The 227376-nt window shown below is 63.2% G+C and carries 208 protein-coding genes and 2 pseudogenes (1 of these 210 running past the window's edge); 103 read left to right on the top strand and 107 right to left on the bottom strand.

What is annotated here, in order from left to right; translation table 11 throughout:
- The 4 genes from R5R73_RS19050 to glmU all read left to right on the top strand — a co-directional run.
- Window positions 1–107: the 3' end of a LysR substrate-binding domain-containing protein gene (locus tag R5R73_RS19050; RefSeq protein WP_322528396.1), read on the top strand. Its footprint begins 784 nt before the window's first position; 107 of the gene's 891 nt are visible here — the last part of the coding sequence; its start codon lies off the left edge, out of view; it ends in the stop codon at window positions 105–107.
- Between the two features lie 209 nt (window positions 108–316).
- Window positions 317–1246: a hydroxyacid dehydrogenase gene (locus R5R73_RS19045; RefSeq protein ID WP_322528395.1), complete on the top strand. Its 930-nt coding sequence runs from the start codon at window positions 317–319 to the stop codon at window positions 1244–1246.
- On the top strand, window positions 1243–2244 hold the full coding sequence (locus tag R5R73_RS19040) for an Ldh family oxidoreductase (protein ID WP_322528394.1): 1002 nt from the start codon (window positions 1243–1245) through the stop codon (window positions 2242–2244). Before R5R73_RS19045 ends, R5R73_RS19040 begins: the two co-directional genes overlap by 4 nt.
- 603 nt (window positions 2245–2847) lie before the next feature.
- A complete protein-coding gene (gene glmU, locus R5R73_RS19035; RefSeq protein WP_322528393.1) occupies window positions 2848–4236 on the top strand; it encodes a bifunctional UDP-N-acetylglucosamine diphosphorylase/glucosamine-1-phosphate N-acetyltransferase GlmU in 1389 nt (462 codons plus the stop codon).
- A 315-nt stretch (window positions 4237–4551) separates the two neighbouring features.
- On the opposite strand, the gene R5R73_RS19030 is transcribed toward glmU, so the two are convergent.
- Both R5R73_RS19030 and argE read right to left on the bottom strand, forming a co-directional pair.
- Entirely contained in the window at window positions 4552–5661 is a 1110-nt protein-coding gene (locus R5R73_RS19030; RefSeq protein WP_322528392.1) for a DUF1615 domain-containing protein, read from the bottom strand.
- Window positions 5658–6806 carry an acetylornithine deacetylase gene (argE, locus tag R5R73_RS19025; protein ID WP_322528391.1) on the bottom strand — a complete coding sequence of 383 codons (1149 nt, stop codon included), beginning with the start codon at window positions 6804–6806 and terminating at the stop codon, window positions 5658–5660. Before argE ends, R5R73_RS19030 begins: the two co-directional genes overlap by 4 nt.
- A gap of 177 nt (window positions 6807–6983) precedes the next feature.
- On the opposite strand from argE, the gene R5R73_RS19020 reads away from it, so the two are divergent.
- Both R5R73_RS19020 and glmS read left to right on the top strand, forming a co-directional pair.
- Window positions 6984–7760, top strand: a complete 777-nt coding sequence (locus tag R5R73_RS19020; protein ID WP_071232483.1) for a DeoR/GlpR family DNA-binding transcription regulator — start codon at window positions 6984–6986, stop codon at window positions 7758–7760.
- 29 nt (window positions 7761–7789) lie between these two features.
- Window positions 7790–9667 carry a glutamine--fructose-6-phosphate transaminase (isomerizing) gene (gene glmS, locus R5R73_RS19015; RefSeq protein ID WP_322528390.1) on the top strand — a complete coding sequence of 626 codons (1878 nt, stop codon included), beginning with the start codon at window positions 7790–7792 and terminating at the stop codon, window positions 9665–9667.
- Between the two features lie 261 nt (window positions 9668–9928).
- Here glmS and R5R73_RS19010 read toward each other — a convergent pair whose 3' ends face one another.
- The 3 genes from R5R73_RS19010 to R5R73_RS19000 form a co-directional block, all read right to left on the bottom strand.
- Window positions 9929–10765, bottom strand: a complete 837-nt coding sequence (locus R5R73_RS19010; protein ID WP_322528389.1) for an MBL fold metallo-hydrolase — start codon at window positions 10763–10765, stop codon at window positions 9929–9931.
- Window positions 10766–10937: 172 nt separating this feature from the next.
- On the bottom strand, window positions 10938–12014 hold the full coding sequence (locus R5R73_RS19005) for a GTP-binding protein (RefSeq protein ID WP_322528388.1): 1077 nt from the start codon (window positions 12012–12014) through the stop codon (window positions 10938–10940).
- Window positions 12015–12124: 110 nt separating this feature from the next.
- Window positions 12125–13063 (bottom strand): oxidoreductase, encoded by a 939-nt coding sequence (locus R5R73_RS19000; RefSeq protein WP_110636381.1) that lies wholly within the window; start codon window positions 13061–13063, stop codon window positions 12125–12127.
- A 422-nt stretch (window positions 13064–13485) separates the two neighbouring features.
- On the opposite strand from R5R73_RS19000, the gene R5R73_RS18995 reads away from it, so the two are divergent.
- From R5R73_RS18995 to R5R73_RS18985, 3 genes are all read left to right on the top strand, one after another.
- Window positions 13486–14061 (top strand): hypothetical protein, encoded by a 576-nt coding sequence (locus R5R73_RS18995; RefSeq protein WP_322528387.1) that lies wholly within the window; start codon window positions 13486–13488, stop codon window positions 14059–14061.
- 261 nt (window positions 14062–14322) lie between these two features.
- Window positions 14323–14751, top strand: a complete 429-nt coding sequence (locus tag R5R73_RS18990; protein WP_322528386.1) for a phage holin family protein — start codon at window positions 14323–14325, stop codon at window positions 14749–14751.
- Complete coding sequence (locus R5R73_RS18985; RefSeq protein WP_322528385.1) at window positions 14748–15887, top strand: DUF3618 domain-containing protein; 1140 nt, start codon at window positions 14748–14750, stop codon at window positions 15885–15887. The genes R5R73_RS18990 and R5R73_RS18985 overlap by 4 nt, the downstream gene beginning before the upstream one ends.
- A gap of 145 nt (window positions 15888–16032) precedes the next feature.
- Here the strand turns inward: R5R73_RS18985 and R5R73_RS18980 are convergent, their stop codons facing one another.
- Entirely contained in the window at window positions 16033–17163 is a 1131-nt protein-coding gene (locus R5R73_RS18980) for a murein transglycosylase A (RefSeq protein WP_322528384.1), read from the bottom strand.
- A 181-nt stretch (window positions 17164–17344) separates the two neighbouring features.
- Here R5R73_RS18980 and pdxY point away from each other — a divergent pair, with 181 nt between their 5' ends.
- The 3 genes from pdxY (at window position 17345) to R5R73_RS18965 (ending at window position 19659) form a co-directional block, all read left to right on the top strand.
- Window positions 17345–18217: a pyridoxal kinase PdxY gene (gene pdxY, locus R5R73_RS18975; protein WP_110636366.1), complete on the top strand. Its 873-nt coding sequence runs from the start codon at window positions 17345–17347 to the stop codon at window positions 18215–18217.
- A gap of 43 nt (window positions 18218–18260) precedes the next feature.
- Window positions 18261–19085: a DUF72 domain-containing protein gene (locus R5R73_RS18970; protein ID WP_322528383.1), complete on the top strand. Its 825-nt coding sequence runs from the start codon at window positions 18261–18263 to the stop codon at window positions 19083–19085.
- Between the two features lie 172 nt (window positions 19086–19257).
- On the top strand, window positions 19258–19659 hold the full coding sequence (locus R5R73_RS18965; protein WP_322528382.1) for a MerR family DNA-binding transcriptional regulator: 402 nt from the start codon (window positions 19258–19260) through the stop codon (window positions 19657–19659).
- A gap of 27 nt (window positions 19660–19686) precedes the next feature.
- On the opposite strand, the gene R5R73_RS18960 is transcribed toward R5R73_RS18965, so the two are convergent.
- Both R5R73_RS18960 and R5R73_RS18955 read right to left on the bottom strand, forming a co-directional pair.
- The gene (locus R5R73_RS18960) at window positions 19687–19959 is read right to left on the bottom strand and encodes a BrnA antitoxin family protein (protein ID WP_322528381.1); all 273 of its coding nucleotides are present in this window, start codon (window positions 19957–19959) and stop codon (window positions 19687–19689) included.
- Window positions 19934–20245 carry a BrnT family toxin gene (locus R5R73_RS18955; protein WP_322528380.1) on the bottom strand — a complete coding sequence of 104 codons (312 nt, stop codon included), beginning with the start codon at window positions 20243–20245 and terminating at the stop codon, window positions 19934–19936. The genes R5R73_RS18960 and R5R73_RS18955 overlap by 26 nt, the downstream gene beginning before the upstream one ends.
- Window positions 20246–20345: 100 nt before the next feature.
- On the opposite strand from R5R73_RS18955, the pseudogene R5R73_RS18950 reads away from it, so the two are divergent.
- The 9 genes and pseudogenes from R5R73_RS18950 to R5R73_RS18910 all read left to right on the top strand — a co-directional run.
- Window positions 20346–20552: pseudogene (locus R5R73_RS18950) on the top strand (MerR family DNA-binding protein); the annotation flags it as partial.
- Between the two features lie 640 nt (window positions 20553–21192).
- Entirely contained in the window at window positions 21193–21870 is a 678-nt protein-coding gene (locus R5R73_RS18945; protein WP_322528379.1) for a hypothetical protein, read from the top strand.
- A gap of 20 nt (window positions 21871–21890) precedes the next feature.
- Window positions 21891–22754 (top strand): serine protease, encoded by an 864-nt coding sequence (locus R5R73_RS18940; protein ID WP_322528378.1) that lies wholly within the window; start codon window positions 21891–21893, stop codon window positions 22752–22754.
- Between the two features lie 40 nt (window positions 22755–22794).
- Window positions 22795–24261, top strand: a complete 1467-nt coding sequence (locus tag R5R73_RS18935) for a hypothetical protein (RefSeq protein ID WP_322528377.1) — start codon at window positions 22795–22797, stop codon at window positions 24259–24261.
- Complete coding sequence (locus R5R73_RS18930) at window positions 24245–24751, top strand: hypothetical protein (protein ID WP_322528376.1); 507 nt, start codon at window positions 24245–24247, stop codon at window positions 24749–24751. The genes R5R73_RS18935 and R5R73_RS18930 overlap by 17 nt, the downstream gene beginning before the upstream one ends.
- 498 nt (window positions 24752–25249) lie before the next feature.
- Complete coding sequence (locus R5R73_RS18925) at window positions 25250–25492, top strand: type II toxin-antitoxin system Phd/YefM family antitoxin (RefSeq protein ID WP_322528375.1); 243 nt, start codon at window positions 25250–25252, stop codon at window positions 25490–25492.
- On the top strand, window positions 25489–25752 hold the full coding sequence (locus R5R73_RS18920; protein WP_322528374.1) for a Txe/YoeB family addiction module toxin: 264 nt from the start codon (window positions 25489–25491) through the stop codon (window positions 25750–25752). Before R5R73_RS18925 ends, R5R73_RS18920 begins: the two co-directional genes overlap by 4 nt.
- 94 nt (window positions 25753–25846) lie before the next feature.
- Window positions 25847–26149 (top strand): type II toxin-antitoxin system RelE/ParE family toxin, encoded by a 303-nt coding sequence (locus R5R73_RS18915; protein ID WP_322528373.1) that lies wholly within the window; start codon window positions 25847–25849, stop codon window positions 26147–26149.
- 13 nt (window positions 26150–26162) lie between these two features.
- A complete protein-coding gene (locus tag R5R73_RS18910; protein WP_322528372.1) occupies window positions 26163–26477 on the top strand; it encodes a HigA family addiction module antitoxin in 315 nt (104 codons plus the stop codon).
- Between the two features lie 156 nt (window positions 26478–26633).
- Here R5R73_RS18910 and R5R73_RS18905 read toward each other — a convergent pair whose 3' ends face one another.
- From R5R73_RS18905 to R5R73_RS18885, 5 genes are all read right to left on the bottom strand, one after another.
- Window positions 26634–27533 carry a hydroxymethylglutaryl-CoA lyase gene (locus R5R73_RS18905; protein WP_322528371.1) on the bottom strand — a complete coding sequence of 300 codons (900 nt, stop codon included), beginning with the start codon at window positions 27531–27533 and terminating at the stop codon, window positions 26634–26636.
- A 1-nt stretch (window position 27534) separates the two neighbouring features.
- Window positions 27535–29625, bottom strand: a complete 2091-nt coding sequence (locus tag R5R73_RS18900; RefSeq protein ID WP_322528370.1) for an acetyl/propionyl/methylcrotonyl-CoA carboxylase subunit alpha — start codon at window positions 29623–29625, stop codon at window positions 27535–27537.
- On the bottom strand, window positions 29622–30497 hold the full coding sequence (locus R5R73_RS18895; RefSeq protein WP_322528369.1) for an enoyl-CoA hydratase-related protein: 876 nt from the start codon (window positions 30495–30497) through the stop codon (window positions 29622–29624). Before R5R73_RS18895 ends, R5R73_RS18900 begins: the two co-directional genes overlap by 4 nt.
- A 140-nt stretch (window positions 30498–30637) precedes the next feature.
- Entirely contained in the window at window positions 30638–32245 is a 1608-nt protein-coding gene (locus tag R5R73_RS18890; RefSeq protein ID WP_322528368.1) for a carboxyl transferase domain-containing protein, read from the bottom strand.
- Window positions 32246–32370: 125 nt separating this feature from the next.
- On the bottom strand, window positions 32371–33540 hold the full coding sequence (locus tag R5R73_RS18885) for an isovaleryl-CoA dehydrogenase (protein ID WP_322528367.1): 1170 nt from the start codon (window positions 33538–33540) through the stop codon (window positions 32371–32373).
- A 225-nt stretch (window positions 33541–33765) separates the two neighbouring features.
- On the opposite strand from R5R73_RS18885, the gene R5R73_RS18880 reads away from it, so the two are divergent.
- The gene (locus R5R73_RS18880) at window positions 33766–34191 is read left to right on the top strand and encodes a hotdog fold thioesterase (RefSeq protein WP_322528366.1); all 426 of its coding nucleotides are present in this window, start codon (window positions 33766–33768) and stop codon (window positions 34189–34191) included.
- On the opposite strand, the gene R5R73_RS18875 is transcribed toward R5R73_RS18880, so the two are convergent.
- The 6 genes from R5R73_RS18875 to R5R73_RS18850 form a co-directional block, all read right to left on the bottom strand.
- On the bottom strand, window positions 34192–35922 hold the full coding sequence (locus R5R73_RS18875) for an AMP-binding protein (protein WP_322528365.1): 1731 nt from the start codon (window positions 35920–35922) through the stop codon (window positions 34192–34194). It abuts the gene before it with no gap.
- Between the two features lie 83 nt (window positions 35923–36005).
- A complete protein-coding gene (locus R5R73_RS18870; protein ID WP_322528364.1) occupies window positions 36006–37247 on the bottom strand; it encodes an acetyl-CoA C-acyltransferase in 1242 nt (413 codons plus the stop codon).
- A 41-nt stretch (window positions 37248–37288) separates the two neighbouring features.
- On the bottom strand, window positions 37289–38077 hold the full coding sequence (locus R5R73_RS18865; RefSeq protein ID WP_322528363.1) for an SDR family NAD(P)-dependent oxidoreductase: 789 nt from the start codon (window positions 38075–38077) through the stop codon (window positions 37289–37291).
- Window positions 38064–39242 (bottom strand): enoyl-CoA hydratase/isomerase family protein, encoded by a 1179-nt coding sequence (locus R5R73_RS18860; RefSeq protein ID WP_322528362.1) that lies wholly within the window; start codon window positions 39240–39242, stop codon window positions 38064–38066. The genes R5R73_RS18865 and R5R73_RS18860 overlap by 14 nt, the downstream gene beginning before the upstream one ends.
- Complete coding sequence (locus R5R73_RS18855) at window positions 39239–40078, bottom strand: enoyl-CoA hydratase (RefSeq protein ID WP_322528361.1); 840 nt, start codon at window positions 40076–40078, stop codon at window positions 39239–39241. Before R5R73_RS18855 ends, R5R73_RS18860 begins: the two co-directional genes overlap by 4 nt.
- Window positions 40075–41253 (bottom strand): acyl-CoA dehydrogenase family protein, encoded by a 1179-nt coding sequence (locus tag R5R73_RS18850; RefSeq protein WP_322528360.1) that lies wholly within the window; start codon window positions 41251–41253, stop codon window positions 40075–40077. Before R5R73_RS18850 ends, R5R73_RS18855 begins: the two co-directional genes overlap by 4 nt.
- A gap of 318 nt (window positions 41254–41571) precedes the next feature.
- Here R5R73_RS18850 and R5R73_RS18845 point away from each other — a divergent pair, with 318 nt between their 5' ends.
- The 5 genes from R5R73_RS18845 to R5R73_RS18825 all read left to right on the top strand — a co-directional run bounded on the left by R5R73_RS18845 (window position 41572) and on the right by R5R73_RS18825 (window position 48818).
- Window positions 41572–42780, top strand: a complete 1209-nt coding sequence (locus R5R73_RS18845; RefSeq protein WP_322528359.1) for a thiamine pyrophosphate-dependent dehydrogenase E1 component subunit alpha — start codon at window positions 41572–41574, stop codon at window positions 42778–42780.
- Entirely contained in the window at window positions 42777–43754 is a 978-nt protein-coding gene (locus tag R5R73_RS18840; RefSeq protein WP_071230494.1) for an alpha-ketoacid dehydrogenase subunit beta, read from the top strand. Before R5R73_RS18845 ends, R5R73_RS18840 begins: the two co-directional genes overlap by 4 nt.
- A gap of 9 nt (window positions 43755–43763) precedes the next feature.
- On the top strand, window positions 43764–45410 hold the full coding sequence (locus tag R5R73_RS18835; protein ID WP_322528358.1) for a dihydrolipoyllysine-residue acetyltransferase: 1647 nt from the start codon (window positions 43764–43766) through the stop codon (window positions 45408–45410).
- Between the two features lie 16 nt (window positions 45411–45426).
- Window positions 45427–47256 (top strand): protein kinase domain-containing protein, encoded by a 1830-nt coding sequence (locus tag R5R73_RS18830; protein ID WP_322528357.1) that lies wholly within the window; start codon window positions 45427–45429, stop codon window positions 47254–47256.
- Between the two features lie 215 nt (window positions 47257–47471).
- Window positions 47472–48818: a sodium-dependent transporter gene (locus tag R5R73_RS18825; RefSeq protein WP_322528356.1), complete on the top strand. Its 1347-nt coding sequence runs from the start codon at window positions 47472–47474 to the stop codon at window positions 48816–48818.
- A 187-nt stretch (window positions 48819–49005) separates the two neighbouring features.
- On the opposite strand, the gene R5R73_RS18820 is transcribed toward R5R73_RS18825, so the two are convergent.
- Window positions 49006–49194 carry a PA3496 family putative envelope integrity protein gene (locus R5R73_RS18820; protein ID WP_071230490.1) on the bottom strand — a complete coding sequence of 63 codons (189 nt, stop codon included), beginning with the start codon at window positions 49192–49194 and terminating at the stop codon, window positions 49006–49008.
- A gap of 200 nt (window positions 49195–49394) precedes the next feature.
- On the opposite strand from R5R73_RS18820, the gene hexR reads away from it, so the two are divergent.
- The 10 genes from hexR (at window position 49395) to R5R73_RS18770 (ending at window position 62735) form a co-directional block, all read left to right on the top strand.
- Window positions 49395–50252 carry a transcriptional regulator HexR gene (gene hexR, locus R5R73_RS18815; protein WP_071230489.1) on the top strand — a complete coding sequence of 286 codons (858 nt, stop codon included), beginning with the start codon at window positions 49395–49397 and terminating at the stop codon, window positions 50250–50252.
- Window positions 50253–50347: 95 nt separating this feature from the next.
- Window positions 50348–51058 (top strand): translesion DNA synthesis-associated protein ImuA, encoded by a 711-nt coding sequence (imuA, locus tag R5R73_RS18810; protein WP_322528355.1) that lies wholly within the window; start codon window positions 50348–50350, stop codon window positions 51056–51058.
- Complete coding sequence (locus tag R5R73_RS18805) at window positions 51009–52577, top strand: DNA polymerase Y family protein (RefSeq protein ID WP_322528354.1); 1569 nt, start codon at window positions 51009–51011, stop codon at window positions 52575–52577. The genes imuA and R5R73_RS18805 overlap by 50 nt, the downstream gene beginning before the upstream one ends.
- Entirely contained in the window at window positions 52574–55738 is a 3165-nt protein-coding gene (locus R5R73_RS18800) for an error-prone DNA polymerase (protein WP_322528353.1), read from the top strand. The genes R5R73_RS18805 and R5R73_RS18800 overlap by 4 nt, the downstream gene beginning before the upstream one ends.
- Window positions 55739–55921: 183 nt before the next feature.
- Window positions 55922–56542 carry a ZapG family protein gene (locus tag R5R73_RS18795; protein WP_071230486.1) on the top strand — a complete coding sequence of 207 codons (621 nt, stop codon included), beginning with the start codon at window positions 55922–55924 and terminating at the stop codon, window positions 56540–56542.
- Window positions 56543–56620: 78 nt separating this feature from the next.
- On the top strand, window positions 56621–58861 hold the full coding sequence (gene uvrD, locus R5R73_RS18790; RefSeq protein ID WP_071230485.1) for a DNA helicase II: 2241 nt from the start codon (window positions 56621–56623) through the stop codon (window positions 58859–58861).
- Between the two features lie 130 nt (window positions 58862–58991).
- Entirely contained in the window at window positions 58992–59720 is a 729-nt protein-coding gene (gene phoU / locus R5R73_RS18785) for a phosphate signaling complex protein PhoU (protein WP_071230484.1), read from the top strand.
- Between the two features lie 104 nt (window positions 59721–59824).
- On the top strand, window positions 59825–60556 hold the full coding sequence (gene cysZ / locus R5R73_RS18780; RefSeq protein WP_322528352.1) for a sulfate transporter CysZ: 732 nt from the start codon (window positions 59825–59827) through the stop codon (window positions 60554–60556).
- A gap of 297 nt (window positions 60557–60853) precedes the next feature.
- Window positions 60854–61465: a superoxide dismutase gene (locus R5R73_RS18775; RefSeq protein ID WP_071230482.1), complete on the top strand. Its 612-nt coding sequence runs from the start codon at window positions 60854–60856 to the stop codon at window positions 61463–61465.
- Between the two features lie 211 nt (window positions 61466–61676).
- Window positions 61677–62735, top strand: a complete 1059-nt coding sequence (locus tag R5R73_RS18770) for a siderophore-interacting protein (RefSeq protein WP_322528351.1) — start codon at window positions 61677–61679, stop codon at window positions 62733–62735.
- An 11-nt stretch (window positions 62736–62746) separates the two neighbouring features.
- On the opposite strand, the gene R5R73_RS18765 is transcribed toward R5R73_RS18770, so the two are convergent.
- The 6 genes from R5R73_RS18765 to R5R73_RS18740 form a co-directional block, all read right to left on the bottom strand.
- Entirely contained in the window at window positions 62747–63613 is an 867-nt protein-coding gene (locus R5R73_RS18765) for a M23 family metallopeptidase (RefSeq protein ID WP_322528350.1), read from the bottom strand.
- An 87-nt stretch (window positions 63614–63700) separates the two neighbouring features.
- Complete coding sequence (locus tag R5R73_RS18760; protein WP_322528349.1) at window positions 63701–65371, bottom strand: methyl-accepting chemotaxis protein; 1671 nt, start codon at window positions 65369–65371, stop codon at window positions 63701–63703.
- Window positions 65372–65491: 120 nt separating this feature from the next.
- Window positions 65492–66844: a phosphate regulon sensor histidine kinase PhoR gene (phoR, locus tag R5R73_RS18755; RefSeq protein ID WP_322528348.1), complete on the bottom strand. Its 1353-nt coding sequence runs from the start codon at window positions 66842–66844 to the stop codon at window positions 65492–65494.
- 8 nt (window positions 66845–66852) lie between these two features.
- Window positions 66853–67542, bottom strand: a complete 690-nt coding sequence (gene phoB / locus R5R73_RS18750) for a phosphate regulon transcriptional regulator PhoB (RefSeq protein ID WP_087720160.1) — start codon at window positions 67540–67542, stop codon at window positions 66853–66855.
- Window positions 67543–67693: 151 nt separating this feature from the next.
- A complete protein-coding gene (ubiA, locus tag R5R73_RS18745; protein ID WP_322528347.1) occupies window positions 67694–68617 on the bottom strand; it encodes a 4-hydroxybenzoate octaprenyltransferase in 924 nt (307 codons plus the stop codon).
- Window positions 68618–68754: 137 nt separating this feature from the next.
- Window positions 68755–69339 carry a chorismate--pyruvate lyase family protein gene (locus R5R73_RS18740; RefSeq protein WP_322528346.1) on the bottom strand — a complete coding sequence of 195 codons (585 nt, stop codon included), beginning with the start codon at window positions 69337–69339 and terminating at the stop codon, window positions 68755–68757.
- Window positions 69340–69454: 115 nt separating this feature from the next.
- On the opposite strand from R5R73_RS18740, the gene R5R73_RS18735 reads away from it, so the two are divergent.
- The 3 genes from R5R73_RS18735 (at window position 69455) to R5R73_RS18725 (ending at window position 71587) form a co-directional block, all read left to right on the top strand.
- On the top strand, window positions 69455–70657 hold the full coding sequence (locus R5R73_RS18735; RefSeq protein ID WP_322528345.1) for an NAD(P)/FAD-dependent oxidoreductase: 1203 nt from the start codon (window positions 69455–69457) through the stop codon (window positions 70655–70657).
- A gap of 168 nt (window positions 70658–70825) precedes the next feature.
- The gene (locus R5R73_RS18730; protein WP_071230476.1) at window positions 70826–71101 is read left to right on the top strand and encodes an HU family DNA-binding protein; all 276 of its coding nucleotides are present in this window, start codon (window positions 70826–70828) and stop codon (window positions 71099–71101) included.
- A gap of 129 nt (window positions 71102–71230) precedes the next feature.
- Window positions 71231–71587, top strand: a complete 357-nt coding sequence (locus R5R73_RS18725; protein WP_071230475.1) for a hypothetical protein — start codon at window positions 71231–71233, stop codon at window positions 71585–71587.
- A gap of 120 nt (window positions 71588–71707) precedes the next feature.
- Here the strand turns inward: R5R73_RS18725 and R5R73_RS18720 are convergent, their stop codons facing one another.
- The 3 genes from R5R73_RS18720 to trpB form a co-directional block, all read right to left on the bottom strand.
- Window positions 71708–72421, bottom strand: coding sequence for a pirin family protein (locus tag R5R73_RS18720; protein ID WP_322528344.1), 714 nt, complete (start codon window positions 72419–72421; stop codon window positions 71708–71710).
- A 131-nt stretch (window positions 72422–72552) separates the two neighbouring features.
- Window positions 72553–73428: a tryptophan synthase subunit alpha gene (trpA, locus tag R5R73_RS18715; protein ID WP_322528343.1), complete on the bottom strand. Its 876-nt coding sequence runs from the start codon at window positions 73426–73428 to the stop codon at window positions 72553–72555.
- Window positions 73425–74669: a tryptophan synthase subunit beta gene (gene trpB / locus R5R73_RS18710; RefSeq protein ID WP_322528342.1), complete on the bottom strand. Its 1245-nt coding sequence runs from the start codon at window positions 74667–74669 to the stop codon at window positions 73425–73427. The genes trpA and trpB overlap by 4 nt, the downstream gene beginning before the upstream one ends.
- Window positions 74670–74784: 115 nt before the next feature.
- On the opposite strand from trpB, the gene R5R73_RS18705 reads away from it, so the two are divergent.
- A complete protein-coding gene (locus R5R73_RS18705) occupies window positions 74785–75687 on the top strand; it encodes a LysR family transcriptional regulator (RefSeq protein WP_322528341.1) in 903 nt (300 codons plus the stop codon).
- On the opposite strand, the gene R5R73_RS18700 is transcribed toward R5R73_RS18705, so the two are convergent.
- Together R5R73_RS18700 and R5R73_RS18695 are read right to left on the bottom strand one after the other, a co-directional pair.
- A complete protein-coding gene (locus tag R5R73_RS18700) occupies window positions 75678–76562 on the bottom strand; it encodes an oxygenase MpaB family protein (protein WP_322528340.1) in 885 nt (294 codons plus the stop codon). The two genes, R5R73_RS18705 and R5R73_RS18700, sit on opposite strands and share 10 nt — an antisense overlap.
- Window positions 76563–76587: 25 nt before the next feature.
- Window positions 76588–77640, bottom strand: coding sequence for a DUF4105 domain-containing protein (locus R5R73_RS18695; protein WP_322528339.1), 1053 nt, complete (start codon window positions 77638–77640; stop codon window positions 76588–76590).
- A 330-nt stretch (window positions 77641–77970) separates the two neighbouring features.
- Between R5R73_RS18695 and yccS the strand changes: the two genes are divergently transcribed.
- On the top strand, window positions 77971–80205 hold the full coding sequence (gene yccS, locus R5R73_RS18690; RefSeq protein ID WP_416221203.1) for a YccS family putative transporter: 2235 nt from the start codon (window positions 77971–77973) through the stop codon (window positions 80203–80205).
- 33 nt (window positions 80206–80238) lie between these two features.
- Here yccS and recG read toward each other — a convergent pair whose 3' ends face one another.
- Window positions 80239–82317, bottom strand: coding sequence for an ATP-dependent DNA helicase RecG (gene recG, locus R5R73_RS18685; RefSeq protein WP_322528338.1), 2079 nt, complete (start codon window positions 82315–82317; stop codon window positions 80239–80241).
- On the bottom strand, window positions 82314–83234 hold the full coding sequence (locus tag R5R73_RS18680; RefSeq protein ID WP_071230469.1) for a hydrogen peroxide-inducible genes activator: 921 nt from the start codon (window positions 83232–83234) through the stop codon (window positions 82314–82316). Before R5R73_RS18680 ends, recG begins: the two co-directional genes overlap by 4 nt.
- A 112-nt stretch (window positions 83235–83346) precedes the next feature.
- Here R5R73_RS18680 and R5R73_RS18675 point away from each other — a divergent pair, with 112 nt between their 5' ends.
- The 15 genes from R5R73_RS18675 to R5R73_RS18605 all read left to right on the top strand — a co-directional run bounded on the left by R5R73_RS18675 (window position 83347) and on the right by R5R73_RS18605 (window position 96359).
- Window positions 83347–84225 carry an NAD-dependent epimerase/dehydratase family protein gene (locus tag R5R73_RS18675; RefSeq protein ID WP_322528337.1) on the top strand — a complete coding sequence of 293 codons (879 nt, stop codon included), beginning with the start codon at window positions 83347–83349 and terminating at the stop codon, window positions 84223–84225.
- Between the two features lie 252 nt (window positions 84226–84477).
- The gene (phnC, locus tag R5R73_RS18670) at window positions 84478–85302 is read left to right on the top strand and encodes a phosphonate ABC transporter ATP-binding protein (protein ID WP_322528336.1); all 825 of its coding nucleotides are present in this window, start codon (window positions 84478–84480) and stop codon (window positions 85300–85302) included.
- Between the two features lie 87 nt (window positions 85303–85389).
- A complete protein-coding gene (gene phnD, locus R5R73_RS18665) occupies window positions 85390–86433 on the top strand; it encodes a phosphonate ABC transporter substrate-binding protein (protein WP_322528335.1) in 1044 nt (347 codons plus the stop codon).
- A 94-nt stretch (window positions 86434–86527) separates the two neighbouring features.
- Window positions 86528–87322: a phosphonate ABC transporter, permease protein PhnE gene (gene phnE, locus R5R73_RS18660; RefSeq protein WP_322528334.1), complete on the top strand. Its 795-nt coding sequence runs from the start codon at window positions 86528–86530 to the stop codon at window positions 87320–87322.
- Window positions 87323–87356: 34 nt separating this feature from the next.
- Complete coding sequence (gene phnF / locus R5R73_RS18655; protein WP_276231870.1) at window positions 87357–88112, top strand: phosphonate metabolism transcriptional regulator PhnF; 756 nt, start codon at window positions 87357–87359, stop codon at window positions 88110–88112.
- Window positions 88109–88549 carry a phosphonate C-P lyase system protein PhnG gene (gene phnG, locus R5R73_RS18650; protein WP_322528333.1) on the top strand — a complete coding sequence of 147 codons (441 nt, stop codon included), beginning with the start codon at window positions 88109–88111 and terminating at the stop codon, window positions 88547–88549. Before phnF ends, phnG begins: the two co-directional genes overlap by 4 nt.
- A gap of 73 nt (window positions 88550–88622) precedes the next feature.
- Window positions 88623–89294: a phosphonate C-P lyase system protein PhnH gene (gene phnH, locus R5R73_RS18645; protein WP_322528332.1), complete on the top strand. Its 672-nt coding sequence runs from the start codon at window positions 88623–88625 to the stop codon at window positions 89292–89294.
- Window positions 89294–90418: a carbon-phosphorus lyase complex subunit PhnI gene (locus R5R73_RS18640; protein WP_276231867.1), complete on the top strand. Its 1125-nt coding sequence runs from the start codon at window positions 89294–89296 to the stop codon at window positions 90416–90418. Before phnH ends, R5R73_RS18640 begins: the two co-directional genes overlap by 1 nt.
- 1 nt (window position 90419) lies before the next feature.
- Window positions 90420–91253: an alpha-D-ribose 1-methylphosphonate 5-phosphate C-P-lyase PhnJ gene (locus R5R73_RS18635; protein WP_322528331.1), complete on the top strand. Its 834-nt coding sequence runs from the start codon at window positions 90420–90422 to the stop codon at window positions 91251–91253.
- Window positions 91250–92110 (top strand): phosphonate C-P lyase system protein PhnK, encoded by an 861-nt coding sequence (locus tag R5R73_RS18630; RefSeq protein ID WP_416221202.1) that lies wholly within the window; start codon window positions 91250–91252, stop codon window positions 92108–92110. Before R5R73_RS18635 ends, R5R73_RS18630 begins: the two co-directional genes overlap by 4 nt.
- A gap of 166 nt (window positions 92111–92276) precedes the next feature.
- A complete protein-coding gene (gene phnL / locus R5R73_RS18625) occupies window positions 92277–93029 on the top strand; it encodes a phosphonate C-P lyase system protein PhnL (RefSeq protein ID WP_322528330.1) in 753 nt (250 codons plus the stop codon).
- Window positions 93026–94174, top strand: coding sequence for an alpha-D-ribose 1-methylphosphonate 5-triphosphate diphosphatase (locus tag R5R73_RS18620; protein WP_322528329.1), 1149 nt, complete (start codon window positions 93026–93028; stop codon window positions 94172–94174). The genes phnL and R5R73_RS18620 overlap by 4 nt, the downstream gene beginning before the upstream one ends.
- 182 nt (window positions 94175–94356) lie before the next feature.
- Window positions 94357–94914: a ribose 1,5-bisphosphokinase gene (phnN, locus tag R5R73_RS18615; protein WP_322528328.1), complete on the top strand. Its 558-nt coding sequence runs from the start codon at window positions 94357–94359 to the stop codon at window positions 94912–94914.
- A complete protein-coding gene (gene phnP / locus R5R73_RS18610) occupies window positions 94911–95690 on the top strand; it encodes a phosphonate metabolism protein PhnP (RefSeq protein ID WP_322528327.1) in 780 nt (259 codons plus the stop codon). Before phnN ends, phnP begins: the two co-directional genes overlap by 4 nt.
- 9 nt (window positions 95691–95699) lie before the next feature.
- Window positions 95700–96359 carry a DapH/DapD/GlmU-related protein gene (locus R5R73_RS18605; protein WP_322528326.1) on the top strand — a complete coding sequence of 220 codons (660 nt, stop codon included), beginning with the start codon at window positions 95700–95702 and terminating at the stop codon, window positions 96357–96359.
- A gap of 2 nt (window positions 96360–96361) precedes the next feature.
- Here R5R73_RS18605 and thpR read toward each other — a convergent pair whose 3' ends face one another.
- The 5 genes from thpR to gmk form a co-directional block, all read right to left on the bottom strand.
- Window positions 96362–96877: an RNA 2',3'-cyclic phosphodiesterase gene (gene thpR, locus R5R73_RS18600; RefSeq protein WP_322528325.1), complete on the bottom strand. Its 516-nt coding sequence runs from the start codon at window positions 96875–96877 to the stop codon at window positions 96362–96364.
- A 37-nt stretch (window positions 96878–96914) separates the two neighbouring features.
- Complete coding sequence (locus tag R5R73_RS18595; RefSeq protein ID WP_322528324.1) at window positions 96915–97304, bottom strand: RidA family protein; 390 nt, start codon at window positions 97302–97304, stop codon at window positions 96915–96917.
- A gap of 116 nt (window positions 97305–97420) precedes the next feature.
- Window positions 97421–99580: a RelA/SpoT family protein gene (locus R5R73_RS18590; RefSeq protein ID WP_322528323.1), complete on the bottom strand. Its 2160-nt coding sequence runs from the start codon at window positions 99578–99580 to the stop codon at window positions 97421–97423.
- Between the two features lie 137 nt (window positions 99581–99717).
- A complete protein-coding gene (gene rpoZ / locus R5R73_RS18585) occupies window positions 99718–99975 on the bottom strand; it encodes a DNA-directed RNA polymerase subunit omega (RefSeq protein WP_087720644.1) in 258 nt (85 codons plus the stop codon).
- A 159-nt stretch (window positions 99976–100134) separates the two neighbouring features.
- Window positions 100135–100809 carry a guanylate kinase gene (gene gmk / locus R5R73_RS18580; RefSeq protein ID WP_110630917.1) on the bottom strand — a complete coding sequence of 225 codons (675 nt, stop codon included), beginning with the start codon at window positions 100807–100809 and terminating at the stop codon, window positions 100135–100137.
- A 212-nt stretch (window positions 100810–101021) separates the two neighbouring features.
- Here gmk and R5R73_RS18575 point away from each other — a divergent pair, with 212 nt between their 5' ends.
- From R5R73_RS18575 to R5R73_RS18565, 3 genes are all read left to right on the top strand, one after another.
- Window positions 101022–102224: an MFS transporter gene (locus tag R5R73_RS18575; RefSeq protein WP_322528322.1), complete on the top strand. Its 1203-nt coding sequence runs from the start codon at window positions 101022–101024 to the stop codon at window positions 102222–102224.
- Window positions 102225–102306: 82 nt separating this feature from the next.
- A complete protein-coding gene (gene pyrC / locus R5R73_RS18570; protein ID WP_322528321.1) occupies window positions 102307–103359 on the top strand; it encodes a dihydroorotase in 1053 nt (350 codons plus the stop codon).
- The gene (locus tag R5R73_RS18565; protein ID WP_322528320.1) at window positions 103356–104102 is read left to right on the top strand and encodes a carbon-nitrogen hydrolase family protein; all 747 of its coding nucleotides are present in this window, start codon (window positions 103356–103358) and stop codon (window positions 104100–104102) included. Before pyrC ends, R5R73_RS18565 begins: the two co-directional genes overlap by 4 nt.
- An 80-nt stretch (window positions 104103–104182) precedes the next feature.
- Here R5R73_RS18565 and R5R73_RS18560 read toward each other — a convergent pair whose 3' ends face one another.
- Window positions 104183–104761 carry a histidine phosphatase family protein gene (locus R5R73_RS18560; RefSeq protein WP_322528319.1) on the bottom strand — a complete coding sequence of 193 codons (579 nt, stop codon included), beginning with the start codon at window positions 104759–104761 and terminating at the stop codon, window positions 104183–104185.
- Between the two features lie 283 nt (window positions 104762–105044).
- Between R5R73_RS18560 and R5R73_RS18555 the strand changes: the two genes are divergently transcribed.
- Complete coding sequence (locus R5R73_RS18555) at window positions 105045–106034, top strand: D-2-hydroxyacid dehydrogenase (RefSeq protein ID WP_322528318.1); 990 nt, start codon at window positions 105045–105047, stop codon at window positions 106032–106034.
- 18 nt (window positions 106035–106052) lie between these two features.
- Here R5R73_RS18555 and R5R73_RS18550 read toward each other — a convergent pair whose 3' ends face one another.
- Entirely contained in the window at window positions 106053–107450 is a 1398-nt protein-coding gene (locus tag R5R73_RS18550; RefSeq protein ID WP_322528317.1) for a PLP-dependent aminotransferase family protein, read from the bottom strand.
- A 126-nt stretch (window positions 107451–107576) separates the two neighbouring features.
- On the opposite strand from R5R73_RS18550, the gene R5R73_RS18545 reads away from it, so the two are divergent.
- On the top strand, window positions 107577–108329 hold the full coding sequence (locus tag R5R73_RS18545) for an alanyl-tRNA editing protein (RefSeq protein ID WP_087720659.1): 753 nt from the start codon (window positions 107577–107579) through the stop codon (window positions 108327–108329).
- Window positions 108326–108928, top strand: a complete 603-nt coding sequence (locus R5R73_RS18540) for a LysE family translocator (protein WP_322528316.1) — start codon at window positions 108326–108328, stop codon at window positions 108926–108928. The genes R5R73_RS18545 and R5R73_RS18540 overlap by 4 nt, the downstream gene beginning before the upstream one ends.
- Window positions 108929–108961: 33 nt before the next feature.
- On the opposite strand, the gene R5R73_RS18535 is transcribed toward R5R73_RS18540, so the two are convergent.
- The 16 genes and pseudogenes from R5R73_RS18535 to R5R73_RS18460 form a co-directional block, all read right to left on the bottom strand.
- The gene (locus tag R5R73_RS18535) at window positions 108962–109510 is read right to left on the bottom strand and encodes a DUF924 family protein (protein WP_087720662.1); all 549 of its coding nucleotides are present in this window, start codon (window positions 109508–109510) and stop codon (window positions 108962–108964) included.
- Between the two features lie 123 nt (window positions 109511–109633).
- A complete protein-coding gene (locus R5R73_RS18530) occupies window positions 109634–110857 on the bottom strand; it encodes an MFS transporter (RefSeq protein WP_322528315.1) in 1224 nt (407 codons plus the stop codon).
- 160 nt (window positions 110858–111017) lie between these two features.
- Window positions 111018–111446, bottom strand: coding sequence for an organic hydroperoxide resistance protein (locus tag R5R73_RS18525; RefSeq protein ID WP_087720665.1), 429 nt, complete (start codon window positions 111444–111446; stop codon window positions 111018–111020).
- Window positions 111447–111538: 92 nt separating this feature from the next.
- Window positions 111539–111988 carry a MarR family transcriptional regulator gene (locus R5R73_RS18520; RefSeq protein ID WP_322528314.1) on the bottom strand — a complete coding sequence of 150 codons (450 nt, stop codon included), beginning with the start codon at window positions 111986–111988 and terminating at the stop codon, window positions 111539–111541.
- Between the two features lie 58 nt (window positions 111989–112046).
- Complete coding sequence (locus R5R73_RS18515; RefSeq protein ID WP_087720669.1) at window positions 112047–112355, bottom strand: transcriptional regulator; 309 nt, start codon at window positions 112353–112355, stop codon at window positions 112047–112049.
- Window positions 112352–113698, bottom strand: coding sequence for a type II toxin-antitoxin system HipA family toxin (locus tag R5R73_RS18510; protein ID WP_322528313.1), 1347 nt, complete (start codon window positions 113696–113698; stop codon window positions 112352–112354). Before R5R73_RS18510 ends, R5R73_RS18515 begins: the two co-directional genes overlap by 4 nt.
- Before the next feature lie 221 nt (window positions 113699–113919).
- The gene (locus R5R73_RS18505; RefSeq protein WP_322528312.1) at window positions 113920–114195 is read right to left on the bottom strand and encodes a hypothetical protein; all 276 of its coding nucleotides are present in this window, start codon (window positions 114193–114195) and stop codon (window positions 113920–113922) included.
- 214 nt (window positions 114196–114409) lie between these two features.
- Window positions 114410–115249, bottom strand: a complete 840-nt coding sequence (locus R5R73_RS18500; RefSeq protein WP_322528311.1) for an inositol monophosphatase — start codon at window positions 115247–115249, stop codon at window positions 114410–114412.
- An 87-nt stretch (window positions 115250–115336) separates the two neighbouring features.
- The gene (locus R5R73_RS18495) at window positions 115337–116584 is read right to left on the bottom strand and encodes an MFS transporter (protein ID WP_322528310.1); all 1248 of its coding nucleotides are present in this window, start codon (window positions 116582–116584) and stop codon (window positions 115337–115339) included.
- A gap of 328 nt (window positions 116585–116912) precedes the next feature.
- Complete coding sequence (locus R5R73_RS18490) at window positions 116913–117704, bottom strand: DUF3883 domain-containing protein (protein ID WP_322528309.1); 792 nt, start codon at window positions 117702–117704, stop codon at window positions 116913–116915.
- 142 nt (window positions 117705–117846) lie between these two features.
- Entirely contained in the window at window positions 117847–118239 is a 393-nt protein-coding gene (locus R5R73_RS18485) for a type II toxin-antitoxin system VapC family toxin (RefSeq protein WP_322528308.1), read from the bottom strand.
- A 1-nt stretch (window position 118240) separates the two neighbouring features.
- Window positions 118241–118480, bottom strand: coding sequence for a type II toxin-antitoxin system prevent-host-death family antitoxin (locus R5R73_RS18480; protein WP_322528307.1), 240 nt, complete (start codon window positions 118478–118480; stop codon window positions 118241–118243).
- Window positions 118481–118558: 78 nt separating this feature from the next.
- Window positions 118559–118660 (bottom strand): annotated as a pseudogene (locus R5R73_RS18475) (endoribonuclease YicC domain-containing protein); the annotation flags it as partial.
- A gap of 73 nt (window positions 118661–118733) precedes the next feature.
- Window positions 118734–119567 (bottom strand): DUF3037 domain-containing protein, encoded by an 834-nt coding sequence (locus R5R73_RS18470; RefSeq protein WP_322528306.1) that lies wholly within the window; start codon window positions 119565–119567, stop codon window positions 118734–118736.
- Entirely contained in the window at window positions 119564–120310 is a 747-nt protein-coding gene (locus R5R73_RS18465) for a HipA family kinase (RefSeq protein WP_322528305.1), read from the bottom strand. The genes R5R73_RS18470 and R5R73_RS18465 overlap by 4 nt, the downstream gene beginning before the upstream one ends.
- Before the next feature lie 94 nt (window positions 120311–120404).
- Window positions 120405–121268, bottom strand: coding sequence for a YicC/YloC family endoribonuclease (locus tag R5R73_RS18460; protein ID WP_322528304.1), 864 nt, complete (start codon window positions 121266–121268; stop codon window positions 120405–120407).
- 171 nt (window positions 121269–121439) lie between these two features.
- On the opposite strand from R5R73_RS18460, the gene rph reads away from it, so the two are divergent.
- Entirely contained in the window at window positions 121440–122162 is a 723-nt protein-coding gene (gene rph, locus R5R73_RS18455; RefSeq protein WP_071231142.1) for a ribonuclease PH, read from the top strand.
- A gap of 300 nt (window positions 122163–122462) precedes the next feature.
- On the opposite strand, the gene R5R73_RS18450 is transcribed toward rph, so the two are convergent.
- The 3 genes from R5R73_RS18450 to R5R73_RS18440 all read right to left on the bottom strand — a co-directional run bounded on the left by R5R73_RS18450 (window position 122463) and on the right by R5R73_RS18440 (window position 126029).
- Window positions 122463–123596 carry an alkene reductase gene (locus R5R73_RS18450; protein ID WP_322528303.1) on the bottom strand — a complete coding sequence of 378 codons (1134 nt, stop codon included), beginning with the start codon at window positions 123594–123596 and terminating at the stop codon, window positions 122463–122465.
- 241 nt (window positions 123597–123837) lie between these two features.
- On the bottom strand, window positions 123838–124605 hold the full coding sequence (locus R5R73_RS18445; protein WP_322528302.1) for an SDR family oxidoreductase: 768 nt from the start codon (window positions 124603–124605) through the stop codon (window positions 123838–123840).
- A 44-nt stretch (window positions 124606–124649) separates the two neighbouring features.
- Window positions 124650–126029 (bottom strand): GntP family permease, encoded by a 1380-nt coding sequence (locus R5R73_RS18440; RefSeq protein WP_071231139.1) that lies wholly within the window; start codon window positions 126027–126029, stop codon window positions 124650–124652.
- 367 nt (window positions 126030–126396) lie between these two features.
- Here R5R73_RS18440 and R5R73_RS18435 point away from each other — a divergent pair, with 367 nt between their 5' ends.
- The 5 genes from R5R73_RS18435 (at window position 126397) to R5R73_RS18415 (ending at window position 131459) form a co-directional block, all read left to right on the top strand.
- Window positions 126397–128646: a prolyl oligopeptidase family serine peptidase gene (locus tag R5R73_RS18435; protein ID WP_322528301.1), complete on the top strand. Its 2250-nt coding sequence runs from the start codon at window positions 126397–126399 to the stop codon at window positions 128644–128646.
- Between the two features lie 108 nt (window positions 128647–128754).
- A complete protein-coding gene (gene gshB, locus R5R73_RS18430; protein WP_322528300.1) occupies window positions 128755–129720 on the top strand; it encodes a glutathione synthase in 966 nt (321 codons plus the stop codon).
- Window positions 129721–129856: 136 nt separating this feature from the next.
- Entirely contained in the window at window positions 129857–130414 is a 558-nt protein-coding gene (locus tag R5R73_RS18425) for a YqgE/AlgH family protein (RefSeq protein WP_303855288.1), read from the top strand.
- 11 nt (window positions 130415–130425) lie between these two features.
- Entirely contained in the window at window positions 130426–130884 is a 459-nt protein-coding gene (ruvX, locus tag R5R73_RS18420; protein ID WP_303855262.1) for a Holliday junction resolvase RuvX, read from the top strand.
- 23 nt (window positions 130885–130907) lie between these two features.
- Window positions 130908–131459 carry a cupin domain-containing protein gene (locus R5R73_RS18415; RefSeq protein ID WP_087720990.1) on the top strand — a complete coding sequence of 184 codons (552 nt, stop codon included), beginning with the start codon at window positions 130908–130910 and terminating at the stop codon, window positions 131457–131459.
- A 90-nt stretch (window positions 131460–131549) separates the two neighbouring features.
- Here the strand turns inward: R5R73_RS18415 and R5R73_RS18410 are convergent, their stop codons facing one another.
- The 3 genes from R5R73_RS18410 to R5R73_RS18400 form a co-directional block, all read right to left on the bottom strand.
- Window positions 131550–133049 (bottom strand): aldehyde dehydrogenase, encoded by a 1500-nt coding sequence (locus R5R73_RS18410; RefSeq protein ID WP_322528299.1) that lies wholly within the window; start codon window positions 133047–133049, stop codon window positions 131550–131552.
- A complete protein-coding gene (locus tag R5R73_RS18405; RefSeq protein WP_322528298.1) occupies window positions 133046–134449 on the bottom strand; it encodes an aspartate aminotransferase family protein in 1404 nt (467 codons plus the stop codon). Before R5R73_RS18405 ends, R5R73_RS18410 begins: the two co-directional genes overlap by 4 nt.
- Before the next feature lie 100 nt (window positions 134450–134549).
- The gene (locus R5R73_RS18400) at window positions 134550–135926 is read right to left on the bottom strand and encodes a glutamine synthetase family protein (protein WP_322528297.1); all 1377 of its coding nucleotides are present in this window, start codon (window positions 135924–135926) and stop codon (window positions 134550–134552) included.
- 244 nt (window positions 135927–136170) lie between these two features.
- Here R5R73_RS18400 and R5R73_RS18395 point away from each other — a divergent pair, with 244 nt between their 5' ends.
- Window positions 136171–136920, top strand: coding sequence for a gamma-glutamyl-gamma-aminobutyrate hydrolase family protein (locus R5R73_RS18395; RefSeq protein ID WP_322528296.1), 750 nt, complete (start codon window positions 136171–136173; stop codon window positions 136918–136920).
- Window positions 136921–137028: 108 nt separating this feature from the next.
- Here R5R73_RS18395 and R5R73_RS18390 read toward each other — a convergent pair whose 3' ends face one another.
- The 10 genes from R5R73_RS18390 to R5R73_RS18345 all read right to left on the bottom strand — a co-directional run bounded on the left by R5R73_RS18390 (window position 137029) and on the right by R5R73_RS18345 (window position 149099).
- Entirely contained in the window at window positions 137029–138342 is a 1314-nt protein-coding gene (locus tag R5R73_RS18390; protein ID WP_322528295.1) for an FAD-binding oxidoreductase, read from the bottom strand.
- 46 nt (window positions 138343–138388) lie between these two features.
- Entirely contained in the window at window positions 138389–139459 is a 1071-nt protein-coding gene (locus R5R73_RS18385) for a spermidine/putrescine ABC transporter substrate-binding protein (RefSeq protein WP_322528294.1), read from the bottom strand.
- Between the two features lie 126 nt (window positions 139460–139585).
- Window positions 139586–140950 carry a glutamine synthetase family protein gene (locus tag R5R73_RS18380; RefSeq protein WP_322528293.1) on the bottom strand — a complete coding sequence of 455 codons (1365 nt, stop codon included), beginning with the start codon at window positions 140948–140950 and terminating at the stop codon, window positions 139586–139588.
- Between the two features lie 66 nt (window positions 140951–141016).
- Complete coding sequence (locus R5R73_RS18375; protein ID WP_322528292.1) at window positions 141017–142084, bottom strand: spermidine/putrescine ABC transporter substrate-binding protein; 1068 nt, start codon at window positions 142082–142084, stop codon at window positions 141017–141019.
- 53 nt (window positions 142085–142137) lie between these two features.
- Entirely contained in the window at window positions 142138–142953 is an 816-nt protein-coding gene (locus R5R73_RS18370) for an ABC transporter permease (protein ID WP_303855276.1), read from the bottom strand.
- Window positions 142950–143873 carry an ABC transporter permease gene (locus tag R5R73_RS18365; RefSeq protein ID WP_322528291.1) on the bottom strand — a complete coding sequence of 308 codons (924 nt, stop codon included), beginning with the start codon at window positions 143871–143873 and terminating at the stop codon, window positions 142950–142952. Before R5R73_RS18365 ends, R5R73_RS18370 begins: the two co-directional genes overlap by 4 nt.
- Window positions 143874–143881: 8 nt before the next feature.
- The gene (locus R5R73_RS18360) at window positions 143882–145021 is read right to left on the bottom strand and encodes an ABC transporter ATP-binding protein (RefSeq protein WP_322528290.1); all 1140 of its coding nucleotides are present in this window, start codon (window positions 145019–145021) and stop codon (window positions 143882–143884) included.
- 29 nt (window positions 145022–145050) lie between these two features.
- On the bottom strand, window positions 145051–146343 hold the full coding sequence (locus R5R73_RS18355; protein WP_322528289.1) for an FAD-binding oxidoreductase: 1293 nt from the start codon (window positions 146341–146343) through the stop codon (window positions 145051–145053).
- Between the two features lie 516 nt (window positions 146344–146859).
- Window positions 146860–148179, bottom strand: a complete 1320-nt coding sequence (locus R5R73_RS18350; protein WP_322528288.1) for an APC family permease — start codon at window positions 148177–148179, stop codon at window positions 146860–146862.
- Window positions 148180–148286: 107 nt separating this feature from the next.
- Complete coding sequence (locus R5R73_RS18345; RefSeq protein ID WP_322528287.1) at window positions 148287–149099, bottom strand: carbon-nitrogen hydrolase family protein; 813 nt, start codon at window positions 149097–149099, stop codon at window positions 148287–148289.
- A gap of 132 nt (window positions 149100–149231) precedes the next feature.
- Here R5R73_RS18345 and R5R73_RS18340 point away from each other — a divergent pair, with 132 nt between their 5' ends.
- Entirely contained in the window at window positions 149232–150053 is an 822-nt protein-coding gene (locus R5R73_RS18340) for a helix-turn-helix transcriptional regulator (RefSeq protein ID WP_322528286.1), read from the top strand.
- Between the two features lies 1 nt (window position 150054).
- On the opposite strand, the gene R5R73_RS18335 is transcribed toward R5R73_RS18340, so the two are convergent.
- The 9 genes from R5R73_RS18335 to R5R73_RS18295 all read right to left on the bottom strand — a co-directional run bounded on the left by R5R73_RS18335 (window position 150055) and on the right by R5R73_RS18295 (window position 160882).
- Window positions 150055–151086: an aspartate carbamoyltransferase gene (locus R5R73_RS18335; RefSeq protein ID WP_322528285.1), complete on the bottom strand. Its 1032-nt coding sequence runs from the start codon at window positions 151084–151086 to the stop codon at window positions 150055–150057.
- 230 nt (window positions 151087–151316) lie between these two features.
- Window positions 151317–152033 carry a SprT family zinc-dependent metalloprotease gene (locus tag R5R73_RS18330; RefSeq protein WP_322528284.1) on the bottom strand — a complete coding sequence of 239 codons (717 nt, stop codon included), beginning with the start codon at window positions 152031–152033 and terminating at the stop codon, window positions 151317–151319.
- Entirely contained in the window at window positions 152030–155335 is a 3306-nt protein-coding gene (locus tag R5R73_RS18325; RefSeq protein ID WP_322528283.1) for an HsdR family type I site-specific deoxyribonuclease, read from the bottom strand. The genes R5R73_RS18330 and R5R73_RS18325 overlap by 4 nt, the downstream gene beginning before the upstream one ends.
- Window positions 155332–156168, bottom strand: a complete 837-nt coding sequence (locus tag R5R73_RS18320; protein ID WP_322528282.1) for an HAD family hydrolase — start codon at window positions 156166–156168, stop codon at window positions 155332–155334. The genes R5R73_RS18325 and R5R73_RS18320 overlap by 4 nt, the downstream gene beginning before the upstream one ends.
- A 53-nt stretch (window positions 156169–156221) precedes the next feature.
- Window positions 156222–156452, bottom strand: a complete 231-nt coding sequence (locus tag R5R73_RS18315) for a DUF2188 domain-containing protein (protein ID WP_322528281.1) — start codon at window positions 156450–156452, stop codon at window positions 156222–156224.
- Window positions 156442–157752, bottom strand: a complete 1311-nt coding sequence (locus R5R73_RS18310; protein ID WP_322529622.1) for a restriction endonuclease subunit S — start codon at window positions 157750–157752, stop codon at window positions 156442–156444. The genes R5R73_RS18315 and R5R73_RS18310 overlap by 11 nt, the downstream gene beginning before the upstream one ends.
- Window positions 157742–158782: a virulence RhuM family protein gene (locus tag R5R73_RS18305; protein WP_322528280.1), complete on the bottom strand. Its 1041-nt coding sequence runs from the start codon at window positions 158780–158782 to the stop codon at window positions 157742–157744. The genes R5R73_RS18310 and R5R73_RS18305 overlap by 11 nt, the downstream gene beginning before the upstream one ends.
- A complete protein-coding gene (locus R5R73_RS18300) occupies window positions 158775–160292 on the bottom strand; it encodes a type I restriction-modification system subunit M (protein WP_322528279.1) in 1518 nt (505 codons plus the stop codon). The genes R5R73_RS18305 and R5R73_RS18300 overlap by 8 nt, the downstream gene beginning before the upstream one ends.
- Complete coding sequence (locus R5R73_RS18295; protein WP_322528278.1) at window positions 160289–160882, bottom strand: hypothetical protein; 594 nt, start codon at window positions 160880–160882, stop codon at window positions 160289–160291. Before R5R73_RS18295 ends, R5R73_RS18300 begins: the two co-directional genes overlap by 4 nt.
- A gap of 452 nt (window positions 160883–161334) precedes the next feature.
- Between R5R73_RS18295 and R5R73_RS18290 the strand changes: the two genes are divergently transcribed.
- Entirely contained in the window at window positions 161335–162189 is an 855-nt protein-coding gene (locus tag R5R73_RS18290; RefSeq protein WP_322528277.1) for an SDR family oxidoreductase, read from the top strand.
- 50 nt (window positions 162190–162239) lie between these two features.
- Here the strand turns inward: R5R73_RS18290 and R5R73_RS18285 are convergent, their stop codons facing one another.
- Both R5R73_RS18285 and uraD read right to left on the bottom strand, forming a co-directional pair.
- Window positions 162240–163175, bottom strand: a complete 936-nt coding sequence (locus R5R73_RS18285; protein ID WP_322528276.1) for an IclR family transcriptional regulator — start codon at window positions 163173–163175, stop codon at window positions 162240–162242.
- A 71-nt stretch (window positions 163176–163246) separates the two neighbouring features.
- Entirely contained in the window at window positions 163247–163786 is a 540-nt protein-coding gene (gene uraD / locus R5R73_RS18280; protein WP_322528275.1) for a 2-oxo-4-hydroxy-4-carboxy-5-ureidoimidazoline decarboxylase, read from the bottom strand.
- Window positions 163787–163900: 114 nt separating this feature from the next.
- Between uraD and uraH the strand changes: the two genes are divergently transcribed.
- From uraH to brxL, 12 genes are all read left to right on the top strand, one after another.
- A complete protein-coding gene (gene uraH, locus R5R73_RS18275; RefSeq protein WP_322528274.1) occupies window positions 163901–164287 on the top strand; it encodes a hydroxyisourate hydrolase in 387 nt (128 codons plus the stop codon).
- Complete coding sequence (locus R5R73_RS18270) at window positions 164287–165639, top strand: 8-oxoguanine deaminase (protein WP_322528273.1); 1353 nt, start codon at window positions 164287–164289, stop codon at window positions 165637–165639. Before uraH ends, R5R73_RS18270 begins: the two co-directional genes overlap by 1 nt.
- A 71-nt stretch (window positions 165640–165710) precedes the next feature.
- Window positions 165711–166469, top strand: coding sequence for a GntR family transcriptional regulator (locus R5R73_RS18265; RefSeq protein ID WP_110649040.1), 759 nt, complete (start codon window positions 165711–165713; stop codon window positions 166467–166469).
- Between the two features lie 348 nt (window positions 166470–166817).
- On the top strand, window positions 166818–167030 hold the full coding sequence (locus tag R5R73_RS18260) for a helix-turn-helix domain-containing protein (RefSeq protein WP_063140232.1): 213 nt from the start codon (window positions 166818–166820) through the stop codon (window positions 167028–167030).
- A gap of 61 nt (window positions 167031–167091) precedes the next feature.
- Entirely contained in the window at window positions 167092–167805 is a 714-nt protein-coding gene (locus R5R73_RS18255; protein WP_322528272.1) for a hypothetical protein, read from the top strand.
- The gene (locus R5R73_RS18250; RefSeq protein WP_322528271.1) at window positions 167792–168343 is read left to right on the top strand and encodes a BREX protein BrxB domain-containing protein; all 552 of its coding nucleotides are present in this window, start codon (window positions 167792–167794) and stop codon (window positions 168341–168343) included. The genes R5R73_RS18255 and R5R73_RS18250 overlap by 14 nt, the downstream gene beginning before the upstream one ends.
- Before the next feature lie 14 nt (window positions 168344–168357).
- Window positions 168358–171819, top strand: a complete 3462-nt coding sequence (gene brxC / locus R5R73_RS18245; RefSeq protein WP_322528270.1) for a BREX system P-loop protein BrxC — start codon at window positions 168358–168360, stop codon at window positions 171817–171819.
- Window positions 171820–171868: 49 nt separating this feature from the next.
- The gene (locus R5R73_RS18240) at window positions 171869–173590 is read left to right on the top strand and encodes an RNA-binding domain-containing protein (protein WP_322528269.1); all 1722 of its coding nucleotides are present in this window, start codon (window positions 171869–171871) and stop codon (window positions 173588–173590) included.
- 151 nt (window positions 173591–173741) lie between these two features.
- Window positions 173742–177239: an Eco57I restriction-modification methylase domain-containing protein gene (locus R5R73_RS18235; protein WP_322528268.1), complete on the top strand. Its 3498-nt coding sequence runs from the start codon at window positions 173742–173744 to the stop codon at window positions 177237–177239.
- A gap of 1 nt (window position 177240) precedes the next feature.
- Window positions 177241–178935, top strand: a complete 1695-nt coding sequence (locus tag R5R73_RS18230) for a DUF262 domain-containing HNH endonuclease family protein (RefSeq protein WP_322528267.1) — start codon at window positions 177241–177243, stop codon at window positions 178933–178935.
- Window positions 178936–178978: 43 nt separating this feature from the next.
- Complete coding sequence (gene pglZ / locus R5R73_RS18225) at window positions 178979–181321, top strand: BREX-1 system phosphatase PglZ type B (protein WP_322528266.1); 2343 nt, start codon at window positions 178979–178981, stop codon at window positions 181319–181321.
- 12 nt (window positions 181322–181333) lie between these two features.
- Entirely contained in the window at window positions 181334–183376 is a 2043-nt protein-coding gene (gene brxL, locus R5R73_RS18220) for a BREX system Lon protease-like protein BrxL (protein ID WP_087719609.1), read from the top strand.
- A 40-nt stretch (window positions 183377–183416) separates the two neighbouring features.
- Here the strand turns inward: brxL and R5R73_RS18215 are convergent, their stop codons facing one another.
- Entirely contained in the window at window positions 183417–184148 is a 732-nt protein-coding gene (locus tag R5R73_RS18215) for an aspartate/glutamate racemase family protein (RefSeq protein WP_322528265.1), read from the bottom strand.
- Between the two features lie 144 nt (window positions 184149–184292).
- Here R5R73_RS18215 and puuE point away from each other — a divergent pair, with 144 nt between their 5' ends.
- Both puuE and R5R73_RS18205 read left to right on the top strand, forming a co-directional pair.
- Window positions 184293–185213, top strand: coding sequence for an allantoinase PuuE (gene puuE / locus R5R73_RS18210; protein WP_322528264.1), 921 nt, complete (start codon window positions 184293–184295; stop codon window positions 185211–185213).
- A 17-nt stretch (window positions 185214–185230) separates the two neighbouring features.
- Complete coding sequence (locus tag R5R73_RS18205; RefSeq protein WP_322528263.1) at window positions 185231–186085, top strand: bifunctional allantoicase/(S)-ureidoglycine aminohydrolase; 855 nt, start codon at window positions 185231–185233, stop codon at window positions 186083–186085.
- A 143-nt stretch (window positions 186086–186228) separates the two neighbouring features.
- Here the strand turns inward: R5R73_RS18205 and R5R73_RS18200 are convergent, their stop codons facing one another.
- The 5 genes from R5R73_RS18200 to R5R73_RS18180 all read right to left on the bottom strand — a co-directional run bounded on the left by R5R73_RS18200 (window position 186229) and on the right by R5R73_RS18180 (window position 192069).
- The gene (locus tag R5R73_RS18200) at window positions 186229–187530 is read right to left on the bottom strand and encodes an FAD-dependent oxidoreductase (protein WP_322528262.1); all 1302 of its coding nucleotides are present in this window, start codon (window positions 187528–187530) and stop codon (window positions 186229–186231) included.
- A gap of 49 nt (window positions 187531–187579) precedes the next feature.
- A complete protein-coding gene (locus tag R5R73_RS18195; protein WP_322528261.1) occupies window positions 187580–188242 on the bottom strand; it encodes a GntR family transcriptional regulator in 663 nt (220 codons plus the stop codon).
- Between the two features lie 138 nt (window positions 188243–188380).
- The gene (locus tag R5R73_RS18190) at window positions 188381–189331 is read right to left on the bottom strand and encodes a dihydrodipicolinate synthase family protein (RefSeq protein ID WP_322528260.1); all 951 of its coding nucleotides are present in this window, start codon (window positions 189329–189331) and stop codon (window positions 188381–188383) included.
- A gap of 93 nt (window positions 189332–189424) precedes the next feature.
- Window positions 189425–190375, bottom strand: coding sequence for a 4-hydroxyproline epimerase (locus R5R73_RS18185; protein ID WP_322528259.1), 951 nt, complete (start codon window positions 190373–190375; stop codon window positions 189425–189427).
- 254 nt (window positions 190376–190629) lie between these two features.
- Window positions 190630–192069 carry an NCS1 family nucleobase:cation symporter-1 gene (locus R5R73_RS18180; protein WP_322528258.1) on the bottom strand — a complete coding sequence of 480 codons (1440 nt, stop codon included), beginning with the start codon at window positions 192067–192069 and terminating at the stop codon, window positions 190630–190632.
- 418 nt (window positions 192070–192487) lie between these two features.
- Between R5R73_RS18180 and R5R73_RS18175 the strand changes: the two genes are divergently transcribed.
- Window positions 192488–192970: an ureidoglycolate lyase gene (locus R5R73_RS18175; protein WP_322528257.1), complete on the top strand. Its 483-nt coding sequence runs from the start codon at window positions 192488–192490 to the stop codon at window positions 192968–192970.
- A 77-nt stretch (window positions 192971–193047) separates the two neighbouring features.
- Here R5R73_RS18175 and R5R73_RS18170 read toward each other — a convergent pair whose 3' ends face one another.
- The 4 genes from R5R73_RS18170 to R5R73_RS18155 form a co-directional block, all read right to left on the bottom strand.
- Window positions 193048–194538 carry a sodium:solute symporter family protein gene (locus R5R73_RS18170; protein ID WP_322528256.1) on the bottom strand — a complete coding sequence of 497 codons (1491 nt, stop codon included), beginning with the start codon at window positions 194536–194538 and terminating at the stop codon, window positions 193048–193050.
- 189 nt (window positions 194539–194727) lie between these two features.
- Window positions 194728–195120 carry a RidA family protein gene (locus R5R73_RS18165; RefSeq protein WP_071231068.1) on the bottom strand — a complete coding sequence of 131 codons (393 nt, stop codon included), beginning with the start codon at window positions 195118–195120 and terminating at the stop codon, window positions 194728–194730.
- Between the two features lie 64 nt (window positions 195121–195184).
- The gene (locus tag R5R73_RS18160) at window positions 195185–196654 is read right to left on the bottom strand and encodes a D-aminoacylase (protein ID WP_322528255.1); all 1470 of its coding nucleotides are present in this window, start codon (window positions 196652–196654) and stop codon (window positions 195185–195187) included.
- Between the two features lie 28 nt (window positions 196655–196682).
- The gene (locus R5R73_RS18155; RefSeq protein WP_087719620.1) at window positions 196683–197546 is read right to left on the bottom strand and encodes a MurR/RpiR family transcriptional regulator; all 864 of its coding nucleotides are present in this window, start codon (window positions 197544–197546) and stop codon (window positions 196683–196685) included.
- Between the two features lie 221 nt (window positions 197547–197767).
- Between R5R73_RS18155 and R5R73_RS18150 the strand changes: the two genes are divergently transcribed.
- A complete protein-coding gene (locus R5R73_RS18150; protein ID WP_322528254.1) occupies window positions 197768–199000 on the top strand; it encodes an amino acid deaminase in 1233 nt (410 codons plus the stop codon).
- Window positions 199001–199448: 448 nt separating this feature from the next.
- Here R5R73_RS18150 and R5R73_RS18145 read toward each other — a convergent pair whose 3' ends face one another.
- On the bottom strand, window positions 199449–200246 hold the full coding sequence (locus tag R5R73_RS18145; protein ID WP_322528253.1) for an SDR family NAD(P)-dependent oxidoreductase: 798 nt from the start codon (window positions 200244–200246) through the stop codon (window positions 199449–199451).
- A 243-nt stretch (window positions 200247–200489) separates the two neighbouring features.
- Here R5R73_RS18145 and R5R73_RS18140 point away from each other — a divergent pair, with 243 nt between their 5' ends.
- Together R5R73_RS18140 and R5R73_RS18135 are read left to right on the top strand one after the other, a co-directional pair.
- Window positions 200490–202598 (top strand): TonB-dependent receptor, encoded by a 2109-nt coding sequence (locus R5R73_RS18140; protein WP_322528252.1) that lies wholly within the window; start codon window positions 200490–200492, stop codon window positions 202596–202598.
- A 156-nt stretch (window positions 202599–202754) separates the two neighbouring features.
- Window positions 202755–202934 carry a hypothetical protein gene (locus R5R73_RS18135; protein ID WP_087719624.1) on the top strand — a complete coding sequence of 60 codons (180 nt, stop codon included), beginning with the start codon at window positions 202755–202757 and terminating at the stop codon, window positions 202932–202934.
- A 97-nt stretch (window positions 202935–203031) separates the two neighbouring features.
- Here the strand turns inward: R5R73_RS18135 and serA are convergent, their stop codons facing one another.
- Together serA and R5R73_RS18125 are read right to left on the bottom strand one after the other, a co-directional pair.
- On the bottom strand, window positions 203032–204282 hold the full coding sequence (gene serA / locus R5R73_RS18130) for a phosphoglycerate dehydrogenase (RefSeq protein WP_322528251.1): 1251 nt from the start codon (window positions 204280–204282) through the stop codon (window positions 203032–203034).
- A gap of 356 nt (window positions 204283–204638) precedes the next feature.
- Window positions 204639–205805: a zinc-dependent alcohol dehydrogenase gene (locus R5R73_RS18125; RefSeq protein WP_322528250.1), complete on the bottom strand. Its 1167-nt coding sequence runs from the start codon at window positions 205803–205805 to the stop codon at window positions 204639–204641.
- A 393-nt stretch (window positions 205806–206198) separates the two neighbouring features.
- Between R5R73_RS18125 and R5R73_RS18120 the strand changes: the two genes are divergently transcribed.
- The 5 genes from R5R73_RS18120 (at window position 206199) to R5R73_RS18100 (ending at window position 210864) form a co-directional block, all read left to right on the top strand.
- The gene (locus tag R5R73_RS18120; protein ID WP_322529621.1) at window positions 206199–206504 is read left to right on the top strand and encodes an exodeoxyribonuclease VII small subunit; all 306 of its coding nucleotides are present in this window, start codon (window positions 206199–206201) and stop codon (window positions 206502–206504) included.
- Window positions 206494–207384, top strand: coding sequence for a farnesyl diphosphate synthase (locus R5R73_RS18115; protein ID WP_322528249.1), 891 nt, complete (start codon window positions 206494–206496; stop codon window positions 207382–207384). Before R5R73_RS18120 ends, R5R73_RS18115 begins: the two co-directional genes overlap by 11 nt.
- Before the next feature lie 17 nt (window positions 207385–207401).
- Complete coding sequence (gene dxs, locus R5R73_RS18110) at window positions 207402–209378, top strand: 1-deoxy-D-xylulose-5-phosphate synthase (RefSeq protein ID WP_322529620.1); 1977 nt, start codon at window positions 207402–207404, stop codon at window positions 209376–209378.
- 10 nt (window positions 209379–209388) lie between these two features.
- Window positions 209389–210165: a co-chaperone DjlA gene (gene djlA, locus R5R73_RS18105; protein WP_110631052.1), complete on the top strand. Its 777-nt coding sequence runs from the start codon at window positions 209389–209391 to the stop codon at window positions 210163–210165.
- 99 nt (window positions 210166–210264) lie between these two features.
- Window positions 210265–210864, top strand: coding sequence for a class I SAM-dependent methyltransferase (locus R5R73_RS18100; RefSeq protein ID WP_322528248.1), 600 nt, complete (start codon window positions 210265–210267; stop codon window positions 210862–210864).
- On the opposite strand, the gene R5R73_RS18095 is transcribed toward R5R73_RS18100, so the two are convergent.
- A complete protein-coding gene (locus R5R73_RS18095) occupies window positions 210865–211449 on the bottom strand; it encodes a TetR/AcrR family transcriptional regulator (RefSeq protein WP_322528247.1) in 585 nt (194 codons plus the stop codon).
- A 102-nt stretch (window positions 211450–211551) separates the two neighbouring features.
- Between R5R73_RS18095 and R5R73_RS18090 the strand changes: the two genes are divergently transcribed.
- Window positions 211552–211869 (top strand): DMT family transporter, encoded by a 318-nt coding sequence (locus R5R73_RS18090; RefSeq protein ID WP_322528246.1) that lies wholly within the window; start codon window positions 211552–211554, stop codon window positions 211867–211869.
- Window positions 211869–212198, top strand: a complete 330-nt coding sequence (locus R5R73_RS18085) for a multidrug efflux SMR transporter (protein WP_322528245.1) — start codon at window positions 211869–211871, stop codon at window positions 212196–212198. The genes R5R73_RS18090 and R5R73_RS18085 overlap by 1 nt, the downstream gene beginning before the upstream one ends.
- Before the next feature lie 63 nt (window positions 212199–212261).
- Here R5R73_RS18085 and R5R73_RS18080 read toward each other — a convergent pair whose 3' ends face one another.
- The 7 genes from R5R73_RS18080 to R5R73_RS18050 all read right to left on the bottom strand — a co-directional run bounded on the left by R5R73_RS18080 (window position 212262) and on the right by R5R73_RS18050 (window position 218601).
- Window positions 212262–213218, bottom strand: coding sequence for an isoaspartyl peptidase/L-asparaginase family protein (locus R5R73_RS18080; protein ID WP_071231054.1), 957 nt, complete (start codon window positions 213216–213218; stop codon window positions 212262–212264).
- On the bottom strand, window positions 213215–213991 hold the full coding sequence (locus R5R73_RS18075) for an amino acid ABC transporter ATP-binding protein (RefSeq protein WP_071231053.1): 777 nt from the start codon (window positions 213989–213991) through the stop codon (window positions 213215–213217). The genes R5R73_RS18080 and R5R73_RS18075 overlap by 4 nt, the downstream gene beginning before the upstream one ends.
- A complete protein-coding gene (locus tag R5R73_RS18070; protein ID WP_322528244.1) occupies window positions 213988–214818 on the bottom strand; it encodes an amino acid ABC transporter permease in 831 nt (276 codons plus the stop codon). Before R5R73_RS18070 ends, R5R73_RS18075 begins: the two co-directional genes overlap by 4 nt.
- 53 nt (window positions 214819–214871) lie before the next feature.
- A protein-coding gene (locus tag R5R73_RS18065; protein WP_416221201.1) for an IS3 family transposase occupies window positions 214872–216007 on the bottom strand; the annotation gives its coding sequence in 2 pieces (ribosomal slippage) (window positions 214872–215752 and window positions 215752–216007; 1137 coding nt in all).
- A 62-nt stretch (window positions 216008–216069) separates the two neighbouring features.
- Window positions 216070–216351 (bottom strand): hypothetical protein, encoded by a 282-nt coding sequence (locus tag R5R73_RS18060; RefSeq protein ID WP_322528242.1) that lies wholly within the window; start codon window positions 216349–216351, stop codon window positions 216070–216072.
- Between the two features lie 10 nt (window positions 216352–216361).
- On the bottom strand, window positions 216362–217519 hold the full coding sequence (locus R5R73_RS18055) for an amino acid ABC transporter permease (protein WP_071231052.1): 1158 nt from the start codon (window positions 217517–217519) through the stop codon (window positions 216362–216364).
- A gap of 41 nt (window positions 217520–217560) precedes the next feature.
- Window positions 217561–218601: an amino acid ABC transporter substrate-binding protein gene (locus R5R73_RS18050; protein WP_071231051.1), complete on the bottom strand. Its 1041-nt coding sequence runs from the start codon at window positions 218599–218601 to the stop codon at window positions 217561–217563.
- A 165-nt stretch (window positions 218602–218766) separates the two neighbouring features.
- On the opposite strand from R5R73_RS18050, the gene R5R73_RS18045 reads away from it, so the two are divergent.
- Together R5R73_RS18045 and R5R73_RS18040 are read left to right on the top strand one after the other, a co-directional pair.
- The gene (locus tag R5R73_RS18045) at window positions 218767–219669 is read left to right on the top strand and encodes a LysR family transcriptional regulator (protein ID WP_071231050.1); all 903 of its coding nucleotides are present in this window, start codon (window positions 218767–218769) and stop codon (window positions 219667–219669) included.
- 108 nt (window positions 219670–219777) lie between these two features.
- Complete coding sequence (locus R5R73_RS18040; RefSeq protein ID WP_071231049.1) at window positions 219778–220284, top strand: DUF421 domain-containing protein; 507 nt, start codon at window positions 219778–219780, stop codon at window positions 220282–220284.
- Between the two features lie 18 nt (window positions 220285–220302).
- On the opposite strand, the gene R5R73_RS18035 is transcribed toward R5R73_RS18040, so the two are convergent.
- From R5R73_RS18035 to ribA, 3 genes are all read right to left on the bottom strand, one after another.
- Complete coding sequence (locus R5R73_RS18035) at window positions 220303–222162, bottom strand: ABC transporter ATP-binding protein (protein ID WP_322528241.1); 1860 nt, start codon at window positions 222160–222162, stop codon at window positions 220303–220305.
- Between the two features lie 130 nt (window positions 222163–222292).
- Window positions 222293–223015, bottom strand: a complete 723-nt coding sequence (gene trhA, locus R5R73_RS18030; protein ID WP_322528240.1) for a PAQR family membrane homeostasis protein TrhA — start codon at window positions 223013–223015, stop codon at window positions 222293–222295.
- A 150-nt stretch (window positions 223016–223165) separates the two neighbouring features.
- Window positions 223166–223801, bottom strand: coding sequence for a GTP cyclohydrolase II (gene ribA, locus R5R73_RS18025; protein ID WP_322528239.1), 636 nt, complete (start codon window positions 223799–223801; stop codon window positions 223166–223168).
- A 228-nt stretch (window positions 223802–224029) separates the two neighbouring features.
- Between ribA and hemE the strand changes: the two genes are divergently transcribed.
- The 4 genes from hemE (at window position 224030) to R5R73_RS18005 (ending at window position 227367) form a co-directional block, all read left to right on the top strand.
- On the top strand, window positions 224030–225118 hold the full coding sequence (gene hemE, locus R5R73_RS18020) for a uroporphyrinogen decarboxylase (RefSeq protein WP_322528238.1): 1089 nt from the start codon (window positions 224030–224032) through the stop codon (window positions 225116–225118).
- The gene (locus R5R73_RS18015; protein WP_322528237.1) at window positions 225090–225599 is read left to right on the top strand and encodes a DUF393 domain-containing protein; all 510 of its coding nucleotides are present in this window, start codon (window positions 225090–225092) and stop codon (window positions 225597–225599) included. The genes hemE and R5R73_RS18015 overlap by 29 nt, the downstream gene beginning before the upstream one ends.
- Window positions 225600–225660: 61 nt before the next feature.
- Window positions 225661–226035 carry a VanZ family protein gene (locus R5R73_RS18010; RefSeq protein ID WP_322528236.1) on the top strand — a complete coding sequence of 125 codons (375 nt, stop codon included), beginning with the start codon at window positions 225661–225663 and terminating at the stop codon, window positions 226033–226035.
- 303 nt (window positions 226036–226338) lie between these two features.
- Window positions 226339–227367: an amino acid ABC transporter substrate-binding protein gene (locus R5R73_RS18005; protein ID WP_322528235.1), complete on the top strand. Its 1029-nt coding sequence runs from the start codon at window positions 226339–226341 to the stop codon at window positions 227365–227367.
- The last annotated feature ends 9 nt before the right edge of the window (window positions 227368–227376 follow it).

Below are 227376 nucleotides of genomic sequence, written 5' to 3'. Positions count from 1 at the left end.
AAACTCCGCTGAGTCTGACCCGGGCCTTTTCGCTGGTCTGGCATCCCGAGCGCTACCGTAGCCCGCTGTGGCAGGCCTTCAAGGTCTTTCTGCTCGAACCCGAATAAGCCATCCATCGTTTATCGAGCCAATTTTACGGTGACTAGTTTTCGAATCTTGATCAAGAAAGGGCTACCCAAGGACAGATCTTTGCGGAGGCGCTGTGAACCCTTCCTTGGGTGCTACATTCGCCGTCCTGGCGAATGATCTCCGCGACGATCTGCCCCCGGCGCCCCTTCATCATCGAGGCGCACAAGCGCACTCATGAGGACCAATGATGACCGACGTACTTATCAGTGAATTCATGGACGAGGCGGCCGTCGCCGATCTCGAAAAGGACTGTTCGGTGACCTTCGATGTCTCGCTGGTCGACGATCGTGAACGGCTGCTGTTGGCGGGCGCCGACGTGCGTGCGCTGATCGTGCGCAACCGTACCCGCGTCGACCGCGAGCTGCTGGCGCACTTTCCCGACCTGATCGCCGTGGGACGGCTGGGCGTGGGTCTCGACAACATCGATCTCGAGGCCTGCCGCGAGTCCGATATCGCGGTCCTGCCGGCGACCGGCGGCAACACCGTGTCGGTAGCCGAATACGTGCTGACCGGTATCTTCATGCTGCGCCGCGTGGCCTATCTGTCGACACCGCGCGTGCTGGCGGGCGAGTGGCCGCGTCAGGCCCTGATGGGGCACGAGACGCAGGGGGCGACCCTGGGCCTGGTGGGGTTCGGCGGGATCGCTCGCGACCTGGCCCGGCGCGCGCAGTGTCTGGGCATGCAGGTGATGGCCCATGATCCCTTCGTGTCCGAGAATGACGCCGCCTGGCAGACGGTCGAGCGCGTCGAGCGCCTAGAGGCGCTACTGGCCGCGGCGGATGCGGTCAGCCTACATGTCCCGCTGACCGAAGGCACGCGACATCTGATCGATGGCGAGGCCCTGATGGCGATGAAACCGGGAAGCCTGCTGATCAACACTGCGCGCGGCGGCATCGTCGATGAAGCAGCGCTGGCGGCCAGCCTTCGCGAAGGCCACCTGGGAGGTGCGATGCTGGACGTCTTTGAGGACGAGCCGCTTACCGATGGTTCGGTGCTGGCCGGCGTCGAGGGGCTGATCGCCACGCCGCATATCGCCGGCGTGACCCATGAGTCCAATACGCGAATCAGTTGGATCACCGTCGATAACGTGCGCCGGGCGCTGGGGGTGACCGCATGACCAAGCTGTCGATCGACAAGGCTCATGAGTTGGCGAACGCCGCGCTGAGTGCGGTCGGTGTACCCGCCTGGGAAGCCGAGGTTACGGCCGGCGCTTTGGTGATGGCCGATCGCGACGGCCTGGCCTCGCATGGGCTGTCGCGTCTGCCGTTCTACCTGGACCAGGCACGCAGTGGCAAGATTGTTGCCGGGGCGCGAGCCGAAGTCACCATCGAAGGCTCGGTGATCCGGATCGACGCCCAGCATGGGCTGGCCTTCCCGGCGATCGCCCGGGGTGTGGACAGCTCCATCCCGTTGGCGCGTGAGCTAGGCATGGTCGCCGTGGCAATCGGTCGGTCGCACCACTTCGGCGTGGCCGGCTATCCGGTGGAACGGCTGGCCCGCGAGGGGTTGATGGCGATGGCCTTCAGCAATGCGCCCTCGGCTATGGCGCCTTGGGGCGGCAATCGCCCGCTCTATGGCACTAATCCCATCGCCTTCGGCGCACCGCGCGTCGATGGAGAGCCACTAGTCATCGATCTGTCGCTGTCGAAGGTGGCACGCGGCAAGGTGATGCTGGCCAAGAAAGCCGGCGAGCCGATTCCCAAGGGCTGGGCGCTGGACCCGCAGGGCAAGCCGACCACCGATGCCGATGCCGCCATCGCCGGCAGCATGGTGCCGGCGGGCGATGCCAAGGGCGCTTCGCTGGCGCTGATGGTGGAGCTGCTGACCGCCGGGCTGACCGGAAGTCACTTCGGCTTTCAGGCCGGCTCGTTCTTCGAGGCCGAGGGCGAGCCGCCCAGCGTGGCCCATCTAATGCTGGTGTTCGACCCGCAACGGTTCACCTCGGGCTACCTTGCGCATGCCGAAGCGCTGTTCAGCGAGATGCTGACCCAGCCGGGCGTGCGGTTGCCGGGGACACGGCGTTTCGCCACTCGGGCCGCCGCATCCGAGGAATTGGAGCTGCCCGATGGGCTGGTCAAGGAATTGGAGGCCTATCGGACGCCCGGGCGCGCCTGAATCTGCTGCAGCAATGCTAGCAAATAAGAGGCGCCAGTGGGCGGGAACTGTGAATGGATTCACTCCCACTGGGGCGGGCTGCTTTAGTCGAGTGCTTCGTTTTATTTCACACGGACTCAGAATGGGCCTGTTGATGAAGGCCCACGTCACCGCCGGCCACCGCTGGATGGTCGACCTCGGCCTTCTGCGGTCGGGTAAACCACGACCTGCTGATGGCGCTGCGTAATCTGGCGGCAGTGGAAGCGCCCACGAACCCGAAGCCGGAACCTCCTAGCGCTGGTCTGGATGACCAGCGTGCCTGGAAGTCAGCGAGAAATGGGCGAGGCGCCCGGTAGAATGCCAGTGCTTCGCACATGAATCAGGCCCTGCCACGGCAGTGGTTCGACCCGAGGGGCTTGATCTCGGTACTCGAAACGATAAGTGGGCTCAGCCGTTCTTCATGAACCGCCGTATACCGAACGGTATGTACGGTGGTGTGAGAGGATGGGAGGCAATTCCCCCTCCTACTCGATGCCGCCCGGCTGTCTCCGGATCCTCTGTCAGAACGCGTCTTAAACGCTAGAATGACGCCCAGTTTCCATTGAACAGAGAAGGACTAACGCCATGACCCTCGACGTCGTGATTCTGGCCGCCGGCCAAGGTACCCGCATGCGCTCGAAGACACCGAAGGTGCTGCACGAGCTGGCGGGCCGCTCCTTGGTTCGGCACGTCGTCGATACCGCCGCGGGACTGGAGAGCGCCAGGCTGCATGTGGTGGTCGGCCACGGTGGCGAGGCGGTGCGCGACGCGCTGTCGAACGCCGGTTCGACGCCCGACGGTCGCCAACTCGCCTTCTGCGAGCAGACCGAGCAGAAGGGCACCGGACATGCGGTAGCCCAGGCGCTGGATGGCCTCGGCGACGGCAAGGTGCTGGTGCTCTACGGTGACGTGCCGCTGATCCAGGCCAGAACCCTCGAAAGCCTGCTCGAAGGCGTCGACGAGCAGCACATGGCGCTGTTGACGGTGACGCTCGACGATCCCGCCGGCTATGGCCGCATCGTGCGCAACGACAAGGGCGCGGTTGTCGCCATCGTCGAACACAAGGACGCCGATGCCAGGCAGCGCGCCATCCGTGAATGCAACACCGGCATCATGGCGATGACGGCCGAGCAGTTGCGTCGCTGGCTGCCCGAGCTCTCCGCCGAAAACGCCCAGGGCGAGTACTACCTGACCGACGTGATCGCCATGGCCGCCGCGGATGGCGTCGAGATCAAGGCGACCCAGCCGAGCTCGCCGGTCGAAGTCGAGGGCGTCAACGATCGCCGCCAGCTGGCCGCACTGGAACGCGCCTATCAGCGTCGCCAGGCGGATCGCCTGATGGCGGCAGGGGTCAGTCTCGCGGATCCCCAGCGTTTCGATCTGCGGGGAGAGGTCACCCTCGGCCGGGACATCCGGATCGACGTCAACGTGATTCTGGAAGGGCGGGTGACGCTGGAAGACGACGTGGTCATCGGCCCCAACTGCGTGATCAAGGACAGCATCCTGCGGCGCGGCGCGGTGGTGAAGGCCAACAGCCATCTGGAAGGCGCCGAGATGGGCGAAGGCAGCGACTGCGGCCCGTTCGCCCGCCTGCGTCCCGGCACTCGTCTGGGCGCCAAGGCGCATGTGGGCAACTTCGTCGAGACCAAGAACGCCACCCTGGGCGACGGCGTCAAGGCCGGGCACCTGAGCTACCTGGGCGACGCCGAGATCGGCCGCGACACCAACATCGGCGCCGGGACGATCACCTGCAACTACGACGGCGCCAACAAGCATCGAACCGAGATCGGCGAAGCGGTCTTCGTCGGCTCCAACAGCTCGCTGGTCGCGCCGGTCACCATCGGTAATGGCGCGACCATCGCCGCGGGCTCCACGATCACTCGGGAGGTGAAAGACGATGAGCTGGCCATCGCGCGGAGCCGTCAGGTTGCCAAGCAGGGCTGGCAGCGGCCAGTGAAGACGCCGAAGAGCTGATCGACTGCCTTAACAACTTCTCATGCGCCGGCATTGCCACCCAATAGCGCCTATCGAGCGCACACTGCGAATCACTCGCCAAGCTGGGTCTTGCGACATGGATGTCGCAAGAGGCGCGTTGGGACAGGGACGTCCTTACGCGCCGACCCAAAGCGCAGGCGAGTGAGATGCAGGGTTTTGTGCGCTCGTGGCGCGAAAAAGGGGAGCGCGAGGGGCTTGCCCCTCGCATTCACGAGCAGAAGGATGGTCAATGAGCCCGCAGTGGTAAGCGCTCGGCATTGAATTTGGCTTGGTACCCAAATCAGAAGAATGGCCTCAACGCCTCATGCACTGCTGCCAGCGATCATCGACCCGCTTGGCGAACCACGCGGTGGTCAGGTTGCGGGTGATCTTGGGACTTTCCAGCTTGATACCCGGTAGCCGTGCGTAGGGGATCGGCTGGTTTTCCTGTCGGGCCGCCAGCGAATAGACCTTTTCATAGAGCTCGGTCTGCTCGAATTCGAGGGAATTCTCCTGTTCGAGTGCGTCCCGGATCTCGCCGTCGTCCATCTCCAGCTGGCGTTTCAGCGTGCGAACCGCCAGTTCGGTCTGCCCGGCCTGGCGGGAGCCGGGAATGACCAGGTCGCCATCGAGTGCCAGCGGAATGCCGGAAAGCTGGCTCACCGCGGCCTGGAATGCGGCGTTGCGGCTGGCGTACCAGCCGGCGTTGAAGTCGGCGAAACGATAGATCGGCTCGTCGTAATTCGCGGGATAGTCGAGCAGATGGGCAATCCCGAAATAGAGCCCGCCGCGCCGCGTGAACACCTCGTGACGAATCGAGCCGTCGATCGGGTATGGGTAGTTTTCGGCGTCGTTTTTGAGATAGTTCTCGGCGAAATCGACGCTGACCTGCATCGGGCCGCCGGTATGCACCGGGTTGAGGCTACCGAAGAGCTGGCGGCCCAGCGGCGCCATGCCGATGAAATCCTCGAAGATCTCGCTCATCTCCCGCTCGGTGGTGATGTGGTCGAGCCGCTCGCTGTAGGTTTCGCCGGTGGGCGACTCGAGATTCAGGCCCGCCTCGACCAGAAAGCCGGGAATATGCAGCGCGCTGGCGCGACGCTCGATCTCCTCCCGGGCGATGGTCGAAAGATTAGGCACGCTGGGGTCGGCCGTATAGGTCGACTCCTGCTCGATCACCGCCAGCACCGAGCAGAGATTGTCCCGGGTCGCGGGCAGATTCTGGGCCGAGAACGCGGCGGTAATGTCCGTCGCCCAGCCGTCGCGGTCTTCCGTGCTGGCGGGGATCAGTGAAACGAGTTCGCTTTTCACGTTCGCCGGGCGCTGCTCGAAGCCGGGCTGGGGCGCCTGGGTGCTGCAGCCGGCCAGCAGGGTGACGACGAACGCTGAGAGCCAGCGGTAGTTCGAAATCGTGATTTTTCTCATGCGCTCAGGTGCTCCACCAGCCGCTGCATCATCGCATCGCAGCGCTCGAGCTGGTCGATGGCGATGAACTCGTCCGGCTTGTGGCCCTGATCCATGCAGCCGGGGCCGCAGACCACGGTGGGAATGCCGGCTTCGTGGAACAGCCCGCCCTCGGTGCCGTAGGCGACGGTGCCGAAGTCATCGCGGCCCGACAGGGTGGCGATCAAGCGCGCCACCTCGCTTCCGGCCTCGGTGGTCAGCCCCGGGTAGGCCTGCAGCGGCTCGAACACGATATCGGTGTTCGCTTCGACGGCACGCATGCGGGGGAGCAGCTCGGTGTCGGCATAGTCGCGCATCTCGCGCTCCACCTCGCCGGCATCGAAGCCCGGCAGCGAGCGCACTTCCCAGTCGAAGCGGCACTCCGACGGTACGATGTTGAGCGCGCGGCCGCCTTCGATCACGCCGGTCTGGACGGTTGAGAAAGGCGGATAGAAGCGCTCGTCGTGATGGGCAGGATCGGCCAGCCGCTCGCCGATCTGGTTGAGCCGGACGATCATCTTCGCTGCGGTCTCGATGGCGTTGACGCCCTCCGGTGCATAGGCGGAGTGGCAGGGCGCGCCATGCACGCGACAGCGCACGCCGAGCTTGCCCTTGTGGCCCAGCACCGGCTTGAGTTCGGTGGGCTCGCCGATGATGCAGGCCAGCGGCTTGTGTGGTCTGCCTTCCAGCATCGAAATGATCGAGCGCACGCCGAGACAGCCCACTTCTTCGTCATACGAGAACGCCAGATGGATCGGCGTCTTCAGCTCCGCAGCGATGAAGCTCGGCACCGCCGCCAGCACGCAGGCGAGATAGCCTTTCATGTCGGTCGTCCCGCGTCCGTAGAGCTTGCCGTCGCGCTCGGTGATCTCGAACGCCGGAACCGTCCACGGCTGGCCGTCCACCGGCACCACGTCGGTATGGCCGGAAAGTACCACGCCGCCGCGATCGGTCGGGCCGATCGTCGCCCACAGGTTGGCCTTGCTGCCGTCTTCGTTGTGAATCAGCTCGCTGTCGACGCCGTTCTGGGCGAGATAATCATGCACGAATTCGATCAGCGCTAGGTTGGATTCGCGACTGACGGTATCGAAGCTAATGAGTTTTCCGAGGAGTTCCTGACTGGTCATGCCTGGAGACCTTTTATGGTTGTTCCCGATGGTGACCATGATGCCGAGCCTGCCCAATGGTGGCTACCTCGCCACCCCGAGTATCGCAGGACTTGACGAGTTTGCCTCAATAAGCTTTGATTCGAATCTGTTAAATTTCGAATCGAAAGATAAAGGCCGAATCTCGAAACCCGAATCATGCCCAAACGCGATACTGCCCAGCGCCGCCATGCCATTCTTGCCTACGTCAACGAACACGGGGAAACCCCGGTCGAGACGTTGGCGAGCCGCTTCGCGATCTCCGAAGTCACCGTTCGCAAGGATCTCAACACGCTGGAGCGCAGCGGCCTGCTGCTGCGCCGCTACGGCGGCGCCGCGCCGTTGCCCCAGGAGATGCTGAGCGAGCCGCTGCAGACCCTGTCACCGTACAAGCAGGCCATTGCCCAGGCGGCACGAGCACGCATTCGCGAGCACAACCGGATCATCGTCGACAGCGGCACCACCACCGCCGCGCTAATCGGCGAGCTGGGCGGCCTGCGCGGATTGGTAGTGATGACCAACTCGCTCGCCGTGGCCGGCGCGCTGCGCGAGCTGGAGTCGGAACCGGCGCTGCTGATGACCGGCGGGACCTGGGACCCGCATTCGGAATCCTTCCAGGGCCAGGTTGCCGAGCAGGTACTGCGAGCCTACGACTTCGATCAACTCTTCGTCGGCGCCGACGGCATCGACCTCGAACGCGGCACCACCACCTACAACGAACTGTTCGGCCTGACCCGCGTCATGGCCGAGGTCGCCCGCGAGGTGGTGGTGATGGTAGAGGCCGACAAGATCGGCCGCCGTATCCCCAATCTGGAACTGCCCTGGGCGCGCATCGACACGCTGGTCACCGACTGGCGAATCGACGATGACGCGGCGGTGGCCATCGAACGCCAGGACGTGACGCTGGTGGTCGCCGAATCGCCCGCCGAGCGGTAAGACAAAACGGACTCAGAAAGGAATCGACTATGTGTGGAATCGTCGCCGCGCTGGCTGCGCGCAACGTGCAGGGCATCCTGCTGGAAGGGCTCAAGCGGCTCGAATATCGCGGCTACGACAGCGCCGGCATGGCGGTGTTGAACGCCGGCGGCGAACTGGCCCGCCAGCGTGCCAAGGGCAAGGTCGCCGCGCTCGAGAAGAAGCTCGAACAGGAGGCACTGACGGGCAGGGTCGGCATCGCGCACACCCGTTGGGCGACCCACGGCAAACCGTCCGAAGTGAACGCTCACCCACATTTGGCGCGCGAGCGGCTGGCGATCGTCCACAACGGCATCATCGAGAACTTCGAGCCGCTCAAGCGCGAACTGGAAGCCGACGGCGTGGTGTTCGAATCGGAGACCGATACCGAAGTCGTCGCCCACCTGATCGACCGCGCCTTTCGACATCAGGACAGCGCCAATCAGGACGGTGGCGAAACCGGCGGTCTACTGGCGGCGGTTCAGGCGACGCTCGACAGAATCGACGGCGCCTACGCGCTGGCGGTGATGCACGCCGATGCGCCGCGGGAGATCGTCGGCGCTCGCAAGGGCAGCCCGCTGGTGGTCGGCGTGGGCATCGACGAAAACTTTCTCGCCTCCGATGCGCTGGCGCTTTTGCAGGTTACCGACCGCTTCATCTATCTGCAGGAAGGCGACGTGGTGCGCCTGTCTGATGCCCACGGCATCGAGATTTTCGCCGCCGACGGTCAGCCTGCCGAGCGTGACGTGCACACCTTCGAGCACGGCGATGCCGCTGCCAGCCGTGGCGAGTATCGTCACTTCATGCTCAAGGAAATTCACGAGCAGCCCGCCGTGATTGCCGCCACGCTGGAGGGTCGATTGAGCGGTTCCCACGTGCTCGAGAGCAGCTTCGGTGTTGGCGCCAGGGCGCTGTTCGAGCGGGTCCAGCAGGTGCATATCGTCGCCTGCGGCACCAGCTACCACGCCGGCATGGTGGCACGCTACTGGCTGGAGAAGCTGGCGGGCCTGCCGACCACGGTCGAGGTGGCGTCCGAGTATCGTTACCGCGAAGTGGTGGTGCCCGAAAACACCCTGTTCGTCACCCTTTCCCAGTCCGGCGAGACCGCAGACACGCTGGCGGCGCTGCGCTATGCCAAGAGCCACCATGAGAATGGAGGGCAGGGTTATCTCGGCTCACTGGCGATCTGCAACGTGCCCGGCAGCTCTCTGACCCGGGAATCCGATCTGTCGCTGATGACCCAGGCCGGCCCCGAGATCGGCGTCGCCTCCACCAAGGCCTTCACCACCCAGCTCATCGCCCTGATGCTACTGACGCTCTCGCTGCGCAGGCAGCGCGGCGATGAACGGGAAACGGCGCTGGTTCAGGCACTGCGCGGCCTGCCGGCGATCCTCGACAGCGCGCTCGCCATGGACGGGCCGATTGCCGACCTGTCGGAAGCCTTCGCCGAGAAGCATCACGCGCTGTTCCTGGGTCGTGGCACCCAGTTCCCGATCGCGCTGGAAGGCGCGCTCAAGCTCAAGGAAATCTCCTACATCCACGCCGAAGCGTATCCGGCCGGCGAGCTCAAGCACGGCCCGCTGGCGCTGGTCGACGCCGACATGCCGGTGGTCGCCGTCGCGCCCAACGATGAACTGCTGGAGAAGCTCAAGTCCAATCTGCAGGAAGTCCGCGCCCGGGGCGGCGAGCTGTTCGTGTTCGCCGACGAAGGTGTCGCGCTGACCGCCGCCGACAACCTGCGCGTGCTCCACGTACCGGCTGTGGATGAATTGCTCGCCCCCATCGTCTACACCATTCCGCTGCAACTGCTCTCCTACCACGTCGCCGTGCTCAAGGGCACCGACGTCGACCAGCCGCGCAATCTGGCCAAGAGCGTCACGGTGGAATAGCAAGTCACGGGGAATAGCACATCACGACGGGGCGAGGGAAATCCGTGTATGGCTGTCACAGGATGACAACCAAGATTCGTTCAGCAGGCTTGATGCCGTCGGTAATGTGATTGGCATCCCCAGGCAAGCTCATGGAGAGCGCCATGGGTAAAGTCGAGATGAATTCAATCGCTTCTGGATCAGGACGGCTCCTGACATTCCCGAGGAGCCGTCTTTTAACACCCTATGAATCATTCTCGGGATGGATCGATATCGGGCACTTCAGTGTCGATTGTCGGTATCCGTCGGCACCAGTTCATAAGCGATCTCGCCTCGGCGAACCAGTCCGGCACCATACGTATGTGAACCCGCAACCCTCGTATCTTCCTCGACCAGGCGCTCGAGAAGTTCCAATCGCGTGGCAACCGCACGCTCGGGGTCCATGTCAGGACGTACACTCCAATGGGGGTAGTGGAATTGGAGTATCGAAGAATGCATGAGATCCGCCCACATCAGCATCCGCTGACCACCATCCTCGATCATCACGCCGTTATGGCCGGGGGAATGCCCATATAAAGGCACGAATCTCAGCCCCGGTGCGATGACGGCATTATCAGGAACGACCTCTATCCGCCCTTCGTACTGCTCGAGCACCGCTTTCGTTACTTCATGGTCTCCCGCGTTGCCTTCGGGAACGTCCGATCCGGTCCAGAACTCCATTTCACTTTCACCAATATAAAGTCGCGTATTTGGATAACGGGCTTTACCTTCCGAGGTTAGAAGTCCTCCCGTATGATCCTTATGGAGATGCGTGATGATGATTCCCTCGACGTCTTCAGGCGAGTATCCCATCGATCGTAACTGTTCGGGGGCTTTTCCCCGTTCCGGGCCAGCTTCCTGGCCGCACCCTGTATCGATCAGCCACAGATGGTCTTTCCATTCGATAGCGAAGGCATGAAAGGGCTCTTTCGAGGGCCCTTCTGGCGGAAGGCCAGCTTTCTTGTAGAGGTTTCTGCCTTCTTCTGATCGCGCTCCCGGTACAAAATCTGGTGTACATGGATAATAACCATCGAGCAACCAGGTCATTTTGAATTTTCCGATCCGGGTGAACTCCGTCACTTTTGACTCCTTTGATTGATGGATATCGATATCGGTTTTTATCTGCGCTCCAATACTGAATTCGGCGTATGAACGTGAGTAAAAAGTATCGGCACGGCACAGTCCAAGCATATCGATCTGTAGCGTAGTTCAGTCGTCGAGCGATCCAATCCAGCCCAGCTCGCCGTCATCGTCAGCGAGATGCCGCCACCATAACGCTCTCCAGCGATTCTCGTGGAATATCGCGGGTGATGAAGACCAGTCGCGAGCGGCGATCTTCATCCGGCCAGGCCTCGAGCTCCACCGGTGGGTGGAAGATGTGCTGCACGCCGTGGATGACCGTAGGTCGGTCGCGGCCAGCGATATTCAGAATGCCCTTGATTCGCAGCATGTTCTCGCCCATCAGCGAGAGCATAAGATCCAGCCACGCCTCGAAGCGGGCGAAAACGATGGGTGTCTCAAGGATGAAACAATGAGCACGAATGCGGTCGTCGTGGCGATTGGGATCGGCCACGTCTGCATGTTTCGCCAGCAACGATCCGCCATCGGCCGAGCCGGCAGTGAACGAGAGCCGGGCCATCGCCGGCGGCGAAGACGATGCCAGCCAGCGTTCCAGATCGGGGCGATTGCCATCTGCGGTCGTCAACCCTAGCCCGATCATCGATTCGGCGTCGACTTCACCATGAGTAACCACTTGCTGACGTGCACCGGGGTTGATCTCGGCCAGCCTTGATTGCAACGAATCGAGCGCGATTTTCGCCGCCAGATCCGGTTTGGTAATCAGTAGCCGATCGGCAACCGCAGCCTGTTTTACCGCTTCCGGATGATGATCGAGCGTTGCCGCGCCATGAGTGGCATCGACAATGGTGACGATCCCGTCCAGCCGATACTGGCGCGCGATTTTCGGGTCGGTCATCAAGGTGTGAAGGATCGGTGCGGGATCGGCCAGCCCGGTGGTCTCGATCACAAGCCGGTCGAACTGGCGCTTGCCTTCGCGCGCATAGCGCCAGGGCGCATCGCGCAGCGTGCGGGCCAGATCGCCGCGAATCGTGCAGCAGAGGCAGCCGCTGTCCAGAGCCACGACTTCGGTCTCGTCGGTGGCGCTGAATAGTTGGTGATCGAGTCCGATCTCACCGAACTCGTTGATGATGACCAGCGTGCGATCCATCGCCGGCTGGCGGACAAGTCGATTGAGCAGCGTCGTCTTGCCGCTACCGAGAAAGCCTGTCAGCAGGGTAACGGGGATTAGCGATCTGGGCGTGGCGGGCATGGAATCTCTTCCGAGCAAAATTTGTTATAAGATAACAAAATTGCCGCCCATAAACGATGACCGCGCACGCGCGAAGCGGCAATACCGACACGTCAAAGGCGAGCCGGTGTCTAGATTTTGCCTGCCGTCGACCACACCGCTCCGGTCAGTTCACACGAAACTGTCCACAGCCGATCTTCCACTGCCTGATCCCTGGCTGCCTTGCTGCGGAAGGCGCGTTTGGGTGCGCCGCGGGTTTCGCTGAAGCCGTCCGGGCCGAAGTAGTCACCGGGGCGCACATCGCCTCCGAGCGCGGCGTGAAGTGTGGGCTTGGCACCTTCGGTGGCGGATTGGCTGAGCAGCGGCATTACCAGCTTGAAGACCTGGCCGGCCAGGGCGCGGCTCTTCACGCCAGCATCGAACAGCGCGGTGCGCGAAAGCCCGGGATGCGCGGCGACGCTGAGAATGCCCCAACCATGGCGGTCGCTCTGCTTCTGCAGCGCCTGGGCGAACAGCAGCATGGCGAGCTTGGATTGCCGATAGGCGCGCCACGGGTCGTAGTGCGTGTCGGTTTTGGCGTCAGAACCGAGATCGTCGAAATCGATCCTGCCGCTGCGATGAGCGAGGCTGGAAAGCTGGACGACGCGTGGCGCTCGGCCGTGGCGGGAAGAGGCCACCAGCAGCGGCAGCAACAGGCTTGTCAGCAGAAAGTGGCCGAGATAGTTGACGCCGAACTGGCGCTCGAAGCCGTCTTCGGTACGCTCCAGCTTCGGCGGCGCCATGATGCCGGCATTGTTGATCAGCCGTTCCAGCGTGGTTTCGCTTTCCCGCAGTCGAGCCGCGAACTGACGCACGGACTCGAGACTATCGAGATCGAGCAGCTCGAAGCGAACGGCGGCACCGGACCGATGCTGGCGAACCGCGTGACAGGCGAGCTTGCCCTTGTCGGGGTGGCGGCCGGCGATGACGACCCGATATCCCGCGCTTGCCAGACCCTTGGCGGTTTCCAGGCCGAGGCCGGCGGTGGCGCCAGTGACAATGGCCAGCGGCGGCGATTCAGCGTCACTCATGGAACCTCTCATCAACGTTTGCTCACCAAGCCTTTTATCAAGCTTGTCATCAAGCTCTTCACCCAGGCCTCTCATCGGTCTTCTCATGACTCTTATTCCCGCCCCCCGTCTGCCTCGGCTGGCCAGGGCAACTGCCGGCGGCGGATCGCGATGAAGAGAAGCTGTTCATCGAAGCGGTCCACCCAGGATAGCGGATAAAGACAAAACAGCCAGATTATTAATTGAAATTAAATATTATCACCAATCGTGGTTTTTACTTTTATATATATAGTCTATGCGGCTTTATCTTCAATCGGGTTACATTCGACATTAATAATTTAATTGACGTCGAGTCGGTGGGGGCTACTTTGAGAATACGCGTTTCCAATGCGTCAAAGGTTAAAATGTTATTTAACTTTGATCAAATCAGGGAGTCACCTGTCATGGCCAATTCAGAAGAGCAGACGAACCCTCGCACGGCATCCGGTGTTTCCTTGTCGGGCAGCGAGCCGGGTGCCACGACGGGTTCCGCCGATCGTTCGCCGCAGGGTGACATGCGCGACAAAGGTCGCGAAACGGCTGACGAGATCCGGCAGACGGCGCAGCACAAGGCCGAGGGCGTCTTCGACCAGCAGAAGGGTGTCGCCGCCGATCAGGCGAAGAGCCTGTCTTCAGCCTTCCGCAAGATGGCGCAGGAGCTGGACGATCAGAATCAGGGCTATCTGTCCGGTTACGCCAAGCGCATGGCCGACTGTACCGATACCGCCTCCGAGCGCTTGCGGGACCAGGACATGAACGGGCTGATGGGGCAGGTGCGGGACTACAGCCGCCAGCAGCCGGCACTCTTCATGGGGGGCGCGGTCGCGGCGGGGTTCGTGCTGGCGCGGTTTCTGAACAGCTCCCAGAAGCGTGACGAGACGCCATCGCCGCAAGGCAGCGGAAACACCACGTCGGCGAGCATGTCCTCCACGACCGACTCGAGACATTCGAGCGATCGTGCCGACAAAGGGCTTTATTGATTATCGAATGGATACTTCGACTCATTGCAGCGTCTTTTAACGCAACCGAAAGTAATCCTGAAGTTGGCGGGCAGCCGATATTTCTCGCCAGCGGTTTTCACTGATGGATAACCATTGAGCGTGATTCGCAGGAAGCGGCTGTTGGAAGTGCTTCATTTGGAAGCACTCATTGAAAGTGATCCATTGGATGCGCTCCTTGAATGAGCGCACGCAGATCAATTCGACACGCCTTGATTCCTTCAAAAGCCAGGGAGGCTAAGTATGGATACTGATAATCGTAATTCGGGAGAAAGCGGCTCGTTCGGCTCGCTGATTTCCAGCCTGACGCACGAAGTGACGGCGCTCGTCCGCGATGAGGTCGAACTCGCCAAGGCGGAAATGCGGGAGAAGATGTCGCAGGTAACGACGAGCGTCACCTCGATGGCGGTAGCGGGCGGCGTATTGTTGAGCGGCTTTCTCGTCCTGCTGGCCGCGGCCGTGTTCGGGCTGGATACCTTCCTGCAACGGCCCTGGCTTTCCGCGCTGATCGTCGGTGCCATCGTGGTCGTCATCGGCTTCATCATGCTGCAGAGCGCCAAGAAGAAGTTGAAGAGCGCCAATCTGGCACCCAACCGCACCATGGCCAGTTTCAGGAAGGATCAGGACATGGCGAAGAAGCATGAAGGTCAGGTCAAGGAGGAGTTGAAATGAGCGACCAACACGAACAGCGCAAACCCGAAGAGATCGAATCCGACATCAAGCAGCATCGCGAACGTCTCGACGACACGCTGGGACAGATGGAAGAGCGTTTCTCTCCCGAGAAGCTGGTCAACAGCGCCTTCGACTATGTTCGCCACGGAGGCGCCAACGAGTTCGTTTCCAACCTGAGCGGCACGATCAAGAGCAACCCGACGCCGTTTCTCGTCACGAGCATCGGGCTCGGCTGGCTCTTCTGGTCCCAGCGCAACGGCGGCCAGCACGCCTCGTCATCGAACATCCCCAACCGGCGTTACGATCCCTACGCGACATCGACGGCCGGCGAAGCGATGGCGGCCGACGACCTGACATCCGGCATGCCGAACGGCACCCAGGGCACCGATCAGTCTTACGCCCATACCCAGCCCCACACCTCGGGGCACACCGCTGGTGCTGGCGGAAAGGCGCGCCATATGTCGGATAGCGTGAAGGATCGAACCCACGCCATGTCCCACGGGCTGCACGACCAGGCCTCGCGCTTCGGTCATGGCTCCCGTGACGCCATGCATGGCGCTTCCGACCGCGCGCAGAGCTTCAGTCACCAGACTGCGGAGTTCGTCAGGGATCATCCGGTGATGGCCGGTGCGATCGGCATCGCCATTGGTGCCGCGCTGGGCGGGATTCTGCCGTCGACCCGTACCGAGGATCAGCGCCTCGGCGGGCTGCGCGACAAGGCCATCGACCGCGCCTCGCGAGAGGGCGAGCGTTACGCCGACGAAGCGCGTGGCAAGATCCACGAGAAGACCGAGCACCAGAGCGGCGCCGGCCAGGATTCGCGCCAGGGTGGCACGGGCTCACACGAGACGGGCTCGCACAAGACGGCCTCGCACGGAGCGGGTTCGCCCGGATCGAACTCTCATGAAGCGGGCTCGTACGAGACGTCCGGATCCCGCGGCACCCTGGGTTCGGCGGCGACCGGCATGCCCGGCGTCACCGCGGAGGAGATCGACAAGGGGCAGACCGCCGTGCCGCCCACGGCCACGACGCCCGGCTCCGCGAAAGAAGCCACCGATTCGAATCCTCGCCCCACGCCCCTCAAGGGCGGCGGAATGCACAGCGACGATCCGCGTTCGGACGGCAACGACCGTTGATGCACGAGTTCGACACGTCTCGATAGGGTGGGCCTTCGCGCCCGAATCGAAGCGATGAAGCGCGAATTCGCCGGTAGAACCAGAACCGGGAGCCCATTGGCTCCCGGTTTTTCGCGATCTCGAGGCCGGCAAATCCGCGCCGGGCTCAGTCCGTTTTCGGCATCAATACCCACATCTCGCCGCGCTGCTTCATCCGGCTGGCGGCTTCCCCGGCGGCATCGCCGTGGCCCCAGTAGAAGTCCGCCCTGACCGCTCCTTTCACCGCGCTGCCGGTGTCCTGCGCCACCATCAGCCGCTGCAGCGGCTGGTTGGAGAGTGGCTGCGTGGTGGAAAGAAACACCGGCGCGCCCAGCGGGATCTCGTCGGGGTCGACCGCGATGCTGCGCTCGGAAGTCAGCGGCACGCCCAGCGCCCCCACCGGGCCGCTGGTATCGGCCAGCGCCTCGCCGCCCTTGAGCTCGCGGAAGAACACCATGCGCGGGTTGACGTTGAGCATCTCCTCGACCTCGCCCGGATGGCGGCGCGCCCAGTCCCGCACACCGGGCAGCGTGGCCTGGGCCGGGGTAATCTCGCCCCGGTCGATCAGGCGTTTGGCGAACGATTTGAACGGCTGGTTGTTGGTGCCCGCATAGGCCACGCGCATGGTGGTGCCATCGGTCAGCTCCACCCGGCCGGAGCCCTGAATCTGCAGGTAGGCCGCTTCCACCGGATCATCGACCCACACCAGCTCCGTGCCGTCGAGATCGCCGCTGCGCATCAGCTCGGCGCGGGTGGGGCCAACGTGGGTGTGCTTCTTCCAGTACTTCGGATACTGATAGAGCGGCGTCTGGTACGGCCCGCCACGCGCGCGGGAACCGCGCAGGATCGGCTCGTAGTAGCCGGTGATCAGCCCGGTGGCGCTGCCGTCGCTGTTGGTGACGCGATAGGGCACGAAGCGGGACTCGAAGAAGTTCTGGATCGCCTTGGCATTGAGCGGGTCGACCGATCTGGCGTCTTCACAGACCCCTTTCCATAGCGGTTTGCGTTTCAGCCGCGAACAGCTTTCCTGGAATGCGCTCCACGCCGCCATCGGCTGGTCACGGCTCCAGCCCGGCAGGTTGTGCCAGTTGGTCTTGCGCGCCGGCTGCTCCACCCGCGCCTCCGGACTGCCGCTCGGGGCGGTGGTCACCACCGGGCCGCTGGAGCAGCCGGCCACGAGCACGGCGAAAAAGAGACAAGCCAGCAGCGAAGGGAAGTGGCGTGATGACGCGAACGGGCGCGGAACGCTGGAGAGCATGCAGATTCGATCCTTGAACACGATGCAGTCGGAAAGGTGGACAAACCGTCGATAAAAACTGAAGCGAGCATATCTCCGCCGCTCGATGGCGTCGAGTCGGCGGTTCGATCCGCCAAATCCCTGCAAGTTCGCTCGCCGGCGCATTACACTGTGCCCTTTGCCTTCGCCGCAGGATCGTCTCATGACCCATGTCATCTCCATTCAGAGCCACGTCGCCTATGGCTACGTCGGCAATCGTGCGGCGGTGTTCCCGCTGCAGCGGCTGGGGCTGGAAGTCACCGCCATCAACACCGTCCAGTTCTCCAACCACACAGGCTACGGCGCCTTCACCGGCGATGTCTTCAGCCCCGATCACCTCAGGAACGTGCTGGACGGCGTCGAATCGCTGGTCGGGCTCGACGGCGTCGATGCCGTGCTTTCCGGCTACATGGGCGACGAAGGTATCGGCCGCGCCGTGCTGGATAGCGTCGACCGCGTCAAGCAGGCCAACCCGGAAGCGCTCTACTGCTGCGACCCGGTGATGGGCGATATCGGCCGCGGTTTCTTCGTCCGCGAAGGCATTCCCGAATGGATGCGCGACCACGCCATCGCTCGTGCCGATATCGTCACCCCCAACCAGTTCGAGCTCGCCTTCCTCGCCGGGCGCCAGATCGACACGCTGGAAGACGCGCTCGATGCCGCCGCCGCCCTGCGCGCCAAGGGCCCCAAGGTCGTATTGATCACCTCGCTGGAAGTCGCCGGGGACGACGAGGGCCATATCGGCATGCTGGTCGATGCCGAAAGCGGCAGCTGGCGGATCGCCACGCCCAAGGTGGATTTCGCGATTCCGCCCAACGGCGCTGGCGATTTCACTGCCGCCATGTTTCTCGCCCACAGCCTGCGCGCCGGCCTCACCGAAGAAGGCCCCGCCCGCGCCCTGGAACAGACTGCCGCCGCCGTGCAGATGCTGTTCGAACACACCCGCCGCGCCGGCACCCGCGAACTGGCCGTGATCGCCGCGCAGCAGGATATTGTTTCGCCGACGGTGACCTTGCATGCCGAACGCCTTAGATAGCCTCGCCACGGCCCCTCAGCCGCCGCTCTACCTGGGCATGGCAATGTGGGCCAACGCCGACTGGCAAGGCTCCCTGCTGCCCGCTCATGGCGATGTGGACCTGCGCGACTACGCCAGCGTGTTCAACGCCGTGGAGGGCAACACCACCTTCTACAGCGGCATTCCCAAGGCGGAAACCGTCGCCGCCTGGGCCGAACAGGCTCCCGAGACCTTCCGCTTCTGCTTCAAGCTGCCCAGCCAGCTGACCCATGCCAAACGCCTGCGCGATATCATTGAGGAGTTCGAACGCTTCATCGAGCGGCTCTCGCCACTGAAGGATCGGCTCGGCCCGATCATGGTTCAGCTACCGCGGGATTTCGGCCAGGCAGAGCTGCCCGCGCTGGAGCGATTGCTCACTCACTGGCCGCGGGAGATACCCCGCGCGGTCGAGGTCCGGCATAGTGATTTTTTCCACAAAGGGGCCGCGGAACAGGCATTCAACCGCTTGTTGATAAGTCAAGACGCCAATCGTGTAATGCTCGACGTGCGTGCGCTCTTTGCCACACCCCCAGGACTTGACAACCGGCTCGCCAAGGCGCAAGGCGAAAAGCCCAAAGTCCCATTACACGTGCTCTGCACGGCGGTCAATCCCGTTATTCGCTTTATCGGGCACTTCGACGAATCCATTAATCACGCCCGTTTCGAACCGTGGATAGAACGCCTCATCCTGTGGATAAAACAGGGGAAAACCCCTTTTCTCTTTGTGCATACACCGGATAACCGACAGGCGCCGGAACTGGCACGAAACTTCTACAACCGGATCGCCGAACGGATCGAATTGCCGCCGTTGGCGGAGTTTCCCGGTGAGCGACAGGAATCGCTGTTTTAGCCAAATCTGAAACAGGCTGTTGATAAACCGTCCGGTATGTTTCGCTCCCAACCGGATCTCGATACGCGCCGTCGCCAACCTTCACGACCGCCAAAAACCGCGAATAAAGTTGATCTTCACGTAAAGGTCAAATAGCGCTAGGGTGGGGAAAATCAGAAAAGAGAATAATGCCGTGTCCGGCCAGACTTACGCCATTGGCGAACTTGCGCAACACTTCGATGTGACCACCCGCACCATCCGTTTCTACGAGCAGGAAGGCCTGCTCTCCCCCGAGCGGCGCGGCAAGACCCGCGTCTACCACGAGAAGGACCGCGTCCGCCTCAAGCTCGCCCTGCGCGGCAAGCGTCTCGGCTTCTCGCTGATCGAAATCCGTGAAGTGCTCGATCTCTATGACACCCGCCACGACGGCAGTGTTCGCCAACTCGAGCGCCTGCTCGAGATCCTCGCCGACAAACGCGCCAACCTCGAGCGCCAGCTCGAAGACATCCGCGTCATGCAGCGCGAACTCGACCAGGTCGAAGAGCGATGCAAGGGTGCGTTAGGGGAATTGAGGGCGGCTGAAAAGCGCTCCTGAACATGGCTTACCCTTGGAAGCTCACCATCAGGAATGGCGATTTTCTTCCACATCGTCAGCCAACCAGGCCTTGATCAGCGACTGATACGGCATGTCTCGCTTGTTGGCCTCGATCTTGATGCGATCCAGCAACGATTCCGGCAACCTCAGCGAGATCGTCTTGGTCGATGGCTTCAGGTTGGGGAGCGCGGCACGCTTGGCCTGGTTCCAGTCCACATAGTCCGTGGAGTCATGGCTTTCCCAGAACGCGCGCTCTTCCGTTTCACTCTTGAACTCAGGCGTCGTCTTGGTTTTGCTCATAAATCCTCCGCTCCTTACGGTGCATGTCTCGGGCCGAGATAACTCGGATCAACGTACCGGCCGCGCGTAAGGTGAACGTGATGTGTAGCTGCCGATGATCGTCCGTGATGCCGAGGGCATGATATCGAGGTTCATCCTGGCTGTGCTTAATGTCTTCGATCAGCAGCAGTGGCTGATTAAAAAACACCTGTTCCGCCTCGGATTGGCGCACGCCGTGCTTATCCGCACTTTTGCGGGCATTGCCCTTGTCCCAGTCGAAACCGGTTATCTGCGCCAAATCGATCATATTTTGTATATTGCCACAATATACATAGCATGCAAGTGGAGCCCCCGAGCGGCGCGGCAAGACCCGCGTCTACCAAGAGAAGGACCGCGTCCGCCTCAAGCTCGCCCTGCGCGGCAAGCGCCTCGGTTTCTCGCTGGTCGAGATCCGCGAAGTGCTGGATCTCTACGACACCCGCCACGACGGCAGCGTCCGCCAACTCGAGCGCCAGCTCGAAGATATCCGCGTCATGCAACGCGAACTCGACCAGGTCGAAGAGCGGTGTAAAGGCGCGTTGGGGGAGTTGAGGGCGGCGGAAAAGCGCTCTTGAGCCCAGTTGCTCGATACGGCTCGCAGCATCAGGCGGCGCACATTCTTCCTTACGGATACTTCTAAGAGGCAAGGAAGCAGCGTCTTGGATGGGGCGCAGTTAATGCGTTCGTAGCGTTGTTTATAATGTAACGCTTTGTTAATGTAAACAGGGGAACGCCAAAGATGGTTTACATAGACAAAAGCTCATAGGGACAGCCGCGCTTGAATGATGGGGACCATCATCATCATCCTGCATGGCGGGCGGTAGCGTGGCTGTACTGCCAAATGGCAACTAGACCTACTAGCAGACGGTATTCACGGTCGAGGGCTTAATCGTTTTAACCCGGCGGATGAAATTTCTAAGTGCAACACGTCAGTGTAGCGAATCCGATACGTCATGATGCTTCGCCATCATTTTTGGTGGTCGGCTGTACTTGTCCCTCCACACCCCCATGATATTTTTGTATAAATGTGCAGTATTATCGGATCCAGCAAAACGCGCAGGCGCGCGAATTCCGCATAGCTTGCCGAATTATTTTTGGTATTATTGGGAATCAATACGTTAGGCGAGAAAGAGCGGGCTAGATAAGATTATTGAACGCGCGTGCTCGTTCAAGTGGCAAAACGAGCGCGCTATCTAATACCTGTTAGGCTCTATCATGGAACTTGTACAAGCATCTACACATATACTTGATAGCAGTCCTCTAAAAGGAATTTCTAGGGGGCTCATTTATTACGTTCATACAGGAAGGAATGCTTGGCATAGTACATGGGTAACTCAGTATGCAAATGGTTGCATGCACACTACTTTCGAATCCGCTAAAGAATACGCAGAGAAGAGAAGAACTAGAGGGACTGTATTTTATATCAAGCAATTACCCTGCTTAATATTTCGTAGTCAAAAAACCTGTGTATTGGTAACTGAAATCAACAACAGAAATCCTCTATCCGGTTATTCTCCTGATGCAACAACCGACGACGTAGCTTATGGCCTCAATAAAATAGAAGGAGCGCTTAATAACTATTTGGAGATTGGTGCCCCAATCAATGGTGTAGCAATGTCGTTTCTTCCAAATAGTCGGTTTTGGAATGTGAGGCCAGGCCCAAGAGATTCAGTAATTATTCTAGCGTCCAAGAACCCAGCTATGTCGGTAGAAAAAGTCTCCAGTGATAGCTTATTGGCATATAAATCATACTCAAGTGGCGGCAATTACTATCTTGGCTGGTCTGGTATAGAATCAGAAATAAAGAGGCTGGCGGTATTGCAGCTATATCGAAAAGCTAAGCCTAACAAATCAAGCAAGAAGGACGCGCAAAAAGCGCGCGCCTCTTCTTGAGGCGTTAGAAGGAAAATATCGTGCATCCACTTGATCAATTGATGATGTCAGTAGTTCGTATTGAAGCTACTTTAGGCAACGGATCTAAGGCAACAGGTTCAGGCTTTGCTTATAGTTTTGCGCAGCGAGAAGATGGAATGTATGTGCCAGCAATAGTCACAAATAAGCACGTCGTTGAGGGTGCGGTTTCTGTTTCACTACCTATTAGTACAGCGGATAGCAGCGGTAATCCTACAGGCACGTTCGAAGTTATAACTTACGCGCTGAAAAATAATGTCATCAACCATCCCGATTCTGAAGTCGATCTTTGTGCAATATTAGCGGGTCCCATTTACCAATATTTTCAAAGCAAAAATACGCAGCCACTATTGTTTCGTCTTGATAAAAATATTGCAGCTACTGATGCTACTTTTTCGGAGTTACTCCCCCTAGAGGAAGTAACAATGATTGGCTATCCAAATGGAATTTGGGACTCAACTAATAACGGATCCATTGCACGTCGCGGAATTATCGCAACTAGACCGGAAGACAATTACTTGGGTAAAAAGCAATTTGTTGTAGATATGGCCTGTTTCCCTAGATCTAGCGGAAGCCCAGTATACCTTGCAAACTTTGGTAGCTTTGCGGACAGAAACGGTAATTTGAATATGGGCACCCGTATAAAATTGCTGGGTGTTTTATATGCAGGCCCTCAACATACTGCTAGTGGGGAAATCGTACTTAAACCGGTACCTACAAGCAATGTCCCCGTGAGCTTAACCTCAATGCCAAATAATCTTGGTTACGTAATTAAAGCAACTGAATTGGCTGCCATTGAGTCCATTGCCGCATCCCTTCTAACAAATCAAGCAAGTGGGACGCCGCAAAGCGGCGCCCCTTCTTGAGGCGTTAGCTGCCCCGCAGGCATAAGGATTTAATCTCCACATGAAAAAATCTAGCCAAATGATTGAGTGGCTTAAGGAATCAAAGTTTGCGATTAAAACACCAGTTAATCGCATGTTTTGGGTTCGCCCTGCTGATGTCTGTAAAAGGAATAATGGGGTGCAAACGATTGGTGACTTGTGCTTCGAAATCGAACAGCAGTTAAATAGTGAACGTAGTAATAATGATGATGATATTCAAGATTGGTATGTTTGGGATTATTATCCCTCTCAGGGGGATAGACGTTGTGTATTTACCCAGATGCCTCCTCTAGATAACGGCATATTTTATAGTCAGCCCTGTAGCTCAGAGCGTCTAGCCAAGATCAAAAAACTCCTTGGCCAGTACGAAAGCGTTAGAAATCACCATCATTCTGAAAGAATTCTTGCCACAGATGGTGTTTTGTCTTGGTTGCACCTTGGTACAGGACTTCAATGGGCCACATTTAGCTATCTCCAATCGACCCGAAATGACTATGCTGAGGTCCTGAATGATTTACGTTACGCAGGGTATACAGATTGGCGTATTCCTACAATTCACGAAATTCGTGCAATGTTCTCGGCTGACAAAGAGATGTTCGAGGTGGGGACGCATCCTCTAGAAGATTCCTTGCCTACAGCATTGCCTCTGCCGGTCGAGCAAACACCAGACATTCATCCGTCCGCTGATAGTCTAAAGGGATATTACGTATTCAAGAAAGAATCTACGGCTAGGACAGGAACTCGGTATAACCGAAGTGACGAACGAATTGACGATGGAGGTCATTACACCGGCAAGTTTATTGCAGTCCGAGGAGAGCGAAAGCTACAGAGAAATTTTCAAACTGCATGGGCCGGCACCTTGCTTCAATGGACTGAAAAGAATATGAATTTGGTAGAGCAAGGTCAGCTACCAGGGTCTTCTAGAGGTTGGAAAAATCTCGAACGTTTAATGTTACGTGGCGAACACTTTAAGAATGAGGATTACACGGCTGCCTGTGCTGCCATGACATTCTTAGAGAAATTAAAAGAAGTATGGCTAACGGTCGATGAGTTCTTTCATGAGATTCCTTGCCCACTCTATAATTTGTCTCAAATTAAGAAACTGCATGTATGGAATAAAAACACGGGTGTCACGGACGTCGACAAGTGGTCAATTACCCACATTTCTTCTGATATTCAAAAAATGAGAAGCCTAGAAGACATTACATTGGATTGGCAGATTGACTTGACGAAAGTTCCTGATGAGATATTTGATTTGCCTAATTTAACTTTCCTAAGACTAGGTGGTTGTTGGAACTTGATTCTCTCTGAAAAGCAGGTTGTTAAAATTTGCGAGCTTGCTAGGGCAGGAGTCTACATCTATATACCGCCGTTAAAACTCCATACGGAAAGCTGTCGAATTATGCTTATAAAGGCAGCAAAAGATAATGGGGGAGAAATAGATTGGAATACCATGAAGAGTGTATTTGAGAATGGCACCGAAAAGTAAACAAGAGACTGACGGTACGAATAACTACCAGTTTCTATCAATGGCTATTGCATATTTAGAAATAGGAAAGGTGGCAGCGCAGGCTGAAACTGAGTTGAGAAATGATGCTGCCTATCAGAATGCTATAGCTTATCAGCTATTTCATGCTGTCGAGCTATTCTACAAGCAGATGATAAAAAATAAAACTGGAAAAGTTTCTCACATTCATGATTTAAAGGTGCTTGAAGATAAATATGCCAGCCTTTATCCCGATCCCAGTTATAAGCTTAATCACCCTTTCGACTTTTCAGATTATAGTACTTGCGCATTAAATCCAGGAGAAGGCGATCTGTATTCAGCGCATGTGTCAAAGTTTAAGCCAAAATTTATGGATCAACATTTGCGATATCCGGCTGACGAAAGAACAGGTGGATATTCATTTAATATCGATGGTTCAGAATTCGAAAAAATCAAAGCTAAGATGACTGATATCTATGCAACTGGCAGCTAACAAGGCGCTGCACACGGACGATTTTTATGCTGCGCCCCAAAATCGCCGGTGAGCGCGGCGTTATGTGGAATAGTTTGGGGCATAGTCAGGAGGATTCGTCATGATTATTGAGCATCAGGGCCGATGTCTGTCAAGCTTGTTGACGTTGCTTTAGGGCCAGAGGAAGAGGCGCGAAAATATTATGATGGCGAAGCGTCATGACGTATCGGATTCGCTACACTGACGTGTTGCACTCAGAAATTGCATCCGCCCTTTGCCGTCAGCGCCACGTCCACCTTCGACCAATTCGGCTGTTGATCGTTTGTGTTATCCACATCGCTATTGGCGACAACCCGTCCCGGCTCTCGCTGCGTTCTATCACCGAGACCATTGCCAATGAATCTGCCGGGCCAATATCGCTTGTGCCACTGTCAGCGGTCGATCATGCGTATCGTTCGTCTTGACGTACGTACCTAAAGGCGTACATTGATGACCAGTTGAACACGCAGGAGGTGCGTCATGACCGGAATTACAGCCACTGAGGCGCGCAGCAATCTCTATCGGTTGATCGATGAAACCGCAGAATCCCATCAACCCATCGTCATCATGGGTAAGCGGAACAAGGCTGTCCTGGTCTCCGAAGAAGACTGGTCGGCCATTCAGGAAACGCTTTATCTGCTCTCCGTGCCTGGTATGCGGGAGTCGATTCGAGAGGGGATGGATACCTTCGTGGATGAATGCGATGAGGAGCTGGACTGGTGATATGGCGGTTGGTTTACACCAAGCAAGCCCAGAAAGACGCGAAGAAACTGGCCTCCAGCGGTCTCAAGCCAAAAGCCCAGGAATTGCTGGCGCTGGTTGCGGAAGACCCTTACCGCAAGCCGCCTCCGTTTGAGAAGCTCATCGGTGATCTCACCGGGGCCTATTCACGCCGCATCAATATTCAACATCGTCTGGTCTATCAAGTGATCGAAGACGAGCGAGTAGTGAAAATTCTCAGGCTCTGGAGCCATTACGAGTAATGCACAGCTAGTCGCTATTGTCGGACGGTTTTTCCACCACTTCGCGGCTCCATAAGGCGGTGCAGAAGCCTTTATTCGTGTTGACGCGTGTCACGTGACAGATTACATTCTGCTCATGATCAAATCCTTCGCTGACAAACTCACTCAAGAGCTATATTCCAAGGGCAAGGCCAAGAAATTCCCCTCGGATGTCGCTTCGAGAGCAGCCAGAAAGCTTGAATATGTACATCTGGCTGAGCAACTGGAGGATTTGAAAGTGCCGCCCGGTAATCGTCTTCACGCACTTCATGGAAACAGGCAAGGGCAGCACGCGATTTCAATCAATGATCAGTGGCGTATTTGCTTTCGTTTTGAAGATGGCGATGCGTACGACGTCGAAGTGTGTGACTATCACTGACAGAGGCAATGATATGGCTATTCCTAACACTGCCAGTATGCAGCGCAAGCCGACCCATCCTGGTGAAATGCTGAGAGAAGATTTCTTGCCGGACTATGGCCTGACGGTGGCGGGGCTGGCTAATTCTTTGGGCGTTTCTCGCCAATCAGTTAACGAACTATTGCGTGAACGCCGTGCTCTCAGTCCTGAAATGGCACTTCGGCTCGCTCGTTTGTTTGGCAATTCACCCGAGTTTTGGCTGAATGCACAGCGTGCTCTCGATCTGTGGACGGCGGCTCAGTCTGTGAAAGAAGAGATTGATCGGATTAAACCGCTACACGCCGCATAACAATGCCATGTATTAGATAAACCTTTTGCGTCGCTGCGGCTTTGTCAACGGCAAGACCAGGCGTTGGAGCCCTTGTGGGCAGATAATCGTAAGTTTCGAGTCAGTTAGTTGGCCCGGGATTTTTTGCATTTTGGGGAGTCGCTATTGGTCTGATGATCACTTCGCCGCCAACGCCACACCCACCTTCGACCGATTCGGCTTGCCGATGGTCTGTGTTATCCACACCCCCGTTTCCGCCAACTTATCCAGGTCCACGCCGCTTTTGATACCCAAGCCGTTGAGCAGGTAGATCACGTCTTCGGTGGCGACGTTGCCGGTGGCGCCTTTGGCGTAGGGGCAGCCGCCGAGGCCGGCGACGGCGCTGTCGATCACGCCGATGCCCTCTTCGAGCACGGCGTAGAGATTGGCGAGCGCCTGGCCGTAGGTGTCATGGAAGTGGGCGGCGAGCTTGTTCATCGGAATGTCGTGAGCCACGGCTTCGAGCAGGCGCTTGGCCTTGAGCGGGGTGCCGACGCCGATGGTGTCGCCCAGCGAGATTTCATAGCAGCCCATCTCATGGAGCGCCTTCGAGACATCTGCGACCCTTGCCGGGGCGATCTCGCCTTCATACGGGCAGCCGAGCACACAGGAAACATAGCCGCGCACGCGCACGTTCGCCTCACGGGCGCGTTCGATCACCGGGGCGAAGCGCGTTAGCGATTCGGCAATCGAGCAGTTGATGTTCTTGTGCGAGAAGGCTTCGCTCGCCGCCGCGAAGACGGCGACTTCCTCGACGCCGCACTCCAGCGCGGCTTCCAGCCCTTTCAGATTGGGCGTCAGCGCGGAGTAGATCACGCCCGGCCGGCGTCGAAGGCCGGTCATCACCTCGCGGTGATCCGCCATCTGCGGCACCCATTTGGGCGAGACGAAACTCGCCGCTTCAATCCGCTTGAGGCCCGCCGCGCCGAGCCGGTCGATCAGTTCCAGCTTGGCGGCGGTGGCGATGGGTTCGGCTTCGTTCTGCAGCCCGTCCCGCGGGCCGACTTCGACGATACTTACCCGTTTCGGCATTCCCATCTCACATGGCCTCGTTCGTTTCGGTGCTGGCAAACGCCAATAGCTCATCCCCCTGCGCCACGGCGTCGCCCACCTTGAAGTGAAACGCTTCCACTGCGCCGGCGGCGGGGGCGCTCAGGGTGTGCTCCATCTTCATCGCTTCCACCACCACCAGCGGTGTGCCTTTTTCGACGGGCTGGCCGGATTCGACCAGCAGCGCCACCACGGTGCCGTGCATGGGGGCGGTCAGTTTGGCCTCGACCTCATGCGGAAGATGATCGGCCCGGTCCGAGCGCCGCCAGATCAGGCGGGACTCGAAGCCGGCGGCGGTAAGAATGATCGACTCGCCCTCGAGAGCAGGATCGATACGTGCCAGCAGACGACGGCGATGGCCATCCAGCGTGATCGCCACGGCGTCGCCGTCGAGCCGCTGCAACTTCCCCTCGTAGTGATCCGACTCTTCTCCATTCCGATTCACGCTCAGATGCCAGGAGTCGTGCGGTGTGGATCGCGTGGCGATCACAGAGATCGGCGGCGCGCCTTCGGCCTCGGCAATCGCCAGTCGAACATGCTGCGGGGCGTTGAGCCGCCAGCCGTCGCGGCGCTCCCACGGTGAACGTTCATCGCTGGCTCGATCCAGTTGGTCGAGTGCCACCAGCGCGGCGCGGGCGATGTCCGCGTCGGCGACCGGTTCACTCGCGAACAGGTCGTCGTGGTGATGTTCGATAAAGCGGGTGTCGAGCCGGGCGGCGATGAAATCCGGATGCATGATCAGGCGCTGCAGAAAGCGACGGTTGGTGGTCACGCCGGAGACGTCCAATGCCGCCAGCGCACGATCCATCTCCACCAGGGCCTGGCCGCGATCCTCGCCGTGGACGATCAGCTTGGCCAGCATCGGGTCGTAGTGCATCGAGACGGCGTCGCCGGCTTCGACGCCGCTATCCAGACGCACGCGTTCGGGCTCGAGACTGCCAGCGTTCGGGTCGAGCCCGAAGCGTCCGAGCGTGCCGGTGGCGGGCAGAAAGTCGTTGTCCGGGTCTTCGGCGTAGAGCCGCGCTTCGATGGCGTGGCCGGTCAGCGTCAGCTCATCCTGGGCTTTGGGTAGCGGCAGCCCGGCGGCCACGCGCAGCTGCCATTCGACCAGATCCTCGCCGGTGATCATCTCGGTCACCGGATGCTCGACCTGCAGGCGAGTGTTCATCTCCATGAAGTAGAAATGCGCCGCTTCGCTCGAAGAGGTTTCAGAGGCGGCATCCAGCAGAAACTCCACCGTCCCGGCGCCGACGTAGCCGATCTCCTGGGCGGCGCGCACGGCGGCCTCGCCCATCGCCTGACGCAGCGCGGGGGATAGATTCGGCGCCGGGGCTTCTTCCAGCACTTTCTGATGGCGGCGCTGCACGGAGCAGTCGCGCTCGAACAGGTAGACGCCGTTGCCTTGGCTATCGCAGAACACCTGCACTTCGACGTGGCGCGGCTGGGTCAGGTACTTCTCGATCAGCATGCGTTCGTCACCGAACGCGGCGCGGGACTCCCGGCGGCAGCCGTCGAGCGCGGCCTGGAACTCGCGGTCGGATTCGACCACGCGCATGCCCTTGCCACCGCCGCCAGCGCTGGCTTTCAGCAGCACCGGGTAGCCGATCTTCCCGGCTTCCTCCCTCAACAGGGCATCGTCCTGGGCCTCGCCGTGGTAGCCGGGCACCAGCGGCACGCCAGCATTAAACATGCGCGCCTTGGCCGATGCCTTGTCGCCCATGGCGGCGATGGCGCTGGCCGGCGGGCCGACGAAGACGATGCCGGCGTCCTCGCAGGCGGCGACGAACTCGGCGTTTTCGGAGAGAAACCCGTAACCCGGATGAATGGCGTCGGCACCGCTACGCCGGGCGGCGGCGATGACCTTGTCGATATCGAGATAGCTCTCCCGCGCGGGCGCCGGGCCGAGACGCACGGCCTCGTCGGCCTCGCGCACGTGAAGCGCGTTGGCGTCGGCATCGGAATAGACGGCGATGGTGCGAAGTCCCAGGCGGCGGGCGGAGCGCATCACGCGGCAGGCGATCTCGCCGCGATTGGCGATCAGCACCGAACGTAGCGGGCGAGGTGCGTTGGTCAGGCTCATGAGCGCGGTTCCTTGTTATTCATATCGCCGTCTTTATTCCCGTTGGTGCCACCCGCGCTTTGCCAGGCGGGTGGGCGCTTGTCGAAGAAGGCGGCGAGCCCTTCCTGACCTTCGGCGCTGACGCGCAGTTCGCTGATCACCCGGCAGGTGGTCTCACGGGTGGCTTCGCTGTCGGGCTCGCGGGCCACCTTGGCGAGCAGGGCCTTGGTGGCGCGCTGGGCCTGGGGCGAGGCGGCGAGCAGTTGGTCGATCATCTGGTCGATGCGGCCATCCAGTGCGTCGGGATTCGCGTCGGCACCGACGACCTCGTGAACCAGCCCCAACGCCTGCGCGGTGGTGACGTCGATCACCTCGGCGGTCAGCGCGTAGCGGCGCATCTGGCGGGGGCCGATGGCGCGTTGCACGTAGGAGCTGATCACTGCCGGCGAGAGGCCGATACGCACTTCGGAGAGGCAGAATTTGGCCCTGTCGGCGGCGATCACCACATCGCAGCAGGCGGCGAGCCCCACCGCGCCGCCGTAAGCCGCACCCTGCACGCGGCACAGGGTCGGGCAGGGCAGCTCGTCCAGCTGCTGCATCAGCCGCGCCAGCTCGCGGGAATCGGCCAGATTGTCGTCGAAGCCGTAGTCGACCATGCGCTTCATCCAGTTCAGGTCGGCGCCGGCGGAGAAGTGCTTGCCGTTCGAAGCCAGCACCACCAGCCGCACCTCGCCGCGTTCCGCCAGCACGTGCAGCTTTGCCAGATGGGCGTTGAGCTCGCCGATCAACGCATCGTCGAAGGCGTTGTGAACCTCGGGCCGATCCAGCGTCAGCCGCGCGACGCCGCGGGCATCGATGGTCAAACGAGTGAAGCTATCGGATATGGCTGCCATGGCGGCCTCTCATGATCATGTTGGCTTCGAGCTTCGAGCTTCGAGCTTCGAGCTTCGAGCTTCGAGCTTCGAGCTTCGAGCTTCGAGCTTCGAGCTTCTCGTGGCTCGCTGCCCGTCGCTCGTAGCTGGGCGCGAAGCGCCTACATCCTAAACACGCCGAAGCGCGTCTCTTCGATCTCCGCATTCATCGCGGCGGAGAGCGCCAGGCCGATCACGTCGCGGGTCTGCAGCGGGTCGATCACGCCGTCGTCCCACAGCCGGGCGCTGGCGTAATAGGGGTGGCCCTGGCGTTCGTACTGTTCGCGAATCGGCGCCTTGAACGCGGCTTCCTCGTCTTCCGGCCAGTCGCTGCCGTCCCGTTCGAGCTGCTCGCGCTTGACCTGGGCCAGCACGTTGGCGGCCTGCTCGCCGCCCATCACCGAGATGCGCGCGTTGGGCCACATGAACAAGAGATTCGGGTCATAGGCGCGGCCGCACATGCCGTAGTTGCCGGCACCGAAGCTGCCACCGATCAGCACGGTGAACTTGGGCACTTTCGCGCAGGCCACGGCGGTGACCAGCTTGGCGCCGTGCTTGGCGATGCCTTCCTGCTCGTACTTGGAGCCGACCATGAAGCCGGTGATGTTCTGCAGAAAGATCAGCGGAATCTGGCGCTGGGCGCAGAGCTCGATGAAGTGCGCGCCTTTCTGGGCGGATTCCGAGAACAGCACGCCGTTGTTGGCGACGATGCCCACCGGATGGCCGCACCAGTGGGCGAAGCCGGTGACCAGGGTGTCGCCGTAGTAGCGCTTGAATTCGTCGAAATCGGAATCGTCCACCAGCCGTGCGATCACCTCGCGCACGTCGTACGGCTTGCGCAGGTCGGTACCGACGATGCCGTAGAGCTCCGAGGGATCGAGCCGCGGCGGGCGAGGCTCGCGCATCGCCAACCGGCCGCGCTTGTGCCAGTTGAGCCGGGAGACAGCGCGGCGGGCGAGCTGCAGCGCGTGGGCGTCGTTCTCGGCATAGTGGTCGACCACGCCGCTGATCTTGGCGTGAACGTCGGCGCCGCCCAGATCCTCGGCGCTGATGGTCTCGCCGGTGGCGGCCTTCACCAGCGGCGGCCCGCCGAGAAAGATGGTGCCCTGGCCGCGCACGATGATCGATTCGTCGGCCATCGCCGGCACATAGGCACCGCCGGCGGTGCAGGAGCCCATCACCACGGCGATCTGCGGGATGCCGGCGGCGGAAAGCGTGGCCTGGTTGTAGAAGATGCGGCCGAAGTCGTCATGGTCGGGAAAGACCTCGTCCTGCTCGGGCAGATAGGCGCCGCCGGAGTCGACCAGGTAGACGCAGGGCAGCCGGTGCTTGCGGGCGATCTCCTGGGCGCGCAGGTGTTTCTTCACCGTCAGCGGGAAGTAGGTGCCGCCCTTGACCGTGGCGTCGTTGGCGACGATCACGCACTCCACGCCGCTGATGCGGCCGATCCCCGCCACCACGCCGGCGGCGGGCACGGGGGAATCGTAGACCTCGTGCGCCGCCAGCGCGCCGATCTCCAGAAACGGCGAGCCCTCGTCGAGCAGGTGGTCGATCCGGTCGCGCACGAACAGCTTGCCGCGAGATTCATGCCGCGCACGGGCCTTGTCGCCACCGCCCCGGGCGACGCTGGCGGTCAGCGTGTGAAGCTTGTCGACCTCCGCCCTCAGCGCCGCCTCGTTGGTCTGAAAGGTGTCCGTGCGGGGGTTGATCTGTGTCGTTAGCACTGCCATGGAATATCCTCTGACGAGCTTCGAGCTTCGAGCTTCGAGCTTCGAGCTTCGAGCTTCGAGCTTCGAGCTTCGAGCTTCGAGCTTCGAGCCGTTCGTGGCCCGGAACCCGTGGCTCGTGGCTGGGGTCAAGCCGATTCGTTGAAGAGTTCGCGCCCGATCAACATCCGCCGAATCTCGCTGGTTCCGGCGCCGATCTCGTAGAGCTTGGCGTCGCGCAGCAGGCGGCCGGTGGGGTATTCGTTGATATAGCCGTTGCCGCCGAGCAGCTGGATCGCGTCGAGCGCCATCTGGGTGGCTTTTTCGGCACAGTAGAGAATCACGCCGGCGGCGTCCTTGCGGCTGACCCGGCCCCGGTCGCAGGCACCAGCGACGGCATACAGATAGGCGCGACAGGCGTTGAGGGTGGTGTACATGTCGGCGAGCTTGCCCTGCACCAGCTGGAACTCGCCGATCGACTGGCCGAACTGCTTGCGCTCGTGAACGTAGGGCACCACCACGTCCAGGCACGCCTGCATGATGCCTACCGGGCCGGCGGCGAGCACGGTGCGCTCGTAATCGAGCCCGCTCATCAGCACGCGTACGCCGCGGTTCTCCTCGCCCAGCACGTTTTCCGCCGGCACTTCGCAGTCGGTGAACACCAGCTCGCAGGTGTTGGAGCCACGCATGCCCAGCTTGTCGAGCTTCTGCGCGGTGGAAAAACCGGCGAAATCCTTCTCGATCAGAAAGGCGGTGATGCCCTTGGCGCCGGCATCCGGGTCGGTCTTGGCGTAGACCACCAGCACGTCGGCATCCGGGCCGTTGGTGATCCACATCTTGTTGCCGTTGAGCACGTATCTGTCGCCGCGCTTGTCGGCGCGCAGCGTCATCGAGACCACGTCCGACCCCGCGCCGGGCTCGGACATCGCCAGCGCGCCGACATGCTCGCCGCTGATCAGCCGGGGCAGGTACTTCGCCTTCTGTTCCGCATTGCCGTTGAGCTTGATCTGGTTGACGCAGAGATTGGCGTGAGCGCCGTAGGAGAGCCCCACCGAGGCGCTGGCCCGCGAGATTTCCTCCATGGCGATGCAGTGCGCCAGATAGCCCATGCCGCTGCCGCCGTCTTCCTCGCCGACGGTGATGCCGAGCAGGCCCATGTCGCCGAACTTGCGCCACAGCTCGTTGGGGAAGGCGTTGTCGTGGTCGATCTGGGCCGCGCGCGGGGCGATCTCGTCCCGGGCAAAGGCGTTGATCTGCTCGCGCAGCATGTTGAGCGTGTCGTCGAGGCCGAAATCGAGCTCGGTATAGGGGGCGTACATGGTGGAATCCTCGCGAACGAAGTCGAGCAATATTGATTGATACGTTAACGTTAACGTCAAATCGCGGGCGCGACCATAGCCCCTCGACCATGGTCTAGGGCGGAATGGGCGAACCGGATTCGCTCATTCTGGAGGCCAACAATCCGAGTGGACTGACGTTAGCGTCAATGTGGTAAGACAGGCGTCTGGAAACGTTCATTTCTACTTGGGAAAACCGGGGCCCCTATGTCGATCTGGAAACGCGAGTCATCGCTGGAAGCGCTCGAAGCCGAGTGCCGTAACACGCTGGTCAGCCATGTCGGTATCGAGTTCACCGAGCTGGGCGAAGACTGCCTGCGCGGCCGCATGCCGGTGGATGACCGAACCCGCCAACCGTACGGACTGCTCCACGGCGGCGGCTCGGTGGTGCTGGCGGAAACGCTGGGCAGCATCGCCGCCAATCTGTGTCTCGCCGATCCGAACAGGATGGCAGTCGGGCTCGATATCAACGCCAACCACGTCCGCGCGATGCGCGAAGGCTGGGTCGAAGGCTGCGCCCGGCCACTGCATATCGGTGCCACGACGCAGCTGTGGGAGATCCGCATCGAGGACGAACGCGGCCGGCTGGTATGCATGTCGCGGTTGACCATGGCGGTGGTCAATCGGGGGTGATCACTCCAACCCCAGCTCCTGGCTGGTGGACTGCCGCATGCGGAATTTCTGGATCTTGCCACTGACGGTCATGGGGAATTCATCCACGAAGCGCACATAGCGCGGGATCTTGTGATGATCGATGCGATTGCGGCAGTAATCGCGGATGGCCTCCTCGTCGAGCTCCACGCCTTCCACCAGCCGGATCCAGACCGCTACCGCTTCGCCGTACTTCGGGTCCGGCACGCCGAAGACCTGAGCATCGGAAATCGCCGGGTGGGTGTAGAGAAACTCCTCGATCTCGCGCGGATAGAGGTTCTCGCCGCCGCGAATGATCATGTCCTTGATGCGCCCGGTGATCGCCACGAAGCCGTCGTCGTCCATCATCGCCAAGTCGCCGCTGTGCATCCAGCGCTGCGGGTCGATCGCCTGATGCGTGGCGTCGTCGTCGTTCCAGTAGCCGAGCATGACGCTGTAGCCGCGGGTGCAGAGTTCGCCGCTGACCCCGCGCGGCACGATCCGGCCGCTGGCGGGGTCGACGATCTTCACTTCCAGGTGCGGATGGATGGTGCCGACGGTGGAAACCCGCTTGGCCAGCGGGGCGTCGGTGCGGGTCTGCAGGCTGACCGGGCTGGTCTCGGTCATGCCGTAGCAGATGGTGACGTCTTTCATGTGCATGCGCTCGATCACCCGCTTCATCACTTCGATGGGGCAGTTGGAACCGGCCATGATCCCGGTGCGCAGGCTGGAAAGATCGAACTCGGCGAAGCGTGAATGTTCCAGCTCGGCGATGAACATCGTCGGCACGCCATAGAGCGCCTGGGCCCGTTCGGCTTCCACGGCGCGCAGCGTGGCCTCGGGATCGAAACCGTCGTTGGGATAGATCGCGGTAGCGCGATGGGAAAGACACGCCAGGTTGCCCATCACCATGCCGAAGCAGTGATACAGCGGAACCGGAATCACCACCCGCTCGCCCGGTTGCAGGTTCATCCCGCCACCGACGAAGTAGCCGTTGTTGAGAATGTTGTGATGGGTCAGCGTCACGCCCTTGGGCGCGCCGGTGGTGCCGGAGGTGTACTGGATATTGATCGGGTCGTCGAACTGCAGCGCCGCCTGACGTTCGGCGAGGCGTTCGACCGGCGTGCTGGCGGCGAGGGTATGCAGCTCGGGCCAGCACCACATGCCGGGCGTGGCGAATGTCTCGTCGAGGCAGATCACATGCTTCAGCCGGGGCAGGGCTGCGCATGCCTGCAGCCGATCTCCAGCGCTTGGCGGATCGCGCAGTTCCGGCGCGATTTCACAGAGAATGTCGACGTAATGCGACTTGATCGTGCCGCTGACCCGATACGCGCCTTGCAACACCAGGGTGGAAAGGCCGGATTGGGTCAGCGCGTGTTTGAGCTCATGGGCGCGATAGCTGGGGTTGAGATTGACCAGGATCGCACCGAGCTTGGCCGCGGCAAGCTGGGTGATGGCCCACTCGGCGCAATTGAGCGACCAGATGCCGACCCGGTCGCCGCGCTCGACCCCCAGCGCCATCAGCCCTCGGGCGATTCGGTCGGCCTCTGCACGCAATTCGGCGTAGGTATAGCGCAGGTTCTGATGGCAACTGACCAGCGCTTCGCGCTCGGGGCATTCGCTGGCGGCGGCATCCAGACAGTCGCCGATAGTCATGCCGATCAGGGGCATATCGCTGGTACCGCTGACATAACTGGTACGGCGTCCGTGTGCAGGGGCATCGCTTGCAGACATGCTGGCTTCTCCGGTAGGGGCGCCGCCATTCGGGGCGTGCTGCCGAGTGGGTCGTTTCGAGTGATGGCTTCAAAGGGATGGCTTCAAGTCAGCCGTTCGATGCCGATGGCCGTGGCCTCGCCACCGCCGATGCAGATCGCCGCCACGCCCCGCGTCATGCCGTGATGCGCCAGCGCGTTGAGCAGCGTGACCACGATCCGCGCGCCAGAGGCGCCGATGGGATGGCCCAATGCGCAGGCGCCGCCGTGAACGTTGACCCGTGCGTGATCGAGGCCGAGTTCACGCATCGCTGCCATTGCCACCACCGCGAAGGCTTCGTTGATCTCGTAGAGATCGACGTTCTCCCGCGACCAGCCGAGTCGTTCGTGTAGCTTGCGGATGGCGTGGATCGGTGCGACCGGGAAGTCGCCGGGGCGCATGGCATGGCTGACATGGCCGTGGAGCCGGGCCAGCGGCGTCAGCCCCAGCCGCTCGGCCTCGCGCTGGCGCATCAGTACCAGCGCCGCGGCGCCGTCGGAGATCGAGCTGGCATTGGCGGCGGTCACCGTGCCGCCGTCGCGGAAGGCCGGTTTCAACTGCGCGATGCGGTCGATATTGGCCTTGTACGGCGCCTCGTCGTGCTCGACGCGGTCCGTACCGCGCCCGGCCGGCGCTTCCAGCGCCACGATCTCGCTGGCGAACACGCCGGATTCGATCGCCCGTCTGGCCCGGGTCAGCGAGGCGATGGCGTAGTCGTCCTGGGCTTCTCGGGTGAAGCCGAACGCTTCGGCGCATTCTTCGGCGTAGGTGCCCATCAGCCGGCCCGGCTCGTAGGCGTCCTCGAGCCCATCGAGAAACATGTGATCGAGCACCTGGGCATGCCCCATGCGCAGCCCGGCACGGGCCTTGGGCAGCAGGTAGGGGGCGTTGCTCATGCTCTCCATGCCGCCGGCGATGGCATGTTCGGCGCTACCCAGGCGCAGCGCATCGAATGCCTGCATGATCGCCTTCATGCCGGAGCCGCACATCTTGTTGACGGTGGTGCAGGGCGTCGACTCGGCGAGCCCTGCGCCGAGTGCCGCCTGGCGGGCCGGCGCCTGGCCGAGGCCCGCCGGCAGCACGCAGCCCATGAGCACGTCATTGATGACTAGCTCGTCGATGGCGTCCGGCGCCAGTCCGGGCTGTTCGAGAGCGCCACGGATCGCCGCCGCGCCCAGCTGCGGACAGCTCAGGCCGCCGAGCGCGCCCTGGAAAGCCCCCATCGGCGTGCGTTTGGCGCCGACGATCACGATCGGGTCTTCGTATTTCATGGTCGACTCTCCGGTGTTGCCTGCATGGTCACTCATCGATGCTTCCTGGCGTCATATGATCGAACGCAGCCACTTTTCTACTGAGCGGACATGCGAATGCCGCCGTCGAGCCTGATTACCTCTCCGTTGAGGTAGCGATTTTCGAGAATCTGGCGCACCAGCGCGGCATATTCCTCGGCGTGGCCCATGCGCCTGGGGAACGGCACCTTGGCGTTGAGGCCGTCGCGGACCTCGGCGGGCATGCCCTGCATCATCGCGGTGTCGAAGATGCCGGGGGCGATTGCCATGACGCGGATGCCGGACGAGGCCAGCTCGCGGGCGGCGGGCAGCGTCATCCCGACCACGCCGGCCTTGGAGGCCGCATAGGCGGCCTGGCCGATCTGGCCCTCGAACGCGGCCACCGAGGCGGTATTGATCACCACGCCGCGCTCACCGTCGTCCTCTCTTGGCAGGGTGTCGCCTTCGGCGAGGTTTTTCTGCATCGCCGCTACCGCCAGCCGCAGCATGTTGAAGGTGCCGATCAGGTTGATGTCGATCGTGCGGCGGAAGCTGTCGAGACCGTGCACGCCGCGCTTGCCGTGGATCTTCTCCGCCGGCGCGACACCGGCGCAGTTGATCAAACCATGCAGCGCACCGAAGCGTTCGAGCGTCTCGGCCAGCGCGCGCTCGCCATCGGCTTCCTGCGTCACGTCGGCCTGAATGGCCAGCGCCGTGTCGCCGAGGGTGCGGGCATGATGGCGGGCGGTATCGAGGTCTCGGTCGACCAGCGCGACGTTGGCGCCGGCATCGACGAGCATCCGCGCCGTGGCGGCGCCCAGCCCGGAGCCGCCGCCAGTGACGATGAAGGTGCGTTCAGCCAGTTGCATGAGCCGGTTCCTCCTCGGCTGACCGATCGACGAGATCGCGCAGGGGATGACGATCGCGATCCCACGGGGAAATGAAGCAGGTCGCGATATCGGTTTCCGGCACCTCGCCGTGGCGATGGCGCCAGGCCGGGGTCTTGTCCTTGTCGATCAGCAGCGCGCGCACCCCTTCGGCGAGATCGCCACGGGCGGCGCAGGCCAGCGAAAGGCCGAGCTCTTCGCGCAGCACCTCGGAAAGCGACAGCCGTCGGCAGCGAGACAACTGACGCAGGATCAGCCGGGCCGAAAGCGGCGACCCGGCGGCCAGATTCTTCGCCGCGCGAGCGATCCACGGGTCGCCGTCGCTGGCGGCGGCGATGACCCGGCGAATCAGCGTCGCGTCGTCATCGGCATCGGTGAGTGCGGCAATGGCATCCAGGCGCGGCGCCACTTCGCCGTTTGGGGCGAGCGTGCGGCTGGCGCCGGCGTGTTCGCGCAGCACCTGGCCTACGGCGCTAGCGGGCTCGCGCCAGTCGGCCCGGAGCAGACCGTCGATCACCGCCTCGCGCCGCGACTCGTCGATCAGACGGTCGGCCAGGCCGACGAACAGTGCGTCGCTGGCGTTGAGTCGCGCGCCGGTCAGCCCCAGGAACAGGCCGCTGCGCCCCGGCATGCGATTCAGAAACCAGCTGGCGCCGACGTCGGGGTAGAGGCCGATGGTGATTTCCGGCATCGCCAGCTGAGCGCGCGGCGTGACCACGCGATGGGAGGCGCCGGCCATCAACCCGATACCACCGCCCATGACGATACCGTCACCCCAGGCGATGACGGGTTTGGGATAGCCGTGGATGGCGTGATCGAGCCGGTATTCATGGCTGAAGTAGCGGGCCACGAAACTCTCGTCGTTGCGGTGCGCGACGGCCTCGGGATCGGCGTTCGTCCTGCCTTCGACGATGGCGCGATACAACGCGACCACATCGCCGCCGGCGCAGAAGGCCTTGTCGCCGGCACCTTCCAGCCACACCGCCACGATGGCCTCGTCCGCCGCCCAGGCATCGAGCTGTTTCTGCATGGCATCGATCATCCCGAGCGAGAGCGCGTTGAGGCTCCTGGGCGCGTCGAGCGTTACCCGGCCGATGCGATGACCGTCGGCAGTGGGTAGCGTATCGAACCGGACCTGATCGCTCATGAGCCTTCCCCGCGCTGCGTCGAGTCAGGATCGCAGCGCCAGCGCGGCTCGCGCTTGTCGAGGAAGGCGCCGATGCCCTCGGTGGGCGAGTCGGTGTCGAACAATTCCAGGAACAGCTCGCGCTCCATCCGATAACCGCTGGGCAGATCCTGATGGCGGGCGTTCATGATCAGGCGCTTGCAGCGGGTCAACGCCTCCGGGCTCTGCCGGGTGCTGCGCTCGGCCAGTTCGAGCGCGGTGTCCAGCGCCGCGCCGGTATCGACGACCTCTTCCACCAGCCCGATGGCGAGCGCGCGCGCGGCGTCGATGCGCTCGCCGCACAAGATCATGCGCTTGGCCCAGCCTTCGCCGACCAGCCACGGCAAATGCTGGGTGCCGCCGGCGCAGGGCAGCAGGCCGACCTTGGCTTCGGGCAGCGCCAGTTGCGCCTGACGCTCGGCGATACGGATGTCGCAGGCCAGCGCGCACTCGAGCCCGCCGCCCATGGCGTAGCCGTTGATCGCGGCGATACTGACGCCGCGATAGGCGCCCAGCGTCTCGAACGCCTGGCCGAAGCGCGTCGCCATTTCCAGCGCGGCGGGTTTGCCGCCGTCGATGAAGCGCTTGAGATCGGCGCCGGCGGAGAAGAACTTCTCGCCCGCACCGACGATCACCAGTGCCTGGTTCCCGGCATCGGCATTGAGCGTCTCGATGTGACGCTCCAGCGCCGCCAGCGATGCCTCGTGCCAGGTGTTGGCCGGCGGATTGTCGATGGTGATCAGCGCCACGGCACCGCGCCGCTCCAGGCGCAGACCGGTATGCTCGTCATCGTGCGAAGATTCGTGATCGATCGTCATGACAGATTCTCCAGATCGTCCTTGGCGAGCAGCCGGCGCGCCACCACCAGGCGCATGATCTCGTTGGTGCCTTCGAGAATCTGATGGACCCGGCAGTCGCGAACATGGCGCTCCAGCGGATAGTCGCGCAGATAGCCGTAGCCGCCATGCAGCTGCAGCGCGTCGTTGCAGATCGTGAAGCCCTCGTCGGTGGCGAAGCGCTTGGCCATGGCGCAGTAGAGCGCGGCGTCGGGATCGTCACGATCCAGTTTGCTCGCCGCCAGCCGCACCATCTGGCGTGCCGCGACCAGCTGCGTGGCCATGTCGGCGAGCTTGAACTGCAGTGCCTGAAAATCGGCCAGCGGCCTGCCGAACTGCTCTCGCGTTTCGAGATAGCGGTGGGCGGTTTCCAGCGCGGCCTGTGCCGTGCCGACGGAGCAGGTGGCGATATTGATGCGACCGCCATCCAGCGCTCGCATGGCGATCCGAAAGCCTTCGCCTTCCTCGCCCAGCCGGTGGTCTGCCGGCACGCGCACGCCGTCGAAGCTGATCGCCCGGGTCGGCTGGCTGCGCCAGCCCATCTTCTCTTCGGACTTGCCGTATTCGATGCCCGCGCTGTCCGCCGGCACGGCGAAGGCAGAGATGCCGTCGGCGCCGCTGCCCGGCTCGCCGGTGCGTGCCATTACCACCAGCAGCTGGGTGCTGCCGGCGCCGGAGATGAACATCTTGCTGCCATCGATGACGTAACTGGCTTGATCGCCGTCGCCTTCACGGCGGGCGCGGGTTCGCAGCGCTGCCGCGTCGGAGCCGGCACCGGGTTCGGTCAGACAGTAGGAGCCCAGCTTGTCGCCGGCGATCATGGCCGGCAGCCAGGCCTCGCGCACGGCATCCGTGGCGTAGCGGGACAGAATCCCGTTGACCATGTTGTGGATGGTCAGGAAGGCGGTGGTGGCGGTACAACCTCTGGCCAGTTCCTCGATGATCAGGGTGGCATCGAGCCGGCTCAGGCCCAGGCCACCGTGAGCCTCGGGGATGCAGAGCCCGCAGAAGCCCATGTCGCCGGCGCGGCGTAGCGTTTCCACGGGAAAGACGCCGTTGGCGTCCCATTCGGCGGCGTTGGGGGCCAATTCCTGCCGGGAAAACCGACGCGCCGCCTCCCGATAGGCCTGCTGGTCGTTGTCGAGTTCGAAATTCATGGCGCAGGGGTTTCCATCGCTGAAGGCGCTTTGACGTGCCATGCCTTGTGGGCCTGCGGCACGCACCGTCGTCCAGTTCTAGCGATGGCATCGACGCCACGACAATTGGACCTAGGGCTGAAAGACCAAGGTCGGATGGCGGCAAGTTGACATTAACGTCAAGGTCACATGTTGAGGCGGCTGTCGAAACCGGTCGTTTCCCGATTTGTCGGTTCATGGACCCGATTTGTCGATTCATGGGCCTGATTTGTCGATTCATGGAAAAAGGGCGGCTCACGAGGCGGCTCGGACCTCGGTCATCGATCCCAGGACAGTCAGATGAAAAAGACCCAATCCACGGCAAAACCCGTTCACAAGCCGGTTTTTGCCAATGGCGACGACATCCAGATCCCTGTCTTTGCCCTGCTCAAGCCCGATGGCACCGTCTACGCGGATGCCGGGTCGACCTCTCTCGACGAAACCACCGCGCGGCGCATCTATCGCGCCATGCTTTATACCCGGGTGCTCGACGAGCGCATGATGGCGGCCCAGCGTCAGGGGCGGCTGAGCTTCTACATGCAGTGCACCGGCGAGGAGGCGGCGGTGATCGGCAGCACGGCGGCGCTGGACGACGCCGACATGATCATGGCCCAGTACCGCGAGCAGGGGGCGCTGGCCTATCGCGGCTTCACCACCGACGAGTTCATGAACCAGCTGTTCGGCAACGAGCGCGACACCGCCCACGGCCGCCAGATGCCGATCCACTACGGCTCGCGGGATCTTCACTACCTGACGATCTCCTCGCCGCTGGCGACCCAGATTCCCCAGGCCACCGGTTACGCCTACGGCCAGAAGCTGGCCGGCAAGGGCCACTGCACGCTGACGATCTTCGGCGAAGGCGCGGCCTCGGAAGGAGACTTCCACGCCGCGCTCAACATGGCGTCGGTGCACAAGGTGCCGGTGATCTTCCTGTGCCGGAACAACGGCTACGCCATCTCCACGCCGGTCACCGAGCAGTTCGCCGGCGACGGCGTCGCCGCCCGCGCCTTCGGCTATCGCATGCAGTCGATCCGCGTCGATGGCAACGACATCCTCGCAGTGTACGAGGCGACCCGCGAGGCGCGACGGCTGGCGGTGGAGGAGAACGAGCCGGTGCTGATCGAGGCGATGACCTATCGCCTGGCCGCCCACTCCTCCTCCGACGATCCGTCCGGCTACCGCAGCAAGAAGGAAGAGGAGGCGTGGCACAAGAAAGACCCGCTGCGGCGGATGCAGCGCTGGCTGCTCGATCGCGGCTGGTGGAACGAAGACGAAGAACGCGAACTGACCGAGTCGCTGCGTCGCGAAGTGCTGGAAACCATGAAACAGGCGGAAAAACGTCGCCCGCCGGCACTCGAGACGCTGGTCAGCGATGTCTATGCCGAGACACCCCCGCTGCTGCGCGAGCAGCTCGAAACGCTGGAAGCGCATATTCGGCGTCATCCCGAGGCCTATCCCAGAAGCGCGCCGTGGCTTAATGGCAGCACCGAGACGGAGGGCCAGCCATGAGCCGGATGAATCTGCTCCAGGCCGTCAACAACGCGCTGGATACCGCCATGGCAGTCGACGAGCGCGTGCTCTGCTTCGGCGAGGATGTCGGCGTTTTCGGTGGCGTGTTCCGCGCCACCAGCCATCTGCAGGAAAAGTACGGCCGCGAGCGCTGCTTCAATACGCCGCTGGTGGAGCAGGGCATCGTCGGCTTCGCCAACGGCCTGGCGGCCCAGGGTTCGGTGCCGGTGGCCGAGATCCAGTTCGCCGACTATATCTTTCCCGCTTTCGATCAGCTGGTGAACGAGACCGCCAAGTTCCGCTATCGCTCCGGCAGCCTGTTCGATGTCGGTGGCCTGACCGTGCGGGCGCCCTACGGCGGCGGGATCGCCGGCGGCCATTATCACTCCCAGTCGCCGGAGGCGTATTTCGCCCACACGCCGGGGCTGACGGTGGTGGTGCCGCGCAATCCGCACCAGGCCAAGGGATTGCTGCTGGCCTCGATCCGCTCGCCGGATCCGGTGATCTTCTTCGAACCCAAGCGGCTCTATCGCGCCTCGGTAGGCGAGGTGCCGGACGACGACTACGAGTTGCCGCTGCGTCAGGCGGAAGTCGTCAAGGAGGGCAGCGACATCACGCTGCTGGCCTGGGGCGCGCAGATGGAAGTGATCGAACAGGCCGCCGAAATGGCCGAGGAGGCAGGCGTCTCCTGCGAGCTGATCGACCTGCGAACCATCGTGCCGTGGGATATCGAGACGGTGGCGGCGTCGGTGTTCAAGACCGGGCGCCTGATCGTCAGCCACGAGGCGCCGCTGACCGGGGGATTTGCCGCCGAGATCGCCGCTACCATTCAGCAACGCTGCTTTCTCTATCTGGAGTCGCCGATCGAGCGCGTCACCGGGCTCGACACGCCGTTCCCGCTGACGCTCGAGAAGGAGTACATGCCGGGGCCGCTGAAGGTGCTCGATGCCATCCACCGCACGATGGACTTCTGAGGAGCGATGATGAGCGATTTCCTGCTGCCCGATATCGGCGAGGGCATCGTCGAGTGCGAAGTGGTGAAGTGGCTGGTCAGCGAGGGCGATATCATCGCCGAGGATCAGCCCGTCGCCGAGGTGACCACCGACAAGGCGCTGGTGGAGATCCCCGCCCCCGAGGCCGGGCGCGTCACGCGGCTCTACGTTCGCGAAGGCGAAACGGCCCGGGTTCACGCGCCGTTGTTTGCCATCGAGCGCGTCAGCGAGGGTACTCAATCCGACTCGGGCGTTCGATCCGACCATGACGCCCGATCCGACCCCGGCACTCTATCCAGTCACGACGCTCGGCCACCCGAGCCGATCGCCGCCACGCCCGAAGACGAAGCGCCGCAGCCGCCCGCACCGAATGCGGACAAGACAGAATCGGCGGCGTCGAAGGATTTCATTCTGCCCGATCTGGGCGAAGGGATCGTCGAGTGCGAGGTGGTGGCCTGGCGTGTCGAGGAGGGCGACGAGATCGCCGAAGACCAGCCGGTGGTCGAGGTCAGCACCGACAAGGCGGTGATGGAGATCACCGCGCCGGAAGCGGGCCGGCTGGTGCGCCGGTATTGCCAGCTCGACGAGGTCGCCAGAGTCCACGCGCCGCTGTTCGCGTACGTGCCTCGGGCCGTCGACGGCGACGCGGGGCATGATTCGGCCGATGCCGGTGCGGCAGCGGAGAGCAGGGCCGGCGCCGGCCAGCGACGCATTCCCGCCAGCCCGGCGGTACGTCGTCGGGTGCGCGAGCTTGGCGTGCGTCTCGAGGAGATTCCCGGCAGCGGCAAGGATGGCCGGGTGCTCAAGGAGGACGTGCTGGCATTTCAGCAGCAACAGGAAATGCGCCAGGAACAGCACCGTGCGAAGCCGCAGGATTCACAGCCGGAAGCCGCAACGCCGGGACGTGGAACGCCAGTGTCGGACGCTGCCTCCGACGAGCGGACCGAGCCGCTGCGCGGTGTGCGTGCGGTGATGGCGCGGCGAATGAGCGAAGCGGCGTCCACGATTCCGCATTTTGCTTACGGCGACGAGTTCGACGTTACCGAGCTGCTGGCGCTGCGGGACCGTCTCAAGGGCGATTTCGAGGCGCGCGGCGAACGGCTGACGCTGATGCCGCTGCTGATGAAGGCGCTGGCCCTGGTGGTGGCGGAATTTCCGCTGCTCAACTGCCGGCTCAATACGGCAGCCGATACCATTCACTATCAGACCCCGTGCCATATCGGCATGGCGGTGGACAGCGCCAGCGGCCTGCTGGTGCCCAACGTCAAGCACGTCGAGCGGCTGAGCCTGCGCGAAGTGGCGAGCGAGGTGGAACGTCTGACCCGTGCGGCCCGCGACGGGCGGGTCGAACCCGGCGATCTCAAGGGCGGCACCATCAGCATCTCCAACATCGGCGTGTTGGGCGGCACCTACGCCATGCCGATCATCAACGCGCCGGAGGTGGCGATTGTCGCGCTCGGCCGGGTTCAGCGGTTGCCGCGCTTCGATGCCGACGGCAACGTAGTGGCGCGGTCGATCATGACCGTCACCTGGTCCGGCGATCATCGGGTGCTGGATGGCGGCACCATGGCGCGTTTCTGCAATCGCTGGAAGGGGTATCTGGAAGGTCCGGAGACGATGCTGGCAGATTTGCGCTGAGTCGGAGCGGATATTCATGACCGAGCCGACGGAGCTGCAGCAGTTCTACATTCCCGAGGAGCAGTCGGTCTATCTGCTCAGCCAGAGCCAGGCAAGACAGCTGCGGGAGTGGATCGAGCGCTGTCGGCATCAGCTCGCCCAGGTCGGCTATCGGGAGGTCGAACTGATCGGCAAGGGCGCCTACGGCTTCGTCTTCGCGGGCATCGACGGTGCCGGCGCCAGCCACGTGTTCAAGTTCACGCGCCAGAACCTGCCGCAGTCGTTTCATGAGCGCCTCGAGGAGGAGGCGTTCATGCTCGAACAGGTGAATCACCCCCGCGTTCCCAGGCTGATCGCCTATCGCACCCTGCGCCATCAGGCGATGCTGGTGATGGCGCGCGCGCCGGGCATCAACCTGGAGGAGTTCTCGCTGCGCGAGGGACGGCTGGCGCCACGTCTGTTGATCAGGATCGCGGCACAGCTGGCGGACATCCTGCGCACGCTGCGCCGCGAGTCCGCCGAGGGGCGACTCGTGGTGCACGGGGATATCAAGCCCTCGAATCTGATGTTCGATGCGCGGACCGAGCAGATCGCGCTGATCGACTGGGGCTCCTCGGTCTTCGCCCAGCTCGATGCCGAAGGCCAGTTCCTGTCGCGTAACGTGATGGAACTGATGTCCGCCGATCTCCAGCACACCAACGCTCGCATGGGCGATGTCTACTATATCGGCGACGAACAGTTGAACGGGGCGTTGTCGTCACCACGTTTCGATGAGCAGGGCGCCGCCGCGACCCTCTATGCGCTGGCGACCGCGCAGTCCAGCCGCTTCGGCCACGGGACGATCCCGGCAACCTCGCTGGGCCTGCCGGTCGAGTTCGCCCGGATGCTGGATGCCATGCTCAGCGAAGACGCCGCGCTGCGCCGCCGGGCCGGGGACTACTTTCTCCAGCATATGCCGCGCATCGCCCGCACCATCATCCGTGAACCACAGGCGGCGCCGGAAATCCCGCTGGTGCCGGTGTGGGTGCGCTCGCTGGAGCAGGAGATCGAGACGGTGGTCTACAGCTCGCGCAAGGCGTTTCTGCGCGAGGATGTCCTGCATGACACGTCACTGCGCGGACGGGACCGCGACGACACCTTGAGCGCGATCAATGACGTCCAGTTCGATCGCTACTACAAGCATTTCATGCAGGGCATGGGCGATCTCGAAAAGGCCTTTCTGGTCGCGGTCGGGCGGCTGGGGAAGTATCCGGTGGTGGGCGGCCTGGCGGTGCGCTGGAGCGAGGCGGGGGTCGAATTCGACACCACGCTGAGCCTCAACGAACCGTCGCTCCGAACGGCCTTCGTCGCGGCGGTGAACAACATGGTCACCCTGGCCCGGGCGATCCGCCGCCGCGATGGCGTGTTCAAGGCGTGCCTGTTCAACGCCCGACGCACCCTGCACATCGATCGCGACGACGCTTCCCGACCGTTCGTGCCCGATCCCGACTGCGCGATTCCCTACGAGGTCAGCCCGACGCCGGAGTTGGAGGATGCCAGCCGCGAGCACTCCTACTTCGAGGATGGCCCGGATCCCGAGGAGTTCCTGCGCCTGCCGCCGGTGATGATCGAGGCGCTGTCGCGCCTCAACGCCATCCACCACACCGGCATGATCATCTTCGAGGCGTTGCCGACCCACCTGAAGATCCACAGCTACTACCGCCTGCTCGATCCGGCCCGGGAGGAGGAATTCCGCGACTGCCTGGAGACGCTGCTGGCGGCGGTGCCGCAGATCGACGGGCTCGGCGTGTCCGGCTACATGAAGATGCCCTACAAGAACACACGACATTTCGCGCATCGTTCACGGCCGGCCGATACCGGTGCGTGAGGTTTCCGAAGTCTCGCTCGTCGCAGTGGCGCGTGCGTCATCGTTGCATTATGGGGGACGATTTTTACCCTTTTGGTCGATTTCATGGGTCAAACGGGGATGAAACGGACCTGAATCGTTATAATCCGCGCCGACATGAGAACCCCCTCGCGTGACCGACGCCCGTCATGGAGCGCTGCGGGTTTCCGACAACAGCAATACTCGATGGTGAATTCATGGCCAAGCAATCCCATACCCATGCGCAGTGGTCCTCGCGAACGGCCTTCGTTCTGGCGGCGACCGGTTCTGCCGTGGGTCTCGGCAATATCTGGAAGTTTCCCTACATGGTGGGCGACAGCGGCGGCGCCGTGTTCGTGCTCGTCTACCTGGTGTGTATCGCGCTGATCGGCCTGCCGATCCTGGTGTCCGAATGGCTGCTGGGCCGGCGTGGGCAGTCCAACCCGATCAATACCATGCAGAAGCTCAGCCGCGATTCGAAGCTCTCGCCGGACTGGGTGCTGGTGGGTATCGCCGGGGTGCTGGGGTCGTTTCTGATCCTCTCGTTCTACAGCGTCGTCGGCGGCTGGTCGCTCAACTACACCTGGAGCACGCTGATCGGCGATCTGGGCCAGTCGAGCGGGGTCGATGTGGGTGACTACTTCACCACGCTGCTGGGCCAGCCGGGCACGCTGCTGTTCTGGCACACGATCTTCATGCTGCTGACGTTCGGCATCGTCGCCGGCGGCGTCAAGGGCGGCCTGGAGCGGGCGGCCAAGTGGCTGATGCCGCTGCTGATCGTGGCGCTGGTCCTGCTGATCGGCTTCGGCGCGACCACCGCCGGCTTCGGCGAGGCGGCCGCGTTCATGTTCTCGCCCGACTGGAGCAAGCTCAACGGCGGCGTCGTGCTCGCCGCGCTGGGGCATGCGTTCTTCACGCTGTCGCTGGGGATGGGGATCATGATGGCCTACGGCTCCTACCTGGGTCAGGAGGTCAACCTGATCAAGACGGCGCGCACCGTGGTGATCCTGGATACGGTGATTGCGCTGGGTGCCGGCATGGCGATCTTCCCGGTGGTGTTCGCCAACGGCCTCGATCCGAGCGCCGGCCCGGGGCTGCTGTTCGTCACCCTGCCGCTGGCCTTCATCGACATGCCATGGGGGCTGGCGTTCGGCACGATCTTCTTCGCGCTGCTGACGGTGGCCGCGCTGACTTCGGCGATCTCGCTGCTGGAGCCGGTGACGGAGTTCCTGGAAGAGCGCACGCCGCTGTCGCGCGTCGCTTCGGCCTTCGTCGCCGCGCTGGCGACCTGGTCGCTGGGCATCGCCGCGCTGCTGGCGTTCAACGTCTGGTCCGGTTTCCAGCCGTTCGGTTTCAACGTCTTCGATCTGCTCGATGCGCTCACCAGCAAGCTGATGCTGCCGCTGACGGGGCTGGCCGCCATCGTCTTCACGGCGTGGTTCCTGGATAGCGAAGGCGTGAAGCAGGAGCTGGGCCTGGGGCCGAAGGGCCGGGTGCTGTGGCACTACGTGTCGCGCTATGTGGCGCCGATCGGGGTGATCGTGGTGTTCTTCAACAGCTTGTAATAATCGCTAGCAACAGTAGTTCGCAACGGATCCTGTCACGTCTCGAAGCGTGACAGGAATCTGCCGTCGGGGAGGGTGCCGACGGGGCAGGCAGCGGTCGCGTTCCTTGATGGGGCGCGGCCGCTGGTCGTTGTGGCCGACGAACGGCGGGTGGCGGTGGCCGCTCGGGCTATTCAAGCTATTCGAGCTATTCGGGTAGTTCGGCGATCTCTTCCGCCAGCTGGCGCTTTTCCTGGCGCTGTTCGATGCCGCGCCGGGCCTTGAGATAGCGAATGGCGGCCTTGCGCTTGCGTTGTTCATGTTCGCTGACTTCCAGCGTCATGAAAATCTCGAGAATGTCGCTCTTGAGGGCATGAAGGTGTTCGACGCTCTTCATGATCGAATCTCCTGGCATCCTAAGATCTGTCGGTTCGCGCCCGACATGCATACTATAACCAAGATGACAAGATCGTGACGGCTAGCTTTTTTCATGCTTTCAACGCGCCGTGACGGCGTGTTCCCGCCCGCGTGACTCGGGCATACTGGGCGCCTGATTCCCGACCGAGAAGATCCGATGTCGTCATCCGAGGGCCAGCCATGAGCCGTTCGCTGTTCGATGAATTGCGTGTGCACATGGATCGCCTGCGCCGCTCCGAGCAGAAGGTGGCGCGCTTCGTGCTGCGCAATCCGGAAGAGGTGATCCTGATGCGAATCACCGACCTGGCCAGCGAGGCGCAGGTCAGCGAGCCGACGGTGGTGCGCTTCTGCCGTGCCATGGGAATGGCCGGCTTCCAGGAGTTCAAGCTCAAGCTGGCGCAGATGATGGCGCGGGGAAGCCAGTACGCCCAGTTCACCATGAACGACGGCGACAGCGTGGCCGAGTTCTCCCACGGAATCTTCGACAGCACCATCGAGACGCTCGAGCAGGTGCGCGATCAACTGGACAACGAGGCGCTGGGCAAGGCGATCGCGGCGCTGGCGGTGGCCAACCGGGTCGAGTTCTACGGCTACGGCGCTTCGGGGATCGTCGCCGCCGATGCCCAGCACAAGTTCTTCCGCCTGCAGATCCAGACGTCGGCCTACTCCGACCCGCACCTGCAGGCGATGTCCGCCGCCACCCTCAAAGCGGGCGACGTGGTGGTAGCGATCTCCCAGACCGGACGCACCCGGGCGCTGCTCGCCAGCGCCAAGACGGCGGTCAAGGCCGGCGCGACCGTGATCGGCCTGTGTCCCAGCGATTCGCCGCTGGCCCGCGAGGTGACCCTGACGCTGCCGATCGACGTGCAGGAAGACACCGAGGTCTACATCCCCATGACCTCGCGTATCGCCCACCTGCTGACCATCGACGTGCTCGCCGTCGGCGTGGCCAAGAACCGCGGGCCGCAGATCACCGATCAGCTCAAGGCGATCAAGCGCAGCCTGGGGTCGCTGCGGGTGTCCAACAACGTGTCGTGACGGCTTCATGACTAGGGAAACGCCGACTTCGCTCGGCGTTTTTTGTGTCTCTAATACTGTATATATAGACAGTAATCGTGTTCTGAGTGACACTGGTGACAACGTTTCAACCGTCCCGGCCACCGTCATGTCGTCACTCGCTTCTCGCTGTTTCCGATGGATATCGCTGCCATTGCCCGATACGGGGGCGGTCGATGAGTAGCCTGGAATCCCTGCTCGATAGCCGTCAGGTCTGGCGCGCCCAGTCCGGTGCCGATAGCCAGGGCGGCGAGGCGATCGCCAGCGGGCATGCGGCGCTCGATGCGATCCTGCCGGGGGGTGGCTGGCCGTCGGCCGCGGTCAGCGAGCTGCTGTCGGCGGGCGCCGGCAACGGGGAACTGGCCCTGCTGTGGCCAGTGATCTCGCGGATGACCCGGGAAGGCCGGCCGGTGGTGCTGGTTTCGCCACCGGGCGTGCCGTATCCGGCGGCGTGGCGGCAGGCGGGCGTGGCGCTGGAGCAGTGTCACTGGCTCGACGTGCAGGGCCGCGAGGCGTTGTGGGCGACGGAGCAGTGCCTGCGCGCCGGCTGCTGCGCGGCCGTCGTCGCCTGGCTGCCGCAGGCCGATAGCCGCCTCATGCGGCGGTTGCAGGTGGCGGCGGCGAGCGGCAACACGCTGGCTTTCGTCCACCGGCCGCTGGCGAAGGTGTCCGAGGCGTCGCCGGCGCCGCTCCGGTTACGGCTGCACCGGCATGCCGAGCTGGAAATCCTCAAGTGCCGTGGCGGCTTTCCGCCCGCGCGGCGAATCGCCTTCGGCACCGGGGCGTGACGCCATGCGCTGGGTCTGCCTGCTGTTTCCGCGTCTGGCGCTGGAGGGGGCGCTGCGTCGTCGTGCCGACCCCGAGGCGCCCTTCGCGCTGGTCGATGGCCCGGCGCAGCGCCAATGCATTCGCGCTGCCAATCGCGCCGCCCGCGAGCAGGGCGTCAAACCCGGTCAGGCGCTGGGCTTCGCCGAAGCGCTGTTTAACGCGCCGCTTTTTAAGGCGCCCGGAGCCGCGCCGCTTTCCAAGGCGCCCAACTCCGCGCCAGAAAACGGTTCTGAACCTGCCTCGGGCGAGCGGCTCGAGACGGCGCCGTTCGATGCCGAATCCGTCGAGCGCTGGCGGCGGCGTCTGGCGAGCTGGGCCTACGGCTTCAGCGCTCAGGTCAGCCTGCACTATCCGCACGCGCTGGTGTTCGAGGTCGCCAGCAGCCTCGATCTGCTGGGCCCTTGGCCGCGGCTGGAGGCGCGGCTGCGGTCGGAGCTCGCCGAACTCGGCTTTTCGCATCGGCTGGTGATCGCCCCCAATCCGGCGGCGGCGCGGGTGCTGGTCAATGTCCACGACGGGCTGGCGGTGGACGACGCCGGGCTGGAGCCGGCGCTGGCCGCGTTGCGCCTCGACCGTGCCGGGCTGGCGAACATCGATGCCGGCCAGGACATCGTGCAGACCCTCAAGCGTAGCGGTTTCCAGCGCCTGGGCGAGCTGTTCGCCCTGCCGCGCAGCGCCCTGGCCCGACGTTTCGGTGGCGGTTTGCTGCGTCATCTGAGCGAGCTGCGCGGGGAGTGGCCGCTGGCGCTGGATTACCATCGTCCCACGCCGCGTTTTTCCCGTACCTTCGAATTCGACCAGCCGGTGCATGCCCTGGCGGGGCTGGCCTTTCCGCTCAAGCGCCTGTTGCAGGAGCTGGCCGCGTTTCTGATGGGCCAGGACGCGGGCGTCGAGCGGTTCCGCCTGACGTTCGAACTGGAGGACGGGCCGGCGCAGGCCGTCGAGATCGGCCTGCTGGCGGTACAGCGCGACCCCGATACCCTGCTCGAGCTGACCCGTGCGCATCTGGAGCGCGTGCGCCTCGCCGGCCCGGTGATGAGCTTGACGCTCTCCGCGCCGCGCCTGTCGGCCTACGCGCCGGTCCGGCGGGAGCTGCTGGAAGGGCCGGCCCGCCAGGCCCAGGCCTGGGCGATGCTGCATCAGCGGCTGGTCGCGCGGCTGGGCGAGCCGGTACTCAAGCCGCTGATCGAGTACCGCGAGCATCGCCCGGAAATGGCGGTGATCGACGGCGCCGGCCCACGGGCGCGTGACGCCAGCGCCGGCCCGACGCGCCCCGGCTGGCTGACCCCCACGCCCCAGCGCTGCGATGGCGACGTGCTGCAGCTGCTGGCGGGGCCGGAGCGGATCGAAAGCGGCTGGTGGGACGGCGGCGACATCCGGCGCGACTACTATCTGGCCCAGTGGGTCGACGGCCGCCACGCCTGGGTCTGGTGCGAGCCGGGGCGGCAGGGCTGGTATCTGCACGGGTGGTTCGGATGAGCGATGCGATCGCCTATGCCGAGTTGCACTGCCTCTCCGCCTTCAGCTTTCAGCGCGGCGCGTCGACCGCGGACGAGCTTTTCGAGCGCGCCGCACGGCTCGGTTACCGTGCTCTGGCGATCACCGACGAGGCCACGCTGGCCGGCATCGTACGCGGCTGGCAGGCGGCACGGGAGCATGGCGTCGACCTGATCGTCGGCGCCGAGTTTCGTACCCAGTGCGGCATCAAGCTGGTGCTGCTGGTGGAGAACCGGCGTGGCTACGAGGCGCTCTGCGGATTGATCACCCGCGTTCGCGGACGCGCGCCCAAGGGCGAATACCGGCTGCTCGCCTCGGATCTCGACGAACTCGACGGCGGTGACGGCCTGTTCGCGCTGTGGATTCCGGAGGCAGTGCCGGATCGTGAGATGGGTGATCGTGGGGTAGGTGATAATGAGGTGGGCGAGCGGCTGGTTGGCGCCTTTCCCGGCCGGCTGTGGCTGGCGGTGGAGCTTCACTACGGCTTCGAGAACGGCTACGACAACGCGGCGCGTCTGGCCCAACTGCAGGCGCTGGCCGACGCGCTGGGCATACCGGCACTGGCGGCGGGAGACGTTCACATGCATGCCCGGGGCCGGCGGGCGCTGCAGGACTGCCTCACCGCGATTCGTCACCACCTGAGCGTGTTCGAGGCGGGAGACACGCTGTTCCCCAACGGCGAGCGCCATCTGCGCAGCCGGGATGCGCTATCCGCGATCTATCCCGTTGAGCTGATGGCCGAGAGCGTGGCGTTGGCGGCGCGCTGTGACTTCGATCTCGGCGAGCTGCACTACACCTATCCCCACGAGGTGGTGCCGGCCGGCAAGACGCCGGCCGAGTGGCTGCGCGAGTTGACGGCTCAAGGCTGCGCGCGACGCTGGCTGAATGGTGTGCCCGAGAAGACGGACGCGCAGATCGACTACGAGCTCACGCTGATCGAAGAGTTGGGCTACGAGCACTACTTTCTCACCGTACACGACATCGTCGACTTCGCGCGGCAGCAGCACATCCTGTGCCAGGGGCGCGGCTCGGCGGCCAACTCGGCGGTCTGCTACGCGCTGGGAATCACCGAGATCGATCCGTCGCGCACGGCGCTGCTGTTCGAGCGCTTCATCTCCCGCGAACGCGACGAGCCGCCGGATATCGATGTCGATTTCGAGCATGAGCGCCGCGAGGAGGTGATCCAGTACGTCTTCAGCCGCTACGGCCGCCATCGCGCGGCGCTGACCGCCGTGGTCAGCCATTACCACGCCGCTGGAGCGATCCGCGATATCGGCCGGGCACTGGGCTTCGCGCCGGAGCGTATCGACCGGCTCGCCCGCTGTGCCGGGCGCTGGACCGATCATATTCCCGACGAAGCACGGCTCAGAGAGCAGGGTTTCGAGCCGGAAGAGCCCATGCTCCAGCGTCTGCTGGTGCTGGCCGGTACGCTGGTCGGTTTTCCGCGCCATCTCTCCCAGCATCCGGGCGGGTTCGTGATCTCGGATGCGCCGCTGCAGACGCTGGTGCCGGTGGAAAACGCCGCCATGGCGGAGCGCACGGTGATCCAGTGGGACAAGGACGATCTCGATCTGGTCGGGCTGCTCAAGGTCGACGTGCTGTCGCTGGGCATGTTGACGGTGCTGCGACGCAGTCTGGATCTGGTGCGCCTTCACCGCGGTATCGACTACGCGTTGGCGACGATTCCCAAGGAGTGCGCCGATACCTACGCCATGATCCAGCGCGCCGATACCCTCGGCGTGTTCCAGATCGAATCCCGTGCCCAGATGGCGATGCTGCCCCGGCTCAAGCCGGCCAAGTTCTACGACCTGGTGATCGAAGTGGCGATCGTGCGCCCCGGGCCGATCCAGGGCGACATGGTGCACCCCTATCTCAAGCGGCGTAATGGCGAGGAGCCGATCACCTATCCGTCACAGGCATTCAAAGATGCCTTCGAACGCACTCTCGGCGTGCCGCTTTTCCAGGAACAGGTAATGGCGCTGGCAGTGGAGGCGGCGGGTTACAGCCCCGGCGAGGCGGACCAGCTGCGGCGCTCGATGGCGGCCTGGAAGCGCCACGGCGGGCTCGAGCATCACCGCCAGCGAATCGTCGAGGGCATGCTCGAGCGCGGCTACGAGCTGAGCTTCGCCGAACGCATCTTCGAGCAGATCAAGGGCTTCGGCAGCTACGGCTTTCCCGAATCCCACGCCGCCAGCTTTGCCTTGCTGACCTACGCCAGCTGCTGGCTCAAGTGCCACGAACAGGCGATCTTCGCCTGCGCGCTGATCAACAGCTGGCCGATGGGCTTCTATTCGCCGGATCAGGTACTGCAGGATGCCCGCCGCCACGGCGTCGAGGTGCGCCCGGTCGATATCCGCGTCAGCCAGTGGGAGAGCACGCTGGAGGTTGCCTCTACCAGTACCGGCGACTTGGCGATCCGGCTCGGGCTGCACATGATCAAGGGGCTCGCCGAGAGCGACGGCCAACGACTGCTGGCGGCGCGCGACACGCCGGGCTGCGATAGCGTCGAACGCCTGGCGGCGCGGGCCGGCGTCAAGCGGGCGGTATTGTCACGGCTCGCCGATGCCGGGGCGCTGGAGGGGCTGGCCGGAGATCGCCATCGGGCGCGCTGGGCCACGGCCGGTGTCGAGGCGTCGCTGCCGCTGTTTGCCCAAAATGGTATCGAGGTCGATAGCGAAGAGGAGTCGCTCGCGCTGCCGGCTGTCGAGATCGGCGAAGCGATCAAGGCGGATTACGCCACGCTCGGCACCACGCTGGGGCCGCATCCGATGTCGCTGCTGCGCCAGCGCTGCCGGTCGGATGGCATTCGCGGTCTGGGCGGCGTGGTGGATTCCAGGCGCCTCGCCGAGCTGCCGGGGGATGTCGGCGTGGCGATCGCCGGACTGGTGGTCGGACGCCAGCGTCCCGGCTCCGCCAAGGGGGTGACTTTTCTGACCCTCGAGGACGAATTCGGCATGGTCAATGTCGTGGTCTGGCCGCATCTCGCCGTACGCTATCGCCGGGTCCTGCTCGAGTCTCGGCTGCTGCGGGTAGTGGGCAAGCTGGAAAGCCAGGCGGGCGTGCGCCACGTGATTGCCAGAGGGCTGATCGATCTCACCGGCCTGCTGGAGGGGCTGAGCACGCGCAGTCGGGATTTTCATTAGTCCGGCTCCCGTCGCACGCGCTGTGGGGCGGTGCGGACGACTAGGAGCGCGATAGCGCGGGCTGGCAAAACGGCGTGATCCTGTGATTAGGTAAGGAACCATTGTGCTGCGCTGCCGGTCTTTATTGTGGCGTATTTCGCAGCAACGATTTTTCCTTCAAACAACTCAAGAGGCGGCTGATTTATGGAGAGCATTGGCGTAGGGCCCTGGATTGCCATCGCGGTGGCCGTGGGGGCCATCGGGGTACTGGTCGGCTACTGGCTGGGAACCAGGATGGGCGGCCACAACACCGAACCGATGCGCGAGCTCAATCGCGAGCACAATGCCTACAAGGAAGACGTTCGCGAGCACTTCGAGCAGGTTTCCGCGACCATGACGCGGATGGTCGAGGACTATCGCGAGATGTATCACCATGTCGCGAAGGGAGCCGAGAAGCTCGCCGACATGCACCACGAAACGGTGATCGAGCCGCCGCCCAAGCCGGAAGCGATCACCCAGGATCTGCACGAGCCGGACACGGCCTCCCGTTCGGCCGCTACCGAGGTCCAGACCACCAAGACCCGGGCCACCGAGACGGAAGCGACCGAGCCCCAGACAGCGCACAAGGCGCCGGCCACCGGCAAGCCTGACAGCGCCGCCATGAGCGCCACGAAGACGCGCGAGACGAAGACCGATGCTCCGGCTTCTGCCGGCACGTCCGGGTCGTCGACCGGGCGTCCGCAGGATGCGGCGATTCACGCCGCCGCCGAAGATGCCGCCAGCAAGCGCGGAGGCGCCCCGAGCAGGGCATCAGGCAGCGCCTGACGCCAGGCGGGGCTGGCCGGCTGTGTTAAGCTGGCGCGCTCTTCCCCTTTCCAGCAGCAAGGCCCCGCACGGTTTCCAATGGATGATGTCTCGGCACTAATCGACTCCCTCAACGCCAATCAGCGCGAGGCCGTCGCCGCGCCGCCCGGCAATATGCTGGTGCTGGCCGGTGCCGGTTCGGGCAAGACCCGAGTGCTGGTGCATCGCATCGCCTGGCTGATGCAGGTCGAAGGCGTTTCCCCCTATGCCATTCTGGCGGTGACCTTTACCAACAAGGCCGCCCGCGAGATGCGCACACGTCTCGAGGCGCTGCAGGGGGCGTCGCTGCGCAACATGTGGGTCGGCACCTTCCACTCCATCGCGCATCGCCTGCTGCGTACCCACTGGCACGACGCGCGTCTGCCCCAGCATTTCCAGATCATCGACAGCGACGACCAGTTGCGGCTGGTCAAGCGTCTGCTGCGGGACCACAACGTCGACGATGAGCGCTATCCGCCCAAGCAGGTGCAGTATTTCATCGGTGGCTGCAAGGAGGAGGGACTGCGCCCGCAGCAGGTGGCGACCCACGGCGACGCCTACATGGCCAGGATGGTCGAGCTCTACGAACTCTATCAGCTGACCTGCGAGCGCGGCGGGCTGGTCGACTTCGGCGAGCTGCTGCTGCGCAGCCTGGAGCTTTTGCGGGATACGCCGGCGCTGCTCAAGCATTACCGCGAGCGCTTCGGCCATATCCTGGTCGACGAATTCCAGGACACCAACACCCTGCAGTACGCCTGGCTGAAATTGCTGGCCGGCGCTGATGGCAATGGGAAGGGCGATGACGACAGTGCGGCCATGATCGTGGTCGGCGACGACGATCAGTCGATCTACGGCTGGCGCGGGGCCAAGGTCGAGAACATCCGCCGCTTCGAAACCGAATTCACCAACACCCGGACCGTGCGCCTGGAGCAGAACTATCGCTCCACCAGCGCCATTCTGGATGCCGCCAACGCGCTGATCAGCCACAACAGCGGGCGCATGGGCAAGGAGCTGTGGACCGACGGCGATGCTGGCGACAAGATCTCCGTCTATGCCGGCTTCAACGATCTCGACGAGGCGCGCTTCATCGTCGATACCATCGGCGAACAGTCTCGCAACGGCGTCGCCCGGCGCGAGATGGCGATCCTCTACCGCTCCAACGCCCAGTCCCGGGTGATCGAGGAGGCGCTGATCCGCAGCGGCGTGCCGTATCGCATCTACGGCGGTCAGCGCTTCTACGAACGCCTGGAGATCAAGAACGCGCTGGCCTACCTGCGCCTGCTGCTCAATCGCGAGGATGACGCCTCGCTGGAGCGGGTAATCAACGTGCCGGCCCGCGGGATCGGCACGCGCACGGTGGAGATCCTGCGTGGCCGCGCCCGCGATACCAACGTATCGCTGTGGCAGTCGCTGCACGACAGCCTGAGCGACGGCACGCTCAAGGGCCGCGCCGGCAATGCGGTCAACGCCTTCGCCGAGCTGATCGAGCGCCTCGACAACGACACCGCCGGCATGGCGCTCTACGAGATCATCGAGCACGTGATCCAGATCTCCGGCCTGATCGAGCACCACCGCAGCGAGAAGGGCGAAAAAGGCCAGGCGCGGGTGGAGAACCTCGAGGAGCTGATCAATGCGGCGCGGGCGTTCTCGCAGAATGCCCAGGCCAACCCGATCGACCTGCAGGAGGTGGGCGAAGGTGCCGCGGCGCTGGAACCGTTCCTGGCGGAAGCGGCGCTCAACGCGGGCGATCACGAGGCCGACGAATTCGAGGACTGCGTGCAGATGATGACGTTGCACTCGGCCAAGGGGCTGGAATTTCCGGTGGTGTTCGTGGCCGGCATCGAAGAGGGCCTGTTCCCGCACAAAATGTCGCTGGAAGAGCCGGGACGCCTCGAGGAGGAGCGCCGGCTCTGCTATGTCGGCATGACCCGCGCCATGCGCAAGCTCTATCTCACCTATGCCGAGATCCGCCGCCTGCACGGCCGCGAGACCATGGCGCGGCCGTCGCGGTTTTTACGGGAAGTCCCCGAGGAACTGCTCGAGGAAGTGCGCCTGCGCGGGCAGGTATCGCGCCCGGTGACGTCCCGGCCCAACGTGGGCTCGTTGCGCCAGCAGGGTGTCGAGGCCAGCGGCGATCTCCCTTCGCTGTCGCTCGGCCAGCGCGTCAGCCATCCGCTGTTCGGCGAGGGCGTGATTCTCGATGCCGAGGGGGAAGGCGCCCGCGCCCGGGTGCATGTCAGCTTCGAGGGCGAGGGCGACAAGTGGCTGGTGCTGGGCTTCGCCAAGCTGACCCCGCTGTAACGGCAGTCGGCAGCGTCATCTGTTTGCAATACTCTTGTGCCAGAATGGCGAGATAAGTCGTAAAACGTTCACCGCGTTGCTGTTTCTCGTCGCGCCCCGGTTTCTCGTCGCGCCTCATTTGGAGTCACACATGGATATCACCAGCGATACCCACAGTCAGCACATCTCGCAGCAGTACAACCAGGACCTGGAAACCATCAAGACCCAGCTGATGGCGATGGGCGGACTGGTCGAGAAGCAGCTCCAGGAAGCCCTGACGGCGCTGCTGGAGGGCGATAGCCAGTTGGCGATTCGCGTGCGCGACAACGACGCCAGCGTCAACGGGATGCAGCTCAAGATCGACGAGGAGTGCGTGCGGATCCTGGCCCGGCGTCAGCCGGCCGCTTCCGACCTGCGCCTGGTCATCGCGGTCATCCGGGCCACCAACGATCTCGAGCGGATGGGCGACGAAGCCAACAAGATCGCGCGCAATGCGCTCGATCTGATCGAAGCCGGTCGGATTCCCCAGGGTAGCGTCGAGATTCGCCACATCAGCGAACACGTCGGCAACATGCTGCGCGATTCGCTGACTGCCTTCGCCCGCTTCGACACCGAGCTGGCGCTGAAAGTGGTAGCGGAAGATGCCTCGGTGGACAGCGAATACACCACTGCCATGCGTTCGCTGGCGACCCTGATGATGGAAGATTCGCGCTCCATCGGCGGCGTGCTGAACGTGATGACGGTGCTGCGCGCGCTGGAGCGGATCGGCGATCACGCCGACAACCTGGCCGAGCACGTCATCTATCTGGTCAAGGGCCGCGACATCCGCCACACCTCGGTCAGCGATCTCGATCACGAGCTCCTGGGCAAGGGCCGCTAACGCTGAACCCCTCGGGCGTCGACTCGCTCGGGGCTAGCGCTCCGCCGTTCGGACTGTGTTAGCGTGTCGACCTCGCAACGGTTTGTCTGTTCGGCGGATTTGGCATGATCTACTCCCTGCAAGTGATTCTCAGTGGCACGCGCCTGGTGTTCGAGCCCGGCCTGCGTCGTTTCGTGATTGGCCCCGTGCTGGTCAATCTGCTGCTCTACGGCGGCACGATCTTCTATCTCTTCGAGAACTTCGGCGGCTGGCTCGACTACGGCATGCGCCAGATACCCGGCTGGCTGACCTGGCTGGAGTGGTTGATCTGGCCGCTGCTGGTCATTGCTCTGGCGCTGATCGTCTTTTTCACCTTCACCCTGGTCTCCAACCTGATCGCGGCACCGTTCTACGGCTTTCTGGCCGAGAAGGTGGAGACTCGCGTCACCGGCCGGCCGCCAAGCGACGAACGCGGGCTGATGAAGGCCGGCGTCGATGCGCTGGGGCGGGAACTGGTCAAGCTGGGCTATATCCTGCCGCGCATGGCGGTTCTGTTCCTGATGGGATTCGTGCCCGGCCTCAACCTGATCACGCCCTTTTTGTGGGCGGCGTTCTCAGCCTGGATGATGGCCGTCCAGTATCTCGACTACCCGATGGACAACAACCAGGTCGGGTTTACCGACATGCGTCGTCGCCTGCGTGCCCGCTGGTGGCCGACGCTGACCTACGGCGCCTGCATGTCCATGGCCACCTGGGTGCCGGTGCTCAACCTGATCCTGCTGCCCGGTGGCGTTGCCGGTGGCGTCATGCTATGGGACCGCTATTACCGCTCCATGGTGCCGGCAGTGAGCCGCTGAACGCGGGGGCGCGAGCGCGGGCGGCTGCCCGGCCGGCGAGAAAAACCGCCGGCCGGGGTTGAAAGCGGCACCGTTGCACGCCATGTAGGAAGGTACGGCACGAGGGTTTGTCGAAGTTCCGGAGCCAGGCGCATCGGGGCTTCTACAAATCCTAGTGAAATCAAAGCGATAGTTTTTCCGAGCAGCGCCGTATCGAGGTCGGGTTCGCTTGACACTGTCATGCGTTGCTCACTATTTTGATTCACCCGAGAGGCGCCCGCGTCGGGCAATGCCTCCTCACGAAAGGGAGTTTTGATCATGGCTCATAGCTTACCGTCGCTACCCTATGCGTATGACGCGCTGGAACCCAAGATCGACGCGATGACGATGGAGATTCACCACACTCGTCACCATCAGACTTACGTCAACAACCTCAACGCCGCGCTGGAAGGCACGGGGCTCGAAGACGTGCCGGTCGACAAGCTGATGGCCGATATCGAGAAGGTTCCGCAGGACAAGCGCCAGGCAGTCATCAATAACGGTGGCGGTCACGCCAACCACTCGCTGTTCTGGACCGTGATGTCCAAGGATGGCGGTGGCGAGCCGACCGGCAAGGTCGGTGAAGCGATCAGCAGTGAACTCGGCGGCTACGACGCCTTCAAGGAAGAGTTCAAGAAAGCTGCAGCCGGTCGTTTCGGCAGTGGCTGGGCCTGGCTGGTCGTGACCCCGGATAAGAAGCTCAAGGTCATCAATACCCTGAACCAGGACAGCCCGCTGATGGAAGGCCTGACGCCGATCCTCGGCCTGGATGTCTGGGAACACGCTTACTACCTGAAGTATCAGAACAAGCGTCCGGATTACATCGCCGCGTTCTTCGACGTCATCAACTGGGACGAAGTCAATCGTCGCTATGCCGAAGCCACCGCCTGATCCTTGGCGCTGACTGTCTAGTACTATCCAGTACTGACTGTCTCGGCATAAGCCAGTTCGAGATGCCCCTGCTTCGGTTTCATCCCGGAGCGGGGGCATCTTGCATCGATTCCCACCGCCAGCGCTTTTCTGATAGGCTGACGACATCGGCCTCCCGCCGATTCCAAGCTCCGCACGCCACCGCACCACTGCTGCAAGACGATCCCACAACATGACTGCACTTCGCTGCGACGCCACTTTGACGCTCACCGATGTAAATAATTTTCAATTGCGCCTGAGAGCGTTTCTGGACGAGTACGACGTCGCCTATCGAGCCGACGACATTCTAACGGTGATCGAGCTGCCCGGGGGCGAGGCGCATTTCGCCGCGATCCGCGTGGGATTGCGCATGGAAGCCCGTGCCGAGGCGCGGGATGGCCTGGAGACGCTGCGGGGCATCATCGAGCACTACGTGTCGCTCTTCGCGGGCGAGAACGCGCTGCCGCTGCACTGGCACGGCGATGTCGTCGCGGCTCCGACCTTCGCCAATTTCCGCGAGATGCGGGTGACACGGATCGAGGATCTGAGCCCCAGTATCCGGCGGCTGACGCTGAGTGGCGAGAACCTGGCGCGCTTCGATCATCCGGAAGAGTGGCACGTGCGCCTGCACTTTCCGCCGGCCGGCATCGAACGGCCGCAGTGGCCGCGGCCTACCGCGGAAGGCGGGACCCAGTGGCCGCCGGAAAAGGAGCGCGCCGAGATTCGCTACTACACCATTCGTCGCCTGGATGTCGCTCGCGGCGAGGTCGAGATCGATTTTCTGCTGCACGAGGCTCCGGGGCCGGGAGGCGATTTTGCGCGGCGTGCCAGGCCGGGGGATCTCTGTGGCATGGCAGGTCCGTACGGGCGAGGCGTCGCCGAGGCCTCGCACTACCTGCTGGCCGGCGACGAAACCGCCATTCCGGCGATTTCACGTCTGCTGGAGACACTGCCGGGGCACGCCCGTGTCGAGGCCTGGCTGGAGGTCGAATCGCCGGTCGATGCCCTCGAGCTGCCGGTACCCGATCACTGCGACGTGCAGTGGCGCTATCGCTGTCGCGGCTTTGGGCCCAGCGAGCAGCTTGCCGCGGCGGTCGCCGAGGCCATCCCCGCGACCCGCGACGATCTGTTCGTCTGGTTCGCCGGCGAGGCGGATGTCAGCCAGCGCCTGCGCAAGCGGCTCAAGCAGGAGTTCGGGCTGCAGAAGGGGCAGCATCTGGTCACCGGCTACTGGAAGCGGGAAAGTGCCTAGCTTTGCCGAAATTAACGACCACGTTCCAGAACCAGCAGCGGGTCGATCCGCGTATCGAACCAGTTCATGCCCCAGTGCAGATGCGGCCCGGTGGCGCGGCCGGTCGCCCCTACCGCGCCGATCACGTCCCCCTGTTCGACGCTGTCGCCGACTTCCACGTCGATTCGCGAGAGATGAAGGAAGTTGGAGCTGATGCCGTAACCGTGATCGAGCAGTACGGTGCCGCCGGTCAGGTAGAGATCGTCGGCGAAGGTGATCACGCCGCTGGCCGGCGCCTTGACCGGCGTGCCCTCGGTGGCGGCGATATCCATCCCCGAGTGGGCCGACCCCGGCGTGCCGTTGTAGACGCGCTGGTTGCCGAAGCGCCCGCTGATGCGGCCCTCGACCGGCCAGACAAAGGTCTGGGCGAAACCCGCCCGGTCGTCGTTGCGGGTACGCTGGGCGCTGACGGCGGCCTGCTCGCGCTGGATGCGCCGGGCGATCTCCGGCGGTGGCGAGACGGTCTTGGGCGGCACGCCATCGATGCGCTCGATCGGCCAGTCCCGGGGCGTGATCGCCACCGATACCTGATGCTCCCGGCCGTCCGGGGTCATGACATCGACGCGCTCGGCACCGCTGGCATCGCGACCCACGCCGAACACCACGGTGCCGTAGCCGGTGACGCGAAGCTTTCGTCCCGCTGTCGTCACCTGGCTGCCCGGCGGCACGCGACCGATCACCATCGACCCCTGCTGGACGCTATCGGGAAAGGTGATCGGGATGGTATCGATACGAGCGGTGTCGGCGCGGACGCTGGCGGTAACGCATGACAGCAGCAGGGCAAAGATGGTGGTGCCGAGCAGTCGGCGCCACGAGGAAAGGGAGAGAATGATCGGCACCTGGTCGAACTCCGTATCGCTGGATGCCGCCACCATAACCCGATGCGGTGGCGGGGGAAACGATGATGGCAACCAGCCGAGATCCGGTTAGAAGGACTTCCAGTCGTCGTTATCGTCTCGCGTCGAGCGTGAAGTCGATGTCGTGCTCGGCGCGGGCGTCGGTGGCAGTTTCGGTGTCGTGGTCGACGCCATCGGCTGACGGTAACCCGACATCAGGTCGTCGTATTCGACGCTCGCGACCCTGAACCCGGCCAGCGCCTGTTCCAGCGTCGCGACCTGCGCGTTGAGCGTGGAGGCGGCAGCGGATGCCTGCTGTACCAGCGCGGCATTCTGCTGGGTCACCTGATCCATCTGCACCACGGCTTCGTTGACCTGGTCGATCCCGTTGGACTGCTCGCCGGAAGCGACCGAAATCTCCTCGATCAGATCGGTCATGCGGGCAACGGCAGTGACCACGCGGCGAATGGTGTCGCCGGCCTGGCCGACGATCTCGGAACCGGCGTTGATCTTGCGATTGGAGGCATCGATCAGCTCGCGGATCTCGCGGGAGGCATCAGCGCTGCGGCTGGCCAGCGTGCGCACCTCGTTGGCGACCACGGCGAAGCCGCGGCCTTGCTCGCCGGCTCGCGCCGCCTCGACGGAGGCGTTGAGCGCCAGGATGTTGGTCTGGAAGGCGATCGAATCGATCACGCCGATGATCTCGGTGACCTGACGCGAGCTGTCGGTGATGCCCTGCATGTTGGTCACGACCTGATCCATCATCTCGCCGCCTTCCGTCGCGGTAGTACGCGCCTCGCCGGCCAGATTGCTGGCCTGGCGGGCGTTGTCGGCGTTCTGGCGTACGGTCTGGGTCAGCTCTTCCATGCTGGAAGCCGTCTCCCCGATGGACGCGGCCTGCTGCTCGGTTCGCGCTGCCAGGTCCTGGTTGCCGTCATGGATCTGACCCACGCCGACAGTGATTGTCATCGAGGCGTGGCGAATGTTGCTCATCGATTCGGCCAGATGCCGTCGCATGCCTTCGATGGCCGCGAGCAGGCTGCGCTCGTCGCCCGGCTTCACGTTCAACGAGGTGGTGAGATCGCCCTCTGCCATGCCCTTGATCGCCTCGCGGGCCTGATGCGGGTCGCCACCGATATCGTCCAGCACGTTGCGGATGATCCAGCCCATGATCAGCGTGATGATCACGCCGATGACGCCGGCGATCAGGCTCATCTTGAGAACGCCGGCCCAGAAGGCGTGCTGGATGTCGCTGATGTAGACGTTGGCGGCGAGATACCAGTCCCACTCGGGGACGTAGCGCACGTAGTTGATGCGTGACACGTCTTCGCCGTCGGCATTGGTGGAGGTGTACTCCAGCGTGCCGTCGTCGGGCGAGTCCGCCAGCGCCTTGAGCTCGCGATAGAAGTAGACCCCGTTGTCGTCGCGGAACCCGCTCATGTCGCTGCCGATCTCGCGCTTGGGGTGGTAGACCAGGTGGATATCGCTGTCGAAGGCGTAGACATAGCTGCCTTCGAGATCCAGCGCCGAGAGGTTGCTGCGGGCGAACTTCTGGGCCGCTTCTGCGGTGAACTCGCCATTATCGGCGCGTTCGACGTATCGTTCGACCATCGTCTGGGCGCTGCCCACGAAGCTTTTGAGACTGTTCACGCGTTCGGCCATCAGCGTCTCGCGTTTCTCCAGGGCCATCCAGCCCACCAGAATCAGCATGCCCAGCCACATCAGGCCAACCGTGATCCAGAGTTTTTGTCGCATCGTCATCGTAGGGCCATCCTTGTTGATCGTGGGAGCGCAATTCATATAAACAAATAGTGAATTGCTTCCACTATCGGCCGCGAACGATGAAGGTTGAGAAAAAACTGAAAAACCAGGCAGAGCGCGTCAGACCGGCGTTTCGGGCAGATCCGGAGCGGGTCGGGAGGGGGCTGGCGCCAGGCGCGAGGCCGGAAACACGCAGCGGAAACGGGCGCCGAGACCGGGGCGGCTGACGATCTCCAGATTGGCATCATGGCGAAGCAGCACGTGCTTGACGATCGCCAGCCCCAGACCCGTACCGCCGGTCGCGGCGCTGCGCCCTTTGTCGACGCGATAGAAGCGCTCGGTCAGGCGGGGGATATGGATCGGGTCGAAGCCGTCGCCGTTGTCCTCGACTTCGATGGCGGCGCCGTCGTGCCAGGGCTTCCAGCGCAGGGTGATGGTACTGCCCTCGGGCGTGTAGCGGACGGCGTTGAACGCGAGATTGGAGATGGCGCTGCGGATCTCCTTGGTGTTCGCCAGCAGCCGTCCCGACGCCTCGGCCTCCACCGCCACCTGATGCCGGCCGGCGCTGAGATCGCGGGCATCGCCGGCGATCTCCTCGAGTAGCGCGACCACGTCGAGCAAGTCGCGATCGTCGTCGGGGCTGTCGATCTCCAGACGAGACAGCAGCAGCAGATCCTCCACCAGATTCTGCATCCGGGTGGTCTGGGCCTGCATCTGCGCGAATCCGCGCTGCCAGCGCTCGGGGAGCTGGTCGGCATGGTCGAGATAGGTCTCGAGGTAACCGGCCAGCACCGTCAGCGGCGTGCGCAGTTCGTGGGAGACATTGGCCACGAAGTCGCGGCGCATCATCTCCAGCTGATGCAGGCGGCTGACGTCGCGGGCCATCAGCAGGCGCTCGTTGTCGCCGAACAGGGTGAGATGGAACTGCAGGGTGCGGTTGGCCTGGATCGGCGAGGGAATCAGCAGGGGCTCGCTGTAGTCGCCGTTCTCGAAATAGGCAATGAAGCGCGGATCGCGCAGGAAGTTGGTGATCGGCTGGCCGCGATCGTGATCGGGTTGCAGGCCGAGCATGTCGCAGGCGGCACTGTTCCACCACTCGAGATCGCCGTTGGGATCGAGCATCACCACGCTGTCGCGCATCGCCTCGCAGGAGTCCTGGATACGGCGCAGGATGTCGCGCAGGCGCTGCTGCAGCTGCGTCTGGGCCTTCTGATAGTTGTAGAGCCGGTCGAACAGGTCGCCCCAGACGCCGGTGCCGGGTGGCGGCGCTTCGCGGGGATTCTTCAGCAGCCAGACGTAGAGCATGCGCACGTGGCACAGATGCAGGAAGACATAGAGCCCGAGGCCGGCCGCCAAGCCCCATCCCAGCCCGGCGAACAGCTCGCCGCCCAGCTCACCGAGCAACAAGCCTATCGCGCCGAGCCCGAACAGCATGTAGCCGAGGCGCCACAGTTCGTTGATCCAGTAGCGCACGTCCTATCTCACTCCCGGGTCGAGAAACGGTAACCGGTGCCGCGCACGGTCTGGACCAGATGCTGGTGCGCCTCGCCCAGGCATTTGCGCAGCCGGCGGATATGGACATCGACGGTACGCTCTTCCACGTACACGTTGCCGCCCCAGACCTGATCCAGCAGCTGGCTGCGGGTGTAGGCGCGCTCCTGGTGGGTCATGAAGAACTGCAGCAGCCGATATTCGGTGGGGCCGATCTCCAGCGCGCCGCCGTGGGAGGTGACGCGGTGGCTGGAAGGGTCCAGACGCAGGCCGGCGACCTCGACGGCTTCCTCGATGCCCGGCGGCGTCGCCCGGCGCAGCACCGCCTTGAGCCTGGCCACCAGCTCACGGGGCGAGAACGGCTTGGTGATGTAGTCGTCGGCACCGGCTTCCAGCCCCTGCACCTTGTTGTCCTCCTCGCCCTTGGCGGTGAGCAGGATGATCGGCAATTCGGCGGTGGCTTCCTCGCGCTTCAGGCGTCGGGCCAGTTCGATGCCGCTGGTGCCGGGCATCATCCAGTCGAGCAGGATCAGATCGGGCTTCTTGTCCAGCGCCATGGCGTGGCCGGTCTGGGCGTTTTCCGCCTCCAGCACGTGATAATCGGCCATCTCCAGCGCCACGGCGATCATTTCGCGAATGGGTGCTTCGTCGTCAACGATGAGTACGGTCTTGGAGCTCATGCGCATGCCTCGGGTGAGCCGCCGGGGAGCTTTCCCTCATGCGCGATTGGCGCACCGGGATCCCTTCCGGCCGTGACAGAACGGTGACGATTACATCGTGAAAATATGACAGCGATATGACAACCGCGCCAGCCGCTCAGTCTCGGCTTGGTCAGACCAGCGGCCACAGGGCGAGAACCAGCCCCGCGAACAGCAGCAGGCCGGACCAGAAATTGTTGAGAAAGGCACGGAAGCAGGCATCACGCTCGCGTTCGCGGATCAGCCACTGCTGGTAGACGAAGGTGCTCGCCATCGCCACCAGCCCCAGCCAGAAGAATCCGCCCAGCTGGGTCCGGGTGCCGACCCAGGCCAGCAGTGCCAGCGTCAGCAGCTGCAGCAGGCCGATGATCCGCTTGTCCCACCGGCCGAACAGCCGGGCAGTGGACTTGATCCCGATCTTGATGTCGTCGTCGCGATCGACCATCGCGTACTGGGTATCGTAGGCCACGGTCCAGGCGACGTTGGCGATCAGCAGCAGCCAGGCGTCCAGCGGCACCTCGCGACTCACCGCCATGAACGCCATCGGAATGCTCCAGGAGAACGCCATGCCCAACACCACCTGGGGCAGATGGGTGTAGCGCTTCATGAAAGGGTAGATCGCGGCCAGCGCGACGCCGACGAAGGAGAGCAGCACGGTGGCGAGATTGGTCAGGCAGACCAGCACGAACGACAGCGCCACCAGGCCCGCGAACAGGATCTTGGCCTCCTTCTCGCTGATTCGCCCGGTCGCCAGCGGGCGCTCTCGGGTGCGTTTGACGTGGCCGTCGAGATGGCGATCGGCATAGTCGTTGACGACGCAGCCGGCCGCGCGCATCAGATAGACCCCGAGCACGAAGATGATCAGCGTGGCGCGATCCGGCAGGCCGTCGGCGGCCAGCCACAGCGCCCACAGCGTCGGCCACATCAGCAGCCAGGTACCGATCGGCTTGTCCAGCCGCGTCAGGCGCAGGAAGTCGGGCAGGCGGGCGAGGCCGCGGGGGAGAGCGGGGGGACCATCGCCGCGGGGTCGGGCGGCTGAATCGTTGGCGCTGGACATACGAATCTCCGAAACGGCAAGGCCTGAAAATCGCCAACGACTTTACTGCAACTGCGGCCTCGCTTCGAGGCTGGATGGGCAATCGGGCCGGATCGTCGTCCGGGTCGTGGACCGCCGTTCAGGTCGTGGATCGTCGCTCAGATCGAAGAAAGGCCCAGGTCCTCGGCCATTTCCCGCTGGAAGCACTCCTGGACCAGCAACTGGATGGTACCGTGGCGAAAGCGCGAGCGGCGCAGCCAGAGGCCAGCGCCAGCGGGCGAGACCCGCGCTACCTCGATCGGATCGCGCTGGAGATCGTGCTGGGCGAACAGCCAACTGCCCAGCGAGCGTTCCCCCAGCGTTCGCAGGCGGCGGCAACCGATGCGATCCAGCGGCGCGATCGAGCGCGCCGCGACCCAGGGCCGTTCGCCGCTCATCAGCAGCACCTCGCGCACCCAGGCCACCTCGGTGGGAGCCAGGCCCAAGGCCTGGGCTTCGTCGCGGCGCGGCCGCTCGACGCCCTGGTGTACCAGCTTGACCCGGAACGGGCGCGCGGACGCCGCGATCAGCCGTGCGGTAAGGGAGTCGGTGGAGGCCACCCACTGCCACCAGGCGGAGCTCATGCGAGGGCGCTGAGCGGCGGCCGGCGTCCAGCGGACCCAGCGCCAGGATCGTTCGGCGGGTGACAAGGCATGGCAGTGACAGGCTGGGGGCACGCGAAACGACTCCATGAGCAGCACCATGGTAAGCACCATGGTAAGCGCCGTAAAAAATGCCGGGAACCGCAGGGTGACGCGGCTCGAAGGCAGCGTAGTGTACCATGAGGCCTCGAGACGACCGACCGAACGAGCCCCCGTAATGAGTCAATCCGATCACTCCTCCGCGCCATTGACGATTATCGGCACCGGCATGGCCGGCCTGGGCCTGGCCCGGGCGGTGCGAAGCCACGATGCCGAGCGGCCGATCACCCTGATCAGCGCCGACAGCGGCGCGGACTACACCAAGCCGCTGCTCTCCAGCGCCTTCACCAAGCGGCAGACGGCGGAAAGGCTGGCGATACGCGATGCGGTGGGCGTGGCCGAATCGTTGCAGGCCCGGGTTCGCATCCATACCACGGTGGACGCCATCGACACCGCCAATCGCCAGCTACGAATCGGCACCGAAATCCTGCCCTACGGCCAGTTGGTACTGGCCACCGGCGCGGCGCCCCGGCAGCCGTTCGACGTGTCTCCCGCGCTGTACGATCGGGTCTTCCAGATCAACGATCTCGACGACTACCGGCGGCTGCGTGGCGTGCTGGATCGCCACCCCGGGCGACAGGCTCGCATCGCGATCATCGGCGCGGGCCTGGTGGGCTGCGAATTCGCCAGCGATCTGCATGCCGGCGGCCACCGGGTGGCGCTGATCTCTCCCGAGGCGACGCCGCTGGCCCGCCTGCTGCCGCCGCCGCTGGGGCGGGCGCTGGGCGAGGCGTTCGAGGAGACCGGCATCCGCAGCATTTTCGAACGCCGGGTGACGGCGCTCCATGACGACGGCGAAGGCGTGACGCTGGCGCTGGAGGATGGCGAAAGCCTCGAAGCGGATCTGGTGCTGATCGCAACCGGACTGACGCCCCGGACGGCGCTCGCCGAGGCCGCGGGGCTGGCGGTGTCTTCGGCGGGCATTCTCACCGATCGCCGGCTCGCCACCAGCGACCCGAACGTCTTCGCGCTGGGAGACGTGGCCTGCGTCGATGGCCTCGGCGCCCCGGGTAACGGCCTGAACGCGATGTACGTCCAGCCGCTGCAGGCCAGCGCCAAGGCACTGGCGGCGACGCTGACCGGCACGCCGACCGAGGTCAGCTACGGAAGCTGGCCGATCGTGGTCAAGACGCCGCTGTTGCCTGTGGTCGCGCTGCCGCCGCGAAAGGCGCCCCGCCGATGGCGGATCGAGGGAGAAGGCGGTGATTTCACTGCGCTGGCCGAGGACGACAACGGTGCCCTGCTGGGCTTTGCGCTGACCGGGCGCTGCGTTCGTCGTAAAGTCGAACTGGCGCGAGCGACCCCCCCATTGCTAGGCTAGCCCCGGTGGCTGCGGATCTATAAGCCACGAATCGTCACCTGATGCTGGACAAACCGCGCATCAAGCGGCCTATTATGCGATCGGAGGGCGTTGTTCCTCATCGAGAACAACAACTCGTCTCAACGCGAGGCGTTTCAGGTGACGCCATTGCCAAACTAGGAGGGCTCTATGCGTAAGCCAGAACTCGCTGCGGCGATTGCCGAGCGTGCGGATCTGTCGAAGGACAAGGCCAGTCAGGTGTTGAACGTCATCCTCGACGAGATCACCGGTACGGTTTCCAAAGGTAGCGATGTCACTTTGATCGGTTTCGGTTCGTTCACGGTTCGCGAGCGCGCCGCACGGACGGGCAAGAACCCGCAGACTGGCAAGCCGTTGGATATTCCGGCCAGCAAGACCGTGGCCTTCAAGCCCGGCAAGGCTCTCAAGGACGCCGTCAGCAAGTAAGCTCGGATCTTGGATTCTTGAGTCGCTCATTTGCCATGAGCGAAACGATAGCCGATCCCCCGCAGGAGGGTGGGTCGGCATTCTTCCCCGCCATATTCCCATGATGATGGCCGATGCGTGCGAGGTGGCATGAAGCTCAAGTTGATGCTCTGGTGGCTGGGCGTGATGCTCAAGCGCGCGCGTTCCCGCAAGGCGGCGTTTCGCGATGCCCTGGAAAAGCTCCAGCGATTCGATTGGGGCGTTGCTACCGAAGACCTCACGATCGCCCGTCACTATCGCATGACGCCGCAGGCGATCCGAAGCGATGTCGGCCTGCCGACCGATCTGACGCTGGAACTGCGTTTCCGCGACGCGGAAAGCGCCACGCGATTTCTGCGCAAGCCTTCGCAGCGCGCCTTCCGCGAAGGGCTGTTCAACGGCCAGCTGCGGCTGGTGGGAGACTCCCGCGATCTGGAGCGACTGCAGGGGCTGCTGAAGTATCTTTGATGACGGGCTACGGGCTACGGGCTACGGGCTACGGGCTACGGGCTACGGGCTATGAGCCCTAGACCATGAACGACGAAACCGGCAACGTCCCTGTCGCCGGTCGCCGATACCAAATCGATCTCAAGACAGCTGCACGGCCGGCAGATCGAAGACCAGTACTTCCGCATCCTCGCCGCCTTCCAGCGTCACGCCTGGCTCATCCACGAGCATCAGCGCATCGCCGCCTTCGAGCGCCTGGCCGTTGACCGTGATACTGCCCCTGATCACGTGCACGTAGCTCTGGCGATCCGTTGCCAGCGGCAGTTCGGCGCGTTCGTCGCCGTCCAGTAGCGACGCGTAGATGAAGGCGTCCTGCTGCAGCGTGAGCGAACCGTCGCGGCCATCCGGTGACAGGATCAGGCACAGCCGGCCGCGCTTGTCGGCTTCAGTGAAATCCTTTTCGGCATAGCGCGGCGTCAGCCCTCGCGCCCGCGGGAACAGCCAGATCTGCAGGAAATGCACCGGCTCGCTGGCGGAGTGGTTGAACTCGCTGTGCTCGACGCCGGTGCCGGTGGTCATGATCTGCACCCGGCCAGGGCCGATCGAGGAACCGTTGCCCAGCGTGTCGCGGTGGGCCAGCTCGCCTCTCAGCACGTAGGAGAATATCTCCATGTCCTGATGGCCGTGCTGGCCGAAACCCTGACCCGGGGCAACGCGGTCTTCGTTGATGACCCGCAGCACGCTGAAGTGCACGTGTTTCGGGTCGTGATAGCCGGCGAACGAGAACGAGTGGTAGCTCTTGAGCCAACCGTGATCGGCATAACCGCGTTCGTTACCGCGTCGAATCGTCAACATGGTCTGTCTCCTGTTTTTCGGGCGCCGAGCGTCAGCGACGGCGCAATGAAGACAGTGTATTACCTAAATAATCGAACAAAAGCGCGTTTTTGCGCACGTACTCGTGCGCAAAATCGAACGATTTGACGCGTTCAGGATTCGCTTTTCCGGGCGCCGTGAATCGACTCGGCCAGTTCCCGTGTCAGTGCCAACGCGCCCTCCACGCCTGTCTCGGCGAGCCGCTCGACCAGCGCGCTACCGACGACGACGGCATCGGCAACCCGGGCAACGGCAGCGGCCGTGTCGCCATCGCGCACGCCAAAGCCGACGGCGACCGGCAGGGGCGACTGTCGCTTGAGTTCGCTGAGCGATTCGCCCAGCGACGCCGCGATATCGGGTCGCCGAGTGCCGGTCACGCCATTGAAGGCGATGCGGTAGACGAAGCCATTACCCTGGGCGAGCAGCTTTGGTAACCGCTCCGGCGGCGTGGTCGGTGCCACCAGCGGAATCCGCGCCAGGCCCAGATCGCGAGCCCGGGCGGTCAGCGCGGCGCCGTGTTCCGGCGGCAGGTCGACCAGGATCAGGCCATCGGCGCCGGCCTCGGCCGCCGCCTGCAGGAAGCGGTCCTCGCCGAAGCGCCGGATCGGATTGAGATAGCCCATCAGCACGATCGGGGTGTCATCGTCGTGACGGCGGAAGTCGCGTACTCTCTCCAGCGTGCGCGCCAGCGTCTGGCCGCCCGCCAGCGCGCGTTGCCCGGCGCGCTGGATCGCCACGCCGTCGGCCATCGGGTCGCTGAACGGCATGCCCAGCTCGATGATGTCGGCGCCCGCTGCCGGCAGGCGCTCGAGCAGGTCGCGGCTGGTCTCGGGGTCGGGGTCGCCGGCCATGACGTAGGTCACCAGCGCGGCGCGATTCTCGGTACGCAGTGCCGCGAAGCGACGCGCCAGGCGCGAATCGGCGATCAAGGCTCGGGGGTTCGAGCCAGCCGTATCCAGGACATCCGTATTCAAAGACGAAACGCTCATGAGTCGGCCTCCTCGGGCATCAGGTGACGGGTGATGGTATCCATGTCCTTGTCGCCGCGGCCGCTCAGGCAGACCATGATGGCCTGGTCCGGACCCTGTGTCGCCGCTAGACGCCCGGCGTGATAAAGCGCATGGGCCGACTCCAGCGCCGGCAGAATGCCTTCCAGCCGGCAGCAGAGCGCGACGGCCTCAAGCGCCTCGTCGTCGGTCACCGCCACGTAGCTCGCCCGGCCGCTGTCATGTAGATACGCATGTTCGGGGCCGATGCCGGGGTAGTCGAGCCCGGCGGAGATCGAGTGGGCGTCCTGAATCTGGCCGTCGTCGTCCTGCAGCAGGTAGGTGCGATTGCCGTGCAGGATGCCGGGCGTGCCGCCATTGAGACTGGCGGCATGGCGGCCGCTCTCCAGCCCTTCGCCGGCCGCTTCGACGCCGATCATGGCCACGTCCGTATCGTCGAGAAAGGCGTGGAACAGTCCCATGGCGTTGGAACCGCCGCCGACGCAGGCGACGAGCGTGTCCGGCAGGCGTTGCTGCGTCGCCTGCAGCTGCTCGCGGGTCTCGCGACCGATCACCGACTGGAAATCCCGCACCATGCGCGGATAGGGCGCCGGCCCGGCCACGGTGCCGATGATGTAGAAGGTGTCGTCGACATTGGCAACCCAGTCGCGCAGGGCCTCGTTCATGGCGTCCTTGAGCGTCGCCGTGCCGGCGTGGACGGGCACGATCTCGGCGCCGAGCAGGCGCATGCGCTGCACGTTGGGCTGCTGGCGCTCGATATCGGTGGCACCCATGTAGATCACGCAGGTCATGTCGAGACGCGCCGCCACCGTGGCGACGGCGACGCCGTGCATGCCGGCGCCGGTCTCGGCGATCAGCCGTCGGCGGCCCATGCGTTGCGCCAGCAGCGCCTGCCCCAGGGCGTTGTTGATCTTGTGCGCGCCGGTGTGATTAAGATCTTCGCGCTTCAGATAGAGCTTCGCGCCGCCGAAATGCTCCGTCAGGCGCTCGGCGAAGTAGAGCGGCGTGGCGCGACCGATATAGTCACGGCGCAGCTCGTCCAGCCGTGCCTGAAAGGCGGGATCGGCCCGCGCCTCGTCATAGGCGGCCTCGATCTCGCCGATCAGCGGCATCAGCGTTTCCGCGACATAGCGCCCGCCATAGCCGCGACCTGCCTGGCCCCGATCGTCCGAGCCGCCGAAAAAGCCATGCTCGTCGGGGAGATCAACCCTCTTTTCACTCATCAGTCGTTCCCGGTCAGTCGATTCGATGGGCTCAGACTAGGCTGGTAGCGCGGCGGAGAAAATCGATAAACTCTCCGTATCCAGTGAGGAAAACTCACCAATCGACGGAGGCGGGATGGCCACGCTACCTTCGCTCAATGCGCTGCGCGCGTTCGAAGCCACGGTTCGTCTGGGCAGCGTCAGCGACGCCGCGCGGGAGCTGAACGTCACGCACGGCGCGGTGAGCCGTCAACTGCGAGCCCTGGAGCACCATTTCGGCACGGCGCTGTTCGACAAGGCGGGGCGCGGGCTCGAACCGACGGCCCACGGCCGGGAGCTGTATCCGGCGGTGCATGAGGCTTTCTCACGCTTGAGCGAGGGTTGCGCCAGACTTGCGCGGCGCCTCGACGAAGCGCCGTTCACGCTGGCCTGCCCGGGTAGCCTGCTGGCGCGCTGGCTGATCCCGCGGCTCGACCGGCTCAACGCCGACCTGCCCGAGCTGCGGCTGCGGGTGGTTTCCAGCGAGAACGAACTCGACCCGCGCCGGGAGGGCGTCGATGCCACGCTGCGCTTCGCCGCGCCGCCGTGGCCCGCCGACATGACGGTATTCCCGCTGATGCCGGAGCGAATCGTCGCCGTGGCGACACCGGCAGTCTGGGCGGTGGCATCGCAGGCGTCGGCCAGGGCGATGCTGGAGCGGCTCACGCTGCTGGACACGGCCTCGCGGCCGCAAGCCTGGCCCGAGTGGGCGGCGGCCATGGGCGTGGACGACGAGACGCTGGCAGCGGCGCGGGGCCGGGGGCGCAGTTTCGAACATCTCTATTATCTGCTGGAAGCCGCACTGGCGGGACTCGGGGTCGCCATCGCACCGCAGCTGCTGGTGACGGCCGAGCTGCGTCAGGAGTGCCTGATGGCGCCGTGGCCGGCGGTCGAGACCGGCGCCTCGCTGGGGCTGTGGCTGGCGCCCGGCGTCGACGCCCGACGCGGCGAGCGCCTTGCCGAATGGCTGCGTCGCGAGCTGGCCGGCGATCAGTCCTGAGCCTGCTCCCGGGCCTGCATCCGCTCCATGGCGCGACGGTAGGAGCCGTTGCGCACGGCCCAGCGCACCACCGGCGCGATGGTACGAATGCCGCTTCGCACGGCGCGACGCTCGAGCGTCGACATCTCGAGGCTCAGCAGCGTCGCCGCCCACGGCGGCAGCAGGTCGATGCCGGCGCGCATGAACAGCGCGCCGACGGGGCGGATGACCGGGCTCGGCGGCAGCGCGTGCAGCAGCACGTCGATGACGTCGCGGGTGCGGGCGTCGCAGACCAGATAGCGTCGCTGACGCTCGAGATAGTCATCGATGGCCGCCCGACTTTTGGGCACGTGGCGCGCGCCCAGCGCTTCGGCCACGCGGGCGGTTTCGGCGAAGTAGCGATCCTGATCCTCGAGGCTCAGTCCGGGATCGCGATAGCGCCGATGCGAGGCGAGAAAACGGCTCATCTCGGCAACATGGACCCACACCAGCAGATCCGGATCGTTGGCCGCGTAGGGCGTACCGTCGGCGGCATGCCCGCTGACGCTGTCGTGCACTCGGCGTACCCGCTCGAGAATGCGCTCGGCGTCGTCGCGGGAGCCGAAGGTGGTGACGGCGATGAACTGGCTGGTGCGGCGCAGCCGGCCGATCATGTCGCGGCGGAAGTTGGAGTGATCCCACACGCCGGCCAGCGCCAGCGGGTGCAGCATCTGCAGCAGCAGCGCGCTGATGCCGCCGCACATCATCGAGGTGAAGTCCCCATGCACCCGCCACGCCATGGTCTCCGGCCCGAACAGGCCCGGATCGCCCTTGGGCTGGGTATAGTCGACCCCGCCCAGCGTGCGGCCGGTCAGATGGCTGATACGGTTTTCGATGGCGTCGCGCAGGGAGGTCATGGCATCAAGGTCGGGTCAGGGCACGTCAGGGTGACGAAGCGTGAAGGATCTCGCCGTCGGCGGCGGGAACCCCGTCGCGAATGGCACGGGAAAAGGCCTCGCTCCCGGCATTGTACGGAATCTGCTGGGCGCGCGGGTTGATATAGCCGCGGTTACGCAGGAACGTGAGCGGATGGCTCGTATCCAGCCCGCCGTTCTCGTAGACGTATTCCGGCAGATAGCCGGAGAGAATCAGCCGGATGTCCCGGGGCAGCCCGGCGACGATTTTGTCGACCATGTCGAACACGATGGTGGTGCAGTTGCTGGTCAGGGTGTTGTAGAACTCAGGCGTTCGGCGCAGCCGCTCGGCTTCGTCGAGATAGGCGACGAACAGCTCGCGGCGTGCCTGCGGCGAGAGCCCGACCCGGTAGAGATAGACGTCCTCGCCTCTGACGTTGCTGCGCAGGCGCAGGATGTCGTTCTCGTCGGCGGCGATCAGGTTGAGCTCGAACTGCTTGAAGAAGCCGCCGCTGATCGAGAATGCCTCGTCCCGCTCGCGCCGGATCTCCACCGAAAACGTCAGATGCCGGCCGTCGGCAAAGCCGAACGTGACTAGCGTGTGGGCGATTGCCGGGCCCATCCAGTAGGAGACCACCATGTCCACCGAGTCGAGCTGCGAGAGATCGTACTCGCGGGTCTCCCAGCGCGTCGTCGCGGTGTTCGGCGTCTGCCATTCGAAGTCGCGCACGTTGTGAAGCCGGACCCGGTCGCCCTCGCGCTCGACCGAGAGCTGGCGCGCCACGTCCGGTGCCCAGTCGCGATCGTTGCTGGGCTCGAGGCTCTGCCACCAGCTCACGACGGCGATCAGTGTCAGCGCGAACAGGACGCGCAGCGCCGATGACGCCCGGCGATGGCGGTGCTTCCATAAAGGCGCCAGCAGCGCGGCCAGGCCGACCAGCACCCATACTGCGATCACCGAGTCGACGACGAGCATCGATCCTGGCAGCTCGAAGTGCAGCGCCAGCGCGCCCCACGCGATCACGGCCAGCAACACCAGCGCCCGCAATGCCTGGCCCATGATGGCGAGTGCTCGCCACACGCCGTTTCGATGCGAATGCCTGGTCGGTCGCACGCTCTGCCTCAATCTTCCAGTAAACCCCGATCATGCCGAACTCCGGGACAGGGATGAAGTGGGGGCGTGGATAAAGCGCAAAGCCGTTGCTGCCGATAGGTGTAACGACGTTATACTAAAGTCTAATTCCTGGTGGGGTTCTCTATTCGCTCATGGTCGGTGGCGTCTGTTCCCGGTATCGCGGGCGCGCTATCTTGACGGCACGACCACAACCCTGGAGAGACCGAGATTTCCGATTCGTTTTCCCACTCCCTGCGCCAGCTGTGGACGCTGGACAAGTTCGCCTACAGCTTCCGCGTGTTCCTGGCGTTCAGCGGCGCCATTGCGCTGAGCTGGTCCCAGGATCAGATCGCGCTCGCCATTCCGCTGTTTCTCGGCATCATCGCCAGCGCGCTCTCCGAGACCGATGACAACTGGGAAGGCCGCGTTCGGGCGCTGCTGGTCACGCTGGTCTGTTTCCTGGTCGCCTCGTGCTCGGTGGAGCTGCTGTTCCCCTGGCCCTGGCTGTTCGCGCCCGGTCTGGCGCTGTCCGCGTTCACCTTCATCATGCTCGGGGCCGTCGAGCAGCGCTACGCCACCATCGCCTCGGCGACGCTGATCCTGTCGGTCTATTCGATGATCAACATCGAGCAGCACGGCGGCACCACCGGCGGCAACTTCTGGCATCAACCGCTGCTGCTGGTCGGCGGTGCGGCCTGGTACGGGGCGATCTCGGTCGTCTGGTGCGCGCTGTTCTCGCGCCAGCCGGTCAAGCAGAGCATGGCGCAGCTCTACCGGGAGCTGGGCGAGTATCTGATCATCAAGGCGACGCTGTTCGAGCCGCTGCGCGGGGTCGATGTCGAAAGCCGTCGCGTCGCGCTGGCGCGCCAGAACGGCCGCGTGGTGACCGCGCTCAACCAGGCCAAGGAGATGATCTTCCGGCGTCTGGAAGGCCAGCGCGGCAGTCGCAAGCTCAACCGTTATCTGCGGCTCTATTTCATCGCGCAGGACATCCACGAGCGGGTCAGCGCCTCCCATTATCCCTATTCGGCACTGACCGAGACCTTCTTCCATCACGATGTGCTGTTCCGCTGCCAGCGGCTGCTCGACCAGCAGGGTCGCGCCTGCAAGCGGCTGGCCAAGGCGCTATTGCTGCGTCAGCCCTTCGAGCACGGCCAGAGCGAGCAGGCGCTGGAGGATCTGCGCGCCTCGATCGTCTACCTGCGGGCCCAGCGCAACCCGGAATGGACTCCGCTGCTGCGCTCGCTGCAGGCGCTTGGCCGTAACCTGGCGACGCTGGAGGACCAGCTCTCCAGCGCCCACAACCCGGATGCGGTGGTCGATCAGAAGGACGCCAGCCTTCTCGACCGCTCGCCGCGCAGCTTCCGCGACGCCTGGGAGCGCATCCGCCTCAACCTGACGCCGGGCTCGCCGACCTTTCGTCACGCGCTGCGTCTATCGACGGCGCTACTGGTGGGCTATGGCGTGCTGCATCTGGTTCATCCGACCCAAGGCTACTGGATCCTGCTGACCACGCTGTTCGTGTGCCGGCCCAACTTCGGCGCCACGCGCCGTTTCCTGCGCCAGCGCATCGTCGGCACGGTGTTCGGGCTGGTAGTGGGCTGGGCGCTGATCAGCCTGTTCCCGAATCCGCTGATCCAGTCGCTGATTTCCGTGGTGGCCGGCGTCATCTTCTTCGCCAATCGCGAGAAGCATTACGTCATCGCCACCGCCGCCATCACCACGCTGGTGCTGAGCAGCTTCAACCAGGTCGGCGACGGCTTCGACCTGATCCTGCCGCGGCTGATCGATACCCTGATCGGCGCGCTGATATCCGGCCTGGCGGTGTTCTTCATCCTGCCGGACTGGCAGGGGCGGCGACTGCACAAGGTGGCCGCGACGGCGCTGACCAACAGCACGCTCTATTTGCGCGAGATCATCCACCAGTACGAAGCCGGCAAGCAGGACGACCTCGCCTACCGGCTGGCGCGGCGTAACGCCCACAATGCCGATGCCGCGCTCTCCACGGTGCTCTCCAACATGCTGCAGGAGCCGGGGCACTACCGGAAGAAGGACGCCGACGAAGGCTTCCGCTTCCTGGTCGTTTCACACACGCTGCTGGGCTATCTCTCCGCACTGGGGGCGCATCGAGGGGCATTGGCAGCCAACGAGTCGAATGCCGAAAGCGATGCCGAGATCTATGCCGCCGCGCGGCGGATCGCGGATCGCTTCGACGCCATTGCTGCCAACCTGCAATCGCGCCAGCCCATCGACGATCCCCGGGCCGAGCAGAACGCGCTGGTGGCGATCTTCGAGCAGGAGCCCACCGCCGCCCAGGACGACGCCGACGACGAGCGCCGCGTGATCCAGACCCAGCTGCTCCATATCAGTCGCCAACTGGGGCCGATGAGCGAAGCGGCAGCCCGGCTGATCGCGCGTCCGGTGGAGACGCCAGGCGAGGGCAACGGTGGCGACGAAAAAGGTGACGATGGAAAAGGTGGACAAGAGAACAGCGGCGAGAAGACTGGCGGCAAAGCCGCCGAGAATGCTTGAAATTCCTGAGCGCGCGGTGGCTACGGGCAGGCTTCATACCTGCCCGTAGCGCCCGGCTTCGTCGCCCAGCCAGCGCCGGATCAGCGGCGTCACGGCATCGGGGGCTTCCTCGAGCAGCGCCTGGGCCAGGGCGGTGACGGTATCGAGCAAATCCCGATCGCGCTCCAGATCGGCGATCTTCATCTGCGCCAGTCCGGTCTGGCGGGTGCCGAGCACTTCGCCGGGGCCACGCAGTTCGAGATCCTTTTCTGCCACCTTGAAGCCGTCGGTGGTGTCGCGCAGGATACCGAGCCGCTGGCGGGAGTGGTTCGACAGCGGCGGGTGATAGAGCAGCACGCAGTAGCTGTCGACGCTGCCGCGACCGACCCGGCCGCGTAGCTGATGCAACTGGGAGAGCCCCAGCCGCTCCGGGTTCTCGATGATCATCAGGCTGGCGTTGGGCACGTCGACGCCGACCTCGATCACCGTGGTCGCCACCAGCAGATCCAGCTCGCCCTGCTTGAAGGCATCCATCACGTCGGCCTTTTCCTGCGCCTTCATGCGGCCGTGAACCAGCCCCACGTTGAGCTCTGGCAGTGCTTCCACCAGCGTATCGCGGGTCACCTCGGCCGCCTGGCAGGTCAGCGCTTCCGACTCTTCGATCAGCGTGCAGACCCAGTAGGCCTGGCGGCCGTCGGCGCAGGCGTTGCGGATGCGCTGGATCACTTCCGGGCGACGCTCGTCGGGTACCGCCACGGTCTGTACCGGCGTGCGTCCCGGCGGCAGCTCGTCGATCACCGACAGATCCAGATCGGCGTAGGCGCTCATCGCCAGCGTCCGCGGGATCGGGGTGGCGGTCATGATCAGCTGATGCGGGGTCAGACCGCCGGATTCGCCCTTCTGGCGCAGCGCGAGGCGCTGGTGAACGCCGAAGCGATGCTGCTCGTCGATCACCGCCAGCCCCAGGCGATGAAAGGCCACGTCATCCTGGAACAGCGCGTGGGTGCCGACCGCGACCTGCACGCGGCCGTCGGCGATGGCGGCCTTGGTGTCCAGCCGGGCCTTGCCCTTGAGCTTGCCGGCCAGCCAGCCGACTTCGATCCCCAGCGGTTCGAGCCAGGCACGGAACTGGCGGAAGTGCTGCTCGGCGAGAATCTCGGTAGGGGCCATCACCGCCGCCTGGCAGCTGCCGGCGATGGCGTTCAGCACCGCCATGGCGGCGACCACGGTCTTGCCCGAGCCGACATCGCCCTGCACCAGCCGCAGCATCGGCACTTCCCGCTCCAGGTCCCGCCCGATTTCTTCCAGCACCCGGCGCTGCGCCTGGGTCAGCGAGAACGGCAGCTGGGTCAGAAAGCGTGCCTGCAGGTTGCTGCTCGCCGCGAGCCGGGGCGCGCCATCGGTCTGAATGCGCAGGCGGACCTGGCGCAAACTCAACTGGTGAGCCAGCAGCTCTTCCAGCGCCAGCCGTCGCTGTGCCGGGTGGCGGCCATCGGCCAGGCGTTCCTGCGGGGCGTCCGGCGGCGGCTCGTGCAGATAGCGCAGCGATTCGATCAGCCCCGGCAGCCGAAAACGGCCGCGCAGCGGTTCGGGAATCCACTCCGGCAGGCTCTCGGGCGCCTGTTCGAGCCGCTTCAGCGCCTGCTGGATCAGAGCACGCAGGCGTGGCTGCGCCAGCCCTTCGGTGGCGGGATAGATCGGGGTCAGGTGTTCGTCCACCGGCGTCGCCTCGCTCTGGACCAGACGATATTCCGGGTGATAGATCTCGAGCCCAGTGCTGCCGGCGCGGGCCTCGCCGAAGCAGCGCACCTGGGCGCCCTTGACGAACTGCTGCTGCTGGGCCGGCGAGAAGTGGAAGAAGCGCAGGCTGAGAATGCCGGAGCCGTCCTTGAGCCGGACCAGCAGGCTTCGCCGACGGCCGCGGACGACCTCTGCCGCGCTGACTTCGCCCTCGACCACGGCCTCGGTGCCGGCACGCAAGGTGCCGATAGGCGTGATCCGTGTCCGATCCTGATAGCGCAGCGGCAGATGAAACAGCAGGTCGACGACTTGCTCGATGCGCAGCCGGGCCAGCTTGCCGGCCAGCGCCTCGCCGACGCCGGAGAGGTCGGTTACCGGCACATCAAGGCTCATGCGGCCTCGACGTCGCTACTCTGGATTTTATCGATCGCCTGAATCAGCGCATCGATCGCCTTGGGCCGCGGGAAACTGGCGCGCCATGCCAGCGCGACGCTGCGCGTGGGCGCGCTGCCCTTGAAGGGCCGGCTCTCCAGCAGGCCACCTTCATAGTGGTTGGTACCGATCGCCAGTCTGGGCAGGACCGTGATGCCCAGCCCCGACGCGACCATGTGGCGGATGGTTTCCAGCGAGCCGCCCTCGGCGATCAATGTGTTGGCGGGATTGTTGAGCTGCGCGCTGATCGCCGGGCAGGCTTCCAGGATCTGATCGCGGAAGCAGTGACCCTCGCCGAGCAGCAACAGCCGTTCGGTGAGCAGGTCCTCCTTGGCGATCGCTGCCTTCTCCGTCCACGGATGGCCGGCCGGCAGCAGCACCTCGAACGGCTCTTCGTAGAGCGTCTTGGTGACTACGTCGGACTCGTTGAACGGCAGCGCCACGAAGATCGCATCGAGTTCGCCGCCACGCAGCTTGCGCCGCAGCTCGCCGGTGAAGCTCTCCTCGATATAGAGCGGCATCTGCGGCGCGATGCGCGACAGCGCCGGAACCAGATGCGGAAACAGATAGGGGCCGATGGTATAGATCGCGCCGATCCGCAGCGGGCTGATCAACTGGTCCTTGCCTTCGGTGGCCATCTCCCGGATTAGCGTGGCCTGCTCCAGCACGCGATGCGCCTGCTCGACGATCCGCTCGCCCAGCGGCGTTACCTGGACGGTGGACTTGGAGCGTTCGAACAGGGCGATGCCGAGTTCGTCCTCGAGTTTCTTGACGGCCACCGAGAGCGTCGGCTGTGAAACGAAGCAGCGTTCGGCAGCGCGGCCGAAATGGCGCTCCTGGGCCAAGGTTACGATGTAGCGGAGTTCTGTTAGAGTCATTGGCTGGGACCGGAAGGCTCCCTGTCGCACGAAGTCAGTGTGTGGTTCTCGAGGTCATTCGCGTCCTCAGGGACGAGTCATCAAGGACGTTTTACCAAGAGGCTAGGGAAAGGTGAAGAAAACTACGCTAATTCTCGGCTGCGGCGATATCGGCACCCAGCTCGGGAAACAATTGATCGAGGCCGGTCATCGCGTGATCGGCGCGCGCCGCAATGTCGAGGCGCTCGCCGGCACCGGCATCGAAGCGGTGGCGCTCGATATTACCGATGAAGCCGCGCTGGCGGCACTGCCGGATGCAGACATCGTGATCTACACGGTGACGGCAGACCGGTTCGAGGAGTCGGCCTACGAGGCGGCATATCCGATGGGCCTGAAGTCGGTTCTACAGACATTCGGTGCCCGTGAAAAGAAACCCGAGCGGGTGTTTTTCGTCTCCTCGACCAGCGTCTATGCCCAGCAGGGCGGCGAAGAGGTGGACGAGACCTCGGTGACCGAACCCCACGGTTTCTCCGGGATACTGATGCGCGAGGCCGAGCAGGCGCTGCTCGCACACGATCTGCCCGGCACGGCCATCCGCTTCTCGGGAATCTACGGCCCGGGTCGCGACCGGCTGATCCGCCAGGTGAGCGAAGGTCGTATCGCCGCCGCCAATCCACCGATGTACTCCAACCGCATTCACCGCGACGACTGCGCGGGCGTGATCGCCCACCTGATCCAGCTGGCGCTGGATGGCAAGCCGCTGGAGCCGGTCTATCTCGCCAGTGACTGCGATTCGGCACCACTGCACGAGGTGATGGCCTGGATCGCCGGGCGGCTCAAGGTCGAGACGCCGGAGGTCATCCAGTCGCCGCTGCGCCGCCGCTCCAGCAAGCGCTGCAACAACCGGCTGCTGCTCGAATCCGGTTACACGTTTCGTTATCCCACCTTCCGCGAAGGTTACGAGGACGTGCTCAGGCAGGGCGGTTTTATCCCCGCCGCGGAAAGCGTCTGACGTCCGGCAGGCCGCCGACATCGTCCCCCCGTCGGATGTGACGATTCGACGACGAATTCGTGTCAGCGCGATGACGGCCGCCGCCAACCTGCTGATACTCCTCATAAAGCGCCTACGGGCGCTTTTTTCGTGGCGTTTTTTGCCCCTGTCCTTGTCACCGTTTCTTAATTGTCTAGATAAATAACCGTCACACGACGTCGCCAGACTGTGTCCAACCTTTTCGGGTTCCAAACACTTTCCGGGACGAATCGTATGACCGCCATCATTAGCGTCGAACGGCTCGACAAATCCTTCGGCAACCACGCCGCGCTGCGCGAGGTGGGTTTCGAGATCGCCAGCGGCGAAATGGTCACCCTGATCGGGCCGTCGGGCTCCGGCAAGTCGACCCTGCTGCGCCACCTCATCGGTCTGACCCGTGCCGACCGCCAGTCGCACGGTCACGTCAGAGTGCTGGATCGCGACGTGCAGCGCCAGGGGCGACTGGTCGGCGCGCGTCGCGAGCAGCGCCGTCGTGCCGGCTACATCTTCCAGCAGTTCAATCTCGTCGGCCGCCTGAGCGTGCTGACCAACGTGCTGATCGGCCACCTCGGGGCGATGCCGCGATGGCGGGCATTGATGGGCCGCTTCACCCAGTACGAACGGGACCTGGCGCTGCGCGCACTCGAGCGGGTCGGCATCGTCGGTCTCGCCCACCAGCGCGCCAACACCCTTTCCGGCGGCCAGATGCAGCGCGTCGCCATTGCCCGGGCGCTGGTCCAGGAGGCCGAAGTGATCTTCGCCGACGAGCCGATCGCCTCCCTCGATCCGCGCAGCGCCCGCGAGGTGATGGAAATCCTCCAGCGCATCAACCGCGAGGACGGCCGCACCATCGTCGTCACCCTGCACCAGGTCGAGGTCGCGCGCCGCTACTGCCGCCGCGCCATCGCCCTCAAGCAGGGGCGGCTCTACTACGACGGGCCGATCGAAGGCCTCACCGATAGCCGCCTGCAGGCGCTCTACGAGAACGCCGGTCTCGACGAGCTCGAATCCCGCCAGCCCGATCACCGGATGGCGACGCCGCTGCATGCGGTGGGCTGAGCCGAGCGAGCGCTGCAGGACCACCGCCATACCCACGACCGATCCCTGACTATCGATCACCAACCCCCGACGCTTCGAGGAAACGACATGATCTCATCCCGTCTACGCCGTGCGGCCCTGCCGCTGATCGCCGGACTCGGCCTGTTCGGCAGCACGCTGGCCGTCAGTTCGGCCCAGGCCGCCGACGAGCCGCTGCGCTTCGGCATCATCTCTACCGAATCGAGCTCCAACCAGTCGACCCAGTGGCAGCCGTTTTTGGACGACATGTCCGAGGCGCTGGGCGTCGAGGTCCAGCCGTTCTTCGCCACCGACTACGCCGCGGTGATCCAGGCGATGCGCTTCGACAAGGTCGATCTCGCCTGGTACGGCAACAAGTCGGCGATGGAAGCCGTGGATCGCGCTGGCGGCGAAATTTTCGCCCAGACCGTCGCCGCCAACGGCGCACCGGGCTACTGGAGCCTGATGATCGTCAACAAGGAAAGCCCCTACGACTCGGTCGACGAAGTGCTGGATCACGCCAGCGAGCTGACCTTCGGCAACGGCGATCCCAACTCCACCTCGGGCTATCTGGTACCGGGCTACTACGTCTTCGCCAAGAACCACGTCGATCCCGCCACCGCGTTCAAGCGCACGCTCAATTCCAATCACGAGACCAATGCGCTAACCGTGGCCAACGGCCAGGTCGATGTCGCGACGTTCAACACCGAAAGCATGGAGCGCCTGGAGATCACCCATCCCGACAAGGCCGACCAGCTCAAGGTGATCTGGAAGTCGCCGCTGATCCCCTCCGATCCGCTGGTCTGGCGTACCGATCTACCGCAGGAAACCAAGGACGAGCTGCGCCAGTTCTTCCTGAGCTACGGCGATACCGACAAGCAGAAGCAGATTCTCGAACCGCTGCAGTGGTCCGGCTTTGCCGCTTCCGACAACAACCAACTGCTGCCGATCCGTCAGCTCGAACTGTTCAAGCAGCGCGCCCAGCTCGCCGCCGACGATTCGATCGATGCCGAGGAGAAGCAGCAGCAACTCGCGGATATCGACGCTCGCCTCGAATCGCTGAACCAGCGCATGGATGCCCGCGAAGCCGCGCAGGCCGAGCAGGCCGACAACACCACGGCAATGGCCAACTGAGGTTCCGCTCCCGGCCGGCGGCAGATCGACTCTTCGACCTGCCGCCGACGATCGAGCTCCGATCCTCATCGATCTCTTCGTCAGGACAACGCACATGCAAAGCGCCTCTTCCCTCGACATGCAAGCCCGCGCCGGCAAGCGCAGCTGGACCACGCTGCTGGGCTGGGCGGTTGCCGCAGGCGTGCTCGGCTGGGCCTGGCAGGGCGCCGAAATGGCCCCGGGCCTGCTGGTCAGCAACGCCGGCAACATGGCCACGCTCGCCGCCGACTTCGTGCCGCCGACCTTCGGCAGTCTCGATCACTACATCGACCAGATGCTGGTGACCATCCAGATCGCGATCTGGGGCACGCTGCTGGCGGTGCTGTTCGCCATCCCGTTCGGCCTGCTCTCCTCGGACAACCTAGCGCCGTGGTGGATCAACCAGCCGGTACGACGCCTGATGGATGCGTGCCGCGCGATCAACGAAATGGTGTTCGCGATGCTGTTCGTGGTCGCCGTCGGCCTGGGGCCGTTCGCCGGCACCATGGCGCTGTTCGTCCACACCACCGGCGTGCTCGCCAAGCTGTTCTCGGAAGCGGTGGAAGCCACCGATGCCGGGCCGATGGAAGGCGTTCGCGTCACCGGCGCCGGGCGACTGGAAGAGATTATCTTCGGCCTGATCCCCCAGGTTCTGCCGCTGTGGATTTCGGTCAGCCTGTACCGCTTCGAGTCCAACATTCGCTCCGCCACGGTGCTCGGCATGGTCGGCGGCGGCGGAATCGGCGTCTCGCTGTGGGAAACCATGCGCGGATTCCAGTACACCGAGACCGCCACGATCATGCTGGTGATCATCGTTGCCGTCACTTTGCTCGATATGGCGTCGCAGCGTGTTCGCAAACGCTTCATCTGATGCCGGGGCTTCCCCCGGTTTTTTGGGTCCGATGATGTCTAGACAAATTTTGACGATGCCGCGCTACCGCGAACTGGCCGAGGAGCTGGTGCGCGAAGTGCGCGCCGACTATGCCCCCGGCGATCTGCTGCCGACCGAGGCCCAGCTCGCCAGGCGCTTCGCGGTCAATCGCCACACGGTACGCCGGGCGCTGGACGAGCTGGTCGCCGCCGGCCTGGTGACGCGCCACCAGGGACGCGGCACACAGGTGGTGGATCGACGTCTCGACTACGCCGTCAGCGCCGGCAGCAAGGTGACCCAGAATCTGGCCGGCCTCGGCCTGCCTTCGAATACCTGCTGTCTCGAACAGGGGCTCGAGATGCCCCCCGAGGCGATCGCGCTGCGTTTCGGACGGCCCGCCGACGAGCCGCTGCTGCGGGTCGATACCGTGCGCTACGTCGATGATGCCCCGCTGATGCGGCTGCGCCACTGGTTCGATCCCGAGCGCGTGCCGGGCTGGCTGGAGCGCTATCGCGGCGGTTCCACCCGCGCCCTGCTGGGTCAGCACTATGGCCTGCGGCTTCACCGACGCCGGGTGCGCATCGATGCCGCAACCGCCACCCGCGACGACGCCCGCTGGCTGCAGTGTCCGCTCAATGCACCGTTACTGCTGATGACCAGCGACAACACCGATGCCGACGGCGCGCTGGTGGAAATCTCGATGGGCCGGGCGCGTGCCGACCGGCTCTCCTATCACGTTGATTTCGACATCGACCCCATGGATTTCGACACCGACGAGGTTGCGTCATGAACGACATATCACGAGGCGCGCGTCAGCGGCTGCTGGCGCTCTCCACCCGCGAGCGAATGGAGGCGTGCTGGACGGCGCTCGATGCAGTGCCCGCACATCGCTGCGTACGCGGTCCGGAAACCGGCATGGCGATGCTCAAGGGCCGCACCGGCGGTACCGGCAACGCCTTCCATCTCGGCGAGATGACCCTGACCCGCGCCAGCGTCGTCCTCGATGACGGCACCCTCGGCCACGGCTGGGTGCGGGGCCGTGACCACCGCCACGCCGAGCTGATCGCACTGGCCGATGCCATCGCCCAGCACGCCGAATGGCAGCAGAAGCTCGAGACGCACGTGCTCGCGCCGTTGGCCGAGGAACTGGCCGAGCGCCAGCGCCGCGATGCCGCCACCGCCGCCGCCACCCGCGTCGACTTCTTCACCCTCGTACGTGGTGAATAGGTACGTGGCGAGTGAATACGTGGCGAGTGAGCACGGGCGAATGACGATGGAGAAAGTGACGATGGACAAAGCAATGACGGTAAAGACGGAAACGACGAGGGATCTCGTCTGGCCTGGGCTGGCCGACCCCGCCCACGACAGTCAGCGTCTGTTTCGCCAGATTCTCGGCGCGATGTCCGAGCCGGGCACGCTGACCACGCTGGCCGTGCCGGCACCGCCGAGTGACGCGCTGGGCGCCGCACTGTGGGGCGTGGTGCTGACGCTCTGCGACCTCGAGACACGCGTCTGGATCGCCGCCGACCTCGACTTGTCGGCCCTGCGCGAGGCTCTGGCCTTCCACACCGGCGCGCGAATCACCGACGACCCGGCGAGTGCCGATTTCGCGCTGCTGACCCACGAGTCCTTCGATCCGCAGACGCCCTTCGCGGTGGGCAGCGACACCTATCCCGATCGCGGTACCACGCTGCTGATCGCCGTCGAGCGGCTGGAAAACGATACGAACGGTGCCGACGAGGCAGATCACGGCTGGCGGCTCAGCGGCCCCGGCATCGCCGAGTCGCGGGTGCTCGATATCGGTGACGGCGCCGGCTGCCGGGTACTGATGACCCGCCTGGCCGGCAACCGTGCCAGCTTTCCGCAGGGGCTGGACGTCATCTTCGGCTGCGGTGCGCAGCTGGCGGCGATTCCCCGCAGCACCCGAATTTCGAGTGTCGAGGCTCGCGCCGATTCTCAGGAGACGAACTGATGTACGTAGCCGTCAAGGGAGGCGAGCAGGCGATTGCCAACGCCCACCGCTGGCTGGCCGACCGCCGCCGCGGCGATCGCGATCGCCCGGAACTGGAGGTCGCCCAGGTCGGTGACCAGCTGCGGCTGGCCGTCGACCGGGTGATGAGCGAAGCCTCGCTCTACGATCCCGAACTCGCCGCGCTCGCATTCAAGCAGGCCAGCGGCGATCTCACCGAAGCCGTGTTCCTGCTGCGCGCCTATCGCACCACGCTGCCGCGACTGGCGGTCAGCGAGCCGCTCGAAACCGCCAACATGCGCATCGAGCGCCGCATCAGCGCCACCTACAAGGACATCCCGGGCGGCCAGATTCTGGGGCCGACCTACGACTACACCCACCGCCTGCTCGACTTCCTGCAGTTGGCCGGGGCCGAGGTGCCGGCCGCCGAGATTCGCGACGACATGACCGACGCCGAGCCATGCCCGCAGATTCTCGGACTGCTGAACGACGAAGGGCTGGTGGAGCAGGAGATCGACGACGGCGCCGAGCCCATCGATATCACCCGCGATCCGCCCGATTATCCGATGGACCGCGCCGCCCGACTGCAGATGCTGGCCCGCGGCGACGAGGGCTACCTGTTGGCGCTGGGGTACTCCACCCAGCGCGGCTACGGCCGCAACCACCCGTTTGCCGGCGAGATTCGCCTGGGCCAGGTGGAGGTCGAGATCCACGTCGACGAGTGGGACGAGACGATCTGCGTCGGCGAGATCGCGCTGAGCGAGTGCCAGATGATCAACCAGTTCGGCGGCTCGCGCGAGGCCGCACCGCAGTTCACGCGCGGTTACGGCCTCGCCTTCGGCCACAACGAGCGCAAGACCATGGCCATGGCGCTGGTCGACCGCGCCCTGCGCGCCGAGGAGCTGGGCGAGCCGATCATCGGCCCCGCCCAGCAGGCGGAGTTCGTGCTGGCCCACGCCGACAGCGTCGACGCCTCCGGCTTCGTCTCGCACCTGAAACTGCCGCACTACGTCGACTTCCAGTCCGAGCTCGATCTGCTGCGCCGTCTGCGACGCGAGCACGCCGCCCGCCAGGCTGAACTCGAAGGTGCCCGTGATGCGGGCAGGCCCCAACAGGAGGAGCGTTAACGTGGAGGGATACAACTTCGGCTATCTCGACGAACAGACGAAAAGGATGATCCGTCGCGCGCTGCTCAAGGCGGTGGCGATCCCCGGCTATCAGGTGCCGTTCGGCGGCCGCGAGATGCCGATGCCCTACGGCTGGGGCACCGGCGGCGTGCAGCTCACCGCGAGCATTCTCGGCGCCGACGACATTCTCAAGGTGATCGACCAGGGCGCCGACGACACCACCAATGCGGTCAGCATCCGCCACTTCTTCCAGCGCGTGGCCGGCGTCGAGACCACTACCGCCACCACCGCGGCGGACGTCATCCAGACTCGCCACCGGATTCCCGAGACCCCGCTGCGGGCCGGCCAGATCCTGGTGTTCCAGGTGCCGATCCCCGAGCCGCTGCGCTTCATCGAGCCCAGCGAGCAGGAGACGCGGCTGATGCACGCGCTGGAGGAGTACGGCGTGATGCACGTCAAGCTCTACGAGGACATCGCCCGCTACGGTCATATCGCCACCACCTACGCCTACCCGGTCAAGGTGGACGGGCGCTACGTGATGGACCCGTCGCCGATTCCCAAGTTCGACAACCCCAAGCTCGACGGCAACCCGGCGCTGATGCTGTTCGGCGCCGGTCGCGAGAAGCGGCTTTACGCGATCCCGCCCTACACCCGGGTCGAGAGCCTCGACTTCGAGGACCACCCGTTCGAGGTCCAGACCTGGGACCACACCTGCGCGCTGTGCGGCAGCGATCACAGCTATCTCGACGAAGTGATCACCGATGACAAGGGTGGGCGGATGTTCGTCTGCTCCGATACCGACTACTGCCAGACGCGACGGGGAGAGGTGGCATGAAGAAGCCGGCACTGGAGCGTCCGGTCCTGCTGGACGTTCAGGATATCACCCGTCTCTACGGCCCCGGCAAGGGCTGCGAGGCGATCGATTTTCAATTGCATGCCGGCGAGGTGCTGGGCATCGTCGGCGAATCCGGCTCCGGCAAGTCGACGCTGTTGCGCGTGCTCGCCGGGATGGAAGCGCCCGATGCGGGACGCGTGTTCTATCGAAGGGCTATTCACGAGCCCGAAGCCGCTCGAGCCGGCGCCGGAGAAGACGTGCTGGATAAGGGAGAGTTGGAGAGGGATGAGGCCGAGCTCGATCTCTACGCCATCGGCGAGGCACGGCGTCGAGCACTGCTGCGCCTCGAGTGGGGGCTGGTGCACCAGAACCCCCGCGATGGCCTGCGGATGGGCGTTTCCGCCGGGGCCAATATCGGCGAACGGCTGATGGCCCAGGGCCAGCGTCACTACGGTCAGTTGCGTGCCACCGGCCAGGATTGGATGCGCCAGGTCGAGCTCGATCCCGGTCGTATCGACGACGCCCCGCGCACCTTCTCCGGCGGCATGCAGCAGCGCCTGCAGATCGCCCGCACCCTGGTCACCCGGCCGCGTCTTGTGTTCATGGACGAGCCCACCGGCGGGCTCGACGTCTCGGTGCAGGCGCGCCTGCTCGACATGCTGCGCACGCTGGTGCGTCAGCTGGGCCTTTCGGTGGTGCTGGTCACCCACGATCTCGCCGTGGCGCGCCTGCTCGCTCACCGCCTGATGGTGATGCGCCGCGGCCAGGTGGTCGAGACCGGCCTCACCGACCAGATCCTCGACGATCCGCAGCACGAGTATACGCAGTTGCTGGTGTCATCCGTGCTTACACCGTGAGGAGCATCGAATCCATGACTGCGCACATTCATCACTGCGTTACGCGGTGCTCGTTTGCTTGCCTAACACCCAGTTATGTCTCGCACCCTGCGCTCCGGGCGCCTTGTGCTGAAGACTGCTCGTCGATGCCTTCGACACTCCTCAAACTCATTGAAGGGGCTTTTTGATGCATTCCATGACGAACGCCCGACCTCGCCTCACGGTGGATGGGCTGCACAAACGGTTCCTGCTGCACGGCCAGGGCGGGCTCGAGATCGACGTGATGCGCGATCTCTCGCTGACCCTCGACGCCGGCGAATGCCTGGTGCTGGCCGGCCGCAGCGGTATCGGCAAGAGCACGCTGCTGAAGATGCTCCACGGCGACTATCGCATCGGCCGGGGTCACATCCGGCTGCATTTCGAGGATGGCGAACTCGACCTCGAGACGTTGCCGGCCTACGCCTGGCATGGCCTGCGCCGGGACGTGATCGGCTACGTCAGCCAGTTTCTGCGCGTGGTGCCGCGGGTCGCCGCCGTCGACGTGGTGATGGAGCCGCTGCTGGCGCGTGGTGCCGACGAAAACGAGGCCCGCCAGCGCGCCGAGACGCTGCTGGCCCGGCTCAACCTGCCCGAGCGACTGTGGCAGCTGCCGCCCGGCACCTTCTCCGGCGGCGAGCAGCAGCGCGTCAACATCGCCCGCGGCTTCATCGGCGAGCATCCGCTGCTGCTGCTCGACGAACCCACCGCGTCGCTGGACGCCACCAATCGCGACGTGGTGATCGCCCTGATCGGCGAGGCCAAGGCCCGCGGCGCGGCGATGCTCGGCATTTTCCACGACGAGGACGTCCGCGATCGCGTCGCCGATCGCCTGCTGCCGCTGGACGACAGTCTCGGCGCCCGCGCTTCCGTCACCCAGAACACTCAGGAGACGCTGTCATGAGTGCGCAGGAACAGGTACTGACCAACGCCAGGCTGGTGCTCGATGATGAGGTGATCGACGGCACGCTGGTGATCCGCGACGGCCGGATCGCCGCCATCGACCGCGGCGCGAGCCAGGCTACGGGCGCCGTCGATTGCGAAGGCGACACGCTGCTGCCAGGGCTGGTCGAGCTGCATACCGACAACATGGAAAAGTATTTCCAGCCGCGGCCCAAGGTCGAATGGCCGGGGCGTCAGGCGGCGCTGGCTCACGATGCCCAGATGGCGGCCAGCGGCATCACCACCGTGTTCGATGCGGTCTCGATCGGTGACGTCGACGAGCAGAGCATGCGCCACCGGGCGCTGGACGAGATGTGCCACGCTCTCTCGCAGATCGTTCACGACGGTCTGGCGCGGGTCGATCATCGTCTGCACCTGCGCTGCGAGGTCAGTCACCCGAACACGCTGGTACGGTTCAACGAGCTGTCGTCATCACCATTGCTGGGCTTGGTCTCGCTGATGGATCACGCCCCCGGCCAACGCCAGTTCGCCAGCCTCGAGGCGTATCGCGTCTACTATCAGGGCAAGTACCAGCTCGATGACGCGGCGATGAATGCCTTCATGGCGACCCAGATCGACAACAGCCAGCGCTACAGCGCCGAGCATCGACGCGCCATCGCGGCCAGCTGTCGCGAACGCGGCCTGGCGATCGCCAGCCACGACGACGCCACCGTCGAGCACGTCGTCGAAAGCCATGAATACGGCACCCGGGTCGCGGAGTTCCCCACCACCCGCGAAGCGGCGGAGGCCTCCCACCGCGCTGGCATGGCGGTGATGATGGGCGCACCCAACGTGGTTCGCGGCGGTTCCCATTCCGGCAACATCGCCGCCGCCGAACTCGTCGAGCTGGGCGTGCTGGATATCCTGTCGTCGGACTACTATCCGGCGGCGCTGCTCGATGCCGTATTCCGGGTGGCGGCGATGGAGAACGGCTACGCACTGCCCCGGGCGGTCGCCACCGCGACACGCATACCGGCCGAAGCGGTAGGCCTGACCGATCGTGGGCGCCTGGCGCCGGGGCTGCGTGCCGATCTGCTGCGGGTGCGATTGATCGACGATCATCCGGTGGTGCAACGGGTGTGGTCCGCGGGTAGGCAGGTTCACTAGATAAATGCCTGCGCGAGCGAATCACTTTGTTGCCCGAGGCTCAAAATCCTCGCCTAACACCCGTTATGTCTTGGCTTTAGAGCCTCGGGCGCCTCGTGCTTCATCCCGCTCGGCTATTTATCTCAGGGCCGATTATCTCAGGACCGAGAAATCCGAGAACGCTTATACATAAAGGCAGCGATATGGATGAAGGTCGTTTGATCTACGTTATGGGCGCCAGCGGCGTCGGCAAGGACAGCCTGCTGCGCGAGCTGGCACGACGGCGCCCGGCCGCGCTGGTGGCGCATCGCTACATCACGCGCGCCAGCGGCGGGGCGGAGAACTGTATCGAACTCTCCCGCGAGGCATTCCACTGGCGGCGGGAGCAGGGGCTGTTCTGCCTTTCATGGAGCGCACATGGGCTCGACTACGGCGTCGGCATCGAGATCGAAGCGTGGCTGGCGGCGGGGCATACGGTGGTGTTCAACGGCAGCCGGCGAGCGCTGGAGCGTGCCCGTCAACGCTTCGGCGCGGCCCTGATGCCGGTTCTGGTCGTGGCGGATGCCGAGGCGCTGCGCCGGCGTCTGATCGCTCGCGGGCGCGAGACGCTGGCCGAGATCGAGGCGCGACTGGCGCGAAGCGGCGAGGAGGAGACGCTTTCCGGGGTCGCACGAATCGATAACGGCGGCGAGCTGGCGGAGGGCGTGAAGACGCTCGAAGCCTGGCTCGACGACGCACCCGTATCGGACGATCCGGCGTGAAGCTGCGCTTCGCCGGCACCGGTGACAGCGCCCAGGTGCCTTGTTTCGGCTGCGACTGCCTGGCCTGCCAGCGCGCGCGGCTGCTGAGCTGCCACCGCCGCGAGCCCTGTTGCGGCGAGATCGAACTCGATGGCGCCCTGATTCTGATCGACGCCGGCCGCATGGATCTGGCCGCCCGCTGCGAGCGCCAGCGCCCGGCCGCCATCCTGTTGACCCACTATCACGCCGATCATGTGCAGGGGCTGTTGCATCTGCGCTGGGGCCGGGGCGAACCGATTCCGGCCTACGGTCCCAAAGACCCTCAAGGCTGTGCCGACTTGCACAAGAACCCCGGCATTCTCGACTTCCAGCCCGGCCTGAAGCCGTTTCGGCCCTTGCAGCTGGGCCGGCTCGAGGTCACGCCGCTGCCGCTGAATCACAGCAAGCCGACGCTGGGCTACGCGATCTCCGACGGCGTCAATCGGCTGGCCTGGTTGTGCGATACCGTGGGCTTGCCCGGCGCCACCGAACGCTTCCTGACCGAATGGCGGCCGCATGGTGTGGTGATCGATGCCACCCATCCGGATTCTTATAACTCCCCGCACCCGGAGTCTCACGCCGCGCCCCGCAACCACAACAACGTCAGCATGGCGCTGGAGATCATCGAGCGACTGTCGCCAGCGCGGGCCTGGCTGACGCACATCAGTCACGAACTGGACGCCGACTTCCTGGCAACGTCGCGAACCCTGCCGGAAGGCGTGGAGTTGGCCGTCGATGGCAGCGACATTCTTTTCTGAGAGGGATTCATGTCTTCACAGCCCGCTTCCCGACGCTTGAGCGCCGCCCCCACCGGCGCGCCCACGGCGAAACTCCACGAGAGTCGCCTGGGCGCCTGGACCGAGGTGGGCGATCGCTGCGTCTTCAACCACGTCACGCTCGACGACTACAGCTATGTCGAGCGCGATTGCGACCTGATGTTCACCGAGATTGGCAGATTCACGTCGATCGCCTCCAGCGTGCGTATCAATCCCAGCAATCACCCCTGGTGGCGGCCGACGCTGCACCATTTCAGCTACCGCCCCGGCAAGTTCGGCTTCGCCGGCAGCGACCAGGGCGTCGACGACCGGATCTTCGACTGGCGCGCCGAGGATCGTGTCGTGATCGGTCACGATGTCTGGATCGGCCACGGTGCCATCGTGCTGCCCGGCATCACCATCGGCAATGGCGCCATCGTCGGTGCTGGCAGTGTGGTGACCAAGAACGTTGACGCCTACACCATCGTTGTCGGCAACCCCGCTCGTCCGCTGCGGCCCCGCTTCGAGGATCCGGAAATCTCGGCACGCCTGGAAGCGCTGGCCTGGTGGGATTGGCCCCATGCGCGTCTGGCCCGCATGCTGCCGCTGTTCCAGGGCGATACCGGGGCGTTTCTCGAAGCCGCCGAGGGCGAGTCGCGCCCATCGCCATGATCTCAGCTGATGTTGTCAGCCAGCGTCCGATAGCGCGAGCCGCCGTTGCCGAGCTGCGACTCCACCAGGGCGAGATGGTCGAAGCGCCAGCGGATCGACGTGGGCAGCCGTGACTGGGGTGCCGCACGTTCGGCCTGGCGTACCAGGCTGACGTGAGGGGTGAATTCACGTTGCGGCGCGGTGAAGCCGTGGCGGGACAGCGCCTGCCAGAGCTCGGCATCGAGCGTCAGTAGCGCGTCGCTCGGCATCTGGCTGCCGGCCCAGACGATGCGAGGCTGGGGGAAATGCCCTAGCCGATCCAGCGTCCACTCGCCCTGCAGCGCCGGCCAGCCCTGGGCGAGGGCCACGAGGGGAGCGATCCGGGCTTCGTCGACATTGCCGAGAAACGCCAGCGTGATGTGCATGTTCTCTGCGGGCAGCGGGTAGCCGCCGCAGAGTGGCGCCAGGCGTTCGGCCTCGGCGGCCAGTGCCTGGCGAGTGGTGTCGTCGGGCCAGAGGGCGAAGAAGAGTCTTCTCATCGACGATCCGGTCGGTCACCAGGGGCGCAAGGCCGGCTCAGTCGCCGATGACCATGACCGCTTCGGCTTCCACCTGGCTATCCTTGGGCAGCTGCTTGACGCCGACGGCGGCACGGGCCGGGAAGGGCGGCTGGAAGAACTCTTCCATCACCTTGTTGACCACGGCGAAGTTGTCGAGATCGGTCAGGTAGAGGTTGAGCTTGACGATGTCCTGCAGCGAGCCGGCGGCTTCCTGGCACACGGCGGCCAGGTTGGTGAAGACTTGGCGGGCCTGGGCTTCGAAGTCGTCGGAGACCATTTCCATGGTGGTGGGGTCGAGTGGAATCTGGCCCGAAAGATAGACGGTGTTACCCGACTTGATGGCCTGTGAATAAGGGCCGATGGCGGCCGGGGCGTTGTCGGTGTTGATCACGGCTTTGTTGCTCATGGCGTACCCTCCAGTTTCTTATCCAATGCCTTTTCATAAATATTTTTCTAATGGCATGGCCATTTCGAAAAAACGCTGCCCCGCCGCGCATGACGCGGCGGGGCAGCCGTCACGGATCAGTTTCGGGCGCGAACGATGCGGCCGATGTGATTCAGGTTGCGCAGGCGCTTGATGATTCGCGCCAGATGAATGCGGCCCTTGACCAGGATGGTCAGGTTGACGATCGAGAGCCGGGCGTCGCGTTCTTCGATGCCGATGCGCTCGATATTGGCCTCGGCATCGGTGATCAGGCTGGCCAGTTCGGCGATCAGGCCGCGCCGGGTCTCGACTTCGATCCGTAGCGGGACCGGGAAATCCTGATCGATCTGCTTCGACCAGGTCAACGAGACCAGCTTGTCGGGATCGTCGCGCAACTCGTCGAGGTTACCACACTCGTGACGGTGGACGACGATCCCCTTGCCGATCGACAGGTGGCCGATCACCGGGTCTCCCGGCAGCGGGTGGCAGCAGCGGGCAAAGCTGATCGCCATGCTCTCGGAGCCGTTGATGACGATCGGGCCGTTGTGCGGCGAATCGGCCAGCAACCGGTCCAGATCCCGCTCGCCGCCGGCGATGGTTTCGACCGGAAGATCGTTCGTGACCAGCCGCCGCGCGGTGGTATGCGCCAGGCGGGTGCCGAGGCCGATGGTCTCGAGCAGGTCGTCTTCGGTCTTGAGCTCCAGCTCGTCCAGCAGCGCCGAGAGCCGTTCCGAAGGCAGCTTTTCCAGGCTGGTCTCGAAGCTGCCCAGGGCGCGGTTGAGCAGGCGGCGGCCGAGCTGGATCGCCTCGCTGCGTTGCTGGCTCTTCAGGGCGTGACGAATCGCCGAGCGGGCCTTGGCGGTAATCACGAAATTGAGCCAGGCCAGGTTGGGGCGCGCGCCGGGGGCGGTGATGATCTCCAGCGTCTGACCGCTTTCCAGCGGGGTCGACAGCGGCGCCAGATGGCGGTCGATACGGCAGGCGATGCAGCTGTTGCCGATATCGGTGTGAACGCTGTAGGCGAAGTCGACCGCCGTCGCCCCCTGAGGCAACTCCATGATGTCGCCCTTGGGGGTGAAGATGTAGACGTCGTCCGGGAACAGGTCGTTCTTGACGTGCTCGATGAACTCCAGCGAGTCGCCGGCGTGGCGCTGCATCTCGAGCAGACCGCGAACCCATTCGCGGGCGCGGGCATGGCTGCCGGCGGCGATGGGCCGTTCGGTCTGGCCGGCCTTGTAGAGCCAGTGGGCGGCGATGCCGTTGTTGGCCATCGCTTCCATCTCGCGGGTGCGGATCTGCACCTCGATCGGCATGCCGCTGGGGCCGAACAGCGTGGTGTGCAGACTCTGGTAGCCGTTGGCCTTGGGGATCGCGATGTAGTCCTTGAAGCGCCCCGGCACCGGCTTGTAGAGATTGTGCACCGCACCCAGCACGCGATAGCAGTTGTCGACGCTGTCGGTGATGATGCGAAAGCCGAACACGTCCATGATCTCGGCGAACGGTTTGCGCTGGTCGTGCATCTTGCGATAGATCGACAGCAGATGCTTCTGCCGCCCGACCACGCTGCCGGTGAGATCGTCCTCGTCGAGCCGGCGCTGCAGGCTGGTCTGGATCTGGCGCATGGTCGAACGGCGGTTGCCTCGGGCGCTCGCCACCGCGCGCTTGATGCGCTCGGACCGCATCGGGTGGATCGCCTGGAACGAGAGATCCTCGAGCTCGACGCGGATGGTGTTGATACCCAGCCGCCCGGCGATGCGGGCGTAGATCTCGAGCGTTTCGCGGGCGATCCGGCGCTTCTTGTCCGGACGCAGCGCGCCGAGCGTGCGCATGTTGTGCAGGCGGTCGGCGAGCTTGACGATGATCACGCGGATGTCGCGGGACATCGCCATGACCATCTTCTGGAAATTCTCGGCCTGGGCGACCGCCTTGTCCTCGAAGGTGATCTGGGTCAGCTTCGAGACGCCGTCGACCAGCTCCGCCACGGCCTCGCCGAACTGCGCTTCGAGGGCTTCCCGGGAGACGCTGGTGTCCTCGATGACGTCGTGCAGCATGGCGGCCATCAGGCTCTGATGGTCCATGTGCATGTTGGCGAGGATATTGGCGACGGCGAGCGGGTGGGTGACGTAAGGCTCGCCGGAGCGGCGCTGCTGGCCATCGTGGGCCTGCTCGGCATAGTAGAAGGCGCGCTTGACCTGCTGAATCTCGTCGTCCGGGAGATAGCCGCCGAGGCGATCGGCCAGGTCATCGATGGTGAACATGCGGCGCGCCTGCCCTATATGATTAACGGTCCGATTGACAGCCCGATTGACAACCCGTTATCGACATTCCGTTCGGCAACCGGTCCGCGGCGGTCGTGACGACGACACGGAAGCACAGGTCACGCCGGAAGCCTGGTTCAGATATCGTATTCCTGGGTCGGCTCGGGGCGCGGACGCGGCGGTGCGGCTTCGACCGGTTCGTCGAGAATGCTGTCGTCGATCTGGCCGGTGGCGATCTCGCGCAGTGCCATGACAGTCGGCTTGTCGTTTTCCCACGGCAGCAGCGCATCGCGGGAGCCGCGCGCGAGCTGACGGGCGCGCTGGGACGAGATCATTACCAGCTTGAAACGGTTCTCGATATGTTCCAGACAATCTTCGACGGTCACTCGTGCCATGATGGTAGCCCTGCTGCCAAAAAATGGGTAGACGCGCCCCGGAATACGGGGTCTGCGGGACCGAGCAGTCTACTGGAGTTGCGTTATCTCTGACAAGAGCGCGCCATCTCCGGCCAGCAAGCCCCGCCGCGACCACCGGGGTCAGGGCGGCTGCGGCACTCAGTCGACATCGTTGAGCAGCGACTCGAGCAGGGCGGCGTGGCGTGCCTGCATCTTGTCGAGCCGTGAACGGCGCGCATGGACGATGCACTCGAGCTCGTTCAGCGCGTGCTCGAAGTCGTCGTTGATAATGACGTGCTCGTACTCGTCGTAATGGGACATTTCGCTGACCGCGTCGCGCATGCGCCGCGCGATGATCGCCTCGTCGTCGGTGCCGCGTCCGGAAAGCCGCTCCTGGAGCGCGGCTCGCGAGGGCGGCAGGATGAAGATCGATTCGGCATCGGGAGCCTGTGCGCGCACCTGCTGGGCGCCCTGCCAGTCGATCTCGAGGATCACGTCCTCGCCCACGGCAAGGCGCTTTTCGACCTCCACCCGCGAGGTGCCGTAGTGGCGATCGAAGACCCAGGCATGTTCGAAGAACTCGCCGCGTTCGACCATCGTCTCGAACTCGGGCTGGCTGACGAAGTGATAGTTGACGCCATCCTGCTCGCCAGGGCGCATCGCCCGCGTGGTATGAGACACCGAGACGCCGATATCCGCGTTGCGCTGGAGCAGGGCGCGCACCAGGCTGGTCTTGCCGGCGCCGGAGGGCGCGGAAACGATGTAGAGCGTGCCCAGGGCACCGGCGCCGAATTCGGCGACAGGAGTATGAGGCGTCGGAGAAGCGTGCGACATGACAGAACGACCGTCCGGGAATGCATGAAGCGGCCTATTATGCCACGGAAACGCCATACCCCCGATAGCCCGCCATGCCGGGCGACGCTGCCGGAAGACGGGGCGAGATCGTCGGCACCGGCGCGGATTGGCCGAGCCCTATCGGCTACACTGCTTCCCCATTCGTGACATTCGGTCCCGCCAGCGACCGCGCCGAACCGACAAGGACGTCCATGAACGCCTCGAACGCTACCGAAACCCGCCGCGCCGGCCCATTTCTGGGGGTTGCCCTGGCTTTCGCAGCGACGATGATCGGCACCACACTGCCGACGCCGCTCTATCCCATCTACCAGCAACAGCTGGGTTTCTCGCAGTTGATGATCACGATCATCTTCGCCGTCTACGCTGCCGGCGTGATCGCGGCGCTGCTGATTACCGGGCGCTGGTCCGATCAGCTCGGCCGCCGCCCGCTGCTGTTTGCCGGCCTGGCGGCGTCGATCGTCAGCGACCTGGTGTTCTGGCACGCGGACGGATTGGGGATGATCCTGGCGGGGCGGGTGCTGTCGGGCGTCTCCGCCGGCATCTTCACCGGCACGGCGACCGTCGCCGTGATGGAACTGGTGCCGGCCTCTTGGCAGCGCGTCGGCACTCTCGTCGCCACTGCGGCCAACATGGGTGGCCTGGGCCTCGGGCCGATGCTCGCCGGCGTGCTGGCGGTACTCTTTCCCATGCCGCTGGCGCTGCCCTATATCGTCCACCTGGTGCTCGCCCTGGTGGCGGTGGTCTGCATCTGGCGTGCGCCGGAAACCGTGAAGCGCCCCGAGCGGATTCGCCTGCGGGTGCAGAAACTCAAGGTGCCCGCCGAGGTGCGGGGCGTGTTCGTCCCGGCGGCCATCGCCGCCTTTGCCGGCTTCATGGTGTGCGGTTTCTTTACCGCCGTGACGCCTGCCTTTCTGGGCAAGGTGCTGGGCTATACCAATCACGCGCTGATCGGCTTCGTGGCCGGGCTTCTGTTCATCGCGTCCACGGTCGGCCAGATGCTGCAGGGGCGTCTGGCCGAGGCGCGCCGCCTGCCGATCGGCTGCGGGGTGCTGTTCGTCGGCGTGCTTTTCGTCGCCTGGGGGATCGGCGCGGCGCAGCTGGCGGGCTTCATCATCGGCGCGATCGTCGCCGGCATCGGCCAGGGCATCGCTTTCCGTGCCGGAATGGGCGCGGTGACGGCGGCCAGCCCCGACGAGCACAAGGCGGCCGTCGTCTCCACCTTCTTCTTCGTGGCCTATATCGCCATCTCGCTGCCGGTCGTGGGCATCGGCCTCGTCGGCAGCGTTCTCAGCCTCAAGATGACCGGGCTGCTGTTCGACCTGCTCGTCGCGGTGCTGTGCAGCGTGGCGCTGTGGCTGCTGCTACGCCGGAACCGCCGCCAGGCGTCCGCCTAGGCGTGATGCGAGGCGAATGCCGGCGAGGCGGTCTCTGGTATCATGAGTGCCGATTCGCTCAACCGACTGCCAGGAGTTCCCGATGACCGCTTCGCCCGACACGCTTCGCATCCGCCGCCCCGACGACTGGCACCTGCACCTGCGTGACGGCGAGGTGCTCGAGACGGTGCTCCCCTACACCAGCCAGACCTTCGCCCGCGCCATCGTCATGCCCAACCTGGTGCCGCCGGTGACCACGATCGAGGCGGCCAGCGCCTACCGCGAGCGGATTCTGGCGGCAACTCCCGCCGGCCATGACTTCACCCCGCTGATGACCTGCTATCTCAACGAGAGCGTTTCCCGCGAGACGCTGGAACAGGGCCACGGCGATGGCCTGTTCACCGCGGCCAAGCTCTACCCGGCCAACGCCACCACCAACTCCCAGCACGGCGTCAAGCGGATCACCGACGTCTATCCGCTGCTGGAAGTGATGCAGCGCATCGGCATGCCGCTGCTGATCCATGGCGAGGTCACCCGGGGCGAGATCGACATCTTCGATCGCGAGAAGCATTTCATCGACGAGGTGATGACCGACATCCGCCGCCAGTTCCCCGAGCTGAAGGTGGTCTTCGAGCACATCACCACCAAGGAAGCGGCCCAGTTCGTACTGGATGGCGACGAGTTCCTGGGCGCCACGCTGACGCCACAGCACTTGGCCCAGAACCGCAACGACATGCTGGTCGGCGGCATCCGCCCGCACCTCTACTGCCTGCCGATCCTCAAGCGGCAGGAGCACCAGCAGGCGCTGCGAAAGGCCGTCGCCAGCGGCCACCCGCGCTTCTTCCTCGGCACCGACTCCGCGCCCCACGTCACCGCCGCCAAGGAGACATCCTGCGGCTGTGCCGGCGTGTTCAACGCCGAAGCCGCGCTCTCGATCTATGCCGACGTGTTCGAGCAGGAAGGCGCGCTCCAGCACTTCGAAGCCTTCTGTTCCGAGAACGGCCCACGCTTCTACGGCCTGCCGTTGAATGAAGGCAGCGTGACGCTGAGGCGCCGACCCACACCCGTTGCCGAGTCGATCGGCCAAGGCGACAACACTTTCGTGCCCTATAAGGCGGGAGAGTCGCTGAGCTGGTCGGTGGCGGTGGAGGCATGACCAGAGACCCTCTGAGCATTGGCCTGGCGCAGATCGGCTCGGTCGCCGGCGATTTTGAGGCCAACTTGGCGCGTCATCTGGTCGTAATTGAGCAGGCTGCTGCGGCTGGCGTGGGACTACTGATTTTTCCTGAACTCTCGTTGACGGGATATGAGCCAGCTCTCGCTGCGGAACTGGCGCTGCCACCGAACGATCCTTGTTTAGCGCCTCTTATCGAAGCAGCAAAGCGCCATGAGCTCTGTGTCGTCGCCGGCCTACCTCTGATGGGCAGCGAACGCCCTCGAGTAGGTGCTCTGACCATCTCCTCGACCGGAGAAGCATCTACCTACGCCAAGCGGCATCTCCATCCGGGGGAAGAGGCGGTCTTCGAGCCCGGTACGAAGCACTGCTTGTTGGATTTCAACAATGAGCGAGTCGCCATCGCCATCTGTGCCGACACCAATGCATCCGAACATGCCGAGCAGTACGCCAAGCTCGGGGCCACGGTCTATCTTGCTGGCGTGTTGATCACCGAAGGCGGATATGCCGCCGACACTGATCAACTTGCGCGAACGGCGGCGCGCCACAACCTACTGGTGGGCATGGCCAATCATAACGCGGCCACTGGCGGCATGATGGCAATCGGCAAAAGCGGATTCTGGACTCCGGAAGGAGAGCTGATGGTTGCCGACAATAGCGATATGCTGGTAGTAGCCACTCGTCAGGACGAAGGCTGGTCGGGTCGGCTCCACGCACTCAAATAGCGATCAATTGTGGAATTGTCTGGCCACGGATGACCGACGATAGTCAAGAAAACGCGTCTCGAACAGGAGCGCCCGAGGTTTCAGCAGCCGACTGAGCCGTTGGCCCGGGCGAGCGTTGTATCGAAGGGGATGATCGACCATGCGTGGCGTCCCTCCGGCGCAATCCACAGCGGGATCGCATTGGCCGAGCGCGGGCCGGCAGGCGTGCCATGAGCCAGCCAGCGTACGGCGCGTACCAGCCCGGAGTGGCCGACGATCAGCGGGGTGTCGGCTTCCTCGAGCAGCGCGTTGAGCGTGTCGGCGATGCGTTCGACGAACGCCTCCCAGGATTCGCCGCCTGCCGGCGTGCTCATGTAGGGAATGGTTTCCGGAATCGCCTGGCCTTCCAGCTCGCCCCAGTGGCGCTCCATCAGCCCGTCGACGACACGATCCGGCGCTCGGCCCAGCGCCAGTTCGGCGGTACGATAGGCGCGTTGCAGCGGGCTCGCGGCCACCAGCGACCAGTCGATATCGCCCAGCAGCGCCCGCGCGCGCCGGGCTTCTTCCTCTCCCTGCGGCGTCAGCGCCACGTCATGCTGGCCGCCGATCCGGCGTTCGAGATTGCGGGTGCTCTGGCCGTGGCGGAGGAAGACGAAGGGGCGGCGGATCAGGGCAGGCATGGCGGTTCCTTTGGCATGACGGTTGTTTTGGCGCGGGCGGTACGGCATGACATCGAACGGGGAACGCGATTCTCGCCGTTTCGCCGGGCGATGATTTGCCGGCTATGAGGTTTTACGGTAACACTGCGGGTTCGCCAATCGTCATACAACACGATCTTCATATAACACGATCTGCACACGACAACCGTCGGATCGGATGACGGCCGGATTTCATCACGCCCAGGTCAGCTGGCGATCCGGCCCTCCATGATCCCATCACCGCGAACCGCGCGCGAGGAGCCTCATGTCCACCGCTCTCGATATCCATATCTATACCGACCCTGATTTCCGGCAGTCGAAGGACTTCGCCGACGAGCGCGTCTTCGGCATTCTGAACGAGTTCGCGGGGCTGTCGTCGCGTATCGCGCTGAGCTTCAGCCACGACGAGGCCGCCCTCGATGCCGCGCTGGCGACGGCGGAGGTGCTGATTCTGGTCGGCGCGCTGGATATCGCCGACGTCGCCGCACGGGCGCCCGCCCTGCGATGGATCCATATCACCAGCGCGGGGGTGGACCGAGTGCCGCTGGACCGGCTGCCGGCCCATGTGCTGGTCACCAACGCCAAGGGCAACCACGAGGCGCGGGCCCGCGAGTTCTCGATGACCGCGCTGCTGATGCTCAACAACCGGTTGCCGGATTTCGTCACCCAACAGCGCGAGAAGCACTGGGAGCAGACCGCGATCGAACCCATCGACGGCAAGACGGTGGTGATCCTGGGCATGGGCGCGCTGGGCAGCGCGGCGGCCGAGGCGGCCAAGCGGCTCGATCTGAAAGTGATCGGCGTCAGCCGTTCGGGCAAGCCGCATCCGCTCGCCGATGTCAGCTTGCCGCAGAGCCGGTTGAAGGACGCGCTGGCCGATGCCGACTTCCTGCTGATCACGCTGCCGCTGACGCCGGAGACCCGCAACGTGGTCGGTGAGGCGGAGCTGGCGGCAATGCCCGCGCGTGGCGGCGTGATCAACATCGGCCGCGGCCCGGTGCTGGATGTCGCGGCGTTGGCGAAGCGGCTGGAAGCCGGGCAGCTGCGCGGCGCCGTGCTGGATGTCTTCCCCCAGGAGCCGCTGGCCGCGGATTCGCCCTACTGGACCACGCGCAACCTGATCGTCACGCCGCACAGCGGGCTCTACGACGCCGACTACGTGCCGCGCTGCCTGCGTTTCTTCTTCGCCAATGTCGAGCGCTATCTGGACGACCGGCCACTGGAGAATCGGGTCGATACGGCGCTGGGCTACTGATCGAAATCGAAGCTTCGCTCACACTGTCTGCCACAGCATCGGGTCCGGGTTGCCCAGCGTCTCGGCGATGATGTCCAGCGCGCGATCCAGCGCTTCCCGGCTCTCGGCGGCGCTGATGCAGATGCGGATCGCCTGCGGCGCCGCGACATTGCCGAGACAGAAGCTTTCCGCACTGCTGACGCTGACCCGACGCGCCTTCAACTGTTCGACCACATGGCTGGTGCGCAGCTCGCCGGGCAACGGCAGCCATAGATAGAAGCCGCCGCGCTGCCCGCGCGGCTTGAACCTTCCCAGCTTCTGCATGGCGTGATCGAAACGCCATGCCAGCTCCTCGCGCTGCCATGCCAGCAGGGCGGCGGCATCGCCACTGGCGATCCAGTGGCAGACCAGCGAGGTCATCAACGGCGGCGGCATCCAGCTCTGGGCGCGCAGCGCTGCCGTCAAACGGCCGTGCAACGCTTTGGGCGCACGCAGGGCGCCGACGCGCAGGCCGCCACCCAGCAGCTTGGCGACCGAGAACAGCGTCACGGTGCGCTCCGGCGCCAGCTGGTAGAGCGGCGTCGCGGGTTCGATATGCGGGTGCTGGTAGACCTCGTCCTCGATCAGCCAGAACTGCCGCTCCCGCGCCAATGTCACGAGATCCCGACGGCGCGATTCGCCGAGCCGCGCGGTGGTCGGATTATGGCAGTCCGGCATCACATAGAGCGCGCGAAACGGCTGCTGGTCGAAGGCTCTGGCCAGGGCGTCGATATCGATGCCTTCCTCGTCATGGGGAATCGCCACACTCTTGAGCGAGAGCTGCTGCAGCGCGCTGATCAGACCAGGGTAGGTCAGGCGTTCGGCGGCCAGCCGTTCGCCCGGCGCCAGCAGCGCGCTAAGGCTGAGATAGATGCCGTGCATTCCGCCCTGATCGATCAGCAGCTCGTCCGCCGAGACCGGCCGGCCAGACTGGGTGAGCCAGTCGGCGAAGATCTCCCGCTGGCCCGTCTGGCCCTGCTCCGGCTGGTAGTCGATCGCCGCACGCAGGCTGGCAGGATCGTGCTGGATCGCCTGCATTGCCCGCCCCAGTGCGGCCTCGCGCTCGGGATGCGCAGGCGGCAGCGACAGGCTGAGATCGATCATGTCGCTCTCGGGCGGGGTCTGTCGGACATGATTGAAGGGCTCGGTCCGCGGCTGACTGTCGCGCACGTAGGTGCCGCTGCCGACTCTTGCGCTGACGATACCTCGCTGTTCGGCAAGCGCGTAGGCGCGTGTGATCGTACCGACGGTGACGCCGAGCGCGTCCGCCAGCCGGCGCTGGGGCGGTAGCTTGGCGCCCGCCGGCAGTTCGCCGCTGGCCGTGGCGGCGGCGATGGCATCGGCCAGTTCGCGATAGCGCGGACCCTGGCCGGGGAGTGTGGGTATCCAGATTGTCATGGTGACAAAAATCGAGTTGACCGAAGAAACGGTGGGTTTATGCTCGGATTGTTCGGAAGATTAATCGCTGTGTCAATAAATTGAACCCATACAATTTTGGAAAACGACTTCCTGGAGAGGTATCCGATGTCTACCGTGCTGACGTTCCGCGAACTGCCCTACGCCCGTGAAAACCTGGCGACCGTGTTGTCAACGACAGGGGCAATCGGCGAAGACGGTGTGGTGGTCACGGATGCCACGCTGTTCTATCCCCACGGTGGCGGCCAGCCAGGCGATCAGGGCGTGTTCATCACCGCCGACGGGCGTACCCTGGCGGTGCGCGATACGCGCAAAGGCGACAATGGCGAGGTGCATCATCTGCTCGATCCGGCGGATGCACGGGAATACCGGCTGGAAGTCGGCCAGAGCGTCACCCAGCAGATCGACTGGGCGCGGCGCCATGCCCATATGCGCATGCATACCGCGCTACACCTGCTCTCCGTGGTCGTGCCCCACGGCGTGACCGGCGGCAGCATCGGCGCCGAGCGTGGCCGGCTCGACTTCGATCTGGGCGAGGCCAGCTTCGACAAGGACGAACTGACCGAGCGCCTCAACGCCCTGATCGCTGCCGACTATCCGGTCACCAGCGAGTGGATCAGCGAAGCGGAGCTCGATGCCCGTCCCGAGCTGGTGAAGACGATGTCGGTGACGCCGCCGCGTGGCGCCGGCGAGATCCGCATGGTTCGCATCGGTGATGTCGACTACCAGCCCTGCGGCGGCACGCACGTGAATTCGACCGCCGAGGTCGGCGCGATCCAGGTCGCCAGCATCAAGAATCGCGGCGCGCGCAATCGCCGCTTCACGCTGACCTGGGCGGAAACGCCAGGGGGTGGCAAATGACCTCGCTGGCCTGGTGGTTCTCGGTGGCGCTGTTCTCGATCTCGATGACCGGCACGCCCGGCCCCAACAACGTGATGCTGACCGCTTCCGGCGCGCTCTACGGCTATCGCCGCACGCTGCCGCACATCTTCGGCATCATGGCGGGCTGTTTCGTGCTGTTCATGGCCGTGGCGCTGGGTCTCGGCGTGCTGTTCGAGCGCTTTCCGGTCGTGCAGCAGGCGCTCAGGATCGTCGGCGCCATCTATCTGCTCTATCTCGCATGGAAGATCGCCACCGCGCCGCCGCCGGACCTGGCAGCCAGAGAAGGGGCACGACCACTGACCGCCTGGCAGGCGGCGGTGTTCCAGTTCGTCAATCCCAAAGCGTGGGTGATGGGCATCGCGCTGATCGCCGGTTTCATGCCGAACGATGGTTCCCTGCTGGTCAATGCCGCAATCCTGTCGCTGTTCATGGAGCTGGTCGCCTTCCCCTGCATTTCGCTCTGGGCCGGCTTCGGCATGGCGATCGGCAGGCTGCTGAAGACGCCGCGCGCCTGGCGCGTCTTCAACGGCGTGATGGGGCTGGCGACCGCCGCCTGCGTGGGATTCATCCTGAGCTGAAAGCCGAAGCCGCGATACAGCCAAGATTCACGACTAGAACGACGAGCCTGGCTGGCGCAGAAACTCGATCTCTTCAGGCGTCGATTCGCGCCCCAGAATCGCGTTGCGATGCGGGTAGCGGCCGAAACGCTCGACGATCGCACGATGGCGGTGCTCGTAATCCAGCTGCTCCTCCATGCCGGGCTGGTCGAACAGCTTGACCGCCTGATCGTGAATCGCCAGCGACTCGCTGTGCATGAATGGCATGTAGGCGAAGATGCGCCGGGTCAGCGGCAGTGCGTCATCCTCGCCTCGCGAGATCAGTTCCTGGGCGAGTGCCAGCGCCAGCGGGTCCTGGGCGAAGGCACTCGGCGTATCGCGATGGATATTGCGCGAGAACTGGTCGAGCACCACGATCTCCGCCACCCGGCCCGCGGGCGTCTCGCGCCACTGCCAGCACTCGCAGCGGGCCGCGGCGGCCAGCGTCTCGCCGAAGCGTTCGGTGATGGTGCGGTCGAGGTCGTCGCTCTTGATAAACCACTGTTTCGGTGTCAGCTCCTCGAACCAGAAGTCGAGTACCTGCTGCGAGGTGGCGAGGGTCATGAGTCGGTCTCCCGGTTGGCGATCGGTTTCATCGAGTCTGGCAGCATCCTGGCGCGCGGTCTCGCTTCGGCGTTGCCGGCCGCCCTGAACCCTCGACAAAGGGAAGATTCGAAGACGGCACCGCTACGCTGGCACCAGCGCCCGGTCACGGCGGCGGATCTGCCAGGCGAAGCCGAAGCCGACCGGCAGCACGGCGACGGTGGCCAGCGCCAGGGTCGGTGTCGTACCCGAGAAGGCGATGATGGCGCCGCCAATGCCGGTGCCGAGAGACTGGCCGGTGAAAAACGCGGTCGAGAACAGCGAGACGGCGGCGCCGCGTCGCTCCGGTGCCATCTGCGTCGCGGTGGTCTGCAGCGTGTTGTGGAGCATGTAGAACCCCAGCCCGAACAGATAGCAGCCAACGACGGCGACACCGGGCGTCGGCCAGCGGCAGATGGCGGCCAGCGCGATCGCGATCAGCACGCAGCCCAGCTGGCACAGGCCGGTTTCGCCCAGTTTGGGAACCAACCGCCGCGCCAGCAGCGCGAAACTCAATCCGCCGACGGCGAACACCGCCAGGATCAGCCCGGCCTCGGTCAGCGGCAGCCCGCCGGCGACGTGCAGATGGCTGGCTACGAACGCGAACCCGCAGAAGACCGCCGCGCCCTCGAAGAACACACTGATCAGCACCACGCGCGGCCACGGCTTCTGCAGCACGTGGCGCAGGCTCACGCCGAGCGATTCCGGCTTCCGGCCCTGGGGCCGTTCATGCCGCCCGACGCGATACCACAGCAGCCCGCTGGCGGCGGCGAACAGCACGGTGTAGACCAGAAACGGCCACTGCCACCAATCCTGTTCCGCAGCCAGGCCGCCGAAGGTCTGGCCGCAGGCGAGCCCGCAGATCTGCCCGATCAGAAAGCGCGCCAGCACGGCCTGGCGCTGCTCGTAAGGCACATTGTCGCCGATCCAGGCCATCGATAGCGGGATCACCGCTGCGCAGCCGACGCCTGCCAGCATGCGCGCGGCAATCAGCGTCGCCAGGCTTCCCGAGAGCGCGCAGAGCAGGCTGGCGACAGCGGCGACGACCGCGAACAGCGAGATGACGCGCAGTTTACCGTAGCGGTCGCCGCTTGGGCCCAATACCAGTTGCAGGCAACCATAGACGATCGCGAAGGCGGTGATTGCCCAGGAAGCGCCGCTCAATGTCGTGGTATAGACCTCGGCGATCCGCGGCAGCATGGGATCGAGAATGCGCTGCGTAGCGGCCGCGCAGAAGGCAGTCAGGGCCAGCAGAATAATGGTCGGCCAAGGCGTGGGCGTATCGGTGTGTGGCGTGGATTTGTCGGTGCGAGAGTCGATGGCGGGCACGGGCAGTCGGTTCCGGATGGCGGATAGCAAGGGATATTAGCACGCTAACGCCTCCCGTTACCCAAGGCGATCAGGAGCGTGGCCATCACGACTTCCCTGGACATAACGATCCAAGGCCGCAAAAGAGGCCTCGGATCTTCACTTGGGTTGCGATGCGAGATCACACTTCGACGTTCAGGGTCACATCGATATTGCCACGAGTGGCGTTGGAGTAGGGGCAGACCTGATGGGCCTTCTCGACCAGCGCTTCGGCCTGTTCCCGATCCATGCCCGGGAGCTTCACCGTCAGCGTCGCTTCGATGCCGAAACCCTCGCCCTTGGGGCCGATGCCGACTTCGCCCTGGATCCGGGTGTCGTCGGGCAGCTTGGCCTTCTCTTTCGAGGCGACCAGTTTCAGTGCGCCGATGAAGCAGGCGGAATAGCCGGCCGCGAACAGCTGCTCCGGGTTGGTGCCATCGCCGCCGGCGCCACCCAGTTCCTTGGGCGTCGACAGTTTGAGATCGATGGCACCGTCGGCGGCGGTGGCACGGCCGTCGCGGCCGCCAGTAACAGTCGCTTCGGCACGATAGAGGACGTTATCGAGTGACATGATGAATCTCCTTCCGGGTTTGTGATCGCGGTCTATTGAATCGTGTGCGATCTAGTTGGTAAAGATAATCTTCCGCCAAGCATGCTAACGCTTCACTGTATGTCGAGTCGCCGACGCAGTCCATGCAGCGCATCGCGCAGTTCGGCAGCCTCCTCGGGCGTGCACTGCCCCGCACAGCCGGCGGCATGGGGGATCGCCTTGGCCTGCTCGCGCAGCGAACGGCCCTTCTCGGTCAACGCGATCTCGACCTGGCGTTCATCCTGGCGCGAGCGCTGCCGGGTGATGAGCGCTGCCACTTCCAGCCGTTTCAGCAGCGGCGTCAGCGTGGCCGAATCCAGGTACAGCTGTTCGCCGATCTCCGACACCGTCTGCCGGTCCCGCTGCCACAGCACCAGCATGGTCAGGTACTGGGGATAGGTCAGATCGAGCTCGCGCAGCAGGCCGCGGTAGAGCTTGTTCATCGCCAGCTGGGTCGAATAGAGCGCGAAGCAGAGCTGCGATTCCAGGGCCAGCGTGTCGTCGGTATCGTTGGGTATCGTCATGCATTCAATCTATATCGCGCACGATTCAATCGCTAATTAGGTTTTGCTATGAAGGTGATCACGAGGAGGATCGCGTCAGCAGGCGTTGACGGGTCGAGCGATCACGCGGGAGCAGACCCACGCTAAGCCCGAAAGGGCGAAAGGCGCGATTGAGAGAACCCAGTGATTGGGTCCCGCTGTCGTTCTCGATGGCCGAAAGCGTTCGTCGGCTCACCGACGCCAGTGCGGCATAGCGGGTCTGGTTCATCTCCAGAACCTCCCGGCGCAGTCGTTTCAGAAGCACTCCCGTGGTGATTTTTTCCTCGAACAGTTGGTCGAGCAGATCGAACAGTAGCGCTTCACGTTCCTGAGGAGAAAGACGGCTCATGTCAGCCCCCAAGCATCGAGTTTTTCGTCGAGATAGTCGAATCCCAACGCGGGCAGATCGAGAATCGAATTCGGAACGCCTCGCTGCCGCAGGCGAGCTTTCAGGCCTTTCAATCGTCTTCCCAGCTGGCGGAGCTCGGCGAGCAGGTCGTCGGCGGGAACCAGCGGATCGAGCCGTTGAGCGATCCCTTGCCAGTCGAAACGGCCGCCTTCTTCGTAGGGCGCGCCCCATTGTGTGGTGCGTATGATGCCTTCGGGGTCCGCCTTCATGGGCGCGAAATCATAGACCGGCGCCAGCCCCAGGCCATCGGGCCGCTTGATCATCGCGGTATTGCGGCCATGATTGTCCGAGTTGCCGAAAGCGACGTTGAGAAGATCCCGCTTGACCCACTCCACGACGAAACGGGAAACGTCGAAGGTCTCGCCCATTTCTCTGACGCGATATTGCTGCTGACACTTGGCAACCAGCGTGTCGATCGCTTCAAAATGATTGAGGAAAGTGCCCGGAGGCTTCTCCAGCAGCGAATAAAGCGACTCCAGACCGAAGAGTGTGCGTTCTCCTTCGATGAAATCGACATCGAATCGAGGCAGCCAGAGGCTGGGGTAGCGGGTTCCTTCGATGAGTTCCATACCGCGGATATCGATGGTGTCGACGCCCAGTGCCTGCAGCTCGTGATAGAAGTGGTACTCCGCGCGCAGAATGTCGCAATCCATGTCCGAGCGGTGGCCGCGGGGGAATTTCACCAGATAATGTGCATCGGTATTACGGGGATCGTCCTGCCAGGTATCGATCCAGATTTCATCCTGCGCGCCGCGACGCAGCAGCAGTTTGGGTGCTTCGCCGCCCGCGCCGGTCGCACCACCACCGGCGGCGCCCACCTGCTGGGCATATTCCAGAAAGTCGGTATGGCGTTCCACGACATCGTCCAGCGTGAATCGATGGTGTTTCAGCTGACTGCCCGTCGGCAGTTGGGGCAGCGCCTGCTTGATGCGCAGATTGCCGACGGGCGCTATCGTGCCCTGGGCCAGCAAGGCGTGGTCCTGTTCGTGTGGGGGCAGTGACTGAAGTCCCAGTCGATTGACCCAGTAACGTCGGCTGGCCCCCGACGGCATGATGTCGTCGAGCATGGCGAACCAATTCGTCCGGCGATACAGGAGCATCAGCTCGACCGGCAGGTTCAGACTGCAGGCGTGCTCGTCATCCCGGCCCATCCAGTCGATGGCGTAATCGGTCGAGTACCCAAGCGCGATGGTGCCGCGCCGGCCTGCCTTCGGGTCATCGATCTGAAGTTCTGCGGCATCGTGCCATTGGCCATGATGGAACAACTGTATCGTCAGTGACATATCGATCGCACTGGGTAAATTGTTGCTCAAATTTATCATGCCTGGCTCAATTTGAGTCATTTCTTGCTCATTAAAATGTTCTCCCGACATTTATGAGTCATAAATTGCTCAAATAGGATGCTCTCATCCCGACCGGTCCCACAGCGGGGTGGGCAATATCGCTTCGGAGACATAATCGAGAAACGCGCGCACCTTGCGCGTTCGCAGGCGGTGCTCGGCGATCAGCACGTGGATGTCGCGGCGGCCGGGCATGACCTCGCCGCGCCAGGCGGCCAAGAGAGGAACCAGATCCCCTTCGACAGCGCATCGCCGATCAGCCAAGTGGGAAACAGCACCAGCCCCTGGCCCAGCAGCGCCGCGGCGACCACGTAATTCATCGGCACCAGTCGACGTGCCACCAGCGAGGAGTCGGCCAGATTGCCGACGCGAAAGGTGATGTCCTGGCCTTCTCGGCGCCGGTTTTCGTCGTCATGGAGTGTTAATGGCGGCCAGGTCACTATGCTCTGCTTGAAAAGTCGATGAGCGAAGGCAAGGCCGGGGCGCGTAGCTAAGGTAAAAATTGGCGAAAACGGACCGGACTGGCGCCCCAGTTTACGGGATGTAAATGAGCATGTGACTCGCTCCGCTCACCCTTCGGGTCGTCCTTCGGACGTTCTGAACGTCGTTCAGTGAGCCAATTTTTAACGCCGCCTGGGCGAGCGCAGGCACTTTTCAGACCAGGAACGCAAAATTGTCACGCAGCCGCTCCCAGTGCGCCCGCGAACTGGCCGCCAGCACGCTGCCCTGATGAATCGTCGGCTGATAGGGCGTGCCGTCTAGCAGCGCCGAATAGCCGCCGGCTTCCCGGTGGATCATCAGCCCCGCGGCGTGGTCCCATGGCATCAGCTTGCCGGTGAGCATGAAATCGACGAAGCCGAACGCCATGGTGCGGTACTCATGGCAGGCGCAGCCGAAGGCCATCATGCGCTGGAAGTCGGGGAAGGTCGCGGAGAGCTGATACTGCTGCGCCTTGGGGAACAGCCGGATCGAGGTGGAACCAACCATCTCGTCGAACCTGTCGGTATCCGAGACCTGCAGCCGGCGCTCGTTGCCATCGGGGCGGCCGAACCAGGCGCCTTCGCCGTGACGGGCAACGATCCAGTCGTCCGCCAGCGGATCGTAGAGCAAGCCGAAAATCGTCTCGCCGAAGCTGGTTGCCGCCAGAATCACCCCGAACTGATTCAGCCCGCGGGCGAAGTTCCAGGTGCCGTCGACCGGGTCGATGATCAGCGCCAGCTCCGCGCCGGCGATATCGTCGAGATTGGCGCTGGCGTCGGCCACCGCTTCCTCGCCGATCACCGTCGCCTCCGGCAACAGCTCGCGGATCGCCGCCGTCATCCTCCGCTCCGCGCCCTGATCGGCATCGGTCACCAGATCGTCCGGCGCGCTCTTCGAGCGGATGGCGTCCTCGGAGAGATTACGAAAGCGCGGCAGGATTTCGGTTTTGGCGGCATCGCGCACGATCTCGATCAGGCGCTGCTGTTGCTCGAGGCTGATGGCTCTGGCTGGCATGCGAGTCTCCGGGGTCGTTGGGTCTCACTCTTAGAGTAACCGATTCTGGCGCCCGGGTTCGTCGGCCCGAAACTTCAATCCGCGCCGTCAATCCACACCCGAGGTCGACGCCACCTGGCGGTCGCGCCCGGCACCCAGCGCCATCACCAACGCGCCGAGGGCGATCGCGCTCACCAGAACGCCCACCACGTTCCAGCCGCCGCTCCAGTCGTGCAGCACGCCGACCAGCAGCGGCCCCATCGCCGCCAGGGTATAGCCGATGCCCTGGGCCATCGCCGAGAGGCTGGCGGCCGTTGTCGCATCCGGCGCGCGCAGCGCCAGCAGGGTCAACGCCATGCTGAAGGTGCCGCCCTGACCCAGCCCCAGCACCACGATCCACAGCCATATGCTGCCGATCGGCGCATAGAGACAGCCCAGCAGCCCGATCAGGGTGAGCGCCATCACCCCGACCAGCACCGCCCGCTGGTCACGCATGCGGCTGCCGATCCACGGCGCCAGGATCGCCGTGGTCACCTGCAGCAGGATCGACACCGACAGCGCCAGCCCGGCGGTGACCGCTGCCAGCCCGCGGTCCTGCAGGATCGTCGGCAGCCAGCCGAACACGATGTACGCCAGCGACGACTGCAACCCCATGAACAGCGACACCTGCCATGCCAGCGGATCGTGACGCAGCCGCGCGCCGCGACGGGCGGGTACGCGAGCGGGTTTGGTGCCCTTGAGCTGCGGCAGCCAGAACAGCGCCGCGATCACCGCCGGCAGCAGCCAGAACGCCAGCGCACCCTGCCAGGAACTGTAAGAAGCCCCTTGGGAAGCGCCTTGCGAAGCGTCTTGCCAAAGCCCGCCCAACGCCTGACGCAGCGGCTCCGTGGTGCCCGCGGCGGCGGAAGCGCCGAGGTTGAGCGCCACGGTGTAGAGCCCCGTCATGAGGCTGACGCGACGGGGGAAGTCCCGCTTGACGATACCCGGCAGCAACACCCCGATGATCCCGATGCAGCCCCCGGCGACAGCCGTACCCAGAAACAGCCCCGCCGTGCCGATATAGGGCCGCACCAGCAGTGCCACCGCCAACACCACAAGCGCGGCAAACACGCTGCGCTCCGGCCCGATACGACGCACCAGCTTGGGCGCCAGCGGCGCCGCGAGACCCAGGAACAGCACCGGCAGGGTTGTCAGAATGCCCTGCCAGCTGGGGGAGAGCGCCAGCGCCTCGGCGATGCTGCCGAGCACCGGCGACACGCTGGTCAGCGCCGGGCGAAGGTTGAGCGCCACCAGCAGCAGCGCCACGAGAGTCAGAACGCCCCGGCGGGGCATCGCGGAAGTCGACAAGAGAGCCATCCTTGGAGATCGAAAGGTATTGCGTCACGGCGGCAAAGCCAGGGACGCAAGGGTAGCCGATCAAGGCCAAAATCGGGATGGTTCTACGCCAATGGTCGAGGGTGGGTAGTGGTTTCGACTTCAGGAACGGGGTTGGGCGTCGTGATGTGCTTTTGGCCTCGTGGGGGCACCTTGCCGAAATGGCCTAGTGCTGCACTCAGAATTTGCGGCCAAGAAGCATGAGATCGATATCTGATTGAGCGATTCGTCATTCGCTTCACTGCTCTGGCCCTTATGGCTGAACAACTTTTGACCGGGAGGATGGCTGTGGTGTGTACGTTAGCTGGATCTAAATTACTCCTGCCCGGTAGCTATTGGCCTCCAGCCACAGATGATCATACAGATCGCCTTGTAAACAAAACATCCGCGGTCGTTGCCGGAAGTCGAATAGGCGGAATAGATGGTAGCGATCGGCGTAAGAGCGGGAGCAGGCCAGTTCATTAGGGGAGATGAAGAAGGCGCTTTCGATGGCGAATGCGGTCGTTTTGACTTCGATCCATCGCTCCCGACCATCCGCTTCGAAAGAGAGCACGTCGAAACCTGCGCCATCGCCTTGCGTCTCCGCGATGTGTTCGACCTTATCGGCCAGCTTGGCATGGCCGGCCTGCTTCAAACGGTGTTGTTCGTAGCTGACCACGAAACGCTCGCCGGCTAGACCGAGTTCACGGTTCTGCGCCTCGCGCGCTAGATAGTCTCGCTTGCGCGGTTGCCGTTCGTAGGCGGCGGGCTTCTCGTTGATCCCATGGCGTGGCCGAGACGGCTCGGGTGGCATGACGATGATGGCATCGTCGGCTGGCTCGGCCGAATCGACTGCCGGGCGCTCGGCCGCAAAACGGGCGGCACGATCGAAGAGTTCGCTACCCAACAATACCCGCTCCACGGCTTCGACGAGCATCCCTTGGTAGTTGCTCAAGGGCTTATAGCCGTTCACGTAGGGGCAGTCCGCATCGCGCAGTACGGCGCTGATATTGCGGTGCTTGTATTCGATAGAAGATAGGGATCGATCATCAAGGCGTTCCATCAACGCTTGATTGAGTTGGCGCTTGTTGTAGCGCTGCCCACTCAGCTCGGCGACGAGCATTTGCCGGTACGTTGCGACAATGGCTTCGACTTCGATAACGCTCCAAGGCGATTGGGGCATGGTAATGACTCAACGAAGATTCATTTGGTGTTAGTGAGTGATTTCACATTCGGCAATGCTACAAGCGCGCTAGCCCGATCGGTCATTTTGGGACTCGGCGAATCGGTCCCGGATAACGTGCGACCAGTTCGCCCGCCGTCAGAAGCAGAAAGCCCTCGGACTCCGCCTGGGCGACCAGGATTCGATCGAACGGATCCTTGTGAATGTCCGGCAAGTGGCTGATCGCTAAGGTGTGTTGAGACGTGATGGGTAGCTCAAGATAGCCGTTCTCGATCAAGCCGCGGCGCAGGAGATGTGGATCTACCTGGAAGTCAGGTCGATCTAGCCCGGCTTTGATGACGATCTCCCAAAGACTCGCGGCGCTGAAATAGACCTTGTTGCCCTGATCGTTGATGAGCCCGACCGTCTCATCGGAGAGCCGCTCTGGCTCTGCCGCTGCCCAGAGCAGAACATGGGTATCGAGGAGCAGGTTCATATCAGCCCCCGAACATGTCGGCTATTTCGTCTTGGCCCATGCGGTCGAAGTCTTCGGGAACCTTGAACTGGCCTTTCATGAAGCCAAGCCGCTTCTGCTGCCCGGCGTCCGGGCTATCGATGGCCGTGACCTTGGCGATCGGCTTGCCGGCCTTGGCAATGACAAAACCTTCTCCCTGCGCGGCTTTCGCGAGGAGCTGGGAGAGCCGAGTCTTGGCTTCGTGAATGTTGACGGATTCCATTGGATATTCCGGTGGCTTAGTTCATTGGGCTTAGTCTACTCGAAGCTGCCAATTCTGTCGCTATCGAGCTTGGCATCGTCACTCCAAATTCTGAATCTGCTCCCGCATCTGCTCGATCAGCACCTTCAGCTCCACGGCGCAGCGGGTGGTGTCGGCGACGATGGCCTTGGAGGAGAGGGTTGGCTTCAGGGAGTCTGGGCGGTGGCAATGCCAACCTGTAGTAGATGGTGCTACTCGAGAGTTTGCACTGCTCTCAGTGGCGCATGGTTTCGCCCAGCATTTCCCGCATCTGCGCTACCGGTGTTTCCTGGGGTATCACGCGAATATGCCGAGTGCTGGACAATTCGGCGGTAATTTCCCGGTAGCTCTGCGCTCGTTTGGCGTCCTGGCTCCGAGGTGCCTGGCAGACGAATACCGTGTCTTCCGGCATACCACCATGCTTTGCCAGACGATTCATCTGCATGATCCAGCGGTCGCCCTTGTCCAGAATGCTTTTGGGATCGTCCAGGTCGAAGGAGAGCGGCCGGATAGCCTGAAGTGGCGTGTGCTCGTTGTGCCGCCACACGAAAGGGAAGGTGACATGATAGAGCTCGTCGCCTAGACGCTCCTCGCGATAAACGCGATCGGCAAACTGTTCCTTGAGCAGCGTGTTGAGGCGGCGCTTGATCGTCGTTTCAGCCTCTTCTCGCTGATCGAAGTCGTGGTGGACATAGCGATTGAAGAGCTCGTCCAGCGTCCGAACAGGATCGCTGGAGGCGATCGTGCCTGGCGGTCCGAAGCGGAACATGGTCTCGCTCGGCGCGATCAGGTGCTTGAACAGACCCATCTGAAGCACGAAGTCGCCAGCATTGGCGTTCGCGAGTTCCGCGACGCGCTTTATTTCATCGGCGAATTCATGGCGTGCCCGCCGAAAAACGCCAGGATCGAGCTTGTCGAAGAAGTCGGTGACTCGTTTGCGAGTCCGTGTTTCGACGCGCTGAAGAAACTGTCCATCGGAACAGAGCATGACGATCCCCAGGTTCGCGAACTCACCTGTCTCGGGGTAGGGCTGGAATCGAAGCACCGCGTAATTGCAGAAGGTGCTCATGCTAGTCTCCAGAAATCGTCATGGTTGAATCGTTGCAGCAGCTCGAGCCGCTCATCGAGAGTCGGGCTTATCGCGGAGTCTTCATCCCAAGGATCTCGGTAGATCCATGCCTCCGGCAAAAGGCCGATGATGCTATCCCAGCCAGCCAAGGCCATGTCAAGCGCGGCGATATGCTCCGCGCGGGTCATCATGTCGTCGAAACAATGCCTCTGATCACTAAACACGTGATTCTCTAGGATCTCATCATCCTGTGATTCCATCGCAAAAGATACGTTGTGGTCTATCACGCTCAGGCCTTTATCAGGAGACCAGAGGAGATTGACATTGCCACCTAGCGCTGTGAGACGTCGATCGCCATTCTTGACCCACTTATCGAACACTAGCACACGTTGCTGAAGGGCAGTCTCGACGTGATTAATCTGGGGATAGATGAGTGTAGTCGCGTTCTCGATCAGTCGGCTGGCGAAAGCCGGTCCACCTTCCAGGTCTTTCGCACCATCGGTCGCGCTAAAGTCGATCAATGGCTGAGGTATCTTCATTAATCCGTACGAAGGGATGGGGAGCCCTAGGCGTGTACCGAGCTCGGCACATATCAGCTCTGACGTCAGGGCCGCTTTTCCTATGCCATCCACGCCTTTTACGACGTAGATGTCACCCTTTTCATCCCTGATTAAAAAAGGCCGGCAAAGACCTTGCTCGGACCGTCTCAGTATCTCTACCGCCTTTAGCGTCGGTTCAATCATGACATGCCTTTCATGAGGCGATTCCTGGCTGTACTTCCCATTCGTAAAATGATCTGGATCAGTGGCAGCCCATGTAGGAGCGACACCGATTTGCTCACTCCAGATTCTGAATCTGTTCCCGCATCTGCTCGATCAGTACCTTCAGCTCCACCGCGCAGCGGGTGGTGTCGGCGACGATGGCCTTGGAGGAGAGGGTGTTGGCTTCGCGGTTGAGTTCCTGCATCAGGAAGTCGAGGCGGCGGCCAATGGGGCCTTTCTGCTTGAGCTGGCGCTCGACTTCGGTGACATGGGTTTCCAGCCGGTCGAGTTCTTCGGCGACGTCGGCTTTCTGCGCCACCATCACCATTTCCGCTTCCAGCCGCTGCGGTTCGAGTTCGGCCCTGGCGCTTTCCAGCCGTTCGATCAGCTGCTTGCGCTGGCGTTCGAGAATCGTCGGCAGGTGGGCGCGAACCACGGCGACCTGTTCGCGCACGCCCTGGAGCCGGTCGCTGATCAGTTCCGCCAGGCGCTCGCCTTCGCGGGCGCGGCCGGTCTGCAGGTCGTTCAATGCGGTGTCGAACAGTTCGAGCGCGGCGGTCTTGACGCTCTCCAGATCCAGGCGCTGGGTCGCCATCACGCCGGGGTGGGCGAGCAGTTCCAGCGCGTTGGGCATTGGTGCTTCCGGCAACTGGGCGCGAACCTGTTCCAGCGCCCGGGAGAGCGCGGCGAGCTGATCGGCGTTGATCCCGGGCGCGGCGTTGCCTTCGGCGGGGTCGAAGCGCAGCGAGCACTCCACCTTGCCGCGGGCGAGACGCTGGCGCATCGCTTCGCGGAAGTGCGGTTCGAGATCGCGCAGGGCATCGGGAAGGCGGAAGTGAGGCTCCAGGTAGCGCTGGTTCACGGAGCGCAGTTCGAGCTGCAGGCTGCCCCAGTTGGCCTCATGGGTCTGGCGGGAGAAAGCGGTCATGCTGTGGGGCATGGGAATTCCTTGGATCGTCGAGCTGTCGGTCGAGTGTAACCCATCCGTGACGGCGTTGGCCGCCGCTCGCTAGCCGTGAATGTACGGCTGACCCGTGTAGAATGGCCGGCCTCCATGAGGCGCCTTCGGTGTGGCGCTTCTATCATTGATGTTTTGGATCGAGAGGCTTTCATGCGCCCGAGTGGACGACAACCCGATCAGCCCCGCGAGGTCACGCTGACCCGCGGTTTTACCCGTCACGCCGAAGGCTCGGTGCTGGTGAGCTTCGGGGATACCCAAGTGCTGTGCAACGCCAGCGTCGAGGCCGGCGTGCCGCGGTGGCTGCGCGGCAAGAACCAGGGCTGGGTGACGGCGGAATACGGCATGCTGCCGCGCGCGACCCACACCCGCGGCGGCCGTGAAGCGGCGCGGGGCAAGCAGGGCGGGCGCACGCTGGAAATCCAGCGCCTGATCGGCCGTTCGCTGCGGGCGGCGGTGGATCTGAAGAAGCTCGGCGAGTTCACCATCACGGTCGACTGCGACGTGCTGCAGGCCGATGGCGGCACGCGCACGGCGTCGATCACCGGGGCCTGCGTGGCGCTGGTCGAGGCGCTGCAGTACATGCAGCGCAAGAAGATGATCAAGACCGATCCGTTCCGTCAACTGGTCAGCTCGATCTCGGTGGGCGTCTACAAGGGCACGCCGGTACTCGACCTGGACTATCCGGAAGACAGCGCCGCGGATACCGACATGAACGTGGTGATGACCGAAGACGGCAAGCTGATTGAGGTGCAGGGCACGGCGGAAGCGGAAGCGTTCTCCCGCGCCGAGCTCAACGGCATGCTCGATCTGGCCGAGAGCGGTTGTCAGGCGCTGTTCGCCAAGCAGCATGAGGCGCTGGGCATCCGCCGCTAAGGAAACACTGCCTAAATGTCTGCGCAGGCGAATCGCTGCGTTGCGCGGTGCTGGAGCGCCAGCCCGGTCGGAATCCTCACCTATACCCCATAGGCTCCGGTTGCTGCGCTCCGTGCGCCTTGCGACTGAATGCCGCCTACTTCATCCTGCTCGACGATTTATTCAGCGCTTCCCTAACGCCTGCCGACAGGCAAACGAGAAACGCCCCGATCCTGTGATCGGGGCGTTTCTCGTTGTGGATGATGCAATGATTCGCGACGACCGTCTCGAACGATCGTCAGCGCGATCCGCGAGCCGGGATCAGGATTTTTCCTTGATCATCTTCTCGCGTGCCAGGCGTGCCTGCTCTTCCTCATAGGTGGGGAAGTCGACGTAGCCGCGAGCATCGCCGCCGTAGAAGGTGTCCGGATCGAACTCGGCCAGCGGCCAGTCGTTCTGCAGGCGTTCGACCAGATCCGGGTTGGAGGTGAACGGGCGGCCGAACACCGGCAGGTCGATGATGCCGTCGTCGACCAGGCGCTGCGCTTCCGCCTTGTCGAGGTTGCCGGCGAACAGCAGCGTGCCGTGATAGGCGTCGCGGAACTTGCGCAGGAACTCGCGCGGCAGCGCGTTCTGCCCTTGGGCGCCCTGATCCATGATATGGACATAGGCCAGGTTGCGCTTGCTCAGCTCTTCGGCGAGGTAGAGATAGGTGCCTTCGATGTCGTCATACAGCGGCATGTCGAACAGCGTGCCGTAGGGCGTCAGGCGCACGCCGACGCGATGCTCGCCGATCAGGGCGATGGAGGCGTCGATCGATTCGAGCAGCAGGCGGCAGCGATTTTCCCGCGAGCCGCCGTATTCGTCGGTGCGGTCGTTGAGGCCGCCATTGATGAACTGCTCGAGCAGATAGCCGTTGGCGCCGTGCAGCTCGACCCCGTCGAAGCCGGCATTGCGCGCGTTGAGCGCGGCCTGGCCGAAATCCTCGACCAGCCGGCGGCACTCTTCGGTCGTGGCGGCGCGGGGTTTGGTGGCCGCCAGCATGTCGGGCTGCCCGTCTTCGTTGTAGCCGAAGGCCATGCCGCCCTGCTTGTCGGAGCTGCTGATCGGCGCGGCGCCGTTCAACTGGATCGAGGTATGCGAGACACGGCCGACGTGCCAGGTCTGGCAGAAGATCACGCCGCCGCGTTCATGCACGGCCTGGGTCGCTTTCTTCCAGCCGGTGATCTGGTCGGGGCCGAAGATGCCCGGGTTGAACAGGTAGCCCTGGCCCTCGCGGGAGATCGGGCTGCCTTCGGAGATGATCAGCCCGGCGCTGGCGCGCTGGCGATAGTAGAGCGCGCCCATCTCGTCGGGCACGTCACCCTTGGCGCGGGCGCGGGTCATCGGCGCCATGACGATGCGGTTGTTCAGGCGGGTACCGGCGAGATCGAACGGTTCGAAAAGCGATGTCATATCGTGAACTCCTTTTTACGATGCCGTAATCAGCGATGATGTCGTAATCAATGATGACATTGGGCCTTGTGACGTCAGGCCAAAAGCAAAACGAGCCCGATCTGGGCTCGCGGTCATTGGACCAAAGTCTAGGAAACAATTAGCCAGCCAACAATGAATCCTTGCGACTGGCCCGATACAGGAAAGCTATCGCCGGCTAGCGGTGATCGCTGGATCGCTGGATCGCTGTCGTGAGGCGTGTTCAGACCACCGAGGTCATGCCGCCGTCGACGAACACGTTCTGCCCGGAGACGAAGTTCGATGCGCCGGAGCAGAGGTAGATCAGCGTGCCCACCAGTTCCTCGACCTGGCCCCAGCGTTGCGCCGGGGTGCGCTTCTCGATCCAGGCGTTGAAGTCGTCGTCCTGCCATAGCGCCTGGTTCATGTCGGTCTGGAAGTAGCCGGGGGAGAGGCAGTTGACCTGGATGCCGTAGCGGGCCAGATCCGCCGCCATGCCCTGGGTCAGCAACGCCACGCCACCCTTGGAGGCGGCATAGGGCACGATGGTTTCCCGGGCGAGCTTCGACTGCACCGAGCCGATATTGACGATCTTGCCGCTGCCGCGCTCGGACATCGCCGGGCTCAGCGCCTTGGAGACATAGAAAGCGCTGGAGAGGTTGGTGGCGATCACCGCCTCCCAGTCGGCGGGGTCGAAGTCGTTGAACGGGGCGCGCTTCTGCAGGCCGGCGTTGTTGACCAGAATGTCCGGCACGCCGAGACGCTCGACCAGCGGGTCGATGGCGGCCTTCACGGCCTCGGCATCGGTCACGTCGAATGCCACCGCATCGACGCTGGCGCCGGTTTCCGCTGCCAGCTTCCGGGCGGCTTCCTCGGCCGCTTCCTGCCGGCGCCCGTGAAGAATCACGTGGGCGCCCTGTTCGGCCAGCCCGTGGGCCAGCGCGTTGCCCAGCCCGCGCGTGGAACCGGTGACCAGCGCCAGCCGGTCTCGAATGTCGAATAGGTCTTTCATCGTTCTCCCTTATGGCCAATCTCAATGGCTAGCGCGTCTGCGATCTAGAAAATCAGGTAAACCACGCAGGCCAGCACGAACCCGACCAGGGACTCCAGCGCCTGCTGCACGGTCCAGGTCATCAGCGTGGTCTTCACATCCATTCCCAGCAGACGGCCCACCAGCCAGAAGCCGGAGTCGTTGACGTGGCCGGCGAAAACCGAGCCGGCGGCGGTGGCCAGCGTGATCGCGACCACCTGCATGGCGGAGAAATCGCCATTGGCCACGGCCGGCGCCATCAGCCCGGCGGCAGTCACCAGCGCCACGGTGGCGGAACCCTGCGCCAGACGCATCACCACGGCGACGAGGTAGGCGGCGGCGATGACCGGCAGGCCCAGGTCGCTCATCGAATCGGACAGCGCATCGCCGATGCCGGAAGCCTGCAGCACGCCACCGAACATGCCGCCGGCGCCGGTGATCAGGATTACCGAGCAGATCGGCCCCAGCGAGGAGTCGACGATCTTCTCCAGGGCGCTGCCGCCTTCGCCGCGACGGCTGCCCAGCACGTAGATCGCCACCAGTACCGAAATCAGCAGCGCGATCGGCGTCTCGCCCAGCGAGGAGAGGAACTGGAACCAGGTGGCGTCGCTGTCGGCCACGCCGGCGGCGCGGGCGAAGTCGAGCCCGGTGTTGAGAAAGATCAGTGCCAGCGGCAGCAACAGCAGCGCGATGACCGTGCCGACGCCAGGCGGATTTTGAATCTCGTCGTTGTCCTGGCCGCCGAACAGGCTCACTTCCAGCCGAAAATCGAAGCGGTTGGCGGCGAAGCGCCCCCACAGGTAACCGGAGAGATACCACATCGGGAAGGCGATGAGGATGCCCACCAGCAGCACCAGCCCGAGGTTGGCGCCGTAGAGCTCGGTGGCGGTGACCGGGCCGGGATGCGGCGGCACGAACACGTGCATCACCGAGAACGCCGCCGCCGCCGGCAGGGCGTAGAGCAGCACCGGACCACCCAGACGCTTGGCCACGGCGAAGATGATCGGCAGCATCACGATCAGGCCGGCATCGAAGAAGATCGGAAAGCCCATGATCAGCGAAGCGATGCCCAGCGCGAACGGGGCGCGGGCCTCGCCGAACAGCGATACCATCCGTTCCGCCAGCACCTGGGCGCCGCCGGAGTGCTCCACCAGCTTGCCCAGCATCGCGCCGAAGCCGACCAGCAGTGCCACCGAACCCAGCGTGCCGGCGAAACTGTCGGTCATGGTATCGACGATGGCGCCGGCGGGGATGCCGGTGGCGAACGCGGTCAGCAGGCTGACCAGCACCAGTGTCGGAAAGGCGTGCAGATGAAAGCGAATGATGAGGATCAGCAGCAGTGCGATCGCTGCAGCGGCGATACCCAACAGCGGTCCTGCCGTCAGGGTTTGCGTCCAGTCGTCCATGAGGCTCTCCCGGAAGTGGTCATTGCGATGCCACCGTTGCACGAAGCCAGAGCACGGCCAATACGACGTTGGTGGCCGGCCGCGCGAACGGTCTGAGCGGTGGCCAGATACGGCCAACACTGGCTGGGTCACTCTCAGCGTCGGACAGCTGGTCACGTATCGCCAATTTTTTATCGCCTGATGGCTGCAATCATTGCGGCCATCAGCCATGAGTCACTGGCGCATGCTAGGCTCAACGGCAGCCACGACTGTTTTCTCGAGCTGTTTTTTCGAGCTGTTTTTTCGAGCTGTTTTTTCGAACCGTTTTTTGAATCGGTTTTTGAATCGGTTTTTGAACCGTTTTCTGGACCGCTTTCTGGAGATGCCCGTGCTTCACTTTCCGCCTTGTCGTTACCAGTCGGCCGATCCCGAGACGGCCGGCGTCCCGAACGAAGACCCGTACCGCTGGCTGGAGGCGATAGATGGCGCCGAGTCGCTGGCCTGGGTCGAGGACCAGAACCGCCGGACGCTGGCGCGCTTCGCGGACGCCGAGTTCGCGTCGCTGGAGACCGGATTGCGCGAGATTCTGGACGCCGACGACCGCATTCCGTTCGTGGTGAAACGCGGCGAGCATTACTACAACTTCTGGCAGGACGCCGAACATCCGCGCGGCCTGTGGCGACGCACCACCTGGGATTCCTATCGGCAGCCGCGACCGGTGTGGGAGGTGCTGATCGACGTCGACGCGCTGAACGCCGCCGAAGGGGAGAACTGGGTCTGGCACGGCGCGAGCTGCCTGGAACCGGCGCATCCCGGCGAGCCCTGGGAGCGCGCCTTGATCTCGCTCTCCCGCGGCGGCGCGGATGCCGACGTCACCCGCGAGTTCGATCTCATCGGCAAGCGCTGGGTCGGGGGCGGGGTCGATCGCGAAGGCGAACACGGCTTCACGCGGCCGGAGGCCAAGGGCGGCATGAGCTGGATCGACCGCGACACGGTGTTCGTCTATACCGACTTCGGTGGCGCCGACTCGGGCTCGGAAAACGATTCGCTGACCAGTTCCGGCTATCCGCGGCGCGTCAAGCGCTGGCGGCGGGGCGAGCCGCTGAGCGAGGCGGAAACCGTCTTCGAGGCCGCCGAGCAGGATTTGATGGCCGTCGCCTTCCACGATAGCACTCGCGGCTTCGAACGCGACTTCATCCATCACGCGCTGGCGTTCTACGAGCAGCGTCTGCTCGAAATCACGCCGGATGGACAGCATGTGCCCATCGAGGTGCCGCTCTCCGCCCAGGCATCGGTCCATCGGGAATGGTTGCTGGTCCATCTGCGCGAGGACTGGACCCTGAATAGCGGGAACGGCGGGAACGGCGGGAACGGCGGGAACGGCGGGAACGACGCCGCCGTGACGTATCCCAGCGGTGCGCTGCTGGCGATCGACTACGAGACGTTCAAGCGCGGCGATCGCGACTTCACCACGCTGTTCGTGCCGGATGCGCACCGCTCGCTGGAAGGTTTCGAGTGGACACGGCACTACCTGGTGCTGGATGTCCTCGAGGACGTCAAGCATCGCCTGCAGGTACTGACGCCGGGGCAGGGCGACGACTGGTCGCCGCGGCCGCTGGCCGGGCTGCCCGCGACCGGCGAGATCGGCGTCGCGGCCGTCGACGACGAGGAGAGCGACGAGGTCTTCGTCATCATTACCGACTATCTCACCCCCACGACGCTGGCGCGCCTGGACCTGAAACATCGGGATTTGGCGCAACTAGACGCGCCGCCGGAAACGGTCAAGCGCGCGCCGAGCTTCTTCGAGACGCAAGGCATGCAGGTGACGCAGCGCTTCGCCACCAGCCTGGACGGCACGTCGATTCCCTACTTTCTGGTGCTGCCGGCCGGCGCGGGAGATCCGGCGAACGGCAACGCTGACAGGCCGACCGCGCCGCTGCCGACGCTGCTCTACGGCTACGGCGGCTTCGAGATCTCGCTGACGCCGCACTACATCGCCGGCGCCGGGCGCAGCTGGCTTTCCCGCGGCGGGGCCTACGTGGTCGCCAACATTCGCGGCGGCGGCGAGTACGGCCCGCGCTGGCATCGCGCCGCGCTCAAGGGCGAACGGCACAAGGCGTTCGAGGACTTCGCCGCCGTCGCCGAGGATCTGGTCGCCACCGGCGTCACCACGCCGGACAAGCTCGGCATCCAGGGCGGTTCCAACGGCGGCCTGCTGGTCGGCAACATGATCACCCGCTACCCGGATCACTTCGCTGCGGCGGTGTGCGAGGTGCCGCTGCTCGACATGCAGCGCTACCACCTGCTGCTGGCGGGCGCCTCGTGGATGGCGGAGTACGGCGACCCGGACAGCGACGACTGGGACAATTTCCTCAAAGACTACTCGCCGTATCACAACCTGTGCGAGGGCGTGGATTATCCGGCGGTGCTGTTCACCACCTCGACCCGGGACGACCGCGTCCACCCCGGCCACGCCCGCAAGATGATGGCGCGCATGGAAGCGATGGGCGCGGGCAACGTCTACTACTACGAAAACACCGAAGGCGGCCACGGCGGCGCGGCAGACAATGCCCAGCGGGCGAAGCTGGGCGCGCTGGCGTGGCGGTTCTTGTGGAACGAGCTGGGTGATGGCGAGTGAGGCATCCGAGGCCGAGCGGGGAGCTTTGAACGCGATCTCTTTTGGTGACGCGGCGAGAGCTGCGTCATACTGCGGCCCATTCAATACCTCTTCTGGAAGACCCGATCGATGAGCCAGAACGCTATTAAGCTAGGCGTGGTGATGGATCCCATCGCCGATATCACCTACAAGAAGGACACCACCCTGACGCTTTTGTGGGCGGCGGAAGCGATGGGCTGGTCGCTCTACTATCTCGAGCAGGAAGATCTCTACCTCTACGAAGGGCGCGCCATGGGCAGCGTGCGCCCGCTGAAGGTGCATCGCGATCCGCAGCACTGGTATGACCTGGGCGAGCGCGAGGCGATGCCGCTGGGCGAGCTCGACGTGATCCTGATGCGCAAGGATCCGCCGGTGGACAGCCACTTCCTCAACGCCGTCCATCTGCTGGCGTTTGCCGAGCGGGAAGGCACGTTGGTGGTCAACCCGACCCGGGCGCTGTTCGAGTGCAACGAGAAGCTGTTCGCCCAGCAGTTCGCCCACTGCATTCCGCCGACGGTGGTCTCCTGCCGTGATGCGGTGCTGCGCGCCTTCCAGGCCGAGCATGGCGACACCATCTTCAAGCCGCTGGACGGCATGGGCGGCACCGGCATCTTCCATATCGGCCCCGAAGGCCGCAATCTCGGCGCGGTGATCGAGCAGCTCACCGAGCGTGGCCAGCGCCAGGTCATGGCCCAGCGCTATCTGCCGGAGATCAAGGATGGCGATACGCGCATCCTGCTGGTCGACGGCGAGCCGGTGCCCTACGGGCTGGCGCGCATTCCCAGCGCCGGCGAGACCCGCGGCAACCTGGCCGCCGGCGGCCGCGGCGTCTCCCGCGAGCTGACGGATCGCGACTACTGGCTGGTCGAGCAGGTGCAGCCGATGATCCGCGAGAAGGGCCTGCTGTTCGTCGGCCTCGACGTGATCGGCGACTACATCACCGAGATCAACGTCACCAGCCCTACCTGCGTGCGCGAAATCGACGACCAGCGCGGCACCGATATCGCCGCCCAGCTGATGGCGGCGATCGTCAGACGTCTGGAAAGCCGGGGCTGATCGGGTCAAGCCTGGCACAGGTGGTACACTGGACCCATTTCCTCTACTGGCGGCTCGCGGCCTGATTGCCGGGCCGCTGCGCGATGCCCGACGGAGCCCTATGTCAACGATCAGGCCAACATCCATGCCCACGCCGATGCAGAGCCTCAAGCACTATTTCCTGATGGCGATGCCGCACCTGGAAGATCCCAACTTCGCGGGGACGCTGACCTATCTCTGCGATCATGACGACGACGGCACCTTGGGCGTCATCGTCAACCGCCCCTCGGAGCTGACGCTGGACGGGCTGTTCGAGCAGCTCGATATCGAATCCGAGCCCGGCCCGCACAACGACGTGCTGGTCTACAACGGCGGGCCGACCTACCGCGACCGCGGCTTCATCCTGCATCGCGGCAACGCCAGCGACTGGGATTCCAGCATTCAGGTCGCCGATGGTCTGGCGCTGACCACCTCGATGGACATGCTGCAGGCGATCGCCCAGCGACGCGGCCCGGAACAGTACCTGGTGACGCTGGGATGCGCGGGCTGGAAGTCCGGCCAGCTCGAGGACGAGCTCAAGCAGAACACCTGGCTGACCGTCGAAGGCGACGCCGCGATCCTGTTCGACCGCCCGCCGGAGCAGCGTCTGAGCGCGGCCGCCGGCATCCTCGGGGTCGATCTCAACCTGATGACCCGCGACGCCGGGCACGCCTGATGGCAGTGGCGATGGATGACAAGCTGGGCCGGCGTCTCGTCATGGCGTTCGACTACGGTACGCGGCGTATCGGCGTGGCGGTCGGCAACGAGATGCTGTGCTCCGCCAGCGGGCTGGAACCGCTGACCGCCCGCGACGGGATTCCCGACTGGATCAAGGTCGAGAAACTGTTGAAGGAGTGGCAGCCGGATCTGCTGGTGGTGGGGCTGCCGATCCACGACGACGGCAGCGAGTCCGACATGAGCGTGCGTGCGCGCAAGTTCGGCAACCGCCTGCACGGGCGCTTCGGCAAGCCGGTTGAGATGTTCGACGAGCGCGGTACCACCCGCGCCGCCAAGCTGATCGCCCAGGGACAGGGCCACAAGGGCAACTATCGCGATCGCGGCGTGGATGGCATCGCCGCGCAGTTGATTCTGGAAAGCTGGTTCAACCGCGAGTCGCCTCCGTCCGGTATCCCCGACGTACGGTGACCATCGCTTGAGGAAGAGAATGGATGTCTGATGATGTCGGCGCCCGCCTGCGAGCCCTGAGAACCTTTCGCGGCATCTCCCAGCGAGAGCTGGCCAAGCGCTGTGGCGTGACCCACTCCAGCCTGTCACTGATCGAGCAGGGCAAGGTCAGCCCCTCCGTCAGCTCGCTGAAGAAGATTCTCGACGCCATTCCCATGAGCGTGGGGGATTTCTTCACCATGGATCTGGAGAACCGGAACCAGGTCTTCTTCGGCGCCGACGAGCTGACCGACGTCGGCACCGGCGACGTGATCTACAAGCTGGTGGGAGCCAACCGGGAGTCGCGGGCGCTGTCGTTCATGATCGAGACCTATCCGGCCGGCAGCGATACCGGGCGCGAGATGATCGCCCATCAGGGCGAGGAAGCCGGGGTGGTGCTCGAAGGGGAGATCGAGATCACGATCGGCGCCCAGACGCGGACACTGTCGCCGGGCGAGGCGTACTACTTCAACACCAACATCCCGCACCGCTTCCGCAACCCCGGCAAGTCGGCCTGCCGGCTCGTCAGCTGCGCCACCCCCGCCAAGACGTTCTGATCGCTCGTGGCGGCCTGCCACGAGCGGTATCGTTTCATGACGACGGGTTCATGACGCCGGATTCATGACGACGGGTTCATGACGCCGGTTTCACGGCGACAGCGACATCCAGACACTCTTGAGTTCGGAGTACTCTTCCAGCGAGTGGTGCGACTTGTCGCGCCCGTTGCCGGACTGCTTGACGCCGCCGAACGGAACGGTCTGGTCGCCGCCGGCCCAGTTGTTGACGAAGACCTGGCCGGACTGGAGGCGCCGCGTGACCCGCATGATGCGATCGATGTCCTGGCTCCAGAAGCCGGCCGCCAGCCCGTAGTCGCTGTCGTTGGCCATCGCGATCGCTTCGTCCTCGGTATCGAAGCCGAACACCGACAGCACCGGACCGAAGATCTCCTCCCGGCCGATGACCATGTCGTCGGTGACACCGTCAAAGACGGTCGGGCCGATGAACAGGCCCGGCCCGTCGAGTGCCTTGCCCCCCATGCGCAGCCGCGCCCCTTCTTCCACGCCTTGGCGGATATAGTCCAGCACCCGCTCGTACTGCGTGCGGTCGACGATAGCGCCCATGAAGCTTTCCGGGTCCAGCGGATCGCCCGGCTGCATCGATTCGGCGGCCGCGAGCAGCTTGTCGACGAAGGCCTCGCGCACGCTATTTTCCACCAGCAGGCGTGATCCGGCGATGCAGACCTCCCCCTGGTTGTAGAAGATCGCCTCGGCGGCGTGGCGGGCCACCCGGTCCAGATCCTTGCAGTCGGCGAAGACAATGTTCGGGCTCTTGCCGCCACATTCGAGGTACACCCGCTTCAGGTTGGATTGCCCGGCATACTGCAGCAGCTGCTTGCCGACGCCGGTCGAGCCGGTGAAGGCGAGGCAGTTGACCTCCATGGACAACGCCAGGGCCTTGCCGACGGTGTGGCCGAAGCCCGGCAGCACCTGGAAGACTCCGCTCGGCAGGCCCGCCTCGTGCGCCAGCGAGGCCAGATACAGCGCGGAGAGCGGTGACTTCTCGGAGGGCTTCAGAATGACGCTGTTACCCGCGGCGAGGGCAGGGCCGATCTTCCATGCCGTCATCATCAGCGGGAAATTCCACGGCACGATGGCAGCGACGACCCCCAGCGGTTCGCGCAGCACCAGCGCAAGGGTATTGTCACCGGTCGGTGCCACTTCGCCGTAGAGCTTGTCGATCGACTCGGCCTGGTGGCGGATGCAGCCGATGGCGCCGCTGACATCGCTCTGGGCGCTGTTGATCGGCTTGCCCATGTCCAGCGTGTCGAGCAGGGCCAGCGTGTCGCGATGGCTCTCCATCAGCGTGGCCAGGCGCAGCATGACGAGCTTGCGCTCGGTGGGTGCCAGCCGTGCCCAGTCGCCACGCGCGAACGCCGCGCGGGCCAGCGCCACTGCCTTGTCGGCATCGGCGGCATCGCAGCTCGCCACGTCGGCCAGGGGTTCTCCCGTCGCGGGGTTGACCGTGGCGAAGGTCTCGCCGCTCTCGGCCGCCACGAACTCGTCGTCGATGAAGGCGCGCGTCTCGAGGCTGGCGGCAAGGGTGGCGGCCCTGGCCTGCCAGTCGGCCAGCGTTGGCGTCAGGCTCATGTCGTTGTCTCCTTCGTTGCCGAAATGGTGGCCCCTCGGGCCTGCAGCCGGCGTGCCGTTTCGTCCAGCGCGGCCGTCGCCAGCGCGATCAGTTCGTCGATCTGGGCCTCGGTGATGACCAGCGGCGGCGAGATGATCATCGTGTCGCCCACCGAGCGCATCACCAGCCCGAGCTCGAAGCAGATGTCGCGGCAGGTTTCGCCGGCCTTGAGAGACTTGTCGAAGCGCGCCCCGGAGGCCTTGTCGGCGACGATCTCGAGCGCGCCGATCAGCCCCAGGGAGCGGGCCTCGCCGATGAGCGGATGTCGTTCTAGCGCCTTCCAGCGCTTGGCCAGATACGGCCCCGTTACCTGGCGCACCTGCTCGACGACGCCTTCGCTCTTCATCAACCTGAGGTTCTCGAGCGCAACGGCAGCGCAGACGGGGTGCCCGGAGTAGGTGAAGCCGTGATGGAATTCGCCACCGTCGTCGATCAGCGTCCGGGCGACTCGGTCGCCGACCAGCACGCCGCCGATCGGCAGATAGCCGGACGACAGGCCCTTGGCGATCGGCATCAGGTCGGGTTCGAGATCGTAGTGAACGCTGCCGAACCATTCGCCCAGGCGGCCGAAGCCGCAGATGACCTCGTCCACGACCAGCAGGATATCGTAGCGCGACAGCACGTCCTTGATCGCCGGCCAGTAGCTCTCCGGCGGGATGATCGCGCCGCCCGCGCCCTGCACCGGCTCGGCGATGAAGGCGGCGACCTTGTCCGGCCCGAGCGCCTGGATGCGCGCCTCCAGCGCCTCGGCGCAGACCTTGCCGAACGCCTTGGGCGACATCTCGCGCCCTTCGTCGAACCAGTAAGGCTGGCGGATATGGGCGATGCCCGGCACGCAGGGCCCGCCCTGGGCCTGCATCGGCGCCATGCCGCCCAGGCTCATGCCGGCGACCGTCGAGCCGTGATAGGCGTTGTCGCGGGCGATGATCCACTGCTTTTCGGGCTGACCCTTGAGCGCCCAGTAGCGGCGCACCATGCGCAACACCGTATCGTTGGCCTCGGAGCCGGAACCGGTGAAGAACACGCGGTTGATATGATCCGGCGCCAGGCCGCAGAGGGTGTCGGCCAGCTCGGCCGCCGGCGGGTGCGTTGTCTTGAAGAAGCTGTTGTAGTAGGGCAGCTGCTGCAGTTGCCGGGTCGCGGCGTCGACCAGCTCCTGGCGGCCATAGCCCAGGTTGACGCACCACAGCCCCGCCATCGCATCCAGGATCTGCCGGCCTTCGTCGTCCTCGATGTAGACGCCGTGGGCGGCGGTGATGAGTCGACTGCCTTCGTCACCCAGCGCCTTGAAATCGGTGAAGGGGTGCATGTAGTGATCGCGGTCGAGCGCCTTGAGTCTTGCGGCATCTGGCGATGTCATGGCGTGCTCCTCCTGGGTGGACGTGCCGGATTTGGGATCGGCGGCGGTGATGCCGTCGTGGTGGCGTCGCTGGCGGTTCGCCGATGTGACGCTCCACGGGTCAGACGTGGCGCAGGTACCAGTCGTACTCGAGCCGGCTGACCACCTGCATGGCGGATGCCCGCTCGGCACGGCGGTTCGCCAGGAACACTTTCAGGAAGTCCTGGCCGAGCGCCTCGTTCAACACCTCGGACCGCTCGAGCAGCTCCAGCGCCCGAGACCAGCTGTTGGTCAGTGCCGGGTCGAACTGCTCGTAGGCATTGCCGGTGACGATTTCCTCGGGGGAGATCCGGTTGGCGATGCCGTGAATGACCGAAGCGAGCAGGGTGGCCAGCAGCAGGTAGGGGTTGGCATCGGCGCCGCCGACACGATGCTCGATCCGCCGTGCGGCATTGGGCCCGGAGGGAATGCGCAGGGCCACGGAACGGTTGTCGAAGCCCCAGGTCGGCGCCATGGGAACATAGAGCCCCGGCTGAAAACGGCGGAAGGAGTTGAGGTTCGGGGCCATCAGGGCGACCGATTCCGGCATCAGCCTGAGCAGGCCGCCGATGGCGTGGCGCAGCATCTCGGTGCCCAGCGGATTCTCGTCGGCGGCGGCAAAGACGTTGCGACCGTGGGCATCGAGCAGGCTCATGTGGACATGCATGCCGTTGCCGGCTTCCGCGTCGTAGGGCTTGGCCATGAACGTCGCTTCGAAGCCGTGGTTGACGGCGATGCCCTTGATCAGGCGCTTGAGCAGCACCGCGCTGTCGCACGCCTTGAGCACGTCGCTGCCGTGTACCAGGTTGATCTCGAACTGCCCCGGGGCGCACTCCTTCAGCGCCGTGTCCAGCGGGAGGTTCTGGATGGCGGCCGCGGCCTGGATGTCGCCCAGGAACCCGGCGTACTCGTCGAGCTCCGAAATCGAATACACCTGGCTCGTGGTCGCGCGTTCGCCGGTTTCCGGCGAGCGGGGCGGCTGCACCCGGCCCAGGTCGTCCCGCGTGCGATCGACGATATAGAACTCGAGCTCCAGCGCGACGACGGCCGTGTACCCCATCGCCTCGAGGCGCTGAACCTGCTGCGCGAGGACGTTGCGCGGGTCGGCGAAGAAGGGGCCGTCGTGCTCGTTGCGCATGGCCATCAGCAGCTGTCCCTGGTGGCCATCCCGCAGCCAGGGCGTCGGCATCAGGGTGCCGGGGATCGGGCGGCAGACCTGGTCGCAGTCTCCGATGTCCAGGCCCAGGCCGGTCTCCTCGATCGTGTTGCCGGTGATATCCAGCGCGAAGACCGAGCCGGGGAGATTGATGCCGTTGACGTAGGCCTTTTCGAGATTTTCCCGGGGAATCCGCTTGCCGCGCAGCACGCCATTGAGGTCGCTCAGCAGCAGATCGATGCTATCGATAGCGGGGTGACGCGCCAGGAAGTCACGAGCCTCGTCGACGGGAAGGGAGGACATGATGTCACCTGCGATCGTTTATTATGGTCGTTGATAGTGTTCCGCCTGCCCGGTATTGTTGTCAAATTATTTACGGATTATTCGCTTCGCTTCCAAGTAAGATTCAAGCTGTTTTATAAATAAGTTTATGAATTTAAATGGGTGTTAAGCGAATTTCTCGTTTTCCATGGCCGGTGCGTGGCAAGAAAGGCAGGCCATCACCTGTTGATAAAAACACAACGGATTCCGGTTCCGAGGAGGCATCATGCAGAAGCGTCCCCTGGTTGGTGTCATTGCCTGCCGCCGTGAGGTGGAAGGCCACCCCGCCCACATGGTCACCGACAAATATCTCGGCGCGCTGCGCGAGTACGGGCTGGAGCCGGTCATCCTGCCGGTCTGGCGCGACGGCGACGCTGGCGCTGCCGGCGCGCTGCTGGATCGTCTCGACGGCCTGATGCTGACCGGCAGCTACACGAACGTGCTGCCGAGTCGATACGATGCGGCGCGGGCGCCGGAAAACACGCGGGACGATCTGGATCGCGATCACGCCGCCATGCTTTGGGTGCCGCTGGCGCTGGAGCGGCGCCTGCCGCTGCTGGGGATCTGCCGCGGCTTCCAGGAGTTCAACGTGGCCCTTGGCGGCACGCTGCATCAGGCCGTCCAGCGTGTGCCCGGCCTGATGGACCATCGCGAGCCGGAAGGGTCGAAGGCACAGCAATATGCGCCGAGCCACGAGATCGACATCCGGCCCGGCGGCCGCCTGGCCAGCCTTTACGGCGAGCGCGAGGAAGGGCTGAAGGCGCGGGTCAACTCGCTGCATCAGCAGGGCATAGACCGGCTGGCGGAGGGCCTGTTCGTGGAGGCGGTGGCGCCGGACGGTCTGGTCGAGGCGGTTTCCCTGCCGGATGCCCCCGGCTTTACCCTGGCGGTACAGTGGCACCCGGAATGGGAGCCCCGGCAGCATGCGCTCTACGATGCGATCTTCCAGGGGTTCGCCCGCGCCTGTCAGCAGTGACGGGCGCTGCCAGCGCTCACCCGCATCTGGGTTTTGACCTCCCCATGCGCCCTGTCGGCGTCTGATGCCAAGAAACTTAGATGTCACGGAATCTAGATGACGAGAAACCTAGATGCCGAGCCGGTCGCGTGTCTCGTAGTACCAGGCGCCCATCGCCGATAGCGGCACGCGCAGCATGCGGCCGCCGGGGAACGGCTGGTGCGGCAGGCCGGCGAAAGCGTCGAATCGCTCGTCACGTCCGGTCATCACCTCGCTGATCAGGCGGCCGGCGAGGTGCGTGCAGGTCACGCCGTGGCCGGAGTAGCCTTGGGCGTAATAGACGTTGTCGTTGATGACGCCGAACTGCGGTAGCCGATTCAGCGTCATCAGGAAGTTGCCGCTCCAGGCGTAGTCCACCTTGATATCCTTGAGCTGCGGAAACGTCTTGAGCATCTTGGGGCGGATGACGCCTTCGATATCGGCCGATCCTTCGCTGCCGTAGTTCACGCCGCCGCCGTACAGCAGCCGGTTGTCGCGCGTCAGGCGATAGTAGTCGAGCAGGTAGTTGCAGTCCTCCACTGCCATGTCGTTGGGCAGCAGGCTCCGTGCGAGCTCTTCGCCGAGAGGCTCGGTGGTGATGATCTGCGTCCCGCAGGGCATGGATTTTCGCTCGAGCTCCGGCATCACGCCGCTCATGTAGGCATTGCCGGCCATGACGACGCGGTCGGCCCTGAGGGTGCCGCCGGCGGTCTTCAGCGTGACCGGGGCGCCATGCTCGAGGGACAGGACCGGGCTCTGCTCGTAAATCACGCCGCCCAGCGATTCCAGGGCGGCTGCCTGGCCCAGCGCCAGATTCAGCGGATGAAGGTGGCCGCCGGAGTGATCGATCAGCACGCCGGTATAGCGGTCGCTGCCGACCTCACGTTTGTAGGCGTCGCCTTCCAGCAGTTCGAGGCTGTCGTTGCCGTAACGCTGCCACAGCGCCTGATGATGCCTCAGGGCCTCGAGCTGCTTGGTGTTGCAGGCGGCGAACAGGTTGCCATTGCGCAGGTCGCATTGGATGCCGTAGGTCGCGATGCGCTCGCGGATCACCCGGTTGCCCTCGAACGCCATGTCGCCTAAAGCACGAGCCGTCTCGACGCCGTACTTGTCTTCGATCACGTCCATGTCGCGGCTGTAGCTGTTGACGATCTGGCCGCCATTGCGCCCCGAGGCGCCATAGCCGACGCGCGCGGCTTCCAGCACGACCACCTTCAGGCCTTTCTCGGCCAGATGCAGTGCCGACGACAGGCCGGTGAATCCGGCGCCCACCACGCACACGTCGCAGCTGACGTCGGCCGACAGCGCCGGGCGCGCCGGCGCGGCATTGGCCGAGGCCGCATACCAGGAAGCGGGATATTCGAGGGCTGACGGCGGGTGTTTCATGTCGGAAGGCGCGGCCATCCTGGTCTCCATGAATGAAAGGACGAAAGGGAGGAACGAAGGCCGATCAGCGAGACCGGGCTTCCGACCACAACTGCTGCAGCAGCTGCAACTGCTCGCCGTCGACGGAGGGCGTCAGCGACAGCCGGGAGCGGGTGTCGGCATCGGGCATCACCGGCGGCTCGCGCAGTGCGGCGGTCAGCATCGGCTGTGCCGCGGCGTTGGGCGAGGTGTACAGGTTGTAGTTGGAGAGCTGGGCCGCGACGTCGGGGCGCAGCAGATATTCGATGAATCGGCGCGCGCTCTCCGGATGGGGCGCCCGGGCCGGGATGGCCATCACGTCCACCCAGCGCTGCGAGCCTTCCCTGGGCACGAAGAAGCCGATATTGCCGTAGAGTTCCGGGTCTTCGTTTTTCTTGCTGGCCAGGTCGCCGTTGTAGGCGACGCCGGCATGGATGACGCCGCTGGCGATCTGCTCGATGGCGGCGGTGGCGTCGACGAAGCCGACGAAGTTGTCCCGGGCGCGGGTGGCGATGACCAGCTTCGCCGCCTTGACCCATGGCGCTTGCCCGACGCAGTCGAACCCTTCGCCCTGATAGGCGCAGATAGTGGAGAAGGTGAACTGGGCATCACCCTTGAGCAGGGCAAAGGGATAATCGGTATTGACGTCGGGATCGTACAGCAGCCCCCAGCTGGGGTCCGGGTCGGGGAAGGTGTCGGTGTTGTAGACGATGCCGGTCACGCCCCACTGATACGGCACGGTGTAGGTGTCTTCCGGGTCGTAGGCGGGGTGGCGGAAATCCGCCATGATATTGTCGATGCCTTCCAGAGCCTGGTCGTCCGGTGCGAGGGGCTGGATCAGACCCGCCCCGATGAGGCGCGGCACGAAGTAATCCGACGGGATGACGATGTCGTACTGGGCGTCGCCGCCGGCGTTCAGCTTGGCCAGCATCTCGGCGTTGGAGTTGTAGTAGTTCTCCACCACGTCGATGCCGGTCTCGGCCTCGAAATTCGCGATGATCTCCGGATCCATGTACTCGGTCCAGTTGAACAGGTTCAGCTGTGGCCGAGCGTCCGCCAGGGCGCCGCCGCTCATCACTCCCGCTGCCATCAAGACCGCCCAGCGCTTCGTTTTCATGGTGCCTCCTGGTTGCCTGTCCGTCGTCTTGCGAATCGTCGTCTTGCGAATCGTCGTCTCTAGAATCATCGTCTCAAGGACCGTCTCGTGAACCGCCGTCTCACGAATCGTCGTCACGGCCCGGGATCAGACCCGCAGCAGCAGATGCTCGCGTTCCCATGAGCTGATGACGCGGAAGTACGCGCGGTGTTCCGTGTGCTTGACGGCGAGATAGCTGTTGGTGAAGCGTTCACCGAGGATCTCCGCCAGGGCGGTACACTCCCGCATGCGATCCAGAGCCGGGCCGATGTCGTCCGGCAGCTTGTTGCCGCTGGCCCAGGCCGAACCGACCATCGGCGGGCGCGGTTCTATCTGGCCGAGCATGCCGAGATAGCCGCAGGCCAGCGAGGCGGCCAGCACCAGATAGGGGTTGGCGTCGGCCCCGGGCAGCCGGTTCTCGACCCGGGTCGCCGCCGGGGTGGAAACGGGCACCCGCAGGCCGACGGTGCGGTTGTCCGTGCCCCAATCGACGTTGATCGGCGCCGAGCCGCTGGCCTCGTGGCGAAGCAGGCGACGATAGGAGTTCACGTTGGGCGCCAGCAGCGGCATGGCGGCCGGCAGATAGCGTTGCAGGCCGCCGATGAAATGGTGGAACAGGGTGCTGGTCTGGCCCTCTTCACCGGCAAACAGGTTGTTGCCCTGGGCGTCGACCAGGCTCTGGTGAATGTGCATCGAGCTGCCCGGCTCGTTGGCCATCGGCTTGGCCATGAAGGTCGCGTACATGCCGTGGCGCAGCGCCGTCTCCCGGAGGACGCGCTTGAACATGACCACCTGGTCCGCCAGCGCCAGCGGGTTGCCGTGCTGGAAGTTGACTTCCATCTGGCCGGCGCCTTCTTCGTGGATCAGCGTGTCCAGGTCGAGATGCATTGCCTCGCAGTAGTCGTACATCTCCTCGAACAGCGGATCGAACTCGTTGACCGCGTCGATGGAGAACGACTGACGGCTGCTCTCCTGGCGCCCGGTGCGACCGATCGGCGGCTCGAGAGGGTAGTCGGAGTCGATGTTGGTCTTGACCAGATAGAACTCGACCTCGGGGGCGACCACCGGGCGCCAGCCTCGCTGTTCGTAGAGTTCCAGAACGCGCTTCAGCACGTGGCGGGGCGACAGGTCGACCGGCTCGCCCGTCAGGTAGTAGCAGTCGTGGATGATCTGGGCGGTGGGGTCGTCAGCCCAGGGCACCAGAAAGGCGGCATTGGGGTCGGGCACCAGCTCCATGTCCCGTTCGGCGGGATTCCAGAAGCGGATGTCCTCGTCGTCGGGATAACCCCCGGTGACGGTCTGGATGAAGATGGAGTCCGGCAGTCTTGGCCGCCCGCCGTTGAGATACTTGCTGGCCGGCATGATCTTGCCCTTGAGAATGCCGGTGAGATCGGTCACCAGACTCTCGACTTCGGTAATGCCATGCTGCTGAAACCAGTCCTTGAGCGTTGACGATTCCTGGTGGTGACTCATGAGCGTGTCCCGTGTGGTGTTTCTTGGCAGCCGGGCGCAGCAGCCTGCCGCGCCCGGCTGCTGCCGTTATCGGGCCTGGACTTCGGACCAGAGCTGCTGGAACGTCTGCAGCTTCTCGCCCTCGAGGCTGGGCGTGAAATGCAGACGCTTCATCTCCTCCTCGGTGGGCTGGGCGGGAGGCTGCTTCAGCGCTTCCTCGAGATAAGGCTCGGCCGCCGCATTGGGGCTGGCGTAGTAGTTGTAGTTGGACAGCTGGGCGCCGATCTTCGCGTCCAGGATGAAGTCGATGAACTTGTGGGCCAGATCCGGGTGCGGGGCGCCGGAGGGGATCATCATGGAGTCCACCCACATTTCGGCGCCCTCGTCGGGAATCGCGAATGCCAGGTGCTCGAAGGCTTCCGGATCCTCTCCCTTGAAGTAGAGATAGTCGCCGTTGTAGGACATGCCCACGTGGGTCACGCCCCGGGCCAGCTGCTGTAGCGCCGGGGTGCCGTCGGTGAAGCCGGAGAAGTTGTCGCGGCTCTTGGTCTCGATCATCAGCTTGGCGGCTTCGCGCCAGCTGTCCAGCGTGTCGCAGTCATAGGGCTTGCCCAGCGCACCGCAGGCGGCGCCGATGGCCACCTGGCCGTCGCCCATGATGGCGAACGGATAGTCGGGATTGACCTCCGGGTCGAACATCAGCGACCAGCTGTTGGGAGCGTCCGGGAAGGTGTCGGTGTTGTAGATCATGCCTGTCGTGCCCCACTGGTAGGGCGCGGAGTATGCGGAACCCGGGTCGAAGCTCGGATCCTTGAACTGCTCCTTGACGTTGGCAAAGTTGGGAATCTTCGCGTGGTCGAGCTTCTGGACCAGGCCCGTCTCGATCAAGCGCGGCACGTAGTAGTTGGAGGGGACGATGATGTCGTACTGGGACGCGCCGCCCGCGTTCAGCTTGGCGAACATCTCCGGCAGCGAGTTGTAATAGTTCTGCACCACTTCGACGTCGTACTTCTGCTCGAACGCCGTGATGATCTCCGGGTCCATGTACTCGGTCCAGTTGAACAGATAGAGCTTCTCTTCCGCGGCCTGTGCGCCGGTTCCCAATAGCAGGCTGCAGAAGGCAACGGCGGCGGCAGTCTTGGTGTGCTTCGACATGGGCTTTTTTCCTTGTTGTCTCTTCAATGTTTACCCGTGCGCGGGCTCTCAGGTCAGGATTGACGTTTGCGACTGTGCTGGTTTTTACGGCTGAACAACAGGCTGATCGCGGCGGCTATCGCTACCGCACCGATCATCAGCGTGGCGATGGCATTGATCTCGGGCGACACGCCTTTCTTGATCGCGCCCCAGATGTAGATCGGCAGCGTGGCGCTTTCCGGCCCCGCCGTGAAGAAGCTGATCACGAAGTCGTCCACCGACAGCGTGAAGGAGAGAAAGAAGGCGGATATCAGCGCCGGCTTGATGGTCGGCAGCATGAAGTGGACGACGCGCTTGACGGGCGTGGCGTAGAGATCCTTGGCCGCTTCGAACAGCGTCGGGTCGAGTCCGACGAAGCGTGAATAGACGATCAGCGCGACGAACGGAATCTGGAAGGTCACGTGGGCGATGACCATGGTCCCGAGCCCCGGCTGGAGCAGCCCGGTCAGCCGATGGAACTGGACGAAGAAGGCCATCTCGGAAATGCCGAAAACGATGTCCGGCAGCACGATGGGCAGGTAGATCAGCACGATCAGCCAGCCGAGCTTGCGGTGGCGGTGACGATACATGCCGTAGCCGATCAGGCAGCCGATGACGAGCGCGATGACCGACGAACAGATCGCCAGGATCAGGGTGTTGCCGAAGGCGGCCATGATCTGCTCGTTGCCGAGCAGCTGGTGATACCAGCGCAGCGACAGGCCGGTCATGCTGGCGGCGCTGTTGGAGGCATTGAAGGAGAACAGCACCACCACGGCCAGCGGCAGGTACAGGAACACCAGCGTGATCCACCAGAAGGCCGTCAGGCCGCGCTTGAGGGTTCGCTTTCTCATATCACCACCTCCTCGCCGCCACCCAGGCGCTTGCCGATGCGCCGCATCGCGAACAGCCCGATGAAGGTCGCGATCAGCATCAGGATCGCGCCGGCCGCGCCCAGCGGCCAGTTGGAACCGCCGGAGAACTGGGTAGCGACCAGATTGCCGAGCATCATCGCCTTGCCGCCGCCGAGCAGCTCCGGAATGACGTACATGCCGAAGGCGGGAATCGCGACCAGCACGATTCCGGCCAGCAGCCCCGGTAGCGTCTGCGGGAAGACGGCGTGCCAGAATGCTCGGGCGGGCCTGGCGTAGAGATCCTGGGCGGCCTCGACCTGTGCGGTATCGAGCTTCTCGAAGGCGGCATAGAGCGGCAGCACCATGAAGGGCAGGAAGTTGTACACCAGCCCCAGCGTCACCGCGAAGTTGGAGGGGTACAAACCCATGTTGGGGGAAATGAAGCCGAGCACTTCGGCCGCGTTGGAGAGCGGCGTGCCGGGCGCCAGCAGGTTCATCCAGCCGAAGGTGCGAATCACCTGGTTGGTCCAGGAGGGCACCACCACCAGCAGGAGCATGATCGGCCGCCACTTCGCCCGGCAGGTCGTGATGTAGTAGGCGAGCGGATACGCCACCAGCACCACCAGCCCGGTCGCGACCAGGGTCTGCCACAGCGAGCGCAGCAGGGTATAGAGATTGCCCGGGCTCCAGCCCAGGAAGCCGACCCCGGCCAGCTGCTTGAACGAGTTCAGCGACAGCGGCATCTGCGGCAGGCCGTAGGGGCCGTTGGACATGAAGGCAACGGCCATCAGGTAGAGGCTTGGCAGCACCAGGAAGATGACGATCCAGAGGGCACCCGGCGCCACCGTGAACAGGAGATGACGCGCTTCGCGGACCATGCCCTGGCCGCGTCCCATTACCGCAATATTGTTCGTCGACATGTCGGGTCTCACTCGCTCAGCGTCACGAGGTCTTCCGGGGCGACGACGACCGTCACCTCGTCCCCCACGTTCGGTAGCCGCCTGCCACGGTTGTTGACGGTGGCCTGAAGCGTCGTGCCTGCGATACTGATGCGAAACTCCGCATGGCTTCCGCGATAGAGCCGTTCCGTGATGGTGCCGGGCAGATGGTTGGGACCCTCGACGTGGCCCGGTTCGAGATCCAGCGTTTCCGGGCGCATCAGCACCAGCTCGCCCTCGCTCTCCCCGTCCATTTGCAGCGTGCCGATTTCCGTGCTCAGGCGCGAGCCGTCGCGGCGATGGATCCGATACAGGTTGCCATGTCCCATGAAGCGGGCCACGAAGGCGTTGGCAGGGCGCTCGTAGACCTCCTGGGGCGGGCCGACCTGCTGGATGTGGCCGTCGTCGAGCACGGCGATGCGGTCCGACATCACCATCGCCTCGTCCTGGTCATGGGTGACGAACACGAAGGTCATGCCGAGCCGCTTCTGGACTCGCAGCAGCTCGACCTGCAGCTGGCTGCGCAGGCCGGCATCCAGCGCTGAAAGCGGTTCGTCCAGCAGCAACACGTCGGGTTCGCAGACCAGGGCCCGCGCCAGGGCGATGCGCTGGCGCTGACCGCCGGACAGCTGATCGATACGGCGGTCGACCAGATCTCCCAGCTGGATGAACCGGGCGATCTCCGCCACCTTGGCTTCACGCGCCTTGGCCGCGACGCCGCGCATCTTCAAGCCGAACGCCAGGTTTTCCCGCACCGACAGATGGGGAAACAGCGCGTAGGACTGAAAGACCGTGTTGACGCTGCGCTGATGCGGCGGGGTATCGATGACATCCTTGCCCCCGATCGTCAGCTGGCCGTCATCGGCCTCTTCCAGCCCGGCGAGGATACGCAGCAGCGTCGTCTTGCCACATCCGGACGGCCCCAGCAGGGTGAAGAATTCGCCGGCGTGGATGTCCAGGTCGACCCCCGCCAGCGCAATGGCATCGCGTCCGAACTGCTTGCGCAATCCCTGCATCCTGATCGAGGAAGCGCCGCGCTTGCCTCTCGCCGCCGCATCTGCCGCCGCCACGCGAGTCTCCTCTCGATCCAGGCGCTCGGTGGTGTTCACGGCGTTCGTCAAATCGGTCATTGGGCACTCCTCGTCGTGCTTGCCGCTCGTCACAGCCGGTCGCGAAGCTTGTAGAAATTGGTTGCCAGTACCAGCAGGGGAGTCCGTAACCATCGGCCGCCCGGGAACATCCGGTGGGGCATGGCGGAAAAGATGTCGAAGCGCTCGCTTTGCCCGGCAATGGTCTCGGCCAGCAGCTTGCCGGCCAGTCCCGCCAGCGCCATCCCATGGCCGGAGTAGCCCTGGGCGTAAAAGACATTGGGCGCCAGCCGGCCGAAGTCCGGCGCGCGATTCATCGTGATGGCCACGTCTCCCCCCCAGCGATATTCGATATCGATCTCTTTCAGCACCGGGAACAGGCGCCGTATCTTGGCGTCGGTACGCGCCTCCAGACCTCGGGGCGGGCGGCCGTCGTAACTCACCTCCCCGCCGTAGATCAGGCGTCTGTCTCTCGAAAGGCGATAGTAATCGAGTACGAAGTTGGTGTCCGACAATGCATCGTTTCGGGGGAGAACCTGGGCGGCCTGCTGCTCACTCATGGGCGCGGTGGCGATCATGTAGTTGGCCGCCCTCATGATGCGCCCGCTCATCTGGGGCACCAGGCGGTCGCCGTAGGCGTTGGTGGCGATGACCACGTGATCGGCCACGACCCGGCCGCGTTCGGTGACGACGGTGGCCTGCTTGCCGTGCCGGATATCGACCACGGGACTGAACTCATGAAGGATCGCTCCGGCTTGCTGAGCGGCTCGGGCCAGGCCGAGTGTGTAATTGAGGGGGTGCAGATGGCCGGCTTCGCGCTCCCAGAGCGCCGCCGGATAGGCATCGGTGACGACGTGCTCGCGCAGCGCGTCGCCTTCCCGCCACTCGAGCCCGTGATAGTCGAAGTCGCGGACCATCCGCTCCTGCCACTGTCGGAGCTCGACGACGTGCCGAGGCTTGACCGCCGCGTGGAGATAGCCCCAGGACATCTCGCAGGGAATCTGGTGTTGCTCGACGAGGTGGGCGGTCAGCCTGACGGCTTCACGACTCATTTCCCAGATATCGCGGGCGGCGGACCGACCCAGGGCGTTTTCGACGGTACGTATGTCGGTGCCCAGGCCCGGCAGTATCTGCCCGCCGCTGCGCCCGGAGGCACCGTGCCCCACGTTCAGCGCTTCGAGCAGGATGACGCGATATCCCTGCTGCGCCAGATGCAGCGCGGCGGAGCAACCGGTAACGCCCGCGCCGATGACGCAGACATCGGCGCGATGATCGCCTTCCAGCGGGAGCGCTGGCTCGAGCTCGACGGCAATGGAGTCCCGATACCAGGAGGCGGTTGTCGCCGACGACGAATAAACTGTCATAGGAAGTCCGTCTTGGGTTGCGCGCTGCGCTTGTAATTGTTGATTCTGCCATGTCGCAGAGTGACGTGGCTCGCTCAGTGTGTCATTAATTCCGTGGTCGATGTCAACTATTTAATAACACCATATCCTGCCGGACGACGTGAATTCCGGTAGCCACGCAGCGCTTTTTGCTGATCTTTTTCCTGCCGAATTCGCGATGAAAGACCCGGTTTATCGCCGTTTAATGCCTGAATTTTTACGATGTTACAATAGAATTCGGAGCCGATCGGACTCCTCCGCCAGCAAGACTTTGGAATCGATGGATATTAGCTGGGTAATGGAATATTCGACAGGATGACGGTTCGTGTCGTGTTCGGGGCCGCGTCATTTCGACGGGTGAAGGTGAGGCGGATAGTGAGGCGGGGCTGGCGCGAGGAGATTGCGAGAAGAGTGCGAGATATCGACGTTCGACGGATGCCGGAGAACGGATTCCCGCACCCGGCGAGAACCCATTCCCAATTTTCAGAAGATGCTGCTTCACGCGTCGATATGCAACTCCGGCGTGGGTCGTCGGAAGCCACGGGTCAACCAAAGCAGCCATGCCAATCCCATCAAGAGCCACAGCGAGCCAAGCGTGACGGCTTTGTGATCGAGGCTGAACAGCAGCCACACGATCGCGCCGAGTCCGATCGCCGGACATACCAGATAGCGAAGTGTGTCGCCCAGGCTGCGGCGGCCGCCCTTGAGGTAGTAATGGAAGATCACCGCCAGGTTGACCAGGGCAAAGGCCAGAAACGCGCCGAAGTTGATGAACGAGGCCGCAGAAAGCACATCCATCGTCAGCGCCAGCAAGGCCACCACGGCGCTCAGAAGCAGCCCGCCCAGTGGCGTTCCATGACGACCCAGACGGCCGAGCCAGCGGCGCGGTAACACATCGTCGCGGCCCATGGCGTAGATCAGGCGTGCACCGCTGGCCTGGGCGGCGATGCCCGAGGCGAACTGACCCACGACCAATCCGATCAGGAAAATCGACACGAACACGTCACCGCCGATATTGCGCGCGATGGTGTAGGCGGCGGCGTCCGGATTGGCGAAGTCGAAGCCCGGCGCCGCGAGCTGGACGCAGTAGGAGACGACGATGAAGATCAGCCCGCCCAGCAGCGTGATCAACAGGATCGCCCGGGGCAGCGTGCGCTCGGGATCCTTGGTTTCCTCCGTCAGCGTGGTCACGGCATCGAAGCCGAGAAACGAATAGCAGGCGACGGCCGCACCGGCCATCAGTATCGGCAGCGAGGCATTGTCGCTACCCAGGAAGGGAGTAAGGCTGAACAGTGGCTGGGTCGGGTCGCCGAGAAGGTAGCGCAGGCTGAGGCCGACGAAGGCGACCAGCACCAGCATCTGGATCAGCATCATGGCGCTATTGACCAGGCTGGCCAGCTTCAGTCCCAGCACGTTGATCACCGTGGTCACGCCGATGAACGCCAGCAGCCATAGCGCCGTCGGGATGGTCGGGAAGGCGGAGTTCAGATAGGCCGCCCCGATCAGCCAGATCACCATCGGCAGGAACAGATAGTCGAGCAGAATGGCCCAGCCAGCAAGGAATCCCAGCCGATCATCGATGGCGTGACGAACGTAGGCGTAGGCAGAGCCGGCGACGGGATAGGCGGCGGCCATGCGGCCATAGCTGTGGGCGGTGAACAGCATCGCCACCAGCGCAGCGAGATAGGCGCCTGCCACTGCACCCTGGGTGACCACCGCCAGCACCCCGAAAGTGCCGAGCACGATGATCGGGGTCATGTAGGCCAGGCCGAACAGCACGACCTGGGATAGGGTAAGGGTCTTCTTCATTTCCGACATTGTCATGTCCTGTTGTGGTTGTTTTACGAAGTGTGGTTGTTTTACGAATCGTGGTCGTTGCGGCTAGCAGCAGTCGTCGTGATGAACGCAGGGAGCCGGTTCGGCGTTCAGTCGAAATGCCAGCTGCGCCGCGAGCCCTGGGTTTCAAGATGCCCTCTGAGGCTTAGACGTCGATCCTCTGCGTAGTGGTAGTCCTGTTTGGCACTGGAGAGGCGCGCCGGGTCCAGATGCAGCGCTTGAACGGTCTCCTCGCGACCGGCTCGGAACAGGGTGTCGCCATCGGGGCCGATCAATGCGCTCTCGCCAGCGAAGGTGAGCCCGGCGCCCTGACCGGCTCGGTTGCTCATGGCGAGGAAACACTGGTTTTCCTGGGCTCTGGCCTGAGCGGCACGAGCATGTACGGGGCCGTAGGGATCCATATTGCCGTTGGTCACCACCAGCAGGTCGGCCCCCATGGTTGCCAGCGCGCGGGCCGGCTCGGGGAATTCCAGGTCGTAGCAGATCAACAGGCCGATGCATCGGCCGCGCCATTCGAGACAATGAAGCGCATTGCCTGGCTGAACCAGCGTGCGTTCGTCCGGCCACAGGTGGGTCTTGCGGTAGCGTAGTGCGATACCGTCTTCGGGCGTGATCAGCACGGTAGTGTTGAACACGGTCTCGCCCTCTCGCTCCAGCAGGCCGATGGCGATCGCCAGATCGCGATCGCGACTGGCCTCGATCAATGCCTCGAGTTCCGGCCCGTCGAGCGTCAGGGCACGATCGAACACATGCTCAGGTTCGGCAAAGCCACTCAGATGCGTTTCGGGAAAGACGATCAGCGCGGTATCGTCGTCGACGGCATGAACGACCTCGAGCGCTCGGGTGAGGTTGTGCTCGATTTCGCCTTCACGGCTGGCGAGTTGTGCCAGGACAAGCTGCATGGAACACTCCGGGAAGTTGTGATTGGAACGGGAGCTGATGGCCTTCAGTATCCCCAATCTCGCGCCACTGCCTATCCCGCAAGCGGGGTAACCCGATTGGGGGATTCGGCTTGGCTTGAAAGAGAAAAAACGATGACCCAACGAGCTCGGCCGGAGACAGGCTCAGTTGAGATGACCTCGCTGGAAAGCCTGGAGTGGCATCGCGCCTTCGGCCAACTGGCGGAGAACGTGGACCGTGCCGGCTTCTGGCTGGCTCTCGTCCGGCGGCTGACGAGGGAAGTGCATTTCGACACCTGGGTGGCGCTGGTCTTCGACCGCCAGCAGCCACCCCGTATCCTCGCCGAAAGCGACGAGGACGACGGTGCCGACGACGCACTGTTTCAGGACTATCAGCGTGGCCTGTATCTGCTCGATCCGTTCTACATCGATGCCTGCGAGCGCGACCGTTGCGGCCTGTTCACGCTGGCCGAAGTGGCGCCGCAGCACTTCACTCGCACCGAGTACTATCAGCGCTATTTCCAGCGCAACATCGTCGCCGACGAGATCCACTTCAATCAGACGCTGGATGATCGCCGGATATTGTGCCTGTCGCTGGGCTCGACTCGCCCATTTTCCCGGGAGGCGCTGGGCAGTCTCGCCTTGATGCAGCCGTGGCTACTGGCGCTGATGCGGCTTCGCATGCATTTCGAGCCGGAAGAAGATGGTGCTTCCGGGCCACATCCGTGGCATCCGCAACCGGACAAGGAGCTTGACTTCGATTCACGCTACGCCTTGACCGAGCGTGAGCGCGAAGTCAGCCAATTGATGCTGGGTGGCAGCTCGACCAAGGAGATTGCCCGCCGTCTGGCAATCTCGATCGAGACGGTGCGCGCCCACAAGAAGCATCTCTACGCCAAGCTGGGTGTCAGCTCGCAATCGGAGTTGTTTTCGCTGTTCTGGCAGGCGCGGCGCTGATTCAGAGCGTGCGGTCGTCGACGCCGAAGCTCGGCGGCACGAACCAGCGTACGTCACGCGGATCCTGTTCGATCAGGTCCTCGACCTGCAGCAGGTGGGCGAAGATCGCCATGCGCATGGGAATGCCGTTGTCGGTCTGGCGGAAGATCGCCAGGCGCGGGTCGCCGTTCAGGTCGGTGCTGAGATCGTTGGCGCCGGGTCGGCTGTCACGCGGCAGTGGGTGCATGACGATGGTGGTCGGCGAGCAGCGGCGATCGAGGAAGCCGCGATCGACGACGAAATCCGAGGTCAGCTCGGCGAAGCTCTCCGACATCTCCGCGGTGAAGCGCTCGCGCTGGATGCGAGTGGCGTAGATCACGTCGACATCATCGAAGTTCTCCGCCAGATGGGGGCGCGTTTCGATGCGATGCCCGCGCGAGGCGACCAGATCGATCAGGTGCTGCGGCATTTCCAGCCCCGGCGGCGAGACCAGCGTGATCCGCAGCGGTTCGTAGAGCGACAGCAGCTTGATCAGCGAGTGCACGGTGCGGCCGTATTTCAGATCGCCGGTCAGCAGCAGGTGGGCACCGGCCAGCGGCTTGCCCAATCGCGCGAACTCCTTGGTGATGGTGTAGACGTCCAGCAGGGCCTGGCTCGGGTGCTCGCCGGGGCCGTCGCCGCCGTTGATCACCGGCACCTGGGTCGCTTCGGCGAATTCCGCCACCGAGCCCTGCTCGGGGTGGCGCATGACAATGGCGTCGACGTAACCGCCCATGACGCGGCTGGTGTCGTAGAGCGATTCCCCCTTGGCCATCGAGGAGAAGGTGAAGCCGGTGGTGTCGCAGACGCTGCCGCCGAGCCGGCAGAAGGCGGCGTTGAAGCTGATGCGGGTTCGGGTGCTGGCCTCGAAGAACAGATTGCCGAGCACGGCGCCTTCGAGCACGCGGGTCACCTTGCGCCGCTGGGCAATCGGCTCCATGCGCTCGGCAACGCGGATCAGGTGATCGACGGCGTCACGGGAGAGCGAGTCGACGGAAAGCAGGTGCGCGGGCATCGGGAAACCTCGTTGGCGGCAGGTGGCGAAATCGGGCTGGCCGAGCGTAGCGGCCTCGGTCGGGCGATAGTGTAGCGCCGTGCGCGGCTCGCTTCACGCGTGGCGATTCCGCATCGTAGGGAGCGGAATTAGCACCACCGTCTTCAAAATGACGCTTCAGGGCAAACATTGGAGCGGGCCTTGGCAGGTAAATCCTGAGCACGTATCGAAGACTCCGCTAACTGTCGCTTTCAGGCCATAGCTTGCTCCAATCGCTGCTTACGCCGCTCCCAGTCCGGCATGATCTTATCTAGGAGCTCATAGAATGCCGGGCCATGATGAGGCTCGGCCATGTGGCAGAGTTCGTGGGTAATCACATAGTCGATGGAATCGACCGGGGCCTGAACCAGGCGGCGATTGAGCAGCAGGCGACCGGCAGGAGACATGGAGCCCCAACGCTGCTGTGTCTGGCGCACAATGAGCCCCTGCGGCCGGAATGCCTGAGGCGCCGGAAAGCGGGCGAGGCAATGTTCGAGCCGCTCCGGGAACTTGAGGTGCGCCCGATCCCGGTACCAGGCCTCGACCAGTTCGCGTGTCGTCTCGGGGCTGTAGGGGCGAGGGGTCTGTACGACGATGAACCCTCGGATCAGCGTCACACGCTTTTGCGTATGCGGGATCACTTTCAGGCGATACTGTCGTCCGAGGTAGAGGTGCGTCTCACCGGCGAGATACTGCCGCTCGGGTGTCCGCGGCAGGAACTGTGAGAAATAGCGCTGTTGCCGCATCACCCAGGCGGCTCGCTTGCGCAGCCTGGCTTCGATGGCCTCCAGCGGTGTCTCAAGGGGGGCTGCGACCGTCACCGAGGCATCCGGCTCTACAGCGATTTCGAGCGTCTTTCTGGGCCGCCGGACGATCTCGTAGTGAATGTTCTGTGCTCCGTAGCGCAGGCAGTGCCGTTCCCGAGTCATGCGGTGAATCTGGCGCGGGCGAGGTTCATGATCTTCTGCTCCAGGTCGTCCAGCACCTCGACCGGCAGATCGACGCCCTTCTGGTCGCGGATGACATCGAAGAAGTAGTCGTCGATGGCGTTGCGTAGATCGTTCTGCGCCATCTCGTTCGACCACAGGTCGACGATCAGATGTGACTTGATGATCTCGATGATGTCCAAGGAGATGATGGCCGCTTCGTCGCCCGCCACCGTCGCCTCGTCCCGGGTCTGGAGTTGGCCGTCGAGAATACCGAAGAACGCCTGCCCATCCTCATCGCCTTTGAGGCGCTCCGGCACGTGATGGCCGCGCTCCTTGCGCGCTATCTGGCTCGCCAGCTTTACCACGCTCCGCAGGTACTCACGTTCGGAGAGCCGCTGCTCGCGATAGGCGCGGATCGTCTCTTCGAGCAGCTCCGAGAAACGTTTGTAAAAGGTAGGGTCCTCATCCATGTTCTCGGTGATCGCCCGCCGGGTGGCACTGGAAATGCGGTCGGCCTTCGAGGCTTCCGAGACACCGGTTTCCTCGACCACCGCCTTCAGCGCATCGGGATCGTTGATGTTGACCACATCGATGATCGTCTCGGCGGGCATCGCCACGACATGATCGTCGAGTAGCTTCTGGATCTTGGGCTCGAACTCGCGGATATCTACCGTTTCCTGATAGCGGATCTGGACCGAGCGCTTGAGTTCCGAGAACTGCTGCCAGTCGCGCTTTAGGGCGTCCACTTTATTCTGGTCGAAGACGTCGAGCAGCTTGTCCGACGACAGCGCAATATGCAGGCAACGGCTGAAGGCGCTCAGGCGCGCATAGAAGTCCTGGCGGCGCGCTTCGTCGGCGAGATGGCGCTCGAACTGCTCCATGTCGCGCTTGTTGCGCACCGACTTGAACAGATCCCAGAGCTGATCGTGACGCTGAGGCAGCTTGCGGATCTCCTCGCGGACATCGTGCACCGTCCCGGCGAGGTCCGCCGCTTCGTAGCCCTCGAAGGCGTTGTAGGTGGTCAACGCGCTGTCGAGCTCGCCGAGCAGGCCTTCGTAGTCGATGACGAAGCCGAATTGCTTCTCCGTATCGCCCTCCTCGAAGAGTCGGTTCACGCGCGCGATGGCCTGCAGCAGATTGTGCTCCTTGAGCGACTTGCAGATGTAAAGCACGGTGTTGCGCGGCGCATCGAAGCCGGTGAGAAGTTTCGAGACCACAATCAGGATCTCCGGATCGCCGGAACCCTTGAAAGCCTCGACGATTTCGCGGTTGTACGCCTCCTCGGTCTTGTACCGCGCCATCATCTGCGACCAGAAATCCTGCACCATATCCCTCGATTGCTGATCGACCTCTTCGTTGCCCTCGTTCTCATCGGGCGGCGATATGACGATCGCGCTAGAGACGTGGTCTATCTCGTCCAGGACTGCCTTGAAGCGAACGGCCGCAGCCTTCGACGGCGCGACGATCTGCGCCTTGAAGCCGGTTCCCTGCCAGTGCTGGCGATAGTGTTCGGAGATGTCGAACGCCTTGGCGCGGATTGCCTGCTCGGTTTTGTTCAGTGCATCCATGCGCGAGAACTTGCGCTTCAGATCGCGGCGCTGATCCTCGCTCAAACCAACGCTGATCTTGTCGAACCAGCGGTCGATCACCTGCCCCGAGACCTGCTGCTCGACCAGCCTGCCCTCGTAGAGCAGCGGCACCACGGATTCGTCGGCTACCGCTTCGTCGATGCCATAGCGGTGGATCAGCCGACCGAAGGTCTGTAGCGTGTTTTTCTCTTTCTTCAGCAGCGGCGTACCGGTGAAGCCGAGATAGCAGGCGCGGGGCAGCAGCCGACGCATCTTGGCGGCAAACTGGCTATGCCCGCCGTAGCGGCCGGTCTGGGTGCGGTGGCTTTCGTCGACCAGCACGAAGATGTTGGGATCGTCATCCGGCGGCTGATTTTGCTTCAGCGCGGTATCGAACTTGTTGATGATCGTGGTGATCAGTGGCGTCTTGTCGCGCACGAGTTCGAGCAGATGCGCACCGGTCGTCGCCCGTACCGGCTCCAGATCGCAGGACTTGAACGTCCCCTTGATCTGCCGGTCGAGATCGTCACGGTCGGTGACGATGATGATGCGGGGGTTCTCGATGCCGCTTTCCAGCGCCAGGGCACGCCCCAGCATTACCATGGTCAGCGACTTGCCCGAGCCCTGTGTGTGCCAGATCACGCCGCCCTTGCGCGCGCCGCGGGTATCGTGCTGACTGATGGTCTCGATCGCCCGCCGGATGCCGAAGAACTGCTGATGACGCGCGATCTTGCGCACACCGCCATCGAACACGGTGAAGCGACGGACCAGATCGAGCAGCCGCGACGGCCGACACAGCGCGTAGAGCGTTCGATCCTGCTCGGTCACGGCGCGCTCGCCTTCCTCCCGCAGCGCCAGGAAATGATCGCGGGCATCCGCTAGGCGGCCGGCATAGATCGCCTGCGCTTCCGCGATGCTCAGCGGCTGGTTGGCCGCCGCCAGCAGTCGCTCGGCTTCGTCCTCGCTGGCGAGTTCGGCCATCTGCTCCGGCGCCGGTGCAGCCGTGGCGGGGAGCGCGCGCGCCATGACGGAGAGGGCGTCCTCCGCATCATCCTCTTCCCGCCAACCGTGCCAGAACTTCGCCTTGGCACCGACGGTGGCATAACGCGCCTCCACCCGGTTCATGGTCATCAGCAGCTGCGCAAAGTGGAAGAGCTGGGGAATGCCATCTTCGCGCTGGTAGCCGATCAGCTGGCTATCGGCCTTCTTTAGATCTTCGGTGGGCCGCTTGTTCTCGATCACCACGAACGGAATGCCGTTGACGAACGCGACGATATCGCAGCGCCGGGTCTGGCGAGACGCCGTCCGCTCCACCGCGAATTCGGCGGTGACGTGGAAAACGTTGTTCTCGGGTGTCTCCCAGTCGATATAGCGAAACGAGTGGCTCTTGGAGTCGCCGTCGATGGATTTGGTGATCGTGGTGCCGAGCACCAGGGTGTCGTAGATCTCCTGATTGGTGCCGCGCAGCCCCTTCAGCCGGTCCGGCGTGGGCTTGAGCCGCCGCAGTGCCTCATGGGCATCCTGCAGGTCGAAGGGGTACTCTCGCCCACGATGGGTGAAGCGGTTGAGGCGCATCGACTGCTCGATCAGGATATCGTCCAGCACCACGTTCTTGAGCCGCCCGCCGCGCAGGCGCAGCGCCTCCGCCTGCGACAGCGGGGTAAAGCCCAGCGCCACCAGCAGCTGTAGCGCGGGAATCTGGGACTGGTGTTTTTCGGCGGCGTCGAAGGTCATTCGGTGGGCCTATATCCATGATTCCTAGCGATCCGGCCAAGAATTCCCTTGATGATGATATCGATTTGGGAGTTTTGCTCGTAATCCGCCGGCGCGACAAACTCGACACGGCTATCAGAGATCAGCTTGTGTATCTTCTTGAGATCGCGATCCGTTCTATCCGAATCATACACCGCAACAGAATGCCCTCCCTTGTGGGTCAGCATTTTCATCGTCGGAATATCGGTATCGCCGTCACCCAGAAAGATCATGCGGTCAAAGGGGATCGGGCGCTCATCCTCTGGCATGTAGCTATTGATCGACACGTTGTCCCAATGGTTATCGATGCCTTTGTTGATCCGAAATAAATATTGCGTCTTGGTCGTGTAGTTGATGCCGACACCTGGCCAGGCCGCCACATCATCGATGTAAATGAATTTGGAGGCGAAAACCTGGCGAAAAACGTCACGAATGGCGCAGCCTTCGATCATTTCGTGAATACCAGAGGACACAATGTAGTGCTCGAGTGCCAGCCCGCGCTCGGCAGCATGCTCATTGATCCGGTGAAACCACGACTTGTCTGCAAGGCCAGGAAAAAGAGGGGCTTTTTCCCCGTGGCGTCTCAGGTCCTTTGAGGTGATCTGAATACACTGCTCTTTTGCTTTTTCGAGCATTAGGTGCATGTAGACAAGAATTTCGTCGGCATCCTGGGCCCGGGTTCTTTCTTTGACCCTGGACCAGAATTCTTCCTTGGTCATGCCAATATCCGGGATAAAACTCGTCTCTTGAAGATTGCCACGAGCGAGTGTTCCATCGAAGTCATAAATCAGCGCCGTGCGTTTTAGGTCACCCATTTCTAGCATCTCCTCTGGCAAGCTAACTGCTCCGAATTTTCTGCTGTAGGCAATCAACCCTTCGGTGGATATGGGTCCTTGCCATAGGTGCTTCTGCCGCGAATTTTACCTTCGCGGTTTTTCAAAAAAGCCTCACCCTGTTGTTTAGCGGCACTCTCGCGTGAATGTGCCCAAGCATCGGACTGAGTGTCGGTGACTTTACTGGCACGCTGAGCGCCCTCGCGTTTGGATTCCCACTTTCCGTCCGGTCGTTGCTGGGTCCAATAGTTCTTTTCATTCGGCATGTGCGTTCTCCTTGAGGGTTTCGGAGGGCTCTTCAGAGGTGGGAGAGACCCGCCACTCTCCCGTTAGCAGTTTCTGCATCAGTCCGCGTTTCTGTCGAGTCACTGCGTCGATTTCTGCATCGAGAAGTGACAGCTCTTTCCGTGCGCAGGACAGGGTATCGGCGATGTGGTCCTGGGTGGCGCGGTCTGGCAGGCGCAGCGGTGAGGCCAACCAATCATCGGGAGCGATTCGTCGAGCTTTACGCTGGCCCCGGGCCAAGTGAACTTGCCTCGTGTAATAAGCGGGACGGGTTAGATATTCGATCAGCCATGCCTGATTGACACTGGGGTCACAATCGAAGGCGGGGAGATCTAACGTGGATTCACAGCCGTCGAGCTCAGGACCAATAAGGGCAAAAGCTCCGTTCAAAAAGTCCAGCTTACTCCAGATAATCTGCCCCGCCTTGCGACGATAGTAACGCGTGTTTGCGCTCCCGCTACGGGAGCTATTTTTCTCCAGTGTGCCTTTTCCATACAGACGGACCGAGATTTTCCGTGCCGTTGCTCCGTTGCTGCCGGGAATACGGCTTTCCGTGAGAAAGTCACCGAAACAGGCGGGCCGACCTTGGCGGCTGGCGCGTGCCATTAGGGAGTCTCGGAGTCCAAGGATGCGGCTCTCATAAGCGGTGCGCAGCCTATCGAGCTTCTCGATCGCCTCGTTCCAAGTCCGCATTATCTCGGCAATCTTGCGTTGTTCCCGAAGCTGAGGGAGTGGTATTTGATAGTCAGCTAGCTCAGAAGTATTGATGTGTAGCATTGAGGAGCCAACATGTAATCCTCTAAGTCTAGCCTGCCCAAGAGCGCTGTTCAGGTACTCTACGACGTAGTCTGGGTCAACTAAATCTCGATCAATATCTACGATTATTAGGGCGTGGCAGTTCGCTGCGCCAAACCCATCCGGTACACGTGCAGCTGTGCCAATATGTCCAGATTGAACGATGAGAATATCACCTGCTTTGAGGCAAGACTTCGGGTTCGACCTGTGAAAATCAGCTGTGACGTAGCTTCTTTTCGTAAGATCGATTCTCGATGGTCTAATATTGAAGCCTTGCAAGTATGATATGCCCGGCTCATCAAGCTGGTGTGGTAACGAAGAACCAACAAAACCATTGGTTACCTTATGGGAGACCGAGCCGATCGGATGTACTTCCCAATCACCAGGTAGCGGCCCAGGGTTTAAAGGCGTAAGCGGAACGGAGCGATTTTTGAGTGGATGAAGCTTTGCTTTAGGCGTGATCTCTATGGCTCTTTTAGTTTCCATCTCCACGCCCCCTCTTCCCCGACTTCGCAACATCAGCAATACGCTTCAGCTCCTCAATATCACCTGCTTCATCCGCCGCCTGCTGCTGGGCGGCCTTGCGCTTGGCATCGAACGCCTCGTAGCGCTCATGCGCGATACGCTTGGCGGCTTCCGCCGAGATGGAGCCCGCGCCCTCCAGCTTCGGCAGTTCGTTCGCAGTCAGGAAGGTGTCGAGCACGCGCTCCCACTCTGCCAGTCGCATGGTTTGCCGTCGCGTCGCGCGCAGTTCGGCGGTGTTGAGGAAGGTCTCGACGATCAGGTTGAGTTCCTTGATCTCGGCCTCGGCCAGGTAGTTCTTGGCCGTGGCGACATCGGCCTTGCGCAGCGGTCGCCCCTTATCGGCGTTTTTCCACGTCGTCAGGCCCATATTGGGCTGCTCGGGGTTGGCGCGGGCGCGAATCAGCTCTCCGGCGGTATGGCTGGTCACGGCGTTGAGCATCTTGTTCTGGATCGTGGCGTAAAAGGTGGGTACGGCCGAGGAGCTGGGGTCGTAATCCTCGCTGAGCGCCAGGATATCGCGCACTTTTTGATAGAAGCGCGCTTCCGAGGCGCGAATATCGCGGATGCGCTCGAGCAGCTCGTCGAAGTAGTCCCAGGCGGGCTCCTTCAGGCGTTCGTCGTGCATGACGAAGCCCTTGACGAGGTACGCCTTCAGGACCGCCGTGGCCCAGCGGCGGAACTGCACCCCGCGAGGGCTGCGCACGCGGTAACCCACCGCCAGAATCAGCTCGAGATTGTAGTGCTTGAGCGAGCGGCGCACCTGGCGCCCGCCCTCGCTGCGAACTTGTAAGAATTCCTTACAAGTTGCCGCCTCGGTCAGCTCTTCATCGTCGTAGATCGCGCGCACGAGCTGAGTGATGGCCTGCGGGCTGGAAGCGAACAGCTCCGCCATCTGGCCCTGGGTCAGCCATACGGTGCCCTCCACGGCCCGCAGCTGAATCTCGGCCTGACCGTCCTCGGTGGTGTAGAGGATGATTTCGCCTTCAGACATCGACACCGAGCTCCTTCAAATAGCCGGCCATCTTTGCGCGAACCTCGGCCAGCTCACCTTCGATGCGTTCGATGTCGCGCTGTACGGCTGCCACGTCGATCTCTTCCTCCGGCTCGAAGGTATCCACGTAGCGGGGAATATTGAGGTTGTAGCCGTTCTCGGCAAGCTCTTCGGGGCTGGCGCGATGGGAGTAGCGCTCGATCTCGGCGCGGGTGCGATAGGTCTCCAGCACCTTGCCGATATGAACGTCATCCATCACGTTCTGGGTCTTGCTCGGCGTGAACGCCTTGCTCGCGTCGATGAACAGCACGTCGCGGCGTGACTCGTTGGCGCCGCCTTCCTCCCGCGAGCGGTCGAAGATCAGGATGGCGACCGGAATCCCCGTGGTGGTGAACAGGTTGGAAGGCAAGCCGACGACGGTATCTAGCAGATTCTCTTCGATCAACTGCTGGCGGATGCGCCCCTCGGCACCGGCGCGGAACAGTACCCCGTGGGGCACGATGACCGCGACGCGGCCGGATTGACGCTTGGCGATCTCGATCATGTGGGTGATAAAGGCGTAATCGCCCTTCGATTTGGGCGGCACGCCGCGCCAGAAACGCGCGAACGGATCGGCACCGGCGTTCTCTGCACCCCATTTATCCAGCGAAAACGGCGGATTGGCCAGCACCACGTCGAAGCGCATGAGGTGGTCGCTCTCTACCAGCGCTGGGCTGTTGAGGGTGTCACACCACTCGATGCGCGCGGCATCCTTTGCGTGCAGGAACATGTTCATGCGCGCCAGTGCCCAGGTGGCGCCGTTGACCTCCTGCCCGTAGAGGGCGAAGTTTTCAGAGCCGACTTCCTGGGAAGCCTGGATCAGCAGCGAGCCGGAGCCGCAGGCGGGGTCGCAGATGGTGCTTCCCGGCTGGGGCGCGGCCAGTTTGGCCAGCAGGCGCGAGACCGCCGTGGGTGTGTAGAACTCGCCGGCCTTCTTGCCGGCATCCGAGGCGAAGCGCGAGATGAGATAGATGTAGCATTCGCCGATGATGTCCTCGGTCACCCGCGAGGGTCGCAGATCGAGTGCGGGTTTGGCGAAATCCTCGAGCAGGTTCTTGAGCCGGCGGTTGCGGTCCTTGGGGCGGCCGAGGTTGGCTTCCGAATTGAAGTCGATATTGCGAAAGACACCTTCCAGCTTGCTGCGGTTCGCATCTTCGATCTTCTCGAGCGCGATGTTGATCAACTCGCCGATGTTGGGTTCGTTTCGCTGAGTGTGAAGGTCGTAGAAACTGGCTCCTTCGGGGAGGATAAATCGTTCACGCTCCAAACGTCGGCGAATACGAGCTTGGTCGTCACCGTATCGTTCACGGTAGGTTTTGAGATGATCGTTCCAGAGGTCTGAAATGTACTTCAGGAACAACATAACCAAGATGTAATCCTTGTACTGACCCGCATCGACGGCACCTCTGAAGGTGTCGCAGGCTGCCCAGGCTGTCTGGTTAATCTGCTGTTGCGTAACTTGGTCAGTCATTGGGCAATTTCCTTCTGATCAGCAGCCATTGCGGCTTCGCTGAGAATGATGCTTGCAAGCTGTTCCTTGCGAGTGGCGATCTCTCGGAGCAGGCGACCCTCTTGCTGCGCCAAGGCACTCAGTTCGACGATACGTTTTTGCGTGCTCAGGTCGGGAACGGCGATATCAAGATTTTCAAGGACTCTCATCGGGATCATCCTGAGGCTTGTCCCCTGAGCCTCCGCACCGAGCCTTCGCTGCGCGCCAGGCTGGTTGATGGCCCAAGCCAGGTATTCCGGAAGAACAAAATTCGGGTCTGGACGCATTATTAAAAGCGGCACAATAACAGCGACAGGCTCTGCAAGGGCATTCCCAACGGCAGCCGCTGTATTCGGTTCCCCACGAGAGCGAAACACCACTTCGCCTCCTCGAACGAAGTAGTGATCGGACAGCTTGCCAAGATCGTACCGTTGGAAGTTGGGGCCTGGTGTTGCGCCGTCCACAGCGACGTCTCGCAGCTGTAAGGCAGGAACCCCACCTTTCGATACTGGCTCGAGCTTACCGCGCGCTGTATAGCCTGAGTGGATATTGCAAAGCCCAGCGAGTCTCATGCTTAGATCTCTGTAGGTCGATATACAGATTCTCAGTCATGACGCTGTTTGGGTCAAGCACAAATGCAGTTTTAGCTCTACAGAGATTTTTATCCGTTGCATTCTATGGAAATGGTTTCAGATGGGAATTGCAAAAGAGCATGGGTATCGCTCGAATCTTCTTAAGCGTTGCGCCGTGCGTCACCGGCTTCACGCGTGGCGGCGATATCGTCCTGGCTGTCGAGTATTTCGTTTATCGGTCGGGCCGACCGCCTACGGGCGGCCGTCTCCTGCAGCGTCGTCGATACCGTTAACCTGGCTTAAGATCCGGTAGCGGGATTTGAATGAATCCGCCCAGGCTTCCTATGCTTTGGGAGCGCCGTGGCAATCCATTGGAGGATTCGCCGCGGCGAGAAGAGACGGCACCATTCAGCCGTCATCGTTCATTCGATTCCATTCAGGAGGGAGCCGGAATGTCAGAATCGCATTTTCCCCCGCAGCATCAAGCGCAGCAGCCGGGCGACGAGCATGACATGCAGCCCGAGCCGGAGTTCATTCGCGACGACTATCGCGGCACCGACAAGCTCAAGGGCAAGGTGGCACTGATTACCGGCGGCGACAGCGGTATCGGCCGCGCCGTGGCGGTGCACTATGCCCGTGAAGGGGCCGATTGCGCCGTGGTCTATCTCGATGAGGATCGCGATGCGGAAGACACCAAGGCGCTGGTCGAAGCCGAAGGTCAGCGCTGCCTGCTGCTCAAGGGCGACGTGGCCGACTCCGCGTTCTGTCGTGAAGCGGTCGAGCGCACGTGTCAGGAGCTGGGCGGTCTCAATATCCTCGTCAATAATGCCGCCGAGCAGCACGACTGGGACGATGTCACCGAGATCACCGACGAACAGCTGCAGCGCACCTTCGCCACCAATATCTTCAGCCACTTCTATTTCGTGCGCGAAGCCCTGCCGCACATGAGCGCCGGTGACACGATCATCGCGACGTCATCGGTCAATGCCTTCAAGGGTAACGTGACGCTGATCGACTACTCAGCCACCAAAGGGGCAATCCAGGGGCTGGTACGCTCGCTGGCGCAGTCGCTGGTGGATCGCGAGATCCGCGTCAATGCGGTGGCGCCGGGTCCGGTCTGGACGCCATTGATTCCGGCCAGCTTCGACGACGAGAAGGTCGAAAGCTTTGGCGGGCAGGTGCCGATGCAGCGCGCTGGCCAGCCCAGCGAGATGGGCCCGGCCTACGTCTATCTGGCGAGCCAGGAATCTTCCTACATGACTGGCCAGACGATTCATCTGAATGGCGGGGTAATCCTGAATACCTGAGGATTCCAGAGGAAAAGTGCCTGCGCTCGACGACGTTTCGGGCCAAGCACCTACGCCGGCGGTTCGGTCGGCGTCTTGCCGCCGATCTTGGCGGTGATCTCGCGGGCCGTTTCCGCAACTAGCGCGGCAAGCTCGGGCAGGCGGGAGTCGTCGATCCGGGCCACCGGGCCGGAGACGGAGATAGCGGCCAGCGGCAGGCCGCTTTCGTCGTGGAGCGTGGCGGCAACGCAGTTGAGACCGATGGCATGCTCCTCGCGATCGACGGCGTAGCCCTGGCGGCGAATCTCGACCAGCTGCTCGCGCAGCCTGTCGACATCGGTCAGCGTGTTGGGCGTTTCCCCTTCCAGCGTGCGTCCGGCCACGATCTGCTCGAACTCCTGCGGCGGCATCCACGCCAATAGCGCCTTGCCGACGCCGGAAGCGTGAAGTGGCGCCCGCGAGCCGAGCCGGGTGATCATCCGCATCATCTGTTTGGATTCGCTCTGAGCGAGATAGACCACCATGCCGTCGTCGCGGATGCCGAGATTGGCCGTTTCCCCGGTGGTGGCGGTTAGACGGCGCAGAAACGGGCGCGCGGTGGCGACGAAATCCCGCGCTTCGAGAAAGCTGTTGCCGATGCGGAAGGTCTTGACGTCGATCTTCCACAGGCCGCTTTCGACATCCTGGGTGATGAAGCCCTGCTGGAACAGCGCCTGCAACAGGCGGTGCGTGGTCGAGGGCGCCAGATCGACGTCTTCGGCGATATCGGAAAGTGCCAGCCCGTCCGGGGCTGCGGCCAGCCCTTCCAGAATGGTCAGACCCCGTACCAGCGACTGGCTGTGTCCGCCGCTGCTCTTGGCGTTGCCGGCCGGCCGGCCGACGGCGCGGCGTTTGTGCTCCGCCGCGCCGTGTCGCTGCTGTTCGGTCGCTGTCGCCCGATTCTGCTTCTGGTCAGTCGCCCGATTCCGCTCCTGGTCAGTCGCCCGATTCCGCTCTTTGTCCGTCACCCGTCGCCGCTCTCGTGTTCGTCCGTGGTCAGGCGCTCAGGATAACCGCTCGCTCCCCCAGTGTCTGCGCGCTAGCGGCTACGACTTTCGGTCGTTCGCTGCTCCAGACGCAGCAGCGCGATCCGGTGGATCTGCTCGATGGCGGTGCGACGCTCCTCTTCCGGGGTGTGGTTCAGGCGTGTCTCGAACGCCGCGAGGATGGCGTGGCGGTCGAGCCCGCGAACGGCGATCACGAACGGGAATTCGAAGCGCTCGCGGTAGGCCTGGTTGAGCTTCTCGAAGCGGGCGAACTCTGCCGGCGTGCACTGGTCCAGGCCAGCGCCGGCCTGCTCCGAGCGGGAGTCGTCGGTCAGCTCGCCGGCCACCGCCGCCTTGCCGGCCAGATCGGGATGGGCGCGGATCAGCGCGAGCTGGGCCTCCGGCGATGCGGCGTCTACCTGCTGGCGCAGCCGCTCGGCCAGCCCGGCGGGGGTGTCCTGCGCCTCGCCGAGGCCGGTGTCCCAGCTCTGCGCCGCGATCCACGGCGAGTGTTCGTAGATCTCGCCATAACTGGCGATGAAGGCGTCGCGATCGAGCTGGCTGGGGCGCGGGGAGAGAAGCATTGTGGTCATGAGGACTCCGGTTGACCTTTGTATACAAACGCACTTGAATGAGGCTAACGCTTTCCGCGCCCGGCAATCCACTGTTTTCGCGCCCGCCGCGCATGCCACCCTATCGAGGTCTTCATGAGCGAAACTCCCCACGGCTATCTGACCACTCACGTGCTGGACACGGCGCTGGGCCGCCCCGCCAGCGACCTGCGCATCGAGCTCTATCGGCTGGAGGGCGACACGCGCCTGCGTCTGGCCGATGTGAAGACCAACGCCGACGGCCGTTGCGACGCGCCGCTGCTCGAAGGCAACGACTTCACCGCAGGCGTCTACGAACTGCTGTTTCACGCCGGTGACTATTTACGGGCCGGCCACACATCCGGCTTACGCGCCAGCCAGGCTGCCGAGAGGCATTTTCTCGATCGGATTCCACTGCAGTTCACGGTCGATGCACCGAACGAGCATTATCACGTGCCGCTGTTGCTGTCGCCGTATAGTTACTCGACCTACCGGGGCAGCTGATGACAACGACACTGATCCGCAACGCCGAGCTGATCGCGACGTTCGACGATGCCGAGCGCGAGATTCCCAACGCCAGCCTGCGCCTGGAGGACGACCGCATCGTCGCCGTCGGTCCTGCCGACGAATTGGACGGCCCCGCGGATATCGTCATCGATGCGCGCGGGCACATCCTGCTGCCGGGGTTGGTGAACACCCACCATCACTTCTACCAGACGCTGACCCGCAACCTGCCGGCGGGACAGAACGCCGAGCTGTTCGACTGGCTGGTGACCCACTACCCGATCTGGGCACGGCTCGATCCGGAGTCACTGTTCGCGGCCAGCCAGGTCGCCGCCGCCGAGCTTTTGCTCTCCGGCTGCGCCACGGCGGCGGACCACACCTACCTGTGGCCCAACGGCGCGCGGATCGACGACCAGATCGCCGCGGTCTCCGAACTCGGCCTGCGCTTCCACGCCTCGCGCGGCTCGATGTCGGTGGGCGAGTCCCAGGGCGGCCTGCCGCCGGACAGCGTGGTCGAGTCCGAGCGGGAGATCCTCGACGACACCCAGCGCGCGATCGAGCGCTATCACGACGCCTCGGAGCGGGCGATGACCCGCATCGTGGTCGCGCCCTGTTCGCCATTCTCGGTCTCGCCCGAGCTGATGCGCGACAGCGCCGAGCTTGCCCGACAACATGGCGTACACCTGCACACCCATCTGGCCGAGACCCGCGACGAGGAAGCCTACTGCCGTGAGCGCTTCGGCTGTACGCCGGTGGAGTACGCCGAGCGCCTCGGCTGGGTCGGCGACGATGTCTGGTTCGCCCACATGGTGCATCCGCATGCGGACGAGATTACGCGTCTCGGCCGGCACGGCTGTGGTGCCGCCCACTGTCCGAGTTCCAACATGCGCCTGGGCTCCGGCATTGCGCCGCTGATGAAGATGCACCGCGCCGGCATGCGGATCGGGATCGGCGTCGACGGCAGCGCCTCCAACGATGGCTCGCACCTGCTGGCGGAAGCGCGCCAGGCAATGCTGCTGGGACGTCTCGAGGGCGATCCGGGCGAGATCACCGCGCGCCGCATGCTGTGGTTCGCCACCCGCGGTGGGGCGGCGGTACTCGGGCGTGACGACATCGGTCAGCTCGCGGTGGGCAAGGCCGCCGATATCATCGGCTTCCGCCTCGATACACTGGCACTGGCCGGCGGCGCGCTGCACGATCCGCTGGCATCGCTGGTGTTCTGCCAGCCGCCCACGGTGGACCTGTCGATCGTCGGCGGCGTTCGTCGGGTCGAGGATGGACGGCTGCTGGGGATCGATCTCGAGACCCTGGTGGCACGACACAATGCCAGCGCGCGGCGGCTCGTCGCCTAGGCGCTGGTATCTCGCCGGGCGCCCGATACAATCGAAGCTTCCGACGACGCACGCGGGTGGAGCGAACGACGATGGGCAAGCGCGTGGACGCAGCGGCAGTACTGGAAGCAGAACGTGACGGAGCGACCGTGAAGGGTCGCAGAGGGGCCGGCAAGGCCGGCGACGGCGCCGAGCGTCACGAGACGATCTATCGCCAGATTCGCGAGGCGATCGTCGAGCATCGGCTCAAGCCGGGCGCGCGCCTGCGCGAGGATGCGCTGGCCGAGGTGTTCGGGGTCAGTCGCACCGGCATCCGCAAGATTCTTCAGCGGCTGGCGCTGGAATACCTGGTGACGCTGACCCCGCGGCGTGGCGCCAGCGTCAGCCGGCCGAGCATCGAGGAGGCGCGCGACGTCTTCGCCGCCCGCCAACTGGTGGAGTGTCAACTGATGCCCTGGGCCGCGCGGCGGCTGAAACCGGCGGACGCCAAGACGCTGCGCGAACTGGCGACGAGCGAACGCCAGGCGCTGCGTGCCGGCGAGCAGAGCCGCGCCATCCAGCTCTCCGCCCAGTTCCACCAGCGCCTGGCCCGGCTGGCCGGCAACACGCCGCTGGCGGAATTCGTCGAGCGGCTGTGTTCGCGCTCCTCTCTGATCCTGGCGGTCTACGGCAGCCCCGGTCATCTCGGCTGCGAATCCCACGACCACGACGAACTGGTCACGCTGCTCGAAAGCGGCAAGGAAGAGCGCGCGGTGGCTTTCATGCAGCGTCACCTCAAGGCGATCGAGGCGTCGCTATCGATCGAGGAGAGCCCGGACGAAACGCCGGATCTGCATGCGATCTTCGGCTAGCCATGTACACTCGCTCGATTGCTGCTGACTTAGTGGTTTGATTGCTCGAGACCATCAAGCCTCTCGATAGTTTAAGAAGCGCAAACTATCGTCTTTTGCAAGCGATTCGCTGCGTTAAGCAATTTCGAGGGCTTGCCTAATTCTTTCTGTGGCTGCTCCCTGCGTTTCTCATTCCTGGCCCATGTTTGGCTGATGCTGTTTTCTGTGCCTCTATCCGGATCAAACCTGTTGAGTGCGTAATAGTGCCGCTATACATTGGCTTATCAATTTAGGCTAGGGCTGCTTCGCCCGTGAGATCCTGCCGCCTCAGACGGGGCGGCAACACCATCGCCCATAGGAAGCGAAAACATGGCCGAGATGGAAGACCGCTGGTTATCCGTGGATGAAATAGGCAAGCACCTCGGTGTTAGCAATGACACGGTTTACCGCTGGATAGACAAACACTCCATGCCAGCCCACCGGGTGGGCCGTTTTTGGAAGTTCAAGAAAGATGAGATTGATGAGTGGGTACGCAACGGCGGAGCAAGTGACACCAGTGGCGACAATGGCAAAAAATCATAAGTCGCTAGCCCGGTTCGGGTTTCGTTTCGAGCGGGGAGGAGCACACAGCTCCCGAACCGTGATGCTTGACGAGCTGGCAGCGCTCCTTAGCTATGTCGACCGCGAAGATGCCTCGAAAGGCGACTACCTTCGGGCTGTCGAAGAGGACAACTGCCTGGCCAAACGCTCGGGAAAAACCCGTAGGTTGACCTACCGTCACCTGGCGGAGCTCTATTCTCTGGATACCGCCCACATCCTGTTTCGCGCTCTCCGGCATTTTTGGAAGCGAGATGAAGCAGGGCGCCCACTGCTGGCCATGCTGTGTGCCTATGCTCGCGACTCCATCTTTCGCTCCACGGCGTCCTTCATCCTTAAATGTCCGGAAGGGACAGTGATCAACCGGGAGTCTCTGGAAGAATTTATCGACAGCCAGGAACCTGGCCGTTTCAGCAAGGCAACCCTGAAATCGACAGCTCAGAACATCAATTCAAGCTGGACCAAGTCAGGCCACTTGACCGGTAGGGTGAAAAAAATTCGCACCCATCCCACACCCACTCCGGGGAGTGTTTCATACGCACTTTTGCTCGGATACTTGACCGGAGCCCGAGGGCAGGGGCTCTTTCGCACCGAATATATAAAGCTGCTCGATTGCCCACGCGACAAAGCCATCGAGCTTGCGGAGGAGGCCTCACGCAAGGGCTGGATAACCTTCAAACGGGTGGGGGATGTGATCGAGGTGCTTTTCCCGAGCCTTATCAACCAGCAAGAACAGGAGTGGCTGCGTGAGCAGGGTTAGACGGTTAGTACAATCGTACAACAGGCATATATCAATCCCTTGGCGGGATGATGCGGCTGCCGCACAGCGCGTCATTTTCTGTGTGTATAACGAGAACGAGGAGCGCTGGCTCCGTGCTCGGGTCGATGAGTTTGAAATTGTCACCAAACAGGCCGGTCACGACTGGGCGCTGTTTGATTTGACCAACACCTTTGCAGCTTGGCTCAGTAGCCAGCGCTATGCCAAGAGTTACTTTCAGAAGCCGCATTTACTCGCCACTGTGTTGCCCAAGTATCTCGATTACATCGTGAATGAGTTCGAGCGCTTTCTGGACAGCCGTAGTATTGGTGAGAACGCCGTGGTGGCAATCCAGGGCGTTGGATCACTGTTCGGCTTCCTGAAGGTGAAGGATGTGGTCGACAAGCTCGCTCCCCAGGTGCCCGGGCGGCTGCTGGTGTTCTTTCCTGGCAGCTATGAAAACAACAACTACCGACTGCTGGACGGTTACGACGGGTGGAACTATCTCGCTATGGCTATCACGGCGGATAAGGATTACTGAATAAGAGGTTGTTAATGAAGAATCGTGACATTTATCAGAAGGATCCAACCACCCGGAAGCTGGTCAACGAAGGGGTGGCAAGCGTCAACGACGAAACCAACAGTCATGCCCTCGCGGTTCTTCGCTACGAGCTGGAAACGTTCGTTTGCGATGGTCAGTACGAAAAAGGGATGTCACACATCCTCGAAACCTACCTCAAGAATATCGACCAGGCCCAGCAGCCGGCAGTGTGGGTAAGTGGCTTCTTTGGTTCTGGGAAATCACATTTGGTCAAAATGCTTCGGGCGCTTTGGCTGGATGCCACATTTGACGACGGGGCTACAGCGAGAGGAATTGCGAATCTGCCTAAAGGCGTTAGCGATCATTTGATTGAACTCAGCACTCAAGGAAAGCGCCACGGAGGGCTGCACGCCGCTTCCGGAACGTTAGGCTCGGGTGCGGAGGGAAGTGTTCGCCTTGCGTTGCTTAGAATACTTTTTAAGTCCGTCGGTTTGCCAGCGCAGTATCCTGTTGCTCGCTTCGTGCTATGGCTAAAGCGTGAAGGCATTCTTGATCAGGTGCGTAAGAACGTTGAGTCTAGAGGCTTCGACTGGCATGAGGAACTGGACAACTTTCATGTCGCTGAAGGCCTACCCCAGGCACTGGTGAGTGTTAAACCTTCGCTCTTCTCTTCAGAAGCCTCGTGCATGGAAGCACTGAATAATCAGTACCCGAATGTTCACGATATCTCTAGCGATGAAATGTTAAAAGCCATTCGTCAAGCACTAACGCGAGATGGCAAATTCCCGTTGACTCTGATCGTTCTGGACGAAGTTCAACAGTTCATTGGCGAAGACAGTCAACGCTCCATTGCTGTACAGGAGGTTGTTGAGGCCTGCTGTAAGAACTTTGGTGGCAAACTTCTATTCATTGGTACCGGACAGACAGCCGTGACCGGCACCAGTAATCTGAAGAGGCTTGAGGGGCGATTTACCATCCGCGTCGAGCTCTCGGACGCCGATGTCGATGCCGTTATCCGGCAAGTTATTCTGGCTAAGAAACCGGAGGCTAAAGCTCCCATTGAGCAGGTTATGCAAACCAACCTGGGGGAAGTTTCGAGGCACCTGAACGGTACCACTATTGGTCATCGTCAGGATGACTTGCCTTACTTTTCACAGGATTACCCAATTCTCCCAGTTCGCAGACGCTTCTGGGAAAACACCTTGCGTTCTCTGGATCCCACTGGCACGGATAGCCAGCTACGCAATCAATTGAGAATTGCGCACAAGGGAGTTCAAACCAACCTCGATAAAGACCTCGGAAACGTAATACCTGCTGACTACATCTATTTTTACTCTGCAGACGAGTTACAGCAGCATCGGATTTTGCCAAAAAAGGTCTATCAGAAGACCATGCAGTGGATTAATGGCACCGAAGACGAGCGTCTGATGGCCCGTGCCTGTGGCCTGGTTTTCCTGATCAACAAGCTGGGCGGCCAGAACAATGAAATCGGCATCCGTGCGACTATTGATACGTTGGCGGACTTATTGGTTGAAGACCTGAACCAAGGAAGCGCGGCTATCCGATCCAGGTTGGCAAAGCTTACTGAGGAAAAGCTCTCTAGTGGTGCCTTGAAATACGACTTACTTGTAAAGATCGGCGATGAGTACCGCATCCAAACCGAAGAGAGCTCCGCCTGGACAGACGAATTCCTCAGCCAACGCGCGGCCCTATCCAGCGAGGCACACCGCATTCATGCCGAACGGGATGACCGTATCCGCCGCACTTTTGGCGAAGCGGCCCGTAAGCTGTCGCTGGTTCAGGGTAATGCAAAAGTCACCCGCGATATCTACCCGGTATTCGACGCACAGCTGCCAGACGATGCCGACCAACGCATTTGCGTCTGGGTTCGGGATGGATGGAGCGGCGACGAGAACTCCGTACGCGCCGATGCCCGGCAAGCCGGTAACCAATCGCCCACCGTATTCGTGTTCATCCCCAAGCGCTCTGCCGATGACCTGCGGCACCATTTGATTGATTACAAAGCCGCCAGTGCCACCCTGGACAAGCGGGGCGTACCCAACACCCCGGAGGGCACAGAGGCCCGCGCTGCCATGGAAACCACCAAGCAGACTGCTGAGGGCAAGATCCGGGAATTGCTGAACGAAGCCTTCTCCGGAGCTCGTGTCTTCCAGGGGGGCGGTAACGAGATTCTGGGCAACGATCTCCAGGAAATGATTCTGGAAGCCGCCAACAACGCCCTGCAACGGCTTTACCCTCACTTCCATACCGCTGACCATGCCGGCTGGTCCAAGGTTTACGAAAAGGCCCAGAAAGGCGCGCCAGACGCCCTCAAGGCCGTGGGTGATGATGGCGAACCGGCCAAGAACCCGGTGTGCAAAGCCATTCTGGCAGCCATTGCCGGCGGCAAAAAAGGCGCGGATATTCGTACCCACTTTGAGTCTTCCCCCTATGGCTGGTCCCGCGACGCCGTGGACGGAGGCCTCCAGGCCCTGTTGGTGGCTGGCCTTATCCGCGCCCAGGACGAGCGCGGCCAACCTCTTGAGCCGTCCAGCCTGGAGCGCAAGAGCATTGGCAAAACCCTGTTCAAGGTAGAGTCCGCCACCGTCACTACGCCCCAACGTATTCAAATCCGTAAGCTGCTGCAGAAGGTGGGGTTGTCCGCCAAGCAGGGTGAGGAGCTGGCGTATGTGCCTCAGTTCCTGCAGAAGCTTTCCGGCCTGGCTGACGAGGCCGGCGGAGAGGCGCCCAAACCGGAGCGCCCGGATACCAGCTTCCTTGACGATATTCGCCTCACCGCCGGCAACGAGCAATTGGTGGCGCTCTATAACCGGCGCGAAGAGCTGGCCTCCAACATCGAGACCTGGGAGCACCTCTCGGAGCGCATTCACCAGCGCTGGTCCAACTGGGCGGTATTGAAGCGACTGATGTCCCATGCAGGCGGGCTCGACGATGCCGATGTCTTCCGAGCTCAGGTGGAAGCCATTGAACAGCAGCGACAGTTGCTGACCGACCCCGACCCGGTGGCCCCACTGATTACCAGTCTGACACAGGCTCTCCGGGATGCACTGAATCGACTGGACCAGGATTACCAGAAGCGCCACGAGCAAGGCATGGCTCGCCTGGCCGATGACAGCAACTGGCAGCAACTGGAGCCCGAACAGCGAAACCAGCTGTTGGCAGACCAGCGCCTGACCCTGGCGGATCGGCCCGAGGTCACGGTTCAATCCACCCAAGAGGTGTTGAACACGCTGGATCAGTGCGCTCTGGCCATGTTTGCCGATCGCGTCGCTGCCCTTCCCAGCCGCTTTGACAATGTGGCCGTGGCGGCAGCCGAGCTGTGCGAGCCGGAGATCCAGTTTATCCATGTACCCCGCCGCACGCTGAAGACCGATGAAGACATCGATGCCTGGGCCGAGGAAGTGAAGCAACAACTCAAGGCCGCGCTGCCAGACGGGCCCATTTCAGTCAAATAAAGAGCCCGTCAAATAAAGAGCCAGTCAAATAAGGGGAATGACTTCATCCATGAGGACTGCCGCCAACATAGAGTCCCTGCTCCCAGAACTGGAGCATTGCATAGCCGACGACCTGGAAGACCAGGACCTCGACTTCAAGCAGTGGGACACGCAAAGCCGCGACAAAGCGGTGAGAAGCGTGGTCCAGATGGCCGTATGCATGGCCAATGGCGGCGGCGGTACCGTGGTGTTTGGGGTAGCCGACCGGTCCCAAGGGCGTGAGAGTGCCATTATCGGCGTTCCGCCGGAAATCGACATCAACCTGCTGAAAAAGGCGGTTTACGACCAGACAGATCCGAAAATAACCCCGGTATTCGAAGAGCTGGCCGTACCGGAAGGCACCGGTCGCCTGCTGCTTATGCAGATCTACCCCGGTATGCCGCCCTACACCGACAGCGCTGGCCGGGGCACCATCCGTGTAGGCAAGGATTGCCAGCCGCTCACTGGCACCTTGCGCCGCAAAATCGGCGTGGAAACGGGCGAGACCGATTACACTGGCGAAGCCGTCTCCCCCGTGGACAACCAGTTACTATCCGCCACCGCCCTCGAGTCCCTACGCAATCAGGCCCGCAAGGAGCGGGCGCCGGAGGACTTGCTACGCCTGACCGATGTTGAGCTGCTGTCCACCTTGGGCCTGATCAAGCACGGCAAACTGACTCGCGCGGCGCTGTTGCTGGCCGGTACCGAAGCCGCCATCCGGGATCATCTTCCCGGCCACAACTGGACGTTCCTGCAAATGACTTCGGATACCGAGTATGGCATCCGGGAGGATCGGGTCAGTGCCTTGCCATTGTCCGTTCAGCGCATTGAAGAACTGCTGGTCCCCTTCAACCCCATCACCACCTATCAGCAGGGCCTGTTCCACTACGAATACCGCACCTGGCCGGAAGTCGCCGTGCGCGAGGCCCTGATGAACGCCTTCTGCCACGCGGATCTACGCATCGCCGGGCCGGTGATGGTTAAGCTTTATCCCGAGCGGCTGGAAATCAGCAACAACGGTGGCTTCATCGCCGGCATTACCCCCAACAACATCCTCCATCACCAGCCCGCCGCCCGAAATCCGCTGCTGGTGGAGGCGCTGACCCGCCTACGCCTGGTCAACCGCAGCAACCTGGGAATAAACCGCATGTTTTCCGCCTTGCTCATCGAGGGCAAGGAACCGCCGCAGATCCGCGAAATCGGTGAATCTGTGCTGGTGAGCTTCCCCAAGCGGGACCTGAATGCCGCCTTCCGTCTGTTCGTGGCCGAGGAGAGCGAGCATGGCCGCAACCTGGGCGTGGATGAGCTCCTGCTGTTGCAATACCTGTTGCAGCACCCGGAGCTGGATACCGGAACCGCTGCCACCCTGTGCCAGCGCAGCGAGGCGGAAATCCGCGAGCGGCTCTCTGCCATGGAGTCAGCCGGCTACATTGAGCATGGCGGCACTGGCCGGGGAGCCTATTGGTGCGTTCACCCGGACCTCTATAACCGCCTGGCCGAAGACGGTCAGGGCGAGGCCCGCCGCCGCATCGACTGGGAGGCCGCCAAAACCCGTGTGCTCAGCATTCTGATGGAGCGCGCACGCCGCAACGAGCCGGGCCTGAGCAACAAGGAAATCCGGCAAATCACGCGCTTTGACCGCAACCAGGCCCGGCGCCTGATGCAGGAGCTGATGCAGGAGAACACCGGCCTCCAGCAGGTGGGTGAGCGGCGCTGGGCGCGCTATGAGTATAGCAATGCGCGTCAGTATTAAAATGCGCATAGATAAAGCTCTATGCGCAGACTATGCGATTGTTGGTAAAATTGCGCATATCAAGTCGCACCGATGCGACAGGAAAAAGTGCTCTCACGGTACAAACACCGTAGCCGTGGCATCACTTTCAGAATTGGGGAAGTAAAAGAACATGCAGCCACTCGACAAGACTCTGAGAAGCCAGTTGGAACGCACCGTCAAGGCCGCCCGGGACACCGCCGAAACCGGTGCCCGCGCCGCCCTGGAGCAGCTCGGCGTTGGCGACCCGGCACCAGCCTCGCACTTGAGCGAGACCGACCGGGAGCTGCGCCGCAAGCTACGCGCCCATGGCCGCCAACTGGGCGACTCCCTCAACGGTGGCGGCAACGGAGCCAAAGCCCAGACCATGGACCGCCTGGTGGAGGAGGTTGCCTACGAGCACTGGCACCGCATGCTCTTTGCCCGCTTCCTGGCCGAAAACGACCTGCTGATGTACCCGGACCCGGACGAACCGGTGGCCATCACCCTGGAAGAGTGTGAAGACCTGGCTGCCGATGAAGGCGCCGCCAACGGCTGGGAACTGGCCGCCCGCTATGCGGCCCGTATGCTGCCGCAGATTTTCCGGCTGGACTCCCCGGTCTTCCAGCTCACCCTGCCACCGGAACACCAACAGGCCCTGGAACGCCAGGTCGCGGGCCTGTCGCTGGAGGTGTTTACCGCCTCCGACAGCTTGGGTTGGGTCTACCAGTTCTGGCAATCCAAGAAGAAGGAACAGGTCAACCAGTCCGAGGTCAAGATTGGCGCTCGGGAGCTCCCCGCCGTCACCCAGCTCTTCACCGAGCCCTACATGGTGAGCTTCCTGCTCGACAATTCGTTGGGTGCCTGGTGGGCGGCCCGGCGGCTCAGTGAAAGCGACCTGAAGAGCGCCGAAAGCGAAGAAGAACTACGCGAGAAGGCGGCGATTCCCGGCGTGCCTCTGGAGTATCTGCGGTTTGTGAAACAGGATGATGGGACTGGTAACAAGAGATGGACACCGGCTGCCGGCACCTTCGATGCCTGGCCGGAACAACTGGCCGACCTGAAGACTCTGGACCCCTGCTGCGGCTCCGGCCACTTCCTGGTGGCCGCCTTCCTGATGCTCGTGCCCATGCGCATGGAGCGAGACGCTCTGTCCGCTCGGGACGCCGTGGATGCGGTGTTGCGAGAGAACATTCATGGCCTGGAGCTGGACCAGCGTTGTGTGGAGCTGGCTGCTTTCGCGTTGGCCCTCACCGCCTGGAAATACCCCGGTGCGGAAGGCTACCGCCCATTGCCGGAGCTGCATCTGGCCTGTACCGGTCTGTCCGTCAGCGTCGCCAAGGAAGAGTGGAAGCAACTCGGCCTGGGCAAGCACAATCTCACCATCGCGCTGGATTGGATGCACGACACCTTCCGGGACGCGCCGGTACTGGGCAGCCTGCTTAACCCGGCAAAAGCCGACGCCGCCAAGCTGGTGAAGTGGGAGGAGCTGTCCACCACCCTGAAACAGGCCTTGGAAAACGAACAGCAAGGACTCTCCCAAGACCCGCAAGCGGGAGGGGGCGAAGCCCAACACGAGGCCGCCGTAGTGGCTCAGGGCCTGGCCAAGGCGGCCACCCTCCTGGCTGATCAATATCAATGGGTGGTTACCAACGTCCCCTACCTGGCCCGGGGCAAACAAAATGATCGGCTGCGGGACTTCTGTGGACGGCACTATCCGGCGGCAAAGAATGACCTGGCGACTGTTTTCCTCGACCGTTGCCTGGAGCTTTGTTCCCAGGGCGGGACATCCAGCATTGTTCTGCCTCAGAACTGGCTGTTTCTCACCAGCTACAAGAAGTTCCGCGAAAAGCTGCTCAAGAACGATACCTGGCATTTAATTGCCCGGCTTGGGCCTCAGGCTTTTCAAACCCCAATGTGGGACTTCAATGTTCAGCTAATTTCCATCAGCCGTGGCAATGACGCTCAGGAATCCGGCGGGCTCTTCGGTGATGCGGAACATGCCAACCTGATTCGGGGTGTGGATGTTTCGGAGCCGCGTACGGCGGCGGAGAAGGCTGAGCAGTTGCTGGCATCAAAAGTTCAAAGCGTAGATCAGTCAAAGCAGCTGGAAAATCCAGATGCTTCAGTGATGCTAGAAGACGGTGAACAGTTGCCTCTTTTATCAGAGTATGCGAGGTCAGTAACAGGACTTCAGACTGGTGATGATTTCCAGTATGCACGTTGTTTCTGGGAAATTGGTTACGTCGACCCGCCTAAGTGGATTTGGTTTCAGGGAGCATCAAAGGAAAAAACGCTATTTACAGGAAAGGGGCGAATTCTTAAGTGGGATAACGGAGAGGGGCCTCTTTCTGAAAGCCCAAGTGCCTATCTGAGAGGTCAGTTTGCTTGGAACAAAAAGGGAATATCAGTTCAAACAATGGGCGAACTCAATTGCTGCCTATTTAGTCACTCGTCATTTGACATGAACGCATCCACTATTATTCCAGTAAGCGAACAAAACATTGCTGCAATTTGGTCTTACATATCCTCTCCCGAGTACTATGCGGCTGTCCGGAAGATTAATCAGAAATTACGAGTTGCCGATGCAACACTGGTAAAAGCACCTTTCGACCTCAATCATTGGATTAAAGTTGCCGGAGAAAAATATCCCAACGGACTGCCCAAACCCTACACCGATGACCCCACCCAATGGATTTTCCACGGCCACCCCTGCGGTTCAGTCGTGTGGGACGAAGAACAAAAGTGGACGGCCGAAGGCCCGCTGCGAACGGACGACACAGTCCTGCAAGTCGCCGTTGCCCGCCTGCTCGGCTACCGCTGGCCCGCCGAGCTGGATGCCGACATGGAGCTGGCCGAGGAGCAGTGTAAATGGGTTAAGCGCTGCGAGGCATTGCTGCCATTCGCCGATGACGACGGCATCGTCTGTATTCCCCCGGTGCGCGGTGAGGCCTCGGCAGCCGACCGCCTGCTGAACCTGTTGGCCGCTGCATACGGCGAGGCCTGGTCCAACGATGTTCTGGCAGAGCTTCTCAAGAGTGCCGACCACGCCGGTAAGACTCTGGAAACCTGGCTGCGAGACAAGTTCTTCGCGCAACACTGCAAACTCTTCCAGCACCGCCCCTTTATCTGGCACATCTGGGACGGCCTGCCCGACGGCTTCGCCGCCCTGATCAACTACCACAAACTGGACCGCAAGAACCTGGAAACCCTGACTCACAACTACCTGGGAGACTGGATTAGCCGTCAAAAGCAGGACCTGTCCAGCGGTGTAGATGGCGCCGAAGAACGCCTTTCCGCCGCTGAATCCCTGAAAAAGAAATTGGAACAGATCCTCGAAGGCGAAGCCCCCTACGACATCTTCGTCCGCTGGAAGCCCATCGAACAACAGCCCATAGGCTGGGACCCGGACCTCAACGACGGCGTCCGCCTCAACATCCGCCCCTTCATAACCGTAGGCGACGTCAAGAAGAAAGGCGCCGGCATCCTGCGCGACAAACCCAACATCAAATGGACCAAAGACCGTGGCAAGGATGTGGAATCAGCACCCTGGTATCAGACGTTCGGTGGAGAGAGGATTAATGATCACCATCTAACCCTGACTGAGAAGCAATCTGCGCGAAAAGAAAACAACGAAATGAAGGAAGTCTGAAATGGCCAAAAAAATCACTGGCGCTGAGTACCCGTTGGCGAAGATCTTCAGCTCAGAGTTTGAATATGTCATTCCTTCCTATCAGCGTCCCTATGCCTGGACAGTGGATCAGGCATCGGAGCTGTTTGATGACCTCTTCGACTTTTATCGCTCAGATCTGGATGAAGGATATTTCCTCGGCAGTATTGTTCTCATTAAAGAGGAAGGAAAGCCGGCCGCAGAAGTTATTGATGGTCAACAACGTCTGACAACTCTCACAATACTACTGGCCGCTTTGGCAGCACGCTCCACGTCAGATGATCGAGCATTGCTGAAGAACTACATTGTCGAGGCAGGAAACAAATTCGAGCAGTTGTCGGCAAAGCCACGGTTAACTCTTCGTGAACGGGATAAAGAGTTTTTTGCCAAGTACGTGCAAGCTCTTCAATTTGAGGACCTTCTAGAACTCAACCCTGAGTCTCTCCAGAACGAATCGAGGAAGAACATTCAGGCTAACGCTCGCTTATTGTTAAGCCGGGTCGACCGATCCTTCGGCGGCGACACATCTTCACTCGAGGGATTTGTGGGCTTTTTACTTCAGCGTTGTTTTTTAGTCGCCGTTTCCACACCCAGCCAGCAGTCCGCATTTCGCGTTTTTTCTGTGATGAACAGTCGTGGCTTAGACTTACAACCTACCGACATCATCAAGGCCGACACTATTGGCGCTATTGACTCTCCGGATGATCAAGAAGTCTATAACGAGAAGTGGGAAGACATGGAGGTTGAGCTGGGCCGCGCTGGCTTCAATGATCTATTCTCCTACGTTCGGATGCTTTACGCCCGTGAGAAAGCTAAGAAAGCACTGTTGGAAGAGTTTCGCCAGCATATTTTGTCCCATGTTTCGTCCCCAAAGATCTTAGTAGACGACATTCTAGAACCCTATGCTGAATCCCTGGCAGTCCTGCGTTCCGCGAGCTATCAAGCTGAAGTGGATGCGCAGAAGATCAATGCTTACTTACGCTGGTTAAATCGGATCGATAACTCGGATTGGGTGCCAGCTGCCATGCTTTTTCTGGCCCAGCAGAAGAACAGGCCCGATTACGTTCTCTGGTTTATGGAAAAACTCGAGAGGCTGGCTGCGTGCTTGCATCTCACGGCCAAGAACGTGAATGAACGAATTGAGCGATACTCGACTTTGATTTCGGGATTAATGGGTAAGCATAGCGTTGATGACCCAGTTCAGTCTGTTTTGCTCAGTGAAAATGAAAAAAAGGCGATGAGTCGAGTGCTGAATGGGGATATATATACGCTCACGGCCAGAAGAAGAAACTACCTCATATTGCGTTTGGACTCTTTTTTGTCAGATGGCGCTGCGAGTTACGATGCAAGTCTGTTAACGATTGAGCATGTGCTACCACAGACAGTGAATAATGATAGTCAATGGGAAAGAGACTGGCCGGAGCCGGATGAGCGAGAGAAATGGGTTCATCGGCTGGCAAACCTTGTACCGTTAAACAAACGCCGCAACTCCAAGGCTCAGAATTACGATTTTGAGCGCAAAAAGAATGCTTATTTCAAGGGCCGTTCCGGCGTTAGCTCTTACACGCTTACGACTCAAGTTCTTAATGAGCAGGAATGGACGCCGGACATTGTAGCGAGAAGGCAAAGTGAGCTGTTAGACCTACTGGCTGAGAAGTGGGACCTGAAAGCATGCTGATCGGAAGCTTTTTTTATTTTAGGGCCACAAGACGGGTAATCGCATGAAAGCGCTCGATTGTCTGCTGACGGCCATTCGCGATGCGGGGGTTTATAACTCCGATATTCAGGTCGCCCCTGCCTGCATCCTCTGGCCAGACCGTGACCGACAATGGGAAGCGGTTATTCCAGTCCTTCAGGCGGAACTGCCGGAGCTTCTGGTGCTGGGTGACTATGCCCCCGAAAAACGCACCGGCCCAGCGATTTGGCTGCGCTGCGTGATTGCCGGCTTGGCGGATGAAGTATCCCTGGAAGATGGCAGGATACCCATTCTCTACCTGCCCGGCGTCAGCCGTCAGGATCTGCGGGCAGTGGAAGGCTGCCCGGACTCGCTCAAGCCGCTGGCTGAGTTGCAATACCGGGGTGTGATCTGGTCCCAGGTGAATGCCAAGGACTGGACCATCCTTGCCTACCTGAAGTCGGACCAGGGTGGCCTTGGCCTGGATGTGGCACAGGACAGCGAAACCCGGCACGCCATGCAACTGGCACTGTACCGACTGCTCGACGAAGACGTGGACTTGCTCAAAGGTAAGCGCCTGGATAAGGACTACTTCAATACTCTGTTAACCGGGGGCGACCCCATCCGAGATCTGCTGCTGTGGCTGGACCAGGGCGATGCATTCCAGGCCGCGAGGGGTGCGAACGAATGGCAGGCTTTCGTAGCAGTATGCACATCCCAGTTAGCTTTCAACCCCCAGCATGAGGGTGTGCTGGCAGGGTGCGCCAAGCTTGCGGCCCACGAGGGGCCTTGGCAGGCGGTTTGGCAACGTTTCTGCGAGGCGCCCCACCGCTACCCCCATATTCCCGCCCAAATTCGCAAGTGCCAACCGCCGGCCTTTGATCTGTTTGCCGATGAAACCGTGGCCGGTGGCTGGCCTCAGTGGAACCAGGGCCAGGAAGACCACCTGCGCCGTGACATGCTGACCCTGGCCCAGGCTCCTGCCCACCAGGCACGGGCCAGAATACTGGAACTCGAACAGATACACGGCGGCAGGCGATCCTTGGTATGGGCGGAGCTAGGGGAAGCTCCGCTGGCGTGTGCGCTGGAACACTTGGCCGTCATGGCCAACTATGCAAAATCGTCTCTGGCTGCGGGCTCTGTGGATGATCTGATGGACGGCTATGCCAACGCTGGCTGGAAAGTGGATGACGGCGTAATGCGCGCCTTGGCCCAGGTGGAGAGCGCGGCTGACTTTGAGGCTGTCACAACGGCCATCCGGTCTGTTTACCTTCCGTGGCTGGAAGAGTCCGCCCGCTACCTGCAGAAGATCGTTGATGGCGCCTCCTATCCGGGTGGCTCCTGCACAACAGAGGCCCCCTTTCCGGCCAGTCCCGGCGATTGCGTGCTCTTTGTCGATGGGCTGCGCTTTGACACGGGCAAGCGGCTGGCAGAGATGCTAGAAGCTTCAGGGCTGGATGTAGACGAGGCGCCCACCTGGGCAGCTTTGCCCAGCGTGACCGCCACTGGCAAGGCGGCGGTGGCACCGGTCCGGGATAAAATTCGGGGGGACGATGGCAGCGCGGACTTCGAACCCGCCGTGGCGGCGACCGGCCAGTCCCTCAAGGGAGGCTATCACCTCAAGAAACTGCTGAAGGACAACGGCTGGACGCTGCTGGATCGAACAGAGGACGGCCAGGGGGAAGGTTTCGCCTGGTGTGAGTTTGGTGACATCGACCATGAAGGTCACGACCGTGGCTGGAAGTTGGCCAAACACCTGGAAAGCCTTTTGAATGAAGTGCAGAACCGCATTACTGAGCTGTTGGCGGCGGGCTGGAAGCGAGTACGCGTCGTCACTGATCACGGCTGGCTGCTTCTGCCCGGGGGGCTACCCAAAATTGACCTGCCCAGCGTACTGGCTGAAAGCAAGTGGGGGCGCTGTGCCGCGCTCAAGGCGGGTGCGGAAACCCAGGAGCGACTGTTCCCCTGGTACTGGAACCCCAGTCACTACTTTGCCCTGGCCGATGGCATCAGTTGTTTCAAGAAGGGTGAGGATTACGCTCACGGTGGCCTGAGCCTACAGGAATGCCTGACACTCCAATTGGTGGTGGCGGGTGGCGCCTCCGCACAAGGGGCCATCGAGTTTACCGACCTGGTGTGGAAAGGGTTGCGCTGCACGGTGGCGGTGACGGGCGACTATTCAGGGCTCACATTGGATATCCGGACCCGCGCGGGTGAAGCAGCCAGCAGTGTGGTGGTCGGCTCGAAGCCGCTTAAGGCTAATGGTACCGCCTCCGTGGTTGTCGAAGATGAAGATCTAGAAGGGCAGAAAGCGGTGGTTGTTCTGCTCGACGAAAATGGTTCTCTGGTTGCCCAGACGGGCACCGTGATTGGTGGGGCTCTTTCTTAAGAGGCAAATGTGATGGAATTGGACGAAATCGACAGAAAGGCCGCAATGGCCCTGGATGGTTACCTGGTGCGAAAGGACCTGGTACGAACCTTCAGCCGCCAATTCCCGGTGCCCACCTATGTGGTCGAGTTCCTGCTCGGGCGATATTGCGCAAGCACCGACCAGGAGGAGATCAACGAAGGCCTGGAGATCGTGCAGCGGCAGCTCAAGTCCCGCACCGTCAAGGCCGGTGAGGAGGAGCTGTTCAAGGCCCGGGCAAGAGAAAACGGTGAAGTCAAAATCATCGATCTGATTACCGCCCGCCTGGATGCGAAAACGGACTCTTATATTGCTTCCCTCCCCAGCCTCCGCCTGAACGACGTGCGGATCACACCGTCTTTGGTAAACGAGCACGAGCGGATGCTGACCGGCGGTTTCTATGCCGAGGTAACGCTCAATTACGATGCTGCCATTGCCCAGGAAAGTAATGGTCGCCCCTTCGGTGTTGAAGCCCTGCGGGAGATCCAGCTCTCCAAGCGCGACGTTTTGGATACCCTTGCAGAGGCCCGGAAGGAATTTACGACGCAGGAGTGGAAAGAGCTGCTGCTAAGGTCCACGGGGATTGAGGCCAGCGGCCTGTCGGAGCGGCAGCAGGACGCAATTTTGTTGCGTATGGTGCCCTTTGTTGAGCGTAACTATAACTTGGTGGAGCTCGGCCCCAGGGGTACCGGTAAGAGCCATTTGTTCCAGCAGGTGTCACCCTACGCCCACCTGATTTCCGGTGGTAAAGCCACCGTGGCCAAGATGTTCGTAAACAACGCCAGCGGCCAGCGGGGTTTGGTCTGTCAGTACGACGTGGTCTGCTTCGATGAAGTGTCCGGCATTTCCTTCGACCAGAAGGACGGCGTGAACATCATGAAGGGCTACATGGAATCGGGTGAGTTCAGCCGTGGCAAGGAAAACATCCGAGCCGATGGCAGCATCGTACTGGTGGGAAACTTTGACGTCGATGTGGAACATCAGCAGCGGATAGGCCACCTGTTCGGCCCCATGCCCCCGGAAATGAAAGATGATACGGCGTTTATGGACCGTATCCACGCCTTCTTGCCGGGCTGGGACGTGCCGAAAATAAGCAAGGAGCTTTTAACCGACCATTTCGGCCTAGTCAGCGACTTCCTGTCAGAGTGCTGGAGCCAGCTGCGCAATCAGAGCCGGGTAAGCCTGATCCAGAACCGGGTGTTTTTTGGTGGTGCGCTGTCTGGGCGGGATACCAATGCGGTGAACAAAACGGTCAGCGGCCTGCTTAAGCTACTTTATCCCGGTGACGATGAGGTCTCGGACGAGGATATCGAATGGGCCGTTCGCATTGCCATGGAAGCCCGGCGCCGGGTGAAAGAACAGCAGAAGCGGATCGGTGCGGCAGAATTCAGAAACACCCATTTCAGCTATGTCATGGGCGCCGACGGTGTCGAGAAGTTTGTTTCCACCCCGGAGCTTCAGAGCGAGAACAGCATTGGTGACGACCCCTTGGAACCTGGCCAAGTATGGACCATCTCTCCGGGTGGCGGTGAGGAACATCCCGGCCTGTACCGGATCGAGGTGAATGAAGGCCCAGGGTCCGGCGTCAAGGTCCTGAACAAGCCGGTACCGCCCGCGTTCAAGGAAAGCATCGGTTATGCGGAGCAAAACCTGTACGCCCGGTCGGCGCAACTGGTAGGTGACAAGGATCCACGCCACCACGAGTTTACGGTTCAGTTGAGGGCTTTCGATGCCTCCAAATCAGGTGCCAAGCTCGGCATGGCGTCTCTGGTCGCATTGAGCACGGCGCTACTGAAGAAAAGCGTGCGCGGTGGTTTGATCATAGTGGGGGAAATTAATCTGGGGGGCTCCGTGGAGCCGATCCACAATCCGGTAACGATTGCGGAAATCGCCGTGGAAAAGGGCGCGACTGCACTGCTGATGCCTGTTGCCTGCCGCCGGCAGTTATTTGACCTGTCGGATGACATGGCGACCAAGGTTGATATCCAGTTCTACTCCGACGCGCGGGATGCTCTGCTCAAAGCCGTTGTGGAGTAGGTGCTCGGCTAGGCTTTAGTAAAATCACCGTGGCCGATGATCACTCACCCCAGTCGGCGAACCGCCCGACGAATGGCTTGGGCCGGGGAAAGGCGAGGTCGCCGTGCTTGCTGGTGCCGAGCCCCAGCGAGACCAGCGATTCCGCCAGCTTCACCGCGGCGCTGACGCCTTCGATGACGGGCATGCCTAGATCGTGGGTCAGCCGCTCGGTGAGATCCGCCATGCCGCCACAGCCCAGCACGATGGCGCCGATGCCGTCGTCGTCCCTCGCTTGGCGGCACTCCTCCAGCAGCGCCTGATAGGCGTTGCCCGCCGAATTTTCCAGCTCCAGCACCGGCAGGTCGGTGGCACGGACTCGCCGACAGTGATCGCGGAATCCATACTGGTCGAGCAGGTGCTCGGCAATGATCGCGGTGCGCTGCAACGTCGTGACCACGGAGAAGCGCGTACTGATCAGCGTCGCCAGGTGAAAGCCGGCTTCGGCGATGCCGATGACCGGCGCGCGGGTCAGTTCCCGGGCGGCGAGCAGGCCCGGATCGCCGAAGCAGGCGATGACATAGGCGTCCACTCCCATCGCTTCGCCGCGACGGATCTCTTCGAGCACGCCGACGGCGCTGATCGCCTCGTCGAAGTGGCTTTCGATCGATACCGGCCCGCTGTCGGGCTGGCTGACGTGGATCTGCGTGTTCCCGGCGGCCACGCGGCTGGCGCAGGCGCCGATCTTGTCTGTCATGCTGGCGGTGGTGTTGGGATTGATGACGTGAATACGCATGGCTTGCCACCTTGGCGAGAGGGAAAAATCGCGGTACGTTTATTTTGTCCACAAAAATAAACGACTTTGAATACAATATCGACAACGATGGCCGATGAGACGCGATTCGCGTCGATCGGTTCGGCAACCACAAGGGCGCTGCGCATGATCTCCCCAGACTACCCACGCGATCTGATCGGCTATGGCCGCACGCCACCGCAAGCCAACTGGCCGGGCCAGGCCCGTGTCGCGGTGCAGTTCGTCCTCAACTACGAAGAGGGCGGCGAGAACAGCATCCTCCACGGCGACAGCCACTCCGAACAGTTTCTGTCCGAGATCGCCGGCGCCGAAGCCTACCCCGCTCGCCACCTGAGCATGGAGTCGATCTACGAATACGGCTCGCGGGCCGGCGTGTGGCGCGTGCTGCGCGAATTCGAGCGGCGCGGCCTGCCGTTGACGATCTTCGGCGTGGCGATGGCGCTGGAGCGCAACCCGGAAGTCGCCCAGGCATTTCGCGAGCTGGGCCATGAAATCGCCTGCCACGGCTATCGCTGGATCCACTACCAGAACGTGCCGGAAGCGCTCGAGCGCGAGCATCTCGAACGCGCCCTGGCCATATTCCAGTCGCTCTACGGCGAGCTGCCGCTGGGCTGGTACACCGGCCGCGACAGCCCCAACACCCGGCGGTTGCTGCTCGACCAGGGCGGCTTCCTCTACGACAGCGACTACTACGGCGACGACCTGCCGTTCTGGAGCGACGTTCAGGACAGCCACGGTCAGACCCATCGTCACCTGATCGTGCCCTACACGCTGGATACCAACGACATGCGCTTCGCCTCGCCGACCGGTTTCGATCACGGCGAGCCGTTCTTCCAGTACCTGCGAGATGCCTTCGACGTGCTCTACGAAGAAGGCGCGGACAAGCCGAAGATGCTGTCGATCGGCCTGCATTGCCGGCTGGTCGGCCGACCCGGCCGCTTCCGCGCGCTGCAGCGCTTCCTCGATCATCTCGAAGCGCACGACCGGGTGTGGATAACTCGCCGTGTGGATATCGCCCGCCATTGGGCTGCCGAGCATCCGGCCTGAAAAGCAAGGAATCCCTCATGTCACAACGCAGCCACGATGCACCTGAAAGAACCTACTACGCCCCCCACGGCGGCCTGCCGCCGCAGAGCCAGCTGATTCACGGCCGTGCGGTCTTCACCGAGGCTTATGCTGTCATTCCCAAGGGGGTGATGAGCGATATCGTCACGAGCTTTCTGCCGCATTGGGAGAAGACTCGGCTGTGGGTGCTGTCGCGGCCGCTGTCCGGCTTCGCCGAGACGTTTTCCCAGTACATCATGGAAGTCTCGCCCGGTGGCGGCAGCGAGCGGCCGGAGCCGGACAGCGGTGCCGAGGGCGTGCTGTTCGTGGTCGAGGGCGAGATGATGCTGACCATCGCGGGCGAGACGCACGAGATGGCGCCGGGGGGTTACGCCTATCTGCCGCCGGGCTGCGACTGGCAGCTGCGCAACGCGAGCGAGGCGCCGGTGCGCTTCCACTGGATTCGCAAGGCGTACGAATTCGTCGAGGGGCTGGCGGCGCCGGAACCCTTCGTCACCAACGAGCAGCAGATCGCGCCGACGCCGATGCCGGACACCGACGGCCGCTGGGCGACCACGCGCTTCGTCGATCCCACGGATTTGCGCCACGACATGCACGTGACCATCGTCACCTTCCAGCCGGGCGGCGTGATCCCGTTCGACGAGACCCACGTGATGGAGCACGGCCTCTACGTGCTCGAGGGCCGCGCGGTCTATCACCTCAACCAGGACTGGGTCGAGGTCGAGGCCGGCGACTACATGTGGTTGCGCGCCTTCTGCCCGCAATCCTGCTATGCCGGCGGATCGGAGCCGTTCCGCTACCTGCTCTACAAGGACGTCAACCGGCACATGAAGCTGTCGCTTTCCGGGCGTTAGGGAAACGCTGAATAAATCGCCGAACGAGATGAAGGGCAAGGCGCACGGAACGCAGAAGGCGAGACATAACTTGGGGTTAGGCGAGCCTTCGAGTACCGCGCAACGCAGCCATTCGCTCGTGCAGGCATTTATGCAGTGGTTCCTTAGCCGAAGCGGGCGAGCCGATAAGGCTCCAGCGGCGGCAGGTCGTCCCGGCGGGCCGATGTGGAAGACGCATCGTGTTCGCCGGGGCCGGCCAGGTCGGCGATCATCTCGGCGGTGATCGCCGACTGCGTCAGCCCCAGATGATGATGTCCGAAGGCCAGCAGTACGCGGCCATTCTCGAGGCGGTCGATGATCGGCAGCGAGTCCGGCAGCGACGGGCGGAAGCCCATCCACGGCGTCGCGCCTTCGGCGTCGAGATCGTTCTTGAACAGGCCCCGGCTCAGGCGATGCAGCTGCCACGCCCGACCCATGTTGGGCGGTGCCTCCAGCCCCGCGAACTCCACGGTGCCAGCGAGCCTCAGGCCGGTTTCCATCGGCGTCATAATGAAGCGACGCTCCAATGAGGTGACCGCGAACGGCAGGCGGTCGGGCTCGCGGGGCAGCATCAGGTGATAGCCGCGCTCGGTATCCAGCGGCACTTGCTTGCCGGTGAGCTGGGCGGTCAACTCTGCCGAGTGGGCGCCACAGGCGACGAGCACCTGCCCGGCCTCGCGTTCGCCAGCATTGGTCGTCACGGCGACGCCTTTCGCGGTCAACCGAGTCGACTGCACGGTTTCCTGCTCGAAACGAACGCCTTCGCGCCGGGCGGCTTCCACCAGGGTTGTGACCACCCGCCACGGATCCAGTACGTGGCCCGTGGCGGGAAAGAACAGCCCGCCCAGCAGCGCGTTCGAGAGCTGCGGCGCCGCGCGCCGGATCGCGCTCCCATCCCACAGTTCGACCGGCACCTGCTGTTCGCGCATGCGAGACTCGAGCGCTTCCAGCTTGGCGTGCGACTCCGGCTTTTCGTAGACCAGCAGCGAGCCATCGGCCTTGAGCAGATGGCTGCCGTCGACCGATGCCAGCAGGCGCTGCCACGCTGCCAGGCTGCGCTCGTTGAGGGCGCGGATGCCGGCCACGCTCTGTCGGAACGGCGCCGGGCGCAGATTCAGGACCAGCCGGGTCAGCCACGGCAGCGCGCGGGGCAGATATTTCCAGTCCAGCCGCAGCGGCCCCATCGGGTCCATCAGCATGCCGGGCAGCGATCTGAGAATTGAGGCGTCGGCGATCGGGAAGACCTGCTCCGTGGCCATGTGTCCGGCGTTACCGTAGGAGGCGCCACGTCCCGGCTCCTGTTTGTCCAGCACCAGCACGCGCTGGCCCTGACGCGCCAGCGCCAGCGCGCTGGTCACGCCGACGAGACCGGCACCGACGACGATGATATCGGTATCGGGCGAAGCCGAAGGGGATGAGTCCGACATGCGCTACCTCATGACCAGGGCAACAGAGGGAGTGAAGGGCGACAGCGTATCAGCCGCTGCGCAGATTCTTTTCCAGCACCGCCGCGATGCCTTCCGCGGCGTCCTTGATGTGGTTTTCCAGCAACTGGCACGCCTTGTCGACGTCGCCCAGGCGCGCCAGTTCCAGCAGCTGACGGTGCTCGAGTTCCGCCTTCTCGATCTGGCGGGTATAGAGCAGCTGCATGCGGATATAACGCCCGGATTTGGTGTTCAACTGGCCGATCATGGCCAGCGTCTCGGGCAGCCCGGAAGGGGCGTACAGCGCATGGTGAAACGCGAAATTGTAGTCGCTCCAGTTGTCGATCTGGCTGCCGGAATCGAGCGCGGCGTCGTACTGGCGCAGGATGCTCTCGGCGTGATCGAGATCCGCTGCCGTCAGGTTCGGAATCGCGTAGCGCAGCACGTAGGTCTCGAGCAGCACACGCAGATCGAACAGTTCGCGGATCGCCGCCACGGAGAGTTCGGTGGTGAAGGCGCCGCGATGGGCGTGAAATTCCACCAGCCCCTCGGATTCCAGGGTCAGCAGCGCCTCCCGGACGGGAATGCGGCTGACGTCGTAGTCCTTGGCCAGCGCATCCTGTCGCAGCTGGGAGCCGCCCTTGAACTCGCCGCCGAGAATGCGTTCGCGCAGGTCGTCCGCCACGTGCTGGGCTCGGGTCTTGAAAGTCGCCATGAAGTGCCATCGTGTCCACAAAATGTTGGATATTGTATGCAATCCAGGAGGCGCTCGCCGACTTTTCACGCCGTTTCCCGTCTCGCCGGAACGCAACACCGGCTCTGGCGAGAGTGGTCATCGACCTGCTGGCAGCCCTTAGTCGACGTTGCCGAGCTGCGCCGACCACTGCTTGTACCATTCACGGAACAGCGCGTACTGGGTCTCGACGTAGCGCCGCTGGGCGTCGCTCAGGGCGTCGCTCTCGTTGAAGTGCAGTTCGTAGGCGCTGTCGCCGTTGAGCACCATCAGCTGCTTGTAATAGAGCACCAGATCCACGCCTTCATCGAAGGAGGAGAGCACCGCCAGCGCCGATTCCAGCTCTTGGGCCTGGCGCCGGGCCACGAGATCGCCCTTGGCGGCCTTCTCGCAGAGCGCGACCAACTGCAGCACCTCTTTCGGCAGCGCGTTGCCGACCCCGGTGATGGCGCCGGTGGCATTGCAGTTGACGAAGCCGTGGAACACCTGGGTGTCGACGCCGACCATCAGGCTGACCTCGTCATCCTGGGAGGTGATGTGCTCGGCCGCGTAGCGCAGGTCGTCTGCACCGCCGAACTCCTTGAAGCCGATCAGATTGGGATGCTCGCGACGCAGCTCGAAGAACAGCTCGGCGCGGGTGGTGAAGCCGTAATAGGGGCTGTTGTAGATCACCGCCGGCAGCTCGGGCGCGGCCTTCAGAATCGCCGAGAAGTGCGCCTTCTGGGCGGCGGGGGCGGTACCGCGGGAGAGCACGCGGGGGATTACCATCAACCCTTGCGCGCCGACCCTGGCCGCATGGGCGGCGTGGGAGACCGCTTCCTTCGAATTGACCGCGCCGGTGCCGACAATGACGGGTACGCCGGCGGCGACCAGTCGCGCCACGCCTTCCTGACGCTCGGCCTCGCTCAGCAGCGGCCAGTCGCCCATCGAGCCGCAATAGACCACCGCGCGCATGCCGAGATCGACCAGCTCGCGACCCTTGGCGACCAGCGCGTCGTAATCCGGCGTGCGGTCTGCGGTGCAAGGGGTCATCAGGGCGGGAATGCAGCCGGTGAAGATGGAGTCGTTCATGGTTGTCCTCTGAAATCCGTGAATGTCTGTCGGGAATGGCTTTTCGGGAATGGCTTTTCGGAAATAGCGTTTCGAAAATAACTTGCCGAACGGCTACGACGCGGTGATGCCCCAGGCAAACGGGTCGTTCTCGTCGATCAGCAGCGTGGCGTCGGCAGTCATGTAGGCGTTGCCGGTGATGGAGGGCAGTACGCGATCGCCCTGCCACTCGTAGCGCCCCTCGAAGCGGCTGCCGGTGATGCTGGCCTGCACCCAGGTCTCGCCGGGGGCCAGCTTGCCGTCCGCCGCCAGGCAGGCGAGTTTGGCGCTGGTGCCGGTGCCGCAGGGGGAACGGTCGTAGGCCTTGCCGGGGCAGAGCACGAAATTGCGACTGTCGGCCGGTTTGCCGGTGCTGGTGTCGTCGGCGGCGAACAGCTCGATATGATCGATGTGGCCGCCGTTCTCGCCGGTGATCGCCTGTGCATCCAGCGCCTGACGGATCGCCCAGGTGAAGGCCGTCAGCGCTTCCTCGTTGGCCAGCGTCACCGTCTGGTCATGTTCGCCGACCAGGAAGAACCAGTTGCCGCCCCAGGCGATATCGCCATGCACCACGCCGTAGCCGGGCACCTCCACCGGCACGCGCTGGCGATGGCGGTAGGCCGGCACGTTGCGCACCGTCACCGCGCCGTCTTCGTGCAGCGTGGCGCTGACCGGGCCGACGGTGGTGTCGATCCGGTGATCGCCGGGCTGGATCATCCCGAGATGATGCAGCGACGCCACCAGGCCGATCGTGCCGTGACCGCACATGCCGAGATAGCCGGTGTTGTTGAAGAAGATCACGCCGCAGGTCGCGCCCGGCGTGACGGGCTCGCAGTAGAGCGCCCCGACCAGGACATCGTTGCCCCGCGGTTCGAGCAGGCAGGCGCGCCGCCAGTGATCGTGGGATTCCCTCAGCGCATCGCGCTTCTCGACGAGAGTGTCGCCGGGCAGCGTCGGGAAGCCGGACATGACCAGGCGTGTCGGCTCTCCTCCGGTGTGGGAATCGATGACATGGATGCGCTTCATGCGTATTTCCTCCGATCCGGGTGGCCCCGCAAGACATGGGAAGGCGTCGCGACGAGAAATGTCGCGAATATTGTAGATTTTATACAATCTTCACAGCGCGATGGGAAGCGTACCGCGCGAGAAATGAGGGATGAAACAAAAAATTGTCGGAGCGATTTTTGACGCCGCACAGTGACGGCGATCAAAAAACCGGCACTGGAGAGTGCCGGCAACGGGAGAGAACGCGCGAGGCGTTCAGCAGACAGAGCGGGCGCTTACGAGGCGACGGCCGCTGCGACCGTCGCGCGTCGCATCGCCATGGCATAGAAAGTCGCGCCGAGTGCGCCGCCGATGAAGACCGAGAAGTGCCCCAGGTCGCCCAGCGGCAGGAAGTTGATCACGATGCCGATCAACGATGCAGCGACCACCGCCTTCACCGCGGCCGGATTGAAGCCGTTGCGATACCAGTAGGGGCCGTTGGGATCGACGCTGAACAGGGCGTCGACATCGATCTCGCCCCGGCGGATGCGGTAGTAGTCCATGATCAGGATGCCGTAGAGCGGGCCGATGGCCGCCGCGAGCAGATCGACGGTGTAATGGATGATCTCCGGATTGCTGAACAGATTCCACGGGGTCAGAAAGATCGAGCCGACAGCGGCGATGAAGCCGCCGGTACGGAAGCTGATCTTGCTGGGCGCCATGTTGGAGAAGTCGAACGCCGGCGCGACGAAGTTGGCGACGATATTGATGCCGATGGTGGTGGTAACGAAGGTCGCGGCGCCCAGCACGGCGACGAAGGTATTGTCGAGGCGGGAAACCGTTTCGATCGGATCGTCGATCATCTCGCCGAACACCGGCAGTGTCGCCGACACCATCATCACCGTGGTCGCCGAGAACACCAGGAAATTGACTGGCAGGCCCCAGAAGTTGCCCCGCTTGACGTCGTCGAAGGTGCGCGCATAGCGGGTGAAATCGCCGAAGTTGAGCGTCGGGCCGGCAAAATAGCCGGCGACGATGGCGGCGGCGATCACCATCTGCCACAGCTGCTCGCTAGGTGAGAGCTGGATGTCGCTCAAGGTAAAGCTGATGTTGGACCAGCCCGCCTGCCACACCAGCCAGGCGGCCAGGGCGAACATCACCAGATAGACCGCCGGGCCGCTCCAGTCGATGAAGCGCCGGATCGAATCCATGCCGCGCCAGAACACGATCGCCTGCAGACACCACAGCAGCATGAAGCTGATCCAGCCCAGATAGGAGAGGCCGAGAAAGCTGGGGCCGGCCAGCGATTCCATGTCGGGGAACAGGCGCAGGATCACGATGGTCAGGGCGTTGGAGGCCAGATAGGTCTGAATGCCGTACCACACCACGGCGATCAGGCCGCGGATCATCGCCGGGATGTTCGCTCCCAGCACGCCGAACGAGAGCCGGCAGATCACCGGGAACGGCACCGCGGCTTTCTGACTCGGTCTTGCCATCAGGTTAGCGAAGATCTGCACGATGCAGATACCGATCAACAGCGAGATCAGCACCTGCCAGCCGGCCAGGCCCAGGGCGAACAGGCTGGCGGCGACCACGTAGCCGCCGACGCTGTGCACGTCGGAAAGCCAGAAGGCGAGGATGTTGTACCAGTTCCAGTTCTGCCTGGTTGGCGCGAGATCGGCGTTATAGAGCCGGTCGCTGTACTGGTGGGGCGAGTGGTGCGGTTGCTGTGGCATGGCGGATGCCCTCCGCAGGGTGGTTTGTGATTGTGGTTCCTGTTTTTGTATACAAGATGCGTGCCATATCCGTCATCACAACGAGAAGAGAGAGTCGCAAACGATATGGGAAGGGGTCGCTTCTGGAAAAGACGCCAGCGCTCAAACTTTTAACCCAAAGACCAGCGCATGGCATGGTTCCGGCCAAACCTTGCGCCGGTTCATGAACCGAGTGCGGCGAGCAAGCTTTCGGACCCAATCGGGCTGGAAACGCACAATCGATGTGCGCTTGGATGGCTGAATGCACCATACGAGTGCAGAAAAGAAAAACGGTTTCGTTTTGTATACGATAAAGCGCTAGATTGAAGCGAAGCTAGATTGGAACGAAGCTAGATTGGAACGAAGCTAGATTGAAACGAAGCACCAAGGGGAGAGAGTCATGCTGGAATTGAAGGCCCAGAAGCTGACGCCGGAGGCTTTCGCGCCGTTCGGCGAGGTGATCGACGCACGTGTCAGCGAGTCATTCCCGATCAACGGCGGGCGCACGCAGCGCCATCACGATCTGGCCCGGGTGGAGATCCTGGGCGCCCCTTCGCGGCCGCTGATCAGCGTGTTCGTCAGCCAGCCGGTCACGCTGCCGCTGGAGCTGGAACTGCTCGAACGTCATCCGCTGGGCAGTCAGGCGTTCATGCCGCTGCACGAAGAGCGCTTCGTCGTCGTCGTGGCGCCGCCGGGAGACGACATCGACCCGGACGAGATCCGCGCCTTCGTCACCGACGGCCGCCAGGGCGTCAACTACCGGGCCGGCACCTGGCACGCGATCCATTCGGTGCTGGAACGGGAAGGCGAGTTCCTCGTCGTTGACCGCGCTGGGGCCGACAATCTCGACGAGCGGCCGATGGCAATCCGGGTGGTGGTCTAGAGTGGATCAGCGGGCGCGAGTCGAGAACGACGATGCCCCGCTAGTGCGGGGCATCGAAAGCATCATTTGCAGTTGGCTCAGGCGGTCTTGCCGCTGACGGCCGTCGCCGGGTCTTCCTCCAGCTCCATGCGCTCGCGTTCGTCATCGATGATCTTGAGCGCCTGCTCCGGGGGCACTTTGGAGGCCGGCGTGACCAGGCTGACGACGACGCCCACGACCAGCGCGACCAGCACCGCCGGAATGCTGGGGTTGCCCCAGAACGCCGTCCAGCTGTCCACATTGATCACCGCCAGCGAGGTCGCGGACGCGGCGATCAGCGTGGCGATGGCGCCCTGCCAGTTGTAGCGCGGCCAGAAGCGCCCCAGCACGCCACAGACGAACATCCCCGCCATCACGGTCGCGATCATGCTGGTGATGTAGCTGATGACGTTGTTGGAGGTCAGCGCGAACAGCAGCGCCAGGCCGATGGTGGCGACCAGCGCCAGCCGCGACAGGCCCACGACCTTGCGTGCCGACGGCGTATGGCCGGTGAACAGCACGTAGACGTCGCGCAGCAGGATCGACACGCCGGCAATGGCATCCGAACTCGCGCTGGACATGGTCGCCGACAGCCCCGCGACCAGCAGCAGCAGGCCCAGCCACAGCGGCAGGATTTCCGTCGCCAAAAACGGGAAGGCGAAGTTGCTGTTGTCGAGTCCGGGATTCAGGGCGTGAGTCGCCATGCCGATGATCGCCGGGATGATCGAGAAGAACAGATAGAGGATGCCGGTGATCACGAACGACTTGCGCACCGAGCCGACCGAGTTGCCGGAGTAGATTCGCTGGCGGTAGGAGGGCGTCGCCAGCACACCGACGGCAATGACCGCGGCGAGCGAGATGGCTGGCACCAGGCCGATCTTGTCGATGCCCAGGAAACTGGTGGCCGCGATGTCCATGTTGGCGCCGAGACCGGAGAAACCGCCGACCTCGAACAGCGCGATGATCGCCATCACGATGAAGCCGACGAACAGCACCACCGCCTGCACGGTATCGGTCCAGATCACCGCCATGTAGCCGCCGATCACGCAATAGACACCGAAGCCCAGCGCCACCAGGATGCGCGCGGTGGTCAGGTCGATTCCCGCCATCCACGAGAGGTAGAGCCCGCCGCCGAGAATGTGCGCGCCCAGCCAGCCGATGCAGGCGATATAGATCAGCACGGCAACGATATTGCGCACCCAGCGATTGGCGCCGACGTAGTAGGAAAGTTCCTCGCTCATGGTCATGAAGCGCAAGCGGCGCACCGGGGCGAACCAGAACGCCAGCAGCAGCACGCCGATGGAACCGCCGATGCCGTAGAGCGCACCGGCCCAGCCGTTGGCATAGCCGACCCCGACCGCGCCCATGCTGGAACCGGTGCCGACCATGGTCGCTACCGTCGTGCCGATGGTAAGAAAGATCGGGACGCTACGTCCGCCCAGCAGGAAATCGTCGCCGTTGCTGCGACTGTTGCGGGACACCCACCATCCGAACGCGATCATGACGAGCACGTAGGCGATGAAGGCCCCGAGGAAAACGTGACTGTTCATATTGACCTCTTATAATTGTCGTTCCGGTCGTTGCCGCGACCGGAGCAGTGTTAAACAACCTGGTCCATAGGGTTTTATGCTGCCGGTCGCGCCCTTGCCGGGGCGCGACCACCTTTCTTACAGATGTTTCAAAGCGTCTCGTCAACGCATTCGATCATCTTTCGAGCGATGCGTACGCGCAGGCACGTATCAGGCCCTGTCGGCGCGATAGCACTTGATGTCCACTTCGACTTTGCAGTCCACCACCAGGTCCTGAACGCTGCAGATCCGCGCCGGCGGATGGTCGCCGAACACTTCCTTGAACACCTTGTTGAACGAGCTGAAGTAGCGCGCGTCGGTGAGCACGGCGGTGACGTGGACCACGTCTTCCACACCGTAGCCGGCCTCTTCGGCGATCTTCAGGCAGTTGGCGAACGCCAGTCGCGACTGTTCGATGATGCTGCCCTCGACGACTTCGCCGTCGGTCATCGGTGTCTGGCCGGAGACGAACAGCCAGCCGGCTGCCTCGGTGGCGCGAGCGAAGGGCAGTTTCTGGCCACCGGTGCCGACGCCGCCTTCGACGCCATAACGTTTGATACTCATGGTTGAATCTCCTGGATTGACGGGATGGGGGATAACGGTTTCGGGTTATCGGGTGAATGAAAAATCATGAGGCGGTGCGGGAAGGCTCCGCCGACAGCCGGGTTCGGCGTCGCAGCAAACGTCCGGCTCGGTATTCGCTGGCCTCGCCCTGGCGATAGCTGACCACGCCGTTGACGATGACCCGCTCGATGCCGCTCGCCCTGGCGATCGGCGCGGTGTAGGTCGCGGTGTCCTCGAGGGCGTCGAGATCGAACAACACCAGGTCGGCGAAGGCGCCGACTCGGATCTCGCCGCGGTCGGTCAGGCCGAAGTTGGCGGCGGAAAGCCCGGTCATCTTGCGCACCGCCTCGGTCAACGGCAGCAGTTTCAGATCGCGGCTGTAGTGCGCCAGCACCCGCGGGAACGCGCCCCATAGACGCGGATGCGGATGCGGATCGTTGGGCAGCCCGTCGGAGCCGACCATCGACAGCGGATGCGACAGCACCAGGCGCATGTCCGACTCGCTCATGTTGTGATAGACCGCGCCGGCCGGCTGCAGACGCCGGGCGGCGTCCATCAGCGACAGCTCCCACTGCTCGGCGATCGCTTTCAGCGATTGGCGCGCCATCTCCGGATGCGGGTCGGACCAGGTGATGAAGATGTCGATCTCGTCGGTGACCTGACCCAGATCCAGCGTCGAGGAGCCGGCGGTATAGGGGTAGCAGTCGCAGTGCACGCTGTGGGAAAGCGCGGCGTCGTCGAGCTTCGCCAGTGCCCTGGGCGCGTTGCCCCAGTTGCCGGCACCGGCGCACTTGAGATGCGAGATCACCAGCGGCGCCTGGCCATGTCTGGCGGTGGCGAAGGCTTCGTCCATGGCTTCGGGGAGCCCGGCGAACTCGTCGCGCAGATGCGTGGTGTAGACGCCGCCGGCGCGGCCGACCGCCTCGACCAGCGCGTTCATCTCGGCGGTGGGGGCGTGATAGGCGTTGCGGTAGGCGAGCCCGGAGCTCATGCCCACGGCGCCCTCGGCCAGCGCCGTTTCCAGCTGCTCGCGCATGGCGGCGATTTCGTCGTCGCTGGCGGCTCGGTCGAAACGATCCATGACCTGGCTGCGCAGGCTAGTATGGCCGATCAGCGCCGCCACGTTGACGCTGGGTCGCGCCTGCTCGATCGCTTCGGCATAGGCGGCGAAGGTGGGGTAGCGGAAATCCTCCGCGCGGCCGAGCAGGTTCATGGGGTCCGGCACCTCGCCGGCCAATTTCACCGGGCTGGCGCTGATGCCGCAGTTGCCGACCACCACCGTCGTGACGCCCTGGGAAAGCTTGGGCAGCATCTGGGGGGTGCGAATCACGTTGGTGTCGTCGTGGGTGTGCACGTCGATGAAGCCGGGGGTGAGCATCAGCCCTTCGGCGTCGATCATTTCGCGGGCATCGGCATCACCCAGATCGCCGATGGCGACGATCCGGTCGCCCTCGATCGCCACATCGGCAATGAAAGGCTCGCGTCCGCTGCCGTCGATGACGCTGGCGCGGCGGATCAACAAATCATGGGGCATGGTGGCTCCTGAAAGCGGCTCGTGACGCTCAATCCCCCAGCGGCTGGCGGTTGTCGCCGCCGCGGTGGGCATCGAGAGTGATCTTGAGTCGTCGCAGCTTGTCGCGGGTGCGCGAGCGGTGGCGCAGCGCCAGACCGAGGGCCAGCATGTCGATGGCGGCCATCATGGCGTAGCGCGACGACGACGGAAAATAGATGTAATCGGTCTCGCGGGCGGCCAGCGGCAGCGTGATATCGGCCACCTTGGCCAACGGCGAGCCGACCGCGGTGACGGCCAGCACCCGGGCGCCGTATTGGCGCGCCAGCTCGGCGGCCTCGACGATTTCCGGGGTGTAGCCGGTGACGGACAGCGCGACCACCACGTCGCTGGGCTCCAGGGTCGAAGCGACCATGCGCGGCAGCAGCGATTGCGGATAGGCGCTGATCGCGTAGCCGAGGCGGACCAGCCGGAACTGCAGCTCCTGCGCCATCACCGTCGACCCGCCGCCGGCACCGAACACCAGAATCTGGCGGGCGTCGTCGAGCATCGCCACCGCGCCCTCGACGTCCGCCTGCTCCATCAGCGTGCGGTTGAGCGCCAGCGTCTGGGCGGCGGTGTCGTAGATCACCCCGAGGCCATCGTCCTCGCTGGCTTCCTGGATGAAACGGCGGCCGGCAGCCAGCGCCCGGGTCAGGCGCGTCTTGAGGTCGCGCACGTTGCGACAGTCCACCGCGCGGGCGAAGCGGGTCACCGTGGCGTCGCTCACCTCGGCGCGCCTGGCGATCTCGCCGATGCTGGCCTCCGCGACGAAGTCGATATCGTCGAAGATCAGATTGGCGACCTTCTTCTCCGCCTCGCGCAGACTCGGCAGGCAGGCGGTGATGTGCGACAAGATGTCGATTTCCTGGCTCACGTTGGGCTCGATAGTCGATAGGCAGTCAGTAGATGTTAGTCACTAACATATTTTTATTTTGTGTGTTAGTAAATACCCCAAAGGGTTGAGAAATAGGGTTGAGACAAAGGACTGGGACAAAGGACTGAGCTGAGACAAAGAGCTGAGAAGACAGACTCGCCCCGGCATTCTTGGTGACGACGATCACCACAAGCACAACATTCACGACAGGAGAAGAACCGATGGCTGACCCGATAACGTCTTCGGCGCCGCCGCAGAAAGGCACGCCGCTTTCGACCCCCGCCAATCTGCTAGCGGACGTGCCGCTGCCGGCGGCGGCGATCTTCGAGGCACCGCTGGCGCACAATCTCGCCTGGATGCAGCGTTTCGCGGACGATCACGGCGCCAAACTCGCGCCCCACGGCAAGACGACGATGGCGCCGGCGCTGTTCAAGCGTCAGATCGAGGCGGGCGCCTGGGGTATCACGCTGGCGACGGCGGTGCAGACGGTGGCGGCGCATGCGCATGGCATCGATCGCGTGCTGATGGTCAATCAACTGGTCGGCCGACCGAACATGGCGCTGATCGCGGATGCCATCGAGCGTGGCCTCGAATACTACTGCGTGGTCGATGGTGCCGATAACGTGCGCAATCTGGGGCGCTATTTCGCCGAACGTGGCCTAACGCTCAACGTGCTGATCGAGCTGGGCATCGACGGCGGTCGCTGCGGTTGCCGCGACGCCGAACAGGTCGAGGCGCTGGTGGCGGCGATTGCGGAACAGCCGGCGCTGGCGCTGGTGGGTATCGAAGGTTACGAAGGGATGATCGCTGGTGGCGACGAGGTCGCTGCCGTGCGCGCCTATGGTGAGCGACTGGTCGATACCGTCCGGACGTTGCAGGCCAGCGGCGTGCTCCAGCGCGAGGCGCCGATCGTCACCGCGTCCGGCTCCAAGTGGTTCGATCTGATTGCCGAGGCGTTCGACAAGGCGTTCTTCAAGACTGAGTCGCGCGAACGCTACACGCCGGTACTGCGACCGGGCTGCTACGTGGTTCACGATCACAAGTTGTATGCCGGTGCGATGGACGCCGTGAAGTCGCGCCACCCCGGGCTCGAGGGAGAGTTGCAGCCGGCGCTGGAGGTGTTCGCTCATGTGCAGTCGCTACCCGAACCGGGCCTGGCGATCGTCGCGCTGGGCAAGCGCGATATCGGCCACGAACCGGACCTGCCGTTGCCGCTGCGTCTTTATTCATCGGCCACGGAGAACGCGACGCCGAGCGATATCAGCACGTGGCGAACGACACACATCATGGATCAGCACGTCTTTCTCGAGGTGCCGGCGGATGCCGAGATCGCCGTCGGCGATGTCATCGCCTTCGGTACCTCGCACCCCTGCCTGACCTTCGACAAGTGGCGCCGCCTGCTGCTGGTCGACGAGCGGCTGGAGGTGAAGGACATTCTCGAAACCTGCTTCTGATAACGGCGCCGCATCCGCCATTAAAAAAGTGGAAACGGTTTCCATAAATATTGACGCTCGGGCGTTGCTCGCTTAATTTGGCACCCTGTGAGCATCGGTCGCGGCCATTTTTCCGCGCCGTTGGCTGCACGACAGTCATGCGATGGTTCGCGGATCAGGCCCGGCGGTATCCGGGCAGGCGTGCCATTCCCGAGCGCTCTTCCGTCGGGATGAGACCTAACGAATCATTGACGGAAGTTTGTGGCGAGCCATTGGCTCGCCTTTTTTATGCCAGGGGTTTATGCCTGGTTTATGCCTGGGGTTGCCGCTGTGAAGGCTGATGCCGGAGGGAAGGTTCGGTATATGCCACCTCTTGGTGACGCCTGAGCGAGCGACGGGGCTCTCCGCTCTGTCGCTCGTCGGCTCGGCGCCGTCGTTCGTTGGAACGGCTGGCCGTCTGGCGGCGCGCTCAATTCTGAACGGAGATGACGGAGCCGCCGTCGACACGGATATTGCTGCCGTTGACGAAAGAGGCGTGCTGTGACGCCAGCATGGCGATCACATGGGCGACTTCCTGCGCTTCGCCGCGGCGTTTGGCGACGATGCCGGGGCGCTCGTTCTCGAGAAAACTCGCGATCGCCTCTTCGAAGGAAACGCTCAGTTGATCGGCGCGCTGCTTCATCATGCCGTCGGTCATGGGCGTCGCGATGAAAGCGGGGGCCACGGTATTGCAGAGCACGCCGTGTGCCGCTTCCTTGTAGGAGAGGTTCTTGACGAAGGTGCTCAGCGCCGCCTTCGCGGTATTGTAGACCGCCTCTTCCCAGTAGGGTTGAACGCTGTTTTCCGACGTGATGCAGATGAAACGGCCCCAGCCGCGATCGCGCATGGCAGGAATGGTGGCGCGAGCCACTCGCACGGCAGAGAAGAAGTCGATCTGCCAGGCGTGCTCGTAATCCCCGTCGGTGAGTTCCAGCGGATCGCCCTTGGCGCCAGTCACGCCGGCGGTATGGATGACGATATCGATCGCGCCGAAGCGCTGCACGCCCTTGGCGACCAGTTCGTCCACTTCCGCTTGCCGCGTCACGTCTGCCGTCAGGCATAGCGGCTCGCCCGGCAAATCGTTGGCGGCGCGCTCGAGCGCTTGCGGGTCGAGATCGGTGAGCACCAGATTGACGCCTTCGGCCGCCAGGGTGTGGGCCGTGGCCAGGCCGATACCACTTTGCGCGCCCGTGATTAATGCGGTTTTACCGAGAATGCCCAAATCCATTGCCAAGCCTCCCTGCTTACGATTGGATTGCTCGAGGAATGCAGTATTCGAGCCTCCAGCATGGTCAAGGTCGCGAATTCTTGCCAACCGGCAGCCGTGAGGCTTGGCCTTGCGGGAGCGCCATCGAGGCGTAAAAATGGCGCCCGTCTGTGACCGTGCGAGTCGGAACGCTCGCCAAAAGCGACACATCACGTCTTCACAAGCCGCTGGAAAAGCGGCAACACCTCCATTGCAGGGAACGCCATGAAATTTCGCTACCTTCCAACGGCCCTATATCTGGGTGCCGTCCTGCCCGGCGTGGCACTGGCACAGTCCGGCACGGCACAGTCCGGCTCGGCGCCGTCTGCCGCGAGCCCGTCGGCGGCCGCGCAACCGGTGATCGAAGTGACCGCGCCGCGACTTTCCCGCGAGCTGTATGCCACGCCGGCCGCCGTCTCGGTGGTCGAGCGCGAGGAGATTCAGCAGGGGCAGCAGCGGGTCCGTCTGGACGAGTCGCTGATTACGGTGCCCGGACTCTTCCTGCAGAATCGCGACAACTTCGCCCAGGGCGAACGGGTTTCCATTCGCGGGTTTGGCGCGCGAACGCCCTGGGGCGTGCGTGGCATCACCGTGCTGGTCGATGGCATTCCCTACACGTTGCCGGACGGTCAGGCGCAGCTGGATGCGATCGATCTCGACAGCGCCGAGCGCATCGAAGTGATTCGCGGCCCCAGCGCGGTGCAGTACGGCAATGCCGCCGGCGGCGTGATCAGCGTGACCACCGCGGACGGCAGCGACGATCCGGGTAGCCATATCCGTATCGAAGGTGGCAGTGACGGCTATCAGAAGACGTCGGTCAGCAACGGCGGCGTCAACGGCCCTTGGTCGCACCACATCAGCGTGTCGGCGCTCAATGTCGACGGCTATCGCGACCACAGTTCGACCGAGAAATACCTGCTCAACGCCAAGCTGCGTCGCGAACTGGGGAGTGATCGCGCGCTCACGGCGATCGTCAATCTGCTGGATAGCCCCTACGCCGAAGACCCGGGCGGATTGACCGCGGCAGCCGTGGACGCCGATCGAAAGAGCACGGTCGACAGCAATTTCTACTCGCCGACCCGTATCGACGCGGGGCAGGAGGTCGATCAGCAGGTGCTCGGCCTGCAGTACGAGGATCTCTCCGCCGGCCCCGGCGAGTTCTACCTCAAGGGGTTCTATCTCAAGCGCGACTACCAGCAGCAGCTGGCCTATGCGGGTGACGACAACTTCGTTGCCTACGATCGCGACTACTACGGTGGCAGCGCCGAGTATCACCAGTCGCTGAGGCTGGGCGAGCTGCCGCTGCGCTATATGGCCGGCGTGGACGTGGGGCGTCAGGTGGACGACCGTTACCGGGAGGCGGTGAACATCGATGGCGATCATCAGGGGCGCACCGCCGACGAAACGCAGGAAGCGACCTCGCTGGGTGCCTTTCTACAGGGCGATCTCGACCTGACCGAGCGCTGGACACTCTCGCTCGGTACCCGTTACGACCGGGTCGATTTCGATATCGACGACGACTATATCGACCTCGCCAACGACGATGGCGACGACAGCGGCGACCGTACCTTCGAGCAGTGGAGCGGCAGTGCCGGGCTCAGCTTCCGTTACCTGCCCACGCATCAGGTCTATCTGTCGACGGGCACGTCGTTCGAGACGCCGACCTTTGCCGAGTTCGCCAACCCGGCCGGTGTCGGGGGCTTCAATCCCGGCATCGAACCGCAGAAGGCGTGGAATCGCGAGATCGGCCTGCGCGGCAATTTCGACAACGGCCTCGATTACGACGTGGCGCTGTTCTCGACCCGGGTGCGGGATTCACTGGTCTCCTATCAGATCGATGGTCGCGACTACTATCGCAATGCCGGCAAGAGCCAGCAGGACGGTATCGAGGCGGCGCTGGGCTGGCAGTTCCAGCCCAGCTGGCGCCTGGATAGCGCGCTGACGCTGGCCAAGTACGAATTCGATGACTTCGAGGACGCCGACGGCAACTATGACGGCAACCGGATTCCCGGCCTGCCGGAGAAGACCTGGGTCAATCGCCTGACCTGGCAGGGGCTCGGCCAGAGGTTCGCGACGGTGGAAACCCAGTACATCGGTTCGATGATGGCCGATGATGCCAACGAGGTGAAGATCGACGACGTCTGGCTGGTCAACCTGCGCGGCGGCGATGGCTGGCGGCTGGGCGGCGATACCTGGCTGAAGGGCTATGTCGGCATCCGCAACCTGTTCGACCGCGAGCACTATGCCAACGTGATCATCAACGCGACCAACGCGCGCTATTTCGATCCGGCACCGGGGCGGACGGTCTATGCTGGTATCGGTATCGACTTCTGACACGGCGATGTCCCGCGAGGAGGTTTCGCCTCGATGTCGTGTGTCGATAGCTGATGTCCGGTATGGATGTCCGGAGTGAATGTCTGGTGTGAATGACCACAATACGAGAGCGGCGTTCGAGCATCGCCGCCATCAACGATGATTCAAGGAACCGTTATGCGAATTCTCATTGCGTTTGCCGGGGCGCTGGTCCTGTTCTCCCTGATCGGCGGCTGCACGTTCAATCGTTACAACGACGGGCAGCGCGAGGTGAAAGCGGGCGTGCCTCAGGAAGGGCCGACCAGCAATCCGGCGGATGCTTCGCGTGGGCAGAATGGTTCCGGCGAGCTGCCGTAAACACGTAGCGATACGCCTGACCTGACGTAAAAAGCCGCCCAAGGACGGCTTTTCGATCGTCGGCTCATTAAAGCATCTTTTCAGGCCTGGTCGTGCTTCAGGCCTGATAATCGCTCTCGGAGTAGAGCACGCGCAGGCGCAGAGTATGGTCGACCTGCTTGAGCGCTTCCAGCGCCTGCTTGCCGTAGGCCTTGTCGACGTCGATGACGACGTAGCCGACCTTGTCGTTGGTCTGCAGGAACTGGCCGGCGATGTTGATGCCGTTTTCGGACAGCACGCGGTTGATCTCGGAGAGCACGCCGGGCACGTTCTCGTGGATGTGCAGCAGGCGATGCTTGTCCGGATGCGAAGGCAGCGCCACCTCGGGGAAGTTGACCGAAGTGATGGTGGTGCCGTTGTCGGAGTAGGTCACCAGCTTCTCGGCGACTTCGATGCCGATGTTCTGCTGCGCTTCCAGCGTGGAGCCGCCGATATGCGGGGTCAGGATCACGTTCTCGATACCGCGCAGCGGCGAGGTGAACTCCTCGTCGGCGCCCTTGGGCTCGACCGGGAAGACATCGATCGCCGCGCCCAGCAGCTTGCCGCTCTTGAGCGCTTCGGCCAAGGCCTCGATATCCACGACCGAGCCGCGCGAGGCATTGATCAGGATGCCGCCCTGCTTCATCAGCGCGATCTGCTCGGCGCCGATCATCCAGCGCGTCGACGGCAGATCCGGCACATGGAGGCTGACCACGTCGGCGCGGGCCAGCAGCTCCTCGAGGCTGCCCACCTGGCGCGCATTGCCCATCGCCAGCTTGGTCACCACGTCGTAGTAGAGCACGTCGAGGCCGAGCGATTCGGCAAGTACGGAGAGCTGGGCGCCGATGCTGCCGTAACCGATGATGCCTAGCGTCTTGCCACGGGTTTCATGCGAGTTCTTGGCGGATTTCAGCCAGCCGCCCTGGTGTGCGCGAGCGTTCTTCTCGGGAATGCCGCGCAGCAGCATGATCGTTTCGGCCAGCACCAGCTCCGCCACCGAACGGGTATTGGAGTAGGGCGCGTTGAACACCGGGATGGCGCGCTTGAGCGCCGCATCGAGATCGACCTGGTTGGTGCCGATGCAGAAACAGCCGACGGCAGTCAGCTTTTCCGCCGCGGCGAAGACCCGCTCGTTCAGCTGGGTCCGGGAACGAATGCCGATGAAGTGCACGTCGCGGATCTTTTCGATCAGAGCGTCTTCGGCCAGCGACGTGGAGAGCGTCTCGATATTGGTGTAACCCGCGTTCAGCAGCGTATCCACGGCGGACTGGTGAATGCCCTCGAGCAGGAGGATCTTGATCTTGCTCTTGTCCAGAGACGTCTTGGCCATTGGTGGATCAACCCTTCTTCATCGGCTTGTGGCGACGGTGGCATGAAAGCCGCGTCGCGGTCATGGGGGGAAGACCTGGCGGGACTGGGGCAGAAATCTCCGCCTCAGCGGCGCCAGCGGGCGCACAGCTTAACACAGGCACTGCCGGGCGGGATGAAAATGACGCGGCTTCGACATGAACCCCGTGCATTCAAGATCGGCCGCGATAGGCGGCGAGGGCTGGCGGCAAGGCAGCCAATGACGGACGCGAAACGCCCCGCATGGGGGCGTCCGAGATGCCGTTTTGTTTTGTTGGGAGGGGGCGGCTTATTGGGGGGACGGTCGACAGCAGTGAAGCCTGCCGACAGCGCGGCGGTTCAGGGCGTCAGCACGATCTTGCGGCAGTCGTCCTGCTTGTCTTCGAACATGCGGTAGCCGTCGGCGGCCTGATCCAGCGTCATGCGATGGCTGATGATCGCCTCGGGCTTGAGCTTGCCCTGCTCGATGGCTTCCAGCAGCTTGGGCAGGTAGTGATGAACGTGGGTCTGGCCGCCTTTCATGGTCAGGCCCTTGTCGAAGAAATCACCGATCAGAAAGCCGTCGACGGCGCCGGCATAGACGCCCGGGACGCTGATGTTGCCGCCGCGACGCACCGCTGCCAGGCACTGGTGCAGAGCGATGTCGCTGCTCTCGACCTCGAAGTTGTCCATCGCCGGCAGTTTGCCGCCGTGGCCCTTGGCCTCGTAGCCCACGGCATCGATCACCGCATCCACGCCACGGTAGCCGTCGGTCATCTGGATGATCGCTTCAGCCACATCATCGACCTCATCGAAATTGAGCGTTTCGACGCCGTAGGCCTGCTTGGCGAAGTCGAGACGATAGCGCTGATTGTCGACCATGATGATCCGTTCGGCGCCTTCCATCCTGGCGCAGGCCGCCGACAGCAGCCCCACCGGACCGGCACCGAAGATCGCCACGCTCGAGCCGGGCGTGATGCTGGCGTTCAGCACCGCCTGATAGGCGGTCGGCAGGATGTCGGACAGGAACAGCACCTGTTCATCGTCGAGCCCGTCGGCGATGGGGAACGGGCCGGTATTCGCCTGGGGAACGCGCACGTATTCGGCCTGCCCGCCGGGGATGCCGCCGTACATGTGGGAGAACCCGAACAGCGCGGCCGGCGCGGGGATCGACTTCTTGTTGAGGGCGCCGCCCTCGTCGGGATTGGTGGTCTCGCACGCCGCATAGAGCGCGTGCTGGCAGAAGAAGCAGCTGCCGCAGGCGATGACGAAGGGCACCACGACGCGATCGCCTTTCTTGACGCGGGTGACCGCCGGGCCGGCTTCTTCGACGATGCCCATGAACTCGTGGCCGAAGATGTCGCCCGGTTCGGTGGCTGGCATCGACCCCCGGTAGAGGTGGAGGTCGGAGCCGCAGATGGCAGTGGCGGTGACCCGCAGGACGATATCGTCGTCCTGCTCGATTTTCGGTTCGGGAACGTTTTCGACGCGCACGTCGTGACTACCCTGATAGACCAGTGCTTTCATGCAGGTGGCTCCTTGCAATGATTTTGGCTTCCGTGATGACACAACGGTCGCTTGCGCCCACCTGAAGTTAGAACGCATGTCGGCTCTCTTCCAGCGCATCTCGGATGGAATGGCCGCGATAGTGCCGATAAATGCGGTTAACGGCTTTCAAGTTGATCTGGGTTAACAATGAAGGCGGAATTCGACCGAATCAGGAAGCGTGTCGATGGCGATAGCGTCGCGAGGCCGTCGGATTTGCCGCCAAGGGCAGACGACCCCGGGGGGCGGCGGTGTATACTGAGGAGCCATTTCCGAACCGGTGCGGCAGCGTTTCGACGCCCGTGCCTCGAAGAACGCTCTCGGCGCCATTGGGGCGTCCTCGAGCGATGACATGAGAGCCCCATGCCCGACAAGATGGCCGACAAGGACGTTTCACAGGACGTTGACGCCTCCCAGAACGCTGACGTTGCCAAGGACTTTGCCGCGACGCTGGATCAGCTCGAGACATTGGTTGCCCAGCTCGAATCCGGCGAACTGACGCTGGAAGCGTCGTTGACCGCGTTCGAGCGCGGTATCCGTTTGACGCGGGATGCCCAGCACCGCCTCGACAGCGCCGAACTCAAGGTGCAGGCGCTGCTCGAGCAGAGCGACGGCTCGCTGCAGGCGGTTCCGTTCGATGACCCGGAGCCGTTCGACCAGGAGCCGAACCATGAACGTTGAGACGCCTAACGCCGCGGGGCTGATCGACGCCGCGCGGTCGCGCAGCGAGCATGTGCTGGCCACATGGCTCAATCGTGCGGATGGCGCCAGCGCTTCGCTCGACGATGCCATGCGTTACAGCGTGCTGGGGACCGGCAAGCGGCTGCGGCCGGTGCTGGTCTACCTGGCCGGGCGCGCGCTGGGCGCCGATGACGAGGCGCTGGACGCGCCAGCGGCGGCGATCGAAATGATCCATGCCTATTCGCTGGTCCATGACGATCTGCCGGCCATGGACGACGACGACCTGCGCCGCGGCCGGCCGACGGTTCATCGCGCCTTCGACGAGCCGCTGGCGATCCTGGCGGGCGATGCGCTGCAGACGCTCGCCTTCGAGGCACTGGCATCCCGGCCGCATCCGCGTCTGGGCGCCTTGATCACGACGCTCGCACAGGCGGCGGGCCGTGACGGCATGGCCGCGGGGCAGGCGATCGATCTGGGCGCCGTCGGGGCGCCGATGGATCTCGCGGCGCTGCAGGCGATGCATCAGCACAAGACCGGCGCGCTGATTCGGGCCGCGGTCCGCCTGGGCGCGCTGGTGGCGGTCGACGAGTCCGATCCCCGAGTCGCGGCGCTGGACCGCTACGCATCGGCCATGGGGCTGGCGTTCCAGATTCACGACGATGTTCTCGACATCACCGGCGACACCCAGACGCTGGGCAAGACCTCCGGCGCCGACGCGCGCCGCGACAAACCTACCTATCCCGCCCTACTTGGCGTTGCGCAGGCGCAGCGCCGCGCCCGCGATCTGCTCGACGATGCGCTCGCCGCTCTCGAGCCGCTGGGCGAGGCCGGCCAGCCGCTGGCGGCGCTGGCTCGTTTCATGATCGATCGCGATCACTGACCGGTAACGACATGTCTATGAAGCTGTTCGACGAGATTCCTACTCAGCGCCCCCTGACGCCGTTGCTCGATACGCTCGAGTCGCCGGCGGGGTTGCGCCACCTGTCACTGTCCCAGCAGCGGCAGGTCGCGGATGAGCTGCGCGCCTACCTGCTCTATAGCGTGGGCTGCAGCGGCGGCCATTTCGGTGCCGGGCTCGGCGTGGTCGAGTTGACCGTAGCGCTCCACCGCGCCCTGAATACCCCCCACGACCGCCTGCTGTGGGACGTCGGCCACCAGGCCTATCCGCACAAGATTCTCACCGGCCGGCGCGAAGCGCTGTCGAGCATCCGGCAGTACGGCGGTCTTGCCGCGTTCCCGCGGCGCGAGGAATCGCCTTACGACACCTTCGGCGTCGGCCATTCGAGCACCTCGATTTCGGCGGCGCTGGGCATGGCGCTGAGCGCCCGGACCAAGGGCGAGCAGCGCCGCGTCTGCGCGGTGATCGGCGATGGCGCGCTGACCGCCGGCATGGCCTTCGAGGCGCTGGCCCATGCCGGGCACGTCAATGCCAACCTGCTGGTCGTGCTCAACGACAACGAGATGTCGATCTCGGAAAACGTCGGCGGCATGGCGAGTTACCTGACGCGGATTCTCACCAGCAAGCCCTATGCCGCCATGCGCGAGAACGGCAAGCGTGTACTGTCGCACCTGCCGGGCGCGCTGGAGTTCGCGCGGCGCACCGAAGAGCACGTCAAGGGCATGATCAGCCCGGCGACGCTGTTCGAGGAGATGGGCTTCAACTATCTCGGGCCGATCGACGGTCACGACTTGGCTGCGCTGAATCAGGCGCTGGAGGCCGTGCGCGATCTCGACGGCCCGCAGTTTCTCCATGTCCGTACCCGCAAGGGGCGCGGCTTTCGGCCGGCGGAAGCCGACCCGATCGGCTTCCACGCCATCACCAAACTGGAAAAGACACCGCCGACACCGCCCGAAATGGACGCGACCACGCCGCCGGCGAGTGGACTATCGGCTTCATCCGAAACCCGGTCCAAGCCCACCAGACCCAAGCCGCGCAAGTATTGCAACGTCTTCGGCGACTGGCTGTGCGACATGGCCGCAGCGGATTCGCGGCTGATCGGCATCACGCCGGCCATGCGCGAGGGCTCCGATCTGATCCGCTTCTCGCAGATCTATCCCGAACGTTACTACGATGTGGCGATCGCCGAGCAGCATGCGGTGACGCTGGCGGCGGGAATGGCCTGCGAGGCGATGAAGCCGGTGGTGGCGATCTACTCGACGTTCCTGCAGCGCGGCTACGACCAGTTGATCCACGACGTTGCCGTGCAGCATCTCGATGTCACCTTCGCCATCGATCGCGCCGGCCTCGTCGGCGAGGACGGCCCGACGCATCACGGGGCGATGGATCTTTCGTATCTGCGTTGCGTACCGGGCATGATCATTCTGGCTCCGGCGGACGAGGCGGAATGCCGGGCGATGCTCTCCACCGCCTATCACCACGATGGCCCGGCGGCGGTGCGCTATCCGCGCGGCACCGGCCCGGGCAGCGAGATCCCGGCGGATCTCGAGGCGCGAGTGCCGATCGGCAAGGCCGAGCGGCGTCGTGAAGCGACGGCGGAACAGGGCAAGGCGCGTATTGCGCTGCTGGCATTCGGCAGCCTCAATACGCCGGCGGCCGAGGTCGCCGAGCGGCTCGACGCGACGCACCTCAACATGCGTTCGGTGAAGCCGCTGGACCGCGAGGCGATTCTGGCGGCGGCCAGGGACCACGATCTGTTGGTCACCCTCGAGGAGAATGTCGTGGCCGGTGGCGCCGGCAGTGGCGTCATCGAACTGCTGGCGGCCGAGGGCGTGCAGGTGCCGGTGCTCAATCTGGGCATTCCCGACATTTTCGTCGAACACGGCAAGCCGGCCGAACTACTGCGCGATTGCGGGCTGGATGCCGATGGCATCGAAGCGGCCATCCGTCGTCGCCTGAACATCAACAACGACTGATAGGATCTTCATGTCAATTGCCATTCTGATCGGCGCCGTCATCGGCTATCTCTTCGGCAAGTTGCCGGGCCTTCTGATCGGCGCCGCCATCGGCTGGTGGGTCAGCCGAAAGCTGCGCAGCACGCTGCTGGGGCGCGTGGTCAATATCCAGCACCAGTTCCTGGAGTCGACCTTCGCGGTGATGGGCTGCGTGTGCAAGGTCGACGGCCACATCACCCAGGACGAGATCCGCACGGCGGAGATGCTGTTCGATCGTCTCAACCTGAGCGGGGAGATGCGCGAACGCGCCAAGGCTGCCTTCAATCGCGGCAAGTCGCCGGAGTTCGATCTCGACGCCGAGGTCGAGACGATCCGCCGTGTCACCGGCGGCCAGCGTGCGTTGCTGCAGGTATTTCTGCAGGTGCAGCTGGCAGCGATCGCCGCCGACGGCCAGATGCATCCCGCCGAGCACGACATGCTGCTGCGCGTGGCGCGCGGCCTGGGCTTCTCCGAAGCCGAGATCCAGCAGATCGAAGCGATGCTGCGCGGCGGTGCCCATCAGGGGGCGGGCGGTGCGACCAGCGGTCAGTCGCTGGAGGACGCCTATCGTGTGCTCGGCGTGTCCGAGGATGTCTCCGATGCCGAGCTCAAGCGCGCCTATCGCAAGCTGATGAGCGAAAACCACCCCGACAAGCTGGCCGGCAAGGGGTTGCCGGAGAGCATGCGCGAGATGGCCAAGGAGCGCACCAGCGAGATCAGCAACGCCTACGACCTGATCAAGAAAACGCGGGAGCAGCGCGGGGGCTGAAGCCGTCTTGCGCGGGCAGCGTTCGCTATTGTCTCCTGTCGGCGAACACGCTTAGATAGAGATTCGACCTCGAGACAGCCGCAACAAGGATGTGACTGCATGCCAGCGAAGGCTGATCTATATCGAACTGCCGCCCGCGTGTTGGGCACGATCGACAAGAGTGGATGGGTGCTGCGTTACCGTTACGGCGACCGGCGCCTGCTCGAGGATGTCGTGTTGCCCGCGCTGGACCGGGACCCGGAAGTGGAATCGCTGCTGCTGGTCGGCTGTGCCTGGTATACCCGGCACTATCCTCGGTTGCTCCCGCAGACGGACGTGGTCACGATGGAAATCGATCCGGCCAAGGCGGCGTTCGGCGGCGATCGGCATATCGTCGCCAACATGGCGGATATCGCCGATCACGTCGCGCCCGCCAGCTTGGATGCGGTGATCTGCAACGGTGTGCTGGGCTGGGGTCTTAACGAGCCTGACGCGGTGGAAGCCGCCTTCGCCGGCGCGGTTGTCTGTCTGAAGCCCGGCGGTCTCTTTCTGTTGGGCTGGAACGACATACCGCCGCGCAATCACTGTCCGCCGGAGTCCATCTCCGCACTCGGCAGGCTCGAAGCCGCCAACATTCCCGGCCTGGAGATACACTCGCTGGTCGCCCTCGAACGCAACCAGCACTGCTACCAGGCGTATCGCAAGCCGGAAAGTGCCTGATCAGCCTGCCATCACGCCCGCCCAGAACACCGACCAGACGCCTTCGAACCGGCGTTCGAGCTCGCGCTTTTTATACATGAACGTCTCCGAGAGCAGCCCATCGACGACGCAGTAGAACGCTGCGACGAAATGGTCGTCGGTCAATGTCGACCGCAAGGCGCCGATTCGGCGTCCCTCCTGCACGAAGGCAACGAGGCGTCGATCTATTTGTGATTCGCCCTGCTCGGTGATGGCCTCGGCTTCGGTGACGAGATCCTGCGGGGGGAACAGCAGGAAGCGCTTGTAGAACACGCCCTGATGTTCGCGGTAGGCAAACGTGGCGCACTGCTGCAGCAGGTGGCGCAGTCGCTGTTCGAACGGGGCGTCTGCCATATCGGCCAGGCTGGCATCGATCAGTGCGATCAGGTCGTCGTCGGCATCGCGGGATAGTTCCAGAAACAGCGCCGCCTTGCTGTCGAAATGGTTGTAGATCGAAGGCTTCTTGATGCCGGCAGCCGTGGCGATCTGCGCCAGCGTCGTGCCTTCGTAGCCATGGCGTGCGAACAGCGAAAGGCCGATCTGCTTGAGGCGGTCTCGGGTGTTCAAGGGAATCTTCCGATGTGATTGAAGGCGTAGCTTGCCAAGACTTGTGGGTCGAAATAAACTAACGACCGTTAGTTAGCCATTTTTTATCGAGTGGATCAAGCGATGATACGACCGCAATGGGGAATCCTGCCGCTGGCCGGCCTGGCCGAAGTCGGCTGGGCCGCCGGATTGAAGCATGCCGAGACGCCCACCGACTGGATGCTGACGGTGGTGCTGGCGATCACCAGCTTGTGGCTCGCCTCGCGCGCGGTACGTTATATGCCGACGAGCACCGTCTACACGGTCTTTGTCGGCCTCGGCGCCGCGGGCACCGCGATTGCCGACTGGCTCCTCTTCGGCGTGACGTTTCACTGGCCGGTACTAGCATTCATCGTGCTGCTGCTGGTGGGCGTGATTGGACTTCAACAGGTGAATGACTGATGGAATCGACGACTCTCCACTGGATCGCGCTATTGGCCTCGGGCTGCTTCGAGATCGTCGGCGTCGCCGGCTTCGATCGTCTCAATCGCGGCCAGAGTCTGCACGGCCTACTGCTGCTCGTCGTGGGTTTCGGCAGCTCGCTGAGCCTGTTGTCGATCGCCATGCGCTCGATCGACATGGGCGTGGCCTACGCCATCTTCACCGGCATCGGCACGCTCGGCAGCACGCTGATGGGCATGCTGCTGTGGGGCGAATCGCGGCGTCCGCTGCGGCTCGCCTTCGTCGGCATGATCGTCGCGGCGGTAGCGGGGTTGAAGCTGGCGAGCTGACGCAATCATGACGACCGGGATGGCGATGTTACTCGGAGACTACCCCGGCCGATGGCGATGATCTTAGGGATGCCGGCGGTCGTCGTCGGCATAGATAGCAGTGTGCAAGGTGCCTTTCTCGTCGCGCCAGGCGCGATACATGCCCGGGGTATTGAAGATCAGGCAAGTATCGCCATTAGGCGCGATGGCGATGACGCCGCCATCACCACCAATCTCCTTGAGTTCACCATGCACCACGGCATTGCAGGCCGTTGTCAGATCTACACCGCCATACTGCATGCGAGCGGCGATATCATGGGCGACGGCCGTACGAATGAAATACTCGCCGTGCCCGGTGGCGGAGATCGCCGCGGAACGGTCGTCCGCCCACGTCCCTGCGCCGATCAGTGGTGTATCACCGATTCGTCCGTAACGCTTATTGGTGATCCCTCCGGTAGACGTGGCTGCGGCTACGTGACCATGGATATCCAGGGCCACGGCGCCGACCGTACCGAACTTGTGACCTTCTGCATGGGTCGGTTCCAGCGCCATGGCGCCATTCGAATGACGATGCTCCTCCCACTGCTGTCGGCGTAGCGGCGTGTCGAAGAAATCATTATCGACCGGTTGCAACCCGCGTGAAGCCAGAAAGGCATCGACGCCACTGCCGCCGAGCATCACATGATCGCTATATTCCATCACCTGGCGTGCAGCGTGGATCGGTTGGCGGGCATGTCGGGCGCCGGCGATTGCCCCAGCGTTGCGGTCGCGACCGCGCATGATTGCTGCATCCAGTTCGTGGGTACCGTCCTGTGTGAAGACCGCGCCGTAACCGGCGTTGAACCAGGGACACTCTTCGAGTTGGATGACACAGGCTTCCACCGCATCGAGGCTATCGCCGTCAGCCTCGAGAATGCGATGTCCGGCAGAGATGGCGCGGTGCAGCCAGGCATGAATATCGTTTTCATCCTCTTCGCTGAGGCGGCCGGGCTTCAGGACGCCGGCGCCGCCATGAATGGCCAGAGCGATGGGTGAACTCATGTGGGAACTCCGTGATCGATGATTTGGTCGAGAAAGCGCCGCGTTCGCGGTGATTCGGGAGAGTGAAAGAATCGAGCTGGAGGTGCCTGTTCAATGATTTCACCGTCGTCCATGAACACGACACGGTCGGCGACCTTCTTGGCGAAGCCCATCTCGTGCGTCACGCAAAGCATGGTCATGCCCTCCTGAGCAAGCTGAACCATGACCTCCAGCACCTCGGCAATCATTTCCGGGTCGAGCGCCGACGTCGGCTCGTCGAACAGCATGACTTTCGGACGCATGCAAAGCGCACGAGCGATGGCGATACGCTGCTGCTGACCACCCGATAGCTGCCCCGGATACTTGTTGGCGTGCTCACGCATCTGAACCTTGTCGAGCAGCGCCAGCGATTTTGCGATGGCTTCTTTCTGCGGGACACGGAGATTGGCCGTCTGCGGCAGGGTGCAGTTCTCGAGGACAGTGAGGTGGGGAAAGAGATTGAAATGCTGGAAACACATGCCGACGCTGCGACGAATACGCTCGAGTCGCTTGACGTTATCGTCGAGTGTTTCGCCGAGTACCTCGATCGTGCCCCGCTGATGTTTCTCGAGTTGGTTGATACAGCGGATCAACGTCGATTTGCCGGAACCGGATGGGCCGCAGATCACGATCTTCTCGCCGGCGGAAACCGTTAGCGATATGTCCTTCAAAGCGTGATAGTCGCCATACCATTTGTTCAGGCTATTGATGTGGATGACGGCGGCGTCGGCCGCTGCTGGCGGGTTAGCGCTCATCGGCGACTCTTCTCCATTTGACGTTCGAGATAGCGCGCATAGCGCGAGAGAGCGAAACAGATCACGAAAAAGAACAAGGCCAGGAACAGATAAACTTCGTTTTCCAGGCCGATCCATTCGGGCGCCGAGGTCGTGCTCATGGCGATGCCCACGACATCGAGAACGCCCACGACCATGACCAGCGTGGTCTCCTTGAACAACCCGACGAACTGCGTCAGCAGGGGCGGGATGGTATTGCGCAACACCTGGGGAAGAATGATCAGTCCCATCGTCTTCCAGTAGGAGAATCCGAGGGCGGCGGCGGCTTCATATTGACCTTTGGACATACCCTGCAGGCCGCCGCGTACCGTCTCCGCCATATAGGCGGCAGTGAACAGGATAAGCACCGCGAGCACCCGCAGGAGGATGTCGATGTTCATGCCCGGCGGCAGGAACAGCTGAATCATCAGCGATGCCATGAACAGCAGCGTGATGACCGGCACAGACCTTATAAGTTCGATGTAGAGGATGCTCAGTATCCGGATGACCGGCTTTTTCGAGCGCCGTCCTAGTGCCAGAAGTATGCCGATCGGTAGCGCAAAGACCATCCCGACCACGCCTAAGAACACGGTCACTAGTATCCCGGCGAATTTCGTCGAGGAGATCGCCGGCAAACCCATGCCACCCTTGAGTAGCCACCACATCGCGAATGGCAGCAACGCGAGGTAGGCCAACGTCCAGCGGCGGTCTATGCGCTTGAGGTAGAGCAGCGGAAAGATGCAGACGGCTAGAGCAAAAGCGATATCGACGCGCCACGCCTGGGTCTGCGGGTATGAAGTGGACCCCATCCGTTGGACCACCTGACAGACGATTTAAGCTCTGACCGGATCATCATCAGGCGTCAGGCCGCCTGGGTCAGTGGTTGATCGCAGTACACCTCATCGGGTGTCGCATCGTCCAGCCCTTGATGGGGCCGCTGACGGTTGTACCAAGTGAAGTACTTCCTCAGCTCCCGGCGTAGGTGGGCACCATCTTCGAAGGCCTTCAGATAGACGCACTCGTACTTCACGCTACGCCAGAGCCGTTCGACGAAGATGTTGTCCCGGTAGCAGCCTTTTCCATCCATGCTGATCCGGACGCCATGGGCCTTCAGTACCTCGGTGAACGCCTGGCTGGTGAATTGGCAGCCCTGATCGCTATTGAAGATGCTCGGCGGCCCATAGCGGTCCAGGGCCTCCTCCAGTGCGTCAATGCAGAAGTCCGTATCCAGGGTGTTCGATACCCGCCAGGCCAGCACACGGCGACTGTGCCAGTCCATGATGGCCACCAGGTACATGAACCCTCGCGCCATTGGGATATACGTCACATCAGTGGCCCAGACTTGGTTGGGACGATCGATGACGCGATCCCTGAGCAGGTAAGGATAGACCCGATGCCCCACGCCAGACTGGCTGGTGCGCGGCTTCGGGTACACCGCGTGCAGCCCCATCTGCCGCATCAGGCGACGGATCCGCTTGCGGTTCACCGTGTGCCCCAAGCGGTTGAGATGGGTCGTCATCCGCCGGGAGCCGTAGACCGGCGTCCGCAGATGCTCCTCGTCGATCAGCCTCATTAGCATCAGGTCCTCGGCGAGTAACTCACGGCGCTGGTAGTATAGCGATGAGCGACTGATACCGAGCAATTGGCACTGCCGGCGCAGGCTGGGAGTGTCGGAGGATGGCGGCTCGATCAGGGCCAAGCGCTGAGCCCGGCTCAACGATCGAGCCTGCGCGACAAAAAATCGCGTTCCACCGTCAGCTTGCCGATCTCGCGGTAAAGCGTGTCGATCTCCTCCTGGCTCTTCTGGGCGGCTTTACCATCCTTGCCTTCGAAGACGCCCGTGGCGTTGTCCAGGAGTTCACGCTTCCACTGGCTGACCATGGTGGGGTGGATCTCGAAGCGGGCGGCGATCTCCGACGTTGTCTGATCGCCCTTGAGGGCTGCGAGAGCCACCTTGGCCTTGAAGTCACTGCTGTACTGCTTGCGTTTCCTGCTCATGATCATCGTCTCCAATCGTCATGATCAGAGCTTAACGCCTGGTCCTGATTTCGGGGACCACCTCAGTAGAAACCGTAGACAAACAGGTCGATGCGCTGCGTGATCGGCAACCAGCAGGCGCCACCGCCGGTGCAGTCGGCCTGGCTATCGCCGACGAACGTCGCCGAGAACACCAGCCAGTCCAGAGCCACGAAGAGAAACCAAGCCACCATGGCTAGCGTGGCGACTGAAAGAAGGGCGTGAAACGGCGTCGGGAATAGATGACGCCGTGCCCATCGCCAGGCCGGCGCGAGACCATGATGATCGGACGGCGACGTGGCGGGGGAGGAAGTCGGTATCGTCATGTCTGGCACCTCAGTGAGTCCGCAGTCCGATCCGGTGGTTATAGAAGTTCATCAGGGCGGATGTCACCAGGCTGAAAACGCAATAGGTCGCCATCACCAGCGCGATACATTCGATCGCCTGGCCCGTCTGATTGAGCGTGGTGCCACCGGTCGAGGAGACCAGCTCCATGAAGCCCACCACGACACCGAGCGACGAGTTCTTGATGATGTTGAGATAGGTGCTGGTGAACTGTGGAATCATCGGATAGATCGCCTGCGGGATGATGAGCTTCGCCATCGCCTTGCGCTCGCGGAATCCCAGGGCGTCTGCGGCTTCGTATTGACCGCGCGATACCGACTGAATGGCGCCGCGGACGATTTCGGCGATGTAGCTGGCGCTGTAGATCGACAGCGCCAGCCACAACGCGAGCAGTTCGGGGGTCAGTGCTACGCCACCACGGAAGCTGAATCCGTGGGAGACGGGTAGATCCCATTGCCACTGGGCGCTGCTGACCAGATAGCATGCCACCGGAATAAGCACGGCCCCGATGACGATGGCCGGCCAGCGGGCTGGCCCCAACCCTTTCCAGGGCTGGCGTGCGAGATACCTACCCATGACGAGATATCCCAGCAGACCGCCAAGGCACACGCACAGAAGCCCCCAGCCGATCAATGAGCCGTCGCTGGACCACGGCAACATCAGTCCTCGATTGCTGAGAAAGGCGACATCGAAAATCGGGATCGCTTGACGCACGCCGGGCAGCGCCAGCGTCAGGCTGTACCACCAGATCAGGTGGACGACGAGCGGGACATTGCGCAGAAACTCGACCAGTAGATAGCTCAATCGACTGACCAGCCAGTTGGGAGATACTCGGCAGACTCCGAGCAGGACACCCAGTACGGTAGCCAGGGCGATACTCATCAACGAAACCAGCAGAGTGTTGAGCAAGCCGACCAGATAGGCGCGAAAATAGGTGTCGTCAGGGGAGTAGTCGATCAGGTGAAACGTGATGTCGTAGCCAGCGCGATCCTTCAGGAAGCCGAAACCGGAGGCGATACCCTTGGCATCAAGATTGGTGCTGGCCTCGGAGATCAGCCAGTAAAGGCCCACTGCGACCAAGAGCAGTACAGCGCCTTGTTGCAAGGCGCTGAGCACGCGGGCGTTATGCAGACGTGGAGTCAGGAACATGAGGAATTCCAGGCCGCCCGTTGATGGGCGGCACGATGTGATTAGCGAATCGGTGCTGGATAGATTAGCCCGCCGTCAGTCCACAAGCGGTTCAAGCCACGATCGAACTTGAGCGGTGTTTCGGGGCCGACATTGTTGGTGAAGATCTCTCCGTAGTTGCCGACCTGCTTGATGGCTTGGTAAGCCCAGTCATTGCTGAGACCGAAGCGTTCGCCAATATGCCCGTCGGTGCCCAGCAGTCGAGCAACCTTGGGGTTGTCGGCAACCGGGGCGTCACGCATCTCGTCGACATTGTCGGAAGTAACGCCAAGCTCCTCGGCATTCATTAGAGCGAAAGCGGTCCAGGTCACGATGTCACGCCATTGCGCGTCGCCCTGGGAAACATAGGCACCCAGCGGCTCCTTGGAAATGATGGTAGATAGAATCGTATAGTCGTCCGGATTGGCGAACAGCGTACGCCGCGCCGCCAGGCCAGTCATGTCGTTGGTGATGGCGTCACAGCGGCCTTTCTGGAAAGCACTGTAGAGCTCGCTGCTCTTTTCGATCACCACCGACTTGTAGCTCAACCCCTTGCGACCGAAGTAATCGGCCAGGTTCTGTTCGGAGGTCGTGCCTGGCGAGAGGCAGAACGTAGCGCCATCGAGATCCTCAATCTTGCTGATGCCGAATTCCGCGTGGGTCATGAAACCTTGGCCGTCATAGAACCACGGCGTGGTGAAATCGGCGCCAAGATTGGCATCCCGTGAGGCCGTCCAAGTCGTGGAACGTGACAGGATGTCGATTTCACCGGATGAGATGGCGGTAAAGCGATTCTTCGATGAGGTAGAAACGTACTCTACCTTGTCGGCATCTCCCAGCGTCGCTGCCGCAACGGCGCGACAAAGATCGACATCCATACCTTTCCAGTGGCCATCGTCGGTGAGGTATGAGAACCCCGCCTTGTCGCTACTCACTCCACAGCGTACGGCATCGTGCTGTTGAACGTCCTGTAATGTGCCGGCCTGAGCCTGCCCCAGCCAGACCGAACCGAACAGTGCGCAGCCAAGAGAGAGGTATCGGGTCAACCCTTTGTTATTCTGCATGATCGAACCTTTCGATTGTTGTGTGTTCTGGACGCGCCGACTCTACGAGAACGATGCAGAGATGGCACTGCCGCTAGTAGCCAAATTACGTACAATCGAAAACCGAGAACAGCAGCGATTGATCCGGTTAGCTGCACCCATCATCGAATATTTGAATGATCTAATATGGAAGTCGCCTGGTACGAAGATTTTCTGGCGCTCGCCGATACGGGAAAATTCACCGCCGCCGCGAAGCTCAGAAACAGCTCGCAATCCGCGCTGAGTCGGCGGATTCGCCTGCTTGAGAAACAGTTGGGTGCGGCGCTCGTCGATCGCCAGGCGACGCCGGTCCGATTGACTGCCGCCGGCGATGCACTGCTGCCCACCGCCATGGAACTGGTGCGCTTGGCTCAGGAATGCGAGCAGAGCGTCAAGGTGATCGATCGTCCATTGACCTTTGCTTCGCTGCACACCTTGGCGTGCAACTTCTTTCCGCAGTGGATTTCACGCTATACCTGCATTCATGGCCCTCTCTACACCCGGATCGACACCGGCCATAAGACGACGGAAAACTATTACATGGCGCTCATGTCCGGGCGCTGTGACTTCATTCTTTTCTATCGTGACGAGGAGTCAGAGCGCTACTTCCAGCGCGAGGACTTCGAAGCCATTTCCCTGGGTCACGACGAACTGTACTGGGTCGGTACGCCGCAACTAGCGTCGGATTGTCTGCGAAGCGATCTGCCGATTCCCTGGCTGACCTATTCGCGCAGTGCCCAACTGCACGCGCTCGCGCGCGACCAGGTCAGCCGTCACCCACAGCCGCATCGCTTGAAGCGGGTATTCGAGGCCACCGTATCCGAGGCGCTCAAACCGATGGTCGCCATGGGGCATGGCATCGCCTGCATGCCGCACAGCATGGTGGAACCGCTGATCGACGACGGCAGCCTAGTGCGGCTCTACCCGGACATGCCGTCCGAGCATCTCGAGATCATCCTGGTGCGCTGGCTGGGTAATCGAAACCGGCCTGCAGATGCGTTTTGGCAGTCTCTGGACGCTGCCAGCGAATCGGCCGGCATCGCGAATTAACGGCTCCCCATCATCGCGTGGAGAGGGCAAGGCTACGCGGCTGGCCGCATCGCGCCACGGCACCTACGCTGACAGCTCCTCTATCACAGCTTGATCAGGAGTCTATCCATGCATCCGATCGTCCATACGATCGTCGTCGGGATCATCAGCTATCTGGTCCTGATCGCCATCATCCGGCTCTCCGGCAAGCGCACGCTGTCGAAGTGGAACGCCTTCGACTTCGTGGTCACCATCGCGCTGGGGTCGACGCTGTCGACGGCGCTGGTCTCGACCCAGGTTTCGCTGGCGCAGAGCATCACGGCGTTTGCGGTCATCGTCGCGCTGCAGTTCGTGATCACGTTTTCCTCGGTGCGCTCTCGTGCCGTCAAGAATCTGATCAAGTCGCAGCCGACGCTCCTGCTGTTCCAGGGTCAGTTCCGTCAGGAGGCGATGGCGCAGGAGCGGGTGGTCGAGGCCGAGGTGCGTGCGGCGATTCGCGAGAACGGTATCGCCGACGTCGAGCGTGTACATGCGGTGGTGCTGGAGACCGACGGCACCTTCAGCGTGATTCCCGACCCCGGCGGCAGCAATTCGGCGCTGCAGGGTGTGGCAGGGCTGTCGTCACATCGGGCGTGACGACAGCCCGCGCGCCTGTCAGCGCGCCTCGTCCGCCATGGGCTGGGCGGGTTCCGCTTCCAGAAAGCCGCCCGACTGGCGTCGCCACAGCCGGGCATAGAGGCCGTTCTTGCGAATCAGCTCGTTATGGCTGCCTTGTTCGACAATCCGGCCCTGCTCCATGACGATGAGCCGATCCATGGCCGCGATGGTGGAGAGGCGATGGGCGATGGCGATCACCGTCTTGCCCTGCATCAGCTGGTCGAGATTTTCCTGGATCGCGGCCTCGACATCGGAGTCCAGCGCCGAGGTGGCTTCGTCGAGGATCAGGATCGGCGCATCCTTGAGCATGACGCGGGCGATGGCCAGGCGCTGGCGCTGGCCGCCGGAGAGCTTGACGCCGCGCTCGCCGACATGGGCGTCGAAGCCCTGCCGACCGTGAATGTCGCGCAGCGACTCGATGAACTCCGAGACGTGGGCCTGTTTCGCCGCCTGCCACGCCATCTCGTCGGTGGCGTCGGGCCGGCCATACAGCAGGTTGTCGCGCACCGAGCGATGCAGCAGCGAGGTGTCCTGCGTCACCATGCCGATTTTCGCGCGCAGGCTTTCCTGCGTCACGTCGGCGATGTCCTGCCCGTCGATGCGAATCGCGCCGCCTTCCAGCTCGAAAAAGCGCAGCAGCAGGTTGACCAGGGTCGACTTGCCGGCGCCGCTTGGGCCGATCAGCCCGATCTTCTCGCCGGGGCGAATGTGGAGCGAAAGATCGTCGATGACGCCGCTGCCCTTGCCGTAGTGAAAGCGAATATGGTCGAACACGATCTCGCCGCGATCGATGGCGAGCGGCTTCGCCTCGGGCTCGTCCTCGATCTGGCGGGGCAGGGAGAGCGTCGCCATGCCGTCCTGCACCGTGCCGATGTTCTCGAACAGCGCGGAGACTTCCCACATGATCCACTGCGACATGCCCCATAGCCGCATGACCAGGCCGAGCGCCACGGCGACCGCCCCTACGCTGACGGCTTCGGTCAGCCACAGATGGATCGATAGCCAGCCGATGCTGAACAGCAGCAGCGCGTTGAGCAGGTAGAGCAGCCCGTAGAGGCCGGTGACCAGCCGCATCTGGCGATGCACGGTGACCAGGAAGCCATCCATGCTCTCCTTGGCGAAAGTCGCTTCGCGGCTGGCATGGGAGAACAGCTTGACCGTCTGGATGTTGCTGTAGCTGTCGACGATACGGCCCGTCATGCGCGAGCGCGCGTCGGCCTGGGATTTGGACACGCGACCCATGAGCGGCACGAATACCCGCAGCAGCACGAGATAGCCGGCCAGCCACGCCACCAGGGGAAGCGCCAGACGCCAGTCGGCGTTGCCCACCAGCAGCAGCGTGCCGAGGAAATAGACGCTGACGTAGTTGAGCACGTCGAACAGCTTGATCACGCACTCGCGTACGGCCAGCGCCGTCTGCATCACCTTGGTGGCGATGCGTCCGGCGAATTCGTCCTGATAGAAGCCCATCGATTGCCGCAGCAGATAGCGGTGCGCCAGCCAGCGGATGCGCATGGGGAAGTTGCCCATCAGCGTCTGCTGCTGGAACAGCGAATGCAGCCACACCATGCCGGGCAGCAGGAGCAGCACGACGAACGCCATGCCGGCCAGTTTCCAGCCCTGGTCGGCGAGAAACGTCTCGCGATCCTGGCCGGCCAGCCAGTCGACGATGTTGCCGAGAAACCCGAACATCCACACTTCGATGCCGGCGATCAGCGCCATCAGCAGTGTTGCCGCCAGCAGATAGGGCCAGGCGCCTTTGGTGTAATGCAGGCAGAAGGCGACCAGCGTGTCCGGTGGACGTTGCGGTTCCTGCGGCGGAAAGGGGTCGAGACGGTTTTCGAACCAGCGAAACATGGCAATCCTTGAAGGTAAGCACGGCGGACTGGCGGGCTTCCATTGCGGGGCACTGCCAGCCGCTACCGATCATAGCCGCCTCGGGCGCTTTGGCAATCCGCGTTTTGACATCAGCCGTCGCGGGTAGGAGTCAGGCCTGAAAGGGCAGCACGGCGGTGTAGATCGCGAAGAAGTGGCAGACGCTGCCGCCGATCACGAACAGATGCCAGATGGCGTGATGAAAGGGGATCGCGCGTACGGCGTAGAAGATCACACCCACGGTGTAGGCGATGCCGCCGGCGACCAGCAGCGCAATGCCGGTGTCGGGCAGATGGTCCGCCATATCGCCGGAGGCGATCAGGATCAGCCAGCCCATGATCAGATAGATGAAGACCCGCAGCACGCTGAACCGATGCGGCCAGATCAGGCGCAGGGCGATGCCGCCGAGGGCGAGACTCCAGACGACGGCGAACAGCGCCCAGCCCATCGGGCCGCGCAGGTTGACCAGCAGAAAGGGCGTATAGGTGCCGGCGATCAGCAGGTAGATGGCGCAGTGGTCGAAAGCCTGGAACACGCGCTTCAGACGCTGGCGGCGGAAACCGTGATAGAGCGTCGAGGCGGTGTAGAGCAGCAGCAGGCAACTGCCGTAGAGCGAAACGCTGACGATCTTCCACGGATCGACATGGGCTGCGATGCTGGCCAGCACGATGAGGACGATCATGCCGGCGAGGCTCAAGGCGGCGCCGATACCGTGGCTGATGCTGTGCAGCCACTCCTCGAGTCTCGAGAACTCTGCACCGGATTCATCGGCGCTGGGCCGGCTGCCCGAGGGAGCCGATCGTTGGGTCGGGTAATCCGGTTGAACGTCTGACATGATATTCGAACCCCCTCGACGATCAGGGCGCGCAGGATGCAAAGCGGTGTCCGATTGGACAGGCTGTTGCGGCCCGGGTTCAGTCTATGGGCTCATCATGACGCTGAGTTGACGCCGGTAAAAGCCCGCGAACGCAGGGTGCGAGAAGATTCAGGCGTCGCGCTCGATGTCCACGTCGCTGGCCGGGGTGAAATCGTCCAGATCCATCATGTGATTGAGCTTGCCGACCTTGGTGGTCAGGTAGTGCTCGTTGAACGGATTGCGACCGGTGGTGATCGGCAGGCGCTCGTGAATGGTCACGCCATCGTGGCTCAGGGCCTCGACCTTGCGCGGGTTGTTGGTCATCAACCGCAGCGACTGGATGCCGAGATGCTCGAGCATGGGCACGCAGATATCGTAGCGGCGCTGGTCGGCGCCGAACCCGAGCCGTTCGTTGGCCTCGACGGTATCGGCGCCGTCATCCTGAAGCGCGTAGGCGCGGATCTTGTTGAGCAGGCCGATCCCCCGGCCTTCCTGGCGCAGATAGAGCAGTGCGCCGCGCCCTTCGTCGGCGATCCGCTTGAGGGCTTCCTGCAACTGGTAGCCGCAGTCGCAGCGCATCGAGAACAGGGCATCGCCGGTCAGGCACTCCGAGTGCACCCGAGCGAGAACCGGCTCAGGCGTGGTGATGTCGCCGAGCGTCAGCACGACGTGCTCCTTGCCGGTGGACTCTTCCTGGAAGCCGTGCAGCATGAACGTCGCCCAGGGAGTCGGCAGTTGCGATGCGGCGATGAAGCGGATCGTCACGATGACCTCGCGATGTGGAAAGGCGCTCGAATACGGTTGCCGAAGCGCCGGACGATGAATAATCAAGGGGCGGCATTATAACAGGCTTGCCGGCCGATCCGTTACAAGGCTGCAAATCGCGCCGATAGCGGACATCAATTTTGACACCGGGAGGTTTTACTGCATGTTCGGGCGATCCGTTACAATGCGGAGGCTCTTGATTAAATCCTCTCGACTATGAAGGCTGCCATGACACTATCCCAGGATCTCCAGCCGCGGGCGCTGCACAACGATCGCCTGCTGCGGGCGCTGGCTCGCCAACCGGTTGACCGCACGCCGGTCTGGATGATGCGCCAGGCGGGCCGCTACCTGCCCGAGTATCGCCAGACCCGGGCCCAGGCCGGCAGTTTCATGGATCTGTGCCGCAACGCCGATCTGGCCTGCGAGGTGACGCTGCAGCCTCTCGAGCGCTATCCGCTGGATGCGGCGATCCTGTTCTCTGACATCCTGACCATTCCGGATGCCATGGGGCTGGGGCTCTATTTCGAGACCGGCGAAGGTCCCAAGTTCCGCAAGACGGTGCGTTCCGCCGCTGACGTCGCGGCGCTGACCGCGCCGAATGCAGAGCGGGATCTCGACTATGTCATGAACGCCGTCAGCACGATTCGCCGCGAGCTCAATGGCCGCGTGCCGTTGATCGGCTTCTCCGGCAGCCCGTGGACGCTGGCGACCTACATGGTTGAAGGCGGCTCGAGCAAGGATTTCCGCCATCTCAAGGCGATGCTCTACGGCGATCCGCAAACCCTGCATGCGCTGCTGGGTATTCTCGCAACCGCCGTCACCGACTACCTCAATGCGCAGATTCGCGCTGGCGCTCAGGCCGTACAGATTTTCGATACCTGGGGCGGGGCGCTATCGACGCCGGCCTATCGCGAGTTCTCCCTGGCCTACATGCAGCGCATCGTGGATGGTCTGATTCGCGAACACGACGGCCGTCGCGTGCCGGTGATCCTGTTCACCAAGAATGGCGGACAGTGGCTCGAGTCGATCGCCGACAGCGGCTGCGACGCGGTCGGTCTGGACTGGACCACGGAGCTGAGCGATGCCCGGCGCCGTGTCGGCGAGCGGGTTGCGCTGCAGGGCAACCTCGATCCCAATGTGCTGTTCGCGCCGCCGCAGCGGATTCGCGAAGAAGTGGCGCGCATTCTCGAGAGCTTCGGGCCGGGCGAGGGCCATGTCTTCAACCTGGGGCACGGCATCAGCCAGTTCACCGACCCGGGCCACGTCACCGCCTTCATGGACGCCTTGCATGAACTCAGCCCCGCCTACCACCGGTGAGCCTGTCAGCAGCGAGCCTGTCGCTAAAGAACCCGGCGACGGCCTGCTGCTGTTCGATGCCGACTGCCCGTTCTGCCGGCGTTCGGTGCGCTGGCTGCTGGCGCACGAGCGCCCCGAGAGCCGGCTGCGCATCGCCGGGCTGAAAAGCCCGGTATCCCGCCGACTGGGCGAACACTTCCAGATCGACTTCTCGGGTACCGACAGCATCTGGTACATCGCCGACGGCGAGCTCAGCCGCAATAGCGATGCCGTCTGGCGCCTCGCGACCCGGCTGCGGGGAGAATGGCAGCGTATCAGTGCGCTGCGCCGGGTACCGCGAGCGTTGCGTGAACGCACCTATCGATTCATCGGCGATCACCGCCATCGATTGGCCTTCCTCGGCGCCGACCGTCTCGAGAGCCATGAACGCTGGCTGACATCGCTGACGCCGGCACTCTGCCAACGCTGCGGCTTGCCGCCCGATCTCGCCGATGAAGGGTGAGCCTGGGCCCCGATGCAGTGAATGTCCCGGCAGACGAGACAGTGAACCAGGAGAGATGCCGATGCCCATGAGCGTCTGGCAAAAAGGGTGCGCGCTGGCCACGTTGATCTGGGCGGCGGGGATCGCCTGGGGCAGCTTGAGCCCGGCTACCGACCTGCCGCAGCACCTGCCGTGGGACAAGTTCAATCACTTCATTGCCTACGCTGGCCTGGCAACAGGTCTGCGTCTTACGGGTTGCCGGTGGCCGGTTGCGTGGGGCGCGGCAGTCGTCTTCAGTATCGGCATCGAATATCTGCAGATCTGGGTGCCAGGGCGTCATGGTGGAGACTGGGGCGATATTCTCGCGAATGCCCTAGGCGCTGGCGCGGGCCTGCTATTGCTGGCTCTGGCTCGACGCGGGAAATCGAAGCGACGCCGTCGTCTGTCTGGACGATAGCCGGTCTGGCCGGTCTGGAAAAAAGTCGGAAAGATCGATACGCCATCTCCAATGTATGCCCCGTTGACTCGCGCTTCGACTCAGGCACCTTTTTAGTGCGTCTGTGTTTTTTAAGCACTGTTTTGAAACAATTTATTGCCGCCAGGATGTCGATGCCGGGCGTCATGACGGGTCATCCGCCTCGAAAAGCCATTCAAAATAGACTTTTAAGCACAATAAGACAGATGTGGAATGGACTTTGCTACTGTCGTACGAGCATGCTCGGCATGCACTTATACGATAACGCTAGGGAGTTGATTCACTATGCGCCACAAGAACAAAAGCTTGGCCCTGCTCTCCATCGCTGCCCTGGGAACGCTGGCCGCGACGCAAGTTCAGGCCGCCACGCTGGATGACGTCAAGAGCAACGGTACTCTCCGTTGCGGCGTCAACGCAGGCCTGACCGGGTTTTCCGCTCCGGATCAGGACGGGCACTGGACCGGCATCGATGCCGATTTCTGCCGGGCGATGGCCGCTGCCACACTGGGTAAATCCGAGTCGGTCGCGTTTACCCCGCTGACGGCCAAAGAGCGTTTCACGGCGCTGCAGTCCGGTGAGGTGGACGTACTGTCACGCAACACCACCTGGACCGCCATGCGGGACAACGCCCTGGGGCTGAACTTCACCGGCGTGACGTTCTACGACGGCCAGGCTTTCATGGTCTCGAAGGATCTCGGGGTGAGTAGCCTCAAGGACCTCAATGGTGCAACGATCTGCATCCAGTCGGGCACGACCCACGAACTCAACATTGCTGACTACTTTCCGGCCAACAATCTCGACTATCAACTGGTGACGTTCGACACGCCCGACCAGACCGCCCAAGGCTTCGATAGTGGCCGCTGCGACGTGCTGACTTCCGACTCCTCGCAACTGGCGGCGCTGCGCCTGCAGCTCAAGGATCCGGACAGCGTCACCATTCTGCCCGAGCGTATTTCCAAGGAGCCGCTGGGCCCGGTCGTGCGCCAGGGTGACGATCAGTGGTTCGACATCGCCAAGTGGACGCTGTTCGCCATGCTCAACGCCGAAGAACTGGGCGTGACCAGCGACAACGTCGATGAGATGCGCGACAACCCGCCGAATCCCGGCGTGGCACGTCTGCTGGGCAAGGACGGCACGTACGGCGAGCAACTGGGGCTGGACAATGCCTGGGCCTACAACATCGTCAAGCAGGTCGGCAACTACGGCGAGATCTACGCACGCAACGTCGGCGCTGACTCTCCGCTGAAGATCGATCGCGGCATCAACGCGCTGTGGAACGATGGCGGCATTCAGTACGCTCCGCCGGTTCGCTAAGCGTCAAAT

This window comes from Salinicola sp. LHM (genome assembly GCF_034479735.1).
Taxonomy (GTDB): Bacteria; Pseudomonadota; Gammaproteobacteria; order Pseudomonadales; family Halomonadaceae; genus Salinicola; species Salinicola salarius.
Note: the sequence above shows the minus strand (reverse complement) of the source record. Positions and strands in the feature narration are given on the sequence as shown.

Excerpts from the sequence above, each read along its gene's own strand:
- R5R73_RS19045 (WP_322528395.1), top strand. The coding sequence starts at position 317 with ATGACCGACGTACTTATCAGTGAATTCATGGACGAGGCGGCCGTCGCC.
- R5R73_RS19040 (WP_322528394.1), top strand. The coding sequence starts at position 1,243 with ATGACCAAGCTGTCGATCGACAAGGCTCATGAGTTGGCGAACGCCGCG.
- glmU (WP_322528393.1), top strand. The coding sequence starts at position 2,848 with ATGACCCTCGACGTCGTGATTCTGGCCGCCGGCCAAGGTACCCGCATG.
- R5R73_RS19030 (WP_322528392.1), bottom strand. The coding sequence starts at position 5,661 with ATGAGAAAAATCACGATTTCGAACTACCGCTGGCTCTCAGCGTTCGTC.
- argE (WP_322528391.1), bottom strand. The coding sequence starts at position 6,806 with ATGACCAGTCAGGAACTCCTCGGAAAACTCATTAGCTTCGATACCGTC.
- R5R73_RS19020 (WP_071232483.1), top strand. The coding sequence starts at position 6,984 with ATGCCCAAACGCGATACTGCCCAGCGCCGCCATGCCATTCTTGCCTAC.
- glmS (WP_322528390.1), top strand. The coding sequence starts at position 7,790 with ATGTGTGGAATCGTCGCCGCGCTGGCTGCGCGCAACGTGCAGGGCATC.
- R5R73_RS19005 (WP_322528388.1), bottom strand. The coding sequence starts at position 12,014 with ATGCCCGCCACGCCCAGATCGCTAATCCCCGTTACCCTGCTGACAGGC.
- R5R73_RS19000 (WP_110636381.1), bottom strand. The coding sequence starts at position 13,063 with ATGAGTGACGCTGAATCGCCGCCGCTGGCCATTGTCACTGGCGCCACC.
- R5R73_RS18995 (WP_322528387.1), top strand. The coding sequence starts at position 13,486 with ATGGCCAATTCAGAAGAGCAGACGAACCCTCGCACGGCATCCGGTGTT.
- R5R73_RS18990 (WP_322528386.1), top strand. The coding sequence starts at position 14,323 with ATGGATACTGATAATCGTAATTCGGGAGAAAGCGGCTCGTTCGGCTCG.
- R5R73_RS18985 (WP_322528385.1), top strand. The coding sequence starts at position 14,748 with ATGAGCGACCAACACGAACAGCGCAAACCCGAAGAGATCGAATCCGAC.
- R5R73_RS18980 (WP_322528384.1), bottom strand. The coding sequence starts at position 17,163 with ATGCTCTCCAGCGTTCCGCGCCCGTTCGCGTCATCACGCCACTTCCCT.
- pdxY (WP_110636366.1), top strand. The coding sequence starts at position 17,345 with ATGACCCATGTCATCTCCATTCAGAGCCACGTCGCCTATGGCTACGTC.
- R5R73_RS18970 (WP_322528383.1), top strand. The coding sequence starts at position 18,261 with ATGTGGGCCAACGCCGACTGGCAAGGCTCCCTGCTGCCCGCTCATGGC.
- R5R73_RS18960 (WP_322528381.1), bottom strand. The coding sequence starts at position 19,959 with ATGAGCAAAACCAAGACGACGCCTGAGTTCAAGAGTGAAACGGAAGAG.
- R5R73_RS18955 (WP_322528380.1), bottom strand. The coding sequence starts at position 20,245 with ATGATCGATTTGGCGCAGATAACCGGTTTCGACTGGGACAAGGGCAAT.
- R5R73_RS18945 (WP_322528379.1), top strand. The coding sequence starts at position 21,193 with ATGGAACTTGTACAAGCATCTACACATATACTTGATAGCAGTCCTCTA.
- R5R73_RS18935 (WP_322528377.1), top strand. The coding sequence starts at position 22,795 with ATGAAAAAATCTAGCCAAATGATTGAGTGGCTTAAGGAATCAAAGTTT.
- R5R73_RS18930 (WP_322528376.1), top strand. The coding sequence starts at position 24,245 with ATGGCACCGAAAAGTAAACAAGAGACTGACGGTACGAATAACTACCAG.
- R5R73_RS18925 (WP_322528375.1), top strand. The coding sequence starts at position 25,250 with ATGACCGGAATTACAGCCACTGAGGCGCGCAGCAATCTCTATCGGTTG.
- R5R73_RS18910 (WP_322528372.1), top strand. The coding sequence starts at position 26,163 with ATGGCTATTCCTAACACTGCCAGTATGCAGCGCAAGCCGACCCATCCT.
- R5R73_RS18905 (WP_322528371.1), bottom strand. The coding sequence starts at position 27,533 with ATGGGAATGCCGAAACGGGTAAGTATCGTCGAAGTCGGCCCGCGGGAC.
- R5R73_RS18900 (WP_322528370.1), bottom strand. The coding sequence starts at position 29,625 with ATGAGCCTGACCAACGCACCTCGCCCGCTACGTTCGGTGCTGATCGCC.
- R5R73_RS18895 (WP_322528369.1), bottom strand. The coding sequence starts at position 30,497 with ATGGCAGCCATATCCGATAGCTTCACTCGTTTGACCATCGATGCCCGC.
- R5R73_RS18890 (WP_322528368.1), bottom strand. The coding sequence starts at position 32,245 with ATGGCAGTGCTAACGACACAGATCAACCCCCGCACGGACACCTTTCAG.
- R5R73_RS18885 (WP_322528367.1), bottom strand. The coding sequence starts at position 33,540 with ATGTACGCCCCCTATACCGAGCTCGATTTCGGCCTCGACGACACGCTC.
- R5R73_RS18880 (WP_322528366.1), top strand. The coding sequence starts at position 33,766 with ATGTCGATCTGGAAACGCGAGTCATCGCTGGAAGCGCTCGAAGCCGAG.
- R5R73_RS18875 (WP_322528365.1), bottom strand. The coding sequence starts at position 35,922 with ATGTCTGCAAGCGATGCCCCTGCACACGGACGCCGTACCAGTTATGTC.
- R5R73_RS18870 (WP_322528364.1), bottom strand. The coding sequence starts at position 37,247 with ATGAGTGACCATGCAGGCAACACCGGAGAGTCGACCATGAAATACGAA.
- R5R73_RS18865 (WP_322528363.1), bottom strand. The coding sequence starts at position 38,077 with ATGCAACTGGCTGAACGCACCTTCATCGTCACTGGCGGCGGCTCCGGG.
- R5R73_RS18860 (WP_322528362.1), bottom strand. The coding sequence starts at position 39,242 with ATGAGCGATCAGGTCCGGTTCGATACGCTACCCACTGCCGACGGTCAT.
- R5R73_RS18855 (WP_322528361.1), bottom strand. The coding sequence starts at position 40,078 with ATGACGATCGATCACGAATCTTCGCACGATGACGAGCATACCGGTCTG.
- R5R73_RS18850 (WP_322528360.1), bottom strand. The coding sequence starts at position 41,253 with ATGAATTTCGAACTCGACAACGACCAGCAGGCCTATCGGGAGGCGGCG.
- R5R73_RS18845 (WP_322528359.1), top strand. The coding sequence starts at position 41,572 with ATGAAAAAGACCCAATCCACGGCAAAACCCGTTCACAAGCCGGTTTTT.
- R5R73_RS18840 (WP_071230494.1), top strand. The coding sequence starts at position 42,777 with ATGAGCCGGATGAATCTGCTCCAGGCCGTCAACAACGCGCTGGATACC.
- R5R73_RS18835 (WP_322528358.1), top strand. The coding sequence starts at position 43,764 with ATGAGCGATTTCCTGCTGCCCGATATCGGCGAGGGCATCGTCGAGTGC.
- R5R73_RS18830 (WP_322528357.1), top strand. The coding sequence starts at position 45,427 with ATGACCGAGCCGACGGAGCTGCAGCAGTTCTACATTCCCGAGGAGCAG.
- R5R73_RS18825 (WP_322528356.1), top strand. The coding sequence starts at position 47,472 with ATGGCCAAGCAATCCCATACCCATGCGCAGTGGTCCTCGCGAACGGCC.
- R5R73_RS18820 (WP_071230490.1), bottom strand. The coding sequence starts at position 49,194 with ATGAAGAGCGTCGAACACCTTCATGCCCTCAAGAGCGACATTCTCGAG.
- hexR (WP_071230489.1), top strand. The coding sequence starts at position 49,395 with ATGAGCCGTTCGCTGTTCGATGAATTGCGTGTGCACATGGATCGCCTG.
- R5R73_RS18800 (WP_322528353.1), top strand. The coding sequence starts at position 52,574 with ATGAGCGATGCGATCGCCTATGCCGAGTTGCACTGCCTCTCCGCCTTC.
- R5R73_RS18795 (WP_071230486.1), top strand. The coding sequence starts at position 55,922 with ATGGAGAGCATTGGCGTAGGGCCCTGGATTGCCATCGCGGTGGCCGTG.
- uvrD (WP_071230485.1), top strand. The coding sequence starts at position 56,621 with ATGGATGATGTCTCGGCACTAATCGACTCCCTCAACGCCAATCAGCGC.
- phoU (WP_071230484.1), top strand. The coding sequence starts at position 58,992 with ATGGATATCACCAGCGATACCCACAGTCAGCACATCTCGCAGCAGTAC.
- cysZ (WP_322528352.1), top strand. The coding sequence starts at position 59,825 with ATGATCTACTCCCTGCAAGTGATTCTCAGTGGCACGCGCCTGGTGTTC.
- R5R73_RS18775 (WP_071230482.1), top strand. The coding sequence starts at position 60,854 with ATGGCTCATAGCTTACCGTCGCTACCCTATGCGTATGACGCGCTGGAA.
- R5R73_RS18770 (WP_322528351.1), top strand. The coding sequence starts at position 61,677 with ATGACTGCACTTCGCTGCGACGCCACTTTGACGCTCACCGATGTAAAT.
- R5R73_RS18760 (WP_322528349.1), bottom strand. The coding sequence starts at position 65,371 with ATGACGATGCGACAAAAACTCTGGATCACGGTTGGCCTGATGTGGCTG.
- phoB (WP_087720160.1), bottom strand. The coding sequence starts at position 67,542 with ATGAGCTCCAAGACCGTACTCATCGTTGACGACGAAGCACCCATTCGC.
- ubiA (WP_322528347.1), bottom strand. The coding sequence starts at position 68,617 with ATGTCCAGCGCCAACGATTCAGCCGCCCGACCCCGCGGCGATGGTCCC.
- R5R73_RS18740 (WP_322528346.1), bottom strand. The coding sequence starts at position 69,339 with ATGGTGCTGCTCATGGAGTCGTTTCGCGTGCCCCCAGCCTGTCACTGC.
- R5R73_RS18735 (WP_322528345.1), top strand. The coding sequence starts at position 69,455 with ATGAGTCAATCCGATCACTCCTCCGCGCCATTGACGATTATCGGCACC.
- R5R73_RS18730 (WP_071230476.1), top strand. The coding sequence starts at position 70,826 with ATGCGTAAGCCAGAACTCGCTGCGGCGATTGCCGAGCGTGCGGATCTG.
- R5R73_RS18725 (WP_071230475.1), top strand. The coding sequence starts at position 71,231 with ATGAAGCTCAAGTTGATGCTCTGGTGGCTGGGCGTGATGCTCAAGCGC.
- R5R73_RS18720 (WP_322528344.1), bottom strand. The coding sequence starts at position 72,421 with ATGTTGACGATTCGACGCGGTAACGAACGCGGTTATGCCGATCACGGT.
- trpA (WP_322528343.1), bottom strand. The coding sequence starts at position 73,428 with ATGAGCGTTTCGTCTTTGAATACGGATGTCCTGGATACGGCTGGCTCG.
- trpB (WP_322528342.1), bottom strand. The coding sequence starts at position 74,669 with ATGAGTGAAAAGAGGGTTGATCTCCCCGACGAGCATGGCTTTTTCGGC.
- R5R73_RS18705 (WP_322528341.1), top strand. The coding sequence starts at position 74,785 with ATGGCCACGCTACCTTCGCTCAATGCGCTGCGCGCGTTCGAAGCCACG.
- R5R73_RS18700 (WP_322528340.1), bottom strand. The coding sequence starts at position 76,562 with ATGACCTCCCTGCGCGACGCCATCGAAAACCGTATCAGCCATCTGACC.
- recG (WP_322528338.1), bottom strand. The coding sequence starts at position 82,317 with ATGAGCCTTGATGTGCCGGTAACCGACCTCTCCGGCGTCGGCGAGGCG.
- R5R73_RS18680 (WP_071230469.1), bottom strand. The coding sequence starts at position 83,234 with ATGACTCTAACAGAACTCCGCTACATCGTAACCTTGGCCCAGGAGCGC.
- phnC (WP_322528336.1), top strand. The coding sequence starts at position 84,478 with ATGACCGCCATCATTAGCGTCGAACGGCTCGACAAATCCTTCGGCAAC.
- phnD (WP_322528335.1), top strand. The coding sequence starts at position 85,390 with ATGATCTCATCCCGTCTACGCCGTGCGGCCCTGCCGCTGATCGCCGGA.
- phnE (WP_322528334.1), top strand. The coding sequence starts at position 86,528 with ATGCAAAGCGCCTCTTCCCTCGACATGCAAGCCCGCGCCGGCAAGCGC.
- phnF (WP_276231870.1), top strand. The coding sequence starts at position 87,357 with ATGTCTAGACAAATTTTGACGATGCCGCGCTACCGCGAACTGGCCGAG.
- phnG (WP_322528333.1), top strand. The coding sequence starts at position 88,109 with ATGAACGACATATCACGAGGCGCGCGTCAGCGGCTGCTGGCGCTCTCC.
- phnH (WP_322528332.1), top strand. The coding sequence starts at position 88,623 with ATGACGGTAAAGACGGAAACGACGAGGGATCTCGTCTGGCCTGGGCTG.
- R5R73_RS18640 (WP_276231867.1), top strand. The coding sequence starts at position 89,294 with ATGTACGTAGCCGTCAAGGGAGGCGAGCAGGCGATTGCCAACGCCCAC.
- R5R73_RS18630 (WP_416221202.1), top strand. The coding sequence starts at position 91,250 with ATGAAGAAGCCGGCACTGGAGCGTCCGGTCCTGCTGGACGTTCAGGAT.
- phnL (WP_322528330.1), top strand. The coding sequence starts at position 92,277 with ATGCATTCCATGACGAACGCCCGACCTCGCCTCACGGTGGATGGGCTG.
- R5R73_RS18620 (WP_322528329.1), top strand. The coding sequence starts at position 93,026 with ATGAGTGCGCAGGAACAGGTACTGACCAACGCCAGGCTGGTGCTCGAT.
- phnN (WP_322528328.1), top strand. The coding sequence starts at position 94,357 with ATGGATGAAGGTCGTTTGATCTACGTTATGGGCGCCAGCGGCGTCGGC.
- R5R73_RS18605 (WP_322528326.1), top strand. The coding sequence starts at position 95,700 with ATGTCTTCACAGCCCGCTTCCCGACGCTTGAGCGCCGCCCCCACCGGC.
- thpR (WP_322528325.1), bottom strand. The coding sequence starts at position 96,877 with ATGAGAAGACTCTTCTTCGCCCTCTGGCCCGACGACACCACTCGCCAG.
- R5R73_RS18595 (WP_322528324.1), bottom strand. The coding sequence starts at position 97,304 with ATGAGCAACAAAGCCGTGATCAACACCGACAACGCCCCGGCCGCCATC.
- R5R73_RS18590 (WP_322528323.1), bottom strand. The coding sequence starts at position 99,580 with ATGTTCACCATCGATGACCTGGCCGATCGCCTCGGCGGCTATCTCCCG.
- rpoZ (WP_087720644.1), bottom strand. The coding sequence starts at position 99,975 with ATGGCACGAGTGACCGTCGAAGATTGTCTGGAACATATCGAGAACCGT.
- gmk (WP_110630917.1), bottom strand. The coding sequence starts at position 100,809 with ATGTCGCACGCTTCTCCGACGCCTCATACTCCTGTCGCCGAATTCGGC.
- R5R73_RS18575 (WP_322528322.1), top strand. The coding sequence starts at position 101,022 with ATGAACGCCTCGAACGCTACCGAAACCCGCCGCGCCGGCCCATTTCTG.
- pyrC (WP_322528321.1), top strand. The coding sequence starts at position 102,307 with ATGACCGCTTCGCCCGACACGCTTCGCATCCGCCGCCCCGACGACTGG.
- R5R73_RS18565 (WP_322528320.1), top strand. The coding sequence starts at position 103,356 with ATGACCAGAGACCCTCTGAGCATTGGCCTGGCGCAGATCGGCTCGGTC.
- R5R73_RS18560 (WP_322528319.1), bottom strand. The coding sequence starts at position 104,761 with ATGCCTGCCCTGATCCGCCGCCCCTTCGTCTTCCTCCGCCACGGCCAG.
- R5R73_RS18555 (WP_322528318.1), top strand. The coding sequence starts at position 105,045 with ATGTCCACCGCTCTCGATATCCATATCTATACCGACCCTGATTTCCGG.
- R5R73_RS18550 (WP_322528317.1), bottom strand. The coding sequence starts at position 107,450 with ATGACAATCTGGATACCCACACTCCCCGGCCAGGGTCCGCGCTATCGC.
- R5R73_RS18545 (WP_087720659.1), top strand. The coding sequence starts at position 107,577 with ATGTCTACCGTGCTGACGTTCCGCGAACTGCCCTACGCCCGTGAAAAC.
- R5R73_RS18540 (WP_322528316.1), top strand. The coding sequence starts at position 108,326 with ATGACCTCGCTGGCCTGGTGGTTCTCGGTGGCGCTGTTCTCGATCTCG.
- R5R73_RS18535 (WP_087720662.1), bottom strand. The coding sequence starts at position 109,510 with ATGACCCTCGCCACCTCGCAGCAGGTACTCGACTTCTGGTTCGAGGAG.
- R5R73_RS18525 (WP_087720665.1), bottom strand. The coding sequence starts at position 111,446 with ATGTCACTCGATAACGTCCTCTATCGTGCCGAAGCGACTGTTACTGGC.
- R5R73_RS18520 (WP_322528314.1), bottom strand. The coding sequence starts at position 111,988 with ATGACGATACCCAACGATACCGACGACACGCTGGCCCTGGAATCGCAG.
- R5R73_RS18515 (WP_087720669.1), bottom strand. The coding sequence starts at position 112,355 with ATGAGCCGTCTTTCTCCTCAGGAACGTGAAGCGCTACTGTTCGATCTG.
- R5R73_RS18510 (WP_322528313.1), bottom strand. The coding sequence starts at position 113,698 with ATGTCACTGACGATACAGTTGTTCCATCATGGCCAATGGCACGATGCC.
- R5R73_RS18500 (WP_322528311.1), bottom strand. The coding sequence starts at position 115,249 with ATGCCAGCCAGAGCCATCAGCCTCGAGCAACAGCAGCGCCTGATCGAG.
- R5R73_RS18495 (WP_322528310.1), bottom strand. The coding sequence starts at position 116,584 with ATGGCTCTCTTGTCGACTTCCGCGATGCCCCGCCGGGGCGTTCTGACT.
- R5R73_RS18490 (WP_322528309.1), bottom strand. The coding sequence starts at position 117,704 with ATGCTCGTCGCCGAGCTGAGTGGGCAGCGCTACAACAAGCGCCAACTC.
- R5R73_RS18485 (WP_322528308.1), bottom strand. The coding sequence starts at position 118,239 with ATGAACCTGCTCCTCGATACCCATGTTCTGCTCTGGGCAGCGGCAGAG.
- R5R73_RS18480 (WP_322528307.1), bottom strand. The coding sequence starts at position 118,480 with ATGGAATCCGTCAACATTCACGAAGCCAAGACTCGGCTCTCCCAGCTC.
- R5R73_RS18470 (WP_322528306.1), bottom strand. The coding sequence starts at position 119,567 with ATGAGCACCTTCTGCAATTACGCGGTGCTTCGATTCCAGCCCTACCCC.
- R5R73_RS18465 (WP_322528305.1), bottom strand. The coding sequence starts at position 120,310 with ATGATTGAACCGACGCTAAAGGCGGTAGAGATACTGAGACGGTCCGAG.
- R5R73_RS18460 (WP_322528304.1), bottom strand. The coding sequence starts at position 121,268 with ATGCCCCACAGCATGACCGCTTTCTCCCGCCAGACCCATGAGGCCAAC.
- rph (WP_071231142.1), top strand. The coding sequence starts at position 121,440 with ATGCGCCCGAGTGGACGACAACCCGATCAGCCCCGCGAGGTCACGCTG.
- R5R73_RS18450 (WP_322528303.1), bottom strand. The coding sequence starts at position 123,596 with ATGACATCGCTTTTCGAACCGTTCGATCTCGCCGGTACCCGCCTGAAC.
- R5R73_RS18445 (WP_322528302.1), bottom strand. The coding sequence starts at position 124,605 with ATGAAAGACCTATTCGACATTCGAGACCGGCTGGCGCTGGTCACCGGT.
- R5R73_RS18440 (WP_071231139.1), bottom strand. The coding sequence starts at position 126,029 with ATGGACGACTGGACGCAAACCCTGACGGCAGGACCGCTGTTGGGTATC.
- gshB (WP_322528300.1), top strand. The coding sequence starts at position 128,755 with ATGAGCCAGAACGCTATTAAGCTAGGCGTGGTGATGGATCCCATCGCC.
- R5R73_RS18425 (WP_303855288.1), top strand. The coding sequence starts at position 129,857 with ATGCAGAGCCTCAAGCACTATTTCCTGATGGCGATGCCGCACCTGGAA.
- ruvX (WP_303855262.1), top strand. The coding sequence starts at position 130,426 with ATGGATGACAAGCTGGGCCGGCGTCTCGTCATGGCGTTCGACTACGGT.
- R5R73_RS18415 (WP_087720990.1), top strand. The coding sequence starts at position 130,908 with ATGTCTGATGATGTCGGCGCCCGCCTGCGAGCCCTGAGAACCTTTCGC.
- R5R73_RS18410 (WP_322528299.1), bottom strand. The coding sequence starts at position 133,049 with ATGAGCCTGACGCCAACGCTGGCCGACTGGCAGGCCAGGGCCGCCACC.
- R5R73_RS18405 (WP_322528298.1), bottom strand. The coding sequence starts at position 134,449 with ATGACATCGCCAGATGCCGCAAGACTCAAGGCGCTCGACCGCGATCAC.
- R5R73_RS18400 (WP_322528297.1), bottom strand. The coding sequence starts at position 135,926 with ATGTCCTCCCTTCCCGTCGACGAGGCTCGTGACTTCCTGGCGCGTCAC.
- R5R73_RS18395 (WP_322528296.1), top strand. The coding sequence starts at position 136,171 with ATGCAGAAGCGTCCCCTGGTTGGTGTCATTGCCTGCCGCCGTGAGGTG.
- R5R73_RS18390 (WP_322528295.1), bottom strand. The coding sequence starts at position 138,342 with ATGGCCGCGCCTTCCGACATGAAACACCCGCCGTCAGCCCTCGAATAT.
- R5R73_RS18385 (WP_322528294.1), bottom strand. The coding sequence starts at position 139,459 with ATGAAAACGAAGCGCTGGGCGGTCTTGATGGCAGCGGGAGTGATGAGC.
- R5R73_RS18380 (WP_322528293.1), bottom strand. The coding sequence starts at position 140,950 with ATGAGTCACCACCAGGAATCGTCAACGCTCAAGGACTGGTTTCAGCAG.
- R5R73_RS18375 (WP_322528292.1), bottom strand. The coding sequence starts at position 142,084 with ATGTCGAAGCACACCAAGACTGCCGCCGCCGTTGCCTTCTGCAGCCTG.
- R5R73_RS18370 (WP_303855276.1), bottom strand. The coding sequence starts at position 142,953 with ATGAGAAAGCGAACCCTCAAGCGCGGCCTGACGGCCTTCTGGTGGATC.
- R5R73_RS18365 (WP_322528291.1), bottom strand. The coding sequence starts at position 143,873 with ATGTCGACGAACAATATTGCGGTAATGGGACGCGGCCAGGGCATGGTC.
- R5R73_RS18360 (WP_322528290.1), bottom strand. The coding sequence starts at position 145,021 with ATGACCGATTTGACGAACGCCGTGAACACCACCGAGCGCCTGGATCGA.
- R5R73_RS18355 (WP_322528289.1), bottom strand. The coding sequence starts at position 146,343 with ATGACAGTTTATTCGTCGTCGGCGACAACCGCCTCCTGGTATCGGGAC.
- R5R73_RS18350 (WP_322528288.1), bottom strand. The coding sequence starts at position 148,179 with ATGTCGGAAATGAAGAAGACCCTTACCCTATCCCAGGTCGTGCTGTTC.
- R5R73_RS18345 (WP_322528287.1), bottom strand. The coding sequence starts at position 149,099 with ATGCAGCTTGTCCTGGCACAACTCGCCAGCCGTGAAGGCGAAATCGAG.
- R5R73_RS18340 (WP_322528286.1), top strand. The coding sequence starts at position 149,232 with ATGACCCAACGAGCTCGGCCGGAGACAGGCTCAGTTGAGATGACCTCG.
- R5R73_RS18335 (WP_322528285.1), bottom strand. The coding sequence starts at position 151,086 with ATGCCCGCGCACCTGCTTTCCGTCGACTCGCTCTCCCGTGACGCCGTC.
- R5R73_RS18330 (WP_322528284.1), bottom strand. The coding sequence starts at position 152,033 with ATGACTCGGGAACGGCACTGCCTGCGCTACGGAGCACAGAACATTCAC.
- R5R73_RS18325 (WP_322528283.1), bottom strand. The coding sequence starts at position 155,335 with ATGACCTTCGACGCCGCCGAAAAACACCAGTCCCAGATTCCCGCGCTA.
- R5R73_RS18320 (WP_322528282.1), bottom strand. The coding sequence starts at position 156,168 with ATGGGTGACCTAAAACGCACGGCGCTGATTTATGACTTCGATGGAACA.
- R5R73_RS18315 (WP_322528281.1), bottom strand. The coding sequence starts at position 156,452 with ATGCCGAATGAAAAGAACTATTGGACCCAGCAACGACCGGACGGAAAG.
- R5R73_RS18310 (WP_322529622.1), bottom strand. The coding sequence starts at position 157,752 with ATGGAAACTAAAAGAGCCATAGAGATCACGCCTAAAGCAAAGCTTCAT.
- R5R73_RS18305 (WP_322528280.1), bottom strand. The coding sequence starts at position 158,782 with ATGTCTGAAGGCGAAATCATCCTCTACACCACCGAGGACGGTCAGGCC.
- R5R73_RS18300 (WP_322528279.1), bottom strand. The coding sequence starts at position 160,292 with ATGACTGACCAAGTTACGCAACAGCAGATTAACCAGACAGCCTGGGCA.
- R5R73_RS18295 (WP_322528278.1), bottom strand. The coding sequence starts at position 160,882 with ATGAGACTCGCTGGGCTTTGCAATATCCACTCAGGCTATACAGCGCGC.
- R5R73_RS18290 (WP_322528277.1), top strand. The coding sequence starts at position 161,335 with ATGTCAGAATCGCATTTTCCCCCGCAGCATCAAGCGCAGCAGCCGGGC.
- uraD (WP_322528275.1), bottom strand. The coding sequence starts at position 163,786 with ATGACCACAATGCTTCTCTCCCCGCGCCCCAGCCAGCTCGATCGCGAC.
- uraH (WP_322528274.1), top strand. The coding sequence starts at position 163,901 with ATGAGCGAAACTCCCCACGGCTATCTGACCACTCACGTGCTGGACACG.
- R5R73_RS18270 (WP_322528273.1), top strand. The coding sequence starts at position 164,287 with ATGACAACGACACTGATCCGCAACGCCGAGCTGATCGCGACGTTCGAC.
- R5R73_RS18265 (WP_110649040.1), top strand. The coding sequence starts at position 165,711 with ATGGGCAAGCGCGTGGACGCAGCGGCAGTACTGGAAGCAGAACGTGAC.
- R5R73_RS18260 (WP_063140232.1), top strand. The coding sequence starts at position 166,818 with ATGGCCGAGATGGAAGACCGCTGGTTATCCGTGGATGAAATAGGCAAG.
- R5R73_RS18255 (WP_322528272.1), top strand. The coding sequence starts at position 167,092 with ATGCTTGACGAGCTGGCAGCGCTCCTTAGCTATGTCGACCGCGAAGAT.
- brxC (WP_322528270.1), top strand. The coding sequence starts at position 168,358 with ATGAAGAATCGTGACATTTATCAGAAGGATCCAACCACCCGGAAGCTG.
- R5R73_RS18240 (WP_322528269.1), top strand. The coding sequence starts at position 171,869 with ATGAGGACTGCCGCCAACATAGAGTCCCTGCTCCCAGAACTGGAGCAT.
- R5R73_RS18235 (WP_322528268.1), top strand. The coding sequence starts at position 173,742 with ATGCAGCCACTCGACAAGACTCTGAGAAGCCAGTTGGAACGCACCGTC.
- R5R73_RS18230 (WP_322528267.1), top strand. The coding sequence starts at position 177,241 with ATGGCCAAAAAAATCACTGGCGCTGAGTACCCGTTGGCGAAGATCTTC.
- pglZ (WP_322528266.1), top strand. The coding sequence starts at position 178,979 with ATGAAAGCGCTCGATTGTCTGCTGACGGCCATTCGCGATGCGGGGGTT.
- brxL (WP_087719609.1), top strand. The coding sequence starts at position 181,334 with ATGGAATTGGACGAAATCGACAGAAAGGCCGCAATGGCCCTGGATGGT.
- R5R73_RS18215 (WP_322528265.1), bottom strand. The coding sequence starts at position 184,148 with ATGCGTATTCACGTCATCAATCCCAACACCACCGCCAGCATGACAGAC.
- puuE (WP_322528264.1), top strand. The coding sequence starts at position 184,293 with ATGATCTCCCCAGACTACCCACGCGATCTGATCGGCTATGGCCGCACG.
- R5R73_RS18205 (WP_322528263.1), top strand. The coding sequence starts at position 185,231 with ATGTCACAACGCAGCCACGATGCACCTGAAAGAACCTACTACGCCCCC.
- R5R73_RS18200 (WP_322528262.1), bottom strand. The coding sequence starts at position 187,530 with ATGTCGGACTCATCCCCTTCGGCTTCGCCCGATACCGATATCATCGTC.
- R5R73_RS18195 (WP_322528261.1), bottom strand. The coding sequence starts at position 188,242 with ATGGCGACTTTCAAGACCCGAGCCCAGCACGTGGCGGACGACCTGCGC.
- R5R73_RS18190 (WP_322528260.1), bottom strand. The coding sequence starts at position 189,331 with ATGAACGACTCCATCTTCACCGGCTGCATTCCCGCCCTGATGACCCCT.
- R5R73_RS18185 (WP_322528259.1), bottom strand. The coding sequence starts at position 190,375 with ATGAAGCGCATCCATGTCATCGATTCCCACACCGGAGGAGAGCCGACA.
- R5R73_RS18180 (WP_322528258.1), bottom strand. The coding sequence starts at position 192,069 with ATGCCACAGCAACCGCACCACTCGCCCCACCAGTACAGCGACCGGCTC.
- R5R73_RS18175 (WP_322528257.1), top strand. The coding sequence starts at position 192,488 with ATGCTGGAATTGAAGGCCCAGAAGCTGACGCCGGAGGCTTTCGCGCCG.
- R5R73_RS18170 (WP_322528256.1), bottom strand. The coding sequence starts at position 194,538 with ATGAACAGTCACGTTTTCCTCGGGGCCTTCATCGCCTACGTGCTCGTC.
- R5R73_RS18165 (WP_071231068.1), bottom strand. The coding sequence starts at position 195,120 with ATGAGTATCAAACGTTATGGCGTCGAAGGCGGCGTCGGCACCGGTGGC.
- R5R73_RS18160 (WP_322528255.1), bottom strand. The coding sequence starts at position 196,654 with ATGCCCCATGATTTGTTGATCCGCCGCGCCAGCGTCATCGACGGCAGC.
- R5R73_RS18150 (WP_322528254.1), top strand. The coding sequence starts at position 197,768 with ATGGCTGACCCGATAACGTCTTCGGCGCCGCCGCAGAAAGGCACGCCG.
- R5R73_RS18145 (WP_322528253.1), bottom strand. The coding sequence starts at position 200,246 with ATGGATTTGGGCATTCTCGGTAAAACCGCATTAATCACGGGCGCGCAA.
- R5R73_RS18140 (WP_322528252.1), top strand. The coding sequence starts at position 200,490 with ATGAAATTTCGCTACCTTCCAACGGCCCTATATCTGGGTGCCGTCCTG.
- R5R73_RS18135 (WP_087719624.1), top strand. The coding sequence starts at position 202,755 with ATGCGAATTCTCATTGCGTTTGCCGGGGCGCTGGTCCTGTTCTCCCTG.
- serA (WP_322528251.1), bottom strand. The coding sequence starts at position 204,282 with ATGGCCAAGACGTCTCTGGACAAGAGCAAGATCAAGATCCTCCTGCTC.
- R5R73_RS18125 (WP_322528250.1), bottom strand. The coding sequence starts at position 205,805 with ATGAAAGCACTGGTCTATCAGGGTAGTCACGACGTGCGCGTCGAAAAC.
- R5R73_RS18120 (WP_322529621.1), top strand. The coding sequence starts at position 206,199 with ATGGCCGACAAGGACGTTTCACAGGACGTTGACGCCTCCCAGAACGCT.
- R5R73_RS18115 (WP_322528249.1), top strand. The coding sequence starts at position 206,494 with ATGAACGTTGAGACGCCTAACGCCGCGGGGCTGATCGACGCCGCGCGG.
- dxs (WP_322529620.1), top strand. The coding sequence starts at position 207,402 with ATGAAGCTGTTCGACGAGATTCCTACTCAGCGCCCCCTGACGCCGTTG.
- djlA (WP_110631052.1), top strand. The coding sequence starts at position 209,389 with ATGTCAATTGCCATTCTGATCGGCGCCGTCATCGGCTATCTCTTCGGC.
- R5R73_RS18100 (WP_322528248.1), top strand. The coding sequence starts at position 210,265 with ATGCCAGCGAAGGCTGATCTATATCGAACTGCCGCCCGCGTGTTGGGC.
- R5R73_RS18090 (WP_322528246.1), top strand. The coding sequence starts at position 211,552 with ATGATACGACCGCAATGGGGAATCCTGCCGCTGGCCGGCCTGGCCGAA.
- R5R73_RS18085 (WP_322528245.1), top strand. The coding sequence starts at position 211,869 with ATGGAATCGACGACTCTCCACTGGATCGCGCTATTGGCCTCGGGCTGC.
- R5R73_RS18080 (WP_071231054.1), bottom strand. The coding sequence starts at position 213,218 with ATGAGTTCACCCATCGCTCTGGCCATTCATGGCGGCGCCGGCGTCCTG.
- R5R73_RS18075 (WP_071231053.1), bottom strand. The coding sequence starts at position 213,991 with ATGAGCGCTAACCCGCCAGCAGCGGCCGACGCCGCCGTCATCCACATC.
- R5R73_RS18070 (WP_322528244.1), bottom strand. The coding sequence starts at position 214,818 with ATGGGGTCCACTTCATACCCGCAGACCCAGGCGTGGCGCGTCGATATC.
- R5R73_RS18060 (WP_322528242.1), bottom strand. The coding sequence starts at position 216,351 with ATGACGATACCGACTTCCTCCCCCGCCACGTCGCCGTCCGATCATCAT.
- R5R73_RS18055 (WP_071231052.1), bottom strand. The coding sequence starts at position 217,519 with ATGTTCCTGACTCCACGTCTGCATAACGCCCGCGTGCTCAGCGCCTTG.
- R5R73_RS18050 (WP_071231051.1), bottom strand. The coding sequence starts at position 218,601 with ATGCAGAATAACAAAGGGTTGACCCGATACCTCTCTCTTGGCTGCGCA.
- R5R73_RS18045 (WP_071231050.1), top strand. The coding sequence starts at position 218,767 with ATGGAAGTCGCCTGGTACGAAGATTTTCTGGCGCTCGCCGATACGGGA.
- R5R73_RS18040 (WP_071231049.1), top strand. The coding sequence starts at position 219,778 with ATGCATCCGATCGTCCATACGATCGTCGTCGGGATCATCAGCTATCTG.
- R5R73_RS18035 (WP_322528241.1), bottom strand. The coding sequence starts at position 222,162 with ATGTTTCGCTGGTTCGAAAACCGTCTCGACCCCTTTCCGCCGCAGGAA.
- trhA (WP_322528240.1), bottom strand. The coding sequence starts at position 223,015 with ATGTCAGACGTTCAACCGGATTACCCGACCCAACGATCGGCTCCCTCG.
- hemE (WP_322528238.1), top strand. The coding sequence starts at position 224,030 with ATGACACTATCCCAGGATCTCCAGCCGCGGGCGCTGCACAACGATCGC.
- R5R73_RS18015 (WP_322528237.1), top strand. The coding sequence starts at position 225,090 with ATGAACTCAGCCCCGCCTACCACCGGTGAGCCTGTCAGCAGCGAGCCT.
- R5R73_RS18010 (WP_322528236.1), top strand. The coding sequence starts at position 225,661 with ATGCCCATGAGCGTCTGGCAAAAAGGGTGCGCGCTGGCCACGTTGATC.
- R5R73_RS18005 (WP_322528235.1), top strand. The coding sequence starts at position 226,339 with ATGCGCCACAAGAACAAAAGCTTGGCCCTGCTCTCCATCGCTGCCCTG.